The organism is Pseudomonas sp. NIBRBAC000502773 (assembly GCF_006517195.1).
In the GTDB taxonomy this organism is placed as follows: domain Bacteria; phylum Pseudomonadota; class Gammaproteobacteria; order Pseudomonadales; family Pseudomonadaceae; genus Aquipseudomonas; species Aquipseudomonas marginalis.
This window is the reverse complement of sequence record NZ_CP041189.1, coordinates 228,791-459,476: the sequence shown is the minus strand read 5'-3', so window position 1 is coordinate 459,476 and position 230,686 is coordinate 228,791. Positions and strand designations below refer to the sequence as shown.

Annotated in this window: 184 protein-coding genes and 7 pseudogenes (2 of these 191 cut by a window edge); 99 read left to right on the top strand and 92 right to left on the bottom strand. The window is 62.5% G+C overall.

Translation table 11 applies throughout. The annotated features are described in order from the left end of the window. The 11 genes from NIBR502773_RS01890 to NIBR502773_RS01830 all read right to left on the bottom strand — a co-directional run. Window positions 1-86 carry the 5' end (the start) of a PAS domain-containing protein gene (locus tag NIBR502773_RS01890; protein ID WP_141155207.1) on the bottom strand. 2,422 nt of this gene lie to the left of the window's left edge, so only the first 86 of its 2,508 coding nucleotides appear in the window; it begins with the start codon at window positions 84-86; its stop codon lies beyond the left edge, outside the window. A gap of 134 nt (window positions 87-220) precedes the next feature. Beyond that, entirely contained in the window at window positions 221-2,179 is a 1,959-nt protein-coding gene (locus NIBR502773_RS01885) for an acetoacetate--CoA ligase (protein ID WP_141155206.1), read from the bottom strand. Window positions 2,180-2,240: 61 nt separating this feature from the next. Beyond that, on the bottom strand, window positions 2,241-3,014 hold the full coding sequence (locus tag NIBR502773_RS01880; protein WP_141155205.1) for a 3-hydroxybutyrate dehydrogenase: 774 nt from the start codon (window positions 3,012-3,014) through the stop codon (window positions 2,241-2,243). A gap of 7 nt (window positions 3,015-3,021) precedes the next feature. Beyond that, window positions 3,022-4,413 carry a GntP family permease gene (locus tag NIBR502773_RS01875; protein ID WP_141155204.1) on the bottom strand — a complete coding sequence of 464 codons (1,392 nt, stop codon included), beginning with the start codon at window positions 4,411-4,413 and terminating at the stop codon, window positions 3,022-3,024. Between the two features lie 293 nt (window positions 4,414-4,706). After that, window positions 4,707-6,098 carry a sigma-54-dependent Fis family transcriptional regulator gene (locus NIBR502773_RS01870; protein WP_141155203.1) on the bottom strand — a complete coding sequence of 464 codons (1,392 nt, stop codon included), beginning with the start codon at window positions 6,096-6,098 and terminating at the stop codon, window positions 4,707-4,709. Continuing rightward, the gene (locus tag NIBR502773_RS01865) at window positions 6,095-7,669 is read right to left on the bottom strand and encodes an ABC transporter ATP-binding protein (RefSeq protein ID WP_141155202.1); all 1,575 of its coding nucleotides are present in this window, start codon (window positions 7,667-7,669) and stop codon (window positions 6,095-6,097) included. Before NIBR502773_RS01865 ends, NIBR502773_RS01870 begins: the two co-directional genes overlap by 4 nt. A 10-nt stretch (window positions 7,670-7,679) precedes the next feature. Next, complete coding sequence (locus NIBR502773_RS01860; protein WP_065927157.1) at window positions 7,680-8,702, bottom strand: ABC transporter permease; 1,023 nt, start codon at window positions 8,700-8,702, stop codon at window positions 7,680-7,682. Beyond that, the gene (locus tag NIBR502773_RS01855) at window positions 8,702-9,763 is read right to left on the bottom strand and encodes a microcin C ABC transporter permease YejB (RefSeq protein ID WP_027608619.1); all 1,062 of its coding nucleotides are present in this window, start codon (window positions 9,761-9,763) and stop codon (window positions 8,702-8,704) included. The genes NIBR502773_RS01860 and NIBR502773_RS01855 overlap by 1 nt, the downstream gene beginning before the upstream one ends. Further along, the gene (locus tag NIBR502773_RS01850; protein WP_141155201.1) at window positions 9,763-11,622 is read right to left on the bottom strand and encodes an extracellular solute-binding protein; all 1,860 of its coding nucleotides are present in this window, start codon (window positions 11,620-11,622) and stop codon (window positions 9,763-9,765) included. Before NIBR502773_RS01850 ends, NIBR502773_RS01855 begins: the two co-directional genes overlap by 1 nt. 130 nt (window positions 11,623-11,752) lie before the next feature. Next, the gene (locus NIBR502773_RS01845; RefSeq protein WP_044274278.1) at window positions 11,753-12,034 is read right to left on the bottom strand and encodes a peptidylprolyl isomerase; all 282 of its coding nucleotides are present in this window, start codon (window positions 12,032-12,034) and stop codon (window positions 11,753-11,755) included. Between the two features lie 742 nt (window positions 12,035-12,776). Beyond that, entirely contained in the window at window positions 12,777-13,271 is a 495-nt protein-coding gene (locus NIBR502773_RS01830; protein WP_141155199.1) for a DUF1543 domain-containing protein, read from the bottom strand. Window positions 13,272-13,377: 106 nt separating this feature from the next. Here NIBR502773_RS01830 and NIBR502773_RS01825 point away from each other — a divergent pair, with 106 nt between their 5' ends. Next, window positions 13,378-14,199, top strand: coding sequence for an aldo/keto reductase (locus tag NIBR502773_RS01825; RefSeq protein WP_027608616.1), 822 nt, complete (start codon window positions 13,378-13,380; stop codon window positions 14,197-14,199). A 53-nt stretch (window positions 14,200-14,252) separates the two neighbouring features. Here the strand turns inward: NIBR502773_RS01825 and NIBR502773_RS01820 are convergent, their stop codons facing one another. After that, entirely contained in the window at window positions 14,253-14,768 is a 516-nt protein-coding gene (locus tag NIBR502773_RS01820; protein ID WP_048729440.1) for an Hcp family type VI secretion system effector, read from the bottom strand. A 469-nt stretch (window positions 14,769-15,237) separates the two neighbouring features. Here NIBR502773_RS01820 and tssA point away from each other — a divergent pair, with 469 nt between their 5' ends. The 16 genes and pseudogenes from tssA to NIBR502773_RS01740 all read left to right on the top strand — a co-directional run bounded on the left by tssA (window position 15,238) and on the right by NIBR502773_RS01740 (window position 35,132). After that, on the top strand, window positions 15,238-16,794 hold the full coding sequence (gene tssA, locus NIBR502773_RS01815; RefSeq protein WP_141155198.1) for a type VI secretion system protein TssA: 1,557 nt from the start codon (window positions 15,238-15,240) through the stop codon (window positions 16,792-16,794). Between the two features lie 32 nt (window positions 16,795-16,826). Continuing rightward, window positions 16,827-17,324: a type VI secretion system contractile sheath small subunit gene (gene tssB / locus NIBR502773_RS01810; RefSeq protein WP_115488201.1), complete on the top strand. Its 498-nt coding sequence runs from the start codon at window positions 16,827-16,829 to the stop codon at window positions 17,322-17,324. A gap of 26 nt (window positions 17,325-17,350) precedes the next feature. Then, the gene (tssC, locus tag NIBR502773_RS01805) at window positions 17,351-18,826 is read left to right on the top strand and encodes a type VI secretion system contractile sheath large subunit (RefSeq protein ID WP_141155197.1); all 1,476 of its coding nucleotides are present in this window, start codon (window positions 17,351-17,353) and stop codon (window positions 18,824-18,826) included. A 14-nt stretch (window positions 18,827-18,840) separates the two neighbouring features. Further along, window positions 18,841-19,242: a type VI secretion system baseplate subunit TssE gene (gene tssE / locus NIBR502773_RS01800; protein WP_065941989.1), complete on the top strand. Its 402-nt coding sequence runs from the start codon at window positions 18,841-18,843 to the stop codon at window positions 19,240-19,242. Then, entirely contained in the window at window positions 19,232-21,019 is a 1,788-nt protein-coding gene (gene tssF / locus NIBR502773_RS01795) for a type VI secretion system baseplate subunit TssF (protein ID WP_141155196.1), read from the top strand. The genes tssE and tssF overlap by 11 nt, the downstream gene beginning before the upstream one ends. Continuing rightward, complete coding sequence (gene tssG, locus NIBR502773_RS01790; protein WP_141155195.1) at window positions 20,983-21,990, top strand: type VI secretion system baseplate subunit TssG; 1,008 nt, start codon at window positions 20,983-20,985, stop codon at window positions 21,988-21,990. The genes tssF and tssG overlap by 37 nt, the downstream gene beginning before the upstream one ends. A 12-nt stretch (window positions 21,991-22,002) precedes the next feature. Further along, window positions 22,003-24,570 (top strand): type VI secretion system ATPase TssH, encoded by a 2,568-nt coding sequence (gene tssH / locus NIBR502773_RS01785; RefSeq protein ID WP_141155194.1) that lies wholly within the window; start codon window positions 22,003-22,005, stop codon window positions 24,568-24,570. Beyond that, window positions 24,567-26,099 carry a sigma-54-dependent Fis family transcriptional regulator gene (locus NIBR502773_RS01780; RefSeq protein ID WP_141155193.1) on the top strand — a complete coding sequence of 511 codons (1,533 nt, stop codon included), beginning with the start codon at window positions 24,567-24,569 and terminating at the stop codon, window positions 26,097-26,099. The genes tssH and NIBR502773_RS01780 overlap by 4 nt, the downstream gene beginning before the upstream one ends. A gap of 42 nt (window positions 26,100-26,141) precedes the next feature. Continuing rightward, window positions 26,142-26,273, top strand: a complete 132-nt coding sequence (locus NIBR502773_RS30795) for a type VI secretion protein (protein WP_083236517.1) — start codon at window positions 26,142-26,144, stop codon at window positions 26,271-26,273. Between the two features lie 16 nt (window positions 26,274-26,289). Further along, on the top strand, window positions 26,290-27,459 hold the full coding sequence (gene tagH, locus NIBR502773_RS01770; RefSeq protein ID WP_141155192.1) for a type VI secretion system-associated FHA domain protein TagH: 1,170 nt from the start codon (window positions 26,290-26,292) through the stop codon (window positions 27,457-27,459). Window positions 27,460-27,464: 5 nt separating this feature from the next. After that, window positions 27,465-27,950 carry a type VI secretion system lipoprotein TssJ gene (gene tssJ / locus NIBR502773_RS01765; RefSeq protein ID WP_141155191.1) on the top strand — a complete coding sequence of 162 codons (486 nt, stop codon included), beginning with the start codon at window positions 27,465-27,467 and terminating at the stop codon, window positions 27,948-27,950. Between the two features lies 1 nt (window position 27,951). Continuing rightward, the gene (tssK, locus tag NIBR502773_RS01760) at window positions 27,952-29,280 is read left to right on the top strand and encodes a type VI secretion system baseplate subunit TssK (protein ID WP_141155190.1); all 1,329 of its coding nucleotides are present in this window, start codon (window positions 27,952-27,954) and stop codon (window positions 29,278-29,280) included. 5 nt (window positions 29,281-29,285) lie between these two features. Further along, complete coding sequence (icmH, locus tag NIBR502773_RS01755) at window positions 29,286-30,149, top strand: type IVB secretion system protein IcmH/DotU (protein WP_257228110.1); 864 nt, start codon at window positions 29,286-29,288, stop codon at window positions 30,147-30,149. A gap of 15 nt (window positions 30,150-30,164) precedes the next feature. Next, a pseudogene (tssM, locus tag NIBR502773_RS01750) lies at window positions 30,165-33,535 on the top strand (type VI secretion system membrane subunit TssM). After that, window positions 33,532-34,260, top strand: coding sequence for a PP2C family serine/threonine-protein phosphatase (locus NIBR502773_RS01745; RefSeq protein WP_257228109.1), 729 nt, complete (start codon window positions 33,532-33,534; stop codon window positions 34,258-34,260). The pseudogene tssM and the gene NIBR502773_RS01745 overlap by 4 nt, the downstream one beginning before the upstream one ends. Continuing rightward, window positions 34,257-35,132 (top strand): serine/threonine-protein kinase, encoded by an 876-nt coding sequence (locus NIBR502773_RS01740; protein ID WP_141155188.1) that lies wholly within the window; start codon window positions 34,257-34,259, stop codon window positions 35,130-35,132. Before NIBR502773_RS01745 ends, NIBR502773_RS01740 begins: the two co-directional genes overlap by 4 nt. Here NIBR502773_RS01740 and NIBR502773_RS01735 read toward each other — a convergent pair. Further along, window positions 35,108-35,437, bottom strand: coding sequence for a DUF6388 family protein (locus NIBR502773_RS01735; protein ID WP_065941999.1), 330 nt, complete (start codon window positions 35,435-35,437; stop codon window positions 35,108-35,110). The two genes, NIBR502773_RS01740 and NIBR502773_RS01735, sit on opposite strands and share 25 nt — an antisense overlap. A gap of 209 nt (window positions 35,438-35,646) precedes the next feature. On the opposite strand from NIBR502773_RS01735, the gene NIBR502773_RS01730 reads away from it, so the two are divergent. Next, window positions 35,647-37,722, top strand: coding sequence for an EAL domain-containing protein (locus tag NIBR502773_RS01730; RefSeq protein ID WP_115488190.1), 2,076 nt, complete (start codon window positions 35,647-35,649; stop codon window positions 37,720-37,722). Here NIBR502773_RS01730 and NIBR502773_RS01725 read toward each other — a convergent pair. Genes NIBR502773_RS01725 through NIBR502773_RS01715 form a run of 3 tightly spaced genes read right to left on the bottom strand, consistent with a single transcriptional unit; the run spans window position 37,719 to window position 40,993 of the window. Then, window positions 37,719-38,552: a metal-dependent hydrolase gene (locus tag NIBR502773_RS01725; RefSeq protein WP_141155187.1), complete on the bottom strand. Its 834-nt coding sequence runs from the start codon at window positions 38,550-38,552 to the stop codon at window positions 37,719-37,721. The genes NIBR502773_RS01730 and NIBR502773_RS01725 overlap by 4 nt on opposite strands. A 15-nt stretch (window positions 38,553-38,567) precedes the next feature. Further along, the gene (locus tag NIBR502773_RS01720) at window positions 38,568-39,458 is read right to left on the bottom strand and encodes an SDR family oxidoreductase (protein ID WP_141155186.1); all 891 of its coding nucleotides are present in this window, start codon (window positions 39,456-39,458) and stop codon (window positions 38,568-38,570) included. Then, window positions 39,455-40,993 (bottom strand): NAD(P)/FAD-dependent oxidoreductase, encoded by a 1,539-nt coding sequence (locus NIBR502773_RS01715; RefSeq protein ID WP_141155185.1) that lies wholly within the window; start codon window positions 40,991-40,993, stop codon window positions 39,455-39,457. Before NIBR502773_RS01715 ends, NIBR502773_RS01720 begins: the two co-directional genes overlap by 4 nt. Before the next feature lie 275 nt (window positions 40,994-41,268). Here NIBR502773_RS01715 and NIBR502773_RS01710 point away from each other — a divergent pair, with 275 nt between their 5' ends. The 11 genes from NIBR502773_RS01710 to NIBR502773_RS01660 all read left to right on the top strand — a co-directional run bounded on the left by NIBR502773_RS01710 (window position 41,269) and on the right by NIBR502773_RS01660 (window position 55,827). After that, a complete protein-coding gene (locus NIBR502773_RS01710) occupies window positions 41,269-42,267 on the top strand; it encodes an alpha/beta fold hydrolase (RefSeq protein ID WP_141155184.1) in 999 nt (332 codons plus the stop codon). Between the two features lie 294 nt (window positions 42,268-42,561). After that, window positions 42,562-43,842: an alkane 1-monooxygenase gene (locus tag NIBR502773_RS01705; protein ID WP_141155183.1), complete on the top strand. Its 1,281-nt coding sequence runs from the start codon at window positions 42,562-42,564 to the stop codon at window positions 43,840-43,842. 118 nt (window positions 43,843-43,960) lie between these two features. Further along, window positions 43,961-44,455 carry an alkane oxidation protein activator PraA gene (gene praA, locus NIBR502773_RS01700; protein ID WP_115488184.1) on the top strand — a complete coding sequence of 165 codons (495 nt, stop codon included), beginning with the start codon at window positions 43,961-43,963 and terminating at the stop codon, window positions 44,453-44,455. 123 nt (window positions 44,456-44,578) lie between these two features. Continuing rightward, a complete protein-coding gene (praB, locus tag NIBR502773_RS01695; RefSeq protein ID WP_027608591.1) occupies window positions 44,579-45,073 on the top strand; it encodes an alkane oxidation protein activator PraB in 495 nt (164 codons plus the stop codon). Window positions 45,074-45,205: 132 nt separating this feature from the next. Next, on the top strand, window positions 45,206-46,660 hold the full coding sequence (locus NIBR502773_RS01690) for an outer membrane protein transport protein (protein WP_065942007.1): 1,455 nt from the start codon (window positions 45,206-45,208) through the stop codon (window positions 46,658-46,660). 254 nt (window positions 46,661-46,914) lie between these two features. Next, on the top strand, window positions 46,915-49,440 hold the full coding sequence (locus NIBR502773_RS01685) for an acyl-CoA dehydrogenase (protein ID WP_141155182.1): 2,526 nt from the start codon (window positions 46,915-46,917) through the stop codon (window positions 49,438-49,440). 151 nt (window positions 49,441-49,591) lie between these two features. Then, window positions 49,592-50,935: a 3-oxoacyl-ACP reductase gene (locus NIBR502773_RS01680; RefSeq protein ID WP_141155181.1), complete on the top strand. Its 1,344-nt coding sequence runs from the start codon at window positions 49,592-49,594 to the stop codon at window positions 50,933-50,935. Between the two features lie 4 nt (window positions 50,936-50,939). After that, a complete protein-coding gene (locus NIBR502773_RS01675; protein ID WP_141155180.1) occupies window positions 50,940-51,830 on the top strand; it encodes a MaoC/PaaZ C-terminal domain-containing protein in 891 nt (296 codons plus the stop codon). Next, on the top strand, window positions 51,827-53,125 hold the full coding sequence (locus tag NIBR502773_RS01670; RefSeq protein WP_141155179.1) for an acetyl-CoA C-acetyltransferase: 1,299 nt from the start codon (window positions 51,827-51,829) through the stop codon (window positions 53,123-53,125). Before NIBR502773_RS01675 ends, NIBR502773_RS01670 begins: the two co-directional genes overlap by 4 nt. Before the next feature lie 31 nt (window positions 53,126-53,156). Beyond that, window positions 53,157-54,860, top strand: coding sequence for an AMP-binding protein (locus tag NIBR502773_RS01665; protein ID WP_141155178.1), 1,704 nt, complete (start codon window positions 53,157-53,159; stop codon window positions 54,858-54,860). A gap of 142 nt (window positions 54,861-55,002) precedes the next feature. Beyond that, window positions 55,003-55,827 carry a hypothetical protein gene (locus tag NIBR502773_RS01660; protein ID WP_141155177.1) on the top strand — a complete coding sequence of 275 codons (825 nt, stop codon included), beginning with the start codon at window positions 55,003-55,005 and terminating at the stop codon, window positions 55,825-55,827. 57 nt (window positions 55,828-55,884) lie between these two features. On the opposite strand, the gene NIBR502773_RS01655 is transcribed toward NIBR502773_RS01660, so the two are convergent. Continuing rightward, a complete protein-coding gene (locus tag NIBR502773_RS01655; RefSeq protein ID WP_141155176.1) occupies window positions 55,885-57,000 on the bottom strand; it encodes a Gfo/Idh/MocA family protein in 1,116 nt (371 codons plus the stop codon). A 298-nt stretch (window positions 57,001-57,298) separates the two neighbouring features. Between NIBR502773_RS01655 and NIBR502773_RS01650 the strand changes: the two genes are divergently transcribed. Together NIBR502773_RS01650 and NIBR502773_RS01645 are read left to right on the top strand one after the other, a co-directional pair. Continuing rightward, window positions 57,299-58,327 (top strand): YCF48-related protein, encoded by a 1,029-nt coding sequence (locus NIBR502773_RS01650; protein ID WP_177414164.1) that lies wholly within the window; start codon window positions 57,299-57,301, stop codon window positions 58,325-58,327. 15 nt (window positions 58,328-58,342) lie between these two features. After that, window positions 58,343-60,718, top strand: coding sequence for an RND family transporter (locus NIBR502773_RS01645; protein WP_065942015.1), 2,376 nt, complete (start codon window positions 58,343-58,345; stop codon window positions 60,716-60,718). A 127-nt stretch (window positions 60,719-60,845) separates the two neighbouring features. On the opposite strand, the gene NIBR502773_RS01635 is transcribed toward NIBR502773_RS01645, so the two are convergent. Together NIBR502773_RS01635 and NIBR502773_RS01630 are read right to left on the bottom strand one after the other, a co-directional pair. Further along, the gene (locus NIBR502773_RS01635) at window positions 60,846-65,501 is read right to left on the bottom strand and encodes a hypothetical protein (RefSeq protein ID WP_141155174.1); all 4,656 of its coding nucleotides are present in this window, start codon (window positions 65,499-65,501) and stop codon (window positions 60,846-60,848) included. A gap of 43 nt (window positions 65,502-65,544) precedes the next feature. Next, window positions 65,545-70,401, bottom strand: a complete 4,857-nt coding sequence (locus NIBR502773_RS01630; RefSeq protein WP_141155173.1) for a DUF6543 domain-containing protein — start codon at window positions 70,399-70,401, stop codon at window positions 65,545-65,547. A gap of 139 nt (window positions 70,402-70,540) precedes the next feature. Here NIBR502773_RS01630 and NIBR502773_RS01625 point away from each other — a divergent pair, with 139 nt between their 5' ends. The 4 genes from NIBR502773_RS01625 to NIBR502773_RS30790 all read left to right on the top strand — a co-directional run bounded on the left by NIBR502773_RS01625 (window position 70,541) and on the right by NIBR502773_RS30790 (window position 72,625). Further along, complete coding sequence (locus NIBR502773_RS01625; RefSeq protein WP_065942019.1) at window positions 70,541-70,831, top strand: DUF5629 family protein; 291 nt, start codon at window positions 70,541-70,543, stop codon at window positions 70,829-70,831. Next, on the top strand, window positions 70,818-71,993 hold the full coding sequence (locus NIBR502773_RS01620) for a lactonase family protein (protein ID WP_141155172.1): 1,176 nt from the start codon (window positions 70,818-70,820) through the stop codon (window positions 71,991-71,993). Before NIBR502773_RS01625 ends, NIBR502773_RS01620 begins: the two co-directional genes overlap by 14 nt. A 156-nt stretch (window positions 71,994-72,149) precedes the next feature. Further along, window positions 72,150-72,329, top strand: coding sequence for a hypothetical protein (locus NIBR502773_RS01615; RefSeq protein WP_027608577.1), 180 nt, complete (start codon window positions 72,150-72,152; stop codon window positions 72,327-72,329). 170 nt (window positions 72,330-72,499) lie between these two features. Next, a complete protein-coding gene (locus NIBR502773_RS30790) occupies window positions 72,500-72,625 on the top strand; it encodes a hypothetical protein (protein WP_256097795.1) in 126 nt (41 codons plus the stop codon). Here the strand turns inward: NIBR502773_RS30790 and NIBR502773_RS01610 are convergent. The 11 genes from NIBR502773_RS01610 to NIBR502773_RS01560 all read right to left on the bottom strand — a co-directional run bounded on the left by NIBR502773_RS01610 (window position 72,622) and on the right by NIBR502773_RS01560 (window position 88,377). Beyond that, entirely contained in the window at window positions 72,622-73,215 is a 594-nt protein-coding gene (locus NIBR502773_RS01610) for a glutathione S-transferase (RefSeq protein ID WP_141155171.1), read from the bottom strand. The genes NIBR502773_RS30790 and NIBR502773_RS01610 overlap by 4 nt on opposite strands. After that, window positions 73,212-76,850 carry an SbcC/MukB-like Walker B domain-containing protein gene (locus NIBR502773_RS01605; RefSeq protein WP_141155170.1) on the bottom strand — a complete coding sequence of 1,213 codons (3,639 nt, stop codon included), beginning with the start codon at window positions 76,848-76,850 and terminating at the stop codon, window positions 73,212-73,214. Before NIBR502773_RS01605 ends, NIBR502773_RS01610 begins: the two co-directional genes overlap by 4 nt. Beyond that, complete coding sequence (locus NIBR502773_RS01600; RefSeq protein ID WP_141155169.1) at window positions 76,847-78,088, bottom strand: exonuclease SbcCD subunit D C-terminal domain-containing protein; 1,242 nt, start codon at window positions 78,086-78,088, stop codon at window positions 76,847-76,849. The genes NIBR502773_RS01605 and NIBR502773_RS01600 overlap by 4 nt, the downstream gene beginning before the upstream one ends. 209 nt (window positions 78,089-78,297) lie before the next feature. Next, on the bottom strand, window positions 78,298-79,938 hold the full coding sequence (locus NIBR502773_RS01595; RefSeq protein WP_141155168.1) for a BatD family protein: 1,641 nt from the start codon (window positions 79,936-79,938) through the stop codon (window positions 78,298-78,300). Then, window positions 79,935-81,674, bottom strand: a complete 1,740-nt coding sequence (locus NIBR502773_RS01590; protein WP_141155167.1) for a tetratricopeptide repeat protein — start codon at window positions 81,672-81,674, stop codon at window positions 79,935-79,937. The genes NIBR502773_RS01595 and NIBR502773_RS01590 overlap by 4 nt, the downstream gene beginning before the upstream one ends. Then, window positions 81,671-82,759, bottom strand: a complete 1,089-nt coding sequence (locus tag NIBR502773_RS01585; RefSeq protein WP_065942027.1) for a VWA domain-containing protein — start codon at window positions 82,757-82,759, stop codon at window positions 81,671-81,673. The genes NIBR502773_RS01590 and NIBR502773_RS01585 overlap by 4 nt, the downstream gene beginning before the upstream one ends. Next, window positions 82,752-83,246: a DUF4381 domain-containing protein gene (locus NIBR502773_RS01580; RefSeq protein ID WP_065927988.1), complete on the bottom strand. Its 495-nt coding sequence runs from the start codon at window positions 83,244-83,246 to the stop codon at window positions 82,752-82,754. Before NIBR502773_RS01580 ends, NIBR502773_RS01585 begins: the two co-directional genes overlap by 8 nt. Further along, on the bottom strand, window positions 83,243-84,175 hold the full coding sequence (locus NIBR502773_RS01575; RefSeq protein WP_027608569.1) for a DUF58 domain-containing protein: 933 nt from the start codon (window positions 84,173-84,175) through the stop codon (window positions 83,243-83,245). Before NIBR502773_RS01575 ends, NIBR502773_RS01580 begins: the two co-directional genes overlap by 4 nt. A gap of 5 nt (window positions 84,176-84,180) precedes the next feature. Further along, a complete protein-coding gene (locus NIBR502773_RS01570; protein ID WP_003174327.1) occupies window positions 84,181-85,140 on the bottom strand; it encodes a MoxR family ATPase in 960 nt (319 codons plus the stop codon). Window positions 85,141-85,327: 187 nt separating this feature from the next. Beyond that, entirely contained in the window at window positions 85,328-87,805 is a 2,478-nt protein-coding gene (locus tag NIBR502773_RS01565; protein WP_168208993.1) for a S8 family serine peptidase, read from the bottom strand. A 218-nt stretch (window positions 87,806-88,023) separates the two neighbouring features. Then, window positions 88,024-88,377: a hypothetical protein gene (locus tag NIBR502773_RS01560; protein ID WP_065927991.1), complete on the bottom strand. Its 354-nt coding sequence runs from the start codon at window positions 88,375-88,377 to the stop codon at window positions 88,024-88,026. Between the two features lie 491 nt (window positions 88,378-88,868). On the opposite strand from NIBR502773_RS01560, the gene NIBR502773_RS01555 reads away from it, so the two are divergent. Further along, window positions 88,869-93,737, top strand: a complete 4,869-nt coding sequence (locus NIBR502773_RS01555; protein ID WP_065942030.1) for an NAD-glutamate dehydrogenase — start codon at window positions 88,869-88,871, stop codon at window positions 93,735-93,737. Window positions 93,738-93,804: 67 nt separating this feature from the next. On the opposite strand, the gene NIBR502773_RS01550 is transcribed toward NIBR502773_RS01555, so the two are convergent. The 3 genes from NIBR502773_RS01550 to NIBR502773_RS01540 form a co-directional block, all read right to left on the bottom strand. Beyond that, window positions 93,805-94,491 carry a GntR family transcriptional regulator gene (locus tag NIBR502773_RS01550; RefSeq protein ID WP_141155165.1) on the bottom strand — a complete coding sequence of 229 codons (687 nt, stop codon included), beginning with the start codon at window positions 94,489-94,491 and terminating at the stop codon, window positions 93,805-93,807. A gap of 17 nt (window positions 94,492-94,508) precedes the next feature. Continuing rightward, window positions 94,509-95,210 (bottom strand): FadR/GntR family transcriptional regulator, encoded by a 702-nt coding sequence (locus NIBR502773_RS01545; protein ID WP_027608565.1) that lies wholly within the window; start codon window positions 95,208-95,210, stop codon window positions 94,509-94,511. Between the two features lie 145 nt (window positions 95,211-95,355). Beyond that, complete coding sequence (locus NIBR502773_RS01540; protein ID WP_177414163.1) at window positions 95,356-96,681, bottom strand: C4-dicarboxylate transporter DctA; 1,326 nt, start codon at window positions 96,679-96,681, stop codon at window positions 95,356-95,358. A gap of 217 nt (window positions 96,682-96,898) precedes the next feature. Between NIBR502773_RS01540 and NIBR502773_RS01535 the strand changes: the two genes are divergently transcribed. Beyond that, window positions 96,899-97,528, top strand: a complete 630-nt coding sequence (locus tag NIBR502773_RS01535; RefSeq protein ID WP_115488398.1) for a DNA-3-methyladenine glycosylase I — start codon at window positions 96,899-96,901, stop codon at window positions 97,526-97,528. Window positions 97,529-97,583: 55 nt separating this feature from the next. Here the strand turns inward: NIBR502773_RS01535 and NIBR502773_RS01530 are convergent, their stop codons facing one another. The 3 genes from NIBR502773_RS01530 to NIBR502773_RS01520 all read right to left on the bottom strand — a co-directional run bounded on the left by NIBR502773_RS01530 (window position 97,584) and on the right by NIBR502773_RS01520 (window position 99,883). Further along, a complete protein-coding gene (locus NIBR502773_RS01530; protein WP_141155163.1) occupies window positions 97,584-97,985 on the bottom strand; it encodes a cupin domain-containing protein in 402 nt (133 codons plus the stop codon). A gap of 97 nt (window positions 97,986-98,082) precedes the next feature. Next, window positions 98,083-98,364 (bottom strand): putative quinol monooxygenase, encoded by a 282-nt coding sequence (locus NIBR502773_RS01525; RefSeq protein WP_141155162.1) that lies wholly within the window; start codon window positions 98,362-98,364, stop codon window positions 98,083-98,085. Window positions 98,365-98,449: 85 nt separating this feature from the next. Then, window positions 98,450-99,883 carry a PLP-dependent aminotransferase family protein gene (locus NIBR502773_RS01520; RefSeq protein WP_141155161.1) on the bottom strand — a complete coding sequence of 478 codons (1,434 nt, stop codon included), beginning with the start codon at window positions 99,881-99,883 and terminating at the stop codon, window positions 98,450-98,452. A 145-nt stretch (window positions 99,884-100,028) separates the two neighbouring features. Between NIBR502773_RS01520 and NIBR502773_RS01515 the strand changes: the two genes are divergently transcribed. From NIBR502773_RS01515 to NIBR502773_RS01505, 3 genes are all read left to right on the top strand, one after another. Continuing rightward, the gene (locus NIBR502773_RS01515; protein ID WP_141155160.1) at window positions 100,029-100,472 is read left to right on the top strand and encodes a carboxymuconolactone decarboxylase family protein; all 444 of its coding nucleotides are present in this window, start codon (window positions 100,029-100,031) and stop codon (window positions 100,470-100,472) included. Window positions 100,473-100,606: 134 nt separating this feature from the next. Next, a complete protein-coding gene (locus tag NIBR502773_RS01510) occupies window positions 100,607-103,963 on the top strand; it encodes a calcium-binding protein (protein ID WP_141155159.1) in 3,357 nt (1,118 codons plus the stop codon). A 61-nt stretch (window positions 103,964-104,024) separates the two neighbouring features. Next, on the top strand, window positions 104,025-105,872 hold the full coding sequence (locus tag NIBR502773_RS01505) for a hypothetical protein (RefSeq protein WP_141155158.1): 1,848 nt from the start codon (window positions 104,025-104,027) through the stop codon (window positions 105,870-105,872). A 48-nt stretch (window positions 105,873-105,920) separates the two neighbouring features. On the opposite strand, the gene NIBR502773_RS01500 is transcribed toward NIBR502773_RS01505, so the two are convergent. The 6 genes from NIBR502773_RS01500 to NIBR502773_RS01475 form a co-directional block, all read right to left on the bottom strand. After that, window positions 105,921-106,688 carry an SDR family oxidoreductase gene (locus NIBR502773_RS01500; protein ID WP_027608558.1) on the bottom strand — a complete coding sequence of 256 codons (768 nt, stop codon included), beginning with the start codon at window positions 106,686-106,688 and terminating at the stop codon, window positions 105,921-105,923. Between the two features lie 10 nt (window positions 106,689-106,698). Then, entirely contained in the window at window positions 106,699-107,766 is a 1,068-nt protein-coding gene (locus NIBR502773_RS01495) for a phosphotransferase family protein (protein WP_141155157.1), read from the bottom strand. Window positions 107,767-107,895: 129 nt separating this feature from the next. Then, window positions 107,896-108,849 carry a 2-hydroxyacid dehydrogenase gene (locus NIBR502773_RS01490; RefSeq protein ID WP_027608556.1) on the bottom strand — a complete coding sequence of 318 codons (954 nt, stop codon included), beginning with the start codon at window positions 108,847-108,849 and terminating at the stop codon, window positions 107,896-107,898. A 126-nt stretch (window positions 108,850-108,975) separates the two neighbouring features. Next, complete coding sequence (locus NIBR502773_RS01485; RefSeq protein WP_141155156.1) at window positions 108,976-109,500, bottom strand: cysteine hydrolase family protein; 525 nt, start codon at window positions 109,498-109,500, stop codon at window positions 108,976-108,978. 275 nt (window positions 109,501-109,775) lie between these two features. Beyond that, on the bottom strand, window positions 109,776-110,186 hold the full coding sequence (locus tag NIBR502773_RS01480) for a hypothetical protein (RefSeq protein WP_141157814.1): 411 nt from the start codon (window positions 110,184-110,186) through the stop codon (window positions 109,776-109,778). Window positions 110,187-110,259: 73 nt separating this feature from the next. After that, window positions 110,260-110,760 (bottom strand): DUF4822 domain-containing protein, encoded by a 501-nt coding sequence (locus tag NIBR502773_RS01475; RefSeq protein WP_141155155.1) that lies wholly within the window; start codon window positions 110,758-110,760, stop codon window positions 110,260-110,262. 442 nt (window positions 110,761-111,202) lie between these two features. On the opposite strand from NIBR502773_RS01475, the gene NIBR502773_RS01470 reads away from it, so the two are divergent. Further along, window positions 111,203-112,480 (top strand): serine/threonine transporter, encoded by a 1,278-nt coding sequence (locus NIBR502773_RS01470; RefSeq protein WP_098479323.1) that lies wholly within the window; start codon window positions 111,203-111,205, stop codon window positions 112,478-112,480. Between the two features lie 144 nt (window positions 112,481-112,624). After that, window positions 112,625-114,274: a SulP family inorganic anion transporter gene (locus tag NIBR502773_RS01465; protein ID WP_141155154.1), complete on the top strand. Its 1,650-nt coding sequence runs from the start codon at window positions 112,625-112,627 to the stop codon at window positions 114,272-114,274. Between the two features lie 126 nt (window positions 114,275-114,400). Here NIBR502773_RS01465 and acnB read toward each other — a convergent pair whose 3' ends face one another. Next, window positions 114,401-117,010 (bottom strand): bifunctional aconitate hydratase 2/2-methylisocitrate dehydratase, encoded by a 2,610-nt coding sequence (gene acnB / locus NIBR502773_RS01460; protein WP_141157813.1) that lies wholly within the window; start codon window positions 117,008-117,010, stop codon window positions 114,401-114,403. Between the two features lie 396 nt (window positions 117,011-117,406). Between acnB and NIBR502773_RS01455 the strand changes: the two genes are divergently transcribed. Beyond that, window positions 117,407-117,877 (top strand): DUF1289 domain-containing protein, encoded by a 471-nt coding sequence (locus NIBR502773_RS01455; RefSeq protein WP_141155153.1) that lies wholly within the window; start codon window positions 117,407-117,409, stop codon window positions 117,875-117,877. Between the two features lie 34 nt (window positions 117,878-117,911). Here the strand turns inward: NIBR502773_RS01455 and NIBR502773_RS01450 are convergent, their stop codons facing one another. Continuing rightward, entirely contained in the window at window positions 117,912-118,775 is an 864-nt protein-coding gene (locus NIBR502773_RS01450) for a universal stress protein (RefSeq protein ID WP_027608548.1), read from the bottom strand. A 149-nt stretch (window positions 118,776-118,924) separates the two neighbouring features. Here NIBR502773_RS01450 and NIBR502773_RS01440 point away from each other — a divergent pair, with 149 nt between their 5' ends. After that, the gene (locus NIBR502773_RS01440) at window positions 118,925-119,527 is read left to right on the top strand and encodes a tRNA-(ms[2]io[6]A)-hydroxylase (protein WP_141155151.1); all 603 of its coding nucleotides are present in this window, start codon (window positions 118,925-118,927) and stop codon (window positions 119,525-119,527) included. Here the strand turns inward: NIBR502773_RS01440 and NIBR502773_RS01435 are convergent. Continuing rightward, window positions 119,483-120,682 carry an MFS transporter gene (locus NIBR502773_RS01435; protein ID WP_141155150.1) on the bottom strand — a complete coding sequence of 400 codons (1,200 nt, stop codon included), beginning with the start codon at window positions 120,680-120,682 and terminating at the stop codon, window positions 119,483-119,485. The genes NIBR502773_RS01440 and NIBR502773_RS01435 overlap by 45 nt on opposite strands. A 157-nt stretch (window positions 120,683-120,839) precedes the next feature. On the opposite strand from NIBR502773_RS01435, the gene NIBR502773_RS01430 reads away from it, so the two are divergent. Both NIBR502773_RS01430 and NIBR502773_RS01425 read left to right on the top strand, forming a co-directional pair. Then, window positions 120,840-121,547, top strand: coding sequence for a response regulator (locus tag NIBR502773_RS01430; RefSeq protein ID WP_065928008.1), 708 nt, complete (start codon window positions 120,840-120,842; stop codon window positions 121,545-121,547). After that, the gene (locus tag NIBR502773_RS01425; RefSeq protein ID WP_065942047.1) at window positions 121,548-122,825 is read left to right on the top strand and encodes an ATP-binding protein; all 1,278 of its coding nucleotides are present in this window, start codon (window positions 121,548-121,550) and stop codon (window positions 122,823-122,825) included. A gap of 223 nt (window positions 122,826-123,048) precedes the next feature. Here NIBR502773_RS01425 and NIBR502773_RS01420 read toward each other — a convergent pair whose 3' ends face one another. The 3 genes from NIBR502773_RS01420 to NIBR502773_RS01410 all read right to left on the bottom strand — a co-directional run bounded on the left by NIBR502773_RS01420 (window position 123,049) and on the right by NIBR502773_RS01410 (window position 126,379). Next, the gene (locus NIBR502773_RS01420) at window positions 123,049-124,872 is read right to left on the bottom strand and encodes a serine hydrolase (protein WP_141155149.1); all 1,824 of its coding nucleotides are present in this window, start codon (window positions 124,870-124,872) and stop codon (window positions 123,049-123,051) included. A gap of 94 nt (window positions 124,873-124,966) precedes the next feature. Continuing rightward, complete coding sequence (locus NIBR502773_RS01415; RefSeq protein ID WP_137212544.1) at window positions 124,967-125,455, bottom strand: GFA family protein; 489 nt, start codon at window positions 125,453-125,455, stop codon at window positions 124,967-124,969. Window positions 125,456-125,488: 33 nt separating this feature from the next. Beyond that, the gene (locus NIBR502773_RS01410) at window positions 125,489-126,379 is read right to left on the bottom strand and encodes a LysR family transcriptional regulator (RefSeq protein WP_115488385.1); all 891 of its coding nucleotides are present in this window, start codon (window positions 126,377-126,379) and stop codon (window positions 125,489-125,491) included. Between the two features lie 248 nt (window positions 126,380-126,627). Here NIBR502773_RS01410 and NIBR502773_RS01405 point away from each other — a divergent pair, with 248 nt between their 5' ends. The 8 genes from NIBR502773_RS01405 (at window position 126,628) to dctM (ending at window position 135,128) form a co-directional block, all read left to right on the top strand. Then, window positions 126,628-127,446 carry a MaoC family dehydratase N-terminal domain-containing protein gene (locus tag NIBR502773_RS01405; protein ID WP_098479330.1) on the top strand — a complete coding sequence of 273 codons (819 nt, stop codon included), beginning with the start codon at window positions 126,628-126,630 and terminating at the stop codon, window positions 127,444-127,446. Window positions 127,447-127,475: 29 nt separating this feature from the next. Beyond that, the gene (locus tag NIBR502773_RS01400) at window positions 127,476-128,639 is read left to right on the top strand and encodes an acyl-CoA dehydrogenase family protein (protein ID WP_141155148.1); all 1,164 of its coding nucleotides are present in this window, start codon (window positions 127,476-127,478) and stop codon (window positions 128,637-128,639) included. A 10-nt stretch (window positions 128,640-128,649) separates the two neighbouring features. Further along, on the top strand, window positions 128,650-129,999 hold the full coding sequence (locus tag NIBR502773_RS01395) for an MmgE/PrpD family protein (protein ID WP_141155147.1): 1,350 nt from the start codon (window positions 128,650-128,652) through the stop codon (window positions 129,997-129,999). A 9-nt stretch (window positions 130,000-130,008) separates the two neighbouring features. Continuing rightward, window positions 130,009-131,202, top strand: a complete 1,194-nt coding sequence (locus NIBR502773_RS01390; protein ID WP_115488380.1) for a CaiB/BaiF CoA-transferase family protein — start codon at window positions 130,009-130,011, stop codon at window positions 131,200-131,202. Between the two features lie 14 nt (window positions 131,203-131,216). Beyond that, window positions 131,217-132,029: a CoA ester lyase gene (locus NIBR502773_RS01385; RefSeq protein WP_141155146.1), complete on the top strand. Its 813-nt coding sequence runs from the start codon at window positions 131,217-131,219 to the stop codon at window positions 132,027-132,029. A gap of 155 nt (window positions 132,030-132,184) precedes the next feature. Next, window positions 132,185-133,168 carry a TRAP transporter substrate-binding protein gene (locus NIBR502773_RS01380; protein ID WP_141155145.1) on the top strand — a complete coding sequence of 328 codons (984 nt, stop codon included), beginning with the start codon at window positions 132,185-132,187 and terminating at the stop codon, window positions 133,166-133,168. 47 nt (window positions 133,169-133,215) lie between these two features. After that, window positions 133,216-133,848: a TRAP transporter small permease gene (locus NIBR502773_RS01375; protein ID WP_141155144.1), complete on the top strand. Its 633-nt coding sequence runs from the start codon at window positions 133,216-133,218 to the stop codon at window positions 133,846-133,848. After that, complete coding sequence (gene dctM / locus NIBR502773_RS01370) at window positions 133,848-135,128, top strand: C4-dicarboxylate TRAP transporter large permease protein DctM (RefSeq protein WP_027608528.1); 1,281 nt, start codon at window positions 133,848-133,850, stop codon at window positions 135,126-135,128. Before NIBR502773_RS01375 ends, dctM begins: the two co-directional genes overlap by 1 nt. 56 nt (window positions 135,129-135,184) lie before the next feature. Here dctM and ampC read toward each other — a convergent pair whose 3' ends face one another. Next, window positions 135,185-136,339 (bottom strand): class C beta-lactamase, encoded by a 1,155-nt coding sequence (ampC, locus tag NIBR502773_RS01365; protein ID WP_141155143.1) that lies wholly within the window; start codon window positions 136,337-136,339, stop codon window positions 135,185-135,187. A gap of 127 nt (window positions 136,340-136,466) precedes the next feature. Between ampC and NIBR502773_RS01360 the strand changes: the two genes are divergently transcribed. Further along, a complete protein-coding gene (locus NIBR502773_RS01360) occupies window positions 136,467-137,345 on the top strand; it encodes a LysR family transcriptional regulator (RefSeq protein ID WP_141155142.1) in 879 nt (292 codons plus the stop codon). 74 nt (window positions 137,346-137,419) lie between these two features. Next, window positions 137,420-138,604, top strand: coding sequence for a DUF2252 family protein (locus tag NIBR502773_RS01355; RefSeq protein ID WP_141155141.1), 1,185 nt, complete (start codon window positions 137,420-137,422; stop codon window positions 138,602-138,604). Between the two features lie 62 nt (window positions 138,605-138,666). Here the strand turns inward: NIBR502773_RS01355 and yghX are convergent, their stop codons facing one another. Continuing rightward, window positions 138,667-139,554 carry a YghX family hydrolase gene (gene yghX, locus NIBR502773_RS01350; protein WP_141155140.1) on the bottom strand — a complete coding sequence of 296 codons (888 nt, stop codon included), beginning with the start codon at window positions 139,552-139,554 and terminating at the stop codon, window positions 138,667-138,669. A 44-nt stretch (window positions 139,555-139,598) separates the two neighbouring features. Continuing rightward, entirely contained in the window at window positions 139,599-140,093 is a 495-nt protein-coding gene (locus NIBR502773_RS01345) for a PaaI family thioesterase (protein WP_141155139.1), read from the bottom strand. Window positions 140,094-140,179: 86 nt separating this feature from the next. Here NIBR502773_RS01345 and NIBR502773_RS01340 point away from each other — a divergent pair. Beyond that, window positions 140,180-140,736: pseudogene (locus NIBR502773_RS01340) on the top strand (YceI family protein). Here the strand turns inward: NIBR502773_RS01340 and NIBR502773_RS01335 are convergent. Beyond that, entirely contained in the window at window positions 140,733-141,656 is a 924-nt protein-coding gene (locus NIBR502773_RS01335) for a DMT family transporter (RefSeq protein ID WP_373682407.1), read from the bottom strand. The pseudogene NIBR502773_RS01340 and the gene NIBR502773_RS01335 sit on opposite strands and share 4 nt — an antisense overlap. 55 nt (window positions 141,657-141,711) lie before the next feature. Here NIBR502773_RS01335 and NIBR502773_RS01330 point away from each other — a divergent pair, with 55 nt between their 5' ends. Then, the gene (locus NIBR502773_RS01330) at window positions 141,712-143,037 is read left to right on the top strand and encodes a PLP-dependent aminotransferase family protein (protein WP_141155138.1); all 1,326 of its coding nucleotides are present in this window, start codon (window positions 141,712-141,714) and stop codon (window positions 143,035-143,037) included. Window positions 143,038-143,060: 23 nt separating this feature from the next. Here the strand turns inward: NIBR502773_RS01330 and NIBR502773_RS01325 are convergent, their stop codons facing one another. Beyond that, window positions 143,061-143,489 (bottom strand): nuclear transport factor 2 family protein, encoded by a 429-nt coding sequence (locus NIBR502773_RS01325; RefSeq protein WP_141155137.1) that lies wholly within the window; start codon window positions 143,487-143,489, stop codon window positions 143,061-143,063. A 246-nt stretch (window positions 143,490-143,735) separates the two neighbouring features. Between NIBR502773_RS01325 and NIBR502773_RS01320 the strand changes: the two genes are divergently transcribed. The 3 genes and pseudogenes from NIBR502773_RS01320 to NIBR502773_RS01310 all read left to right on the top strand — a co-directional run. Then, on the top strand, window positions 143,736-143,954 hold the full coding sequence (locus NIBR502773_RS01320) for a DUF6434 domain-containing protein (RefSeq protein WP_098479339.1): 219 nt from the start codon (window positions 143,736-143,738) through the stop codon (window positions 143,952-143,954). Beyond that, window positions 143,951-144,421 carry a RidA family protein gene (locus tag NIBR502773_RS01315; RefSeq protein ID WP_141155136.1) on the top strand — a complete coding sequence of 157 codons (471 nt, stop codon included), beginning with the start codon at window positions 143,951-143,953 and terminating at the stop codon, window positions 144,419-144,421. Before NIBR502773_RS01320 ends, NIBR502773_RS01315 begins: the two co-directional genes overlap by 4 nt. Window positions 144,422-144,465: 44 nt before the next feature. Then, window positions 144,466-144,552, top strand: a pseudogene (locus NIBR502773_RS01310) (CPBP family intramembrane glutamate endopeptidase); the annotation flags it as partial. A gap of 117 nt (window positions 144,553-144,669) precedes the next feature. On the opposite strand, the gene NIBR502773_RS01305 reads toward NIBR502773_RS01310, so the two are convergent. Both NIBR502773_RS01305 and NIBR502773_RS01300 read right to left on the bottom strand, forming a co-directional pair. Continuing rightward, a complete protein-coding gene (locus NIBR502773_RS01305) occupies window positions 144,670-146,376 on the bottom strand; it encodes an amidase (RefSeq protein WP_141155135.1) in 1,707 nt (568 codons plus the stop codon). A gap of 56 nt (window positions 146,377-146,432) precedes the next feature. After that, window positions 146,433-146,732, bottom strand: a pseudogene (locus NIBR502773_RS01300) (transcriptional regulator); the annotation flags it as partial. Between NIBR502773_RS01300 and NIBR502773_RS30785 the strand changes: the two are divergent. After that, window positions 146,728-146,865 (top strand): annotated as a pseudogene (locus tag NIBR502773_RS30785) (DUF2834 domain-containing protein); the annotation flags it as partial. The pseudogenes NIBR502773_RS01300 and NIBR502773_RS30785 overlap by 5 nt on opposite strands. Before the next feature lie 422 nt (window positions 146,866-147,287). On the opposite strand, the gene NIBR502773_RS01290 reads toward NIBR502773_RS30785, so the two are convergent. The 3 genes from NIBR502773_RS01290 to NIBR502773_RS01280 are packed head-to-tail and all read right to left on the bottom strand — an operon-like array spanning window position 147,288 to window position 150,222. Then, window positions 147,288-148,211, bottom strand: coding sequence for a sugar ABC transporter substrate-binding protein (locus tag NIBR502773_RS01290; RefSeq protein ID WP_141155134.1), 924 nt, complete (start codon window positions 148,209-148,211; stop codon window positions 147,288-147,290). Window positions 148,212-148,246: 35 nt separating this feature from the next. Further along, window positions 148,247-149,380, bottom strand: a complete 1,134-nt coding sequence (locus tag NIBR502773_RS01285; protein ID WP_141155133.1) for a phytanoyl-CoA dioxygenase family protein — start codon at window positions 149,378-149,380, stop codon at window positions 148,247-148,249. Then, window positions 149,380-150,222, bottom strand: coding sequence for an SDR family oxidoreductase (locus NIBR502773_RS01280; RefSeq protein WP_065942070.1), 843 nt, complete (start codon window positions 150,220-150,222; stop codon window positions 149,380-149,382). The genes NIBR502773_RS01285 and NIBR502773_RS01280 overlap by 1 nt, the downstream gene beginning before the upstream one ends. 122 nt (window positions 150,223-150,344) lie before the next feature. Between NIBR502773_RS01280 and NIBR502773_RS01275 the strand changes: the two genes are divergently transcribed. Then, on the top strand, window positions 150,345-151,370 hold the full coding sequence (locus NIBR502773_RS01275) for a LacI family DNA-binding transcriptional regulator (protein WP_141155132.1): 1,026 nt from the start codon (window positions 150,345-150,347) through the stop codon (window positions 151,368-151,370). Window positions 151,371-151,405: 35 nt separating this feature from the next. Continuing rightward, a complete protein-coding gene (iolG, locus tag NIBR502773_RS01270; RefSeq protein WP_108572923.1) occupies window positions 151,406-152,410 on the top strand; it encodes an inositol 2-dehydrogenase in 1,005 nt (334 codons plus the stop codon). Here iolG and NIBR502773_RS01265 read toward each other — a convergent pair. Both NIBR502773_RS01265 and NIBR502773_RS01260 read right to left on the bottom strand, forming a co-directional pair. After that, complete coding sequence (locus tag NIBR502773_RS01265) at window positions 152,398-153,561, bottom strand: GGDEF domain-containing protein (RefSeq protein ID WP_141155131.1); 1,164 nt, start codon at window positions 153,559-153,561, stop codon at window positions 152,398-152,400. The genes iolG and NIBR502773_RS01265 overlap by 13 nt on opposite strands. A gap of 110 nt (window positions 153,562-153,671) precedes the next feature. After that, a complete protein-coding gene (locus NIBR502773_RS01260; RefSeq protein WP_141155130.1) occupies window positions 153,672-154,883 on the bottom strand; it encodes an MFS transporter in 1,212 nt (403 codons plus the stop codon). A gap of 97 nt (window positions 154,884-154,980) precedes the next feature. On the opposite strand from NIBR502773_RS01260, the gene NIBR502773_RS01255 reads away from it, so the two are divergent. Continuing rightward, window positions 154,981-155,802: a helix-turn-helix domain-containing protein gene (locus NIBR502773_RS01255; RefSeq protein WP_065942075.1), complete on the top strand. Its 822-nt coding sequence runs from the start codon at window positions 154,981-154,983 to the stop codon at window positions 155,800-155,802. Here the strand turns inward: NIBR502773_RS01255 and NIBR502773_RS01250 are convergent. Next, window positions 155,759-158,368, bottom strand: coding sequence for an EAL domain-containing protein (locus tag NIBR502773_RS01250; RefSeq protein WP_115488365.1), 2,610 nt, complete (start codon window positions 158,366-158,368; stop codon window positions 155,759-155,761). The genes NIBR502773_RS01255 and NIBR502773_RS01250 overlap by 44 nt on opposite strands. 66 nt (window positions 158,369-158,434) lie before the next feature. After that, the gene (locus NIBR502773_RS01245; RefSeq protein WP_199275504.1) at window positions 158,435-158,785 is read right to left on the bottom strand and encodes a helix-turn-helix domain-containing protein; all 351 of its coding nucleotides are present in this window, start codon (window positions 158,783-158,785) and stop codon (window positions 158,435-158,437) included. A 138-nt stretch (window positions 158,786-158,923) separates the two neighbouring features. Between NIBR502773_RS01245 and NIBR502773_RS01240 the strand changes: the two genes are divergently transcribed. Further along, window positions 158,924-159,667, top strand: coding sequence for an SDR family NAD(P)-dependent oxidoreductase (locus NIBR502773_RS01240; RefSeq protein WP_065942077.1), 744 nt, complete (start codon window positions 158,924-158,926; stop codon window positions 159,665-159,667). On the opposite strand, the gene NIBR502773_RS01235 is transcribed toward NIBR502773_RS01240, so the two are convergent. Continuing rightward, window positions 159,619-160,824, bottom strand: a complete 1,206-nt coding sequence (locus tag NIBR502773_RS01235) for an MFS transporter (protein ID WP_141155129.1) — start codon at window positions 160,822-160,824, stop codon at window positions 159,619-159,621. The two genes, NIBR502773_RS01240 and NIBR502773_RS01235, sit on opposite strands and share 49 nt — an antisense overlap. Continuing rightward, window positions 160,821-161,843: an alpha/beta hydrolase gene (locus tag NIBR502773_RS01230; RefSeq protein ID WP_141155128.1), complete on the bottom strand. Its 1,023-nt coding sequence runs from the start codon at window positions 161,841-161,843 to the stop codon at window positions 160,821-160,823. Before NIBR502773_RS01230 ends, NIBR502773_RS01235 begins: the two co-directional genes overlap by 4 nt. A 165-nt stretch (window positions 161,844-162,008) precedes the next feature. Between NIBR502773_RS01230 and NIBR502773_RS01225 the strand changes: the two genes are divergently transcribed. After that, window positions 162,009-162,932, top strand: coding sequence for an AraC family transcriptional regulator (locus NIBR502773_RS01225; RefSeq protein WP_141155127.1), 924 nt, complete (start codon window positions 162,009-162,011; stop codon window positions 162,930-162,932). Here the strand turns inward: NIBR502773_RS01225 and NIBR502773_RS01220 are convergent. Next, on the bottom strand, window positions 162,907-163,413 hold the full coding sequence (locus NIBR502773_RS01220) for a GAF domain-containing protein (protein ID WP_027608500.1): 507 nt from the start codon (window positions 163,411-163,413) through the stop codon (window positions 162,907-162,909). The two genes, NIBR502773_RS01225 and NIBR502773_RS01220, sit on opposite strands and share 26 nt — an antisense overlap. A gap of 52 nt (window positions 163,414-163,465) precedes the next feature. Continuing rightward, entirely contained in the window at window positions 163,466-164,968 is a 1,503-nt protein-coding gene (gene proP, locus NIBR502773_RS01215; protein ID WP_027608499.1) for a glycine betaine/L-proline transporter ProP, read from the bottom strand. Between the two features lie 209 nt (window positions 164,969-165,177). Here proP and NIBR502773_RS01210 point away from each other — a divergent pair. Then, window positions 165,178-165,699, top strand: a pseudogene (locus NIBR502773_RS01210) (GNAT family N-acetyltransferase). Window positions 165,700-165,853: 154 nt separating this feature from the next. Next, window positions 165,854-167,257: an MFS transporter gene (locus NIBR502773_RS01205; protein WP_065942081.1), complete on the top strand. Its 1,404-nt coding sequence runs from the start codon at window positions 165,854-165,856 to the stop codon at window positions 167,255-167,257. A 224-nt stretch (window positions 167,258-167,481) separates the two neighbouring features. On the opposite strand, the gene NIBR502773_RS01200 is transcribed toward NIBR502773_RS01205, so the two are convergent. Together NIBR502773_RS01200 and NIBR502773_RS01195 are read right to left on the bottom strand one after the other, a co-directional pair. After that, the gene (locus tag NIBR502773_RS01200; protein WP_141155126.1) at window positions 167,482-168,402 is read right to left on the bottom strand and encodes a helix-turn-helix domain-containing GNAT family N-acetyltransferase; all 921 of its coding nucleotides are present in this window, start codon (window positions 168,400-168,402) and stop codon (window positions 167,482-167,484) included. 56 nt (window positions 168,403-168,458) lie between these two features. Further along, window positions 168,459-169,448 (bottom strand): DMT family transporter, encoded by a 990-nt coding sequence (locus NIBR502773_RS01195; protein ID WP_141155125.1) that lies wholly within the window; start codon window positions 169,446-169,448, stop codon window positions 168,459-168,461. Between the two features lie 93 nt (window positions 169,449-169,541). Between NIBR502773_RS01195 and NIBR502773_RS01190 the strand changes: the two genes are divergently transcribed. Continuing rightward, complete coding sequence (locus NIBR502773_RS01190) at window positions 169,542-170,450, top strand: LysR substrate-binding domain-containing protein (RefSeq protein ID WP_141155124.1); 909 nt, start codon at window positions 169,542-169,544, stop codon at window positions 170,448-170,450. 30 nt (window positions 170,451-170,480) lie between these two features. Here the strand turns inward: NIBR502773_RS01190 and NIBR502773_RS01185 are convergent, their stop codons facing one another. Next, window positions 170,481-171,773, bottom strand: a complete 1,293-nt coding sequence (locus tag NIBR502773_RS01185; RefSeq protein WP_141155123.1) for a sorbosone dehydrogenase family protein — start codon at window positions 171,771-171,773, stop codon at window positions 170,481-170,483. Further along, window positions 171,770-172,183 carry a DUF2231 domain-containing protein gene (locus tag NIBR502773_RS01180; protein ID WP_065942086.1) on the bottom strand — a complete coding sequence of 138 codons (414 nt, stop codon included), beginning with the start codon at window positions 172,181-172,183 and terminating at the stop codon, window positions 171,770-171,772. Before NIBR502773_RS01180 ends, NIBR502773_RS01185 begins: the two co-directional genes overlap by 4 nt. A gap of 157 nt (window positions 172,184-172,340) precedes the next feature. Here NIBR502773_RS01180 and NIBR502773_RS01175 point away from each other — a divergent pair, with 157 nt between their 5' ends. The 4 genes from NIBR502773_RS01175 to NIBR502773_RS01160 all read left to right on the top strand — a co-directional run bounded on the left by NIBR502773_RS01175 (window position 172,341) and on the right by NIBR502773_RS01160 (window position 175,486). Further along, window positions 172,341-172,820 (top strand): ATP-binding protein, encoded by a 480-nt coding sequence (locus tag NIBR502773_RS01175; protein ID WP_098479350.1) that lies wholly within the window; start codon window positions 172,341-172,343, stop codon window positions 172,818-172,820. Next, a complete protein-coding gene (locus tag NIBR502773_RS01170) occupies window positions 172,817-173,611 on the top strand; it encodes a nucleotidyltransferase domain-containing protein (RefSeq protein WP_141155122.1) in 795 nt (264 codons plus the stop codon). The genes NIBR502773_RS01175 and NIBR502773_RS01170 overlap by 4 nt, the downstream gene beginning before the upstream one ends. A gap of 98 nt (window positions 173,612-173,709) precedes the next feature. Next, complete coding sequence (locus tag NIBR502773_RS01165) at window positions 173,710-174,612, top strand: LysR family transcriptional regulator (RefSeq protein ID WP_065942089.1); 903 nt, start codon at window positions 173,710-173,712, stop codon at window positions 174,610-174,612. 79 nt (window positions 174,613-174,691) lie between these two features. Further along, entirely contained in the window at window positions 174,692-175,486 is a 795-nt protein-coding gene (locus NIBR502773_RS01160; RefSeq protein WP_141155121.1) for an alpha/beta fold hydrolase, read from the top strand. Here the strand turns inward: NIBR502773_RS01160 and NIBR502773_RS31220 are convergent. The 3 genes and pseudogenes from NIBR502773_RS31220 to NIBR502773_RS01150 form a co-directional block, all read right to left on the bottom strand. Beyond that, window positions 175,476-176,180 (bottom strand): methyl-accepting chemotaxis protein, encoded by a 705-nt coding sequence (locus tag NIBR502773_RS31220; protein ID WP_373682406.1) that lies wholly within the window; start codon window positions 176,178-176,180, stop codon window positions 175,476-175,478. The genes NIBR502773_RS01160 and NIBR502773_RS31220 overlap by 11 nt on opposite strands. Before the next feature lie 198 nt (window positions 176,181-176,378). Continuing rightward, window positions 176,379-177,218, bottom strand: a pseudogene (locus NIBR502773_RS31215) (cache domain-containing protein); the annotation flags it as partial. Between the two features lie 347 nt (window positions 177,219-177,565). Beyond that, window positions 177,566-181,573: a bifunctional nitrate reductase/sulfite reductase flavoprotein subunit alpha gene (locus tag NIBR502773_RS01150; RefSeq protein WP_141155119.1), complete on the bottom strand. Its 4,008-nt coding sequence runs from the start codon at window positions 181,571-181,573 to the stop codon at window positions 177,566-177,568. Window positions 181,574-182,265: 692 nt separating this feature from the next. Here NIBR502773_RS01150 and nirB point away from each other — a divergent pair. Then, a complete protein-coding gene (gene nirB, locus NIBR502773_RS01145) occupies window positions 182,266-184,809 on the top strand; it encodes a nitrite reductase large subunit NirB (protein ID WP_141155118.1) in 2,544 nt (847 codons plus the stop codon). After that, window positions 184,809-185,171 (top strand): nitrite reductase small subunit NirD, encoded by a 363-nt coding sequence (gene nirD, locus NIBR502773_RS01140; RefSeq protein ID WP_141155117.1) that lies wholly within the window; start codon window positions 184,809-184,811, stop codon window positions 185,169-185,171. The genes nirB and nirD overlap by 1 nt, the downstream gene beginning before the upstream one ends. Window positions 185,172-185,222: 51 nt before the next feature. Here nirD and NIBR502773_RS01135 read toward each other — a convergent pair whose 3' ends face one another. Together NIBR502773_RS01135 and NIBR502773_RS01130 are read right to left on the bottom strand one after the other, a co-directional pair. Continuing rightward, entirely contained in the window at window positions 185,223-185,447 is a 225-nt protein-coding gene (locus NIBR502773_RS01135) for a hypothetical protein (RefSeq protein WP_027608484.1), read from the bottom strand. Between the two features lie 2 nt (window positions 185,448-185,449). Continuing rightward, window positions 185,450-187,033 carry an NAD(P)/FAD-dependent oxidoreductase gene (locus NIBR502773_RS01130; RefSeq protein WP_141155116.1) on the bottom strand — a complete coding sequence of 528 codons (1,584 nt, stop codon included), beginning with the start codon at window positions 187,031-187,033 and terminating at the stop codon, window positions 185,450-185,452. A 164-nt stretch (window positions 187,034-187,197) separates the two neighbouring features. On the opposite strand from NIBR502773_RS01130, the gene NIBR502773_RS01125 reads away from it, so the two are divergent. Continuing rightward, window positions 187,198-187,638: a helix-turn-helix domain-containing protein gene (locus tag NIBR502773_RS01125; RefSeq protein ID WP_027608482.1), complete on the top strand. Its 441-nt coding sequence runs from the start codon at window positions 187,198-187,200 to the stop codon at window positions 187,636-187,638. Here NIBR502773_RS01125 and NIBR502773_RS01120 read toward each other — a convergent pair. Next, window positions 187,626-188,552, bottom strand: a complete 927-nt coding sequence (locus tag NIBR502773_RS01120) for a LysR family transcriptional regulator (protein WP_027608481.1) — start codon at window positions 188,550-188,552, stop codon at window positions 187,626-187,628. The two genes, NIBR502773_RS01125 and NIBR502773_RS01120, sit on opposite strands and share 13 nt — an antisense overlap. A gap of 297 nt (window positions 188,553-188,849) precedes the next feature. On the opposite strand from NIBR502773_RS01120, the gene NIBR502773_RS01115 reads away from it, so the two are divergent. The 11 genes from NIBR502773_RS01115 (at window position 188,850) to NIBR502773_RS01065 (ending at window position 200,574) form a co-directional block, all read left to right on the top strand. Further along, window positions 188,850-189,977 carry an FAD-dependent oxidoreductase gene (locus NIBR502773_RS01115; RefSeq protein ID WP_065942097.1) on the top strand — a complete coding sequence of 376 codons (1,128 nt, stop codon included), beginning with the start codon at window positions 188,850-188,852 and terminating at the stop codon, window positions 189,975-189,977. 15 nt (window positions 189,978-189,992) lie between these two features. Then, window positions 189,993-191,009 carry an SMP-30/gluconolactonase/LRE family protein gene (locus NIBR502773_RS01110; RefSeq protein ID WP_115488349.1) on the top strand — a complete coding sequence of 339 codons (1,017 nt, stop codon included), beginning with the start codon at window positions 189,993-189,995 and terminating at the stop codon, window positions 191,007-191,009. A gap of 29 nt (window positions 191,010-191,038) precedes the next feature. Next, complete coding sequence (hisD, locus tag NIBR502773_RS01105) at window positions 191,039-192,322, top strand: histidinol dehydrogenase (RefSeq protein ID WP_027608478.1); 1,284 nt, start codon at window positions 191,039-191,041, stop codon at window positions 192,320-192,322. Beyond that, entirely contained in the window at window positions 192,322-193,074 is a 753-nt protein-coding gene (locus NIBR502773_RS01100) for an SDR family NAD(P)-dependent oxidoreductase (RefSeq protein WP_065942099.1), read from the top strand. Before hisD ends, NIBR502773_RS01100 begins: the two co-directional genes overlap by 1 nt. A gap of 11 nt (window positions 193,075-193,085) precedes the next feature. Further along, window positions 193,086-193,517: a VOC family protein gene (locus NIBR502773_RS01095; RefSeq protein ID WP_065942100.1), complete on the top strand. Its 432-nt coding sequence runs from the start codon at window positions 193,086-193,088 to the stop codon at window positions 193,515-193,517. Beyond that, the gene (locus tag NIBR502773_RS01090; RefSeq protein ID WP_065942101.1) at window positions 193,514-194,506 is read left to right on the top strand and encodes a fumarylacetoacetate hydrolase family protein; all 993 of its coding nucleotides are present in this window, start codon (window positions 193,514-193,516) and stop codon (window positions 194,504-194,506) included. Before NIBR502773_RS01095 ends, NIBR502773_RS01090 begins: the two co-directional genes overlap by 4 nt. A 1-nt stretch (window position 194,507) precedes the next feature. After that, on the top strand, window positions 194,508-195,449 hold the full coding sequence (locus NIBR502773_RS01085; protein ID WP_065942102.1) for an NAD-dependent epimerase/dehydratase family protein: 942 nt from the start codon (window positions 194,508-194,510) through the stop codon (window positions 195,447-195,449). Window positions 195,450-195,497: 48 nt separating this feature from the next. Next, window positions 195,498-196,736, top strand: a complete 1,239-nt coding sequence (locus NIBR502773_RS01080) for an MFS transporter (protein WP_027608473.1) — start codon at window positions 195,498-195,500, stop codon at window positions 196,734-196,736. An 81-nt stretch (window positions 196,737-196,817) separates the two neighbouring features. Then, window positions 196,818-198,242 (top strand): carbohydrate porin, encoded by a 1,425-nt coding sequence (locus tag NIBR502773_RS01075; RefSeq protein WP_027608472.1) that lies wholly within the window; start codon window positions 196,818-196,820, stop codon window positions 198,240-198,242. Window positions 198,243-198,407: 165 nt separating this feature from the next. After that, window positions 198,408-199,382, top strand: coding sequence for a VOC family protein (locus NIBR502773_RS01070; RefSeq protein ID WP_115488345.1), 975 nt, complete (start codon window positions 198,408-198,410; stop codon window positions 199,380-199,382). A 25-nt stretch (window positions 199,383-199,407) separates the two neighbouring features. After that, window positions 199,408-200,574: a S9 family peptidase gene (locus NIBR502773_RS01065; protein WP_141157811.1), complete on the top strand. Its 1,167-nt coding sequence runs from the start codon at window positions 199,408-199,410 to the stop codon at window positions 200,572-200,574. A 27-nt stretch (window positions 200,575-200,601) separates the two neighbouring features. Here NIBR502773_RS01065 and NIBR502773_RS01060 read toward each other — a convergent pair whose 3' ends face one another. The 6 genes from NIBR502773_RS01060 to NIBR502773_RS01035 all read right to left on the bottom strand — a co-directional run bounded on the left by NIBR502773_RS01060 (window position 200,602) and on the right by NIBR502773_RS01035 (window position 206,544). Further along, window positions 200,602-201,933, bottom strand: a complete 1,332-nt coding sequence (locus NIBR502773_RS01060; RefSeq protein ID WP_027608469.1) for an ABC transporter substrate-binding protein — start codon at window positions 201,931-201,933, stop codon at window positions 200,602-200,604. A 28-nt stretch (window positions 201,934-201,961) separates the two neighbouring features. Next, window positions 201,962-203,029 carry a branched-chain amino acid ABC transporter permease gene (locus tag NIBR502773_RS01055; RefSeq protein ID WP_115488344.1) on the bottom strand — a complete coding sequence of 356 codons (1,068 nt, stop codon included), beginning with the start codon at window positions 203,027-203,029 and terminating at the stop codon, window positions 201,962-201,964. Window positions 203,030-203,051: 22 nt separating this feature from the next. Continuing rightward, window positions 203,052-203,933: a branched-chain amino acid ABC transporter permease gene (locus NIBR502773_RS01050; protein ID WP_090403615.1), complete on the bottom strand. Its 882-nt coding sequence runs from the start codon at window positions 203,931-203,933 to the stop codon at window positions 203,052-203,054. A gap of 2 nt (window positions 203,934-203,935) precedes the next feature. Continuing rightward, window positions 203,936-204,712, bottom strand: a complete 777-nt coding sequence (locus NIBR502773_RS01045; protein WP_141155115.1) for an ABC transporter ATP-binding protein — start codon at window positions 204,710-204,712, stop codon at window positions 203,936-203,938. A gap of 10 nt (window positions 204,713-204,722) precedes the next feature. Continuing rightward, complete coding sequence (locus NIBR502773_RS01040) at window positions 204,723-205,778, bottom strand: AMP-binding protein (RefSeq protein ID WP_141155114.1); 1,056 nt, start codon at window positions 205,776-205,778, stop codon at window positions 204,723-204,725. Window positions 205,779-205,980: 202 nt separating this feature from the next. Then, window positions 205,981-206,544, bottom strand: a complete 564-nt coding sequence (locus NIBR502773_RS01035) for a TetR/AcrR family transcriptional regulator (protein WP_141155113.1) — start codon at window positions 206,542-206,544, stop codon at window positions 205,981-205,983. 139 nt (window positions 206,545-206,683) lie between these two features. Between NIBR502773_RS01035 and NIBR502773_RS01030 the strand changes: the two genes are divergently transcribed. Further along, entirely contained in the window at window positions 206,684-207,376 is a 693-nt protein-coding gene (locus NIBR502773_RS01030; RefSeq protein ID WP_141155112.1) for a glutathione S-transferase family protein, read from the top strand. Here NIBR502773_RS01030 and NIBR502773_RS01025 read toward each other — a convergent pair. After that, window positions 207,333-208,010, bottom strand: coding sequence for an aspartate/glutamate racemase family protein (locus NIBR502773_RS01025; RefSeq protein ID WP_141155111.1), 678 nt, complete (start codon window positions 208,008-208,010; stop codon window positions 207,333-207,335). The genes NIBR502773_RS01030 and NIBR502773_RS01025 overlap by 44 nt on opposite strands. A gap of 74 nt (window positions 208,011-208,084) precedes the next feature. Here NIBR502773_RS01025 and NIBR502773_RS01020 point away from each other — a divergent pair, with 74 nt between their 5' ends. After that, the gene (locus tag NIBR502773_RS01020) at window positions 208,085-208,516 is read left to right on the top strand and encodes an HIT family protein (protein WP_141155110.1); all 432 of its coding nucleotides are present in this window, start codon (window positions 208,085-208,087) and stop codon (window positions 208,514-208,516) included. Between the two features lie 5 nt (window positions 208,517-208,521). Here the strand turns inward: NIBR502773_RS01020 and NIBR502773_RS01015 are convergent, their stop codons facing one another. Then, a complete protein-coding gene (locus NIBR502773_RS01015) occupies window positions 208,522-209,388 on the bottom strand; it encodes an aldo/keto reductase family oxidoreductase (protein ID WP_141155109.1) in 867 nt (288 codons plus the stop codon). Window positions 209,389-209,460: 72 nt separating this feature from the next. Between NIBR502773_RS01015 and NIBR502773_RS01010 the strand changes: the two genes are divergently transcribed. Further along, window positions 209,461-210,111: a TetR/AcrR family transcriptional regulator gene (locus tag NIBR502773_RS01010; RefSeq protein ID WP_141155108.1), complete on the top strand. Its 651-nt coding sequence runs from the start codon at window positions 209,461-209,463 to the stop codon at window positions 210,109-210,111. Next, entirely contained in the window at window positions 210,104-210,559 is a 456-nt protein-coding gene (locus NIBR502773_RS01005; RefSeq protein WP_065942113.1) for an NUDIX hydrolase, read from the top strand. Before NIBR502773_RS01010 ends, NIBR502773_RS01005 begins: the two co-directional genes overlap by 8 nt. On the opposite strand, the gene NIBR502773_RS01000 is transcribed toward NIBR502773_RS01005, so the two are convergent. Next, complete coding sequence (locus NIBR502773_RS01000; RefSeq protein WP_141155107.1) at window positions 210,549-211,112, bottom strand: cysteine hydrolase family protein; 564 nt, start codon at window positions 211,110-211,112, stop codon at window positions 210,549-210,551. The two genes, NIBR502773_RS01005 and NIBR502773_RS01000, sit on opposite strands and share 11 nt — an antisense overlap. A 128-nt stretch (window positions 211,113-211,240) precedes the next feature. Between NIBR502773_RS01000 and NIBR502773_RS00995 the strand changes: the two genes are divergently transcribed. From NIBR502773_RS00995 to NIBR502773_RS00985, 3 genes are all read left to right on the top strand, one after another. Further along, window positions 211,241-212,647, top strand: coding sequence for a hypothetical protein (locus NIBR502773_RS00995; protein ID WP_141155106.1), 1,407 nt, complete (start codon window positions 211,241-211,243; stop codon window positions 212,645-212,647). A 130-nt stretch (window positions 212,648-212,777) separates the two neighbouring features. Further along, the gene (locus tag NIBR502773_RS00990) at window positions 212,778-213,905 is read left to right on the top strand and encodes a saccharopine dehydrogenase family protein (RefSeq protein WP_141155105.1); all 1,128 of its coding nucleotides are present in this window, start codon (window positions 212,778-212,780) and stop codon (window positions 213,903-213,905) included. Window positions 213,906-213,908: 3 nt separating this feature from the next. Beyond that, a complete protein-coding gene (locus NIBR502773_RS00985) occupies window positions 213,909-214,406 on the top strand; it encodes a DUF2269 domain-containing protein (RefSeq protein ID WP_115488336.1) in 498 nt (165 codons plus the stop codon). 33 nt (window positions 214,407-214,439) lie between these two features. Here the strand turns inward: NIBR502773_RS00985 and NIBR502773_RS00980 are convergent, their stop codons facing one another. Both NIBR502773_RS00980 and NIBR502773_RS00975 read right to left on the bottom strand, forming a co-directional pair. Further along, window positions 214,440-214,931, bottom strand: coding sequence for a DUF1289 domain-containing protein (locus tag NIBR502773_RS00980; RefSeq protein ID WP_065942129.1), 492 nt, complete (start codon window positions 214,929-214,931; stop codon window positions 214,440-214,442). 52 nt (window positions 214,932-214,983) lie between these two features. Further along, entirely contained in the window at window positions 214,984-216,234 is a 1,251-nt protein-coding gene (locus tag NIBR502773_RS00975) for a ribonucleotide-diphosphate reductase subunit beta (protein WP_046067981.1), read from the bottom strand. Window positions 216,235-216,505: 271 nt separating this feature from the next. Here NIBR502773_RS00975 and NIBR502773_RS00970 point away from each other — a divergent pair, with 271 nt between their 5' ends. Next, entirely contained in the window at window positions 216,506-216,976 is a 471-nt protein-coding gene (locus tag NIBR502773_RS00970; RefSeq protein ID WP_141155104.1) for a GNAT family N-acetyltransferase, read from the top strand. Here the strand turns inward: NIBR502773_RS00970 and NIBR502773_RS00965 are convergent. Continuing rightward, complete coding sequence (locus NIBR502773_RS00965) at window positions 216,874-218,490, bottom strand: PLP-dependent aminotransferase family protein (protein ID WP_257228104.1); 1,617 nt, start codon at window positions 218,488-218,490, stop codon at window positions 216,874-216,876. The two genes, NIBR502773_RS00970 and NIBR502773_RS00965, sit on opposite strands and share 103 nt — an antisense overlap. 124 nt (window positions 218,491-218,614) lie before the next feature. Between NIBR502773_RS00965 and NIBR502773_RS00960 the strand changes: the two genes are divergently transcribed. From NIBR502773_RS00960 to NIBR502773_RS00950, 3 genes are all read left to right on the top strand, one after another. Then, the gene (locus NIBR502773_RS00960) at window positions 218,615-219,247 is read left to right on the top strand and encodes a LysE family translocator (protein ID WP_141155103.1); all 633 of its coding nucleotides are present in this window, start codon (window positions 218,615-218,617) and stop codon (window positions 219,245-219,247) included. Between the two features lie 85 nt (window positions 219,248-219,332). Beyond that, window positions 219,333-220,391 (top strand): diguanylate cyclase, encoded by a 1,059-nt coding sequence (locus tag NIBR502773_RS00955; protein ID WP_141155102.1) that lies wholly within the window; start codon window positions 219,333-219,335, stop codon window positions 220,389-220,391. 46 nt (window positions 220,392-220,437) lie between these two features. Beyond that, window positions 220,438-221,667 carry a M20/M25/M40 family metallo-hydrolase gene (locus NIBR502773_RS00950; protein WP_141155101.1) on the top strand — a complete coding sequence of 410 codons (1,230 nt, stop codon included), beginning with the start codon at window positions 220,438-220,440 and terminating at the stop codon, window positions 221,665-221,667. A gap of 126 nt (window positions 221,668-221,793) precedes the next feature. Here the strand turns inward: NIBR502773_RS00950 and NIBR502773_RS00945 are convergent, their stop codons facing one another. From NIBR502773_RS00945 to NIBR502773_RS00930, 4 genes are all read right to left on the bottom strand, one after another. Then, window positions 221,794-222,114, bottom strand: coding sequence for a contact-dependent growth inhibition system immunity protein (locus NIBR502773_RS00945; RefSeq protein WP_141155100.1), 321 nt, complete (start codon window positions 222,112-222,114; stop codon window positions 221,794-221,796). Continuing rightward, window positions 222,111-226,832 (bottom strand): RNase A-like domain-containing protein, encoded by a 4,722-nt coding sequence (locus tag NIBR502773_RS00940; protein ID WP_141155099.1) that lies wholly within the window; start codon window positions 226,830-226,832, stop codon window positions 222,111-222,113. The genes NIBR502773_RS00945 and NIBR502773_RS00940 overlap by 4 nt, the downstream gene beginning before the upstream one ends. A gap of 110 nt (window positions 226,833-226,942) precedes the next feature. Then, on the bottom strand, window positions 226,943-230,026 hold the full coding sequence (locus tag NIBR502773_RS00935; protein WP_141155098.1) for an efflux RND transporter permease subunit: 3,084 nt from the start codon (window positions 230,024-230,026) through the stop codon (window positions 226,943-226,945). Between the two features lie 2 nt (window positions 230,027-230,028). Continuing rightward, window positions 230,029-230,686, bottom strand: the 3' portion of a protein-coding gene (locus NIBR502773_RS00930) for an efflux RND transporter periplasmic adaptor subunit (protein WP_141155097.1). The gene runs 449 nt beyond the window's last position; 658 of the gene's 1,107 nt are visible here — the last part of the coding sequence; its start codon lies off the right edge, out of view — the gene reads right to left on this strand; its stop codon occupies window positions 230,029-230,031.

Sequence of the window (230,686 nt, the reverse complement as noted above, 5' to 3'; positions counted from 1 at the left end):
TCATTGGCCTCACCGAGGGGGCTGTGCGCCCAGTCCAGCCGCGCAATCAATGCAGCGGCTTCGCTGCCGGTGGTTGTTTCCTTCATAAAAAGCCCTGAGCGTAACGCTTTGAAAAATGACAACACCCATTATCCCGTGGGACACCGATGGGTGACTACCCTCGAAAAATAGCATGCATTGAGGGTTTGTCTTCAAATGAGTGCGGCAGGGCTGAAACCTTTCATCTTTCCGCCAGTTCGGGGCGGTCGCGGAATTGCTCCAGGGCCTGCGGGTTGGCCAGTGCGTCGGTATTCTTCACCGGCTCGCCGTGCACCACGTTGCGCACCGCCAGTTCGACGATCTTGCCGCTGATGGTGCGGGGGATATCGCTGACGGCGAGGATCTTCGCCGGCACATGGCGCGGCGTGGTGTTGGCGCGGATCACCTGGCGGATCTGTTGCGCCAGGGCCTCATCCAGTTCGATGCCGTCATCCAGGCGCACAAACAGCACCACCCGCACATCGTCCTGCCAGCGTTGGCCGATGGCCAGGCTTTCCAGCACCTGCGGGACTTTTTCCACCTGGCGATAAATCTCCGCAGTGCCGATGCGCACGCCGCCGGGGTTGAGCACTGCGTCGGAGCGGCCGTGAATTAGCAGGCTGCCGTTGGGGCGTAGCTCGGCGTAGTCGCCCTGGGCCCACACGCCCGGAAACTGGCTGAAATACGAGGCGCGCAGCTTCTTCTGGTGCGGGTCGTTCCACAAGCCGATGGGCATTGCCGGGAAATGCCGGGTGCACACCAGTTCGCCTTTTTCCCCGACCAACGGTTGGCCCTGGTCGTCCCACACCTCGATGGCCATCGCCAGGCTCTTGCATTGCATTTCCCCGCGCCGCACCGGCAACACCGGATTGCCGATCACAAAGCAGGAGACGATATCGGTGCCACCGGACATCGAGGACAGGCACAACTCGGCCTTGATCTCGCGGTACACGTAGTCGTAGCTCTGGGGCGACAAGGGCGAGCCGGTGGAAATAAGGCCCTTGAGGCTGCCGAGGTCGTGGCTCAGGCGCGGTTGCAGCCCGGCCTTTTCCAGGGTGGCGAGGAATTTGGGGCTGGTGCCGAACACGCTGATCTTTTCCGCGTCGATCAGGTCGATCAAGCGTTCCGGGCCAGGGTGAAACGGCGAGCCGTCATACAGCACCGCCGTGGCGCCGATGGCCAGCACCGAAACCAGCCAGTTCCACATCATCCAGCCGCAGGTGGTGTAGTAGAACAGGCAGTCCTCGCGGGAGATATCCGCGTGCAGGCCGTGTTCCTTGAGGTGGGTGAGCAGCACGCCGCCGGTGCCGTGGATGATGCATTTGGGCACGCCGGTGGTGCCGCTGGAATAAAGGATATACAGCGGATGGTCGAACGGCACCGCGACGAACTCAGGCTCGCCGCCGGGTTGGTAGAAGTCGTTCCACAGGGCGACGCGGGCCTGGGTCTGATAGTCCTCGACGCAGGCCTGGGGCCGTGCGTACGGGACGATGATCAATTGTTCCAGGGACGGCAGGCGTTCGAGGATTTCATTGAGCTTGACGCTTTGATCGATGGTTTTACCGGCATAGCGGTAGCCGGCGCAGGTGATCAGCACCTTGGGCTCGATCTGGCCGAAGCGGTCGATGACGCCTTGGGTGCCGAAGTCTGGCGAGGAGCACGACCAGATCGCGCCCAGGCTGGTGGTGGCAAGCATACCGACCAGGGTTTGCCAGGTATTGGGCATGCACGCGGCGACCCGGTCCCCCCTGCCGACACCGGCCGCCCGCAGGCTGTCCTGCAGGCCGGCGACGTGGGCGGCCAGTTCGGCGTAGGTCAGTTGTTCGCGCTGGCCGTCCTCGCTGATCGCCACCACCGCCGGGTGATCGTCGCGTCGGCGCAGCAGGTGTTCGGCAAAATTCAGGGTCGCGCCGGGAAACCACTGGGCGCTGGGCATCTCGACGTCTTCGATGAGCACTGCACTGGGCGGGCTGCGAAACTGCACATCGAAGAACGTGACGATCGCCTGCCAGAAGTCCGGGCGCTGGTCGATGCTCCACTGGTGCAGGGCCGGATAGTCGCTGAGCTGCACGCCGTGGCGATCATTGATAAAGCGCCGGAACTGGTCCATCCGCGTGGTGCGGATGCGTTCGGGGGAAGGTTGCCAGAGGATTTCGGACATCAGCACGGTCTCTTGTTCTTCTGCAGGTTTTCCAAACTATAGAGTTCTAATGTGTCTGGCCTTATTGGGCCAGCCAGCCGCCATCAATGTTCCACGCCGCCCCCCGTACCTGGGCCCCGGCCTCGCTGCACAAGAACAGCACCAGCTCACCCAGCTGCGACGGCGTCACGAACTCCAGGGACGGCTGTTTCTCCGCCAGCAGATCATGTTGCGCCTGCTGCGGATCGACGCCGTTGGCCACGCGATCATCAATCTGCTTCTGCACCAGCGGCGTCAGCACCCAGCCGGGGCAGATCGCGTTGCAGGTCACGTTGCTGGTGGCGGTCTCCAGGCCCACCACCTTGGTCAAGCCGATCACGCCGTGCTTGGCCGCCACGTACGCGGCCTTGCCCACCGAGCCGACCTGGCCGTGCACTGAGGCGATGTTGACGATACGCCCCCAGCCCTTGGCCTTCATGCCCGGCAGGCTCAAGCGCGTGCTGTGGAACACCGAGGACAGGTTGATCGCGATGATCGCGTCCCAGCGTTCCACCGGGAAGTCCTCCACCGCCGCCACATGCTGGATACCGGCGTTGTTGACCAGGATGTCGACACCGCCGAACTCACGCTCGGCGTAGGTCAGCATGTCGGCAATCTGCGCCGGGTCGCTGACGTCCGCCGGGTGGTGGCCGACCTTGCCGCCAAACGCCTGCACCTGGGCGACCACCGCGCTGGCGTCGCCGAAGCCGTTGAGGATCAGGTTGGCACCGGCCTTGGCCAGGCTCAGGGCGATACCCAGGCCGATGCCGCTGGTGGAGCCGGTGACCAGGGCGGTCTTGCTGTTCAAAGTCGTCATGAAAACCTCACACAATGCCGGTGGCGTAGAAAGTACCGATCACCACGAACACCGCGAGGGTCTTGATGATCGTGATGCCGAAAATGTCCTTGTAGGCTTCGCGGTGGGTCAGGCCGGTCACCGCCAGCAGGGTGATCACCGCGCCGTTGTGGGGCAGGGTGTCCATGCCGCCGCTGGCCATGGCCGCGACCCGGTGCAGCACTTCAAGGGGAATATTGGCCGCATGGGCCGCCGTAATAAAGCTCTCGGACATGGCCGCCAGGGCGATGCTCATGCCACCGGACGCGGAGCCGGTGATACCGGCCAGCAGGGTCACGGTGATCGCTTCGTTGACCAGCGGGTTGGGGATGCCCTTGAGCCAGTCCGCCAGCACCAGGAAGCCCGGCAGCGAAGCGATCACCGCGCCGAAGCCATATTCGGAGGCGGTGTTCATCGCCGCCAGCAATGCGCCGCTGACTGCGCTTTTGCTGCCGTCGGCGAGCTTACTTTTGATCGCCGACCAGCCGAATACCAGCACCATGATGATGCCCACCAGCAACGCCGCCTGCACCGCCCAGATCGCCGTGAGCTTGGCGATTTCAGTGGTCACCGGCGCGCTCATGCCTGGCAGGCTGAGGCTGTGGGTCTTGCCATACCACTGTGGGATCCAGTGGGTGAACAGCAGGTTCATCACGCCCACCAGGATCAGCGGCGACAGCGCGATCCACGGGTTGGGCAGGGCAATGTTCTCGGCGGTCTCAGGCTCGTTGCGCAGCTCGGTGCCGTAGCCTTCACCGGCGCGCTGGGCCTTGTTGCGCTGGCGCGCCAGGTAGAGCATGCCGGCGCAGAACACGAAAATCGTGCCGATCAGCCCCAGCCACGGCGCGGCCCAGGCGGTGGTGTTGAAGAAGGTGCTGGGGATGATGTTCTGGATCTGCGGCGTGCCGGGCAGGGCGTCCATGGTGAACGAGAACGCACCGAGGGCGATGGTCGCCGGGATCAGGCGCTTGGGGATATTGCTCTGGCGGAACATCTCCGCCGCAAACGGGTACACCGCAAACACCACCACAAACAGCGACACGCCGCCGTAGGTGAGCAGGGCGCAGACCAGCACGATCACCAGCATCGCCTGGCGCGTGCCGAGCAAACGGATCGCCGCCGCCACGATAGAACGCGAGAAACCTGACAGCTCGATCAGCTTGCCGAACACCGCACCGAGCAGGAACACCGGGAAATACAGTTTGATAAAGCCGACCATTTTCTCCATGAACACCCCGGTAAAGGCAGGGGCGACGGCGGACGGGTCGGTGAGCAGCACGGCGCCGAGGGCGGCGATGGGGGCAAACAGGATAACGCTATAGCCACGGTAGGCAGCCAGCATCAGCAACGCGAGCGCTGCCAGGGCAATGATCACACTCATGGTGTGTCTCCATCGGATTGTTATTGTTGTGGGTGAAGCGGTGGGGAGGGCTATAGCGAGATGTGTGCCATGTTTTCAAGCTGTTGAAATATATGGATATTTTTTAATTTCTTTGGAGTGTTTTTGAATGCTGTCTCAATTTAGAGACAAATGAAGACCAAATGTGGGAGGGGGCTTGCTCCCGATAGCGGTGCATCAGCCAGCACATGTGTTGACTGATGCACCGCTATCGGGAGCAAGCCCCCTCCCACATGGGTTGTCTTTTTATGGAGAACTTTGTCTCTATTTTGAGACTAGGCGATACCCAGCGCCACCATCTTCTTGTACAACGTCGACCGCCCCAGCCCCAATCGCCTGGCCGCCTCCACCACATTCCCGTCACACGCCTCGAGCGCCGCCGCAATCACCTGCCGATCAAACCGCTCCCGCGCCGCCGCAAACGTCTCACCCTCAACCGTGTCCACCGCACCGCGTTCCACCGGGCTGAACGTGCCAATCGCCGCACGAATGTCCCGGGCGTTCAGCACCAGGTCATCGCTCAACAACGCCGCGCGCTCCAGCACGTTGCGCAGCTCGCGGATATTTCCCGGCCACGCATGTTGCGCCAACAGCGCCAGGGCTTCGCGGTCCAGTTCATGCTGGCTGCGCAGTTCCTCGAGGATCGCTTCGCTCAGCGCCGGAATGTCCTCCAGCCGCTCACGCAGCGGCGGCACCTGGATCGGCAATACGTTCAGGCGGTAATACAGGTCCGCGCGGAACTCACCGCGCTTGATCGCCGCTTCCAGGTCCATGGAGGTGGCCGCGATCACCCGCACATCGCTGTGCAGCATTTCGTTGGAACCCACCGGTTCGAATTCCTTTTCCTGCAACACCCGCAGCAGTTTGCTTTGCAGCGGCAGCGGCATATCGCCGATTTCATCGAGGAACAGCGTGCCGCCCTGGGCAATCTGGAACTTGCCCGGACGGCCCTTGCGATCGGCACCGGTAAAGGCGCCCGGCGCGGTGCCGAAGAACTCGGCTTCCAGCAGATCATGGGGAATCGCCGCGCTGTTGATGCTGACAAACGCCTTGTGCGCACGCGGTGAGGCGCCGTGGATCGCCTGGGCGAGCAATTCCTTGCCGGTACCGGTCTCGCCCAGCAGCAGCACCGGTGACTCGGCGCTTGCGCTGCGCCGGGCACGGCGTTTGACTTCCAGGCTGGCGGCGCTGGTGCCGATAAAGTGCGCAAAGTTGTACTTGCTCTGGCGTGAGCGCAGCAACGAGCGGGTGGAGGCCAGTTCCTGCTGCATGCTCAGGTAGCGTTCGATCAGCGGCGACAGGTTGCGCAGCTCATCGAACAAGGCAAAGCCAATCGCACCGATCACGGCACCGGCGTCGTTGTGGATCGGCAGGCGCATCACCACCAGCGGGCCTTTGGGGGTGTCCTGGATGTCCAGCAGAATCGGCCGGTCGGTGCGCACCACCTGGCGCAACAGGCTGTTGGAAATCACCTGCTCGCACGGCTGGCCGATGGCTTCATCGGCACTGTTGAGGCCGAAGCGCTTGGCGTAGCGCTCGTTCATCCAGACAATATTGGCGTCGCGGTCGACAATCACCGTGCCTTCGCTGGACTGCTCGATGATCTCGAACAGCGACTGGATCGCCAGGCCGCGAACCTGTTGGTAGTCCGTCAGGCTGGTACTCATGACGACAGCCCGCCGGCCGCCGCCAGGAGTTCTTTGGTATACGGGTGCTGCGGCGCTTCGAAAACGTCATGGCTCGGCCCGCGCTCGACCACCTTGCCGTCCTTGATCACGATCATGTCATGGGCCATGGCGCGCACCACGGCGAGGTCATGGCTGATAAACAGGTAGGTCAGGCCGTACTTTTCCTGCAATTCACGCAGCAACGCTACGACCTGCTTCTGCACCGTACGGTCCAGTGCCGAGGTCGGTTCATCCAGCAGCATCAGCGCCGGCTTGAGCACCAGCGCGCGGGCGATGGCGATGCGTTGGCGCTGGCCGCCGGAGAACTCATGGGGGAAGCGATGGCGGCTGGCGGGGTCGAGGCCCACGTCCTTGAGCACCTGGATCACTTGCGCATCGCGCTCGGCCAGGCTGCACGGCGCATGCACCTCCAGGCCTTCGCTGATGATCTGCTGCACCGACATGCGCGGGCTGAGGCTGCCGTAGGGGTCCTGGAAGACCACCTGCATCTGCTTGCGCCACGGGCGCATCTGCTTGTGGTTGAGCGGGTCGAGGGCCTCGCCCTGGAAGCGGATGCTGCCGGTGGAATCCAGCAGGCGCAGGATCGCCTGGCCGAGGGTCGACTTGCCCGAACCGGACTCGCCGACAATCCCCAGGGTCTTGCCGCGCTGCACGCTGAGGCTGATGCCATCCACCGCGCGCAGGTAGGTCTTGCGCCGGAACAGACCGCCGCCCAGGGGGAATTGCACGCTCAGGTCGTGCACGTCCAGCACGGTCTCCCGTGGCTCGCTGCACAGCACATCGCCGGACGGCTCGGCGTCCAGCAGCAGGCGGCTGTAGGGATGTTGCGGTGCTGTGAACAAGGTCTCGCAGTCGGCCTGCTCGACAATCTCCCCGGCGTGCATCACGCACACCCGCTGGGCAATGCTGCGCACCAGGTTGAGATCATGGCTGATCAGCAGCAGCGACATGCCCAGGCGGTGTTGCAGGGACTTGAGCAGCAGCAGGATCTTGCGCTGCACGGTCACGTCGAGGGCGGTGGTGGGCTCGTCGGCGATCAGCAGTTCCGGCTCACAGGCCAGGGCCATGGCGATCATCACCCGTTGGCGCTGGCCGCCGGAGAGTTGGTGCGGATAAGCCTTGAGGCGTTCCTGGGGTTTCTGGATACCCACCAACTGCAGCAATTCGAGGATGCGCGCCTGCGCCGCCTTGCCGCCCAGGCCCTTGTGCAGCAGCAAGGTTTCGCCGATCTGTTTTTCGATGCTGTGCAGCGGGTTGAGGGAGGTCATCGGCTCCTGGAAGATCATCGCAATGCGGTTGCCGCGCAGTTTCTGCAAGGTCGACGCCGAGGCGCCGACCAGTTCCTGGCCGCGATATTTCACGGAGCCACGGGTTTCAGTACCGGCTTCGGGCAGCAGTTGCAGAATCGAATGGGCGGTCACCGACTTGCCGGAGCCGGACTCACCCACCAGCGCCAGGCACTCGCCGGGGCGTACATCCAGGCTCAGGTTGCGTACCACGGTCTGGCCGCTGAAGGCGACGCTGAGATCGCGGATTTCGATCAGGTTCATACGCAGTCACTCATGAGCGTGGGTCGAAGGCATCACGTAATGCCTCGCCGATAAAGACCAGCAGCGACAGGATCAGCGCCAAGGTGAAAAACGCCGTCAGGCCCAGCCACGGCGCTTGCAGGTTCTGCTTGCCCTGGGCAATCAGCTCGCCCAGTGACGCACTGCCCGCAGGCATGCCGAAACCGAGGAAGTCCAGGGCGCTCAGGGTGGAAATCGCCCCGGTGAGGATGAACGGCAGGTAGCTCAAGGTGGCGGTCATGGCGTTGGGCAGGATATGCCGGCGAATGATCTTGCCGTCGCCCAGGCCCAGGGCCCGTGCGGCCTTGACGTACTCCAGGTTGCGCCCGCGCAGGAACTCGGCGCGCACCACATCCACCAGGGCCAGCCAGGAAAACAGCGCCATGATCCCCAGCAACCACCAGAAGTTCGGCTCGACAAACCCCGACAGGATGATCAGCAGGTACAGCACCGGCAGCCCGGACCACACTTCAAGGATGCGTTGGCCGAGCAGATCCACCCAGCCGCCGTAATAGCCCTGCAAGGCCCCGGCGGCGATGCCGATGGTGGCGCTGATCGCCGTGAGTGCCAGGGCAAACAGGATCGACACCCGCGCACCGAAGATCACCCGCGCCAGCACATCCCGCGACTGGTCATCGGTACCCAGCCAGTTCACCGTCGAGGGCGGGCTGGGGGCCGGGCGGGTCAGTTCGTAGTTGGGCGTGTCGTCGCTGAACGGGATGGGCGGGAACAGCATCCAGCCGCCGTCCTGCTTGATCAGCTTTTGCACGTAGTCACTGCGGTAATCGGCCTGGAACGGCAGTTGCCCGCCGAACTGCTGCTCGGTGTAGCGCTTGAACGCCGGGAAATACAGCTCGTTCTTGTAACTGAGCACCAAGGGCTTGTCGTTGGCGATCAACTCGCCGCCCAGGGTCAGGATAAACAGCCCGATAAACAGCCACAGCGACCACCAGCCGCGACGGTTTTTCTTGAAGCGTTCGAAACGCCGACGGGCCACGGGAGACAGGTTAAGCATCAGGCGTTCCTCGCGGCGAAGTCGATACGCGGGTCCACCAGGGTGTAGCAGAGGTCGCCGATCAGTTTTATCAGCAGGCCAAACAAGGTGAAGATAAACAGCGAGCCAAACACCACCGGGTAGTCCCGGGACACGGCCGCTTCGTAGCTCATGCGGCCGAGGCCATCGAGGGAAAAAATCACCTCGATCAACAGCGAACCGGCAAAGAACACACTGATGAACGCCTGGGGAATCCCCGAGATCACCAGCAGCATGGCGTTGCGAAACACATGGCCGTACAGCACCCGGCGTTCGCTCAGGCCCTTGGCACGGGCGGTCACTACGTACTGGCGCGTGATTTCATTGAGGAACGAGTTTTTAGTCAGGATGGTCAGGGTGGCGAACCCGCCGATCACCAGCGCACTGACCGGCAGCACCAGGTGCCAGAAGTAGTCGGCGATCTTGCCCACGGTGCTCAGCTCGGCGAAGTTTTCCGAGACCAGCCCGCGCACCGGAAACCAGTTCAATGACGTGCCTCCGGCGAACACCACGATCAGGAACATCGCGAACAGGAACGCCGGCATCGCGTAGCCAATCACAATGGCGGTGCTGCTCCACACATCAAAACTGCTGCCATGGCGCACCGCCTTGCGAATGCCCAGGGGGATCGACACCAGGTAGGTGATCAGCGTGGCCCAGAGGCCGAGGGAAATGGTCACCGGCATTTTTTCCAGGATCAGGTCGATCACGGTGGCGCCGCGAAAGAAGCTGTTGCCGAAATCCAGCTGGGCGTAGCTCTTGAGCATCAGCCACAGGCGTTCCGGCGCGGGCTTGTCGAAGCCGTATTGTTTTTCGATGTCCTTGATCAGTTTCGGGTCCAGGCCACGGCTGGCACGGGAGCCGCTGCTGACACCGTCGCCGGATGAGCCGCCGACCGCGCCGCCGCCGATGCCCTGCAAGTGGGCGATGGCTTGTTCCACCGGTCCGCCGGGGGCGGCCTGGACGATCACGAAGTTGACCAGCAGGATGATCACCAGCGTCGGGATGATCAGCAGCAGGCGCCGCACGATATAGGCAAACATCAGCGAGCTCCCGCGCGTTTTTTCAACTCGGCATTCATTTGTTCATTGGTCAGCGGGGTAGGGCTGATTTCCCACCAGGTTTCCAGGGCTTCATCATTCCTGGCCTCGATGGCCGGACGGCCGAAGCGGTTCCACCACGCGGCGGAGGTGCCGGGCGGGTAGTAATTGGGGATCCACAGGTAATTCCATTGCAGCACCCGGTCCAAGGCATGGGCATAGGTAAGCATCTGCGCCTGGGTGTCGGCCTTGACCAGGCCCTTGATCAGGCTGTCGACGGCCGGGTCCTTGAGCACCATGTAGTTGTTGGCGCCCGGATCGAATGCGGCGCTCGAGCCGAAGTAGTTGTACAGCTCCATGCCGGGCGAGGTGGTGACCGGGAAGCCGGTGACGATCATGTCGTAGTCGCGGGCCATCAGGCGGTTGACGTATTGCGAAGAGTCGATGCGGCGGATGTTCAAGGTAATGCCGATCTGTGCGAGGTTGCGTTTGTACGGCAACAGCAGGCGTTCCAGGCCGTTCTGGGCATTGAGGAAGGTGAACTCCAGCGGCTCGCCCTCGGCATTGACCAGTTTGTCGCCGTCTGGCTTCCAGCCGGCTTCTTCCAGCAGGGCCAGGGCTTGCAACTGTTTGTCGCGGATCATGCCGCTGCCATCGGTGACCGGGGCCTTGAACACCTGGGTGAATACCTCGTCGGGAATCTGCCCGCGCAAGGGTTCGAGAATCGCCAGTTCTTCCGGGGTGGGCAGCTGGGTGGCGGCCAACGGGCTGTTGGAGAAGTAGCTTTGCTGGCGGATGTACAGGTTGCGCATCATCTGCCGATTGGCCCATTCGAAGTCCCACAGCATCGCCAGGGCCTGGCGCACGCGACGGTCCTTGAACATTGGTTTTTGCACATTGAACACATAACCCTGGGCCGGTTGCGGCATGTCCTTGGCCAAGTGCGCGCGTTGCAGGCGGCCATCGTCCAGGGCCGGGCCGTTGTAGCCGATGGAATAGCCGGTGGCGGAAAACTCTCGGTTGAAGTCGTAGGCGCCACCGCGCAGTACCTGGCGGGCCACTTCGGTGTCGCCGAAGTACTCCAGGCTAAGGTGATCGAAGTTGTACAGGCCACGGCTGACGGGCAGGTCCTTGCCCCACCAGTCGGGGTCGCGGGTAAAGGTGATGGTGCTGCCCGAGTCGATCTTGCCGACCTTGTACGGGCCGCTGCCCAGGGGGGCTTCGTAGCCGCCGCCGTTGGCGAAGTCGCGGGTTTTCCACCAGTGCTCGGGAAACACCGGCAGGGTGGCGACATCCAGGGGCAGGGTGCGGTTTTCATTGCTGGAGAAATCAAAACGGACCTGGCGCGGGCCTTCGACTTCGACGTGCTTGACGTCGGCGAACAGCGTGCGAAAGCGCAGGCTGCCTTGGGTCATCAGCAGGTTGAAGCTGTAGCGCACGTCTTCGGCGGTGATCGGCTTGCCATCGGCAAAGCGCGCCTTGGGGTTGAGGAAGAAGCGCAGGGACAGGCCGTCCTCCGCGCGTTCCATCTTCTCGGCCACCAGGCCATACACCGTATAGGGCTCATCCAGGGAACGCAGGGCCAGGGGCGCATACAACCAGCCGTCGACCTGGGAGACGCCGATGCCTTTGTCGATATACGGCAGCACATGGTCGAAACGCCCGATCTCCAGCGCCGAGCGCCGCAGGCTGCCGCCCTTGGGGGCGTTGGGGTTGGCGTAGTCGAAATGGCTGAAATCGGCGGGATACTTGGCCGGTTCGCCGTACACGGTCATGGACGGTTGGGGCGCCGCGATCACGGCGCTGCTGGCCAGCAGCAGGGCCAGGGAGGTACTGAACAGTCTGGAAAAAGCCAATCGCATTGTCAGCCTTGAACGCCGGGTGAAGAAGAATAAGGATTTGTACGCTAATGGCATCAGCGTCGCCAGTCGTCACATGCACAACGGCCCACCAAGAGGCGGGCCGTTGTTTCAAGCAGCAGCGCGGACGGGATCAGTCCTGGCGGCTGGTGACTTCCAGCAGGTGGTAGCCGAACTGGGTTTTCACCGGGCCTTGCACGGTGTTGACCGGGGCGCTGAAGACGACGGTGTCGAATTCCTTGACCATCTGGCCTGGACCGAACGAACCCAAATCACCGCCCTGGCGGCTGGATGGGCAGCTGGAGTTGGCTTTGGCGATTTCTGCGAAATCGGCGCCGCCTTCGATTTGGGCCTTGAGTTCGTTGCACTTGTCTTCGGTGGCAACGAGGATGTGACGGGCGGTGGCTTTGGCCATGGGGATTAACTCCTTGAGTAAAAACGGTGAGCGTACCGGATTCAGGCGGTTATTTCCTGGCAAAGTTCCGCTGGGGTTCAGGTTGGGGCGCTGAGCTTGGGTATTGGCGTGATGGAGTGAGACCCAGAGCAGGCTGGTATCTACCTGATGCATAGAGATCACATGTGGGAGGGGCGGTGCGACGATTCGACTTGCTCCCGATGGCGGCCTGATGGCCGACCAGGATGTTGGATTAGATCGAGTGCATATCGGTTGCTGCGGTAATGGAGTGAGATCCAGAGCAGACTAGTATCTACCTGATGTATGGAGATCAAATGTGGGAGGGGCGGTGCGACGATTCGACTTGCTCCCGATGGCGGCCTGACAGCCGACCAGGATGTTGGATCAGACCGAGTACATATCCGTTGCTGCGGTAACGGCCACCTATGGTTCCGCTCTTACAGCGGCTCACTTTTGGAGGGAACAAGTCCAGCAAAAGGTCCTCGCCCCAACACTCGGCACCTCGCCTAGGCTCGGTGTGCCCGAACGCAGGCTTGAATCCGTGGGCCGCCGTCATGGGCCATCCCTGGCCCAGGACGGCTAACCCGGCGTCCTGCCGGGTTACCCACGGATTCAAGCCTGCGTTCGGCCAGCGTGTTTGACGGGGCGCCTGAGATCAAGAGCAAAAGCCACAGCCACAGCAAAAGCAGTGTTACGTCTGACGTTGCCGGAGTTATCTGATGTCAGGTCGAATAAGCCTCCATCAATTCAAGACGATATAGTCGTTCTGCTGAATGATCGGCCGATGGGTGCCTTGCACCAGGTGCAGGTAGCGGCCGTCTACCAGGTCGATGGGCAGGCAGTCGTCGATATCCATCACGCCGTCGGTGTGGGCCTGGGACCAGTGGCGCAGCATTTGTTGCTTGCCCTTGCTGGTCGCCTCCCGTTTGTTGCGGGCCACCACCAGCAGGTAGTGGTGGGCCTCGCCAAAGCTATTGGTTTCATAACCGCCAAGGTTGATGAAGTACAGGTGATGGGCGTCGGCAGCGGGGGCCAGGTGGCTGAGTTCGACTTTCCAGCCGTCGACGCCGTCCACCGCCATCCACGAATCGATATGCACGCCCTTTGGGCTGCCAAACCAGCCCTCGCGCAGTTGCGGGTAGGTGCCTTCCAGGGTGTCTGCTACGGCGAACACAACATCGTGCACTTCAATCCTTGCCCGTGGGTGCTTGCCCCCGAGCATCACGACAAACAGCATTGCAGGTCCTTCCTGGCGACTTGGCAAAGGGCAACCATACTTCGATTGAACCCTTTTGTCCGGTCAATGCCACACTGTTAATTCGCGAACTCATCAGGAGGTTGTCATGCGCACCATTGATCTGGCGGGCGTTCCCGTCCCTGTCATCGGCCAGGGAACCTGGCGCATGGGCGAAGACCCGGACCGGCGCCGCGCTGAAGTCGCGGCATTGCAACTGGGGATCGACGAGGGCATGACCCTCATCGACACCGCCGAGATGTATGGCGAGGGTGGCGCCGAGGAAGTCGTCGGCGAAGCCATCAGCGGCAGGCGCGACCAGGTGTTCCTGGTGAGCAAGGTCTACCCGCACAACGCCAGCCAAAAGGGCGTGCCCCGTGCGTGTGAAGCCAGCCTCCGGCGCCTGGGCACGGACTACATTGATCTGTATCTGCTGCATTGGCGCGGCCAGTACCCCCTTGAAGAAACCGTCGAAGCGTTCGAGCGCCTGCGTGAGGCGGGCAAGATCGGCCGCTGGGGTGTCTCCAATTTCGATGTGGCCGACCTGCAGGAGCTCGCATCCCCGGCCTGCGCGACCAATCAGGTGCTGTACAACATCGAAGAGCGCGGGATCGAATTCGACCTGTTGCCCTGGTGGCAACAACACCATTTGCCGCTGATGGCGTACTGCCCGATTGCCCAGGGTGGGGCGTTGCTGTCCAGCCAGACCCTCAAGCAGATCGCCCGCCGCCACGAGGTCACGCCCGCCCAGGTTGCCTTGGCCTGGGTGCTGCGCCAGGACGGTGTGATCGCCATTCCCAAGGCGGTCACCCCGGAGCATGTACGGCTCAATGCGGCCGCCGCCAAGGTGGTGCTCGATGAGCACGACCTGGATGCCATTGATCGGGTGTTCGGCGCACCCAAGCGCAAGCATCCCTTGGCGATGGTGTAGTTGCCTGGCAGAAACGGTGCCGTCCCTGGCTCCCGTTCCTGCTCAGGTCCGACTTAGCCCGCTACCGGGCTGCGCCAGTCATCCGATCCGGATGTGCCCGACACTTCGTGGGTCCACACGATCTTGCGATAGGTGAAGTACACATCCTCAAGGTGAGTGAAGTGGGCATTGTCCGGGTCCTGGCAATTGGGCATGCGGGACTGGATGTCCACGAGCGTCGCGCCCTCCAGTTCTATCGTGAAGTAGTGCTCCTGGGTGCCGGCCGATGATGTGCGGAACCACTCCAGTCGGCATTTGACCTCTTCACCGCTGGTCAATGCGCTGAACAGCAAGGGCGATGACTTATCGAAGACCTTGCTGATCATCAGCGGCTTATGGACCCTCTGGCCTGTCGGCTGACCCGACTGCGGATCGCGGGGGATGATTACTTGATGAGCAAAGGCCTGGACCAGAATCTGGTCTTCATGACCTTCCTGATAAATGTTGCCTACCGAGTCCTGGGTAAATGTGCCTGCCGTAATCAAACCTTGTTTGACACCAGTGATGGAAAGATACGCGGGTGTTGGCATGACGGGTTTCCTTGCCTGATTGATGAGTTGTTCCAACCGGTCATGGTGCCGGTCGGGCAACTCTCATTAACAAGAAGCGTGCCCGAAAGTATCAGGCTCAATAAAAACACTGGCGTCAGCGGTTAACGGAGCGGCTTTTTGCTCGGGGGAGGGTGATTTAATCGAATATATGCAGAATACGTTGCGCATAAGTGCGCATTTAGTTGCTCATGGAATTGGGGTTGTTGGTATTGGGCTAGGCAAAGATGCTCGGGGCCAGATGAAGGTTTAACTGCGCAAAACCCTGCGCAGGCCTCGAATTATGGTGGTTGTAGGAAACGGCTTAAGTGTTGGGGCTCTGCTTGTTGAATGCTGTTTGCATGGCTAAGGTTTACGAACTTTGCAGCGGTGGGGCGAAGGTTAGATGGCGATTTGATAGATGGTTTAAATATTAATGCTCTGACTTTTTTGTTTTGGGTAATTGTGCCGAATGTCTTATTCAGAAAAACTTTATAACGACTACCTTGAACTTGCACGGTCGCCCTGCACGCCGACGAGTTTTGCCGGCAGCGATATGCGCTATTCAAGTGAGTATGAAATTCTGGAGTTCGAATTGGGCAAGGCGCAATCCATTCATGGGGTCGTCCAGACCGACTGGCAGAAGGTCCTGGAAACCGGTGAATACCTGTTGCGTCAACAATCTAAGGATCTGCGGATTGTCGTCTGGCTGACCTGGGCATTGCATCAACAGAAGTCCTTTCCAGGACTGTTGGCCGGCCTTGGGTTATTGCGCTATCTCTGTGTGCATCATTGGTCCGCGGTCTATCCCGAAAAACCGCGTACTCGTGGCGCAGCCTTCAGTTGGCTGGCGGGGCGCCTCGAGCCCCTCTTCGCGCAAAGCCTGTCGCTGCAGGACCAGCAGCCCTTGTTCGAATCCGTGCTTGAACATCTGGTGTGTCTCGATGAGTGCTGTGTCGAGCGCCTTGAAGATAACGCGTCGCCGTTCCTGCCGATTCGCAGGCAACTGGCCCAGCGGTTGGAGCGTGCTGCGCAAGGCGATTCTCCGGTCGCGACCCTGGGCGGTGTTGCCGCGCAGGAGCAGGCCAAGCAGGTGACCACCCTGTTGCAGAATGCCGAGGTCGTGGTGAGCACCGAGAAAGATGCCCACAAGTTGCTGCGCGCCTTACAGGATCAGGCCCGTCCTCTGTGTGCCTGGTGGTTACGCCAGAACGCCACCGACCTGCGCGCGCTGCGTCTGAACCAGGCGCTAACCTGGCTGACCCTCGTCAGCTACCCGGACGCTGACAGCGAACGGATCACCACCTTGCGCGGGCCTGCACCCGACAAGCTCAAGCGTTACCAGGAGCGGCTTGCCCAAGGTCATTACACCGACTTGATGCTCGAGCTCGAGGCCAGCCTCGCCGGTGCGCTGTTCTGGTTCGACGGGTTGTACATGGTCTGGCAGTGCCTGGAAGCCCTGCAGGCCGACCTGGCCATGACTGAGCTGGAAGTGAACTTCGCCCTGTTGCTGCAGCGCCTGCCCCACCTGCCCGAGTTTCGTTTTCACGATGGCGCTCCTTTTGCCGACGGTCCCACGCGTGACTGGATCGCGCAGCAGGTTGCGCGTCATCTGCAATGGCCCGAATCACCGACCGTGGCGGATGCCGACGCCGAGCCTTGGGAGGTGGCCTTGCAAGTGGCACGGCTGCGGCTGCGCCAGGACGGGCTCAAGGCGGCCGTCCATGAACTCAAGCAAGGCATGCATGCGGCTCATAGCGATCGTGCCCGTTTTCATTGGCGACTTGCCCAGGCGCGCCTGTGTGGGCAGGCGGGCAAACACGAGTTGGCGAAGATCCAGCTCGAACACCTCGACAACGAGCTGCAACGCAGGGGCCTGGAGCACTGGGAGCCGGAGTTGGCCTTGCAAGTCACCCAGTTGCTGCACCGTTGCTGTGACGTGTTGCCACAAAACCAGGCCGTACGCGAGCGTAAGGAAGACACCCATCGCAGGCTGTGCCTCTTCGATCTTGAAGCGGTACTTGAATAGGCTTTCGAGCCACTTGGAAAAGGAGAAACACGATGGCCAAAGAAGGTTCGGTAGCGCCCAGGGAACGTATCAATATCACCTTCAAGCCTGCCATCGGCGGTGCGCAGGATGAAGTTGAACTGCCGTTGAAGCTGCTGGTGCTGGGTGACTTCACCCAGCGTGAGGATGTACGCAAGCTTGAAGACCGCAAGCCCATTGCCATCGACAAGAACACCCTTGATGAAGTGCTGGCCAAGCAAGCATTAAGCCTGACGCTGAACGTACCCAATCGCCTGCAGGAGTGTGCTGAAGTCGAGGAGCTGGCCATTGAGGTGCGGATCAATGCCATGAAGGACTTCAATCCCGCGAACCTGGTGGAGCAGATACCCGAATTGCACAAGCTGATGGCATTGCGTGAAGCACTCATGGCGCTCAAAGGGCCGCTGGGCAATACACCAAGCTTTCGCAAAGCCATTGAGCACGCCCTGGCGGATGACGAGTCCCGCGCCCGGGTATTGGCCGAGTTGGAGCTGAGCAACCACACCGCCTGACATTTCAGTAAAAGGACACTGACCGCATGACCACCCGACAGAATCCGATACCGGAACACACCAGTGAGGATTACAGCATCCTCGACAACATCATTGCCCAAACACTGCTGAGTGCGGATGACGAGGCCTATGCCATTGCCAAGCGGGGTGTCTCGGCCTTTATCGAGGAGTTGATCAAACCACAGAACCACGGCGAGCCCGTCAAGAAGCGCCTGGTCGACCGAATGATTGCCGAGATCGATATGAAGCTCAGCCAGCAAATGGATGAAATCCTGCACCATCCGGAGTTCCAGGCCCTGGAAGCTTCCTGGAAAGGTTTGCAATTGCTGGTCGACCGCACCAATTTTCGTGAAAACATCAAGATCGAACTGCTGAACGTCTCCCGGCAAGATTTGCTGGAGGACTTCGAAGATTCACCGGAAGTGACTCAATCCGGGTTGTACAAACATGTCTACAGCGCTGAGTACGGTCAATTTGGTGGTCAGCCCGTGGGCGCGATCATTGCCAATTACTTTCTGTCCCCCAGCGCGCCCGATGTGAAACTGATGCAATACGCTGCCAGTGTCGCGTGCATGGCGCACGCGCCTTTCATCGCAGCAGCCGGGCCGGCGTTCTTCGGGCTGGAAAGCTTCACGGGACTGCCTGACCTCAAGGATCTCAAGGACCATTTCGAAGGGCCGCAATTTGTCAAATGGCAAAGCTTTCGCCAGAGCGAAGATGCGCGTTATATCGGTCTGACCGTGCCGCGCTTCCTGCTCCGTACGCCCTATGATCCCCTTGAGTGCCCGGTCAAGACCTTTGCCTACCAGGAAAACGTGGTGAGCAGCCACGAGCATTACCTGTGGGGCAATACCGCCTATGCCTTCGCCACACGCCTGACCGAAAGCTTCGCGCGGTTCCGTTGGTGTCCGAACATCATCGGTCCGCAGAGCGGAGGGGCCGTGGAAGACTTGCCGTTGCACCACTTCCAAAGCATGGGCGAAATCGAAACCAAGATTCCCACCGAAGTGCTGGTGTCCGATCGCCGCGAATACGAACTTGCGCAAGAGGGCTTCATTGCCTTGACGATGCGCAAGGGCAGTGACAATGCCGCGTTTTTTTCCGCCAGTTCGGTGCAGAAACCCAAACAGTTCGGCATCAGCGCAGAGGGCAAGGACGCGGAGCTGAACTATCGCCTGGGGACCCAGTTGCCCTACATGATGGTGGTCAACCGGCTGGCCCACTACCTGAAGGTATTGCAGCGTGAACAGCTGGGTTCGTGGAAAGAGCGTACAGACCTCGAGCTGGAGCTCAACAAGTGGATTCGCCAGTACGTCGCCGACCAGGAAAACCCCAGCGCCGAAGTGCGTGGGCGGCGCCCGTTGCGAGCGGCGCGCATCGTTGTCAGTGACGTAGAGGGCGAGCCTGGCTGGTACCGCGTCAACCTGAGTGTGCGACCGCACTTCAAGTACATGGGGGCGGACTTCACCCTGTCTCTGGTTGGCAAGCTCGACAAAGAATGAAAGAAGGTCAGGGAATGCCCCACAAACATAGCCTTTTCGAGCGCCTCGAACGCCCGGCGGCCGTACATGCCTGTGGCGTGACGTCCATTGCCAGCCACCTGGGGAAAATGCTCAGTATCCGTGCGGGCAGTGTTCAGACATTACCGGACTACGGCTTGCCCGATCTTAATGACATGAACCAGAGCCTGCATGAGTCATTAAGCCAGTCGCGCTTGTTGATAGAGCGATTCATACGGGCCTACGAGCCACGATTGAAGCAGGTGCGGGTTACGGCATTGCCGCGCGATCACGACCCTCTGGCCCAGGCGTTCTCCATTGAGGCCACGCTGATGGCGGCGGGTGTCAAGCAGCCTGTGGTGTTCGTTGCACGACTCTGCGAGCCCGGACGGGTTGAGGTTTTGCCGGATGTCCTTTAATCGCTATTACCAGAGCGAGCTGAGTGCGTTGCGCCAACTCGGGCGGCGTTTCTCTGAACGCAACCCTGCGCTCGCGCCGTTTCTTGCCGACCCAGGCCAGGACCCGGACGTGGAACGTTTGTTGGAGGGCTTCGCGTTTCTCACCGGTCGCTTGCGCCAGAAACTGGATGATGAGCTGCCTGAGCTGACTCATTCCTTGATGCATTTGCTGTGGCCCAACTACATGCGGCCGATGCCCGCGTTCAGCATCTTGCAGTTTGATCCGTTGAAGCACGTCGGCCCTGGGGTGATGGTCGCGCGGGATACCCCGGTCGAAAGTGCCGCCGTCAAGGGCGAGCGTTGCCGCTTCCGTACCTGTTACGCCACCCAAGTCCTGCCGCTGCAACTGAGCGCCCTGGATTACAGCGTCCAGGGTGAAGATGCGCTGTTGAGTCTGCACCTGGGCATGAGTGCCGAGGGCAACTTCAGTGAATGGACGTTCGATCAACTACGCCTGCACCTGGCGGGTGATCGCCACATCGGCCAAGGGTTGTACCTGAGCCTGTTGCGTCATCTCGAGGGTATCGAGTTGCTACCGTTGGGCCGCGATGGCCTGCCGGTCAGTGGCGAGGATGGGCAACCCCTCTCGTTGCGATTGGGTGCCGACCCGGTACGCCCCGTGGGATTCAGCGAGGAGCAGGCATTGATTCCGTATCCAATGAACACCTTTCATGGATATCGTCATTTGCAGGAGTACTTCGCCTTTCCTGACAAGTACCTGTTTGTCGATGTGGTGGGGCTGGATGTACTGCACGGTTTGCCCCATGAATTGCTCAAGCAGGTGCGTGCAGTGGTGCTGCGTTTCAAACTGCGCAACCCATGGCGTGAGCCCCATCACCCCACCCTGGACAACGTGAAGCTGTACTGCACGCCCATCGCCAATTTGTTCAAACATGACGCCGTACCGATCCGCCTGGACGGCAAGCAGGACGAATACCTGGTGATACCGGGGGAATACTCACGGGAAAACGCCTGTGTATTTTCCGTGGACAGTGTCACCGGTTGGCGTCCCGGCGGGTCGGGGTATCGGACCTACGTACCGTTCGAATCCTTCGAGCATGACAGCGATAACGCACTGTCGGCGGCCTCCGCCAGCTACAGCATTCGCCAACATGCATCGGCACAGCACGCGGGCCTCGATACCTGGCTAGGTTTTTCCAATGCACCGGAGCTTGGCCCGGAAACCCTGTCGGTCGAGCTGACGTGTACCAACCACGACCTGCCTCGGCTGCTTCAGATCGGGGAGATCAACCAGCCTTGCGAGCAGACACCGGCAGGGTTGTCGTTTCGTAATATCTGCACGCCGACCGCGAGTTTTTCGCCGCCCCTGGAGCAGGATTTTCTCTGGCGGCTCATCAGCAACATGTCGCTCAACTACTTGTCATTGAGCGACATCAATGCCTTGCAGGTCATCCTCGAAACCTACGACCTGCCGCGGTACCACGACCGACAGGCGCAGAAAGTCAGTGAGAGAAAGCTTGGCGCATTGCGATCCGTCAGGCACTCGGCTGTCGACCGATTGCACCGTGGCTTGCCGCTCAGGGGCTTGCGAATCGACCTGACGATTGATCCCCAAGGTTTTCTTGGCCTGGGCGAGGTGTTTGTGTTCGCGTCGGTGCTCAACGAATTCTTCGCGCTTTACGCCAGCCTTAATACCTATCACGAATTGCGAGTCATCAGCACACAAGGAGACGTGTACCTATGGCCACCCCGGATGGGCCAGCAGCCCCTGCTTTGACGGCACTGTCCAGCGTCATCCGCGAATACTCGCTGTTCCAGGCGGTTTTGCAGGTGATCAGGCGTTTACGCGATGCTCATCCAATGCTGGATGACGACGCGCTTTATGACCAGTTGGAGTTTCAAGCCAACCCAGGTCTTGGTTTCCCCGGTCATGATATTGAACGGGTGGAGTTTTTTGTTGAACACGGTCAATTGCGCGCGCGTCTTTGCCTCAACGTGTTGGGGCTGTGCGGCTCAGGTTCGCCATTGCCGGCATTTTATGGCGAGCAGGCGATTGTTGACGGTGCGGGTGGTCAGGCTACCCGGGACTTTCTCGACCTGTTTCATCATCGGTTGCAGCGGCTGATGCTGCCGATCTGGCGCAAGTACCGCTACCGGGCGTGTTTCCAGGCTGGCGCCCGGGATGTCTTTTCCGAGCAGATGTTTGCCCTGATCGGTCTGAAGGGCCATCACCTGCGCACGACTGCCCAATTGAACTGCAAACGGCTATTACCCTACCTGGGGTTGCTCAGCCTGCGGGCCCATTCGGCAGCCTTGATCGAGACGGTGCTGCGTTACTACTTCAAGCACACCCGCTTGTTCGTCGAGCAGTGGGTGGAGCGCTCGGTGGTCATTGCCGTCCCCCAGCAGAATCGGCTGGGTGCCACCAACAGTGTGCTCGGTCATGACCAGGTGCTGGGTTGTCGGGTCACCGACCGCAGCGGCAAGTTCAGGGTGCATGTGCAGGACCTGGGCTGGCAGCGTTTCCATGAGTTTCTACCTACGGGTGTGGACTACCCGTTGCTGTGCGCATTGCTGCGGCTGACGGTGCGCGACCCTCTGGCCTATGACCTGCGTCTGGTACTGCTCAAGGAGGAGATCAGGCCGTTGCACCTCGGCGAACACAACGTCTGCCGCCTCGGCTGGACCACTTGGCTGGCCCATGGGTGTGCCGACGGTGTGGTCATTGTGGCCAGCAACGCTGATTAGGGATGAATGATTATGAAGAATGTGGACCTGCAGCAACTTATCCAGACATTGACTCCCCAGGCGCGCCGAGACCTTGAGCGGTCGGCGGAACGTTGCGTGACCCGCGGCGGCAGGGAAGTGTTGGTGGAGGACCTGCTGCTGACCCTGCTGGAATACCCCCACGGTATTCTGGTAAGGGCGTTGGTGGATGCAGGTGTCGAGCCAGGCGAACTGCAGGCGGCCCTGCACCCCAAAGCTGGCACGAATGCCTCGTGTAATCCGGTGTTTGCCCAGGCCCTGGTGCAATGGCTGCAGCACGCCCTGATGGTGGCCCGCCTGGAGCTTCGGCAGGCAGCCGTTGATCACGGCGCTCTGTTACTGGCGCTGTTGCGTTACCCGTTACAACATGCCGACAGTGGTTATCAGGCGGTACTGAGTCGGTTGGATGCACAGCGTGTGTGCAGTTATTTGTTGAGCCAGGTGCCTGAACTCGACCCTGTGCCGGGCGGCGATGCGTTGCTGGCGCGTTTTACCCATGACTTGACCCGCCAGGCCCGGGAGGGCGGTATCGACCCGGTGTTGTGTCGCGATGCCGAAATCCGCCAATTGATCGACATACTCGTGCGCAGGCGCAAGAACAATCCAATCCTGGTTGGCGAAGCCGGGGTGGGTAAAACCGCTGTGGTTGAAGGGCTTGCCCTGCGTATCGCCAGCGCAGAGGTGCCGGAGCCGCTCAAACACGTACAGGTGTTGACCCTGGATATGGGCCTGCTCCAGGCCGGCACCGGGATCAAGGGGGAATTCGAACGGCGCCTCAAAGGCGTGATCGATGAAGTCAACGCCTCGCCAACCCCGGTGATCCTGTTTATCGACGAGGCGCATACACTGGTGGGCGCAGGCGCCCAGGCAGGTGGGTCCGATGCTGCCAATCTGCTCAAGCCCGCCCTGGCCCGTGGCGAGTTGCGCACTATCGCCGCCACCACGTGGTCGGAATATAAGAAGTACTTCGAAAAAGACCCGGCATTGGCGCGGCGTTTCCAGCCCGTGCAGGTCGGCGAACCCAGTGTTGAACAGGCGGTTTCGATCCTGCGCGGCCTGGTTCCGGCGTATGAGCGCAGCCATGGCGTGTATGTGCGGGATGATGCCATTGTCACGGCAGCGCACATGAGCGCGCGCTACCTGGCTGGGCGGCAGTTGCCCGACAAGGCGGTGGATGTGCTGGACACCGCCTGCGCCCGCATGAGAACCAGCTGGGAGACGGTGCCCGAGGCATTGCAACGCCTTTACGCCGAGCAGGCGGAAGGCGCGCGACAGCGCCAGGCGTTGAATCGCGACAGGGACGCCGGGCTGCCGGTGGACGAGCAGGCCTTGCACGCGTTGAACCTGCGCCTGGAGACCGTGGCGCGCGAGCGTGAACATCTGGAGCAACACTGGTTGGAACAGCGAGCATCGGCGCAGCAGGTGCTCGCGCTGCGCGAGCAATTGGATGCTGCTCGTGGTGCAGGGCAGAACACCGACACCCTTGAACATGCCTTGGCCCAACAGCGCCAGGTATTGCACGCGCAACAAAACGGCCAGCCATTGGCCAGCCTTGAGGTTTGTCCACGTTTGGTGGCACAGGTCGTCAGCGCCTGGACGGGTATTCCTGTCGAACGACTGGCCCTGGAAAGCAGTGAAAGGGTGTTGGGCTTTGCCGATGCATTGCGTTCGCGCATCCTCGGTCAGGAGCACGCCGTGCAGATACTTGAACGCAACCTGCGCGCGGCTGCCACCGGGCTCAATAAGGCGGATGCCCCGGTCGGCGTATTCCTGCTGGTTGGCCCAAGTGGTGTGGGCAAGACCGAGACGGCCCTGGCCCTCGGCGACCTGCTGTACGGCGGTCGGCGTTTTGTCACCACCCTTAACATGTCGGAGTTCCAGGAAAAGCATTCCCTTTCCCGGCTGATTGGCGCTCCACCCGGTTATATCGGTTTTGGCGAGGGCGGCGTGTTGACGGAGGCCGTGCGCCAACGCCCGTATTCGGTCGTGCTGCTGGACGAGGTCGAGAAGGCTGATCCGGAAGTAGTGAACCTGTTCTATCAGATTTTCGACAAGGGACTGGCCAATGACGGGGAAGGGCGGGAAATCGATTTTCGCAACACGCTGATCCTGATGACCTCCAACCTGGGCAGCGAGTGCATCGGTCAATTATGCGCAGGTGACCGGCGACCTGCTGAGGAGGTCCTGCAAGAAGCCATTCGTCCGTTGCTGCGCAAGCACTTCAAGCCTGCCTTACTGGCGCGAATGCATGTCGTGCCGTATTACCCGATCACGGGCGAAGTCCTGCATGACCTGGCAAGGCTCAAGCTGGAACACCTGGGGCAAAGGCTGCAACTGCGCAAGCTCACCTTCAGCTATACGCCCGAACTGGTTGCCTGTGTCGCCGAGCGTTGCGCTGACGGTGACAGCGGTGCCCGCTCTATCGATCAATGGATCGACGCACACTTGCTGGCGCAGGTGACGGATCGTTTGCTGGAGGCTATGGCCGGGGGTGAATCGCTGTCCCGGGTGCATGCCGGCCTGGATGGCAGCGGTTGTCCTGTCTGTGAGGTCAGCCAATGACGGAAGATGCTTTCAACCGGTTGCCCCATCCTTCGGGGTACGCCGACGCGATGCTGGGTTGGTTCACCCGCCTGGGGATCGATGGTGACGCGACAACCTTGCCGGACCTGTGTGTCGCGGCGGTAGCCCAATTGAGCCAGTGCGAACTCAGCCAGTTGTATTGGCGCGACGAGGCGACGGGTCGGCTTGCACTGATTGCCCAGCATTTGCCAGAGGAGCTGCCATCCGGCGAGCTGGCTTCAGGCGTGGATTTCCAACATGAGCAGCTGTTGCAGTATGTGCTCAGTCAGCGCACAGCCTTGAGTCTTGAGGACCTGGAAAACAGCGTCTATGAAAGTCAGTTCCTTCCGGCGATGGCGACGCCTTGGCAATCGTTGACGTGCATGCCGTTGTTCGGTCGGCACAGGACTCTCGCGGGCGTGTTGCTGTGCGCCAGCCGGCGTCCGAAACAATTGGAGCACTACACCCGCTCATTGACTCAACTGGGCAGCTTTGCCTTGAGGCAGCTTGCACTGATGCAGCGTCTGAGTCCTGGGGTGAATGTCACGCCGCCAACGTGTCGCACGCCGGGATCCTGTGCCAGGTTCGGATTGATCGGCAACAGCAAGGCCATGGATGAAACGTGCCGCTTGATCGGCAAGGTGCTGAATACGCCCTACACCGTGCTGCTGCATGGCGAGACCGGTACCGGCAAAGAGGTGGTGGCGCGCGCCATCCATACCGCCGGCCCACGCAGTGGTAAAGCCTTCGTGGTGCAAAATTGTGCAGCCTTTCCCGAAGGGTTGCTGGAAAGCGAACTGTTCGGCTATCGCAAGGGGGCGTTCACGGGGGCTGAACGCAACTACACCGGTTTGTTCGACACCGCTCACGGCGGCACTTTGTTACTCGATGAAATCGGCGATATGCCGTTGTCGTTGCAGGCCAAGTTATTGCGGGTTTTGCAGGAGGGCGAAATTCGCCCATTGGGTGCCAGTACGGCCCATAAGGTCGATGTACGCATTATTGCCGCGACGCACCGTGATCTTCCCGCGATGGTCGCCCAGGGCAGCTTTCGCGAGGACCTGTATTACCGGCTCGCGCAGTTTCCCATTGAGTTACCGGCCTTGCGTGAGCGGGATGGCGATGCGTTGCTGTTGGCTCGGCATTTTGCGCAAAAGGCCTGCGTTGCGCTGGGTCGCGTAGCGGTGGCCTGGTCAAGTGCGGCGTTGGACCAACTGTCCAGCCATGGCTTCCCCGGCAATGTGCGAGAACTCAAATGCCTGGTGGAGCGCGCGGTACTGCTCTGTGACGACGGTGTGATCCTGCCGGCGCACCTGCCCCTGTCACCGGCACCCGCCAACGATGCTGTCGATGCAACGTTGCGTCAACGCCTGGAGCGAGTGGAGCGGGTGTTCCTGATTGATTGCCTGCACAAGAACCGTGGCAATCGTACCCGTACCGCGCGGGAGTTGGGTGTCGCACGACGCACGCTGCTCTACCGCCTGGCACGCTTGAAGATCCCGGTTGGCGATGTTCGAGAGGAATGCTGAATAGCGTATGCGTGGACACCTTACTTTCATGGGAGATTCCTGATGCCTCTTCGTCCGTGGCAAGCCGTGGCGCTTGTGCTGTGTTTGCTGGGTGGCTGTAACGCCAATTATGTCTTTGACGATGCTGACTACCGTCCACTGGGTGACCCCCAGGCGAGCCGTCGTGGCCATTGAACAGGGGAGCCTTGCCATGCAGTTAGTGCTTGAAGTGTGCTCCGCCAGTGGCGAGCCGTCAGCCCGTAAAACCTTTGATGGTGTCGGCGGAGTGATCGGCCGTGGGACGGCGTGTGACTGGGTCATCCCCGACACCGCACGCTTGATATCCAGCCACCATGGCTTGGTCAGTTTTCGCGGCGGCCATTACTTTTTGACGGATATCAGCAGCAACGGTATCGGCGTATCCGGCAGCCTGGAGCGCTTGCGCAAGGGGCACGCGCGGCAGATCAGTGATGCAGACGTATACCAACTGGGGGCGTTGGAAATTCGTGCCCGACTGATCGAGCATCAACGACCGCCGCTCGGGCGGAGCGAGGTGATTCCAGACGATGCTTTCCTGGGGCTGGACCCGATTCAGGCACTGGATCGCGAACAACGACGCGGCGAGTCGTCGCAAGAGCTGGAGGCATTGAACACGTTGACGGAATCGACCGCCCAAGCGTTCTCTCCGGGAACCGTGGACCAGGACCACCTGGTCGTACCGCAATGGGCTGAGCCTGTCAGTGACGTAGTACCTGCACAGCCCGTTGTGGCTGCATCCGCAGTCCCTGAGACGTTCTGGGCGCAGTTCGGCGAGGCGTTGGGCATGGAGGTGGGGGCGCTCGATACGTCGAGTCGCGAAGCCCTTGCGATCAAGGTGGCCGGGTTGTTCAGGCAAGCCATCGAAGGATTGCAGCAAAGCCTGCGAACTCGCGACGAGCTGAGCAGTGAGGTGCACCTGGGTTGGACCTCCCCGGCGCTTACGCGGCAGAACCCCTTGGTGGATTGTCCAGACGCCCAGGCGGCCTTGACGGCGCTGTTGGGGGGCGGTGAGTTGGGGCATCTGCCGCCCGAACGGGCGGTGGCCCACGCCTGCAGAGACTTGCAGATTCATCAGTTGGCCTTGGTGGTGGGCTGCCGTGCCGTCGTTCGCAGCGCGCTGGCGGCCTTTGCTCCAGATCATCTGCTGCTGTGCTTCGAGCGCGAGGGCAAGCCGTCCAGGCTCCTCACCGATGGCGCTCATTGGCGGGCGTACCAGCGCTATTACCGACGGCTGACCGACGAGGCGTCGTTGGGCGATCAATTATTACGCAACGACTTTTGCAAGGCCTACGAAGAGCAGGTGCGCCTGGTCTCCAGCCTGCATGCGGCTTACCCGGGATGACGTTCATGTATCTAACCACCGTTGCATCAACACTGCTGGCACTGGGCATGTTGACCGGCTGCAGCAGCGTTTCACCCTTTTCGACCTTGACCAAGCTGGACCTGGCGTTGATGGCCAGTGACGAGGTCAACCCCGACCTTCATGGCCGTCCTTCACCGGTGGTGGTGCATTTGCTTGCGCTGCGGCACCCCGTGGCATTCGAGAATGCCGACTTTTTCAGCCTCTATGGACGGGCCGAGCAGGCCCTGCCCAAGGACTGGGTCAGCAGCGAAGAGCTGGAGCTGCGGCCCGGTGAACGGTTGATGCTCAAACTCAGTGTCGAGCCCCAAAGCCGCTATGTCGGCGTACTGGCGGCCTATCGCGACCTGCCCCATGTGCAATGGCGACTGGTGCTGCCTGTTGCCCCCCAGCAACGGACGCGGGCCAGAATAATGCTGGACCAGAACGGTATTCGCATGGCCGCCTCGCAGACCGGTCGGACGGAGGATTGAGATGCACATCCATAACGTTATCTGGCAGGAAGGCATGTTGCTGCGGCCCCAGCACTTGCAGCACAACGACCGCTACTATCATCAGCAGCTCAACCGAACGCGCTTGCTGGGCAGCGACGCCTGGGGGTTCCTGACCCTGGACATCGATGTGCAGTACCTCAACCTGGGCAAGGTGGTCGTCAACCAGGCCAGCGGCCTATTGCCGGACGGTAGCCTGTTCGAACTCAATGGCGCGATGGAACCTCTGGTATTGCAAGTGCCTGCCAACGTCGGTCGGCAAGCCGTGTACCTGGCGTTGCCGCTGGTTACCGACAATCAGATTGAAGTGCGCAGGCCGGAGCAACACGAAATCCTGGCGCGCTATGTTGCCTGTGAAATGGAGATCGGGGACTCCAATGCCGGTGTCGATGCCCGTTGCCAGATCAGCTGTGCGCGTCCGGACCTGCGCCTGATGCTGGGGGAGCATTCCGGTGATCCGTTCCATGTGAAGCTGCAGGTCGCTCAGGTGCTGGACTGCACCCGTGAAGGCGGCGTGCGACTGGATACCGATTTTGTGCCGACATTCATCTTTTTGCAGGGCTCCGGGTATGTGTCGTCGTGCATCAAGGAGGTCATCAGTCTGTTGGCCAGCCGTGGAGACGCGATTGCCGCGCGCATCCAGGGTAATGGCGCGTCGGCCGGTGCGCAGGTGGGCGATCTTCTGATGCTGCAACTGATCAATCGCGCTGAGTTGATGTTGCGCCACTTTATGAGCCAGGCCCAGGTGCGCCCGGAAACGTTGTATCGCGAGCTGCTGTCGATCCTTGGGGAATTGGCCACGTTCGCCACCGACAGCAAGCGCGCCCAATTGGAGGTGCGTTACCAGCATGGTGATCAAGGCGCGAGCTTTCGCGGATTGATGGAGCGCCTGCGCGCGGTGCTGTCGATGGTGCTGGAGCAGCATGCCATTGAGTTGACGCTGCAACCCCGTCAGTACGGTGTGCTGGTATGCCCGGTGAGTGACCTCAAGTTGCTGGGGACGGCAACGTTTATCCTGGCGGCAACCGCCCAGTGTGATTCGGAAACGCTGCGTCACCGGCTGCCGGCGCATCTCAAGATTGGACCTGTGGAGCGCATCCGTGAGTTGGTCAACTTGCACCTCACCGGCATCAGGATCAAACCGTTGCCAGTAGCGCCGCGACAGATTCCGTTCCACGCGGGCAAGACCTATTTCATGCTCGAGCTCAGCGCCCCGGACATCGCGCAGTTGGAGCAGTCAGGTGGATTCGCCCTGCATGCCAGCGGCGAGTTTAACGAGCTGGAACTCAACTTCTGGGCTATCAGGAACTGAACCCTATGAGGATGGACAGTGAATACCCGCAGGACGAAAAAACCGTCTTGCTTGACCGCGAGGGACGCGGTCCGGCGCAGGGGGCGGTGACGGACTTCCCATCGCCGCCGCGTTTCGAGCAGTTGGAGGACAGGATGATCTATACCGCCCGGCTGCACAGCGCGCAGAGTCTGACTGTGGGTCCCAACATCCTGGTGGCGGCGGCTTGGGACCTGCTGTCGCAGGTGGTGCAGCTCAAGGGCAGCTCCGGCCGTGAGAGCCTGCAGACCCTCAACGACCGGTTGTCTTCAGGCATCACGACGTTTGAAGCGCACGCCCTGCACCTGGGGGGTGAGGAGGGTCAGGTGATGTCGGCGCGCTATGTGCTGTGCAGCGTCATTGACGAGGCGGTGGTCACCACCGCGTGGGGCCGTTGCAGCGACTGGTCCAGGTCAAGCCTGTTGAGTCGCTTTCACAACGAAACCTTTGGCGGCGAGAAGTTTTTCCTGCTGCTGGAGCGATTGTCCCGCGACCCTGTCAAGCACGTGGCCATGCTGGAGCTGATGTACCTGTGCCTGTCGCTGGGATTCGAAGGCCAATACCGCGTGATGGAGCGGGGAGGTGCTCAGCTGGAAGGGGTACGCGACGCGCTGTACCGGCAGATCAGGCATGTGCGGGGCGATCGGCTGTCGATGGCCGCGCCATCGGAGGCAGGCAAAGTCCGCGCCGTGCCGGTGCGCATGCTCTGTGCCAAGTGGCTCATGGCTGTTGGACTGGCCTGTTTGCTGGCGATGTACTCAGGGTTTGCCTGGGTGCTGGGCACGGAGCGCATGACGGTGCTGCAACCTTTTCAATCGTTGGCGTCGGACCAGGCTCGGACGCCCTTGTAACGCTGGGAGCAATGAATGAACGCATTCTTCAAGGGCGCGGGCACGGTGCTGCGCAAGATTTGGTTATGGAGCCTGTTGCTGGTGCTGTCCAGCGCATTGCTGGTGTGGTTTTTCGGACCATTGCTGGCAGTGGATGACCATCGGTTCTGGCAAAGCGCGACGGCTCGCTTGCTGACCATCTGTGGCCTGTTCCTGCTGTGGGGACTGGCAATGGTGGTGGTAGGCGCACGGCGCGCCACGCGGCTCAACCAGCCGGAACACCAGGCGCATCATCAGCGCCAGGGGCTGATCCACGATGAGCAAAGTCAGGTACGCGGGCGATTCAGGGAGGCGCTGCAAACCCTGAAAACCTCCCGCCGCTACGGTGAGCGCAGTGAGCGTTGGCGCAATGCGCTGCCCTGGTACCTGTTGATCGGCCACCAAGGCAGTGGCAAGACCCATCTGCTGGCCGCCAATGGATTGCAGTTCCCACTCGATCGGGGCGAGTCGCCAACGCCAGGTGCAACGGCCTACTGCGACTGGTACTTCGCCGATGACGCCGTGCTGCTGGAGACTGCCGGACGTTACCTGGACCAGCCTGACCGTACGGTGGATGCGGCGGGATGGTCGACGCTGCTCGGTCTGCTCAGGTCGCGCCGCCGGGCTCGCCCGCTCAACGGCGTTGTGGTGACGTTGTCGGTGGATACGCTTTGGGGGGCAATGAGCATGACCTGGAGCTCCACGCGCGTCATGTCCATACTCGCTTGCAGGACATCCAGCAGACGCTGCATGTGGATGTGCCGGTTTATCTGGTGTTGACCCGGGCCGACCGTTTGCCAGGGTTCGCCGAGTTCTTTGATGCGCAGCAGGGCGACGGCACGGAAGATATATTGGGCGGGCACCTGGTGGCGGGCACGTCCGGAACCGACATTGCCCAGGTGCGCGAGGCCTTCGAGGCGCTGCTCCAACGCCTGGCGGCGGAGCTGATCCCACGCTTGCATCAGGAGCGTAGCGGCGAGCGCCGCGATCGCATGCTGGATTTTCCTCGGCAGGTCGCACGCCTGGGCGACCGCTTGGGCCTGTTTGTCGAGACGGCGTTTTCCGCCCAGCGCTATCAGCGTATCAATGGCCTGCGAGGGTTCTACCTGACGTGTGCGAACGTGGGCGATACGCGCTCGCAGTTTGTCCAGGGCTTGTTCCGCCGGGTGATCTTCGCCGAGGCCGATCTTGCCGGGCTGCATACTCCTGAGCGCCGCCGCCTGCATCGACGCCAAGGAGGGCTGGCGCTGGCCACGGCGTTGGTCATCGGTATGGCGGGGTGGCTATGGGGGCACAGTTATTCATTCAATCATCAGCGTCTGATGCAGTTGCAGGCGCTGAACACGCCTGTGCCTGCTCAACCCGATACGGACGAGAGCCAGGTATTGCTGGCGCTGCTGGACAGTCGTCTGGCAGCGACCCGCGTGTTTCCACCGGTCGCTGAGGTCCGCTGGGTTGATCGAGCCGGCTTGTATCAAGGGCAGGTGAGTCGTCCGTTATTGACCGATGCCTATCACGAGAGCCTGCGCCATCAGTTACTGCCGCACGTGGCAACCCTGCTTGAAGAACAGGTGCAGGCCAGCCTTGGCGAGCGCGAGCGGTTACTGGACAGCTTGCGGGCGTACCTGATGCTCAACCTGCGCGAACGGCGTGATAACGCGTGGTTGGCGGAGTACATGGCAGGCCATTGGTCTGCGCGTTATGCGGGGGACACTTCGACGCAGACGCGTTTGAACGAACACCTTGGGCGATTACTGGAGCAACCGTTCGCAGCCCCGTTGAACGATACACTGGTGGCCCAGGCCCGCCAGGCATTACGCGGCGAGTCGCTGGCAGAGGTGGTCTACCGTGCACTGCGTGAACAAGCCCGCAGCCTGGAGCCTCTGCGACTGGCCGATGGCGGCGTGTTCGCCAACCTTGAGCCGCCCATACCCGGTTTCTACACCAAAAGGTACCAGCAGTATTTCGAAAAGCAGGGCCCTGCACTGGTCAATGCCATTGCCCAGGATAACTGGGTACTTGGGGAAGGTACCGACCTCAGCGCCATGGATATGCGCCGGTTGCTGCAGGCACTGGAACAGCGTTATTTGAGTGAGTACGCCGATGCCTGGAGTGACGCCCTCGGTCGCGTCCGCCTGCAGGAAAGTGACAGTCTGCGGCACAGCGCCGACCAACTGGCGAGCCTGATATCCGCCCAGTCGGCGTTGATGCGCCTGTTGCAGCAGGTTCGCGAAAACACTCGGCTGTTATCGATCCATGATCGGGTCGAGGTGCTGAGCCAGCAGGCCGGCGAGTCAAGTGCAACGGTGTCCGTTGCGTTGGTCAAACCGTTACAGGGCCAGATGCTGCCTGACACGGCCCGGCGTGCGTTGCAGCGCCGCTTCGAACCACTGCACCTGCTACTTGATGAAGAACAGAACCCGGGTGCTGAACTGACCCAGGCATTGCGGCTGCTCGATGAATTACACCTGCAATTGTCGTCGCTGAGCCGGGAGAGTTCCCCGGAGCAGGCAGCGTTTACATGGGTCAAGCAGCGCATGGAAGGGCAGCAGCCTCTTCTGGCCAATCTGCGTAATGCCGCCGCCCGCTTGCCGCTGCCGCTCAAGGGCTGGCTCGAAGACATTGCCGACCACGCCTGGCGTCATCTGCTTGATGGCACCTATGTCTACGTGAACCAGCGTTACCAAAGCGAGCTCTATGGTTTTTACGCCAGGGCCATCCAGCGTCGCTACCCGTTCAATGCGCATGCTACCAGTGACGTTGCCCTAGGCGATTTCCAGACGTTTTTTAAACCTCGAGGTTCCATGGCGCGCTTTTATGAAACGTACCTGCGGCCTTTTATCAGCGCTGATGGCAACCGGTATCGACTGCGGGGCCTGGACGGTCGCAGCCTGCCGATATCGCGCTCGCTGTTGGACCAACTGGCCAGGGCCCAGATGATTCGGCAAGGCTTTTTCACCGAGGAACAGGGTGAATGGGCCGTTCGATTCACCTTGGCGCCCTACAGTCTCGATCAAGCCGTCAGCCGGGCGATCCTGCGAGTGGGTGACCAACACTTGGAATACCGTCATGGGCCGATTGTGCCTATGGCCTTCCACTGGCCAGGCGAGACGCCTGGCAGCCGCAGCAGCCTGGTGCTGGAACGGGGTGCCGAGCGACCGCTGGGGATCGAAAAAAACAGCGGCGAGTGGTCGTTGTTCCGCTTCTTCGACCTGATGCAGAGTGAGCCGGCAAATGGCAGGGATGCGCACATTTTCAAGGCCGACCTGGCCGGGCTGCGCGCCAATTACCTGCTCACCAGCCAGCGCAACCCGAACCCGTTCCCCATGGCGGCATGGCGCACCTTCCGCCTGCCGGAGCAGCTGTGAACACGGCGCGCACCTGGCGCAGCGCCGGGCGCACGGTTCAAGGCAAGTTGCGTTCGCGCAACGAGGATGCGTTCCTCGATTGCCCACAGCGTGGGTGCTGGGCGGTCGCCGATGGAATGGGAGGCCATCAGGCCGGGGATGTGGCCAGCCGATGGGTAATCAGCAGTCTTGCATCGCTGCCGGATCAGGGCAGTTTTGATCAGCGTGTCGAGGCAGTCCGGCGCTGCCTGCGCGGGCTCGACAGCCAACTGGGGCAGACGCCGACTGCGCCGGCCGACGGTCCGGCGGGCATCATGGGCAGTACCGTGGTTGCACTGTTGCTCGAAGACCAGCGTGCGGCCTGCATTTGGGGGGGCGACAGCCGTTGCTATCTATGGCGCGGGCAGCGGCTGTACCAGCTGTCCCGTGACCATACCGTGTTGCAGCAACTGATGGATACGCAGCAGTTGAGCCTGGAACAGGCCCGGGTCTATCCGGGCGCGAGGGCCTTGACCCGTGCGATCGGCGCCCGACAGGCACTGAGCCTGGAGGTACTGGAGCTCAGTACTCAACCCGGGGATGTATTTTTGTTGTGCAGCGATGGCCTGTACCAGGGGCTCAGCCATGGCGAGCTGGGCAGCGCCATGAGCGTAGGCACACCATGGCGGGTGGTGGAACGATTGTTCAACGACGTGTTACGCGGGCCGGCGCGGGATGACCTTACGGCCGTTGTGATCCAGCCATGAGCGAGGAGGCAAGCTCGCCGAACTTGCTTGCCGGGCGCTATCAGCTTGAACGCAAGCTGGGCACAGGCGGCATGGGAGTGGTCTATCGCGCCCGGGACCTGCTGCATGAGACGTTCGGTGAGCCCGCCTCCAGCGTGGCCCTTAAACGCTTGGACGAAACATTTTCCGCGTGCCCTGACGCCCCTGTACTGCTGTACAGCGAGTTCGCCCTCACACGCCGTTTGCGGCATGAGCATGTGGTGCGGGTGTTTTCCTTCGAAGTCGACACGCTGCACCAGGTGGCATTCTTCACCATGGAGTTGCTGCACGGCATGACCCTCGATCGGCTGCTGATGGAATGTCCACAAGGAGTGCCCTGGCAGGAACTGCAGCCCATGGCCTTGCAGCTGTTGGACGCGCTGGCGTACACCCACCAGCAGGGCATTCTCCATGGCGATGTGAAGCCCGCCAATATCATCGTGGGTGAGCAGGGAGTGCGTTTGTTCGATTTCGGCCTGGGCCGGTCGAAGGTGCAGCAGACAGCCGGGCTGCCGGGCTTGAACCGCAGCCGTTTGAACGCCTGGACGCCCGCGTATGCAGCGCCGGAACTGATGGCGGGTGGAGGCTTGTCAGCGGGCGCCGATTTGTATGGCGCGGCCTGCGTGATCTATGAATTGGCCCAGGGCCAGCGCCTGGGTGAGCGCCAGCCCGATCGACCACTGCCGCGGCCGCGCCGATTGCCCAGGCATTGCTGGTCGGCGCTGCACTCAGCGTTGGCCATGGATCCGCAGCGGCGCAGCGTTTCCGTCGCCGAGTTGCGCGAAGCGCTGGATGGCCGGCGGCGGCACTGGTACCTGCCGTTGCGGGTTCAGCCGGGCAAGTCATGCAATTGACAGTACTCGGCCCAGCTCAGGCCGGCCATCTGCGCCACTTCCTTGTGCACTTCAAGACGCTGGGCCTCAAAGGCTTCGCGGGAGTCCGCAGTCAGCTTGAGGGTCAATTCCCAGGCAAACAGGCCCTGGCGCTCGGCTTCGGCTTCGAAGGCTTCATGCAGGCGTTCATCGCGGTACTGCGCCAGGGTTTCGCCCTTGGCTTGGGCCGCAAGCGGGTTGAGGGTGTTGAGTTCAAGAGCCACGTCCGGATGTTCGCTCAGGAATCTATCCAGGGCGCGCTGGTGGTTATCGCCAGGTGGGGTCAAAGGTTTACTCCTGAAAGGGAACGGTATCGGGGCCCTGGGCAGGTTCTCGGCGTTGGAGCGCCAATCGTCCACAAGGGCCTAAATTGATTTGGAATAATGACGGGTAGTGTGGCAAAAGTCTTTCGCTCACGGCATCAGGGCGTGTAGCGTGACAAGGGTTTTTTGGGCCTGCCCCTTGGGGGCAGAGAGCGATGGCAGAGGGATGGGGCATGGCGCAAACGCTATTCAAACTTTTCCTTACTCAGCGCCTGGCGGCCTTGGCCAGTACCGAGTCATTGCGTGCCATCCGTGAAGGGCTGCTGTGGATCCTTCCCTGCCTGCTGGTGTCGGCAGGGTTTCTGATCCTGTCCGAGTGCGCCCGAGCACTGGGCTTCGCCCCACAGGTGGTGACATTCCTGGCCGGGCTGCACAACCAGATCAGCTCAGTGATCCCGCTGCTGGTCGCCGCTTCCATCGGTTACATGCTGGCTATCCAGCACCGCCTGCCACAACTGCCGGTGGCATTCCTGTGCCTGGCCCATGTGGTGGTGGCCACGTTTATCCTGCGCGAATACCCTCGGGCCTCGGCGACGTTCGTGCTGTTCATCGCTATCGCCTCACCGTTGCTCAATGTGCCGGCCATTGCCTGGCTGCACCGTTTCCGTTGGACCCGCCTGGTCAACGAGGACCTGGTGGGGCACAACCTCAGGGGCACGATCAATATGGTGGTGCCAGGCCTCATCACGGCCCTGTTGCTGGTGGCGGTGTTGTCCTCACTGTTGCAGGTTCCGTATGTGGCGCAGCTTCAGGGGCCTCAGGTACTGGATGCCCTGGAGTCGCCCTATGGCAGCGGTTTGTTCGTGACCTTGATGAACTCATTGCTGTGGTTTTTCGGAATCCACGGTGTGTACGCCATGCAGCCGCTGTTCGATGTACTGGACCAGGCCGTGGTGCTCAATAGCGCAGCGTCGGCGGCTGGCGAGCCGATCAGGTATGTATTGAACAGCGGCCTGCTGGGCAGCTTTGCTTTTATCGGCGGCTCGGGCGGTGCGTTGTGCCTGCTGCTGGCGATCCTGCTGTTTTCCAAGAGCCAGTCCATGCGCCTGGTGGCGATGGCGAGTTTGCCGCTCTCGCTGTTCAACGTCAGCGAGGTGCTGCTGTTCGGCTTGCCGATCATTCTCAACCCGCGCTTGTTCCTACCGTTTCTGTTAGTGCCCGCCATCAATGCCATGGTGGCGTTGACGGTGGTGCAGGTGGGTTGGGTGTCGCCGGCGGTCGCCAGTGTGCCGTTCACCGCACCGATACTGCTCAATGCCTACCTCAGTACCCATGGCGACCTGGCGGCGGTGGTGCTGCAACTGGGGTTACTGGGCCTGGGCACGCTGGTGTATGCGCCCTATGTGCGCGCGATCCATCGCCAGCCCGCCGAAGGCGGTACGGTGTACCTCAAGTCCCTGGACATGACCTTTCACGGCCTGGAAGAAAAAGGTCGGCTGCGCGAGCTTGACCCCGTGCTGGCGTCGCACCGGATCCAGTTGCGCCAGGCCAATGAACTGAGCCGCATCCAGCAGATCAGCGACTATGAGTTCTATCTTGAATACCAACCGCAGGTCTCGACCCGCACCGGGCTGTGCACCGGTTGCGAAGCGCTGATGCGTGCCCGCGACGCCCACGGTACGGTGCATTCGCCCTGGGAGTTCCTGCAATGGCTGGCCCAGGCGCGGTTGATGCCGGACGTGGATATGTGGGTGGCATCCCAGGCGATTCGCCAGTACCAGAAATGGCAGAAACTCGGCTTTACCCTGCCGATGACGATCAATATTTCCAGCGCCACCCTGACCGACGCCGCCTACGGCGAGCGCCTGGTGGCGATCCTCGCCCAGGCCCACGGCCAGGTGTCGGTGGAGATCACCGAAGATGCACTGGTCAGTGATATCCCGGCCACGCGCCAGAACATCCAGAAATTGCAGGCCATCGGCGCCAAGGTCTATATCGATGATTTTGGCACCGGGTTTTCGGCCTTGAGTTACCTGCACCAGTTCCCGGTGGACTTCATCAAGATCGACCGCAGTTTCGTGGTGGCGCAGCACGATCCCAAGGGCGCCCAGGTCCTGACTGGCATGCTGCGTTTCTGCGAAGCGCTGAACCTGGGCGTGGTGGTGGAGGGCGTGGAGACCGCCGAGCAGTTGGCCTTCCTGAACACCGGCGACGAGCTGATTATCCAGGGCTGGTATTTCAGCAAGGCACTGCCGGGAGACCAGTTGGAAAGCTTTGTGCGCCAACGTGTGGCCATGGCGCAGGTCTAGTAGCCGCGTTGGGTTTGTTCGATCTCCTCGACCAAGCTATCGATACCCGTCAGGCGTGCACGGTTGTCGTGATCCCAGGGGTGAAAGCCGGGTTTGAAATAGTGCAACCACGGCCGCAGCATGCGCGGGAAAACGCCCTTGGGGCCATAAAGAAATTTCAACATGCGCCAGAAGCCTTTGAGGTGCCCACCCGCCTTGCGGTCGGCAATCAACAGACGCACATGAAAATCCAGCACCACCAGCCAGAAAAACACCGTGGTGGTCAGCATGGTCCCGGTGCGCAGCAGGTAACGCATGGGCCCGGGTTTGATCACCGTGTTCCATACGTCGAAGGCCACGGCCTTGTGTTCGGTCTCTTCCAGAGCGTGCCAATACCACATCTGCTGATAGCCCTTGAGTGAGTCGCCAAAGCGCGACGGGTCGCTCAGCAGGATCTCCGCGAGCATCGCCGTGTAGTGCTCAAGGGCAATGGTGATCGCCAGGTTGAACGACGGTGCGAAGTGTTTCTTCTGCAGATCGAGAATGAATTTAAGCCGACGGTCCAGGGTGTGCGCCGGAAGCCCGGCTGCTTGCATCAGGTCGTTATAGGCCACATGTTCGCGGCTGTGCATGGCCTCCTGGCCGATAAATCCCTGGATCTGTTTCTTTAGCGCCGGGTCGTCGATGCGTTGGCGGTAGTGGCGCACGCTGTCCATGAAGAACAGTTCGCCCTGGGGGAACAGCAGCGACAAGGCATTGAAGAAATGCGTGATGAATGGACCCTGTTCGTGCCAGTCGGTGATGCGCTCGGCGGGCAGGGCAAAATGGAGGTCGCGGCGGATCGGCAACATGATTCGTGCTCCTGTTCAGAGACGGGGCTCGTCGTTGGTTTCAAACACTGGTCTGCGTTGTTTGGGGGCCATGCGCTTGCTGGCCAGCACCACCAGCGCTTGATAGGTCGCCGGCAGGCAACGGGCGAGCAGGTCGAGGAAATACGCGTCGCGGCCAATCAGCACGCGACGCTTGTTTTTGCGCACGCCTTGCAGGATCACCTTGGCGGCCTGGTCGGCATCGGTGATGAAGAGTTTTTCGAAGTCGGCGCGGGCCTGCTGTTCGCTGTGGATCAGGAAACCGGTCATGTTCGCGTCGATGCGGCTGCTGCGGCAGATATCGGTGCGGATGCCGCCGGGGTGCACGCAGGTGGCCGAGACGCCGCAGCGTTGCAGGTCCAGCTCCTGGCGCAGGGCTTCGGTAAAGCCGCGCACGGCGAATTTGGTCGCGTTGTAACCGCTCATCCCGGGCTGGGCAAACAGGCCGAATACGCTGGACGTGTTGATCACATGGCCGTCGCCGCTGGCCTTGAGGTGCGGCAGGAACGCCTTGGTGCCGTGGACCACACCCCAGAAGTTGATGCCGACGATCCATTCCAGATCGGCGTAGTCCACGCCTTCGACCGTACTCGACAGGGCCACGCCGGCATTGTTGAACACCAGGTTGACCTGGCCATGCTCGGCCACGCAGCGCGCCGCCCAAGCCTCCATGGCCTGGCGGTCGGACACATCCAGCACCTGGGTGGTAATCGTCACCGGCGCCAGGGTTGAGGTCTTGATCAGTGCCAGGGTCTGCTCCAGGCCCTGGGCGTTTTTGTCCGCCAGTGCCAGGTGGCAACCTTCGCGCGCGAGTGCCAGGGCCAATGCGCGGCCCATGCCGGATGCCGCGCCGGTAATCGCCGCCACGCGGCCGTTGAATGACTTCATGAGAGGCTGCCTTCTGCGGTGGAGTGGGGCGCCGTGGCCGGGCGGGTGGGAACAGTGAGGGGCAACAGGTCGACCGCATAGTCCTTGAGTGCGAACTGCCGGGTGACCCGCTTGAAGCGCCATGTCGAAGCGGGCCACAGGGTGGTGTTCTTGCCGGTACGTGGGTCCAGGTACCAGCTCTGGCAACCGCCGGTGTTCCAGATGGTGCGCTTGAGTTGGTCTTGCAATTGACGGTTGTAGGCCTGTTCCACCGTCGGTTTGACGTCCACCGTGGCGATGCGATGGCGCTGCATCTGCCTGAGCGCGTCGAGGATGTAGGTCACCTGCGCCTCGATCATCAGGATCATCGAGTTATGGCCCAGGCCGGTGTTGGGCCCGATGATCAGAAACAGGTTGGGATAGCCCGGCACCGTGGTGCCCTTATAGGCGTGTGCACCGTCGCGCCAGGTGTCCATCAGGTCCACACCGTCGCGACCGATGATGCAGTCCCGGGGCAGCGGGTCAGTGGCCTGGAAGCCGGTGCCGAAAATCAGGCAGTCGGCCGGGTGCTTGATACCGTCGGCGGTGATCACGCCGTCGGCTTCGATACGCAGGATTTTGTCGGTCACCACCTCGACATTGCTGCGCGACAGCGCCGGGTAGTAGTCATTGGAGATCAGCACACGCTTGCAGCCGATGGTGTAGTCCGGCGTCAGGGCCTTGCGCAGGGAAGGGCGCGGCACTTGTTTGCGAAGGTGGCGCAGGGCGACTTTCTGCACCATTTTCATCAGCCGCGGATGCAGCGCAAACCCCAGCACACGGCCTTCCAGTGCCCAGTAGAAGGCGCCACGCACCAGGCGCTGGGTAACAGGCAGATGCTTGAACAGCCAGCGTTCGAACGCTGAAATCCCGCGATCGGGCTTGGGCATGATCCACGGTGGAGTGCGCTGGAACAGATCCAGATGGGCCACCTGCGGCGCAATCTGCGGCACGAACTGGATGGCACTGGCCCCTGTGCCGATCACCGCCACGCGCTTGCCTTTCAAGGCGTATGCGTGATCCCACTGCTGGGAGTGGAAGCGCTTGCCCTTGAAGGTTTCCAGCCCCGGAATCTCCGGCAGCGCCGGGCGTGCCAGGGCGCCCATGCCCGACACCAGCACCCGCGCACTGACGTGGCGGCCATCGCTGAAACTCAACTGCCAGCGTTGTAGTTGTTCATCGAACACCGCGCGCTTCAGGCCCATGCCGAAACGCAGGTAAGGCGCCAATCCGAAGCGCACCGCGCAGTGTTCCAGGTAGGCGCGGATTTCCGCTTGCGGCGCGAACTGACGTGTCCAGTCCGGGTTGGGCGCAAAGGAAAACGAATACACATGGGACTGCACATCGCAGGCGCAACCTGGGTAATGGTTGTCCCGCCAGGTGCCGCCGAGGGTGTCGGCCTGCTCGGCGATAAAGAAGTCGGTGAACCCCGCTTCCTTGAGCTTGATCGCCATGCACAGGCCGGCAAAACCCGAACCGATGATGGCGATGTCGATGGAATCACTGTGGGCATTCATAGGCGGTCCTTCATGGGCATCGGATGTGCTCCTGTTTTTGTTGTGTCTTTTAGATAGAACACCATTGCAAAGAAAAATTGAATTAATTATTTTAAAAAAGATTTTAAATAATCTACCTGAAAATAGCGCCTACGCTAGGACCTTGTGCCTTATGTGCGACTTGTCCGACGGACGAGCGTGGTACGCACGCCGTTCAGGTCCAGGGTGTGGACGTTGGCCGAGGCCTTGATCAATTCCGGTCAGGTCGCCGGTCACAGGGAAGCTGAGGACGAGCTATGGCTGTGCAATGGGTGATTGCTGCAGGTGTGCTGGTGGGGGCAAGTGCGGTGCTATGGAGTTTCAGCGCCTGGATGACACGGCGCATCGAAGCCGCCGTTCCGATCAACGGGCGCTTCGTGGAGGTGAATGGCGAGCGCTTTCATTATGTGGAAGAGGGCAAGGGACCACCGCTGGTGATGATTCACGGGCTGATGGGCAGCAGTCGCAACCTGACCTATGCCTTGTCCGGCCAGTTGCGTGAGCACTTCCGGGTGATCACCCTCGATCGTCCCGGGTCGGGGTATTCCACGCGGCATAAAGGTACCGCTGCGGACGTGCCGGCCCAGGCGCGGCAAGTCGCGGCCTTCATCAACCAGCTTGGCCTGGACAAACCCTTGGTGCTCGGGCATTCCCTCGGCGGGGCGATTTCCCTGGCCCTGGCCCTCGATCATCCCGAGGCTGTATCGGGGCTGGTGCTGGTGGCACCGTTGACCCATCCCCAACCCAGGTTGCCGCTGGTGTTCTGGTCGCTGGCGGTGCGACCGGCGTGGTTGCGTCGTTTTGTGGCCAATACCCTCACCTTGCCCATGGGCCTGTTGACTCGACGTTCGGTGGTCAAGGGCGTGTTTGCGCCGGACGCCGCTCCCGAGGACTTCGCCACCCGGGGCGGCGGCTTGCTGGGGATGCGCCCCGATAACTTTTACGCTGCCTCCAGCGAGATTGCGCTGGTCAACGACTGCCTGCCCGGGATGGTCAAGCGCTACCCCCAACTGACCCTGCCCATCGGCCTGATCTATGGCGCGCGGGACAAGGTGCTGGACTTTCGCCGGCATGGCCAGGCCCTCGCCGATAAAGTGCCCGGCCTCAAGCTGCAAGTGGTGGAAGGGCGCGGCCACATGCTGCCGATCACCGCCACGGCGCGGGTGGTCGAGGCCGTGCTGCACGTGGCCAAGCGCGTGCGCCCGGTGGAAACGGCCACGGTCCTGCATCCGCCCTTTGCCTTGGCGAACAAATAATCGTGGCCCTCATCGCCGGGTCGAGCGTCGCAAATGCCTGCCCTAGAGACCTGACCAAACGGCTGAAAAACAGACTGTCCAGTCACGTAAAAAAGGCCTCGAAAAAGTAGTTGACGACCTAACGATTCCGCGCTATTTATTTAAAAAAATATTTCAATATTTATTTTGAAATGATTTTTGAAATGCCTAAGAGCGAATAAAAATGAAAAAAACGTCTTTTATCGCATGGTTGATTTCCCGGAGCACCCAGCGCTCCCTGAACCTGTTTTCCGCCTGCCTGCCAAGGAGGCTGCCATGAACCGGACTCTGGCAGCGCCAAGCGTTTGGACCGACGGCAAGCGCCACCTGTGGTGGTTGGGCATCCTGCCATTGGCCACCCCTCTGTTGTCCGGCGCCCTCGCCATTGCCACTGGCATCCAGCAACTGTGGTGGGTCGGTGTACTGGTGATCTTTGGCCTGATCCCCCTGATCGACGGGCTGCTCGGCGAAGACATCAGCAACCCGCCCGAATCCGCCGTCAACCACCTGGAATCCCAACGCTACTACCGCTGGATCGTCTACACCGGTGTGCTGTTCGTCATCACGTCGGTGGTGATTACCGGATGGCTGGCCGCCGGCGGCATCGACTGGATCATCCGGGACGGCCTGCTGCACGCCACCGCCAACCTTGAGCCTTCCAGCTGGCTGGCCCACGCCGCCGGTTACATCACTGAGCGTGCGCAACTGCATGGCCAACCAAGCTGGTTTACCTACCTGGGCATGGCCATGTCGACCGGCGCCGCCACCGGTATCGCGATCAACACGGCCCATGAACTGGGACACAAGCCCAATGCCCTGGAAGTGTTCCTCGCCAAGGTCACCCTGGCGCCAACCCTCTATGGGCACTTCTACACCGAACACAATCGTGGCCATCACGTGCGCGTCGCCACGCCGGAAGACCCGGCCAGCTCGCGGCTGGGTGAAAGTTTCTGGGCCTTCCTGCCACGCTCGGTATGGTTCAGCGCACACTCGGCCTGGAACCTGGAGCGCGAGCGCCTGCGCAAACTCGGCCTGCCGGCCTGGCATTGGAAAAACGCTGTGCTCAGTGCCTGGATGTACAGCGTGGTGTTGTGGGGCGCGATGATTGCCTGGCTGGGGGCAGCGGTGATTCCGTTTCTGGTTATCCAGGGCATCTACGGCTTCTCGTTGCTGGAAGTGGTGAACTATGTGGAGCACTACGGCCTTAAACGCCAGAAGTTGCCCAACGGTCGTTATGAACGGTGTTCGCCTCGGCACTCCTGGAACAGTAATCGGATTGTCACCAATATCTTTCTGTTCCAACTGCAGCGGCACTCCGATCACCACGCCAACCCGACGCGCAGTTATCAGTCGTTGCGCCACTTCGATGAGTCGCCGCAACTGCCTTATGGTTACGCGAGCATGATTGTCTGGGCCTATGTACCGTACTTGTGGCGGCGGCGCATGGATCATCGAGTCCTTAATCATTATGCCGGGGATATCACCCTGACCAATCTTCAACCTTCACAGCGTTTGAAGTACCTGGAGAAGTACAGCGGCAGTGCCAAGCCGTTTTGATCTGAAGTAACACTTAGTGTTGTCGTGTACTCGGGGCCTGATTGCCGCGCAGGATTTTATCGCCCCCGAGAAAGTGCTTTGACCCGAACAACAATAATTAAAGGGAAGGACGTACACCATGCAAGCACCTGCCAAGTTCACCACCCATATCGTATTGGCCGTGCTGGGCCTGATCGCCTATCACCAGGCCCAGGCCGCGCGTATCGAACCGGCGGGCAGCGCCTTTACCGCCCAGGGCCCGATCAGCTTCTCCAAAGGCGCGCTGATCAGCGCCGATTGCACCATCAAGGTGGCCGGCAAGGTCGCTGCGGACGGTTCCTCGGTCAATGTCGACAAAGTCGAATTCGACGGCGGCCTCAAGTGCAGCCGGGTCGAAGCCATCAACTTGCCGTGGATTCTGGTTGCCAAAGATACCAGGAGCGGTTCCATGTCGAAGATCAGTGTGGATGTTCACGCCTTCGGCCTGGGCGGCAAGTGCGGGCCTTCTACCGCCGATGGCACCTGGGATAACGCCACCGGCAAGTTGGAAGCCGCCAATGTACCCATTGGCGAAGACTGCAAGATCAAGACGGTGTCGATCAAGATGCCGCCGAACTTCAAAGTTGTTGAATAGCGTGCTGCGGTAATTGAATTGAAATTTGGCTGGAAAGGGAAGTTCTGCAGTTTCACCGTGACCTCTCGTTCATGGCCATTACCCCCTGGCGAAATGACTCGCCATAACATGTGAGGAAAAACAATGAAAAGCTTGAAAACCCTCGTATCGTTGTCTGCTTTGGCTGTTTGCATGGGTGCTGCTTCGATGGCCAATGCCTATAGCATCACCCCGGTGAACTCGAGCTTCACTGCGCCAGGCACCATTTCGGTGAAGTCGCCATCGTCGTTCCAGGCCACTGTTAACTGCGGCGCAACTTTTACCGGGAACGTCGATGCCAGCGGTGTGGCAAAAATCACCGGTGTGGCGGTGACCGGCGGTGGTCTTTGTGCGCTGCCGAAAATCACCGGTCTGCCATGGACCTTGACCGCCACCGGTGCCGCTGCGGGCTCGGTCAGCAACGTTGGTTACACCATCGCCGCGTCGGTTCTGTATCCGGCGTCCAATTGCGGTCCGTCCACCATCACCGTGGGCTACAGCGGGGGTGTGCTGACCGCCTCCAACCAGACCCTGAGCGGCAGCTGCACCGTGGTGAGCCTCAGCGTTACCCCAAGCCCGACATTTACCATCGTGCCTTGATGGGTAACTGACACACCGGGCTGATCACCTGTTGAAAGACTGGCGCCTCGATCGGGGCGCCAGTTTGTGAACTGCCGGAAGCAAAACGAACCGGTGGGGCCGGCTCAGAGAAATAACAATAAGGAGTGCCGCATGAATAATAAGAAACAACACGTGCAGGTTTTGCTGGGGCTGGCACTGATAGGCGGGGCGATGGTGAACGCGCCTGCACAGGCCGGCGGTTTTTCAACTCCGACCTACGGTGCACCCGGTTGGGGCCGGGCATTTGCCGGTGGCTCGTTGTTCAAGAACGATCCCAGTTCCGCATACAACAACCCGGCGGCCATGGCGTTTGTCGAACACAACGTGGCGCAATTTACCGTCGACTACGCCCGCATCAAGATCAAGTACAAAGGTGACGCCTCTGATTATGCAGGCAACCCGATTTCCAATACGCCCTTGGACGCCAATGGTTTTCCCGACGTCGCATCGACCACGGTGAATAACAACGACGGCGGTCAAGGCGGGTTCACTGCCTGGTTGCCAACCGGTTTCATGGTCATGCCCCTGGGGGATCGGTTCGCTTTCGGCCTGAGCCAGGTTGTGCCGCAAGGTATGCGCTCCACTTGGGATCAGGACTCGAAACTGCGCGACTTTGCAGTGGACACCAAAATTGAAACCGTAGGATTGACCGGATCCCTGTCCTTTAAGGTGAATGATCAATTTTCTATCGGCGGTGGCGTGATCGTGCAACACAGCAAGGGCTTCGTCAGCCAAAACGTGGACTTGTTGTCTGCCGCTGCGGTGTCAGATTCCGTGCTGGGCGGGATCAATTTTCCATCTGATGTCGGCAATGCCTTGATGCGTGTGAAGGTCGACAACATTTCCGCGGGCTGGTTTACCGGCATTGTTTGGAAACCCACGGAGCGAGACACCCTTGGCTTGAATTACCACGCCAAGATCAAGAACAAGATGACCGGCAAATATAATATTTACGCCGATCAGTTTTCCTACAACCTGATGACCCAGCCAAGTCCGTTTGGCGGTAGCGGTACGTTGGTGAATACCGCCTATCCAGGGTTAGAGCTGGCACCGGACGGCGCCCATGCCAGTGTCCAACTGGACATTCCTGCCACGGCCGGCCTGGACTGGGTACACCAGTTCAACGATCGCTTCACGATGGGGGCCAGTGTGACCTGGACTGAGTGGTCCTCTTTCAAAGACCTGACGCTCGAGTCCGGTGGCACCACCATTGTGTCCATTCCCTACAACTACAAGAACACCTGGATGTACTCTCTCGGCGGTGACTACCGCTTGACCGATGAGTTGACCTTGCGTGCAGGTGTAGCCCTTGACCAGACACCTACACGCAATTCGACCCGCGACCCACGAATCCCGGATGGCGACCGTACATTCCTGTCGTTGGGGGCTGGTTACGATGTGAAAGCAATCAAGGGCCTCAGTCTTGACCTGGCCTATTCCCACCAGTTCGTGCAAGAGGTCAAGCTCAAGACTCAAAACGTCGATCGCCTGGGTGGCGCAAGCCTGAATGGCAAGGCGGAGTCGTCGGGCGATGTGGTGAGCGTGTCGGCCACCTACGCGTTCTGATATTTCATAGAGGGTGATGGAAAAGGCACCAAGCGCATCTTGATGCCTTCACCCTCATTCCACGTCGACAGTTCCTTGAGTATTGGCATTCCAGGCTGATTCATTCAGCCGCTATTTTTTCGTCCAGGCATTAAATAAAAATTTCAAAACAAAATTTGAATTTGTCTTTCCAAGTTTGTAGTGTGGCTTTACGCCGCAGGTCGATCCGACCTTTCGCACGTAAACCACGCCCTGAATCGAGTAGAGGTATCCCCATGGTTATCTGGTTATTGGTAGGTGTCGCAGCCGCGATTGCCCTGGCGTATCGACAAGCTGCCGCCACCCTGTGGTTGGGCGCTGGCCTGATCTGGCTGACAGCGGGTTACCTGTTCAATGGGGTGGCGGCTTTCGGCGCCACCGTCGCGGCCGTGCTGGTGGTATTGCCGGCGTTGTTGATGAGCCTCAAACCGCTGCGCCGCGCGCTGTTGACCGGCAAGGCCCTCAATCTGTTTCGTACGATCATGCCGGCGATGTCCGACACCGAACGCGCCGCCATCGAGTCCGGCACCGTGTGGTGGGACGCCGAGCTGTTCAGCGGCAAGCCCGACTGGCAGCGCCTGCTGCAAGCGGCCCCGGCGAGCCTCAGCGCCGAGGAGCAAGCCTTTCTCGACAATGAAGTGGAAACCCTTTGCGACATCGCCAACGACTGGGAAACCACCCAGGTCTGGCAGGACATGTCCCCCGAAGGCTGGCAGTACACCAAGGACGCCGGCTTCCTTGGCATGATCATTCCCAAGCAGTACGGCGGCAAAGGCTTCTCCCACTACGCCCATTCCCAAGTGGTGATGAAGCTGTCGACGCGCTGCTCGGCGGCGGCGATTTCGGTGATGGTGCCCAACTCCCTGGGCCCGGCCGAACTGCTGCTGCATTACGGCACCGATGCCCAGCGCAATTACTACCTGCCACGCTTGGCCCGGGGCGAGGACATCCCGTGCTTTGCCCTGACCAGCCCGTACGCCGGCTCCGATGCCGGGGCGATTCCCGATGTGGGCATCGTCTGCAAAGGCACCCATGAAGGCCAGGAGGTGCTGGGGTTTCGTGTGACCTGGGACAAGCGCTATATCACCCTGGGACCGATCGCCACGGTGCTCGGTCTGGCGTTTCGCGCGGAAGATCCGGACGGATTGCTGGGGCCGAAAGGCTCGCTGGGCATCACCTGTGCCCTGATCCCCACCTCCCATCCCGGCGTAAACAGTGGTCGCCGGCACTGGCCGCTCAACGCCGTATTTCAGAACGGTCCGACCACCGGCAAGGACGTGTTCATCCCGCTGGAATGGGTCATCGGCGGCCGCGAGCAAGTCGGCAACGGCTGGCGCATGCTGATGGAATGCCTGGCCGCCGGCCGCGCGATTTCCCTGCCGTCGGCCAACGTCGGCCTGGGCAAGGTTGCGGTGCGCGGCACCACGGCCTACGCGGCGATGCGCAAACAGTTCGGCTTGCCCATCGGCAAGTTCGAAGGGGTGCAGGCGCCGCTGGCGCGCATGGCCGGGCACCTGTATGCCTGCGATGCGGTGCGCAAGGTCTCGGTGGCTTCATTGGATGCCGGTGAGAAACCCTCGGTGATCTCGGCCATCGCCAAGTACCACGTCACCGAACGCGCGCGGATGATCGTCAATGACGGCATGGACATCGTCGCCGGCAAGGGCATCTGCATGGGCCCGAATAACTTCCTGGCCCGTGCCTATCAGCAAAGCCCCATCGCCATCACGGTGGAAGGCGCGAACATCATGACGCGCTGCCTGATCATCTTTGGCCAGGGCCTGATTCGTTGCCATCCCTATGTGTTCCGCGAAATGGAAGCGGCGCGCAACCCGGACCGGCGCCAGGCGCTGGAAGATTTTGATAGCGCGATGTTCGGCCATGTGAGCTTTGTATTGGCCAACACCGTACGTGCGGTGGTGCATGCCCTGACCGGCGGGCGCCTGATTTCCGCACCGGCCAAGACCGACCCGGCGCTGGCGTCCTACTATCGCCAGGCCAATCGCCTGTCGGTGGTGCTGGCGCTGATCTCGGATATTTCCATGGGCGTGCTGGGCGGTGCCCTCAAGCGCAAGGAAAGTATCACCGGGCGTTTGGGCGATATTCTGTCGCAGCTGTACATCCTGTCCTGCGTGCTCAAGCGCTTCGAGGATGACGGCCGGCCCCAGGCAGACCTGCCGCTGGTGCATTGGGCGGCACAGGACGCATTGCTGCGTGCCCATGAAGCCCTCGCCGAAGTGCTGGACAACTACCCCTCCACAGCGGCGGCGGCGGTGCTGCGTGGCTTGACGTTCCCGTTCGGTATTGCGCTGCGCAAACCCTCGGATCAGCTGCTGGCCCAGGTGGCCGATGTGGTGCAGACCCCCGGCGAAACCCGCGACCGCCTGTTGGCCAACTCCTACATTCCACGTCCGGAAATCGACAAGCTGGCCTACGGCGAATTGGGCTTCCGCCTGCTGCCGCAGGTGGAGTTGATCGACGCCCGGCTCAAGCCGGCCATCAGGCAAGGTCTGCTCGAACCGATGCCGATCGCCGCCACGGCCTTCACCGCCTGGCGCGTCAAGGCGCGGGCGCTGGACCTGATCAGCGACGACGAAGATGCCTTGCTGGCGCGCTATGTGGAATACGCCGACCACGCTATCCAGGTGGATGATTTCCCCCAGGACTTCGGTTTGCTGGAGGCGTTGCAGCAGCGCAGGCAGGCGTTGGAACCTACGCCCAAACGCCGAACCGCCCAAGGTGAAAACGCCCCGGTCAACTAGGACAAACGCGGTCAATGTGGGAGGGGGCTTGCCCCCGATAGCCATCCCATCAGTCGCCGGCTCATTGGCTGAACCACCGCTATCGGGGGCAAGCCCCCTCCCACACGGATTGGGTTTACAAGGTCAGAATGTGTTGTGAGTGAATGCTGATATGAGTGACAGCTACCTATCGTTCGTCAATTCCCCCTGGGGCCGTCGCCTGGCCCAGGTGGTGGGCTTGCCCCAGCCCGTGCCGTTGCAGCGCCATCGCAGCGGCCAGCCAGGCCTGGCCAACCCGGTGATTGTCGCCGGGGCAGGGCGCCTGGCTGCGCAGGTGCAACAGGTGTTCAGCGCCACCGACACGGTCACCGCCACCCCGGCGACGCTCAAGGCGCCGTCCACGGTCAAGGTGCAGGGCGCAGTGTTCGATGCCAGCGGCATAACCGGCCTGCAACAACTGGACGAGCTCTATGAGTTCTTCCACGCCAACGCCAGACGCCTGGGCCAACACGGCCGCGTTGTGGTGCTGGGCACCGCGCCGGAACACTGCACCGAGTTGCCCCAGGCCATCGCCCAGCGTGCGCTCGAAGGCCTGGTGCGTTCATTGGCCAAGGAGTTGCGCCGGGCGATCACCGTGCAGTTGTTGTACGTGGCGCCGGGAGCGGAAGACGCACTGGACAGCAGCCTGCGTTTCTTCCTGTCGCGGCGTTCGGCCTATGTGTCGGGGCAGGTGGTGCGCCTGGAAAAACCGGTGGATGGGCCGGTCGCCGTCAATTGGGACAAACCCTTCGCCGGTCGGCGCGCGCTGGTCACCGGTGCTTCCCGAGGCATTGGCCTGGCCATCGCCCAGGTCCTGGCCCGCGAGGGTGCCCATGTGGTCTGCGTGGACGTGCCCCAGGCCCAGGACTCGCTGCAACAGGCGGCCGCGAGTGTGGACGGTTCGGCGCTGCCGTTGGACATCACGGCAGCAGACGCCGCTGCCCAGTTGCATGCCCATGTCAGCCAATACGGTGCCTTCGATGTGGTGGTGCACAACGCCGGGATCACCCGCGACAAGACCATCGCCAAGATGCCTGAAGCCGCTTGGCGCAGCGTGCTGGCGGTCAACCTCGAAGCACCGTTGCACCTGAGCAATGCCTTGTTGGACAGCCAGGGCCTGAATCCGGGTGGGCGTATCGTGTGCGTGTCGTCGATCTCCGGCATTGCCGGCAACCTCGGGCAAAGCAACTACGCCACCTCCAAGGCCGGCGTGATCGGCCTGGTGCAAGGCCTGGCCCCGCGTGCGGCGGCGCAACAGGTAACGGTGAATGCGGTGGCACCTGGATTTATCGAGACCCAGATGACCGCCAAGATCCCGCTGATGATTCGCGAGGCCGGGCGGCGCATGAACTCGATGTCCCAGGGCGGGCAGCCGATCGATGTGGCCGAAACCATTGCCTGGCTGGCGCACCCGGCGTCGGGCGGGGTCAACGGCCAGGTCGTGCGCGTGTGCGGCCAAAGCCTGCTGGGAGCCTGAGTCCATGGACTACGTGACGCAGATTATCGACCCTCCGCCATCGCGCACGCGCCTGCTGCTGGACGGCGTACGTGGCCTGCGCAAACCCAAGCTCGACGGCGCACCGCTGTTGCCCAGGGAGCGCCTGGTGCGCTCGGCGGTGGAATTGTCCGCCAGCGGCATCGCCGCCTATGGCCGTGCCTGTGGTTTTCGCCGCGAACAGGGTGTGCCGCTGTCGTACCCCCATGTGCTGGCGTTCCCCCTGCACCTGATGCTGTTGACCCGTCCGAGTTTTCCGTACCCGGCCAGCGGCATGGTGCACCTGGCCAACCGCATCCGGCAGCACCAGCGCCTGCAGGAAGGCCAGGCACTGCGCCTGGAAGTCTTTTGCGAACGTTGGGTGGCCCACGCCAAGGGCCAGGCGCTGAGCATCGCCACCCGGGCCTACAGCCGCGGCAGCCTGGTGTGGGAAAGCGACAGCCTGTACCTGCGCCGCGCGGTGAAAGACCCCTTGGGCGAGCCGTGGGCTGACGCGCTGCCGTTGCAGGAAGAGGGCCTGTTACGCACCCAGCGCTGGATACTGCCTGCGGACCTGGGCCGGCGTTTTGCCAAGGTCTCGGGGGACTTCAACCCAATCCACACCTCACTGATCGGTGCGAAGCTGTTCGGCTTTCGCCGCGCCATTGCCCATGGCATGTGGACCCTCGGCCGCGCATTGGCCGCTCAACAACCCCCCGGTGGCCTGGATCAGGCCGAAGCCCATTGCGACTTCAAGCTGCCGATCTTCCTGCCCGGCCAGGTCGCCCTGTGGCAACACCCCGTGAGCGGCCGGCGGCGCGAATTCGAAGTGCGCAATTTCGCCGGCGACAAACCGCATATGCGCGGGCTATTTGTCTGGAATGAGAGCCCTACATGAGTGACTACAGCTTCAACCCGGCCCCGACCCGCCGCGTGGCGATCATCGGCGGCAACCGCATTCCGTTTGCCCGTTCCAACACGGTGTACGCCCACGACAGCAACCACGACCTGCTGGTGGCGGCGCTGCAAGGCCTGGTCGACCGTTACAACCTGCACGGCCAGCGCCTGGGCGAGTTTGCCGCCGGCGCGGTGATCAAGCATTCGCGGGATTTCAACCTGGCGCGTGAATCGCTGCTGTCGACCACCTTGTCCCCGCAGACCCCGGCCTACGATGTGCAGCAAGCCTGCGGCACCGGCCTGGAAGCGGCCTTGCTGGTGGCGAATAAGATCGCCCTCGGCCAGATCGACGTGGGCATCGCCGGTGGCGCCGACACCACCTCCGACGCGCCCATTGGCATCAATGAATCCCTGCGCCATACCTTGCTCGCGGCCAACCGCGCCAAGGGCATGGGCGACAAGGTGAAGGCACTGCTGAAGGTGCGTCCGTCGATGTTGTTCAAGCCGCTGTTGCCGCGCAATGGCGAGCCGCGTACCGGTTTGTCCATGGGCGAACATTGCGAAGCAATGGCCCAACGCTGGCAGATCAAGCGCCTGGCCCAGGACGAGTTGGCCCTCACCAGCCACCAGCGCCTGGATGCCGCGTATCAGCGCGGTTTCTTCGACGACCTGATCAGCCCCCATCGCGGCCTGGCGCGGGACAACAACCTGCGCGCCGACGCCAGCTTGGAGAAACTCGCCGGCCTGTCCCCGGCCTACGACCGCCAGCACGGTACCCTCACGGCGGGCAACTCCACGCCACTGACGGATGGCGCCTCGGTGGTGCTGCTGGCCAGCGAAGATTGGGCGGTGGCCCATGGCTGGCCGGTGTTGGCCTACCTGCGCACGGGCGAGACGGCGGCGGTGAATTTTGTCGACGGCAGCGAAGGCCTGCTGATGGCGCCGGCCTACGCCGTACCGCGCATGCTCAAGCGCGAAGGGCTGAGTTTCGCCGACTTCGATTTCTTCGAGATCCACGAAGCCTTTGCCGCCCAGGTGCTGTGCACGCTCAAGGCCTGGGAAGACGCCGACTACTGCCGCGAACGGCTCGGCCTGGAGGCGCCGCTGGGGGCCATCGACCGCGCCAAAATGAACGTCAACGGCGGTTCCCTCGGCTGCGGCCACCCGTTTGCCGCCACCGGTGGCCGGCAATTGGCGGCGCTGGCCAAGGCCATTCACGAGCGGGGCGGCGGTCGCGGCCTGATTTCCATCTGCGCGGCGGGCGGGCTGGGCATTACCGCTATCGTCGAAAAGTAGCCCCATCAAAAACAACAATAAGGAGACTGCCATGAACGCTATCAGCCTGGAACACGCCGAACGGGTCTGGTTGAACGCTTACCTGCCCGGCGTCCCGGCGGACATCGATGCCGGTATCGAGGACTACCCGTCGTTGCGCGAGGTGTTCCTGGAGCACCTGGAGAAATTTCGCGAGCGGGTCGCCTACGTCAGCATCGGCACCGAGATGACCTATGCCGACTGGCAGGTGCAAGGCATTGCGTTCGCCGCCTGGCTGCAGGGCCAGGGCGTACAGAAGGGCGACCGCGTGGCGTTGATGATGCCCAACTGCCTGCAGTACCCGATCTGCCTGCTGGGCACGATCCTGGCCGGCGCGGTGGTGGTCAACGTCAACCCGTTGTACACCGCCCATGAACTCAAGCACTTGCTCAAGGACAGCGGCGCCGAAACCGTGGTGATCTTCGAAAACTTCGCCCACACCCTGGAAAAAGTCATCGCCGGCAGCAGCCTCAAGCGCGTGGTGGTGGCCGCCATCGGCGACCTGCTCGGCAGCTTCAAGGGGGCGGCGATGAACTTCATCCTGCGTCGCGTGCAAAAGCAGGTGCCGGCGTTCAACCTGAGGGGCTCGGTGCGTTTCAACCAGGTGCTGAAACAGGGCCGCGCGCTCAACCACTTCCCGGTGGACATGCACCTCGACGACCTGGCCTTCCTGCAATACACCGGCGGCACCACCGGGGATGCCAAGGGCGTGATGCTCAGCCATCGCAATATCATCGCCAACCTGTTGCAGGCCAAGGCCTGGGTCGGCGACCAACTGGACCAGGACAAGCAGGAAACCAACGTTACCCTGCTGCCGCTGTACCACATCTTTTCCCTGACGGTGAACTGCCTGATGTTCATGTGCCTGGGCGGGCGCAACATCCTTATCGCCAACCCGCGGGATGTGAAGCGGGTGCAGATGATCCTGCGCAAGGAGCGCTTCAATGGCATTGCCGGGGTCAATACGCTGTTCAACGGCTTGCTGGAGAATAAGGAGTTCTGCGCCCGGGACTTCTCCGACCTGCGCATGGTGATCGCCGGCGGCATGGCCACGCACACGGCGGTGGCCAAGCGCTGGAAGGACGTCACCGGGCTGCCGATCATCGAAGGCTACGGCCTCACCGAATGCTCGCCGGTGGTGAGCATCAGCCCGATCGACATTGCGCGCATGCGTGAAATGGAATTCACCGGCAGCATCGGTGTTCCTTTACCGTCTACTTGGGTACGGTTTATGCGTGAAGACGGCGAGTTGGCCGATATCGGCGAGCAAGGCGAACTGCAAGTGCGCGGCCCACAGGTGATGCAGGGTTACTGGAAACGTCCGGACGCCACTGCCGAAGTGCTGGACGCCGAGGGCTGGTTGTCGACCGGTGATATCGGCGTGATGGACGAACGCGGCTATATCCGCCTGGTGGACCGCAAGAAAGACATGATCCTGGTCTCGGGCTTCAACGTGTACCCCAATGAAATCGAAGACGTGGTGGCGCTGCACCCGGGCGTCGGCGAAGTGGCGGCCATCGGCGTGGAAGACGGCGTAACGGGGGAAAAGGTCAAGATCATCGTGGTGCGCAAGGACCCGAACCTGACCCAGGAACAGCTCCTCGCCCATTGCCGGGAATACCTGACGGGCTACAAGGTGCCCAGGTATGTGGAGTTTCGCACTACCGAGTTGCCTAAAACGACGGTGGGGAAAGTGCTGCGTCGAGCCTTGCGCTAGAAAGGCAGGAACTGATTCAGACAGGCTTGCCACATAAGGACTACTTGCAACCCAGCGTTATCGCTGTGTACCTGCGTCCTGGTGCGACGCTGGACAGGCAGGTGAACACTTTTTGGCCAAACCGGACTGGAGACATCAAACGATGTTGGCACCTGCTTTCGATAAATCTGTTATGTCCTCACCCACGCACCTGAAGGCGGATCAGGGCAATACCGCTCCTTCAAAACCGATGGCGAATTCGTCCGCAATCGCGCAAAGGAGCGGCTCAATCAGCTTTCAATTAGGCGATACCCCACGGTTGTCGGGGTTTTACGGTAACGCGGTTACCGCTGGATTCGAGGAGCGTGACCGCGCACAGCACATCAAAGCAGACTACTGGCCCCGGGGTGGGATGGGCAGTTTCAAGCAGTTCATCCGCCACTGCTTTGGCGCCCAGCGCCCTCCAAGGCCCGACCCGATCCCCAGCTGGCCCGGCCACGGTTTCGGCAGCAAGAGCAACGCAGAGCTTTCACGCATGCTGCTCGATAGGTTCGATGACTTTAAGGAACCCCATCATCCGGGGATCATCACTAAGGACGGCCTGAAGAATATGGCCGGCAAACCGCTGACCGGCGATTATGCCAAAGACCAGAATATCCTCCTGGCACGGGAACTGATGAAGCGTGGAGACCTGGTCGATGATATGGACCGCCACCACATCACCGGTGGGCTGGATGGCCTGATCGATCGAAACAACCTCAACATCACGATGTTTGAAAATCAGAATGACAACGCGTTGACCCGAGAGCTGATGCGTGATGTCGATCTGTTCAAGGACCCGCAGCGGCCCGGCCACCTCAGCCTCGAAAAACTGCATGAAGTTGCCAACTGGACTGTTACCAGGCATCCCTACTTCGGTCGCCAGGCCTGGCTGGCGAAGGAACTCCTCAGGCGTCCCGAAATGCTCGACAGGCTTCACTTCCGCTGATGGGTGATCTAAAGGTGGGAAGGGCTTGCCCCTCCCACTAGGGTTTTGCATTGCGCTTCAGAGCGAATGTAGGTTGACCCAGCGCTCTTCACGGGCAGCCACACGAATCGCCGTCGCCAGCCGTTCCACCTCCCATGCCGCGTCAAAGTCGGTGCCATCCGCGCCCTGGCCGGCCACCGCCATGATCAACTCCTGCACCTCCAAGGTCTTCAGCTCGTTGTAGCCCAGCTGATGCCCCGCCGCCGGGCTGAACGCCGCGTAGCCGGGCAGGGCAGGGCCGGCCAGCAAACGCTGGAAACCGTCCTGGCCGACACGGCACAGGCGCAGTTCATTCAAGCGCTCCTGATCGAACGCCAAGGTGCCCTTGGTGCCGCTGATCTCGAAACTCAGGTGGTTCTTGTAACCGTGCTTGAGCCAACTGCTGCTCACCGTGCCGCGCGCGCCGTTGGCAAAGCGCAGCAGGGCGTGCACCTGGTCATCCACGGCGATGGCTTTCTGCTCGGCGCTGCCTTTGACGGCCGGGCGTTGGGCGTGGACGGTCTGGGTGTCGGCACACACGCCGGTCACATCGCCCACCAGGTAACGCGCCATCGACAGCAAGTGGCTGCCCAGGTCCGCCAGGGCGCCACCGGCATGCTCCACTTCACAGCGCCACGACCACGGTGACGCCGGGTCGGCCATGAAGTCTTCGCTGAACTCGCCCTGGAAGCTGATGATGTCGCCGAGGTCACCCTCGGCAATCAGTTGCCGCGCCAGGCCGATCATCGGGTTGTGCTGGTAGTTGTAGCCGACCCGCGTCACCACCCCGGCTTCGCGGGCGGCCTGGCGCATGGCATCGGCCTGCTCCAGGCTGACCGCCAGGGGTTTTTCGCAGTACACCGCCTTGCCCGCTGCAATGGCCGCCATCGCCATGGGAAAGTGCAGGTGGTTCGGCGTGGTGATGGCCACCACATCCACGGCCGGGTCGTCGATCAGCGCCTGCCAGTCGCCGTGGGCCTGGGCAAACCCCCAGGCCGTGGCACAGCGCTGGGCGCGCTCGGTGTCGGCATCGGCCAGGGCGGCCAGCTTGAGGTGTACCGGCAGTTCAAATACCGTCCGGGCATTGTTGAATGCCAGGGCGTGGGCGCGGCCCATGAAGCCTGTGCCGATCAAGCCGATTCCGAGTTCACGCATAGCCGTGGTCCTTTGGATTATTGTTTTCAGGAGGGCTATTAATGGAATAAAAATTCCCATAATTCAATAGATGGAATAAAAATTCATTAATCAGCCTGGCTGATACCCGCCTATTCAGGCATGGCTAAACGCCGCCAGTTAACAAAAGATAACGTAGCACCGATTGTCAGACGATTCGAAAGCCCGATAGGATGGCCCCTGCTTCCTCCAGGCGCTCTAGATTGCAGGTTTCAGGGCCCGGGAAGGCGAGACGACCTAACAATAATAAATGGGAGAAAGGTCTATGAGTGAGCCTGTCATGGGTTGGGTTGTTTGCCGCCCACGCGCCGCACGCAGGGTTGCGTTGCTGGCCGCAGCGCTCTCGCTGTTTGGGACTGTCGCGTTGCCGACCGTTGTCCAGGCCGCCAGCGATAGCTCTTTTGCGATTGAATCCCCCAAGGCCGCCAAAGGCCTGATGATCGATGTCGTGCATGCCGGCAAGCGCCTGGTGGCGGTCGGTGATCGCGGGCACATCCTCTATTCCGATGACCAGGGCAACACCTGGACCCAAGCCAAGGTCCCCACCCGGCAACTGCTCACGGCGGTGTATTTCGTCGATGACAAACAGGGCTGGGCGGTCGGCCATGATGCGCAAATCCTCGCCAGCACCGACGGCGGTGCCACCTGGACCCAGCAGTATCAAGATCTCAAGCGTGAAGCGCCGTTGCTCGACGTGTGGTTCAACGATGCCCACCACGGCCTGGCCGTGGGCGCCTACGGGGCGCTGATCGAAACCACCGACGGCGGCAAGACCTGGGAAGACGTCAGCGACCGCCTCGACAATGAAGACCAGTTCCACCTCAACGCCATCGCCCGGATCAAGGACGCCGGCCTGTTTATCGTCGGCGAGCAGGGCAGCATGTTCCGCTCCAGCGACGACGGCCAGACCTGGGAAAAACTCGAAGGCCCCTACGAGGGTTCGCTGTTTGGCGTGATCAGCACCGCACAACCCCAAACCCTGCTGGCCTACGGCTTGCGCGGCAATCTTTACCGCTCCACGGATTTCGGCAGCACCTGGGAACAGGTCGAACTCAATGCCGCACGCGGCGCCCTGGAGTTCGGCCTGTCGGGGGCCACCGTGCTCGAAGACGGTTCGCTGGTGGTGGTCGGCAATGGCGGCAGCGTGGTGGTCAGCCATGACGACGGCCAGACCTTCAGCGTGTTCAATCGCCCCGACCGTATTTCATTGTCGGCCGTCACGGCGGCAGGCAACGGCAACTTGATTCTGGTCGGGCAGGGTGGTGTTCGCGTCGCCACACCCACTGGCGCCGAACCGACAAAACAATAAGAAGGCGGGGAACGCATGAGCAGTCATCACAACGATAAAGCGACCTTTCTTGAGCGCCTGATCTTCAATAACCGCCCGGCAGTCATCGTGATCTGCCTGTTGGTGAGCATTTTCCTGTTCTGGCAGGCGACGTTGATTCGCCCGTCCACCAGCTTTGAAAAGATGATCCCCCTCAAGCACCCCTTCATCGAAAAGATGATGGAACACCGCAACGACCTGGCCAACCTGGGCAACACGGTGCGTATCTCGGTGGAGGCCAAGGACGGTGACATCTTCACCAAGGAATACATGGAGACCCTGCGCCAGATCAACGACGAGGTGTTCTACATCTCCGGCGTCGACCGCTCGGGCCTTAAATCGCTGTGGAGCCCAAGCGTACGCTGGACCGAAGTCACCGAAGAAGGCTTCGCCGGCGGTGAAGTGATCCCGCAGAGCTACAACGGCTCGACGCAAAGCCTCGATCAACTGCGCAACAACGTGCTCAAGTCCGGCCAGGTCGGACGGCTGGTGGCTAATGATTTCAAGTCGAGTATCGTCGACATCCCGCTGCTGGAGTCCTACCCGGACCCGCAGGACCAGGGCAAGTTGCTGGCCCTGGATTACCGCAAGTTCTCCCATGAACTCGAAGACAAGATCCGCGACAAGTTCGAAGCCCAGAACCCCAACGTCAAGATCCACATCGTCGGCTTCGCCAAGAAGGTCGGCGACCTGATCGACGGCCTGGTGATGGTGGTGCTGTTCTTCGGCGTTGCGTTCGTCATCACCCTGGTTCTATTGCTGTGGTTCACCAACTGCCTGCGCAGCACCGTCGCGGTGTTGAGCACCACCCTGGTGGCGGTGGTCTGGCAACTCGGCCTGATGCACTTCTTCGGCTTCGGGCTGGACCCGTACTCGATGCTGGTGCCGTTCCTGATCTTCGCCATCGGGATTTCCCACGGTGTGCAGAAGATCAACGGTATCGCCCTGCAATCCAGCGAGGCGGACAACGCCTTGACGGCCGCGCGGCGCACCTTCCGGCAACTGTTCCTGCCGGGGATGATCGCGATCCTGGCGGATGCGGTGGGTTTCATTACCCTGCTGATTATCGATATCGGCGTGATCCGCGAACTGGCCATCGGCGCGTCCATCGGTGTGGCAGTGATCGTGTTCACCAACCTGATCCTGCTGCCGGTGGCGATTTCCTATGCGGGTATCAGCAAGCGTGCCATCGCCCGGAGCAAGAAGGACGCGCACCGCGAACATCCGTTCTGGCGCCTGCTGTCGAAATTCGCCAGCCCCAAAGTCGCGCCGGTCTCGGTCCTGCTCGCGCTGGTCGCCTTTGGCGGCGGCCTCTGGTACAGCCAGAACCTGAAGATCGGCGACCTCGACCAGGGCGCGCCGGAGCTGCGCCCGGACTCGCGCTACAACAAAGACAACAACTTCATCATCAGCAACTACTCCACCAGCTCCGACGTGCTGGTGGTGATGGTCAAGACCAAGGCCGAAGGTTGCTCGCGTTATGAAGCCATGGCGCCCATCGACCAGTTGATGTGGAAGATGCAGAACACCGAGGGTGTGCAGTCGGCCATCTCGCTGGTGACCGTGTCCAAGCAGATGATCAAGGGCATGAACGAGGGCAACCTGAAATGGGAAACCCTGTCGCGCAACCCCGATGTATTGAACAACTCCATCGCCCGCGCCGATGGCCTGTACAACAACAATTGCTCCCTGGCGCCGGTGCTGGTGTTCCTCAACGACCACAAGGCCGAGACCCTTGACCGCGCGGTGCATGCGGTGCAGGACTTCGCCAAGGAGAACAACAAGGACGGCCTGGAATTCATCCTTGCTGCCGGTAACGCCGGGATCGAGGCGGCCACCAACGAGGTGATCAAGGAATCGGAGCTGACCATCCTGATCCTGGTGTACCTGTGCGTGGCGACCATGTGCATGATCACCTTCCGCTCCTGGGCGGCAACCCTGTGCATCGTGCTGCCGCTGGTGCTGACCTCGGTGCTGGGCAATGCGCTGATGGCGTTCATGGGCATCGGCGTCAAGGTCGCGACCTTGCCGGTGGTGGCCCTGGGCGTGGGGATCGGCGTGGACTACGGCATCTATATCTACAGCCGCCTGGAAAGCTTCCTGCGTGCCGGTTTGCCGTTGCAGGAAGCCTATTACCAGACGCTCAAGTCCACCGGTAAAGCCGTGCTGTTCACCGGGCTGTGCCTGGCGATCGGCGTGTGCACCTGGATCTTCTCGGCCATCAAGTTCCAGGCCGACATGGGCTTGATGCTGACCTTCATGCTGCTGTGGAACATGTTCGGTGCACTGTGGCTGTTGCCGGCGCTGGCACGCTTCCTGATCAAACCCGAGAAGCTGGCGGGGCAGAAGGGTAACTCGTTGTTTGCCCACTGAGCCTGGCTAAAGAGCAGCGAGCGAACTGTGGTGGCGAGGGAGCTTGCTCCCGCTGGGCCGCGAAGCGGCCCCAACAATGGGACTGCTGCGCAGTCCAACGGGAGCAAGCGCCCTCGCCACAGTCCTATCAGCGGGCCAGCGGCAGGAACCAGCGCTGCGCCAGCGCCTTGCCGATCAAGCCGCGATGCACATCCACCACGGCCTGTGGGCTTTGGGCCCTGGCCAGTTGCGAGTAGTAACTGACCCGGCGCTGTTCGCGGGTCTTCAGGTGGGCGGCGGTGTAGGCCTGCTTGGGCGTGTCGGCTGCCGGGTAGTGGAAGTGGGCGTACCACAAGGGGTAGCCACCCTGGTCGTTGATCGCATATTCCTGGACAAAGTCCCTTCGTTCACCGCTCAGCTGGATACGCTCGCCCAGCAGCGCCATGTTCGCGCGCTTTTGCTCGATCAGGAATTCCAGGCTGCCGTGGGTAGGGGGGAGCTCAAGGCACAGTTGAATACGCAGGGCCAGGCCGCGCTCACTCAGGCGTGCCGCCGCCTGGCGCATGTCACGCTCCAGGTTCTGGTCCGCGAGCGTGCGGGCCTCGGCCGGTTGGGCCTGGATGGCCTGGTGCAGTTCGGTCGCCAACTTGTCGTAGCGTACCGACTCATACTGCAGCACCTCCTGGACCTCTTCCGGATGCCGGGAGATTTTCTTGTATTGATCGCCGCGTTTCAGGTGTTCTTCCAGCATGCCCAGCAGTTTGCGCGCTTCTCCCCTGACCAGGCTCAGGCTGCGGGCAGTCGGCGCGGTGGGTGAGGGCGGCGACTCCTTGAACTCGATCCATTGTTCGCCCCGTTGCGAGTAGGTGCCCAGCACCTCGCCCGTGACTTCCGAGCGAACCTCCACGGTTTCCAGCGTACCCAGCGGTTTGACCTCGCCGATAAAAGTGCCTTTTTTCGAGGTGCGGATGACCTTTTTCTGCGGTCTGCCCGCCGCCGTCGGGCTACGCCGGCTCGGGCGCGGGGCGGGTTGGGCAAGCGGCTTGATTTCACTGGCCAGCTGCCTGGCGGCCTCCTGGTACAGCTCCTCCACCAACTTGACCAGCTTGGCGAAATAGTCGCCGTCGAATTCATCGGCGTTGACGATGCCAATCCCCTGCAACGAGTCCAGCCCCCGACCATAGTGCTCCACCAGGCTTTCCAGCACGTTGACGCGTTCCTCTGCCGACAGTTCCAGGTCGTTCAGGTCACTGTGGGTACGCAAGTGCTCCTGGAGCGGCTCAAGGATATCGATCAGCACGCCCACCAAAGGGTGATCAGGCTGTTTATGGGTCATCAGCTCATAGTTGCGCATCAGCAGGTCCTTGACGGCCAGCACGCTGATTTCCTGCGGGCGTTCCGCGGTCAGGCGAATGTAGTCTTCCGCGCCGGCGGTGCCGAGGTTGAACAGCTGATCGAGGTAGCGATCGCGCAGTTCGAGCCAGTACGCCGAGCGTTCATTGATGGCAATCATTGCGCGGATGAACTGGCGGTAGGCCGGGAAATCGGTCAGCACCGCTTCGGCCAGGCGGCCTCCCTTGGTGGTGAAGCGCGGGTGGTTACGGTAGAGCGCTGCGCGGTCTTTTTCGGCCACCACCACATGTTTGCGCGCGTTGTTGACAATGTTTTCCAGCAGACTCGCCACCGACCGGGGCGGCAGGGCAATCCCCAGCCTGCTGCGTTCCGGCAGGCTGTCCAGTTGCTGCTGGTAAGCCTGGGTCTGTTCCAGCAGTGCGGTATCGAATCGTTTACGACTGTCGGCTTGCTGCGCTTCGGTGAAACGTGGGTCCTCCGCGGTTCTGGTCATCACCGCCAGGATCACGTCGAGCTGACTCTGCACGGTCACCTGTGCCTGGACGAACTGTTCGAAGCTCTTCTTCAGTTCGCTGATGCGCTGTGCCTGGCGCTGGCGTTCGGCGGCAATCCGTTTGGGCGGCATGCCGCCACGCAGGCGCAGGCGGGTGTCAACCGACCACACCCCGTGGCCGTCAGTGCGCAAGTACGGGCCGCTCTGGGGCGCGTCGCCAGGCGTCACCACACGAATATCGCCCGTTGGCTCCAGGGCAACCTGCAGCCACGCGTCTTCCACCAGGGCATGCCAGCTGTTTTCGACGGGGTAGAGCCCGCGGCGCGGCCCGTTCAACACCGGTTGGGGCAGGAGCGTTGGGCGAGGGGTGCTGAAACTGGCGAGGCGGCGGCGCTGGAGCGTGGTCAGGCGGGGGCGAGCCTGGGTAAAACTCAAGTCCAGCACGCTGTTTTCCACCCGCTCCAGCGCACCGGGCAGGATAACTGCGCCTTCGCGGATGGTGGGCGGGGGCGGTTGCGGCCACTGCTCGGCGATCCACGGTGCCAGGGGCGGGGGCAACGCTTGGTCCTTGAGCCCCGTCGCCAGCTCGGGAGGCGCGGCGGTGACCACGGGCACGGCTTCGAACAACAGCAACCCCAGGTTGAGCAGCAGGTCGACGCTGGCCAGTTCGCGTGCTTGCGGGTCTTCGGAGGCCAGTGCCGGAATGTCCTCGCCCAGGCTGGCCATCAGGCCCCATAGCCAGCCGGTCAGCATGGCCGGCCCACGCAGCAGCGGGAGCAACAGGTTGCCGAACAACAGGCTGCTGCCCTCGCGCAGCACCTGCCAGCGGCTTTCGCTGTTGGACACCGATTCGCGATTGGCCTGTTCGACCAGGGCCCGGGCGTGATCACTGTACAGGTACGTCATCAGGCGCCCGGTCACCAGGCACTGCTGCAACTCGTCATTGATGCCATCGGCGGCCAGGGTGGCCGGCGCCGGCCTGTGCAAGGGGGCAAACTCGTCGCCCTGGCCAAAGCGCAATGAGTGGGGCTCGCGGAACCCGCCATTTGCGTAGATCGGCCGGGCCCTGTCGTTCAGCCAGGTCAGTACGCTGTCCTGCAGCGGCCCGGTTTCGGCGATGGCCTCCAGCAGCGCCTCACGGCTGGCAAACTCCTGCAGCGCTTCGGCATACAGCGGGCGATACAACACATGGGGGCCGCCGCCGATGTCCTGCGGCTCGATCAGGTACATGGCGCTGACCGTGTCCGGATGGGCAGCGGGCGCCGACAGCAGGGCCAGGTGACGGATCACCACCGGCTGTTGGTCGACCTTCTGGTTGGCGGCTTCGGGCTCCATCAGTGCCGCCACCAGGCGTGCGCCTCGGGCGCTCAGGCCGGCTTGCTGCTTGAGGGCCAATTCGAGGGCCAGCAACGGCAATTGCACGGCCTGTTGTTCGGCGAACAGGGTTTCGCGCTGGCGTGCCTCGGGGCTTTCACCCAGCCAATGGGCTTCCAGCAGGCGCGGGTAGTGCTGGCCGATGTCCACGCGCGCCACCGGGCCGTCGGCTCCCATCAGGTAGTCGGTGGTCAGCCACGCCGGCAATGGCAAGCCGTGGCGGTGGGTGAGGATCACGCTGCCGCTGGGGCGGCTGGACAAGTTGTCGATGGCCAGGTCGGTCAAACTCATGCGTTCATGGCGGATGATCCCGGAGGTGCCTGGGTAGCCGGCGGCGATGGTGAAGGTCAGTTGCAGGTCATCGGGGTGCAAGGCGCCGACGGAGGGCGGTGCGAGGGCCGAGCTGCCCAGGGTCACGGCATCCTGCTGCAAGGCCTGTAACAACGCCTTGACGGTGTAGGTGCGCAGGTCATCGATCTGGCTGAAGGCCGTACGTCCCGCCGCGCGCCGTTTGGCGCCGGCCATGGCGAGGGCGTAGCGCCGGTACGTGGCCTGGTCGTCGGCGTCGGCGTCGCGCAGCCAGGCCGGCAGGTGCTGGCGCAGGGTGTCCAGGGTCTGGGGCGGGGCGGCGGGCGTGTCGCGGAAAAACCGCCCCGGATCGGTGATCTCGGCGTACAGCGCCTGCCAGGTACTGAACGGCTGGCCGGTGGGCAGGCGCAGGTTGCCCAGGTCTTCGAGCTGGCGATCGAGGATCATCGACGCCTGGTGCTCGAAGATATCGCCATCGGGCTCGTAGCGTTGAATCAGGATGTCGTCGACCTGGTACTGGCGGCTCAGTCGCTGCCCACAGGCCTGGATCAGGGCGTCCATGCTCGGGAAAACCTCGGCGGTGCGCTGCGGGTCACACAGCACCACCGAGACCTTGCCGTTGACGGCGCGAATCAATGCCAGCTGCGGCCCCATCCGTGTGACCGAGCGTTCGGCGTGGGTGAGGGTGGCTTGCAGGGCGTAGGCAAACACCGCATTCACGCCATGCCGCGCAAGGCGGGCCTCGCGGTCAGGGCAGTCGATCAATTGTTCCAGGGTTTCCCTGGCGGGTTGGTCCAGGCCGGCCTGGCCCAGGGCGCCGATGCGCAGGGTGTCTCTCAAGACGCCGGCCAGCCAGTGCCAGGGGCCGGTGTCCCAGTACGCCGCCAGCGCATTTTGCAGGGCGATGGGCAGCGTTTGCGGCAGTTCGCCGACCCGCTTCGCGATGACCTGCATGTCGAGTTTTTCCTCGGTCAGGCCAGGCAGTTTCAGGCGTTTGGGCGGCTCGTCCGAGAGGTACCAGGGCGAGCCGTTGACCTCGCTGAAATCCAATGGCGCACCACTGGCCAGGGCATCGTGTACCACCGGCATAAAGGGCTGCAGCAGCCAGCCGCGGCGTTGTGGCCGGGCCAGGCGGGTGTGGCGCAGGTCCAGGCTGAGGCTGGGGTACGTGTCGCCGATGGCCGTGGCGAGTTGCTCGCGGATCACGGTTTCCAGCGCCGGGCGCTGAGTGAAGCGTGCGCTGACGGCGTGGGCAATAGGGTCAGGTAGTTGCATAAAAATCCTTTTCAGGCGATGCGATGCCATGCATAGCGGGGTTTCAGGCGGGCAGCAGGCTCAGGAACAGACGCTGATCCAGCGGTGCCGTGATCGGGTTGTACAGGTCGCGCACGATGCTTCGGTTATCTGCCCCGGCCTGGGCGATCAGGTCCCGGAGGGTGACAAACCGCTGTTCGGGGCGCTTGAGATGGGCCGCCGTATAAGCGCCCGGCGGGCTGTCGGCCTGGCTGTAGTGAAAGTGCGCATACCACAGCACCGTGAGGCGGTTTTTCTCGCGCACGGCGAACTCCGACACATAGTCCTTGACGGCGGTGCGTTGCGGCCCGTGGACCAGGCCGATATCGACGGCGGCATGGGCGCGCAGGAACTCGATGTTTTCCTGGCGCGGGCGCTGGGCCTTGTAGCCTTCGATGCAATGCTGGCGGCCTTGGGCGCGCAACTCGTCGGCGCGCAGGCGCAGGCGCTCGACGGTCTGGAGCACGTCCGGCTTGTCGGCCGCGTGGCTGGACAATTCTGTCGCGACGCTGTCGAGGCGCTCGGCCTGGTGCGCGAGCATGTCGTGCCAGTCACGCGGGTTGAGGTCATCGCGACGCGTGGGGTCGCTGAGTTTGCGTTTCTGGAATTCGATGGAACGCTCGATGGCCGGCACCTCTTCCAGCAACCGTTGCGCCTGGGCGCGCAGTGTGGACAGCGCCGGTGCCTGGGATGGCTCGGCGGGGCGGCTGGGCCTGGCCTCGACAATTTCCACCCAGCCCTCGTTGGGATGCTCCATGAAACGCCCGCTGACCTGCTGGGTAATGGGGTTGCGGGTCACGATGGTGGGGAAGGGCTGGTCACGCTGCGCCGGCTCCAGGTCACCCACCAGGGTGCCCTTGTCCCGCGACTTGAACACCCGTTTGGTTCTTGACGCGACCCGCACCGGTTTGAAGGCCCCCGGTTGCGGCGGCAGGAATTCATCTTCGCGCAGCAGCGCCGCCAGGTCGGCCTCGGCGCTGTCGCGCACGGTGTTCAACCGCTCGATCAGCAGCGGCATGTAGCGTGGGTGCGCCAGGGGCGAGTCGAGTTCCAGCAGGCTCTGGTAAATCTGCAGGCGCCGGTTGTAATGCCTGACCAGGTTGGTCAGCACCTCCTTGCGTTCGGTCGTAGTGAAACCTTCGGTGGTCAGCAGGTCCAGGTGGGAGTCTTCCAGGGCAGACAGGGAGGATTGCAGGTGCTCATGGCGCGCGAGGAAATAGTGCTCCTGCGGGGTAGTGGCCGGGATCGTTTGGTCGATGCTCAACTCGGTGAGCACATCCAGGGATTCGAGGGTGGCATTGAGGCGGTTGTAGAACCGGCGCTTGGGATGCCCGTTGAGGTAATTCAGGCGCTGGGCCGCGCCGGTTTTCAAACGTGCGGCCATCGCCTCCAGGGTGTCCTCGATGGCAATCATCGCCTGGGCATGGCGCTCGGACACGGCAAAGTTGGTTTCCAGCAGGTCGTTGACATAGCGCAGCGCCTGCACATCCTGGGCGCTGCCTTGCAACTCGATCAGCGATTCGCCTTGCTCGGACACAAACGTGGCCAGGTACAGGGACGACAACTGGCTGACGCGAATTTCATCGGTGGCCAGGATCGACTGGTATTGCTCCACACACTGCCCTTCGTAGTCGAAGCGGCTGTCCACGGCTTTCATCCGCCCGTAGGCCTCGATCAAGGCGCGCCGCTGTTGCAGCAACTCGGCGGCGGCCGCGTCGAAGCGCTCCTGAAATACCTGGAACCCGGCCCTGGCCCGGGAGCGCTGGGCGACGCTGGCGAGGTGTTCGGCCACCCGCGCCGGGTCGTCAGGTGCGCCGCGCAGGCGGGTGCGGGCCAAACCCAGGGCGTTGTGGGCCTGCTCGAACTTCTGCCGGGCGGCATCCAGCACCTGGTCGATAGGCTGCAGGCGTTTGATCAGGCCGCTGACCTCATCACTGATGCGATTGATCTCCTCCGACGCTTGGGTGCGCTGCTGGTCGATGTGCGCCAGCTTGGCCTTGAGGCGGTTTTTCGGCCCGCCGCCGCGCAGTTTCAGGCCCAGGTCCAGGCCCCATTGGCCCTGGGCATTGCGCACCAGCACGAAGCCTGGATGCTGCGGTTTCTGCGGATGGATCAGCCACACCTCACCCAGGTCCGCTGCGATGTTTACCCGAAACAGCAGGCCGCCCACCGAGGCATGCCATTGCTGGTCGATGCGGTACAGCCCTTTGAACACACCGGCGTCCAGCGGCTCGGGGGCCGGCACCGGCCATGGCACATGCAGTTCGCGCAGGGCTTCGAGCAGGCGCCGGCGGCTGGCGTCGCGGGCGTTGGAATGGACAAAGTCGACCAGGGTGCGGTCGCCGGCCGGCGGCTCTGCGGGCAGGCCCACCGGGCCCAGTTCCACTGGGGTGGCCGGACGTGGCGCAAGGCCTGGCGGGCGCTGCAGGGCCGCGAGGGTGGCCGGTAAGGCGGGCTCCGAGGGTAATTCGAGGGTCGGGTGTTGCCGGGGGGCCATGTGCAGCAGGATCAGGCCGATGTTGAGCAGCACGTCGACCCAGGCCAGCTCGCGGGCGACGGCGTCGTCGCCGTGCAGGGCGGCCATATCGTGCCGCAGGCTGACCGCCAGTTGCACCATCCAGCCTGCAACCAGCGCCGGCCCGCGCAGCAGCGGCAAGAGCAGGGCGTTGAACAGCAGCCAGCCACCTTCGAGCAACACCGCCCAACGGCTTTCGGCATTGGACACCGCGTCGCGATCCGCCAGGTCCACCAGCGCCCGGGCGTTGCTGCCGTAGAGGTACTGGGTCAGGTTGCCGGTGGCCAGGCATTGCGCCAGGGAACCCTCGACTTCGCTGCCATTGAGCTCCTGTACCAACTGCGCGGGCGGCGGCGCCGGCCACTGCACCGTGTCATCGCCCTGGCCGAAGCGCAGGATATGCGGGCTGCGGAAGCCGCCGTGGCTGTAGATCGGCCGGGCCTTGTCGCTCATCCAGGCCAGCACGCTGTCTTGCAGTGCACCGGGCTGGGCGATGGCGTCGAACAGGGCCGCGCGGCTGGCGAATTGCTGCAACGCGTCAGAGTACAGCGGGCGATAGAGAATCGACGGCCCGGCGTCGATGTCACGGGGTTCGATGATAAACATGTTGCCGACGATATCCGGCACGGCAGCGGGCTTGCGGGCGAAGGCCAGCGGGCGCATCACGATGTCGAGGGTGTCGACCACGCGCCCCGCCGCGCTGGGGTGCAGCACGGCCTTGACGTAGCGATACCCCAGGAAGCTGAAGCCCTGTTGCCCGCGAATCGCCAGTTCCAGGGCCTGGTGCGGCAGTTGTACGGTCAGCGCCTGGCCGAACAGCGCCTCGCGCCGGCGTACCTGCGGGTTGTCGCCCAGCAGTAGGTCGCGCAGGTGTTGCGGGTAGCGCCGGCCGATATCCACTTGGCGGATCAGGCCTGGCGTGCTGTGGAACAGGCCTTTTTCCCCGAGGATATAGTCCTCGGTCAGCCAGGCCGGGAGGGCGGCCCCGGACGTGTCCTGCAAGGTCATGCGGCCGTGCGGCGCGGCGGCGAGGTTCTTGATGGCCAGCTCGGTCAGGCCCAGGGTCACCGGTGCCAGGTAGCCGCTGTGCAAGTCACCCACCGGGACATGGAAGGTCAGCCGCAGGTTGTCCGGTTCCACGCTGGCGCCAGGGTGGTCGCGGCGCATCTGCTCGCGCAGGGTGCGGGAGGCAAAGGCCGGCAGGCTCTCGACCCCGTCCAGGAACGACGCCCCGGCCTGTTGGCGCTGCAAGCCTGCCTGTTCCAACAGCCCTTGGCGATAGGCGAAACGCTGCTGGGCATTGGCGCTCTGCAGCCAGGCGGGCAACGCCGTCTGGATGGCGTCCTGATGTATCGGGTCGGGTGCCGGCGCAGCGACAAAGACGGCGCTGGGGTCTGTCGCCAAGGCAAAACGCTGCTCCAGGCTGCGCACGCCGTCGGAGGCGGGCAGGGCGATGGCTTCGAGGTCATCCAGTTGCTGGTTGAGCAACAGGGCGGCCTGGGTATCGAAGAGATTGCCATCGGGCTCGTAGCGCCTGACCACCACCTTGTCGACCTGCAACCGCTGGCTCAGGCGCTGGCCCCAGGCCTGGGTGAAGACCTCCAGTGAGGCGAATGGCTCGACGCTGCCCGACGCCTGGCACAGCAAGGCCTGGTGGCCTTGCACCAACAGCAGGTCGCTGCTCAGCAGGCGGGCTTCACGGCCGTGCCGGATCACACAGGCTTCCAGGCAGTAAGCATGCACAAAACCATTGGCCCCGGCCTGGCGTTCACGCCGGTCAGGCTGGCGGGTCACGCTGTCCAGCATGTTCCGAGGTGTGCCGGCGGGCAGCAGGCTGGCGCTGCTTTTGAGGGTGTCCGCCAGTAGATCGCCAAGCCATTGCCAGCGGCTGGAGCCGGTGTCGGCAGCGCCGTTCCAATAGGTGGCCAGGGCTTGCTGAAAAGCGATGGGCAGGGTGAAGGCCAGGTCCAGGATCAGCCGTTCGATCACCGCCATGTCCGGCTCGCGGGGGCCATTGGCCTCATAGGTCAAGCGCGAGGGCGGGCGCTGGGACAGGAAGCAGCGGCGTTGGTCGACCACCTGGGTCAGGTTCAGGGCCGTACCATTGCCCAAGTGCTCGAGGACCACATCGGTCAAGCGCCTGAGGTCCCAGCCGCGCCGCTGGTTGGGGGTGGCCAGCTTGAGGGTGGGCAGGTCCAGGGGCAGCGCCGGGAACTGTTCCTGCAGGCGTTCGTGCAGGTGCCGTTCCACCACCTGGCGTAACGTCGGGCGTGTGGCGAACTGCTGGGCGACCGCCAGGGACGGGGTGTTGCTGCGGTGTGCGAAGTGCAGCGGCCCTGTCGGCGTGGCGTTTGAAGTGTCTGGCATAGGAGATTCCATTCTGTGGGGAGGTCGCCCCCAGAATGGCAAGCGCCGGCCGCTGCCGTGCGGTAGCCCGCTATCGCGACACGACGGCGTGGCCGGATTGGCCTATCATCAGCGTTTTTTCCAGCGATGAATGAGCCTGATGACTGCCGCTTCCCTGCTTACTGAACTCCACACCAGCGACATGCTCGAAATCGATGGGCTGCATGCCTTTGATTTCAGCCTCGACGATCAACAGCTGCTGATCAAGAGCATGGACGGTCGGGCCGAGAAACGTTGGTCCTTCAGCCTGGCACAGGTGCAGGCCGCGACCTTTGATGACGCCTTGCAAAGCTGGACCCTCACCGGTGATTCGGGCGAGCACCGCCTGGTGTGCATGGCCGCCTTCACCGGCAACAATAACGACGAGGAAGACGAGCATGATGATGCGTAAATTCTGGCCGCTGCTGATGGCCGGCAGTGTGGGAGCGATGTCGGTGCAGGCTGCACCGGCGGACACCTATGAGTTGCTGGTGGGCAGCTACACCGCCGGCTCCAGCGAAGGCATTTATCGCCTGCAATTCGACAGCCGCACCGGCAAGTTCCAAGGCAAGCCGGTACTGGCGGCGAAGTCCGCCAACCCTTCGTGGCTGACCGTCTCCAAAGACCAGAAGCACCTGTTTGTGGTCAATGAAAACGGCCCGGGCCAGCAAGACCCGGTCGGCCGTGTCAGCAGCTACCGCATCGACCCGAAGAATCATCAGCTCACCCTGGTCAATCAGGTGCAGAGCCTGGGCAACGAGCCGACCCATTCCAGCGTCGCGGCGGATGGGCGCTACCTGTTCGTCGCCAACTATTCGGTGCTGGAAGATCCGGGCGGCAGCCTGGCGGTGCTGCCGGTGGATGCCGAGGGCAAGCTGTCGGCACCGGTGCAGTTGAGCGCACACCCGGCCAGTCGTGTGAATCCTGAGCGCCAGGCCTCCAACCATGTGCATTCGGTGGTGTCGTCGCCGGATGGCAAGTACGTGTTTGTGCAGGACCTGGGCGCAGACAAGCTGTTCGCCTATCGCTACGACCCCAAGGCCAACCACGAGCTGCCGCTGACCCCGGCCGATCCGGCCTTTGTGCCACTGCCACCGGGCAGCGGCCCGCGTCACCTGTTGTTCAGCGCCGATGGCAAGCATGCCTGGCTGACTACCGAAATGAGCGCCCAGGTCGCGGTCTTCGATTACGCCGATGGCAAGCTCAGTCAGACGCAATTGGTGGACTTTGCCGCCGGCCAACCGGTATCCGACAAGGCCGGCGCCGCACTGCACGCCTCCAGCGATGGCAAGTTCCTGTACGTGAGCAATCGCGGCACCGCCAACCAGATCATCGTATTTGGCGTGGACCCGGCCACCGCCCACCTCAAGGAGTTGCAGCGTCGCAGCGTCGAAGGCGACCACCCGCGGGAGTTCAGCCTCGATCCGAGCGGCAAGTTCCTGCTGATCGCCAACCAGAAGAGCAACGAAATCGTGGTGGTCGAACGTGACCCCAAGACCGGCCAGCTGGGTAAAACCGTGCAGAAATTGCCGATCGATGCCCCCAGCGACCTCAAGTTCCTGGGGCGTCAATAAGCCACAGGCCCCGCCATGCGGGGCCTGACCCTTAGTATTAATTGTATTAATAGCGGCTACTGTTTCAAAGCATTTCTAAGGTTCAACCCTCGGGCGTAAGTTGGATTCCAAGGCCTTCCCCGGCCATCCAACCGAACGAACACAAGGGTTACCGACATGAACTTGAATCTCTTCTCCGTCATCGCCGCCTCCGCCGTTTCCGCCACCGTGGCCCTGCCTGCCGCCGCCAGCGTGGAAGTCAGCGGCAAAAAATCCAGCACCAGCGCCTACACCCAGAAATACCTGCAACAAAGCGCCAACTTCTACGCCGCCCTGGATCACAAGACCCAGCAATGAACGCTGATTGACCCAGCACACAAGCAGACGCCAAACCACTGGAACGTTAACGTGCGTTCGAGTGGTTTGGCGTTTGTGTATCTGTCAAAGAAAAAATGAGGTAGTGGCGCATTGCCATGTGCTTAAATTGACGCTTAAATATTGACGCGCTCTTTTATGGAATCGACAGCATGGCACTTCGACTCGCCGCACTTATCCTCGCCCTTTATTCCACCCCGATCCTGTCATCCGTGCAATTGACGGACGGCGAACCGGAGATCGCTCGCGAGCGGTTGTTGAGCCTGATCGAAGGCTAAGCCTTCGCCATCACGTCGATAAACAGGGGGGATTGCAGGAAGCCTTCCAACCAGCGTTGCAACGCTTTGTACGGCGTAGCGGCAAACCATTCGCGGTCCACGTGGGCAAACTGCCGTATAAACGGCGCCAGCGCCATGTCCGCCAGGCCAGGGTGGTCGGCCAGCAGATAGGCGCGAGTGGCCAGCAACCCCTCGAGCTTCTGCAAGAACACCTCGCCTTCGGCTCGATAGTGTTCCACCGGCTGCTCGGGATAGCGTTCGGGGTACTTGTATCGATTCAAGTGATGCTTGAAGGTTGAATCGTTCTCGGCGATCAGCTCAAGTACCGCCGGATCCCCCTGCAATAACCAGTTATCCGGATCATGCCGGGCCAGGGCCCATTGCATGATCGCCAGGCTCTCGTCGATCACCTCGCCATCCACCACCAGCACCGGCACCGTGCCCTTGGGCGACAGTGCCAGCATCTCGGCCGGCTTGGCCTTGAGGCTCACCTCGACAATCCGCACCGCCACCCCCGAATAGCGCAGCGCCAGGCGTGCGCGCATCGCATAGGGGCAGCGCCGGAACGAGTACAGCAGCGCCTCGCTCACTTGACCTCCAGGGTGCTCAGGCCATTGCCCTGGCGCTTGACCTGGATCTGCACCGGGATGCGTTCGTGCATTTCCTGCACGTGGGAGATCACCGCCACCTTGCGCCCCTGGGCCTGCAAGCCGTCGAGGGCGTCCATGGCTAATTGAAGGGACTCGGGGTCGAGGCTGCCAAAGCCCTCGTCGATAAACAGCGATTCGATCTTCAAGGTGCTGGACGCCATCGACGCCAGGCCCAGGGCCAAGGCCAGGGACACCAGGAACGTCTCGCCGCCGGATAACGAATGCACCGAGCGCAGTTCATCGCCCATTTCCGTGTCCATCACCAGCAGGCCCAACATGCTGCCGCCGCGCTTGAGACGGTAGCGGCGCACCAGTTGGCGCAGTTGCACGTTGGCGTGGTGCACCAGCAGGTCGAGGTTGTAGGCCTGGGCGATCTTGCGGAAGGTGTCGCCGGTGGCCGAGCCGATCAGTGCGTTGAGGCGTGCCCAGCGTTGCCACTCGTCATAGGCCTTGGCGATCTGTTCGGCCAGGGCACTGTTGGCGTCCTGGCGACGCTGGTCTTCGGACTGGCGCGCGCGCAGTTCGGCGCAGTGTTTTTCGCCGTCGGCCAAGTGTTGATTGAGCGCAGCGAGGGCGTCGTCGAGTTGTTCGGCGTCCAGGTTGCCGTTGTGCAGGGCCTGGTGTTCGGCGAGGCGTTGTTCGCGTTCCTGGAGCAATACCTTGGCTTGCTCGACGGCTTTTTCGCTGCTGTGCAGATGCTCGCGCAGCGTGGCGATGTGTGTGTCATCGAACGCCAGCAGACGCGCAAGGCCCTCGTCATCCAGCTCGGGGTGCAGGGCGCGCCATTCGGTGGTGCGGGCATCGAGGCTGTGCTGTTCGGCTTCGAAAGCTTGCTCGCGCTCCTGCTGGGCCTTGAGGTCGGCGGCCAGTTGGATCAGTTGGTTGCGGATGTCCTGCAACTGCTGGTTGGCGTCCGTCTCGCTCTGGCGTGCCTGCACCACGGCCTGTTCCAGTTGCTGTTGCCAGTGTTCGGCGCTGGGGTGTTCGCCCAGCAGGGCAGTGAGTTTTTCCTGGGCGGCCTGTTGCTGCGCGGCCAGCTCGGTAAATTGCTGGTTCAGGGCCTCGAGTTGCTGTTGGCGATGCTGCTGGTGCGTGTGCTCTTTCTCGATGGCCTGCTGGCGTTCCTGCTGCTCGGCCAGCTCATCCTTCTGATGGCCCAGTTGTTCAAGGCGTTGGCTGACCTGCTGGTCCAACTGCATAAAGGTCGCGGCCGGGTCTCTGCGCAGGCCTTCCAGGGTGTCGGCGGGGAGCAGGCTGGCGAAGGCGTTGAGTTCTTCGTCGAGGCGCTCGCGGTCGTTGGACAGCTCGCGTTGCTGGTCCACCAGCAATTGGCGCGCCTGCTGGTTCGCGTCCTGGGCGGCTTGCAGTTGTTGCTGCAAGCGCCCGGCGTTTTGCTGCAGGTTGAGCAGGGCACCCTGGCGCTGTTCGTCCTGGGTGATGCTTTGGCTCAGTTGGCTGAGTTGCTGGGCCAACCAATGGCTGCGTTTGGCTGCGTCCTGATTGAACAGCGAGGCCGCCAGTGGGTGCGCGTCCAGGCTGGGTTGGAGCGCCTGCTGTTGGGTGACCAAGTGTTCCTGTTGTTGCAGGAATTCTTTTTGCTGGGCGATCAGGCCGCCGACTTCACCGCGCAGTTCGGTGAGTTTTTCCTTGAGGGTATCGACCGCTTTCTGCGCCGTGGCCTCTTCGTTGTCGTCGTGGCGCCCGAGGCTCTGCAGCAAGGCTTCGGGCTGGTGGTACGGGTGTTCATGGCTGCCGCACACCGGGCAGGGCTGGCCGTCCTGCAATTGTTCGCGCAATTCCTCGACGCTGGCACTGCGCGCCAGGCGCTGGCGCTCCAAGAGTTGCTTGGTCACCGTCAGGGTCTGTTCGGCCACGGCCAGCTCGGCCTTGGTTTGCAGGCCGGTCTGGTTCAGTTGGTCGCGTTGCCGGGCGGCATCGGCGAGCTTTTGCATGAGGGCAACGGCTTGCTGCTCCAGTTGCTGCTGGCTGTCCCACAGGCGTGACAGGTCTTCGAAGGCGCGCTGCTGCTTGCGATTGTCCTGCAACAGGCTGGCCAGCAGTTGCACCTGTTCGGCCACGGCATGGGGTTCGGCGCCGGCTTCTTGATACAGCAGGTCGAGGGCTTCGCGTTGCTGGGCAAATTTTTCTGCGGCGCTGGTAGCACGCTGTTCAAGTTGTGGCAGTTCGGCCTGGCCTTTGTTCAGGCGATTACCGATCAGCATCAACTGTTGCAAGCGATCGCGGTAGGCGTTCCAGGCATCGCCCAACGGCGCGAGTGCGCTGCTGCGCTCCAGTTCGGCGGCGAGGCGTTGCAGGCGCTCGTCGACTTGTTTTTGCTTGTCGAGCAAGCCATTCAAGTTGGCTTGACCTTCAGTGCAGGCGGTTTGCGCCAACTGTTTTTCAGACGCAAATTTGCCCAGGCTCTCGGTCAGGTGGGCGAGGGTGTTTTGCGCATCGAAGGCTTGGCGTAGCAGGGGTGCGGCGGCAGTTTGTTGCTGCTGTGCGTCAACCAGCGCCGTCTGGGCCGCGGTCTGCTGTTGTTGCAGTTGCGCCTGGCGGGTCTGCAGTTCAGCCTGTTGCTCGGTGTGCTGCTGAATCTGCGCGGCCAGTGGCGTCAGCAAGGTGAGCAGTTCAGCCCTGCGCGCAAACTGATGGCGCTGCGGCGCCAGTTGGTCGAGGCGGCTCAGGTCCTGGCGCTGTGTGGCCTGGTTGTCCCACTCCGCTTGCGCGCGCTGCAACTGTTCGGTGGCACTGCGCTGGCGGTCCTGCCATTCGCGCAGTTCCTTGAGCCAGGTGTGCTGCAACTCCAATTGCTTGAGTCGGGCCTGTTGGGTCTTGAGCTGTTGCTGGGCCGCGTCGAATTGCCGGTCCAGTTCGGCGCGCGCCTCGGGGGCCAGGGGCACCACGCCGGTGGCCTGGTCCTGCAGGTGTTTGTGCGTATCCTTGGCCTCCTTGGCCTTGTCGAATGCGCGGCGGCCGAGCTGGGTGTACAACGCGGTGTCGGTGAGCTTTTCCAGCAGTTCGCTGCGTTCGTTGTCATTGGCCTTGAGGAAGGCGCTGAACTCGCTTTGCGCCAGCAGCACGGCACGGGTGAACTGCTCGAAGTTCAGGCCCAGGGCCAGTTCCAGCTGGGTCTTGTATTCGGTCTTCTGGCTCGCCAGCAGTTGGTCGCTGTCCAGGTCGATCAGGCTCTGCCGACTGTTCTGCAACTTGCCGCTGGCCTTGTCGCGGGCGCGATTGGCTTCCCAGCGCGCCCGGTAGCGACGGCCGCTGACACCGACAAAGTCCACTTCGGCGTAGCCGCCACCGGTGCCGCGCCGGATCAGGGTGCGTGGATCGCCGATGGAAATATCGCTGTCGGCATCCGGCATCTTGGCCTGGCCGGTATCGCCCAGGCGTGGTACGGCGCCAAACAGCGCCAGGCACAGGGCATCGAGCAGGGTGCTTTTGCCGGCGCCGGTCGGCCCGGTAATCGCGAACAGCCCGGCACTGGCCAGGGGCTCGGCGGTAAAGTCGATCTCGAACGGGCCGGCCAGGGAGGCGAGGTTTTTCAGGCGGATGGCAAGAATCTTCATGGCTGTTCACCTGCCTGTTGCACTTCCTGAAGCAGCACGGCGAAATCCTTCAAGGTCTGTTCATCCACTTCACTGCCGTAGCTGTCCTGCCAGGCGCGGCTGAACAATTCCTGGGGCGTGAGCTGGTCGAGTTCGATCAGTGCGTCTTCGCTGCTGTCGTCGTGACGGCCTTGGCCGGCGTATTCGGCGGCGATGCGCACCAGGCGTACGGCCTTGCCTTGCAGGGCGGTTTCGATCTGTTGGCGCAGGTCCGGTTGCGGCTCGTCGAGGCGTACGCGCACTTCCAGCCAGGGGTGGCGCTGGGTTTCGGCGAGCAGGTCGATGTCGGGCAGCTCTGCCAAGGCCTTGAGGATGTCGGCCAGGGGCGCGGCTTCCAGGCGTTGCAGGTTGACCGAGCGGGGAATCAGCAGCGGTTCGACGCTGACCAGTCGTTCGCCCTGGAACGTCACGTCGAGGATCTGGTGCTTATAGCCAATTTCGGAAAATGACAGCGGTATCGGCGAGCCGCTGTAGCGAATGCGCTCCTCGCCATTGACCTTTTGCGGCTTGTGCAAATGCCCGAGGGCAACATAGCCGACACTTTTGTCGAACAGTTTGGCCGGCAGCGCCTCGGCATTGCCGATGATCAGGCTGCGCTCGGAATCTTCCGACACCGAACCGCCGGCCATGTGTGCATGGCTGATGGCAATCAACGCCTGGCCTTTCTTGCGTTTGGCGTTGGCCGCCGCGATCAGCCATTCATGGACCTGGCCGATACCCTGCAGGTAGTCATCACCCAGGTGGGCACCGGTGACTTCCGCCGGGCGCAGGAACGGCAGCGCCAGGCACCACGCGGCGACCTTGCCCTTGGCATCCGGCAGGGGAATCAGCAGGCGTTCGGCGTCCAGTTGGCCGTCGTCCAGCCACAGCACGCGGCCCAGCGCATGGGTGCGCAGGCGCCGCATCAACGGCGCGGGCAGTTCGATCCGCGAGCCGGAGTCGTGGTTGCCGGCGATCATCACAATGGTCAGCTTGGGGTTTTGTTCGTGGGCGCTGATGATGAAATCGTACAGGCGCTCCTGGGCCTTGAGCGGCGGGTTGACCGTGTCGAAGATATCGCCGGCGATCAACAGCACATCGGGTTGCTGGGCCGCGATCTGGCGCAGCAGCCACTCGAGGAAGCAGGCGTGTTCGAAGTCGCGTTCCTGGCCGTGGAGGTTTTGGCCCAGGTGCCAGTCGGAGGTGTGGAACAGACGCAAGGCGAACTCCGTGGAGAATATGAAAAGGAGGGGAGTTTACCTGTATTGCGAACACGCTGCTCCAGACCACGCAGATCCAATGTGGGAGGAGGCTTGCCTCCGATGGCCATCGGTATCTACACAACTTTTCAGGCCCTGAAAAATCTCCCACAACAGCCGTAGTTCAGCGTTGATTTGATTTTGTGGAGTGTCAGGAATGTAGCGGGGGGTTATTTGGGATAGAGCGGCGGCAAGCTGGTGCTGTCCGTCGCCGGGTCCTGCTCGCGCTCGGTCATCGGGATGGCTTTGACCGCACGCCACAGCTCTTCGCCCAGCCAGTATTGACCGCTCTCGCTGTAGAGCGCGCCGTTGAGCCCATCCAATGCATCCGACAACGGCACGAACCGCGCCGCCATGTCCGCCAGGGTTTCCGGCTGTTGCCGCGCCCAGGCATCCAGTGCCTGGCGGGTGGCCTGGGGGTCGTTGGCCTGGGTGGCGCGCTTGAGGTCGTCGAGCAGGGTGCGTGGGCTCGGGCCGGTTTGCGCTGCACGCAGTACCGCCGGTTGCCAGCGGGCACGCCACCACAGGCCGAAGCCCAGCAGGGTGGTGCAGGCCAGGAGCAGGGTGCTGAGTTGCCACAGCCACAGGCGGCTGTCGTCCGGTGCGGTAATGATGGTCGGCGTGGCAGGTGTGTCCACCGTCAGACTGGGGTTGTTGGCCACTTGCAGGTTACGGGCTGGCAGGCTGGTGCGCTCCAGGTGGTCCTCGTGGGTGTTCCACCACACCACCTCGACGGCAGGCAGTTCCAGGGCGCCGACACGGTTGGGTACCAGGGCCTCACGGTCCTCGCGACTGCCGATCAGGCCACGGTCACTGGTCTGGTTGCCGAGCACCGGCTGGTCCGGGTAGCGGCGCAGGCCATTGATGTCGGTGCTGGGCAGGGCCGGCAGTTGGGCGCTGGACAGGCCCTCGGCCTTGACGGTCAGGCTGCGGGTCAGGGAGTCGCCGACTTGTACATGTTCCGGCTCCGGGTTCCAGCTCTCGGTGAGCGTAAGGCTGCGAGCCGGCAGCCAGGGGGCATCGACGGGGTACAGCGCGGGCTTGGGTTTGACCGCCAGTGGCAGCGCCGCCGAACTCACATGGATCAGCTTGCCGGGCTTGGTGCCCTGCAGTGTGTTTTCCTGGGGCGGACGCGACTCCACCAGCGTGGCGCTGAACGTCTGCGACGGAATCTCCAGGGTGCCGCTGTGCTGCGGGTAGATCGCGTAGCGGGTTTCGATCACGCCATGGCGGATGCTGTTGATGACCTTTTCATAGGTACGCGACTCGCCCAACTGTTCGACACGGGCATCGGGGATCTGCAACGGCGTCAAGCTGCTGTCGTCGTACAGCGACACCGAGTGATACACGCGCACGGTCAACAGTGCCTGGGCCTGGACATAGACGCTGGTCTGGTCGAGGTTGGCTTCGACAAACACCGGGGCCAGTTCGGCGTTGGTGTCCTGGCTGGTGGTTTCCAGCACTTGCAGGCTGATCGGCTGGGTCGTGTACTCGCCCACTTGCAGCGGCGGAATCACCACCGTGCCGTTCTGCTTGGGCAGCAGGGTAATGATCCAGCGGGTGGTCGCATGGTTATCGCCGCCCAGCGTGGTGAGTTGGTTGAGCTGGCGCGTGCCGCTGACTTCGAACTGCGCATCCAGGGGCGACAGGTCGGGCTTGCCGAACTGGGTGACATCGCTGGACTCCACCGTCAGTTCCACCGTTTCCCCGGAATTGAGGCGGTTGCGGTCGACGCTGGCGACCAGGCTGGCCGCCTGGGCGTGACCTGCCGACAACGCGAGCAGAAGCAGAAGGGTGGTGCGGCGGCTCATCGAGTCTTGTCCTGATGCTGTTGCTGTTCGTACCAGAATTTGCGTCGCAGCAGTTCGCCGGGATTGTCCGGGATCTCCTGCAGCCATTGTTCCAGGGCCTGGCGGTGTTCACCGTCGAGGTTGGCGTCGGCAGCAAGCAGCGGCGGGGTGGTGGTGTGCTCATCGCCTAACTCGCTGCCCGGCACGTCGTTGTCAGCGGCTGGCGGCGGGGTGCCGGCCTGAGTGTCGCCCGTGCCGGCTTCGCCTTGGCCCTGGGACGATTGCTCACCACCTGTGGCATTTTGCCCAGTGGCGCCCGGTTGCGCAGTTTGGCCGGGTTGGGTGGTTTCGTCATCCTCGTTTTTTGCTGGCGTTTGCGGCTCGGGTTCTGCCTGTTCCTGGATCAAGGCTTCTACCAGGGCCTTGTTTTTCAGCGCCGGTTGCAGGTCGGGCTGGGCTTCCAGGGCTTGTTCGTAGGCGTCGATGGCCGCTTCGAGTTCACCGGACCTGGCCAGGGCGTTGCCGCGATTGTAGTGGGAATAGGCGTCATTGCCCTCGGCAAACCGCTTGATGGCCTCGGCATAATTGCCGGCCGCGTACAGGGCGACGCCTTGCCATTGGGCATCCTCGAAATGTTCGGCGGCTTCGGCGGGGCGTTTCTGCTTGAGCAGGTATTGGCCTTGCTGGTCCGGACGCAGCCACAGATCCTGGAATTCAAAGGCATAGCTGGGTTGCGGCGTGCCCAACAGCAGAAGCGGTAAAAAGAACAACCAGCCGCGCCGCCCGGCGCAGGCGGCCAGCAGTAACAGCGGCAGCAGCAGCCAGTAACCCTGGTCGGCCCAGGTGTCGAGGTGCAGTAACTGGCCGTCGTTGCGCAGGGCTTGGGGCGGGTCCAGCACGCTGAGCTGGCGCAGGTCTTTATCGTCCAGGCGTGCGGCCCGGTAGCGGCCGCCCATTTCGCTGGCGAAGGCCTTGAGCGTCGGGCTGTCGAGGCGTGGTACCAGGATCGCGCCTTGTTCGTCCTTGAGGAATTCGCCGCTTTCCTGGGTCACCGGCGTGCCTTCGCGGCTGCCGATGCCCAGGATCGACAGGCTCGGCGCCTGGTTGCCCTGCAGCAGCAGGCGAATGCCCTGGCGTTCCTGTTTGGACAGCGATGAGCCGACCAGCAGCAGGCGACCCTGGCCCAGGCCGCCATGCTTGAGCAGGTCCAGGGCTTTCTCCACGGCCAGGTCGGCGCGGTGGCCGGACTCCGGCATGATCGAGGGGCGCAGGGCCTCGAGCAGGTTGCGGCTGGTGGCCAGGTCGTCCGACAGCGGCACCAGGGTGTGGGCGCTGCCGGCATAGACGACGATGGCGGTTTGCGCATCGCTGCGCGCCTGCAACAAGTCGTAGAGTTTGCGCCGTGCCTGTTCGAGGCGGTTGGGCGGGCTGTCGGTGGCGAGCATTTCCGGGGTCAGTTCGAGCAGCACCACCAACGGGTCGGAGGGTTTCTGGCTGGTTTGTTCAACCCGTTGCCAGCTGGGACCCAGCAACGCCAGCACGGCCAACAGCCAGGCGAGGCCCAGCAACATCCACGGCGATTTGCTTTCGCGCCCGTTGCCACCGCTGAGCAGCACGGCGTGGAAGGCCGGCGGCAGGATCATCTGCCAGCGCCCGGCGCGCTTTTGCCGGTGCCACAGTTGCCACAGCAACCAGCCAAGCAGTGGCAGCAGCAACAGCCACCAGGGTCGGAACCAATGCGGCCACAGGGCGATCATCGACGCCTCCGCAGACGCAGGCGTTTAAGGCGCTGGCGCCATTCCGGATGCTGTTGCAGGAAGATCCCCTTGCTCGACAGTTTGTTGAACCCGCGTTGCAGGGCGTTGTTCGGCCAGCGTTCCTGGATCACCAGCAACATGCTCAGGATCAGCGCCAGGGCCAGCGGTCCGCTGTACAGCGCTAGCGCCGGGCGCGCCTGGGTCGGTTGTTGTTCGACAGGCTCGAGTTTGTCCAGTGTCTGCTTGATCGCTTCCAGCTCTTGGCCATCGCGGGCACGGAAGTATTGGCCGCCGGTGGCCTCGGCAATCGCCCTGAGTGCCGGCTCGTCGAGGTCCAGGCTCGGGTTGACGCCAAGGATGCCCAGGGAACCGGTTTGCTCGGGGTCGGCGCCGATGCCGATGGGGTAGATCTTCACCCCTTCTTCGGCCGCCAGGCGCGCGGCGGTCAGTGGGTTGATCTGCCCGGCGTTGTTGGCGCCATCGGTAACCAGGATCAATACGCGGCTTTGCGCAGGCCGCTGGCGCAGGCGTTTCAGCGCCAGGCCTATGGCATCGCCAATGGCGGTGTTCTTGCCGGCGATGCCGATGCGCGCTTCATCCAGCCAGGTGCGCACGGTGCGGCGGTCAAAGGTCAGCGGCGCCTGGAGGTAGGCCTGGCTGCCGAACAGGATCAGGCCCACGCGGTCGCCTTCGCGGCCTTCAAGGAAGTCGCCGAGCAGGTGCTTGACCAGGTTCAGGCGGCTGACGTCTTCGTCCTGCCAGTGCATGTCGGGGAAGTCCATGGAGCCGGACACGTCCACCGCCACCAGCAAATCGCGGCCGCTGGCGGCAATCGGCAGTGGTTCGCCCAGCCATTCCGGGCGCGCAGCGGCGCTCAGCAGCAGCAGCCACAGCACCACGAAGGGCGCCTGTTGGCGCCAGCCCGGTAGGTTCACCCGCGCGCGGCGGCGGGCCAGGCTTTCGAGATCGCCGAGGTAGCTGACTTTAAGGGCGGGCTCGCCGCTGTCGGCCGCCGGCAGGATGAACCGCATCACCCAGGGCAAGGGCAACAGGACGAAGATCCATGGCCAGGCGAACTCAAACATGTTTGCGAATCCAGGTGTCGACCGCTTGGGTCAGGCCGGCGATGGCCTTGTCGTCGAGTTTGCATTCGGGTTTGTAGGCACCCTCCACCAGCACCATCCAGCGCGTGAGGCCGGCGGCCGGGCAACGGTTGTCGAGGAATGCCAGCCATTTGCGGCCATTGAGGGTATGGCTCTGGCTATAGGGATAGTCGTTGCGGCACAGGCGCTTGAGCAGGCCATTGAGCTGTTGCAGCCAGGCACCGGCGGGCGCGCCATCGTAGGGTTTGGGCATCAGCGCCAATTCCGCCAGGGCGGCGATGCGCAGCGGGTCCAGCGGTTGTTCGGCGCGGGCCAGGGGGCGTCGAGTCGGCAAGAAGCGGCGCAGCGACCACAACCCCCAACCCAGCAACGGGATGACCAGCAGCAACAGCCACCAGCCCGGCGCGGGCGGCCAGAAGCCGATGGGCGGCGGGGCGATCAGCGGTTGCAGTTGGTCGAGGCTGCTCATTGCTTTTTAACCGGGCGTTGCGGGTTGAGGTATTCGCGCAGTTGTTCGACCATTTCGCTCTGGGTGCTCAGGGGCATCAGCAGGATCCGCAGTTTCTGTGCGAGCAGTTCCCAGCGGGCGATGCGCGCTTCGGCCTGGGCCTTGTAGGCCTGGCGCAAATCGAAGTTCAGGGTATCCAGTTCCAATTGCGCCCCGCGTTGCGCAAAACGCAGCAGCCCTGCGGCGGGGAGGGCGTGGTCCAGCGGGTCGGAGATCGGCAACAGCAGCAAGTCGCAATGGCGTGACAGCAGGCTCAATTGCTGCTCGGCGCCCTCGGTGAGGGCACGTTCGTCGCAGATCACGATTACCAGGCTGCCGGGACGCAGCACTTCGCGGCCACGGCGCAGGGCCATGCCCAGGGCGTCGGCCTCCGGGCGGCTTTCGGTGTCCAGGCTCTGGTTGACGCGCACCAGGCGGTTGAGCAATTGCAGCAGGCTTTGCTTGCTGCGGCGCGGCTTGATTTCGTAGTGCTCGTTGTCGCCGAACACCAGCCCGCCGACGCGGTCGTTGTGCCCCAACGCGGCCCAGCCGATCAGGCTGGCGGCTTGAGCGGCGAGCACCGACTTGAACATCTGCCCCGAGCCGAAAAACAGCCGGCAGCTTTGCTCCACCATGATGAAAATCGGGCGTTCGCGTTCTTCGTGGAACAGCTTGGTGTGCGGCTCCTGGGTGCGCGCGGTGACGCGCCAGTCGATGGTGCGCACGTCGTCGCCGGCCTGGTACACGCGCACCTGGTCGAAGTCGACACCGCGCCCGCGCAGCTTGGAGTGGTGCAGGCCGATCAGCGGGCTGCGCTGGCTTGGCGTGGAAAACAGCTGCACTTCGCGCACGCGGTGGCGCATCTCGATCAGCTCGCTGAGCGTGACGCGCACCCCATCGCTTGCGTTCATCGACTTCAAGCGACGGCAACGACGTCGAGAATGCGTTGCACCACACGGTCCTGGTCAATCCCGGCCGCTTCGGCTTCGAACGACAGGATGATGCGATGGCGCAGCACGTCGAACAGCACCGCCTGGATGTCTTCCGGGCTGACAAAGTCGCGACCGGCCAGCCACGCATGGGCGCGTGCGCAGCGATCCAGGGCGATGGAGCCACGGGGGCTGGCGCCGTAGGCGATCCACTCGGCCATTTCCGGGTCGAACTTGGCCGGGGTGCGCGTGGCCATGACCAGTTGCACCAGGTATTCCTCCACCGCATCGGCCATGTACAGGCCGAGGATTTCCTTGCGCGCGGCAAAGATCGCCTGCTGGCTGACGCGGCGCTCGGGCTTGGTTTCGCCGTTGAGGGCTTCGCCACGGGCCTGTTGCAGGATGCGCCGTTCGACGGCGGCGTCGGGGAAACCGATCTTGACGTGCATCAGGAAACGGTCGAGCTGGGCCTCGGGCAGCGGGTAGGTGCCTTCCTGCTCGATGGGGTTTTGCGTGGCCATCACCAGAAACAGCGGGGACAGGTCGTATGTACTGCGCCCGACGCTGACCTGGCGCTCGGCCATGGCCTCCAACAGCGCCGATTGCACCTTGGCCGGGGCGCGGTTGATCTCGTCCGCCAGCACCAGGTTGTGGAAGATCGGCCCTTGCTGGAACACGAAACTGCCGGTTTCCGGGCGATAGATCTCGGTGCCGGTGATGTCGGCGGGCAACAGGTCGGGGGTGAACTGGATACGATGGAACTGCGCTTCGATACCTTCGGCCAGCTCTTTGATCGCCTTGGTCTTGGCCAGGCCCGGCGCGCCTTCCACCAGCATATGGCCGTCGGCGAGCAGGGCGATCAGCAGGCGATCGATGAGTTTTTCCTGGCCGAGAATCTGCGTAGAAAGAAAGGTTCGCAGCGCGAGCAGCGCTTCACGATGTTCCATCGATGACGGTTCCTGGAGAGATGAGCCTGTGCGTCATGTAACAAACGACAGCCTGGGGCGCCTACTTTAATGCATGGCGGGGGGTGGCGACTAACGGCACGCGGGGTATTTTTAGCAAAACTTGTAGGAAAATTGTGTGAGAGGCCCAAAGGGCGGCGAGCAGGCGTGCCCGCTCACCGCCTTTGCTTCAACGGCAGGGCACCCCGGTATGCCAAGGCTGGCTGTGCTCGGCAGAGTTGAGATCCGGGCGTTTGTCGCGGCTGTAGAAGTTCTGTTTGTAGACCATGCCGTTGTACGACACCGACTCTGCGTAGGTCGAATACACCTTGGTGGGCGACCACGCCGGAATATCGCCACAACTGCCCGAAGGTGGCGGGGCCTTGACGGTGATCGGTTTTTCCAGTCGCAGCGTACCGCCGCGCCCGTCACTGACCACGACACTGACGATGACGCGGGTATCGCCGGTGACGGCAGGGGCGGTGAGGGTGACGCTGCGGGTATTGCCGATGGTGCCGGTGAAGCCGGTCGGGCGTGTCCAGGTGTAGCTCATCGGATCGCCGTCAGGGTCGCTGGCGTTGGCTATGAAGGTCACGGCCTTGCCCGAATCGACCGTTTCGCTGCCCTGCAGGCTGCCGACGGGTGGACGGTTGGCGGGGGTGCCGGCGGTCACCGTGAGGGTGTGGCTGGCCGTCGCGCGGCGATCGCGTTCATCGGTGACGGTCAGAGTGATGACGCGTGTTCCCGCCGTATTCGGAGCAATAAAGCTGCTGGATGCTTGCGCCGAAGAGTCCGGGTTGAAGCCAGTGGCCGCCCAGGCGAAGCGCAAGCCTTGGCCCGTGGAGGAGGCCCCCGACAACAGCACCGCCTTGCCGGCTTCAACACTGGAGGGGCCAGTGATCCTGGCGACCGGCAGCCCGCTGCCGCAGGTGCCCAGGCGCCGCCAGGGCTTGGCGGCGCCGGTTTCAACAAAGTTCAGATCGGGGCGAGCGTTTTGCGTCCAGTGCGCCACTTGGTAGTTGTAACCGCTGTAGGAGACTTTTTCGCCGACCACGGCATACACCTTGCTCGCAATCCAGGGATCGGCGCAGTCGCTGACCGGAGGCTCGTCAGGGGCCTTGATGGTCATGTTTTCCCTCAGGTTGAGGGTGTGGGTGCCGTCGGAGACCGCCACGGAAATCGAGGTCAGGGTATCGGCGGTTACGGGCGGGGCGGTCAATGACAAGGTCGGCCCATCCCCGTCCGGAGGGGTAAACCCGTCGGCATTCCAGCGATAGGTCAACGGTTTTTGCGTGGGCGATTCAGCATAGACATGGCCGTTGAACGTCTCTCCCGATTTGGCTTGCTCGGGGATGGCCAGCCGGCCCGTGGGCGGTTGGCCGACGCCGTCGGCAAGCAGTTTGCGGATGGCGGCCTCCAGGTCCGGTTGCACGCCAATTTCGGTACGGTTGCCGTTGGCCTGTGGATAGCCGGTCTCCACGAGGATTCTGCGCAGTTCCTTGGGGGCGAGATTGCCCAGGCCATTGGCCCGCGCCACACCTTGCAGCGATGCCATCACCCCGGCAATGATCGGGTTGGCGGACGAGGTGCCGCTGTAGGTGTGGGTATAGGCGCTGGTGGGGTTGGCGGTGCTCCAGGTCGTCGTGGTGACGGAGCCGCCCCAACTGAACAGGTCGACGCGTCTGCCATATTGGGAGAAATAGGCTCTCAGGCCGGTGGTGGGTGTGACGGCGCCAGCATAAATGCTGCCGGAATCGAATTTATTGCGATCAAAGTAGCCGTTGAAGTAGGGGTGATCCAGATTGATATTGCCGTTTGCCGCAGCCAGTACGACATGCACACCTTTTTCCATCGTCATGTAGGTGATGATGTCCCGCACTGTGGGGTTGTACTCGATGGGCATAAAGCAGCTCTGGGTGCACACGGCTGCTGGAAAGGACGTGTAAGCCAGATGCACGCCTAATTGCACCACATCGCCGGGGCTCAGCAGTTCTGCGGTCTGCATCAGGCGGCTGGTGCCATATTGCGAATAGCCCAGTTGTGCATGGGGCACGATGCCGGTGGTGCCGAAGCCGTTGTCCCTGGAGCCGATGATGCCGACGCTGGCCGTGTCGTGGTGGCCGGTTAGAGCCCCTGCATCGACTTCCAGGAAAGGTTTGGACAGGTCCACGTGGTTGTAGGCCCAATGATCTATTTCCGCAGAGGTCACCCGCATGTTCTGGCCTTTGCCACCGGGAACCTTCCAGGCCTGCACGGCATTCACGCCGCCGATCTTGTAGGGCGGAACGGCTTGTCGGCCGAGCAGGTAGTGCTGGCGTCCGGTATGGTCCGGGATGCTGCCGCGCGCACTGCCTGCGATAGGTTCGGCCTTGTCCTCATGCATGCCCTCCACCACGGGTTCGAAGTCGACGTCTTCGATGGCCGGGTCTTGCTTGAGTTGCTGGCGCAGTGCGTCAGCCTGCCTGTGGCTCAAGTGGCGGGTGTCGACGATGTAGTAGCGGTCCAGTCGATGCCGGCGCAGGGCTTCTCCATCCGCCAGCGTGCGGGCCTTGCTCGGCGTTACCAGCGGCTTGATGTTGGGCACGCGGTGCTGGAAGGTGCTGGAGGGGTCGACGAGGTCCTGAAGATTTCGCGACCTGGATCCGTCGTCTTTGATCAGAAGGATCAAGTGTGAATAGTCAGTGTTGGCTGCGGATGCCGCCAGCGCTGATGAAGCCGTGGCCAAAAGGCTAATAGCCAGAAACTTGCTGATGGATTTCATCGAGGCACCCGTGCAGTCACCGTTGCTTTGCTCAGCTAAGGCCGGAAACACGGGGCCGGGTACTGTTAGAAATAACAGTACCGACCAACGGTCAAGGGCATCGGTGAAGGCTGCGCCAGTGCGATTCAGGCACGGATGTAGGTGCCGGTGCCCTTGAGAATGTTCTGCAGGGTTTGTTCCACTTCTGCCATCTCCGCTGCGGCGGTGGCGTGGGTTATCTCCAATTGGTCCTTGCCGCCCAGTGCATCGGCATCGCCCGCCGCCAGCTCTACCCGCAATGTCGTATCGCTGAGGGTGACTTTCAGCCCGTCCAGGGTCGACGGCTCGTAGTCCCAGGTCAGCTCCACTTCGTCTTCGTCGGGGTAGCGGGTGAGCATGAACATCTCGCCGTTCCTGCCGTGGCAGCAGAGCATGGCCATGTTGTCTTCTTCGTCGTCGCACGGGGTGGCCATCAGGGCGTCGGTTTTCAGTTGCAGCATGGGGAATCCTGTCTGGGGTAGGGCGTTGCGTAGGCAATTGTGCCATTGCGGCGAATTTTGTGCTGCATCCTGTGTCAGATCCAGCGCATGACCTGACGGGCAATACCAGTCATTTTCGGTACTCCGGGGCGGAAAAATAGCCGGTTTTTCCACCGGGAATTCCGGGTTGCCCAAGTCGCAACCCCAAGCCTGCGTACCGATGACCGAATATGTCGCAGCACCGCAAGCACCCGGCTTCCCACACTCGTTAAGCTGCGCAACGGATGTGCACGTGCCAGGCGCCTGACCTGCCCGTCGTACCGTCACCCGGCAAGGTGCGCATCTTATGGAAGTTGTATGTGACCTCATTGTCTTGTCCAGCTTCACCCACCTGTCACTCTGATTCGTTTATGGTGCTTAACTCGTTACCTGCGAACAGAGCTGACGGTCTCCCCACCAGGGGATAACACGCGACGCTTCCATCAATAACAAGCCCAAGCGGAGTACCACAGATGGCGTTCTTCACCGCAGCCAGCAAGGCCGACTTCCAGCATCAACTGCAAGCGGCACTGGCGCAGCACATCAGTGAACAGGCACTGCCACAAGTGGCGCTGTTCGCTGAACAATTCTTCGGCATCATTTCCCTGGACGAACTGACCCAGCGTCGCCTTTCCGACCTGGCCGGTTGCACCCTGTCCGCCTGGCGCCTGCTTGAGCGCTTTGATCACACCCAACCGCAAGTGCGGGTCTACAACCCCGATTACGAACGTCATGGCTGGCAATCGACCCACACCGCGGTCGAAGTGCTGCACCATGACCTGCCATTCCTGGTGGACTCGGTACGCACCGAGCTGAACCGCCGTGGCTACAGCATCCACACCCTGCAGACCACCGTGCTCAGCGTGCGCCGTGGCAGCAAGGGCGAGTTGCTGGAAATCCTGCCCAAGGGCACCCAGGGCGAAGGCATCGAGCAAGAATCGCTGATGTACCTGGAAATCGACCGCTGCGCCAACGCCGCCGAACTCAACGTGCTGAGCAAAGAGCTTGAGCAGGTGCTGGGCGAAGTGCGCGTGGCCGTGGCCGATTTCGAACCGATGAAGGCCAAGGTCCAGGAGCTGCTCGACGGTATCGACGCCAGCCCGTTCGGCATCGACGGCGAAGAAAAAGCCGAGATCAAGAACTTCCTGGAATGGCTGGTGGGCAACCACTTCACCTTCCTCGGCTATGAAGAGTTTGTGGTACGTGACGAGGCGGACGGCGGTCATATCGAATATGACGCCGGCTCGTTCCTCGGTCTGACCAAGCTGCTGCGCGCCGGCCTGACCGCCGACGACCTGCGCATCGAAGACTACGCCGTGTCGTACCTGCGCGAGCCGACCGTGCTGTCGTTCGCCAAGGCCGCGCACCCGAGCCGTGTACACCGCCCGGCTTACCCGGACTACGTGTCGATCCGCCAGATCGATGCCGACGGCAAGGTGATCAAGGAATGCCGCTTCATGGGCCTCTACACCTCGTCGGTGTACGGCGAAAGCGTGCGCGTCATCCCGTATATCCGCCGCAAGGTCGCGGAAATCGAACGCCGCTCGGGCTTCCAGGCCAAGGCGCACCTGGGCAAGGAGCTTGCTCAAGTCGTTGAAGTGCTGCCCCGTGACGACCTGTTCCAGACCCCGGTCGACGAGCTGTTCAGCACCGTGATGTCGATCGTGCAGATCCAGGAACGCAACAAGATCCGCGTGTTCCTGCGCAAAGACCCGTACGGTCGTTTCTGCTACTGCCTGGCCTACGTGCCACGCGACATTTATTCCACCGAAGTGCGCCAGAAGATCCAGCAAGTGCTGATGGATCGCCTGAAAGCCTCGGACTGCGAATTCTGGACCTTCTTCTCCGAATCCGTGCTGGCGCGCGTGCAGCTGATTCTGCGGGTCGACCCGAAGAACCGCCTGGACATCGACCCGCTGCAACTGGAAAAAGAAGTGGTGCAGGCCTGCCGCAGCTGGCAGGACGACTACTCCAGCCTGGTGGTGGAAAGCTTCGGCGAAGCCCACGGTACCAACGTGTTGGCGGATTTCCCGAAAGGCTTCCCGGCCGGCTACCGCGAGCGTTTCGCTGCGCATTCGGCTGTGGTCGACATGCAGCACCTGCTCAGCCTCACCGAAGCCAACCCGCTGGTGATGAGCTTCTATCAGCCGCTGGGCCAGGTGTCCGGCCAGCGCGAGCTGCATTGCAAGCTGTATCACGCCGATACCCCGCTGGCGCTGTCCGACGTATTGCCGATCCTGGAAAACCTCGGCCTGCGCGTGCTGGGTGAATTCCCGTACCGCCTGCGCCATGCCAACGGCCGCGAGTTCTGGATCCACGATTTTGCGTTCATCGCCGCCGAAGGCGTGAACCTGGACATCCAGCAGCTCAACGACACCCTGCAGGACGCGTTCGTGCACATCGTGCATGGCGATGCCGAGAACGATGCGTTCAACCGCCTGGTACTCACCGCCGGCCTGCCATGGCGCGATGTCGCGCTGCTGCGTGCCTACGCCCGCTACCTGAAGCAGATCCGCCTGGGCTTCGACCTCGGCTACATCGCCAGCACCCTGAACAACCACACCGACATCGCCCGCGAGTTGACCCGGTTGTTCAAGACCCGTTTCTACCTGGCGCGCAAGCTCACCGCCGATGACCTGGAAGACAAGCAGCAACGCCTGGAACAAGCGATCCTCACGGCCCTGGACGACGTCCAGGTGCTCAACGAAGACCGCATCCTGCGGCGCTACCTGGACCTGATCAAGGCCACCCTGCGCACCAACTTCTACCAGACCGACGCCAACGGCCAGAACAAGTCGTACTTCAGCTTCAAGTTCGACCCGCGCGCGATCCCTGAGCTGCCCAAGCCGGTGCCGAAGTTTGAAATCTTCGTCTACTCGCCGCGTGTCGAAGGCGTGCACCTGCGCTTTGGCAACGTTGCCCGTGGCGGCCTGCGCTGGTCGGACCGTGAAGAGGACTTCCGTACCGAAGTGCTCGGCCTGGTCAAAGCCCAGCAAGTGAAGAACTCGGTGATCGTGCCGGTGGGCGCCAAGGGCGGCTTCCTGCCGCGTCGCCTGCCACTGGGCGGCAGTCGTGACGAGATCGCGGCCGAGGGCATCGCCTGCTACCGCATCTTCATCTCCGGCCTGTTGGACATCACCGACAACCTCAAGGACGGCGCTCTGGTGCCGCCGGCCAACGTCGTGCGTCATGACGACGATGACCCGTACCTGGTGGTAGCAGCGGACAAGGGCACCGCGACCTTCTCCGACATCGCCAACGGTATCGCCATCGACTACGGCTTCTGGCTGGGCGATGCGTTCGCCTCCGGTGGTTCCGCCGGTTACGACCACAAGAAAATGGGCATCACCGCCAAGGGCGCGTGGGTCGGTGTGCAGCGTCACTTCCGTGAACGCGGTATCAACGTGCAGGAAGACAGCATCACCGTGGTGGGCGTCGGCGATATGGCCGGTGACGTGTTTGGTAACGGCCTGTTGATGTCCGACAAGCTGCAACTGGTCGCGGCCTTCAACCACCTGCATATCTTCATCGACCCGAACCCGAACCCGGCCACCAGCTTCGTCGAGCGCCAGCGCATGTTCGAGCTGCCGCGTTCGGCCTGGACCGACTACGACACCAGCATCATGTCCGAAGGCGGCGGTATCTTCTCGCGCAGCGCGAAGAGCATTGCCATCTCGCCACAGATGAAGGAACGCTTCGACATTTCGGCCGACAAGCTGACTCCGACCGAACTGCTGAACGCCTTGCTCAAGGCGCCGGTGGACCTGTTGTGGAACGGCGGTATCGGTACCTACGTCAAGGCCAGCACCGAAAGCCACGCCGATGTAGGCGACAAGGCCAACGACGCGCTGCGCGTCAACGGCAACGAGCTGCGCTGCAAGGTGGTGGGCGAGGGCGGCAACCTCGGCATGACCCAGTTGGGCCGTGTGGAGTTCGGTCTCAATGGCGGCGGCTCCAACACCGACTTTATCGACAACGCCGGTGGTGTGGACTGCTCCGACCACGAAGTGAACATCAAGATCCTGCTCAACGAAGTGGTGCAGGCCGGCGACATGACCGACAAGCAACGCAACCAGTTGCTGGCGAGCATGACCGACGAAGTCGGCAGCCTGGTGTTGGGCAACAACTACAAGCAGACCCAGGCCCTGTCCTTGGCCGCGCGCCGTGCCTACGAGCGTGCCGCCGAGTACAAGCGCCTGATGAGCGACCTGGAAGGCCGTGGCAAGCTGGACCGCGCCATCGAGTACCTGCCGACCGAAGAGCAGCTCACCGAGCGCGCTTCCACCGGCAAGGGCCTGACCCGTCCGGAGCTGTCGGTGCTGATCTCCTACAGCAAGATCGACCTCAAGGAAGCGCTGCTCAAGTCGCTGGTACCGGATGACGACTACCTGACCCGCGACATGGAGACCGCGTTCCCACCGAGCCTGGTGGCCAAGTTCGGCGAAGCCATGCGTCGCCATCGTCTGAAGCGCGAGATCGTCAGCACCCAGATCGCCAACGACCTGGTCAACCACATGGGCATCACCTTTGTGCAGCGACTCAAGGAGTCGACCGGCATGAGCCCGGCGAACGTGGCCGGCGCCTATGTGATCGTGCGCGACATCTTCCACCTCCCGCACTGGTTCCGCCAGATCGAAGCCCTGGACCACCAGGTCTCCGCTGACGTGCAATTGCAGTTGATGGATGAGCTGATGCGCCTGGGCCGTCGTGCCACGCGCTGGTTCCTGCGCAGCCGTCGCAACGAGCAGGACGCCGGCCGTGACACCGCGCACTTCGGTCCGCACCTGGCCGCGCTGGGCCTCAAGCTCGACGAACTGCTGGAAGGTCCGACCCGCGAAGGCTGGCAGACCCGCTACCAGGCCTACACCGAAGCCGGCGTGCCGGAGTTGCTGGCGCGCATGGTTGCAGGCACGACCCACCTGTACACCTTGCTGCCGATCATCGAAGCCGCTGATGTGACTGGGCATGACGCCGCCGAAGTGGCCAAGGCTTACTTCGCCGTCGGCAGCGCCCTGGACCTGCCGTGGTACCTGCAGCAGATCAGCGATCTGCCCGTGGCCAACAACTGGCAGGCCCAGGCCCGCGAAGCGTTCCGCGACGATGTGGATTGGCAGCAGCGGGCGATCACCATTTCCGTCCTGCAAATGGCCGACGCGCCACAGGACATGGAAGCCCGCGTGGCCCTGTGGCTTGAGCAGCACAAGGACATGGCTGATCGTTGGGTCGCAATGATGGTGGAAATCCGTGCTGCGGTCGGCACGGACTACGCTATGTACGCGGTGGCAAACCGTGAACTGTTGGACCTGGCGTTGAGTGGTCAATCGGTGCTGCAACCGGCTTGATGCCTGGGTAAAACCAATGTGGGGGGGCTTGCTCCCTCCCACATTTGGATCTTCATTTATCTGAAGGTCAGTGGTGTTTCAGTAATTTGCTTTCCAGGTGATCCAGGTGCCGGGTCATCAAGCCCACCGCAGCAGTCACATCCCGCTGCTCAATCGCATCCACAATCGCCACATGCTCCTGCCACGCGCAATACGTGAAGGCTTTCGCTTCGAATTGGGCAATGATCAACGACGTCAACGGCACCAGGCTGTTGAGAAACTGCGCCAACGGCGCGTTACCCGCCATCTGCGCCAATTGCAGGTGAAACTCCCCTGACAACCGAATCGCCGGCCCACGCTGGTTGCGTTCCCTACCGTCGCGTTCCCGTGCTATCAGCTCGCGCAGCTGGCGTATCTGCGTGGGCGTGGCGTGGGCGCAGGCCAATTGCACCACCGTGATTTCGGTCATGCGCCGCGCTTCGAGAATCTGCCGCGTCTGCTGGGCATCCGGCGCCGCGACCTGGGCGCGCTGGTTGGGGCGCAGGATGACCACTTGCTGGTGGGACAGCTTGGCCAGCACCCGACGAATCACGCTGCGGCTGACGCCAAAGGTTTCGCCCAGGCCTTCTTCGGTAAAGCGGCTGGACGGGGCGATGCGCTGTTCGAGGATGGCGTCGAACAACCGTGGGTAGATGTCGTCCACCGAAGGCTTTTTACCGGCCACCAGGCGCAGGGCAGGAATGATCGGATCGCGTTGCAGGGCGTGGGCGGTCATGGCCTGTCTCCAAAAAATCAGTTGCCGAGATGGTCGTCCGGAATGTTCAAGTGAATGCCCATGCGCAGGCCTTCCTGGAGGATGTGCCGACGCATCTCGGCACTGGCCAGGGCGCTGTTCTTGTTGCGGATGGCGCGTACCACCGCTTCATTTTCCTGCAGGCGTTCCGCCAGGTGCTCGGGGGAATTGCGCAGTACCTGGGCGCTTTGCTTGAGGGCGGTGCTGGTTTGCTGCACCACGTTCTGGAAGATCGGGTTGGCGGTGAGCGCGAACAGTTCTTCGTGAAAATCGAGGTAGGCGTTCATGCCGGCTTCGGCGTCACCGGCATCCAGGGCTTCGCGCATGTCCATCAGGGTCAGGCGCAATTGGCCGACTTCCTTGCTGCTGATGGACTGGGCTACCAGGCCGACGATAAAGGGTTCGAGGGTGTAGCGCAGTTGCAGGATGTCTTCGAGGCTGGCATCGGCCACGGCGTCGCTCGATTGTGGTTCGCTGACGCTGGTTTCCAGCACGACCACACCTTTACCGGGCATGGAGCGCACCAGGCCGAGGGTTTCGAGCACGATCACCGCTTCGCGCAGGCTGGGGCGGCTGATGCCCAGCTGTTCGGCCAGTTCGCGCTGGCCCGGGAGCATTTCGCCCCGGCGCCACTGACCTTGCTTGAGTGCGGCGCGGAGTTTTTCTACGACTGAATTGACGACGGTTGAGGTGCTGATCACGTCGATGGTTCCTTGATGGGGCGAATCCAGTGTGGGAGGGGGCTTGCCCCCGATAGCGGTGGATCAGTTACAGATAGATCAACTGACCGTCCTCATCGGGGGCAAGCCCCCTCCCACATTAGCCAGTGTTGCCCATGAGACAGCGTTAGAATTCCTGGTGGACCGGCACTACCGGCTTCCTGGCCTGGAAGGCATAGCCTTGCTGGCCGTCGAGCACCTTGTTGGCGCGTTGGATATCAATGTCTTTTTCCCAGCGCGCGATGGCCACGGTGGCGACGCAGTTGCCGATCAGGTTGGTCAAGGCGCGACCGATGCCCATGAACCAATCCACCGCCAACACCAGCACCAGACCGACCACCGGAATCGCCGGGATTGCCGTGAGCGTCGCCGCCAGGATCACCAGGGCCGAGCCGGGAATCCCGTGGGCGCCCTTGGAGGTGATCAGCGACACCAGCAGGATGGTCAGCAGATCGGTCATCGACAGCGGCGTGCCGGTGGCGTTGGCGATAAACACTATGGCCAGGGTCAGGTAGATCGAGAAACCGTCGAGGTTGAACGAGTACCCGGTGGGAATCACCAGGCCCACGGTGGAACTGCCGATGCCCAGGTGTTCGAGTTTGCGCATGACCTGCGGCAGCACCGCGTCGGAGGAAGCGGTGCCCATCACGATCAGCAGTTCTTCACGCAGGTACTTGAGCAGCGGCAGCATGCGCAGGCCCGACAGGCGCATTACCACGCCGAGGATCAGCGCGACGAAGGCAAAGCAGGTCAGGTAGAACAGGCCCACCAGGCTGCCCAAGTGTTGCAGGGAGTCCAGCCCGTAGGTGCTGGTGGTGAAGGCGATCGCACCAAACACGCCGATGGGCGCCAGGCGCACGATCATGCCCATGATGCGGAAAATCACATGGCTCAGTTCATTGATCAGCCGAGTGATACCGGAGGCCGCTTCGCCCACCAGGTTCAACGCGCTGCCGAACAGCACCGAAAACAGCAGCACTTGCAGGACATTGTTGTCGGCAAAGGCGCCGATCACCGAGTTGGGGATCAGGTCCATCAGGAACTGGCTGGTGCCCTTGATGTGCTGGCCCTTGTCGGCCAGTTCATTGAGACCGGCGGAGGAGAGCTGTTCCAGATGGATATTGGCGCCGGTGCCGATCCCGGTGCTGAAGGCCATGACCAGGCCGATCACCAGGGCGATGGTGGTGAGCACTTCAAAGTAGATCACCGACTTGAGGCCGATGCGCCCGACCTTCTTCAAGTCGCCGGCCCCGGAAATACCACTGACCACCACGCAGAACACGATCAGGCCGATCAGCATCTTGATCAGCTTGATAAAGCCGTCACCCAGGGGTTTGAGTTGCGAGGAGAACTCGGGAAGGGCCAGGCCGCACACGATGCCGAGCATCAGGCCAATCACGACTTGCAGGAAAATCGAACGCGAGCACCATCTGAGCATGGGAGGGATCTCTATTCGGTGCCCTGGTGGTTCCAGGGCTTAATTGTTGTGGTCATACCGGTAAGTCCAGTGCGTCGCCAGTCTAGGCCAGGTATTTTTGAAATCACAAGTAAAAAATCGGCGGTTGGCAGGTCCCGGTCTGACCAGTTGGTCGCGAAGGTTGATGCTTGAGCGGTTGGCGGGGCGCAAATTTTTTCGCTTATCATCCGCCGCCTGGCACATGAGGTGATGGATGGACAAACCAGGACTGACCACTGACGACACCGGGCTGACCCACTGCGCCTGGCGTTCGACCGCGCCGGAATACCCCCGTTATCACGACCACGAGTGGGGCGTACCGGTGGCGGATGATGTTCAGCTGTACGAGAAGATCTGCCTGGAAGGCTTCCAGGCCGGCATGGCCTGGATCACCATCCTGCGCAAGCGCGAGCCGTTCAGGGCGGCATTCGACGGTTTTGATTTTCGCCGGGTGGCGCAGTACGGCGAGGCGGATATCGCGCGGTTGATGCAGGACCCGGGCATCGTGCGTAATCGGGCGAAGATTGTTTCCACCATCAACAACGCCCGCCGGGCGTGCGAGCTGGTGGATGAGACCGGCTCGCTGGCGCAGTGGTTGTGGGCGTTCGAACCCGGTCCTGAAGAGCGCCCGGCAGTGGTGGACCTGGCTTACTGGACGGGCAATCCCACCTCGCCGGCCTCGGTGCGCCTGTCCAAGGCCTTGAAGAAACGCGGCTGGACGTTCGTCGGGCCGACCACGATGTATGCGCTGATGCAGGCGATGGGGATGGTCAATGATCACCTTGATGGGTGCGTGTGCCGCCCAAAGATCGAAGAACTGCGCCGCCAGTTCAAGCGCCCGTGAGCCGCTGACGGTGGGAGGGGGGTTCACCCATGCTGCTGATTGGTGATGAGGCTGATTAGTGTGGAAGAGGGGTCAGCACCTCGGCCTTGTCATCCAGCACCATCACTACCAGCAGCCTGGCTGGTTGGGTCTGGCTGGCATTGCTGGATTCAAAGTGTCGCGAACCCGCGGGCTCGTAGAACGATTCGCCAACCGTGTAGGTCCTGGCTTTCTCATCATTCACCCGCGAGGTAATCGCGCCTTCGAGCACATAGGCCACGGCCGTGCCCGTGTGGCTGTGGGGCACGGTGGCCTGGCCCGGGGCGTAGTCGACGGTGAGCAGAAGGGTTTTCTTGCCGGGTACCTGGGGCAGCGGGTGTTCTTGCAGGACCTTGATCGATTCCTGGTTGTACACCGGCGGGTGGGCAAAGGCGCTGATTGAGGCGAGCATCAGGGTGATGGCGAGCAGGCGTTTCATGGTGAGGTTTCCGAGTGGTTCGAGACCTGTCCACCGTACGCCTGGGCTTTGGTGCTACCAATGACCAATCCCTGGGAAGGCCAGGAGGCCAATCTCATCAATGGTCGAACGCAAGCCGGCTCGCCAGGTTTGCCGAGGCCAGCTCGATAAAGCCTTGCAGGGCTGGCAGCCCGAAGTGTGCGTTGAGCGGTTCGGCACCGGCCCAGCAGCCATTGACGGTCCAGAGGTCGGGATCCACCGGGCTGCGCTGTACGGCGTAATCGAGGCAGCCTGGGGTGGTGCGCACGAGCTCGGCGATCTGTCGCAGGCGCTCGCCCAGTTCCCTGGAGCGCCCGGCAGCCGCGCGGACATGAACAGTGTTGAAGGCACGGTCTGGCATGGCGATAGTCTCCGAGGTCAGGTGTCAGCGCACAGGCTAGAGCTTCGGCGCGCCAGGACCAATGACCAATCCCTCGGAAAACCCCCTAGCCAATCTGCTGGAGAATATCGCGCACCTTGTCCAGCGCCGGGTCGATATCGAGGGTCTCGATGGCCCCAAACCCGATGATCAGGCCCGAACGCACCGGCGTGTCGTGGAAGAACACGTCCAGCGGGTACAGGCCGACTTCCACCTGGCGCGCCAATGCCATCAGCAACGGGATATTCACCGGGACTTTGCACAACGCCGCCATATGGAACCCGGCCACGGTGGGCACCGCTTCGAACCACGGCGACAAGTCGCCCGCCAGGCGCTGTAAAATGCGCTCGCGGCGCCCGGCGTACACGGTGTGGCAGCGGCGAATATGCTTGAGCAAATACCCTTCGCTGATGAACTTGGCCAGCGCCCATTGCGGCAACGTGGAGCTGTGCTGGTCGGTCAATTGCTTGGCCTTGAGCACCGCGCCGTAGATCGCCGGCGGCAGCACCGCATAACCCAGGCGCAGTTCGGGCAACAGGGTTTTGGAGAAGGTGCCGACGTAGGTGACCACGCCACGGCTGTCCATGCTTTGCAGTGAGTCGGTGGGCCGGCCTTCGTAGCGGAACTCGCTGTCGTAGTCGTCCTCGATGATGATCGCACCCAGCTCGAAGGCCCGCGCCAGCAGCGCTTCCCGACGTGGCAGGCTCATGGGCATGCCAAGGGGGAACTGGTGGGAGGGCGTGACGTAGATCAGCCGTGTGCCATCGGGGATCCGGTCGACCTGGATGCCTTGCTCATCGAGGGGAACACCGATGACCCGCGCGCCCATCGCCATGAATAACTGGCGTGCAGGGCTGTAGCCGGGGTCTTCCATGGCGACGATGCTGCCCGGTTCCAGCACCACGCGGGCGATGAGGTCCAGGGCCTGCTGCGCGCCGTTGGTGACCACGATGTCGCTGTCGCGGCATTGGACCCCACGGGAAAACGCGATATGCCCGGCGATGGCGCTGCGCAGGGCCAGCAACCCTTCCGGCTGGCTGTAGAATCCACTGTCCCGGGCGATGCGCCGCAACGCGTCCTGGGTGCAGCGCCGCCATTCATCCTGGGGGAACTGGTTGCGGCTGGTGGCGCCGCCGATAAATTCGTAGCGCAACGTGCTGTCGCGAGTGGGGTGGCGCATGGGCGAGGGCAGTGACTGCCACTTCGCCAGGTTGGCGGCGCAGGCCAGGTCGGTAGCGGTTTGCAGGCGCTCGGTCTGCGGCGTACGGGCGTTGACGAAGGTGCCGCGGCCGGTCTTGCCGACCAGCAGGCCTTCGTAGGTCAGGGTCGCGTAGGTGTCGGATACGGTCTTGCGGGATACCCCCAGTTGTTCGGCCAGCAAGCGGCTGGGCGGCAGTTGTGCACCGGCGGCCAGGCGCCCGGAGCCAATGGCTTCGCGCAACTGCTGGTACAGCTGTTCGGCCAGATCCTTGCGGCCATTGATGACGACGTGCAGTTCCATGTTTTATCCCGGGGTCTTCGCTCTGCGCCAAGGTTACTCGCTCGCGAGGTGCGCTCAAAATGGTCCCTGGGTAAACCGTCGGATTGGCTATAGGGCTTACACCGTGAGAGTTCTAGGCTGAGGTGTCATTGCCCGAGAACTGCCCATGGAATCCCGTCTGGACTACTACACCGCGTCACCGCAAGCGCTCAAGGGCATGTTGCTGCTGGAGGCGAACACCTTTGGCCTGTCCATCGAGCGGCCGCTGCTGGAACTCATCAAGATCCGCGTTTCGCAGCTCAACCACTGCGGCTTTTGCACCGATATGCATTCGATGGCCGCGCGTCAGCGCGGCGAAACGGAGCGACGCTTGTTCGCGCTGTGCGTATGGCGTGACTCGCCGTTCTTTACGCCGCGGGAGAAGGCGGCATTGGCCTGGTGCGAATCGGTGGCGATGCTGCCGACTTCCAGTATTTCGGACGAACTCTTCAGCGCCGTGCGCGAGGAATTCAGCGAACAGGAACTGGTGGACCTGACCATGGCGGTCTCCAGCATCAGTGCCTGGAACCGCCTGGCGGTGAGTTTTCGCCAGCAACCGCCGAATGCTTGAGCGGGATATTCACCCGCGCTCTACCTATGCACCCCAGGTTCATGCCTCAACACTTCAGTATCGACGCAGTGCGCGCACAGGGTGTTCGCGTTGATTACGACGAAGCGTGCTTCGTCAGTGACTGGAGTGCCGTAATGGAAGAGTTGCAGGACGACGGCGCGTCGGTCTTACCGCTGCGTCAACAGACCTTGATGGATCTGGATACTGCATGGGGGCCGATGGGTATCGGTGAGACCGCGGTTGGCCGCGTGGCCCTGGATAACATGGGCGCGCGCCTGGAGGGCGGGGAACTTGATGTGGAGCGGTATCGCGTCAAGGAAGCTGATCAGGCATTGATCGATCAGATCACGTTTTCTGCCGTGCACCTTAAGGCGTATCTGACGTCCGCCAGCGGTGAAAGCTGTGACCAGGCCACCACCGCACTGTTTGAACTGGCGTCATTGCGTTCGGAGTGGGCGCCCGGCATGTTGAGCCCGCCTGATGCTTCGGACGGGGCGACTGTCAAACTCGATCGACTGCTGCGGCGGGTACAGAGCGTCAATCTCAACGACGTGAGTGTCACGGAAAGCCTGCCCGGCTGGGCCGATAAGCTCAGGAGCGGGAGTGCGCAAACCTTGGGCGCCGGGCTGCAGCTCTACGGTTTTTACAGCGCCATTCGAGGCATAGGCGAAGCGCTCAGAACGGGGGATACGGGCGAGCTGTTGTTCGAGGGCGGCGCCTTTTCCGCAGAAGTGGCGTCCCTCGGCGTGGAGTTGGCGTTGGAGCGTATCGGCCAGAAAATGATGAGCGCCGGCCATACGGTTTATCGCGGGTTCTGCGCATCACGCGCGGGGTTGCTGCTGCGCCGTGGTGCCGGATTGATCGCCTCGGTATTGACCGTGCCTTTTGACATTGCCCAGGCGGTCATTGCGCTTTCAAAAGCGTTGAAAGCAGAAGGTAAACAGGCACAGGATCTCTATGTCGAGGCCGGTTTCAGTCTCGTCAGCGCAACCCTCAGTCTTGCACTGGGCGTCTCGGCGTTGGCGGGCTTCGGCGCGGCAGGGCCCGTGGGCCTTATCGCCGCAGCGGTGCTGATTGTCGGCGCGCGGATTTATGCCGCGTGTCGAGTGGTGGATGAGATCGATGATTACATCGAGTTGAGCACCCTTGAGCGCCTGCGCACTGGCTGGTTCGCGTTTGCCGGTGTGGAGTTGGATGACAGCGTACTCGATCGCTACAAGACCAGCCGCGCGCGCAGTGCCTACGCAGAAAGCCTCAAGGCCCAAGCCCGGGCATTGCTTGGCGCAGAGATGAAGAACAGTGTGCAGGCCATCGTCAATGGCAGGTTCGAGGTCCGCCTGCAGACGATACGGCACTGGAAACATCAATGGGATGAGCAGGCGGGTGAGTCCCCTCACACGCTGGTGCGTGAACCGGTCATCCATGAGGTGGATGACTACTTCGACGCGAGCAAGGAGGGGGCCGTCGATCTATTGCCCGAGGCCACCTGGGGGGCGAAGGGCCCCGAAAAAGGTGTGCTCTGGCTGCTGGGTGGCGGGGATGACTCGGTGTTGGGCGTGCCGAATCGCCCGAACCACTTTCGCTATGGCGGTGGTCGCAAGCACCTGGTGGGCGGCAGTCAGGACGACGAATTCATGTTCGAGGTACCGCCGGATACTTTTTCTGGCGCAGAAGGGCGGGTGCCGATCTCGGTGTTGGTGGGCGGTACCGGGGCTGACACCCTGAGCTTTCTCGGCGAGACGACGGCGCCGCGTGCAGCAGGCTTCAACGTCAACCTGGGGGCGGGCAGCGTGACGTTGATGACCGACAATGGCCGCGACGGTCTCAAGTGCATGGGGTTGTGGAGCATTGAAAATGTTGCGTCCCTTGCCGGCGCTTCCAGCGTGATTACCGGCAGTAACGAGGCCAACCGTATTGTCCTGAAGGGAGAGTACGACCAGGCCCACGCAATGGCCGGAGACGACCAGTTGTTGATACAGCGGGGCAGCGCTAGGGTGAATGGCGGGCCAGGCGCCGATTACTTCGAGATTCTTGAGAGCGCCAAGGACGTGGTTATCGAGGAGGACGGCCAGCAGCGCAGCCTCATCATGCTCAACTGGCCCTTCAGCCGGATTCAACGCTGGTGGATCTCGGGCAACGCTCTGAAGGTGGCGTCTACTCTGGGGCTGGACGGTGAACTGCCGGGCCCTTGTGTCGGGATCGAAAATGTCTACACGCTACGCGAGGGTAAACGCCACCTGGCCAACGCGCTTTTCAGCTTTCTCACCCAGGACGGCTATCGAATAGCGCCCTTGTTGCCTGAAACGTTGGACCCGACCGGGGAGCCGCAGGTGAGCATGGAAGTGCTGGCGCCTCCCGGCCCCAGGATCTCCCCGATTATTCTGGGACCCGGTCAGTCGGTTGCCTTGGCGGCAGGCACGTCCAGCTACTTTGTCAGCCGCGGCCACGGGATGACGGCCATTGATGCGCATGCAAGCCAGGAGCAGGGCCGATGCTGTGTGTATGTGGACTATGACAGTCAGGAATTGGCAGGGGTGTATACGACCTATCATGTGGCCACGCGACGCCAGAGCCACTTCGACTACCTGGATTACACAGGCGCGAAGATAAAGTTTGAGTGGGCTGATGGCCGCACGCTGTATCTGGACGAATACGCAGCGCAACCCTCTGCGACGTGGACGAGCGTGGGCGGTTCATTACAGGCGTCAGCCTTGAAGTTGAAGGCTGAATTTGTCGTGGTGATGCGTGACGGTGTTTCGTACCGGCTATTACCGCCGCTGCAGTCTTACGTCAGTGATTTCGCCAGCCCGGGTTACAAAATCAAGGACGCAATGGCTTCGCTGAACCTGAGGTACGGGCATTACCCGTTCTTGAGGCCGCGCAGGCCTAAAAGCCTGAATCTGACCGCTCACTCACAACGGGTGCACCTGGGCGCGGCCCCTCACCTGGCAACCTGTGTGTTATGCGGACGGGGCGGGGTGTACGAAATCTATCTGACGTCCTGGGCGATCGTTGAGCTGTCAACACCGCAGGCGCTGAGTAAAGAGTCCGATGCATCGACCTGGGACTTCTTTTGTACAGCGCTGGCGGAAGATATTCAGCTCGACAGCATTGTTGTCAGCCCCGGTCACATCAAGGTGGGCAGCGTGTCGATTCGGGTCCCCCGGTATGACGACCCCGACGTTCCCTTGGAAAACATCCGGATTCATTCAAAGGACGGCGGGCGTTTCGACGTCAGGCTGGACCTTGGCAAGGTGTACCTGGCCAGGGTCGCTGCCTCGGGCAATAGTTCGATTGCGCAACTGTTGAAGTCCTTGCGTCACCACCGGCAAAGAGCCTCGGTGTTTACGCCAACCATCAACGTGACCGGCATCGGCATGGCCGATGGGACAACGGGCACCGTTTACTACGACGTCATGGCGGATTGCTGGAGGCTGGACGCTGACAGGCATCGGCGGCTATCCAGTGAGGAGCTGGCTGTTTCAACCTGAACCCATCAGCAGCCGAGGTGGTTCTTACGGGTGGCTGAACAACATAGTCCAAGGACATTCTATGAAGCAATTTACTTCCCCTTCCGTACCACCGGTTACAGGGCGTCCGGTCGATCGTCCCAGCGGCGCAGCACCCAGCGCGCGTACCGCGTTTCGTGTGGTTGATTTTGCCGGCGGGCCCCTGCCGCCTGAGGCGATACCCGTGCGCAACACGCCATCCACAGCGGTTCCGAGCGCGACTTATCAGCGCATGACCGATCTGCCCACGCCCCCCGCCGTCACCCGAGAGGCCATTTTCGCCGCCCTCGGTGACCCGATACCGGCGCCTGATCCCGCTACGGGGTTGCGTGAGTATGATTCGCGCACTTACTTGAACCTGGACGACGGCACCACCGTCCTGGCGGTGCGCGATCCGCAGACCGGGGAATGGCGTGAAAGACCGCCGGATTCACGTTTGCCACAAGGCCCGGCACTGCATCGGGTGCCGCAGACGAACACCTGGCGCAGTCACCCTGCGGCCAGTTCGTCCTCGTCTTCCCCGAGCCTGAGTCATAGCTCATCGGCGTCGTCACTGAGCCACAGTGCTTCGTCTTCCTCGCTGACCGCCCCACTGAGCAGTGTGAGCTTGTCGGCGACCCAGCGTATTGATCCGGTATGGGACCTGGGGCTTTACACGTTGCCGGTGAGTCCCGCCCCCACCAACACCCTGGCGTTCCCGGGCAAGAGAGCCTTCATGATCGGGGCTGAGCAATATTTTATGGATGCCAATTATGGCAATCCATCAGGTGCCGTGCCGAATGCGCTACCCCATCTGTTTGCTGTGGGGGCGGGAGGCAATCTGGTAAACGCCGGGCGTATCGAACCGGAAGGCCTGTTCAGGTTAAACGACAACCGACATTATTTGCCGGCGGACACAGGTTTTTGCCCCGTGAGCTTCGATAGTGCAAGGCTGCGTTGGAAGGTGATGGACGCAGGCGGTCATGGCGGGGCAGGGATTTTTATTGAAATGGGTGGCGCGCCCGATAGCTGGGTGCCGATGCTGGCTGTGGATCAACTCTCGAATCTTTTTCAAGCGGCGCGGAATATCAAAGGTTATGCCGGGCGTGTGGGGGCGGTCGATCTGCCCAACAGCAGTATCGACCAGCGGGTTTATCACTACATGCAGGGCTACTTGCGGCAAATAGTCGGGTTTTGCGAGCCGACTGTCCGCAGTGCGCCAACCGCGCAAAAAGGTCGACTGATCGATGCCTATATCTGGCGCAACGGTTACCCGTATGACTGTCTGGCTTCCATCTGCAGCGCCTTGGAAAGCCGACGTCCATTACCTCCGGGGATGCCGATATACGACGGGTTTCAAGGTTTGGGCACGGTCAGGTGCTCAAAAGACGGAAACTTCAATGTGGCGCGTATCAGCCGCACCATGCAACTGCACTATCCCGATAGAAGACGGTCGTTGGCCGAAGAGGCGTTACTTGAGACGTGGCGGGAAAAAGACGCTGCCCGGGACAACAAGCGCAAGGGCGAAGTGAACGAAGCGATGTATGAGGCCCGGTTGACGGAAGATGGCTATACGGTACTTCCCGGCGGAACCTACGGAGGCGGACAGAATGGCTTTGATCGGGTGTTTGAAGGCCCGGCAGGCGATATCTACATTCTGGAAGCCAAGCATGTCAGTCATACCTCCGCCGGCGAGCTTGCCAACGTCAGCCTGGGAGGGACGACAAGCTCACGTCAAATGACCGACAGTTGGGTGCGGCAAGTGCTGGCGTTATCCCAGCCCGATACGCCGGCGGCCAGGCGCGTTTCCGACGCGTTGTGGCGTGGCCAGTTATTCAAGTTATTAGGCGCGACGTCCAAGGACGGCAAACTTGTCATGTTCAAGATTGACATGAGCCCCGTGGACTTCTAGCCGTGCCGGTATGCCTGGGAGCAAGCGCCCTTGCTCCCAGGCACGTGTTCAGGACAGGAAGCCGCCATCCACATTCAGCGACACACCGGTGGTGTAGCTCGACGCATCGCTGGCCAGGTACAGCACCGCACCGGCCATCTCGCTCGGGTCGGCCACGCGCTTGAGCGGGATCTGCGCCAGGGCCATTTTCAGGATCGCGTCGTTCTTCACCAGCGCCGAGGCGAACTTGGTGTCGGTCAGGCCCGGCAGCAGGGCGTTGCAACGAATGCCGAATTCGGCGCATTCCTTGGCGAACACCTTGGTCATGTTGATCACGGCGGCCTTGGTCACCGAGTAGATGCCCTGGAACACGCCCGGCGAAATGCCGTTGATCGAAGCGACGTTGATGATGCTGCCGCCGCCGTTCTCGCGCATCAGCTTGCCGGCTTCCACCGACATGAAGAAGTAACCGCGAATGTTCACGTCAACGGTCTTCTGGAAGGCGCCGAGGTCGGTGTCCAGCACGTTGCAGAACTGCGGGTTGGTCGCGGCATTGTTGACCAGGATATCCAGACGGCCGAACTGCTCGCGGATGCCGGCAAACACCTGGGTAATCTGCTCCATTTCACCGATATGGCAGGCAATCGCCGTGGCCTTGCCGCCGTCGGCGATGATCGCGTCCGCCACATGCTGGCAGCCTTCGAGCTTGCGGCTCGAGACGATCACGTGGGCGCCTTGCTGGGCCAGCAGCTTGGCGATGGCTTCACCGATGCCACGGCTGGCGCCGGACACAAAGGCGATCTTGCCGTCGAGGTCGAACAGGTGGGTCTTGGACATTAGCGATTCCTTAGAGGGCTGATTTACCGATGACATTCAGGCTCATCTGCTCCAGCAGCTTGTTCATGTGGATGAACTGCGCAAAGCGTTTGTCCTGGGTCTGGCCGTGGAAGAAACGGTAGTAGATCTGCTGCACGATGCCGGCCAGGCGGAACAGGCCGTAGGTGTAGTAGAAGTCGAAATTGTCGATCTGGATCCCGGCGCGCTCAGCGTAGTAATCCACGAACTGGCGGCGGGTGAGCATGCCGGGGGCATTGCTCGGCTGGCGGCGCATCAGTTGCACCGGCGCCGGGTCGTCGGCTTCGATCCAGTAGGCGAGGGTGTTGCCCAGGTCCATCAGCGGGTCGCCGAGGGTGGTCAGTTCCCAATCCAGCACGCCGATGATCTGCATCGGGTTATGCGGATCGAGGATCACGTTATCGAAGCGGTAGTCGTTATGCACGATGCTCGAGGTGGGATGGTCGGCGGGCATCTTGTCGTTGAGCCAGGCACGTACCTTTTCCCAGTTGGGGGCGTCCGGGGTCAGGGCTTTTTCGTAGCGGTCGCTCCAGCCACCAATCTGGCGTGCCACATAACCTTCAGGTTTGCCCAGGTCGGCCAGGCCGCAGGCGCGGTAGTCGACCTGGTGCAGTTCGACGAACTTGTCGATAAAGCTTTTGCACAACGCCTCGGTCCGGGTGGCATCCAGACCCAGTTCGGCGGGCAGGTCGGAGCGCAGGATGATGCCGTTGACCCGTTCCATCACATAGAACTCGGCCCCGATCACCGACGCGTCGGTGCAGTGCACATAGGCTTTGGGGCAATACGGGAAACCATCCTTGAGCTGGTTGAGAATGCGGTATTCGCGGCCCATGTCGTGGGCGGACTTGGCCTTGTGGCCAAAGGGTGGGCGACGCAGCACGAATTCCTGGCCGGGGTATTCCAGCAGGTAGGTGAGGTTGGATGCACCGCCGGGGAACTGGCTGATCGTGGGCCTGCCGCTCAGGCCAGGGATATGGGCCTTGAGGTAGGGATCGATCAGGTTGGCATCAAGTTCTTCGCCTGGGCGAATCTGGGTCGATTGGTCGTTAAGCGCCATGCTTATCCCTTCTGCTTATTCTAAAGGCGTCGGACTATTTCCTAATCTAATGCGCACCACCGCCCAGCGACAAGGTCGGGGCGGCTTAATAGGTTAGCGTGTTGAAGGGTGATCAGCCTGCCTGATCGGTCATTTTTCGGGCGCGGGCAATACAACCGGGGTGAGCACCGGACGGCCGGCAAAGTATTCCACCAGGTTGTCGGCCACGCGCTGCACGGTGTCGTGGGCGGCCTCGGGAGACAGGCCGGCCACGTGGGACGTGAGCACGGTATTGCTCAAGCGCTTGAGGGCATCCGGCACCTTGGGTTCATCGTCGAACACGTCCAGCGCCGCGCCCCCGATACGGCGTTGTTCAAGGGCGGTGACCAGGTCGGCGGTGACCACCACGCTGCCACGGCCGATATTCACCAGGTAACCGTTCGGGCCGAGGGCGTCCAGGGCGTGGCGGTCGATCAAGTGGCGCGTGCCGGCGCCGCCGGGCGTGGCCAGGATCAGGAAATCCGAGCTGCGCGCCAGCTCCACGGCCGTGGCGCAGTAGGTGTAGTCCACATCATCGCGCGGCTGGCGGTTGTGATAGCTCACTTCCATGCCAAAGCCGAGGGCCGCGCGCTTGGCGATTTCCAGGCCCACCGCGCCGAGCCCGAGGATGCCCAATTGCTTGCCGCCCAGGGACGGGCGCATGACCTTGGGCCATTCGCTGCGGCGTACCGCTGCGTCCGTCTGGGGAATGCCGCGCACCAGCGACAACAGCAGCGCCATGGCGTGGTCGGCCACCGATGGCGCATTCACCCCGGCGCCATTGGTGACCACGATGCCCCGATTGCTCGCGGCCTGCAGGTCGACATGCTCATAACCGGCGCCGATCACGCAGATGATCTCCAGCAGCGGCAGGGCGGCGATTTCCTCGGCATACAGCCCCAGCGGGCCACGGGTCAGTACGGCCTTGATCTGCCCGCCATGGGTCTTGATCGCCTGGGCGCGCTCGCTGGGTGTGGGCGCCAGGATCACATGAAAGTCGTTGCTCTCGATGATTTGCAGGTATTCATTGATGGTTTCAACCAGAACCAGAACAGTGGTGGTCATCGGAAGGCTCTTCCTGAAGGGTTTGAGGGCATCAGTATGCGGGATTTGCAGGAGGGCGCGTTTTGCCCGGGTAGAAAAATCTACGACTGCAGGCGCGAGCACGCTTGCTCCTGCAGTTTGTACCGGTCAGAACCGGACGTCAGCCGCTTTCCCACTCAGCCCAAACGCCCCCGCCAGCGTGGCATTGTGATGCGCGATGATCGCCTCGGCCTTCAGCGCCGGGGTGTCCATGCAGGTATGGGCGTCTTCAGGCACGATCACCGAGAAGCCCAGCTCTACCGCCACGCGGCAGGTGGTGTCGATGCAGTACTGGGTTTTCATCCCGACGATCACCAGTTGATTAACCCCCAGGGCGCGCAGTCGTCGGGCCAGGTCGGTACCCAGGAAGCAACTGGGGCGGGTTTTGTCGAACAGATGGTCGTGAGTCTCGTCTACGTGCAGCCCTCGCCACAGTTGCCAATTCGGACTGCCCGCAGCTATCGGCGAGCCCGTCGGGCCGGTATGGCGGGCGACCAGGATCGGCGCGCCGGCTTCACGGGCGCGGCCGATCAACGAGTTGATGGTGCCAAGCACGCGCTCCCGTTCAAAGGGTTTGTCGGGGCCATCGTACAAGCCGGTTTGCATATCGATGATCAACAGGGCATCAGCCATGGTATTGCTCCTTGTGAGTGCCAGTCGACGGAGCAATAAAAAGGCCCCGTCCATTGCTGGCGGGGCCTTGGGTTGAATCTGGGTGGTGTTTAGCTTGAGCACCCACGGCAACCGCACGACCCGCCTGGAGCGGTCGTGGTGGTGGTGCGGGTGAGGAGCTGCTGGAAAAAGGTCATGCCTCGATCATGCTGGGACAGGGGCGAGGCTGTCAAATGCATCAGGTGCCGAAAAAGTTGCGACCCAGCCGGAACAGGGGCGCTGCTGCCAGCAGAAGATCACTGCGGGGGGCTACGTCGTGCCTTTTCCTGCTCGGCCTGAGCGATGGGCATGAAATTGTAGGTGGGGAAGAATTCCGTGGTGTAGACCCCCCATGCGGTGTTTTCAATCGCCAGGTTGACTTCCGCCAGGCGCGACGCCGGCAGGCGCAGCACAACGACCTGCCCGATGCCCATGGTGATGTTCCAGCTCAGCACTTCCACCCCGGCAGGCGGGAACACCTTGTGAAACTCCTGCTTGGCCAGTTGTTGTTTCAGTTCGCTCAACGGGCGTGATTGATCGTGTTTAAGAAATACGGTCAACATGACGGCGTTGTCCGCTGTGGCAGCAGCGTTTTTTGCAGGAAGGGCTGTTGAAGTTTGCGCAGTCGCTGCACCGGGTAACAGTGTCGCGGCCAGCAGTGCGGGTATTAACAGTTTGCGCATATTCATTGTCAGATGCCTTGTTTGTTATTCGGTTTTATCACTAAACATGAATGTTTAATCAGTTCGACATGACTGTCTTTATGGGGCCGGTGTAGGGGGCGTGTACCACATAAATTCGAACGGGCGGGTTAGTGCTGACCATATCGCGCGGCACTTCGCGGGAATAAGTGAATTCGCTGCCGTCGAGTTTTTCGAGCCTTCTGACAATGGTTCTGGTCGGGCCAACGTCAGGGACCAGGATATGGGTCTTTTTATCGCCGGTGACCAGGAAGTAACCGCCGCCGCCATCGGCGTGTTTCGAGCGGCCGGTATCGGTGTAGAAGAACTCATAGCGATTGCGCTGCGGGTCCCACATCGATATGCCGACCACGCCGGGGTAGCTGGCCTTGACGTCGGTGTCCGGCTCGCCTTCGATATAAACCTTGGTGGTCAGCCATTGAGGCGAGGAAGCCAGTGCTTGAGCGTCATGTTCAGACGCGGTTTGACTGGCGTAACTTTCAGACGAGCAGAGTAGGCCCGTGATCAACAAACCAGCAAAAACAACAGTGAGTCTTCGCATATTGGAATCCTTGTTATTTTAAATAAGCATGTTGTTTTTCGATTGGAGCGGGGCGATGTTAGTTGGGTTATTGGCGATTGCTCAATGGCTATGTAGGGTTATGTAACAATTGCAAAGGCGTTGTGGTTAAACTTTTATTTAGATATGAGGGGGTTCTGGTTTTGCTGTAGGCGACTTCTCTAAAAGTATGGGGAGTCTATTGGCTAGAGTCCTGGATCGCCCTCGTCAATGGCGCCTGGCAGCCACTCGACAAACCCGCGGCAGCGCCCCGAAACCACTGTCCAGGGCCACGCTTGAGCCTCTGCACCGCATAACCGTTCCTCAGCTAAGTCTTTGCTTATTCACGAGAATCCCGGACAATCCGGCCCCTTCTATGGTCGGGGCGCTGCCTGTCAGGTTTTTCTGACTCGTCCCGGCCGTGTAAATGCGGAGATCCGACCGGATGAATGATCAGGCCAATAGCGTCGACGAACGCTATGCAACGACACCTGCAACCCTCTCAAGCTGGAGCCGCCAGGACACCACCTGGATGCTTGGCCTGTTCGGCACCGCCATTGGCGCCGGCACCTTGTTCCTGCCGATCAACGCCGGCCTGGGCGGCTTCTGGCCCTTGGTGATCCTGGCGGTGCTGGCGTTCCCGATGACGTTCTTTGCCCACCGAGGCCTGACCCGTTTCGTACTCTCCGGTCGTGCGGGTTCCGACATCACTGATGTGGTCGAAGAGCATTTCGGTGTCAAGGCCGGTGCGTTGATCACGCTGCTGTACTTCTTCGCGATCTTCCCGATCCTGCTGATCTACAGCGTGGCCCTGACTAACACGGTCAGCAGCTTCATGGAGCACCAGTTGCACATCATGCCGCCGCCACGGGCGTTGCTGGCGTTTGTGCTGATCCTCGGCCTGCTGGCGGTGGTGCGTTGCGGTGAACAGGTGATCGTCAAGGCCATGAGCCTGATGGTGTACCCGTTTATCGTCGCCTTGCTGTTCCTCGCGGTGTACCTGATCCCCCATTGGAACGGCGGCATCCTCAGCACCGCCAGTGTGGTGCCGGCGCCGTCGGCGTTGCTCAACACCTTGTGGCTGGCGATTCCGGTGATGGTGTTTTCGTTCAACCACTCGCCGATCATCTCGGCGTTTGCGGTCGACCAGAAGCGCCAGTACGGCGAACACGCCGATGAGCGCAGTTCGCAGATCCTGTCCCGCGCGCACCTGTTGATGGTGGTGATGGTGCTGTTCTTCGTGTTCAGTTGCGTGCTGACCCTGTCGCCGGCGCAACTGGCTGAAGCCAAACAGCAGAACCTGTCGATCCTGTCGTACCTGGCCAATCACTTCAACAACCCGACCATCGCGTTTGCCGCGCCGTTGATCGCGTTCGTGGCGATTGCCAAGTCGTTCCTGGGCCACTACATCGGCGCCAGCGAAGGCCTCAAGGGCCTGGTGCTCAAAAGCGGTCGCCGCCCGGCCGCCAAGACCCTGGACCGCATGACCGCCGCCTTCATGCTGGTGGTGTGCTGGATCGTTGCCACGCTGAACCCGAGCATCCTCGGCATGATCGAGACCCTGGGCGGGCCGATCATTGCGTCGATCCTGTTCCTGATGCCGATGTACGCGATCCGCAAGGTGCCGGCCATGGCCAAGTACCGTGGGCAGGCGTCCAACGTGTTTGTCACGGCGGTGGGCCTGGTGGCGATTACCGCATTGATTTACTCGCTGCTGTCCTGACCCCGGGGTTCACGCCCGCAAGCCGATTCGCGTCCACCGCGAATCGGCTTTTTTTTGCCTGCGCAAAAGCTGACGCGGCGCAACCGCCGCCGGGCAATGAGGGCTAAGCTTACCCACGCTTTTTGCCAGGATGGGTTGGGCCGATTGAAGACTGAAACCGATGCACCCGTTGCCGTACCCTCGAACCGCATCCAAGACCTGCTGGCCGGCTTATCCATTGCCGGTTTGCTGCTGCCGGAGGCCGTGGCCTATTCCAGTATTGCCGCGCTGCCGCCCCAGGCCGGGGTAATCGCCTTGTTTGCCGGGCTGGTGTGCTATGGCCTGTTCGGCAGCAGCCGTTTTGCGATTGTCTCGGCCACCTCGTCGTCGGCGGCCGTGCTGGCGGCGGCCACGGCCAGCCTGGCGGGTGACGACCCGGCATTGAGGCTGTCCCTGGCCTTCGGGCTGGTGTTGCTCACCGGGGTGTTTTTCCTGTTGGCCGGATTGTTCAAGCTCGGCGGCGTCACCTCGTTTATCGCCAAACCGGTATTGCGTGGCTTCGCCTTCGGCCTGGCGCTGACCATCATCCTCAAGCAATTGGCCGGTGTGGTGGGTGTGCACCTGACCGATAACAACCTGATCCGTTTTCTGCCGCAGTTGCTGGAGCAGCTGCCGCGCTGGAACTGGCCTGCGGCACTGGTAGCGGCGCTGGCGTTGCTGGTGCTGTGGCTGTGCGCACGCCTCCCTCGCCTGCCTGGTGGCCTGGTGGTTGTGGTGCTCGGCATCGCTGCCGGGCAGTACCTGGACCTGCAGGCCTACGGCGTGGCGCAGATCGGCATGATCGACCTGCGCCTGGAGCTGGGGCATTTGCCGGTGCTGCCGTTTGCCGACTGGCTGCGCCTGGGGGAATTGGCGTTTGCGCTGGTGATGATCCTGTATGCGGAGTCCTACGGCTCTATCAGTTCGTTCGCGCTCAAGCATGGCGACCGGGTGTCATCCAACCGTGACCTGCTGGCGCTGGGCGCGGCCAACCTGGTTTCCGGGTTGTTCCACGGCATGCCGGCCGGTGCCGGGTATTCGGCGACGTCGGCCAACGAGGCGGCCGGCGCCTATTCGCGCCTGGCGGGGATTGTCGCGGCGCTGGTGATCCTGCTGATTGTGCTGACGGTGCTGCCCTATGTCGCGCTCACGCCGGAGCCGGTGCTGGCCGCCGTCGTCATCTATGCCCTGGGACGAGGCTTGAGCGTGCAGCCGCTGGGGCGTTATTTCCTGTGGCGGCGCGATCGCGTGCTGGTGATCTGTGCCGTAACGGCAGTGCTGGTGCTCGGTGTGCTGGATGGTTTGCTGGTGGCGGTCGCGATCAGCGTGATGTTGATGCTGCGCCAGATGTCGTCAGCCGACATCCAGGTACTGGGGCGCCTGGGTGACAGCCATGACTTTGTCGACCGCCAGCACCATGCCGATGCCCTGGCCGTGCCGGGGGTCTTGATCGTCCGGCCCAGCGAGGCGCTGTTTTTTGCCAATGCCGAACGCATCCTGGGCGCGGCCTTGCGCCTGATGCGCCAGTCGCCGGTCGAGGCGGTGGTGTTGAGCCTGGAAGAATCCCCGGACCTGGACGGCACCAGCATCGAAGCCCTGGCGGCGTTTTTTGCCCAGGTGCACGGGGAGGGCAAGCGCCTGGTACTGGCCCGTGTGCGGCATGACGCCCGCGAGGTGTTGCAGGGGCTGCCGGAAGCGTTGGCACCCCATGTGCTGCTCAGTGGCTTGGGCGTTGATGGTGCGGTGCAGCTGGCGCTTGAGGTGGGTAAAGCGTGACGCGTGGGGCTTGCTCCCGATAGCGGTGGGTCAGTAGCAAAGGGATCAACTGAATGTGTTGGTATTCCAGGCATAAAAAACGCCGCGTACCTTGCGATACGCGGCGTCTTTTACATCAACACACCGTTAAGCTTGAATCACCGGGATGTTGGCGCTTGCTGCGATTTTGCGGAACTCGGCGATCTGGTCGAAGTTCAGGTAGCGGTAGACGTCACTGGCCATGGTGTCCAGTTTCGCTGCGTAGCCCATGTACTCTTCGACGGTCGGCAGGCGACCCAGGGTGGAGGCGACTGCCGCCAGCTCTGCCGAAGCCAGGTAGACGTTGGCGCCGTCACCCAGGCGGTTCGGGAAGTTACGGGTCGACGTCGATACCACGGTCGAGTTCGGCTCTACACGTGCCTGGTTACCCATGCACAGCGAGCAGCCCGGCATTTCCATGCGCGCGCCAGCCTTGCCGTAGATGCCGTAGTAGCCTTCTTCGGTCAACTGGTGAGCGTCCATCTTGGTCGGCGGCGACAGCCACAGACGAGTTGGCAACTGACCCTTGACCTGCTCCAGCAACTTACCGGCAGCACGGAAGTGACCGATGTTGGTCATGCACGAACCGATGAACACTTCGTCGATCTTCTCGCCGGCAACGCTGGACAGCAGACGGGCATCGTCCGGGTCATTCGGTGCGCAGAGGATCGGCTCGTTGATTTCGGCCAGGTCGATCTCGATGATTTCGGCGTATTCCGCGTCGGCATCGGCTTCCATCAGTTCCGGGTTGGCGACCCAGGCTTCCATCGCTTGGGCACGACGTTCCAGGGTACGGGCATCGCCGTAGCCTTCGCCGATCATCCAGCGCAGCAGGGTGATGTTGGAGTTCAGGTACTCGGTGACGGATTCTTTCGACAGCTTGATGGTGCAACCGGCAGCCGAACGTTCGGCCGAGGCGTCGGAGAGCTCGAAAGCCTGCTCCAGCGTCAGGTCGTTCAGGCCTTCGATTTCCAGGATGCGGCCGGAGAAGGCGTTTTTCTTGCCTTTCTTCTCTACGGTCAGCAGGCCAGCCTGGATCGCGTAGTAAGGAATGGCATGAACCAGGTCACGCAGGGTGATGCCAGGTTTCATCTTGCCTTTGAAGCGCACCAGGATCGATTCCGGCATGTCCAGCGGCATGACGCCGGTGGCGGCGGCGAACGCGACCAGACCGGAACCGGCCGGGAACGAGATGCCCATCGGGAAACGGGTGTGGGAGTCACCACCGGTGCCGACGGTATCCGGCAGCAGCATGCGGTTCAGCCAGCTGTGGATGATGCCGTCGCCTGGACGCAGCGATACACCGCCACGGGTCATGATGAAGTCAGGCAGGGTGTGGTGGGTGGTCACGTCGATCGGCTTTGGATACGCCGCGGTGTGGCAGAAGGACTGCATCACCAGGTCGGTCGAGAAGCCCAGGCACGCCAGGTCTTTCAGTTCGTCACGGGTCATCGGACCGGTGGTGTCCTGGGAACCCACGGTGGTCATCTTCGGTTCGCAGTAGGTACCTGGACGAACGCCTTTGCCTTCCGGCAGGCCACACGCCTTGCCGACCATTTTCTGGGCCAGGGTGAAACCCTTGCCCGTGTCGACCGGTGCTTCAGGCAGCTTGAACAGGTCGGTAGGGCCCAGGCCCAGCTCGGCGCGCGCCTTGTCGGTCAGGCCACGGCCGATGATCAGCGGGATACGGCCGCCGGCGCGGACTTCGTCGAGCAGGACCGGGGTCTTCATTTCGAAGGTGGTCAGGACTTCGTCGGTGCCGTGTTTGCAGACTTTGCCAGCATGGGGGTACAGGTCGATCACGTCGCCCATGTTCATGTTGGTCACGTCGAATTCGATCGGCAGTGCGCCGGCATCTTCCATGGTGTTGTAGAAGATGGGAGCGATCTTGCTGCCGAAGCAGAAGCCGCCGGCGCGCTTGTTCGGCACGTAGGGAACGTCGTCGCCGAAGAACCACAGCACCGAGTTGGTCGCGGATTTACGCGAAGAGCCGGTACCGACCACGTCACCGACGTAGGCGATCGGGAAGCCTTGGCCGCGCATTTCTTCGATCTGCTTCATCGGGCCGGTCTTGCCTTGCTCGTCCGGCACGATGCCTTCACGTGCCATTTTCAACATGGCCAGGGCGTGCAGCGGGATGTCAGGGCGGGACCAGGCGTCCGGGGCAGGGGACAGGTCGTCGGTGTTGGTTTCGCCGGTGACCTTGAACACGCGCAGGCTGATCTTGTCGGCCAGGGTCGGGCGGTTACGGAACCACTCGCCGTCAGCCCAGGACTGGATCACGGCTTTGGCGTGCTCGTTGCCGTTGCGGGCTTTTTCAGCGACGTCGTGGAACGCATCGAACATCAGCAGGGTGTGCTTGAGTTGGGCAGCCGCGACAGGCGCCAGCTCGGCGTCGTCCAGCAGCTCGACCAACGTCACGATGTTGTAGCCGCCCTGCATGGTGCCGAGCAGTTCAACCGCGCGTTTCTTGTCGATCAGGGGGGAAGTGGCTTCGCCCTTGGCCAGGGCAGACAGGAAACCGGCCTTGACGTAGGCAGCTTCGTCAACGCCCGGTGGAATGCGGTTGGTGATCAGGTCAACGAGGAATTCTTCTTCGCCAGCCGGAGGATTCTTCAGCAGCTCAACCAGGCCTGCGGTTTGTTCGGCATTAAGCGGCTGGGGAACGATACCCAGTGCTGCACGCTCTTCGATATGTTTGCGGTAGGCTTCAAGCACAGTTATTACCCTCATCAGTGGTCCCACGGGACGCTCATCCAGAAATGAACGGCACGCATGCGCTCGGGGGCTTTTTGGGCCGCAAAGCCAGCGCTGCCGGCATTCCTTACAGAAGCTGCTTTCAAAGTTTTACGCCTGCAGAACGGAGCTGATGAGGGTTGGCGCTGATCATTACCTACCGGGTAATAACCATCGCCAACACCGTTCTGAAGGAACGACTGTGCTCGTGACGCTTTGAAAACAGCTTCCAGCGGATTATTGGCGCCTTACAAGGCCGGATGATTCTACGGCAAAAAATTTAGAAAGGTAAGTTGCATCACCAAGTTTGCTGGGTGATCAACCTTAGACAAAGGGCTAACATGGCGCACTGTTTCGCTGATTTGCGTGTCGTTGCCCATGTCCAACCAAACCATCAAGACCCCCTGCGTCGGCCTGTGCTCCACGGTCTACGGCGATCTCGTGTGCCGTGGCTGCAAGCGCTTCCACCACGAAGTGATCCAGTGGAATGGCTATAACGAAGAAGAAAAACGCGCGGTCTGGCTGCGGCTGGAGCAACTGTTGGTGCAGGTGATGGCCGGCAAGCTCGAGATTTTCGACCCCAAGGCCCTGCGCGGCCAACTGGAGCAACGCAAGATCCGTTTCGTGCCGCACCAGTCCGAGTACTGCTGGGCGTACCAGCTGATTGCCCGCGGCGCGCGGGTGATCAATAACCTGGAAGCGTACGGCATGGTGCTGTTGCCGGAGTTTCGCGACTGGGCCTTGCCGGAACTGCGCGATGCCATCGACCGTGAGTTCTTTATCCTGTCCGAGGCGCATTACCAGCGCTATATCGCCCCGGGGTTCCTGAGAGACGCGCTCGCTGACTGACAACACACATCCAACTGTGGGAGGGGGATCGGCGTCAGGCCTTGGTCGCCAGTTCCTCCAGGTGATCCATCAACGTCTGCGGCTTGAGCACCAGTACATCACTGTCCACCGCATCCAGGATCACCTCCGCCGTATTACCGATCAACGCTCCGGAAATGCCGGTGCGCCCCACGGTGCCGATGATGGTCACGGCCGCTTTCAGTGTGTGGGCAAGATGGGGGATCAATACATCCGCCGGGCCCTCTTCGACATGCAGGTGCGCGTCATCCACATCGAATTCCGCCTGGAACGCCTTGCACTGCTCGCGATAACGCGCCTCGATGGTTTCCTTGAGCTGGAACGTCGGGTCCGCCGCCGACAACATCGGCGACGGATGGGCGCTGATCACATGCAACTGCGCCTTGGCCAGGCTGGCGATGTCGAAGCCATGGTCGATGATCGCGTGATGCAGCTCGCGGTGTTCTCCGTCGTTGTTGCCCACATCGATCGCCGCCAGAATCACCCCGCCCGCCCACGGTGTGGACGTCTTGACCAGCAACACCGGCGTCGGGCACAAGCGCAACAGCTTCCAGTCCGCCGGCGTCAGCAGCGCCTTTTTGAGCGGGCTGTCGGGAAAGTGCTGCTTGATCACCAACCCACAGCCTTCGGCCTGCTGCACGTCGATAATGGTGTCATGCAGGCTTTCATTCCACGCCTGTTCGGTGGTCACGCTGTAACCGTCCTCCTGCAAACCGGCCTTGAGCAGGCTCAACAGCGCCGAATGCTCGTGTTTCTTGTCGCAGACCAGCAAGTGCAGGTGCGCGCCGGTGACCCCGGCGATCAGCTTGGCGCGCTTGAGGGCCAGGCTTTCCGAATGCGCGGGCTCGATGACCACCAGGATGCTGCGAATGGCTTGCATGATCGGATCTCCAAAAGGGTGGGCGTGGAACAACTATAGTTGCTGCCCGCCAGACGTCATGTTGATGCACATCAAGGCCGGTGGCTGGTGGTCTGCGGTGCGGTGGGTATAATCGGCGGCCTTTTTGTGATCCTTTGCCCGTGAGCCCGATGAACCTGCCCGAAATCCACGAATTCCTCGGTTGCCGAACCCCCGACGCCTGGGTGCAGGCCGCACTGGCCGATCAGGACACCCTGTTGATCGACCACAAGAACTGCGAATTCAAAGCGGCCAGCACCGCCCTGAGCCTGATCGCCAAGTACCACGCCCACGTTGACCTGATCAATATGATGTCGCGGCTGGCCCGGGAAGAGCTGGTGCACCATGAGCAGGTCATGCGCCTGATCAAGAAGCGCAAGGTCGAGTTGCGCCAACTGCACGCCGGGCGCTATGCCTCCGGTTTGCGCAAGGTGGTGCGCAGCCACGAACCGGTCAAACTGGTGGATACCCTGGTGGTCGGCGCCTTTATCGAAGCGCGCAGTTGCGAGCGTTTCGAAGCACTGGTGCCGCATTTGGACGAAGAACTCGGCAAGTTCTACTTCGGCCTGCTGAAAAGCGAGGCGCGGCACTTCCAGGGTTACCTGAAGCTGGCCTACCAGTACGGTGACGCCAAGGACATCGCCCAGGTGATCGAGCGGGTGAGGGTGGCCGAGCAGGAGCTGATCGAATCACCCGATATCGAGTTCCGCTTTCACAGTGGCGTGCCAGCCTGAGGCCACGGCCACGCCGATCAAGGCGGTGATCCCGGTCAGCAGCAGGATCACCGCTTGCGTGCCTAACGGCGCCGCCAGCAGCGCAATCGCCAGGCCAGCCAACGGCTGCGGCAGGTTGTTGAGCAAGGTGATCACGCCCACGGTCTTGCCGAAGTCCTGCACCGGAATGACTTGCTGACGGGTGCTGCGCAGGTACACGTTGAACATCTTGTCGAAGCCGGTGACCAGCAGGAAGCCCAGGGTGTATGCCCACAGGTTGGGACTGACCGCCATGATCAACGCGCCGGCGCCGATCATCGAGTAAGACAGTCCGCCCAGCACTTTCAGGGGCAGGGTGGAGCGTGCCAGGTAAAACAGAATCGCAATGGTCACCCCCGCGCCGGCCGCCTGCAGCAGGGCATAGGTGTCCTTGTCGGCGGCGTACAGCCCGGTGACCATGGCGGCGGAGGTGGCCAGCGTCACCCCGATGATCAGGTTCACACCGACCGCCAGGGTAATGATCCGCTTCAGCTCCGCCAGGTTACGGATATGCCCGAAGGCGATGCGCAGCGGTTGCAGCCAGATGTCCCGGTGCTGCCGATGGGTGTCCAGGCTTGCCGTGGTTTTACGCTGCCAGGCCAGCATCGCCAGGTCCGCCAGCACAAACAGCCCGGCAATCCCCAGCACCACCCAGTGCCAGGCACACACCTCCAGCATCAGCGCGGCCACCAGCGGCCCCAGCACCAGGCCGCTCTGGTCGGCGATCTGCGAGTAGGAGAGGGTCTTGGCATAGCTGTACTGCTGGAAGACATGGGGCATCAGTACTTCGCGGGCCATGATGCCTTGGGTCGTCAGCACGCCGCACAACGCCGACAGCAGCACCAGCCAGTAGATACCGTCGAACATCCCATACAACGCCACCGCCACCACACAGGCCAGTGCCCGGTAAACCTGGCTGATATGCAGGATGCGCACCGGCGAATACTTGTCGCACAACGCCCCGCACACCGGAAACGCGAGATAGCGCGGCAGTGACTCGACAAAGAAGGCCAGCCCGGCCCAGGACACGCTGTGGGTGGTCTGGAACACGATCAGCGGTACGATAAACAACAGGATCTGGTCCGCCAGCCGCGACAGGAACAGCGAAACGAAGAACGCCAGGTAATCCTTGCGCATACAACTCCCTGTGGATGGCGTTAAAAAGTGCGGGCTATTTGTTAAAAACTCTTAAAAGCATGAAGCTTCGTCGGCACCAACTGGCCAGTTGCTTTAGTTGCCCAGCTTGCCACCTATAATGCCCGCTCTTCAATCCGCCTTTGCACACTGAGAATTTATGGAAAACCTGGGTCTGGGCAAGGTCCTGCTCGTTGAGGACGACGAGAAGCTGGCAGGGCTGATCGCGCATTTTCTGTCACAACATGGCTTCGAGGTCCGCGTGGTGCACCGTGGCGATGAAGCCCTGGCGGCGTTCCTCGACTTCAAACCCAAGATCGTCGTGCTCGACCTGATGCTGCCGGGCCAAAGTGGCCTGCATGTGTGCCGCGAAATCCGCACGGTGTCCGATACCCCCATTGTGATCCTCACTGCCAAGGAAGATGACCTGGACCACATCCTCGGCCTGGAGTCGGGTGCCGACGACTATGTGATCAAGCCGATCAAGCCGCCGGTACTGCTCGCACGCCTGCGCGCCCTGCAACGTCGCCAGGCGCCCGAGCCGACGGTGCGCGGCGCCCTCGCGTTCGGCCGGTTGGCGATTGACCGCAGTTGCCGGGTGGTCAGCCTGGGGGACGAGCAAATCGACCTCACCACCATGGAGTTCGAGCTGCTGTGGTTGCTGGCCAGCAGCGCGGGCAAGATTCTTTCCCGCGACGACATCCTCAACCGCATGCGCGGCATTGCCTTCGACGGCCTTAACCGCAGCGTCGACGTGTACATCAGCAAGCTGCGCGGCAAGCTCAACGACAACCCCCGTGAGCCGGTGTGCATCAAGACCATCTGGGGCAAGGGTTATCTGTTCAATCCGTTTGCGTGGGAGGTCTAGATGCTGCGCCTGTTTCTGCGCCTGTATGTGATTCTGGCGATCGGCCTGGCGGGAGCGATCTGGCTGGTCAACTACACCTTCGACGAACTGCTCCCCGAAGCCAACGAGACCTATAACCGCGAAGCCATGCGTGGCCCGGCATACGGCTTGGTGGAGCAACTGCGGCCGTTGCCCGTGGAGCAGCGCGCCGCTCGGCTGGCCGAGTTGCAGTCCCACTACGGCCTGCGCCTGAAGCTGGTGCAAAAGGATGCCCAGGCCCTCACCGAGCGCGAACAGAAGCTTCTGGAGCAGGGCTTGCTGGTGGTGCGCGGCGACTTCATGGAGTTTCTTACGGGCATCGACGGTGGCGCGCAACTGCTGGAAATCAAACTGCCGGAAGAGCCCAAGTGGTTATACCTGTGGGCCTACGGTTTTCTCGGGCTGTGCCTGGCCATCGTCCTGTATTTCTGGGTGCGCCCGCACTGGCGCGACCTGGAACATATCCGCCTGGCCGCGCAGCGCTTCGGCGACAACGACCTCGGTTCGCGCATCCTGCTGCCGCGCAGCTCCACCGTGCGTGCGCTGGCCGGGCACTTCAACCAGATGGCCGAGCGCATCGAAAGCCTGATCGCCAACCAGCGCGAACTCACCAATGCGGTGTCCCACGAACTGCGTACACCGATTGCACGGTTATCGTTCGAACTCGACCAGCTCAAGCAACAGGCCGACCCGCACCAGCGGGGCGAATTGATCGCCGATATGTACGCCGACCTCGGCGAGCTGGAGGAGATGGTGTCCGAACTGCTCACCTACGCCAGCCTGGAGCGCGGCGCCACCCAGGTCACCCGCGAGCGCATCGAGGCTCACAGCTGGCTCGACAGCGTGATCGGCAGCGTCGCGCTGGAAGCGGAGGCGGCCGGCATCCAGTTGTCGTTGCGCACCTGTGAGGTCGACGTTATCCAGATCGAACCGCGCTTCATGGCCCGCGCCGTGATCAACCTGCTGCGCAATGCCATCCGTTATGCCGAGCGCCGGGTCGAGGTGTCGCTGGTGAAGTTCGGCGAGGGCTACGAAGTGCGTGTGTGTGACGACGGCCCCGGCGTGCCCGAGGAAGGCCGGGCCAGGATCTTCCAGCCCTTCATGCGCCTGGACGCCAGCCGCGATCGCCGCACCGGCGGCTTCGGCCTCGGCCTGGCGCTGGTGCAACGGGTGTCGCAGTGGCATGGCGGGCACGTGCACGTGATGGATTCGGAGTGGGGCGGAGCGTCGTTTCGCATGACATGGGCGTATGCCGAGTAATACATTTTGAATGCTGTGGAGATCAAATGTGGGAGGGGGCAAGCCCCTCCCACATTTTTTGACTGGCTTACCCTGTCAAAAGGTGTATTCCAGCCCCATCACCGACGCCTGCTAACGACGCCCCACCATCGGGCTCTTGCCCGCCTTATCTGCCAGGTATTGCACATCCAGCAGGCACGGTGAGGAGAGCGACAGATGCAGGGTTTTTGAACACATAGGGGGGTTAGAAGGCCAAGGGTTTATAAGGGGATCGAGTGCGTTTGAAGGCGTAGCCCGAAGCGCTGAGACCGTTGATCTGGCGGCTCACCGTATCGCCCAGGCCGTAGCCGTTACCGGCGAGGACGGCATGGGCGTTGTCGATCGGCAGCAGGATGTAGTCGGTCAGCGGTTCGTCGTGCAGTTGGCCGCGAATCACCAGGAAGCCGTCTTCCAGGTGCACGCTGATGCCGCTCAGGGGGGCGTCCGGCTCATGGGTGTTGAGCACTTGATAGGTGCCGATGGTGTCGGCCCAGGCCGAGGGCAAGGGCGGCGGCTCGATGCGCTCACCGATAGCTACGCGCTGGCCGTGGCTGCGGGCGGTGAGCATCTGGCGCCCTTGCACGGTGATCACGTCCAGTTGCACGCGGCCCAGTTCGCCGAGGTCCTTGAACCAGAAACCGAGCACTTTCTTCTGCGCGCGCAACCAGCCGTCGTCGTCGCGCAATAATTCGAAGGTGTAGCCGGCCAACTCGCCCGACAGCCGCTGATCGTCATCCTTGATCCGGAACACGCCCCAGGCGGTGGCGTAGAAGCCGGCCAGGCGCTTGCGGTCGATGGCGGCCGGCACGTGGCGCAGTTTCAGGCCGTGGCTGGGGGCCTGGCAGTCGTCGGCGCAGACCGCGTGGCCGGTTTGCGCCTGGAGCAGCAGGCGCAGGGTGTCGGTGGCCAGGCCGGCCACCAGGTCTTCGGCGTTGCTGTCATTGGCCATGATGATCACGGCCAGTTGCTGGTCGGGCAGCAGGCTCAGCTGCGCGGCAAAATCGTCGCTGCCACCGCTGTGCTGGTAGGTGCGTATACCGGGGCCGACGGGTTCGTCACCGCAGGGGGCGAGGAACCAGCCCAGGCCCATCTGGCAATCGAAGTCCAGCGCATTGCCGGTGTTCTGCTGGGTGAACATCGCGTCGATCAAAGCGCTGCCCAGCACGCGATTGCCCTTGTAGACGCCTTGGGCGAACAGCATGTGCACGTAATGCGCGAGGTCTTTCGGGCTGGCCCACAGGCCGCTGGCGGCGAGGTCGCGCACCGGGGCATCGGTACTGGCAACGCCGTCCGTGTAGCCCAGGGCGCGGAACGCCTGCTGGCTGGCGGTGCCGACAAAACTCGACTGGTTCATTTCCAGCGGCTTGAGCAGGCTGTTTTGCAACTGGGCTTCAAAGCTTTTGCCGCTGCTGCGCTCGATGGCCGCGCCCACCAGGGCATAACCGAGGTTGGAATACGCCACCTGCGAGCCTGGCGGGCTGCTCAGCCAAACCCCCGACACGCGCATCGGCATCTGCCCCATGGCGTAGGTGCTGCGCAGGTCACGCAGGTGTTCACTGGGCAGGCCGGACTGGTGGCTGAGTAAACGCCGCAGGGTGACAGCGCGGTCGGCAGCGGCCTGGTCGTCATGAAAGCGCGAGCGCACGTAAAATTCGCGCAGGGTCTGCTGGATCGGCGCATCCAGCGCCAGCCGCTGCTGTTCCACACAGTGCAGCGCGGCCGTGGCGGTGAGCAGCTTGGAAATGCCACCGGCACGGAACGCGGTGTTGGGCGTGACGGGCACGCCCCGGGCCTTGTCGGCCAGACCGAAGCCCTGGGCCCAGATCAGCTCCTGGCCATTGACCAGGGCAATCGACAGGCCGGCGATATGCTCTTGGGCGATCGCCCGGGGAATGCGCGCTTGCAGGTAGCGGATGATCGCGCCGTAGTCACCCTTCTGAATGGGCGGCGGTGCCGGCGGTTGCCCATGGCAACCAAGGCTGCCCAGCAGGCAACCCAGCAGCGGAATACCGCGCAATCTGCGAAACATGAGGAGCACCCGAATGGCTGTTTGGATGCTCGAATGCTAGGGAAGGGCTGTCCAACAATCTTTGCGAGCTTTGTCGGGAAACTGTCAAAGACTGTTAACGGCTGAGCCCATGGCGTTCATGCCACTGCGCGATGGATTCTTCGGGGTATTCATCAAACTGCAGGTCGCCCTTGCGCACGCTGACTTCGACCCACGGCGCCTTTGAGCCCAGCATCAGGTGCGTATGCGCCGGCGGCACCGGCAACGGCGTGTCGATGGCCGAGGCAAACGGGTGGATCAGCTCCGGCCACTCCGGGCTGAACAGCCATAGCGCAGTGCCGCACTGCGAACAGAAATGCCGCTCGGCGCTACTCGCATGGGCACGGCTGGCGCCCTCGGGTTTGAGCCGGGCGTGGTAGATCGAAATCTGTTTGCGCCCGCGCACTTGCAAGCTATTGGCATCCCCGGCCAGGTTGATTGCATAACCGCCGCCGCCTTGGGTCTTGCGGCAGATCGAGCAATAGCAACGCTGGTAAGGGTACGGGTGGGCGCTGGTGAGGCTGAACGTCACGGCGCCGCAGTGGCAGGATCCTTCAAGCTGCATGGGAGGTTTCCTCTGGCAAGGTGACTTCTGAGCTTAGGTGCTTTGCGGCATCAACGTGGCAATCAATGCCCGTATGGTGCCGGGCAGTGCCTCAAGCTCCCTGACCAGAATACTGCGCTCGCGAATCGCCCACGGCTCATCCAGCGTCACCGCCACCAGTTGCATGGTGCGGCTGTGCCGTACGGCGGCGGACTCGGGGATGATGCCGATGCCCACGCCCGCTTCGACCATCCGGCAAATCGCCTCGAAACTCGACACCTGGATACGCAGCGACAACTGCTTGCCCAACCGCTCGACGTGTTCACGCAGGAAGCTGAGCAAGGTGCTGCCTTCATGCAGGCCGATATGTTGATAAGCCAGGGTCTGCTCCAGGGTGACCGAGGCTTGATCGGCCAGGGCGTGGCCGACGGGCACCATCAGCACCAGTTTGTCGGTGCTGAAGTGCAGCACCTGCAAACCCGCCGCCTCCACGGGGCCGGCGATGATGCCCATGTCACTGGTGCCATCCAGCACGCCGCGCACGATATCGCGGGACAAACGCTCCTGCAGGTCGACGGTCACGCCAGGGCGCTGGGACAGGAAGCCGGCCAGCACCTCCGGGAGGAACTCGGTGACCGCCGTAGTGTTGGCGAAGATGCGGATATGCCCGGCGGAATCCACGCCGTATTGGGTGAACTCACTCTTGAGGTAATCCACCTGGCGCATGATCAACCGCGCATGGTGCAGCAGCCGTTCACCCGCCGGGGTGATCTCTACGCCACGGCTATCGCGGTACAGCAGGCGGGTGTCGAGCTGGCCTTCCAGCGCCTTGATCCGCGCACTCGCGGCGGCCGGCGAGAGGAACGCACGCCTGGCGCCCTGGGTCAGGCTGGGGGATTCGGCGATATGGATAAACAGGCGCAGGTCGGCCAGGTCGAAGTGCATGCAAAACTCCAGGCTTGCGAAGACCTGTGGCGAGGGAGAGCTTGCTCCCGTTGGGGCGCAAAGCGGCCGCAAAAAACCAGGCCTGCTGCGCGGTCCAGCGGGAGCAAGCGCCCTCGCCACAAACGGTACGGGTTGGAATGCGGCGTTCAGCATAACCGAACGCTGGTTTATTGAAATGCAAATTCTCAGAACGGGCCGGCGCTTGCATGATCCGGGGCAGACACTCACTGCCCGAGGACCTGTACCTGATGAGCGCCACTGACTGGATCGGCCGAAGCGAAACCGCCCACGACCACCTGAGCCATAACCTGCTCAAACGCATTGCCGCCACCTTTGGCGAAGCCGTCCCCGAGCAGGGCGCGGACCTGCCGCCGCTGTGGCAGTGGTGCTTCTTCCAGGACCCGCTGCCGGAAAGCGCCCTGGGCGGCGACGGCCACCCGGCCCGTGGCGGCTTCCTGCCGCCGGCGGATAACCGCAATCGCATGTGGGCGGGCGGGCGTATCGAGTTCCTGCACCCGCTGCGGGCCGGCGAGGCGGCCACCCGCGTGTCGACCATCACCCAGGTCGAAGAAAAGACCGGCCGTAGCGGCTCGCTGTTGTTTGTCACCGTGCGTCATGACTATGCCCAGGACGGTCGCCTGGCGATCCGCGAAGAACAGGACATCGTCTACCGCGAGCCGACGCCGCCCAAGCCGGGCAGCGGCGAGGCCCCGGCCCAGGGCGAGTGGCAGGAAACCATCGACCCCACGCCGACCCTGCTGTTTCGCTACAGCGCCGTGACCTTCAACGGTCACCGCATTCACTACGACTACCCCTATGTCACCGGCACCGAAGGCTACGCCGGGCTGGTGGTGCATGGCCCGCTGATCGCGACCTTGAGCCTGCGCGCGTTTTGCCGCGCCCATCCCGAAGCCAGCGTGCGGCGTTTTGCCTACCGCGGCGTGCGCCCGTTGATTGCGCCGCAGCCGTTTGCCGTGGGCGGTCGCATCAGTGACACCGGGGTGGCGGCGTTGTGGGCCGGGAATACCGATGGCCTGGCGCAAACCGCTGAAGTGCATTTCGAATAAGCCAAGAACAACAGGCGGAGAGCCGTGAGATGAACCCGAATGACAACGAAGAACTCAACGCCATCCGCGACGGCGTGCGCGCCTTGTGCGCCGCATTCGACGCGGCCTACTGGCGTCGGATCGACGAAGAAAAGGGCTTCCCCGAAGCCTTCGTCAAGGCGCTGACCGACGCCGGCTGGCTGTCGGCGATGATTCCCGAGGAGTACGGCGGCTCCGGCCTGGGCCTGGCCGAAGCCTCGGTGATCCTCGAGGAGGTGAACCGCTGCGGCGGTAACTCCGGCACCGTGCACGGGCAGATGTACAACATGTTCACCCTGTTGCGTCACGGCAGCGAGGCGCAAAAACGCTTCTACCTGCCCAAGCTCGCCAGTGGCGAATTGCGCCTGCAATCCATGGCCGTCACCGAGCCCACCACCGGCACCGACACCACCAAGATCAAGACCACCGCGATCAAGCGTGGCGACAAATACCTGATCAACGGCCAGAAAGTCTGGATCTCGCGGGTGCAGCATTCCGACCTGATGATCCTGCTGGCGCGCACCACGCCGTTGGCCGAGGTGAAGAAAAAGTCCGAAGGCATGTCGATCTTCCTGGTCGATCTGCGTGAGGCCATCGGCAACGGCCTGACCGTGCAGCCTATCGCGAACATGGTCAACCACGAGACCAATGAGTTGTTCTTCGACAACCTTGAACTGCCCCTCGATAGCTTGATCGGCGAGGAGGGCAAGGGCTTCAAATACATTCTCGACGGCCTCAATGCCGAACGCACCCTGATCGCCGCCGAATGCATCGGCGACGGCCGCTGGTTTATCGACAAGGCCAGCGCCTACGCCCGCGACCGCGTGGTGTTCGGCCGGCCCATCGGGCAGAACCAGGGCGTGCAGTTTCCGATTGCCGAAGCCCATATCGAAGTCGAAGCGGCCGACCTGATGCGCTGGCGCGCCTGTGCGGAATACGACAGCGGCGCGAATGCCGGCGCCAGCGCGAACATGGCCAAGTACCTGGCGGCCAAGGCGTCCTGGGAAGCGGCCAATGCCTGCCTGCAGACCCACGGCGGCTTTGGCTTTGCCTGTGAGTACGACGTCGAGCGCAAATTCCGCGAGACGCGCCTGTACCAGGTGGCGCCGATCTCCACCAACCTGATCCTGTCCTACGTGGCCGAGCACCTGCTCGAGCTGCCACGCAGTTTCTGAGGGCCTGCCCATGAGCCATACCCAAGCCCTGTGTCGGTTCCTGGCCGACCTGGCCTACGAGCAGTTGCCCGAACCCGTGCTGGCGCGCACCGAAGACCTGTTCCTGGATTGGCTGGCGTCCGCGTTGGCCAGCCAGGGCGCGCACCCGATCCCGTTGTTCGAGCGCTATGCCCAGAAGATGGGCCCGAGCAGCGGCCCGGCCCAGGTGATCGTCAATGGCACCGGCAGCAGCGCGTACTTCGCCGCGTTGGTCAACGGCGCCTCGTCCCATCTGGTGGAGCAGGATGACCTGCACAACAGCTCGGTGCTGCACCCGGCCACCGTGGTGTTTCCCGCTGCCTTGGCCGCCGCCCAGGACCTCGGTAAATCCGGCCGCGACTTGTTGCTGGCCTCGGTAGCCGGTTATGAGGCAGGGATCCGCATCGGCGAATTCATGGGGCGCTCCCACTACCGCATCTTCCACACCACGGCCACGGTGGGCACCCTGGCGGCGGCCGTGGCGGTGGGCAAGTTGCTGGATTTCAATCAGGACCAGTTCACCCATCTGCTCGGCAGCGCCGGCACCCAGGCCGCCGGGCTGTGGGAGTTCCTGCGCGATGCCGCCGACTCCAAGCAACTGCACACGGCCAAGGCGGCCGCGGACGGTTTGCTCGCCGCGTACCTGACGGCGGATGGCCTGACCGGTGCGCGCAATATCCTCGAAGGCGACCAGGGCCTGGCGGCGGGCATGTCCACGGATGCCGAACCGAGCAAATTGTCGGCTGGCCTTGGTAGCCGTTGGGCGCTGCTGGAGACCTCGTTCAAGTTCCACGCGGCGTGCCGCCATACCCATCCGGCCGCCGATGCTCTGCTGGCGTTGATGCAACGCGAAGGCCTGGAGGCCGGCGATATCGCCGGTGTGGAGACCCGTGTGCACCAAGGCGCCATTGATGTGCTGGGGCGGGTAAGCGTGCCGACCAGCGTGCATCAGGCCAAGTTCTCCATGGGCACCGTGCTGGGGTTGATCGCCGTGCATGGCAAGGCCGGGCTCACCGAGTTCCACGAACAGGCATTGACCGATCCCGCCGTCGCCGCCTTTCGCGACAGGGTCAGCATGACCCTCGACCCCGAGGTCGATGGCGCCTACCCGCAGCGCTGGCTCGGCCGCGTCACCGTCACCACGGTTGACGGCCGCACCCTGCACGGCGCCATCGACGAACCCAAGGGCGACCCGGGCAACACCCTGAGCCGTGAAGAGCTGGCGGATAAATTCCAGCGCCTCGCCCGGTTCAGTCACGCCCGCACACCGGCCCAGGCCGACACATTGATCGCCAGGGTCTGGGATGTGCGCAACGCCGCGTCCATGGCCCACTGGCTCTGAGGAACTGTCATGACTGACCTACGACCGCTGGACGGCATCACCGTTGTCAGCCTGGAACACGCGATTGCCGCGCCCTTTTGCACCCGTCAACTGGCCGACCTCGGCGCCCGCGTGATCAAGATCGAACGCCCCGGTGCCGGTGACTTCGCCCGTGGCTACGATGAGCGCGTGCGTGGCCTGGCCTCGCATTTCGTGTGGACCAACCGCTCCAAGGAAAGCCTCACCCTGGACCTCAAGCAGGACGAAGCCGACGCCATCCTCGACAGCCTGCTGGCCGATGCCGATGTGTTGGTGCAGAACCTTGCACCGGGCGCGGCGGCGCGCATGGGGCTGTCGTTCGAGGCGCTGCATGCACGCTTTCCACGGCTGATCGTCTGCGACATTTCCGGCTACGGCGAAGGCGGGCCCTACGAGAAAAAGAAAGCCTATGACCTGCTGATCCAGAGCGAGGGCGGCTTTCTGTCGGTGACCGGTGGCCCGGGTGACGAGCAGATGGCCAAGGCCGGTTGCTCCATCGCCGACATCTCCGCCGGCATGTACGCCTACAGCGGCATCCTTTCCGCGCTGCTGCTGCGCGGCAAGACGGGGCAGGGCAGCCGCATCGACGTGAGCATGCTCGAAAGCCTGGTGGAATGGATGGGCTACCCGATGTACTACGCCTTCGACGGTGCGCCTCCACCCCCACGTGCCGGCGCGGCGCACTCGACCATCTACCCCTACGGGCCGTTTCCCACCGGTGACGGCGGCACGGTGATGCTCGGTTTGCAGAATGAGCGCGAATGGGCGGCGTTCTGCGACAAGGTCCTGCTCACGCCTGGGCTGGCGACGGATGAGCGCTTCAGCGCCAACTTCAAGCGCTCGGCCAACCGCGAGGCGCTGCGCCAGATCATCGTCGACAGCTTTGCCCAACTGGATGCCGAGGCCGTGATCCAGCGCCTGGAGGACGCGCAGATCGCCAGTGCCCGCGTCAACGATATGCAAGGCGTGTGGGACCACCCGCAGCTCAAGGCCCGCGACAGTTGGCGTGAAGTCGCAAGCCCTGCCGGCCCGCTGCCGTCGCTGCTGCCGCCGGCGCGCAACGGGGCGTTTACCCCGCGCATGGACGCTGTACCGGCGCTGGGGCAGCACAGTCAGGGCATCCTCGAGCAGCTCGGTTACTCCGGCGATGCCATCGACAGCCTGCGTGCGCGCGGCGTTATCTAATAAGGAAGTCCGTTATGCCTAACCCTCTTGTGCGCTCTGCGCTGTTTGTTCCCGGCAGCCGACCGGAACGCTTTGCCAAGGCGCTGGCCAGTGGCGCCGACGCCGTGATCGTGGATTTCGAAGACGCGGTGGAAGAGCCGCTCAAGCGCCAGGCGCGGGATAACCTCGGGGCGTTCCTGCAAAGTCACCCGCAGGCCCGGGTGTGGGTGCGCATCAATGCGCCGGAACATGCCGGGCATTTCGATGATGTGGCGTTTTGCAAAGCCCACGCCAACGTGGCGGGTGTACTCCTGCCGAAAGTGGAAAGCGCGGCCCAGGTGGCGGTGGTCGCCACGGCGGGCAAGCTGATCTGGCCGATTATCGAAAGTGCCCGCGGCTTGCTGGCGCTGGCCGACATCGCCCAGGCGCCGCAGGTCGAACGTCTGTCATTCGGCGGCCTGGACCTGGCGCTGGACCTCAACCTGAGCAGCAACTCCCCGGCCGCGCAGTTCGCCCTCGACCAGGCACGCCTGGCGCTGATCGTGCACTCCCGCGCGGCTGGCCTGGTGGCGCCACTGGATGGCGTGCACCCGGCTATCGACGACCCCGACGGCCTGCGCCGTTCGATCCGGCATGCCTATGAAATGGGCTTTGCCGGCGCGTTGTGTATCCATCCCAGGCAGGTGGCGGTGATCCATGAAGCGTTGGCGCCCAGCGCCGCAGACCTGGCCTGGGCGCAGCGGGTGGTGGACGCGGGGGCGCATGGGGCGGGGGCTTACCAGATTGATGGGCAGATGGTGGATGCGCCGGTGTTGTTGCGGGCGCAGCGGTTGCTCGCACAGTCATAGCTGACGGAGCCGAATCAAATGTGGGAGGGGGAACTGCATTTTTCTTGAGGTTGGTGTTCGGCGTGGCCGAACGCAGGTATCAAAAATTCGAAATTCACTACACGCGTCATATCAGGCACCTTGCCCTACAACACAACAATAAGAAGGTGATTTCCATGCTCAAGCTTTCTCGGGCGCTGTTCTGCGCCGCCACCTTGTTTGCCGCAGGCCTGGCCCAGGCGGCGGACCCGATCGTGATCAAGTTCGCCCACGTGGTCGCTGAAAACACCCCCAAGGGCCAGGGCGCGTTGCTGTTCAAGAAGCTCGCCGAAGAACGCTTGCCAGGCAAGGTCAAGGTCGAGGTGTACCCCAACTCGTCACTGTTCGGTGACGGCAAGGAAATGGAAGCCCTGCTGCTGGGCGACGTGCAGATGCTGGCGCCGTCCCTGGCCAAGTTCGAGCAATACACCCGGCAAGTGCAGATCTATGACCTGCCGTTCCTGTTCAACGACCTGGCCGCCGTCGACCGCTTCCAGGCCGCCGAGGGCAAGCAACTGCTGACCTCGATGCAGAACAAGAACATCCTCGGCCTGGCTTATTGGCACAACGGCCTCAAGCAACTCTCCGCCAACAAGGCGCTGCATGAACCCAAGGACGCCCGTGGCCTGAAATTCCGCGTGCAGGCCTCCAGCGTGCTGGAGGAACAGTTCAAGGCGATCCGCGCCAACCCACGCAAGATGAGCTTTGCCGAGGTGTACCAGGGCTTGCAGACCGGCACCGTGAATGGCACCGAGAACACCTGGTCGAACTATGAAAGCCAGAAGGTCAACGAAGTGCAGAAGTACTTCACCGAATCCAACCATGGCCTGATCGACTACATGGTCATCACCAATGCCACGTTCTGGAACGGCCTGCCGCCCGACATCCGCAGCACCCTGGAGCAGGTCATGGTCGAGGTCACCGTGGAGGTGAACAAACAGGCCGAAGCCCTGAACCAGTCGGCCAGGCAGAAGATCGTCGAGGCCAGGACCAGCGAAATCATCGAGCTGACCCCCGAGCAACGCCAGCTGTGGCGCGACGCGATGCGCCCGGTATGGCAGAAGTTCGAAGGCGAGATCGGGGCTGATCTGATCAAGGCGGCGGATGCCGCCAACCAGTAAGGCCGGTTTCCGCCCTGACATCTCATTTGCTTTCGCGAGGTTTTGCCATGCAAACGCTAAGGCGCGTCTGGGAGCACCTGGAGGAAGGCTTTATTGCCTTCCTGCTGGCGGCCATGACCCTGGTGACATTCGTCTACGTCATGCTCAACAACATCTACACGCTGTTCTTTGCCCTGGCCGACAAGTGGGCCTTCAGCAGCAACTTCTTCAGCGCCCTGGGCGACGGCACCATGACCTGGGCCCAGGACATGACCTGGAGCGTGGCGCTGACCAAGGCCATGTTCGGCTGGCTGATTTTCTTCGGCATTTCCTATGGGGTGCGCACCGCCGGGCACCTGGGGGTGGACGCGCTGGTCAAGCTGACCCGGCGTCCGGTGCAGCGCGTGCTGGGCATGCTCGCCTGCCTGTGTTGCCTGGCCTATGCCGGGCTGTTCATGGTCGCCAGCTACAAGTGGGTCAGCGCGGTGATGACCGCCCATATCGGCGCTGAAGACCTCGACCAGTTCGGCATCGACGTGGGTGACATCGTGATCATCGTGCCCATCGGTTTTGCCCTGGTGTTTATCCGCTACCTGGAAATTTTCTACCGCATCTTTACCCGCCGTCAGGTCGGGTTGGGGCTGGCCGACGAGGCCGGTGAGGCCAGCAAGTTGGCCGGCAGCCATGGGGAGCGTCACTGATGGCCGTGCTCTGTCTGTTCCTGCTGTTGTTCGTGTTCATGTTCCTCGGCGTGCCGATTGCCATCGCGCTGGGTTTGTCGGGCGCGGTGTCGATCCTGATGTTCAGCCCGGACTCGGTCAGTTCCCTGGCGATCAAGCTGTTCGAAACCTCCGACGCCTATACCTTCCTGGCGATCCCGTTCTTCCTGCTCTCTGGTGCGTTCATGACCACCGGCGGCGTGGCGCAGCGGCTGATCGACTTTGCCAACGCCTGTGTCGGGCATATCCGTGGCGGCCTGGCGATTGCGGCGGTACTGGCGTGCATGCTGTTTGCGGCGCTGTCCGGCTCATCCCCGGCGACGGTGGCGGCGGTGGGGTCGATTGCGGTGGCGGGCATGGTGCGCTCCGGTTACCCGAAGGAATTCGGCGCGGGGATCATCTGCAACGCCGGCACCCTGGGCATCCTGATTCCGCCGTCGATCGTGATGGTGGTGTACTCGGCGGCGACGGAAACCTCGGTGGGCAAGCTGTTCATGGCCGGGGTGATCCCGGGCTTGCTGCTGGGCCTGATGCTGATGGTGGCGATCTACATTGTCGCGCGCATCAAGAAGCTGCCGGCCCAGCCACGGGCGACGTTTCGTGAGTGGCTGAGCTGTGCGCGCCGCGCGTTCTGGGGCCTGTTGCTGCTGGTGATCATCCTCGGCGGCATCTACAGCGGCATGTTCACCCCCACCGAAGCGGCGGCGGTGGCGGCGGTGTACTCGGCCTTTGTAGCGTTGTTCGTCTACAAGGACATGAAGCTGCGCGACTGCCCCAAGGTACTGCTGGAGTCCGGGCGCCTGGCGATCATGCTGATGTTTATCATCGCCAATGCCATGCTCTTCGCCCATGTGCTGACCACCGAGCAGATCCCCCAGGAAATCACCGCCTGGGTGCTGTCCGAGGGCCTGACGCCGATTGGCTTTTTGATCATGGTCAACGTGGTGCTGCTGATCGCCGGCAGCTTCATGGAGCCTTCGGCCATCGTGCTGATCCTGGCGCCGATCTTCTTCCCGATCGCCATGAAGCTGGGCATCGACCCGATTCACCTGGGCATCGTGATGGTGGTCAATATGGAAATCGGCCTGGTGCACCCACCGGTGGGGCTGAACCTGTTCGTGACCTCGGCGGTGACCGGGTTGACGCTGGGGCAGACCATTCGTGCGGCGTTGCCGTGGCTGATGATCCTGTTGGTGTTCCTGATCATGGTCACGTACTTGCCGTTTATCTCGCTGGCCTTGCCGCATTGGCTGGGGATGTAGCGCGGGTCAATAGGTGGGAGGGGGCCAGTCGAATCGTCGCACCGGCCCCTCCACCGTTAGTGGTCCAGCGCACTCAAAATTGCATGGGCGACCTTTACCCGTACGGCATTCGGGTAGTTCTTGTTCGCCAATATCACCACGCCCACTCCCTTGCTCGGCACGTACGCCACGTAGGCGCCAAACCCATTGGTGGAGCCGGTCTTGTTCACCAGGGTGTCGGTGTGGGGCGCCTGGGGCGGGGTCAGCCAGTTGACCGCATGCGGTTCCATTGCCATGGGTGTGGAGTTGCCGGCCATCAACCTATCGAGCGGGATGGGGTAGGGGTACATTTCCCAACCCAGGCCCTGGGTCATGCCGTCCACGCTGTAGTAGCCCGTGTGAGTCACGCTGATCGCCTGCTGCAGGGTTTTATCCAGCGTCGCCGGGTGCATGTTCGCGTCAACGTACTTCAGCAAGTCCGCAGCGCTGGTCTTGATGCCGTAGGCCTCGCTGTCCAGGGCGCCGGGGCCGACGCGTACCGGTTTGCCATCTTTGCCATAGCCCTGGGCGTACAGGCTCATCTGGCTCTGCGGCACCTTGATGAAGGTGTGCTTGAGCCCGAGCGCGGGCAACAGGGTCTTTTCCATCGCCTGATCGAACGGCTGCTTGAGGCTCTGCGCCGCCAGGTAGCCGAACAACCCCAGGCTCGGGTTGGAATACAGGCGCTGGGTGCCAGGGGCGAAGTCGGGTTGCCACTGCTGGAAGTAGCTGATCATGCGCTGGCTGTTATCCGCGTTGGCGGGGAATTGCAGGGGCAAGCCGCCGGCGGTGTAGGTGCCGAGGTTGAGCACGCTGATACGGTCGAACGTGCCGCCGCCCAGTGCCGGCAGGTAATGGCTGGCCGGGTCGGAGAGTGTGAGTTTGCCGCTGGCTACCGCGTAACCGGCCAGGGTCGCGGTGAAGGTTTTGCTTACCGAGCCCACTTCGAACAGGGTGTTTTCGCTGACCGGCTGGCGAGTGTCGGTGGCGGCGACGCCGTAGTTAAAGTATTGCGCCTTGCCGGCCCGCACCACGCCGACCACCAGGCCGTTAATCGACTGCTGCTGCATCAGCGGTTTTACATTGGCATCCACCACCGCCTGCAGGTCGGTGGCCGCCAGGCAGTTGCCGGCGGCGATAAACACCGCGAGGGCGGTGAAATTACGCACGCCAGACAGTAAATGTTGGGGCATGATAACGCTTCCATGAGAATGATCGATTGAATGAAGGGCCTGCGCGGGCGAGGCAAATGTAGGCCGTTCGCCGGTCCTGGGCAAACGATGATATCTCGCAGCAGTCATTAGAAATATTGGGGTCAATATGCTCCGCTCCCACTTACCGTTGAACGCCTTGCGCGCCTTCGAAGCGGCCGCCCGACATTTGAGTTTTACCCGCGCCGCCATCGAGTTATGCGTGACCCAGGCGGCGGTCAGCCATCAGGTCAAGAGCCTGGAGGCGCAGCTCACTGTCACCTTGTTCAAGCGCCTGCCCCGCGGGTTGATGCTCACCCGCGAGGGCGAAACCCTGCTGCCGGTGGTGCGCGAGTCGTTCGACCGTATTGCCCACACCTTGGGCCAGTTCGAGGGTGGGCATTACCGTGAGGTACTCACCGTGGGCGCGGTCGGCACCTTTGCCGTCGGCTGGCTGCTGCCACGTCTGGCGGACTTCCAGAGCCGCTACCCGTTCATCGACCTGCGCCTGTCCACCCACAACAACCGCGTCGACGTGGCTGCCGAAGGCCTGGATTACGCGATCCGTTTCGGTGCCGGTGCCTGGCACGGCACGGATGCGCTGGAGTTGCTGGAAGCGCCGCTGACGGTACTGTGTGTGCCGTCACTCGCCGCGCAGTTGCACACGCCGGCCGACCTGTTGAAACACACGCTGCTGCGCTCCTACCGTGCGGATGAGTGGAGCCTGTGGCTTCAGGCCGCCGGGCTGCCCGCCGACACCCTGGTGCCGCGCAGCATCGTGTTCGACTCGTCGCTGGCGATGATGGAGGCGGCGCTGCAAGGCAGCGGCGTGGCGCTGGCGCCGGCGATGATGTTCTCGCGGCAACTGGAGAGTGATGTGATTCGCCAGCCCTTCGACGTCGGCATCAGCACCGGCAGCTACTGGCTGACGCGCCTGCAGTCGCGGGCCGAAACCTCGGCCATGCAGGCCTTCAAGGCATGGTTGCTGGAGGAGGGTGGGCGGGTCTGAGTTTATTTTTGAAACATAATGAAACATTTGCTTGGGGCCGGCGTTCTACCGCTACACCTGCACTGAGTTATTCCATGAAAACACCGCGCCCCTCCGCTCGCATGCCACACCTCACCCAACTGCGCAATTTGAAGATGGCACGCTCCGCCCACGCGTATGTGCGCGGCAGCACCGTGCAATTCTACGAGTGGCTGCACAGCCAGATGGGCAGGCGTCTGCCTCAAGGCCCGGCGATCTGGATCTGCGGCGACTGCCATGCGGGCAACCTGGGGCCTACCGGCGACAACAAGGGCCGCATCGATATGCATATCCGCGACCTTGACCAGGCCGTGATCGGCAACCCGGCCCACGACCTGGTGCGTCTGGCGCTGTCCCTGGCCACCGCTGCGCGCGGTTCGGACCTGCCGGGCGTGACCACCGCGCGCATGCTTGAAGAAATGATGGTGGGCTATGAACAGGCGTTCAAGGACAAGCCCGACGAGGTACCGCCGCGTCCGTCCCAGGTCAAGGCGGGGATGCGCAGCGCCGTCGAGCGCACCTGGAAAAGCCTGGCCCGTGAGCGCATCGACAACGTGCGGCCGACGATCCCGCTGGGCAAGCATTTCTGGTCGCTGTCGCGGGCAGAAAAAAGTGCGCTGGAAAGCGTCTGCGCGTCGGATGACATCCATCAGTTGGTCACCTCGCTCAAGGGCCGTCCCAAGGACGCCAAGGTCCAACTGCTGGATTCGGCTTACTGGGTCAAGGGCTGCAGCTCCCTCGGCCTGTTGCGCTACGCCGTCTTGCTGGGGGTGGGCGACAAGGACGATGAGGAATACTGCCTGATCGATATCAAGGAAGCCGTCGGCGCCGCCGCACCGCGCGCGGCACGGGCGAAGATGCCCAGGGACAACGGCCGCCGAGTGGTGGAGGGCGCCCGCCAGCTGTCGCCGGGCCTGGGTGAACGCATGGTGGCGACACGGTTTCTGGACCATGGTTTTTTCATCCGCGAACTGTTGCCCCAGGACATGAAGCTGGAACTGGACGAACTGAGTGAGCTCGATGCCATGCACGCCGCCGGTTACCTGGCGCGGGTGGTCGGTATCGCCCATGCCCGGCAGATGGACCGGGCGACGTGCAAGGGCTGGATGGCGGTGCTGCAGGAAAACCGCTCCAGGCAATTGGATGCGCCGTCGTGGTTATGGACCAGCGTGGTGCAGTTGGTGGGCAGTCATGAGCAGGGCTACCTCAACCACTGCCGCCGGTATGCCTTGGAACACTGATCTGGAATGTGATGATTTTCCAATGAGGGAGGGGGCAGCCCCCTCCCACATTTGGATTGCGATCAGGCCAGGTATTTGTGGAACCAGCCGAGTGTCCTTTCCCACGCCAGATTCGCCGCTGCCTCGTCATAACGCGGCGTCGAATCATTGTGGAAGCCATGGTTGGCACCCTTGTAGATATACGCTTCATAGGTCGTGCCGGCGGCCTTCAAGGCTTTTTCATAAGCCGGCCAACCCTCGTTGATCCGCGTATCCAGCTCGCCAAAATGCAGCATGATCGGCGCCTTGATGCGTGGCACGTCCTTGGCTTCCGGCTGGCGCCCGTAGAACGACACCGCCGCGCCCAGTTCCGGATAAGCCACCGCCGCCGCATTGGTCACGCCGCCGCCATAGCAGAAGCCGGTGATGCCGACCTTGCCGGTGCTGCTGTCGTGGTGCATCAGCCATTCGATGGCGGCGAAGAAGTCGTTCATCAGCTTGGTCGGGTCGACTTTCTGTTGCAGTTCCACGCCTTTTTCATCGTTGCCGGGATAGCCGCCCATCGAGGTCAGGCCGTCCGGCGCGAGGGCGATAAACCCGGCTTTGGCCAGGCGGCGGGCGACGTCTTCGATGTAGGGGTTGAGACCTCGGTTTTCGTGGACCACCACCACGGCCGGCAACTTGCCGGCGGCCTTGGCCGGGCGCACCAGGTAGCCACGCACCGTGCCGTTGCCCTTGGGCGAGGGGTAGGTGATGTAGTCGGCGACGATGTCCGGGTCGGTGAATTTCACCTGTTCGGCCAGGGCATAGTTGGGGCTCAGGGCCGCCAGCAGGGCCGAGGCGGTGAGGCCGCCAAAGGTGAACAGCGCGGCGCGGTCGAGAAATTCGCGGCGGTTGATCTTGCCGTGGGCATAGCCGTCGTAGAGTTCCAGCAGTTCGGGGGCAAAGTCTTTCGCGGTGAGACGAGTCATCGGTTCGGTCCTCGATTAGCGGTGCCAGTCAATGTAGACCAGGATCAGCCGTCACGGCCATGGGCGGCCGCAGCCAGTTCGCGGGTGTCGACGCGCACGAACAGCGAATCGCCGATCGCCGTGAGCACCTCACCGGCGTACACCTTGCAGACCACGCGGCTTTTACGCCCCACTTCGCCCTCGACCCGAGCCCGCAGGGTGAGCGGCACGCCCATGGGCGTGGGCTTGATGAATTTGATCCCCAGGTTGCCGGTGACGCAGTCGATGCGCGGCAGGCTGCCGGGTTCGCGTTGTTCGGCACGGTAGTGGTAGGCCATGGCGGTCCAGTTGGAATGACAGTCCACCAGCATGGCGATCAGGCCGCCGTAGACCAGGTCGGGCCAGCCGCTGTATTTTGCCTCGGGGTGATGTTCGGCGATGAGATGGACACCATCGGCATCCCAGCGGCTCTTGATATGCAAGCCATGGGGGTTACTGCCGCCGCAGCCGTAGCAGATGCCTTCCGGCGCGGTGATGTCCTGTAGAGAAGGGGTGGGCATGCAGCGTCCTTATTGTTGTGAGCGGCTAATCTGTTTAGCAGGACAGGCACCTGATGGGAATACATCCTTTTTTTGCGGAGCGTGGCATGAAGCGTCGAATTCTCCCGTTGGTCCTGGTCCTGGGTGCTATCGGCTGTGCCCAGGCGGCGGAGTACACCGACGTCAATCGCACCGCCAGCCAGATCAGTTTTACCTATAAGCAGTTGGGGCAGCGGGTGTATGGCACCTTCGGCGACTTCGAAGGCACGCTGAGCTTTGACACGCAAAAGCCCGAAAGCGGACATGCCTTGCTCAAGATCCAGCTGGCGAGTATCGATGCCGGCAGCCCCGATGCCAACGACGAGTTGCAACGGGCCTCGTGGTTCGATACCGCGACCTATCCGGTGGGCGTGTATGAGTCCACCGCTGTCAAGGCCCTGGGGATAACCGCTTCAACATCAGCGGCAACCTGACGATCAAGGGCACCACGCGCCCGGTGGCGGTCAACGTGGTGCTCAAGGAGCTGGATGGCATTGGCGTGTTCGACGGTGAGTTGATCCTCAAGCGCGGCGACTTCAGGATCGGCGAAGGCGAATGGGCCGGCAACAGCGTGGTGTCCGACGACATCAACATCAAGTTCAAGATGGTCGCGCCCCAACGTTAGCGCGCGAACCGCTTGGCCCCGGCCACGCAGCCGATCACCGCGACCGTCACCAGCAGCATGCCCAGGCTGACCTGTTCATGTAGCAAGCCCGCTGCCAGCGCCAGGCCGAAGAACGGTTGCAGCAGTTGCAATTGGCCGACGGCGGCGATGCCACCCTGGGCCAGGCCGCGATACCAGAACACAAAGCCGATCAGCATGCTGAACAGCGACACATAGCCCAGGCTCAGCCAGGCCGGCAGGCTGATGCCGCTGACGCTCGACGGCGCCAGCACCAGGCTCAACGGCACCACCACCGGCAACGACACCACCAGTGCCCAGCAGATCACCTGCCAGCCGCCCAGGCTGCGCGACAGTTTGGCGCCTTCGGCATACCCCAGGCCGCACACCAGCACCGCCAGCAGCATCAGTACGTCACCCGCCGGTGCGGCGCTCAAGCCCTGGGCGAAGGCGTACCCCATCACCAGCAGGCTGCCGAGGATCGAAAACAGCCAGAACACCGGGCGTGGACGCTCGCCGCCACGCAGTACAGCAAACACGGCGGTCGCCAGCGGCAGCAGGCCGATGAAGACGATGGAGTGCGCGGAGGTCACGTATTGCAGGGCCAGCGCGGTGAGTAACGGAAAGCCGATCACCACGCCGAGGGCGACGATGGCCAGGGGCATCCATTGCTGGCGTGCGGGACGTTGCTCCTTGAACAGCCCCAGCAAGGCCAGCCCCAGCAGCGCGGCAATGGCGGCGCGGATCATGGTCAGGAACACCGGGTCGAATTCCATCACCGCCAGGCGCGTGGCCGGCAGCGAGCCGCTGAAGATCACCACGCCGATGAAACCGTTGATCCAGCCTTGGGTGCGGGTGTCGAGGTTGCTGAGGGGGCTGTACGTTCCATAAAGGGTGTCCGAAAAGGATGAGTTGCGTGGCAGGCATCCTAGGGTTGAAGATAAAGACAATCAAAAAATTGTCATGGATACATCGCTTATGCCCCGTGCCCGCTACAAGTCGTTGGTCGACAGCTTCGCCGAGGCCATTCGCTCAGGCAGCATGCCCCCCGGCACGCGACTGCCGACCCACCGCCAACTGGCCGCCGAGCATGGCCTGGCGTTGGTCACCGCGAGCCGGGTGTACGCCGAGCTGGAGGCCATGGGCCTGGTCAGTGGCGAAACAGGCCGAGGCACCTTCGTGCGAGAAATCTCGCTGCCGCCGGGGCAGGGCAGCGGGCAGATGAGTGTGGCGGCGGGCATGCTCGATCTGAATTTCAACTACCCGTCCTTGCCGGGCCAGGCCGATTTGCTGCGCACCGCATTGCGCCAGTTGGCACTGTCCGGCGACCTCGACGCGCTGCTGCGTTACCAGCCCCACGCCGGTCGCCTGCATGAGCGCGCGGCTGTCGCGCGGCACCTGTTGAGCCGAGGGCTGACGGTCGAGGCCGAACAGGTGCTGGTGGTCAGCGGCGCCCAGCACGGGTTGGCCGTGACCATGATGGCCTTGCTCAAGCCCGGTGATGTGATCGCCGTCGACGCCTTGACGTATTCGGGGTTCAAGGTGCTGGCCGAGACCCTGCACCTGGAAATTGTCGCCATTCCGGTCACCGCCGACGGCCCGGACCTGGACCACCTGCACAGCCTATGTCGCAAGCGCCCGGTGCGTGCCGTGTACAGCATGCCGACCCTGCATAACCCGTTGGGCTGGGTGCTGAGCCTGGCGCAGCGCGAGCAGTTGGTGGCGATTGCCCGTGAGCACAACCTGATGATCATCGAGGACGCGGCCTACGCGTTCCTGGCCGAGGACGCGCCGCTGCCCGTGGCCAGATTGGCGCCGGAGCGCACGGTCTACGTGGGGGGGCTGTCGAAAAGTGTCGCGACCGGCCTGCGCGTGGGGTTTATCGCTGCCCCTTCGGGTTGGGTCAAAGCACTGGAACGCACCATCATGGCCACCACTTGGAACGTGCCGGGGGTGATGAGTGCGATTGCGGTGGCCTGGATCGAGGATGGCACGGTGGCGCAACTTGAAGCACAAAAGCGCCAGGATGCGCGGGCGCGGCAAGCCTTGGCGGCGCAGGTGCTCAAGGGGCTGGCCTACAGCAGCCACCCGTCATCGTATTTCTTGTGGCTGCCCCTGGCGGAAGAGGCCCGCGCCGATCAAGTCGCCATGACCTTGCAGCGTGACGGCATTTCCGTCTCCACCGCCGAGCCCTTCGCCGTCTCGGCCCACGTGCCCCATGCGTTGCGCCTGGCCTTGGGCTCGGTGGACATGCCGGCGCTGCGCGAGGCGTTGCTGAAGGTGCGCAAGGTGGTGCAGTGGTGAGCCCGATGGCCCACCGCTAGCCATCAGAATTTGAACGCCTGGCGACCGATCAGCAGCCAGTGGCCTTTCTGTTTTTGCCAGATCTGGAAGTTCTCGATTTCGGTGGGCACTTCCTTGCCGCTGTTCACCGCCAGGGCGGAGAAGTGGTTGCGTACCAGGGCGGTATCGCCACTCAGGGTGATGGTCTGTTTCTGCATTTCCAGGGTCTTGAAGCCGCTGCGCCCGGTCTCGATGTCGGCGATGAATTCCTGCTTGTTCTGGATCTTGCCGCTGGAGTGGCCGTAGGTGAGGTTCTCGGCGGTCAGGCTCTGGAGCTGCTTGAGGTCTTTATGCAGCATGGCCTGGGTGAGGTGGTCGACCGCTTGGGCGACGTCTTTGTCGGCGGCAGGGGCGGCGGACACATAGCCGCTGAACAGGCACAGAAATCCGATCAGCACTTTGACGTTTTGCATGGGTGTTTCCTTATTGTTGTTGGGGGCGGATATGACTCGTTAAGTCATCGTACAACCATGCAATATTTTCCCCAGGGAAGGAAAGAAAAATTTGAAATATCTCGAAAGTATTGGCGTTTCAAGGGGTGTGGACATATGGGTTTCTTATACGATGTCCCAACACCTCGTTTGGCTTAAACCTCGCTTCCGGTGCAAGTAGCACATCGCTATGCTACTGCCCGCCCCCCAGATCTCCGGAGAGACAAAATGGATGTTGACTGGCACAGCGAACCCATCACCCGCGCCACTCCCGTGACCCCACACTATAAAAACACCCAGAACGTGCGCCGCTTCATGCTTGAACACTGTGGGCCGGGGTTCAAGTTCGACCGGCCTTTCATGGCCTGGATTCGCAACGCAACGCCCAAGACCATGGGCGACGTGGTGGATGAATGGCAACGACGCAACGAGGAAGCACGCCCATGACGCCCGATGAAAAATACCAAGCCGTGCAAAAACGCCTCGGCTATCAATTGGATGAATTCAAAGTCGGCGGCAACTACACACCGCTGGTGCGCGACGGCAACTACCTGTACATCAGTGGGCAGATCCCTCGCGTAGGCGACACGATCATGCTGCCGGGTAAAGTCGGTGACACCCTGACCCTGGCCCAGGCACAAATCGCCGCCGGCATCAGTGCATTGCGCTGCCTGGGCCTGCTCAAGCAGGCACTCGGTTCGCTGGACCGGGTCAAGGCCATCCCGCGTATCACCGTGTATGTACGCAGCGCCGAGGACTTCGATCAGCAGAGTGAAGTGGCCAACGGCGCCTCGGACCTGTTGCACGAGATCCTCGGCGGTGCCGGGGTGCATTCGCGCACGTCGGTGGGGGTGATGCAACTGCCGAAGTCGGCGGCGGTGGAAATCGACATGGTCGCGGTTGCGCACGACTGATGGTCAGCCAAGGCCTGGTAGTCCTGCTCAACTACGGGCTGCACCTGGTGCGCATGCGTCATGGCGTGTTGGCTGCGACGGCCTGCCATGGCACGGCAATCCTGCTGATTGCCGTGCCCTATATGGCCTGACTTGAAATGCGGTTAGAACTGTGGGAGGGGGCTTGTTCCCGATTTCAGTTGGTCAGCCACAGCTGCATCAACTGACACGCCCTCATCGGGAGCAAGCCCCCTCCCACAGTGAATCAGTTAGTGTGTCGCCAGCGGCGGCGTGCGCGGCGGGATCAGGCGTTTGCTGCCGGTGGCTTCATACGCCGCCGCAAAGCGCAGCAATGCCGAATCATCGTAGGCGCGCCCGGCAAAGGTCAGCCCGACCGGCATGCCGATGTCCGCCATCACGCCCATGGGCACGGTAACGGTAGGCACGCCCAGGTGGCGGATGGCGAGGTTGCCGTTGGCCACCCATACACCATTGCTCCAGGCGATATCGGCACTGGCTTCGTTCACGTCGGCATCCGCCGGGCCCACATCGGCCACGGTCGGGAACAGCACCGCGTCGAGGCCGAGCTTATCCATCCAGTCTTCCAGGTCGATCCGTCGGGTTTGCTCAAGGCCGCGCAGGCCATCGGGCACGGTGCTGATCTCGTTCCACGGGGTGATGCCGCGCTCGGCCATGCGCACGTACTCGTCCATGCCGGCGGCCAGGTCGTCCTCACGGTTGGGCAAGGTGCCGGGGTCGTGGGGGAAGATCTTCGGCCCGTCCACATCGGCCAGGCGGTTCAGGGCCGGGTCGTTGTTGGCGCGCAGGAAATCATCGAAGGCCCAGGCCGACAGCTCCCACAGTTCATCGTGCAGGAATTCCCGGGACACCAGGCCACGGGTAAACACGGTCGGAGCGCCGGGGCGGTCGCCTTCGCAGTTGGACACCAGTGGGAAATCCACCTCGATGACTTCGGCACCGGCGGCTTCAAGGGCCTGGCGTGCGGCTTGCCAGAGGTCGATCACGCTGGCACGGGTGTTGATTTTCTGCCCGGTCGGGCCGCCGATGCCGGGTTTTTCGCTGGTGCCGGCCTCGGGGTCGGCGTTGATGTACATGCGCGGCACGCCGAAGCGCTTGCCGGCCAGGGATTCGGCCGTCGCCGCCAATTCAGGGTAAGACGCCGGGCGTACCGAAGCGACGCTGGGGATCGGCACCCACGGCTGCAGGCGCCACAGGTCGCCACGGGTGTGCGGGTCTTCAGCCACTACCACGTCGAGCACTTCCAGCAGGTCGGCCATGGTGCGGGCGTAGGGCACCACCACGTCCATGGTCGGGGTCAACGGCCAGTTGCCGCGCACCGAAATCACCCCGCGGGACGGGGTATAGGCGCACAGGCCATTGTTGGACGCCGGGCCACGGCCGCTGGACCAGGTTTCCTCCGCCAGGCCGAAGGCGGCAAAGCTGGCGGCGGTGGCGGTGCCGGCCCCGTTGGATGAACCAGAGGCGAACGGCGCGGTGAGGTAGTCGGCGTTATACGGGCTTTCCGCGCGGCCATACACGCCGCGCTGCATGCCGCCATTGGCCATCGGCGGCATGTTGGTCTTGCCCAGGCAGATGGCGCCACCGGCACGCAGGCGCTCGATGGTGAAGGCATCGCGCTGGGCGACCAGCTTGGCGAACGCCGGGCTGCCGGAGGCGGCGGTCAGCCCCTTGACCAGGTAGCTGTCCTTGGCGGTGTAGGGAATACCATCCAGTGGCCCCAGGGATTCGCCCCTGGCCCGGCGTGCATCGGAGGCCTCGGCTTCCTTCAGGGCGTCGGGGTTGCGCACGACGACGGCGTTGAGTGCGGTAGCTGTCTGCGGACCGTCGTAGGCATCGATCCGTGCGAGGTAAGCCTGCACCAGTTCAACGGCCGTGGTCTGGCCGGATTCGAGCGCCGCGCGCAATTGGGCAATGGAGACTTCGGTAACTTGCATGACGTTTTCTTCGCCGCCTTAAGTTGAGGTATGGCGGCAGTCTACGTACAGATATTTCACAAAACCAGTGCGGCATTTTCCCCATGGGCGGCACGCATCACCTGCCAAGTGGCGTCGTCTGCGGGAATCAGATGCTCGATACGCAGGGAGGCGAGGGTGATGTCCTGGGGCATGCCGAAGGTGGTGAAGGTGGACAGAAAGCTCAGCTCGCCCCGGCTGGTGTGCACGCGGGTCAACACCAGCGGCGGCATTTCAGGCGGCGGCGTGGTATGGGCGGGGGCGGGCAGGCTCGCCAGTAGAGCGGCCAGCACAGGGTTGCCCAGCGCCTCGCGGCTTGCCCGTTGCCAGGCCAGGGATGCACGGGCGCGGGGGCGGTCGCTGGCGTCGGTGCTGCCGTATTTCTTGCTGACGGCGGTGTTCGTGTCGGTGGGGCCGTTGCTTTATATCGTCGTAAATGGGGTTGTGCGACGCGCGGAACGTCAGGGCTGACGGGTCTACTTGTGGCGAGGGAGGCCCCACCCCGTCTTCGACGCCGCGCTGTCGCGCAGCAAACTGGGACCTCTGTGGTGAGCGGGCTTGTCGAATCGTCGCACCGCCCGCGTTGGGGTGCGAAGCGCCCCTGATGAAGACAAATGTGGTGTATCAGACACTCCTCTGCACCTGGTTTTGGGGCTGCTGCGCAGCCCAACGCGGGACAAGCCCGCTCACCACAAGAATGCGCTCGCCTGAAATTATTTATGCAGGACTCAAGACTTCAGTGTGAAACTTTAACCCTTTAAAATCAGTGAGTTATTTTAAGTTTGATAAGAGCTTGCTCCCGTTGGACTGCGCAGCAGTCCCGTTTTTTTCAAACAAAGAGCTGGGGCCGCTTCGCGGCCCAGCGGGAGCAAGCTCCCTCGCCACAATGAAGTTTATGGGTTGAGGAATGCCTGGTAGTTGTCCTTGGTGATCTGCTGGTAAGGAATGGTCAGCTCGGCGTCATACGGCTGTTTCTTGACCATCTTCACCGCCAGGTCAATGGAGCCCACGGCCTGCCCCTTATTGTCCTGATACGCCGTCACCAGCAACTGGCCTTTCTTCACCGCATCCAGCCCGGCCGCGCCGCCATCGCTGCCGGCCACCAGAATATCCTTGCCGGGCTGCATGCCGGCCTGGCTGATCGCCATGGCCGCGCCAATCGCCATTTCGTCGGCATTCGCCGCCACGGCGTCGATTTTGCGCCCGGACACGATCCAGTTGTTCATCAGGTCAATCGCCTTGCTGCGCTGCCATTCGGCACTCTGCTCCTCGACGATCTTGATACCCGGATAGTCCTTGAGCACGTTCTTGACCCCCTGCGTGCGGTTGTGGGTGGCGTTGTTGGAGAGCAGCCCGAGCATGATCGCGAGGTTGCCCTTGCCACCCATTTTCTCGGCCAGGTAGCGCATCTGGATTTCACCGGCCTTGATCTCATCCGAGCCGACATAGCCAACCCCCGGCGGTACTTCCTTGAACTCGGGGCGGCGGTTGACGTACACCAGCGGGATCCTGACCTGTTGGGCATTGACCGTCATTTTCTGGGTGGCGGCGGTGTCTACGGCGTTGACGATGATCGCGTCCATGCCCTGGGCGGTGAAGTTCTGCACCTGGTTAAGCTGGCGCACCACGTCGCCCTGGGCGTCTTCGAATTGCAGGGTCACGCCGGGCAGTTCCTTGGCGTGGGCGGCCATGTAGTCACGCATTTGCGCGAGAAACACGTCGTCGACCTGGGCGATGCTCACGCCGATCCGTATATCGGCCAGCGCCCAGGGGGTGATGGCGAGGGTCAAGAGTGCCGCAAGGAATTGCTTCTTCATGGTTGTGCTCCGTTGTTTTTGTTGTTGTTAAAGCATCACGCCTGGCGCTTGGCCCGCAGTTGCGCCACGGCCGCGGCGAAGTCCTCATACGCCCAGCGTTCGTCGAGGGCTTGCAGCATGAGTTGTTGCCCGGTTTGCGGGGCCAGGCCCTGCAAGGGTGGGTCGGTGTCGAGGTTGGTGGGGAATGCATAGCCGTCGGCGGTGCAGGCCACCACCGCTGCAATCGCCTGGGCGTCCAGGGCCGTGTTGGCCATCAGGGCCGGGTACACCGCCAGCATCATGCGGTCGCGGTCGAGGGCTTCCATGGGCTTGCCGAAGGCCGAGGAGATTTGCAGCAGGTTGGCCATGCGCTGGTGGCCGGCCGTGCGGTTGGTGCCGGCGGCGTGGAACAGCGCCGGGTTGAAAAACAGCAGGTCGCCCTTGTCCAGCGCCAGTTGCACGGCGTGCTGCTGGAAGTGCTCGATAAATTCGGGGCGCCGCCACGCCAGGTAACCCAGGGCGTATTGTTGGGAAAACGGCAGCAACTGGGTGGGGCCGCTTTCCAGCGGCATCGCCGAGTGGGCCACGGCGCCCTGCAACGTCAGGTACTGGGACAGCACATGCAAGGGCAGCGGAAAGCGCTCCACCACCTCGGTGGTCTGGAAGCCCAGGTGATAGTCGCGGTGTGGCTGTTGCGCCTGGCCGCCGGGGTGCACCACGTTCACTTGCGCCGTCACCTGATAGCTCGGGCCCAGCCACGCCTCGGCGATCAGCCCCAGCAGCGGGTTGGCGTAATACTCCACAAAGGATTGCGGCGACTGCAGCGCGGCCTTCTGCAATGAATTCCAGATACGCCCGTTACTGCCGGCCTTGGCAAAATGGTCGGCGGCCACGCCTTGGGCGGCCTCCTGGGCGAAGATCGCCTCGAACACCTGGCTGTGGCGATCCACCACTTCCAGGTCCTCATAGGCGCGGCGCACCACCATCACGCCCGGTCCATCGCGAAACAACCGGTGCAGTTCATTCATCACCGTGTGGCGGTCGCTGTTGCGCAAGGTGCTGGCCTGATAGACCGGCACGTTGCTAAGCACTTCAGCGGCCAGGGGATAGTCCTCGGCACGCGCCTGTTGCGCGCAAATCTGCTTGAAATCCTCAATGCGTACATCCTGCAGTGTCACGAATGCCGACATTACTCACCTCCCAGGCTCAGGGCCTTGAAGGGCTGCGGGCTGCCGCTGTCGGTGCAGCCGACCACGCCTTGTTCCAGGTCGATCACCGCGCCGGTCATCATCCCCGACTCGCGCGACAGCAGGAACGCCACGCTTTGCGCCACCTCTTCGGGCTTGAGCAGGCGACCGAACGGCTGCGCGCGTTCAGCCTCAGCCAGCCAACCGTCCTGGGCGCCGTGGTACTGGCGCTGGATCTGATCCTCATGGGGCGTGTCCATCCAGCCGATGTTCAGGCCGTTGACGCGGATCCGGTTGCGCAGCGCACTGAACGCCACGTTCCTGGTCAGGATCGCCAGCGCCCCCTTGGACGCCGCATAGGCACTGAGGAACGATTGCCCGCCATGCCCGGTGATGCTCTGGATGTTCACCACGGCGCCTTCCACGCCCTGGCTGATCATCAATTTCAACGCGTCCTGCATCAGGAAAAACGGCGCCCGCACATTCACCGCCATCAGCCGATCGAACAGCTCCGGCGAGGTGTCGACAATGGTGCCGCGGTCCGACATCCCGGCGCAGTTCACCAGGCCATGCAAGGTGCCGAAGTGGGTGCGCGCGGCGTCGATGATCGCGCGGCAATCCTCGACCTGTTCAAGGTCGGCCTCGACAAAAAACGCCTGGCAATCCAGCTGCGCCAACTGTCGCACCTGTTCTTCGCCCTGGGCGCGGCGCCGCCCGCAAATGATCAGCCCGGCGGCGCCGCGTCGCGCCAGGGTGTGGGCCACGGCGGCGCCCAGGCCCTGGGTGCTGCCGGTGACGACAAAATATTGGCCGTTGAAGGTACTGGCGAGGTCGGCTTGAGGCATAGGGTTCTCCTGGATTGTTGTTGTTTTGATTGCCCGGCTCGACGCCGGACAAAACTGAGACTAGCATTGGAAAACCTCAGCAATACCTAAAAAAGACCTCATAAACACCTCAGGCGAAACCCATGCTCGAACGCGCCAAACACTTCTCCATCAAGCAGCTCGCGACCCAGGCGGGCGTGAGCAAGGCCACGGTCGACCGCGTGCTGCACCAGCGCGGCAGCGTGCACGCCCAGACTCGCCGACGTATCGAGCAGGCGCTGGATGAACTGGAGTCCCAGGAGAAAAACGGCCTGGCGGTAGGGCGCACCTTCCATGTCGACGTGATCATGCACACCCCTCAGCGTTTCAGCGCCGCGGTGCAGGCGGCGATCACCGCGCAACTGGCCAGCCTGGCGCCGTTTCGCATCGCCCCGCGTTTTCACCTGTTCGAAGAAATCGAGCCCCAGGCCATGCACGATCAGTTGCTGCGCTGCCTCGACACCGGCAGCCAGGGCGTGGTGCTCAAGGCCGCCGACGAACCGGCGGTGAACCAGGCCGTCAAGCACCTGATCGCAGCGGGCATCCCGGTGGTGACCCTGGTGACGGACCTGCCGCAAAGCGAACGCATCGGCTACGTCGGCATGGACAACCGCACCGCCGGCCAGACCGCCGCCTACCTGATGTCGCGCTGGCTGCCGGCGCAGCCCCAGGACGTGGCGGTGGTGATCGGCAGCGAGTTGTTCCGGGGCGAGGAGGAGCGCGAGATGGGCTTTCGCGCCTGGCTGCGCGGGCGAGCCCCGCACCTGCGGGTGCTGGACGTCAGCGGCGGCTATGGCGTGTACCCGCGCACCTTCGAGCGGGTCACCCAGGCGCTGCAACAGCATCCCGGCCTCAAGGCGGTGTACAGCGTCGGTGGCGGCAACCGTGCGATTGTCGACGCCTTCGCCGCCCTGGGTCGCCCGCTGGAAGTGTTTATCGGCCACGACCTCGACGAAGAAAACCGCCAACTGCTGCTGGACGAAAAAATCGCCGCGATCATCGACCACAACCTGCAGATCGATGCCCGCCACGTGTTCCTGCACATCCTGCACTACCACCGGTTGTGGAAGGCCGGGCCGATTGCGCCGTCACAGGTGCAGATCGTCACCCCGTTCAACCTGCCGGACTGAGTACTCCCTCCAACAACAACACCAGGAGTTCAACCATGCTACGTATCGCTGTTCTAGGTGCCGGGCGCATCGCCAGGATCCACGCCGCCAACGTCGCCGCCCACCCGAATGCCACGCTGGTGCTGGTGGCCGACCCCTGGCGCGAAGGCGTCGATGCGCTCAGCCGCCAACTGGGCTGCGAGGCGGCCTACGATTGTGCCGCCGCCCTCACGCGCAAAGACATCGACGCCGTGGTCATCGGCACCCCCACCGACACCCATATCGACCTGCTGTTGGCCGCCGTCGCCGAGGGCAAGGCGGTACTCTGCGAGAAGCCCATCGACCTCGACATCGCCAAGGCCCGCAGCGCCGCCCAGGCCGTGGAACGCCAGGGCGGCAAGGTGATGCTTGGCTTCAATCGCCGCTTCGACCCCGACATGCTGCGCCTGCGCCAGGCCCTGGATGCCGGCCAGATCGGCGCGGTGCGCCAGGTGATCATCACCAGCCGCGACCCAGGCCTGGCGCCGCGGGATTACCTGGAACACTCCGGCGGCATCCTGCGCGACATGACCATCCACGACTTCGACACCGCCCGCCACCTGCTCGGCGAGGAACCGGTGGAAGTCAGCGCCATTGCCAGCCGCCTGGTGGACCCGAGCCTGGAACAGATCGACGACTACGACAGCGTGATGGTCCTGCTGCGTACCGCCTCCGGCAAGCAATGCCATATCAACTGCTGCCGCCAGGCGGTGTACGGTTACGACCAGCGCGTGGAAGTCTCCGGCGCCCTTGGCGTGCTGCTCACCGACAACCATCGCCCCAGCACCCTGCGCCACTGGAGCGCCGACCACACCGAAGCGCTGGAACCGTTGCAGCATTTCTTCCTGGAGCGTTACGCCGATGCCTATCGCAATGAGCTGACCCGGTTTATCGATGCGCTGAACAGCGGCCAGGCACTGCCCACCAGTGTGCGCGACGGGTTGTATGCGCTGCATCTGGCCGATTGTGCGTTGGAGTCGGTGAGGACGGGGAGGTGTGTGGCGGTCAGTTACGACCTGTAGGCCCCGGTCCGATCCACCAACCGAATGCTGTCCCGTCCGCCACGCTTGGATTCATACAGCGTGGTATCGCCCTGTTCGATCAGCGCCGCCAGGCTGGCCGGCGGCTGGTCGAACAGGGTGGCGCCGATGCTCAGGGTCACCGGCGCGGGCGTGGCGAAGGTTTGTGCGGCCAGTTGCTGGAACTGCTCGCGCAGGCTGCTGCCCAGTTCGACGATCTGCTCGGTTGAGGCCGGGTTGAGCAGGATCACAAACTCATCACCGCCCAAACGTGCGGCCAGCGCGCCTCGGGGCACGACGGCGCGAATCATCTCGCTCAAGGCGATCAGCACACGGTCGCCGGCGGTATGGCCGTGGAGGTCGTTGACCGACTTGAAGTTGTCGATATCGATCAGCAGCAGGGCGCCCGGTTGTTGCGCCGACACCTGGGCCAGCAGGCGCGGCGCGCGCAGGTCGAGGGCGCGGCGGTTGTAGAGGGCGGTGAGCGGGTCGCGGGCGGCGAGGCGGGCGATCTGCTGTTCGCGGCGGTAGCGTTCCGAGCCGGTCATCGACAGCGCAATCAGCATGATCGCCATGGCACCTTCCACCAGGGACACCTGGATGATCTCGCCCTTGAACGCCGCAAGGTCGATCAAGGTGCCGGGGATCACCACCGACAGCGCCTTGGCCACGTAGAACATGCCGTGGACCAGCAGCACATAACGCAGTTGCACCGCGCCGATGCTCAATGATCGGCCGTGGGGCCGCAGCAGGAAACTGGCGCGCAGGGTCGGCAGTGCGACCAGCAGCGACTGCACGCCCAACATGGCTTTGGACCACGGCAGATCGGTCGGGAGCATCAGCATGCCCAGCCACACGGCCAGCAGCAGCCACCACCGCGGCGACAGGCGTACCTGGGTAAAGCGCGCGACCCCGAGCAAGAACAGGCAGTGCGCGGCCACCAGCAAGCCGTTGGCAAACCAGATGCCGATGAGCAGGTAGCCATTGATGCGCAGCAGGGCCAGGGTGGAGCCGACGGTGATGGTGGCGAAACCGGCGCTCCAGAGCAGCAGCGACGGTTCGCGTACGCTGCGCCATTCTATGGCCAGGTACAGGGCAGCGGCGGCGGCCAGGGCAACGGTGAGTGCCAGAATCGTAGGAGGGTCGAGCGTCATTTCGTGCCGGGTCTGCCTGGGTGTGCGTTGAAGCCGGGGATTGTAAGCGCACACGCAGGTTTTTCAGAGCCCAAACGATAATGGCATACAGCCATCCGATGATCGGCGGTCTAGACGCCTTTGGTCGACGGCAGCAGTATCGTCAGGATGCCCACCAGTGGCAGGAACGAGCACAGTGTGTAGACGTACTCGATGCCGTGGCTGTCGGCGAGCAGTCCGAGCAAGGCCGCGCCGATCCCGCTGAAGCCGAACATCAGGCCGAAAAAGATCCCGGCGATCATGCCGACATTGCCCGGCACCAGTTCCTGGGCAAATACCACGATGGCCGAGAACGCCGAGGCGAGGATAAAGCCGATCACCACGCTGAGCACGGCGGTCCAGAACAGGTCGACGTAGGGCAGGGCCAGGGTGAACGGCGCGGCACCGAGGATCGAGAACCAGATGACTTTCTTACGCCCGATCCGGTCGCCGATCGGCCCGCCCGCGAAGGTGCCCACGGCCACCGCCCCGAGGAACAGGAACAGGTACATCTGGGAACTCGATACCGACAGGTGGAATTTTTCAATCAGGTAGAACGTGAAGTAGCTGGTCAGGCTGGTCATGTAGAAGTACTTGGAGAACACCAGCACCGCCAGCACCACCAGGGCAAACGTCACGCGGCCCTTGGACAAGCCGTGGGTGGCCTTGCCGCCTTGCTTGAGCTTGAACAGGTTGAGGTGGTTGCGGTACCAGCGGCTCAAGCCATACAGCACCAGGATCGCGAACACGGCAAACAGCCCGAACCAGGCGATGTTGCCCTGGCCGTAGGGAATGATGATCGCCGCCGCGAGCAACGGCCCCAACGCGCTGCCGGCGTTGCCGCCGACCTGGAAGGTCGATTGCGCCAGGCCATAGCGCCCGCCGGAGGCCAGGCGCGCGACGCGCGAGGTTTCCGGGTGGAAGGTCGACGAGCCGACGCCCACCAAGCCTGCCGCCAGCAGGATCGCCGGGAAACTGCCGACAAACGCCAGCATCAGGATACCGACCAGGGTACAGACCATGCCCGCTGGCAGCAGCCACGGCTTGGGATGCCGGTCGGTGTGGTAGCCGATCCAGGGTTGCAGCAGCGAGGCGGTCAGCTGGAACGTCAGGGTGATCAGGCCGACCTGGGTAAACGTCAGGCCATAGTTGGCCTTGAGCATCGGGTAGATCGACGGCAATACGGCCTGGATCAGGTCATTGATCAGGTGCGCCAGGGCACAGGCGCCGAGGATACGCAGGACTAACGGGCTTACGTGGGGCGGACTCGAGGTGGCGGCAGGTGATGCGGTCAGGGTCGACATGCAGGCATTCCATACAAGGCAGCGAACAGGGGCAGCGAGTACTTGAGCAGGCTGCCCATTTCAATTTGTTTCAGGGCTTATGCTAGATTCCCCAGGAATGCCTGTCTCGCGTAATTCGGGAGGCAACCATCGTAAAAAGGGCGAAATGATCAAATCACTGGATAAATTTTTGCAGGAAATCGATGAGGGCGACTGGGCCGTCATCAGTTCGGCCACCGATTATCCGGAAAACTGGGTGATCCCCGACCATAGTCACGAAAAGCATCAATTACTCTACGCCACCGAAGGCGTGATGGTGGTGCATTCGGCGCACAACCAATGGACGGTGCCGCCCAATCGCGGCTTCTGGATGCCCTGCGGGCACGTGCACTCCCTGCGTTGCGTGGGCGCCCTGAAAATGCGCAGCGTGTTCGTGCGCCCCGACAGTTTCCCCAACCTGCCGACCGAGACCAAGGCGGTGAGTATCTCGCCGCTGCTGAGTGAGCTGATCAAGGCCTCCGTGAGTTTGAAACCGCCCTATGCCGAAGACTCCCGCGATGCGCGGATCATGCACCTGATCCTCGACGAGCTGGCGCTGTTGCCGGCCTTGCCGCTGTCGCTGCCGCAGCCCGCCGATCTGCGGATCCAGCAGATCTGCCTGGCGTGGCAGGAGGACCCGGGCGATGCCTCCACCGTGGCGGATTGGAGCGAGCGCCTGGCCCTCGACCAGAAAACCATCCAGCGCCTGTTCCGCAAGGACACCGGCATGACTTTCGGCCAATGGCGCCAGCAGGCGCGGCTGCTGCTGGCATTGGAGCGTATCGCGGTGGGGCAGAAGATTATCGACGTGGCCCTGGAGCTGGGCTACGAAAGCCCCAGCGCATTTACCAGCATGTTCAAGAAACAGTTTGGCAAGACCCCGAGTCATTTTTTCCGCTGACGTCGGCGCAGTAGTCGTCCAGCAAGCCGTTGAATGCGTCGATATCCAGCGGTCGGCTGAGGAAGTAGCCTTGGCCTTCTTCACACGCCACGCTTTTGAGCATGGCCAGGTGCTCAGCGGTTTCGATGCCTTCGGCCGTGACCGTCAGGGCAAGGGCACGGCCCAAGCCGACAATGGCTTGGATAATCGCCTTGTCATCCTCGCTTTCCTCCAGCCGGGTGAGGAAGCTGCGGTCGATTTTCAGGCCATCGAACGGGAACGCCCGCAAGTAGCTGAGGGACGAATAGCCGGTGCCGAAGTCATCCATGGCAATGCGGATGCCCAGTTGCTTGAGTGTGCGCATCACTTCAAGTGCGCCGACGGCGTCCTCGAGCATGACGCTTTCGGTCATTTCCACCTCAAGGCGCGCAGGTTCGATACCTGAGGCGCCCAGGGCGTGGCGCACGCGCTCCACCAGGTTGCCGCGCTTGAACTCGGTGGGTGACAGGTTCACCGAGACGAACAGCGTGTCGGGCCACTGCGCCGCGCACGCACAGGCAGTTGCCAGTACCCAATCACTCAGCGCCAGGATCAGCCCCGATTCTTCGGCAATCGGAATAAAGGTGTCCGGGGCGATCAGCCCGCGTACCGGATGCTGCCAGCGCACCAGGGCTTCGGCCCCGACCATCTGCCCATCGGCGATGCGATAGCGCGGCTGGAAGTGCAGGCGCAGTTCGGCGTGCTTGATCGCAAAGCGCAGATCGCTCTCCAGGCGCCGCCGCTCGATGATCCGCGTATTCATGTCCCCGGAGTAAAAGCGCCAGGTATTGCGCCCGGCCGCCTTGGCCTCATACAGCGCGATATCGGCGTAGCGCAGCAGTTCGGTGGCATCGCGGGCATCGGTGGGCGCCAGGGCAATGCCGATACTGGCACTGATAAACACCTCTTGTTCGTCGATCTTGATCGCCTGCTCGATGGACTCGATCAAGCGCAGGCACAGGCTTTCGACTTCATCCTGGCTGCCGGCGTCGCTGAGGATCAGCACAAACTCATCGCCGCCGACGCGGGCCACCAGGTCGCCGTGGCGCACGCAGGCGGCCAGGCGGCCGGACACTTGATTGAGCACCCGGTCACCGGCGGCGTGGCCGAGCAGGTCATTGACCGGCTTGAAGCGGTCCAGGTCGAGGCTGAGCATCACCAGCGGCTGCTCGACGCTGGGCAGGGCCTTGAGTTTGCCGTCCAGGAATGCCTGCAGGCGCGTGCGGTTGGGCAGCCCGGTCAGGGCGTCGTGTTGAGACAGGTACTCGATGCGCCGACGTGCTTCGACTTCTTCGGTGACGTCGGTGGCCGTCCCGCGAAACCCGCCACAGGGCATTTCCCGGGCCGACAGCCGGGTTGTGCGCTCCTGTCCCTGGGCATCGATATAGCGGCATTGCACACTGATGTCCACGCGCCGGCCCGGAGTGCTCAGCCACTGCGACAGCAGGTCGGCCTCGGTGTCCAGCAGGTCGCTCATGGCCGCACCGAGCCAGGCTTGCCGGGTCAGGCCGGTGACGCTTTCGAAACGCTCCGACAGATAGGTAAAACGCCAGCCGACATCGATTTCCCAGACCCAGTCCGAGCTGGCCTCCACCACGTCACGAAAGCGCGCCTCGCTGGTGGCCAGGGCGGCCTGGCTGTCTTGCAGCGAGGTGTGGCTGGCATCCAGGGCGAGGGCGGCGGCGGTGGTGCGGCGCAGTATCACCCAGGTCATCAGGCACACCAGCAACGCGGCCAGGCCCAGCAGCGGCAGGCCTACGCCCATCAAACGCAGGCCGGGCCGGGCCGGTTCCCAGTGCAGGCTGCCGGCGGCGCCGTTGTCGCCCAGGGGGAAAACCAAGGTTTGGCCTATGTCATCGGGCGTGGCCACATGCAGCTTGCCCACGCCGAACTCATCGCCGATTGCGTGCAACTTGGCGCTGTTGAGGACATCGACGAAGATCAACACCGAGGCCGGCCGGCCATCGGGCACTACCGTGGGGTCGGTGCCGGGTGTGATCGCGGCGGCGGCCACCAGTGCCGGGCTGCCGCGTACATTGATGAACGCCGTGACCGGTGTTTCGTTTTCAGCCCCGGCACGCGCCTGCTCGATAATTTCGGTCAAGGGCTGGTCGAGCCACTGCGAGAGCTCGATGCTTTGCAGCTCGCCCTTGATCACCGAGTAGACCGTGCCATTGTCGTTATCGACCACAAACAGGCCTTGGAAACCGAAGTCCTGATACAGCGTGGCGCCGACGTTGCCGCGCGCGTAGGCCCAGTCGCTGTCCACGGTCATGTGCAGGTGCTTGTAGGCATCGCTCCAGAAGGCGTAGTCCTTGACGGTCACCCGCAGGGACTTCTCCAGGGATTGCACGGCTTTACGCGTATAAAACGCGCTTTCCTGCTGTTCGGAGTGATCCAGTTCGTGCGCGAGATAAACCAGGGAATAGGCGGCGGCGGCAAAGACCAGGGCCAGCAACGCCACGAAATTGAACAGCGACGTGCGCGCCAGCGACAGGCTGCTGCGGTCGGACAAGGTGCGGACGATAGGGGCGAGAGAGTTCGGCATGGTTTCCCGCAGGACGTCGCTGCAAGTCATTGGTATGACGGGTTATCGGCGGCGCGGGTAAAAAACTTAGCGCTTCGGTGTTGGCGGGCGTTGAAGCGCGGTGCGCCCTCGGGATGGCGGCTTCACCGGCAGGCTGTCGCCGTATTCAGCCCACCACGCCATCAGCGCCTGCAGGGTTGGCGCGAGCGCGCGGGCTTTGGCGGTTATTTCATATTCGACCCGGGGCGGTACTTCGGCGAACACCGTGCGGGTCACCAGGCCATCGTCTTCCAGTTCGCGAAGTTGGGCCGTGAGCATATGTTGGGTGATGCCGCCGATGGTCTTGCGCAGCTCGCCGAACCGATAGACCCGCTGGTTCAACAGCCACATGATTTCCAGTTTCCACTTGCCGCTGAGCAGTGAAAATGCACGCCGCATTTCTTCATGCATATTCAGCTTTTCAACGCTTTTAGTCTGGTTTTCCATACTGACTGCCACTTTTTCATCCTACTTGTGCGAATTCATCTCGGCGGGGATCTTAGCTGAAATTCATCCCTCACAGACTGGAGAAAACACATGTCCCGACTCAACGCAAAAGTCGCCATTGTCACCGGTGCCGGACGTGGTATCGGCCGCGCCACGGCCAAGCTGTTCGCGGCCCAGGGCGCCAAGGTCGCCGTGGTGTCGCGCACCCCGGAAAACGTCGCGCGCGTGGTGGCCGATATCCAGGCCGCAGGCGGCACGGCACTCGGCGTGGTGTGCGACCTGGCCGATGCGGCGCAGGTCAGCGCGGCGGTGGCGAACGTCGTCGCCACCTACGGCGGCATCGACATTCTGGTCAATAACGCATTCGACCCGTCCGTGGTGTTTTCCTCGGTGCTCGAGTTGCCGGTCGAACAACTGCAACGCAACCTGGACATGGGCCCGATTGCCTACCTGCGCACCATGCAAGCCTGCTACCCGTACCTCAAGGCCAGCGGGGCAGGGCGGGTGATCAACTTCGGTTCGCTGGCCGGCATCATCGGCCTGCAAGGCTACGCGCCCTACAACATGGCCAAGGAAGCGGTACGCGCGCTGACCCGCTCGGCCGCGCGGGAATGGGGTGTGGACAACATCACCGTCAATAACCTGCTGCCGGTGGCCGATACCTGGGGTGATAGCTATGACGCTCCGGCACCCACCAATGTGCTCGGGCGTTATGGCTCGCCGGAAGACGACATCGCGCCGGTGGCGCTGTTCCTGGCCAGCCAGGATGCGCAGTTCATCACCGGCTACAGCCTGACACCGGATGGCGGGCAGATCATCGACAGTGCGCGTTGACTGACCCGCGCAGCGGCCCAGGCGAGTATCGCCGCCATGCACAGTAGTGCGGCGCTCAAGGCAAACGTCACCTGGTAGCCGCACAGGTCAAACACCACGCCGCCCAGCGTTGCCCCGGCAGCGATTGCCAGTTGGATGATGGCAACCATCAAGCCGCCCCCTGCCTCGGCATCTTCAGGCAGGGTTTTTGCCAGCCAGGTCCACCAGCCCACCGGCGCGGCGGTTGCTACCAGGCCCCACACACAGAGCAGCGCGCCGGTGATAACGGGCGAACTGCCGAATGCGACCAACGCCAGGGCGATCACCGCCATCAATACGGGAATGGCGATCAGCGTGGGGTACAGGCCGTTCTTCAGGACACGCTCGATCAGCAGCGTGCCGGCCAAACCGGCCAGCCCGAGCACCAGCAACATCAGCGACAGCAGCGACACACCCACCTGGGTAACACCTTCCAGAAACGGCCGCAGGTAGGTGAACAGCATGAACTGGCCCATGAAAAACACGCTGACGGCCAGCATGCCCAGGGCCACCGGGGTACGCTTGATCAAGCGCAACAGGTGGCCGTTGCCGGCCTGGCTGCGGGGCGTGATCGACGGCAGGCTCAGCAGCAGCCACAGCACCGCGACCACGGCCACCGGCACCACGCAGAAAAACGCGCCACGCCAGCCGATCAAACCACCGAGGAAACTGCCCAGCGGTGCCGCGATCACGGTTGCCAGTGCGTTACCGCCATTGACGATAGCCAAGGCGCGCGGCACCTGGCCCTCGGGCACCAGGCGCATGGCGGTGGCTGCCGACAGCGACCAGAAGCCGCCGATGGCCACGCCGATGAGGGCGCGGCCCAGCATGAAGATCAGGTAGTTCGGCGCGAACGCTACCACGCTGCCGGACACGATCATCAGCAAGGTCAGCGCGACCAGCAGGCGCTTGCGATCCACGCGCGCCGCCACTCGGGCGATCACTAGGCTGGTGAGCAAGGCAAACAGGCCTGACACCGAAATACCCTGGCCGGCCTGGCCTTGGCTGATGCCCAGGTCGGCGGCCAGCGGGGTCAACAGGCTCACCGGCATGAACTCCGAGGCGACCAGGGCAAAGGCTGCCAGGGACAGGGCGAAGACGGCGCCCCAGCGGGGCGCGTGAGGGTTTATCGAGATCACTTCAAGTGACTTTTAAAGAAGCTGGTGAGCTTGGCGAAGGGGATCAGGTTGACCCGGTCGTAAAGGTCCACATGGCCGGCGTTGGGGATGATTACCAGCTCCTTGGGCTCGGCGGCACGGTTGTAGGCGTCTTCGCTGAACTCGCGGGAGTGGGCATCGGCACCGGCAATCAACAGCAACGGGCGAGGGGAAATGGTCTCGATGTCGTTGAACGGATAGAAGTTCATGAACTTCACGTTGCTGGTCAGCGTCGGCATGGTGGTGGTCTGCGGCGACGCGCCAGCCGGGGTGACTTCGCCGCGCGGTGTGCGGTAGAAATCGAAAAACTCATCGCCAATCGGGTTGCCGCTCCGCTTGAGCGGCGTGCCGCTGGTGTAGAGGGTCTCGCCGCCCTGGAATTCCACGTAACGCTGGTTGGCCGCCTGCACCAACACCTGCCGGCGTTGTTCCTCTGTCATGCCGTGCTTGAGACCGTTGCGGTTGGCGGCGCCCATGTCGTACATGCTGACCGTGGCAATGGCCTTGAGGCGTGGGTCGATCTTGGCCGCCGCGATGGCAAAGCTGCCGCTGCCGCAGATGCCGATCACGCCGATGCGCTCACGATCGACCTGCGGCCGGGTGCCGAGGAAGTCCACGGCGGCGCTGAAGTCTTCGGCGTAGAGGTCGGGCAGCACCGCATTGCGTGGTGTGCCTGCGCTTTCGCCCCAGAACGACAGGTCCAGCGACAAGGTGACAAAGCCCTGTTCGGCCATTTTGGTGGCGTAGAGGTTGGCGCTCTGTTCCTTGACGGCACCCATCGGGTGGCCGACGATCAGCGCGGCATTTTTCGAGGCCGGGGCGAGCTGTTTGGGCATGAACAGGTTGCCCGCCACCGGCATGCCGTATTGATTGTTGAAGGTGACTTTTTCGACGGACACCTTGTCGCTTGTGTAGAAGTTGTTGGCACCGTTGGACATGTCGGCTCCCAGAGAAGAGAACGAAATCACCAGCAGACTCAGGGTGAGCAAGAGGCTTTTCATGGATGGATCCTTGAGAAGGGGGTCGGCACATTTTCCCGGCGTGGCTGAGGGTTCTGTAGTGCGTTCCACTGGATTACTTGCCTGATCCTCTGAGTCTGGCGGGTTGCCGGGGACGCCAGCGGGCCGGTCGGGGTAAAGTCCAACGATCAGAGCAAAGGGCCCTTTATGAAGATCAATCAAATGCCCCTGGACGTGCTGGTCCACGCGATCGGCTCAAGGGTCTGCGTACCCGGCGACTACCCCATGCCCATCCCTGGCCTGGGCTTTTATCGGCGTGAGCAGCCCGCGACACCCGTGGTGTGCATGGTCGAGCCGAGCATCGTGCTGGTTGCCCAGGGTGAGAAGCGGCTGTGGGTCGGCGGCGAGGGGTACCCGTATGACACGGCACGATTTCTGGTCACGTCGCTGGATATACCGGCCAACTCCGAAGTGCTGGTCGCCAGCCCGAACCGCCCGTGCCTGGGCCTGACTTTCAAGCTCGACCTGCGCATCCTGGCCGAGCTGATCGCCCAGGGGGAGCTGCCGCCAACGCGTGAGCGGGCGGTGATGAAAGGCGTGGGGATTGGTGTCGTGACCGGCGCCATGCTCGCCTCATTTGCGCGCCTGGTTGAATTGCTTGATGAGCCCGAAGCGATACCGGTGCTCGCACCCTTGATCCAGCGCGAGATTCACTTCCGGCTATTGCAGAGCGACCAGGCCGGCCGACTGCGGCAGATCTGTTCCGTGGACGGGCAGGGTTATCGGATTGCGCGGGCGATCGATTGGCTCAAGCTCAATTACGACGTGCCGCTGCGCGTGGACGAACTGGCCGCGCGCGTGCAGATGAGCGCGGCGACCTTTCATCATCACTTTCGCCAACTGACGGCGATGAGCCCGCTGCAGTATCAGAAATGGCTGCGCCTCAACGAGGCGCGGCGCTTAATGTTGAACGAGCACCGGGACGTGTCCAGCGCGGCGTTCAAGGTCGGCTATGAAAGCCCGTCGCAGTTCAGCCGCGAGTACAGCCGGCTGTTTGGTGTGCCGCCCAAGCGCGATATGGCCATGCTGCGCGGCAAAGCGCCGGTCAGCGATCCGCTGGCGTCAAGTTAGCGTAGAAGATGCAGCCGATCAGCCGCGCAAACAGGCTGAGGGTTTCCGGCAGGTTGGGGTCGTCAAACAGCATCGCCCGGGAATCCAGCGCACACAGTGCGCCGAACAGGCGGCCATCCGGCAGGAAGATCGGCGCCCCGGCGTAGCTCTCGATGGCGTATTGCTTGACCACCGGGCGCGTGGCAAAGCGGCCATTGGCGCTGACCTGCGGGATGAACAGGGTCTGCGGGTTGATGCAGAACTCGCTGCACAGGGTGGTTTCCAGGTCGAGCACGTCATCGGCATGAATGCCCATGTCGAAGGGGTCGTGCGCTGAACAGACAATCCATTCCAGGTCAGTGAACTTGGCGATGCCGGCAAAGCGCATGCCCGTCAGGCGGGTGACCAATTGCAGGATGCTGGTGGTGGCTTCGATTTCGGCGATGGCAGCGCGTTCGTCGGCGCTGAGTAACGCGTGTGCGGCGGTGAAGCTTGGAAGCATGGTTGAACACTCCACTGGCGTGGCGGCCCTTGCCACCACGCTTGGTCAGGTCTTAATTGATACGCGGATGCTGCTGCACCAGGTTCTGGCGCTTGGCTTCCAGTTCGGCAATCTCGGCGTCGATGTCTTCGATTTTCTGCTCGATATTGTCGTGATGCTCCTGCAGCAACTCCTTCGCTTCTTCCATGTCCGACGCAGCCGGCGCGGCGCCGCGCAGGGGTTTGTTGGCGGTTTCCTTCATGGTCAGGCCGGTGATCAGGCCGACCACCGCAAACACCATCAGGTAGTAGGCGGGCATGTACAGGTCGTTGGTGCTTTCCACCAGCCAGGCCACCGCGGTAGGGGTGACGCCGGCGATCAATACGGAGACGTTGAACGCACTGGCCAAGGCACTGTAGCGCAGGTGCGTGGGGAACATCGCCGGCAGCGTGGACGCCATGACGCCGATGAAGAAGTTAAGCACGACGGCCAGGATCAGCAAGCCGGCGAAGATCAGGCCGGTCTTGCCGCTGGTAATCAGCATGAAGGCCGGAATGGCCAGGAACAGCAGGCCGATGCTGCCGGCGATGATGAAGGGCTTGCGGCCGATCTTGTCGCTGACAAAACCGATGAACGGCTGCACGAACAGCATGCCGACCATGATCGCGATGATGATCAGCACGCCGCTGTTTTCGGAGTAGTGCAGGTTATGGGACAGGTAGCTCGGCATGTACGTGAGCAGCATGTAGTACGTCACGTTGGTGGCCGCGACGATGCCGATGCAAGTCAGCAGGCTGCGCCAGTGCTTGGTGGCGATCTCCTTGAACGACACTTTCGGGCCATGGGTCAGGCCTTCGCGGTCACCCTGTTCGAGCTTGTCGACATGCTGTTGGAACGCCGGGGTTTCTTCCAGCGCATGGCGCAGGTACAGGCCGATCATGCCCAGGGGCAGGGCCAGGAAGAACGGCAGGCGCCAGCCCCAGGCCTCGAAGTCGGCTTCGCCCAGCACGCTGGAGATCAGCACCACGACGCCGGCACCGAGGACGAAACCGGCGATGGAGCCGAAGTCCAGCCAACTGCCGAGGAAACCGCGCTTGCGGTCCGGCGCATATTCGGCGACGAAGATCGAGGCGCCGGTGTATTCACCGCCCACCGAGAAGCCCTGGGCCATTTTGCACAGCAGCAGCAGGATCGGCGCCCAGATGCCGATGGAGGCATACCCGGGGATCAGGCCGATGGCGAAGGTGCTCAGCGACATGATCACAATGGTCGCGGCGAGGACTTTCTGGCGTCCGTATTTATCGCCGAGCGCGCCGAAGAACAGGCCGCCCAGGGGACGAATCAGGAACGGCACGGAGAACGTCGCCAGTGCCGCGATCATTTGTACGCTGGGGGAGGCGTCGGGAAAGAACACCTTGCCCAATACATAGGCGACAAACCCGTAGACACCAAAGTCGAACCATTCCATGGCGTTACCCAGTGCGGCGGCGGTGATCGCCTTGCGCATCTTGGCGTCGTCAACAATGGTGATGTCTTTCAAACCGATGGGCTTGACGCTTTTCTTACGTAATTTCATGCGGACCACTCTAAAACAGAACAGGGGAGGTGCCATCGTTGCAATGGCACCGCTCTGTCAGTTCAGATACAAGCGGACATGAAATAATTCACCGCTATTTGCGTTTTTTTGCCTGGGGCGCAATTTGCGTGCAATGGGCTGGGTTTCTGGGGTGAGCACCTACCCTTGGGCAAACCCGCTCGCCACAGTTGTAAAGAGGACTTATCCCGATGCCTGCCACCGTTTCCCGCCTTGTCTATCGTCCGCCACAGCCTGGGGATGTGCAGCGATTATTCGCGATCTTCGGTGACCCGCTGACCAGTCTCTTCAATCCCTCCGGGCCCATGCCCAGCCTGTCCGCGGCCCAACGCCTGCTCGATCACTGGCTCCAGCAGTGGGCCGACAACGGCTATGGCTAGTGGGCGGTTGCCCGTATTGACGCGCCGGACTGCATCATCGGCTTTGGTGGAGTCGCCCCGCTTAACTACCTCACGCAACCGCGCGTCAACCTGGGCTACCGCTTTGCCGTGGAAGCCTGGGGGCAGGGCTACGCCACTGAGCTGGCACGCGATGCCCTGGCGTTGGCGTTTGACACCCTCCGTTTGCCGGAAGTGTTCGGCCTGGTGCGGCCCGATCACGCGGCGTCGATCCGTGTGCTGGAGAAGGTCGGCATGCAGCCGTTCGGTGTGCTCGACGATGTGCCCGGCAAGGCGCCGAGCCGGGTCATGCGCATTTGTCATCCTACAACCTAGCCGCGCCTGACACTTTTCACACCCGTGAGATCGCCCGCAAAAGCCGTAATCTTTCAGATTGACAGCGGGTAGGTAGCCCGATATAAAAGCCACAGTTGTACGACGACATATGACGTTACATATGTCCTACCTAACAAAAATAAAAAGTGATGCCATGAACTTGATCGAGCCCATCAACGCCCAGCGCGTTGGCCAAGCTGTAGGCAACTATCGCTGGACCATCTGCGCGATGTTGTTTTTCGCGACCACCGTCAACTACCTCGACCGCCAGGTGCTCAGCCTGCTTGCGCCGCAGTTGTCGACGCAATTTGGCTGGAGCAACACCGATTACGCCAATATCGCGGCGGTGTTCCAGTTCGTGTATGCGATTTCCATGCTGTTTGCCGGGCGGTTCGTCGACAAGATCGGCACCAAGGCCGCCTACGTGATCGCGATTGCGGTCTGGTCCACCGGCGCCATCATGCATGCGTTTTCGGTGCCGATGGGCGAGGGCATCGCGGCGGTCAGTGGTGCGCTCGGCCTGGCAGTGATCCCGGTATCCATCGCAGGCTTCATGCTGTCCCGGGCGGTGCTGGCGATCGGCGAGGCGGGTAACTTCCCGATTGCGATCAAGGCCACCGCCGAATATTTCCCCAAGAAAGAACGCTCGCTGGCCACCGGGATCTTCAACTCCGGCGCCAACGTCGGCGCGATCCTGGCGCCGATCTGCGTGCCCCTGATCGCCGGAATGTGGGGCTGGGAAGCGGCCTTTATGGTTATCGGCATGTTGGGCTTTGTGTGGGTGGCGGTTTGGGCGGCGGTGTATGAGAAGCCGGAGCAGCAAAAACGCCTGTCGGCCGAAGAACTGGCCTATATCCGCAGCGACCAGGCGCAGCAGCCCTCTATCCCGCCGGTTGCAGGCGCGGTACAGAAAAAAGTCTCGTGGTTCAAGTTGCTCACCTACCGCCAGACCTGGGCGTTTGCCTTCGGCAAGTTCATGACCGATGGCGTGTGGTGGTTCTTCCTGTTCTGGCTGCCCACCTACCTGTCGGCGCAATACGGCATGAAAGGCGCCGATATCGTCATGCCGCTGGCCGTGCTGTACAGCATGACCATGGTCGGCAGCATCGGCGGCGGCTGGTTCCCCAGTTACTTCATGGCCCGTGGCGATGCCCCCTACGACGGCCGCATGAAAGCCATGCTGGTAATCGCGCTGTTCCCGTTGGTGGTGTTGCTGGCACAACCGTTGGGCTACATCAGCTTCTGGGTCCCGGTATTGCTGATCGGCGTCGGCGCCTCGGCGCACCAGGCGTGGTCGTGCAACATCTTCACCACCGTGTCCGACATGTTTCCGCAGAAAACCGTGGCCTCGGTGGTCGGTATCGGCGGCATGGCCGGCGGCATCGGCGGTGTGGTGATGACCAAGATCGGCGGCTGGGTGTTCGACTACTACAAGTCCATCAATGACATTCACACCGGCTACATGATCATGTTCGCGATCTGTGCGCTGGCGTACCTGGTGGCGTGGAGCGTGATGAAGACCCTGGTGCCGCGCCACAAGGAAATCACTGACCTGTAAACCCAGACCCGCTACCTCTGTGGTGAGCGGGCTTGTCGAATCGTCGCACCGCCCGCGTTGGGGTGCGAAGCGCCCCTAATAAAGACGGATGCGTTGTATCAGGCACTCCGCTGCGCCTGGTTTAGGGGCTGCTGCGCAGCCCAACGCGGGACAAGCCCGCTCACCACAGGTCCGTCGAATCATCCATAACGTTGTGTCGAGACCCATTCCTTCAAGCGCCTTTTCTACAACGCGCGCGCCCAGGTCTGGCTGACCAGCTGCTTGCCGAAACTCAAGGTGGGCTCCTCTTCCACCAACTCGAAACCGGCTTTCTGGTAGAGCTCGCGCGCATCGGTCAGGGCGCTCATGGTCCACAGCATCATGCGGGTGTAGCCGGCATCGCGGGCAAAGCGCAGGCATTCGTCCACCAGGCGTTGGCCGATGCCCAGGCCCCGCGCGCTCGCATCCACGTAGAGCATGCGCAGCTTGGCGGTTGTATCGTCATGACGCACAACGAACACCGAACCCACCACCTCGCCATCCTTCTCCGCGATCCAGCAGCGCTCCCGCGCCGGGTCGAACTCGCGCAGGTACTTGGCGACGATCTCCGCCACCAGCGCTTCAAACTCCCAGTTCCAGTGGTATTCGCGGGCATACAGCGCCGCTTGCTGCTGCACCACCAGGCCCATATCCCCGGGGCGTGGATCACGCAGCAGGTAGCTCGACGGGCGGCCTTGCAGCAGGGCCTGGATACGTTGCATGGCGTCGGTCAATTGCTGCTGATGGGGTTCGGGCAGGCTCTCGAGCAGGGCGATGACTTCATCCTGGGTCTGCTGTTCCAGGGGGGCCAGGACCGCGCGACCGAGATCGGTGAGGTGCAATTGCACTGCGCGCGCATCGGTGGCGCAGCGGACTTTCTGGATCAGGCCGTTTTTCTCGAAACCACTGGTCAGGCGGCTGAGGTAACCCGCGTCGAGGCTGAGCATCTGGCACAGGTCTGCGCTGGTGAGGTCGCCACGGGAGGACAGCTCGTACATCACCCGAATTTCAGTCAGGGAATAGTCGCTGTGCAGCAGGTGTTCCTGCAGCACGCCGATCTGGTGGGTGTAGAAGCGATTGAAGCCGCGCACGATGCCGGCGCGTTCCACAAGCAGGGGGGTGGACATGGTGGATGCTCGAATGGTTGCCTTAGGCAATTATATTGTTGCTTCAGGCAAGCATGTCAATGGCTTTGCTCGACGGTCACCGTCATCCCTGCACCGGCCGTCGCCTGGGGGGGCGTCAATATAATTCGAATCGCCATGACCACGCCGATCAGCACCGCGCTCAGGCCCGCGGCTTCCATGGGTGTGGGCCATCGCCCGTGGAACCCCAGGCCAAGCAGGGTGGCGAAGAGGGATTCGAGGGCGATCAATTGGCCGCTGAGCACCATCGGCAGGCGTCGGGTCGCAGCGTTCCAGGCCCAGGCGCCGACGAGGGTCGACATCACCGCAATGATCAGGGCCCAGGCATAGAGCGGGCCTGCCTGGGAAAGGCCGAAGCCGAGCGTCGGCAGCGTGAACAAGCCCAGTGCCTGGATGAACGGCAGCAGGCACAGCGTAGCGACACCGGCACCCACCATCATCAGTGCGGTCCAGAGGCCGGTTGCCTGCGACGCGAGGTGCGTCAGTTGCCGTTGGTTGATCACGCTGAACCACAACCAGAGGGCGACCGCACTCAGGGAAAAAAACAGCCCCGCCAACCAGGCACTTGTATCCAATGCAGGTTGATGAAAGCTGCTGATGTTCGACAGCATGAGGCCCGTCGTGAGGCATGCCAGGGGGGCTGCCAGTCGGCGCCATGGGACTGTCCGGGTGCTGGCGTTACCCACCAGGGCCAACAACACCGGCACCGTGCCGATAAACGCCGGGGTCATGACGGGGCCGCCGAACATCACCCCGGCAGCGATGCACAGGCCGTAGCCCAGGCAACCCACTGCCCCGAGGGCGGCAGCGAGGCATCGCTGGGCGGGCCTGAGCGAGCACAGTTGTGACCGGCATAGCAGCACACCCATGCCGCCCAGCACGCCTGCGATCAAAAAACGCACGGCCATCAGGTCATAGAGGCTGTAGCCGCCAGTGACGTAGGGCGCGATGAAGTTCAGCGCCCAGCCCAGTGTGGCAACAATCGCGAGCAGCACGCCGACGGCGATGGAGGTCTGTGCAGCGTTCATCCGGGGCATCCATTGAGGTAATGGATCCATGGTGCCCAGTCATGCGGGTGTGCTACAAACGAGTTCTCGGCCGTGGATGTATAACCTCAGATTATGAATACACTTGGCAAGACCCTGCCGCCCCTGGCCAGCCTGTTGCCGTTTGAAGCGGCGGCACGCCTGGGCAGTTTCTCCAAGGCAGCCGATGAGCTGCACATCACCCAGGCCGCCATCAGCCGCCAGATTCGCGGGCTGGAAGACAACCTGGGGGTGAAGCTGTTCAGCCGGCGCAACCGGGCGGTGTTCCTCACCCAAGAGGGGCGGGAACTGGGCAAGGTGGTCGGCGAAGCGCTGCGCAGCATCAGTGAGAGTGCTGCCAGCCTGCGGGCGTCACTGCACAGTCATCGCGTGGTGTTGCTGTGCCAGTTGTGCGAAGCGTTTTATTGGCTGATGCCGCGCCTGTCGACGTTCCACCAGCAATACCCGCACATCGAAATCCAGGTGGTGACCTCCACCCGTCCCCTGACGGAGTTCACCAGTCACTTCGACGTGGCCTTGCAAAGTACCGGGCGCGCGAGTGGCAGCCATCCGCTGATGTTCACCGCCGCCGACGAAGTGTTCCCGGTGTGCAGCCCCGGCTATCTGGACAGCAAACCACCGCTGTCGCTCGCCGGGTTGCAGTCGCGCACCTTGTTGCACCACAGCTCCCATCCTCCGCACTTGATGGAGTGGGACAGCTGGTTGCAGGTGTTCGGCCAGGCCTTGGGCGGGGAGGTGCGCGGTGCGACCTTCGATAGCTACCCGCTGATGTTGCAGGCGGCGGTGGAGGGGCATGGGATCGCCATGGGCTGGCGGCGTACGGCGAGCCGTTTGATTGACAGCGGGGCGCTGGTAAGGCCCTGTGTCGAGAGTGTGCATTTGCCCCAGGCGCTATCGATTTATCGGCAGCAGGGAGAGGAGATCCGCGCTGAAGTCATGGCGTTGCTCGACTGGCTGGAGGTGCAATTGCAGGATGAAGGCTGACAGGGGCGTCGCCGCCCCTGTCATATGCCGCTATGGCTTGCGCGTCACCCGCCACACGGTATTGGCCAGGTCGTCGGCGATGATCAGCGCGCCTTTCGGGTCCACCGTCACCCCCACCGGGCGCCCACGGGTCTTGCCGTCGTCACCGCGAAAGCCGGTGGCGAAATCAATCGGCTCACCCGATGGCTTGCCATTGCTGAACGGCACGAAGATCACCTTGTAGCCCACCGGGTTGTCGCGGTTCCAGCTGCCGTGCTCGCCGACAAATACGCCGTCGGCAAATTGCTCGCCCATGGCCGGGATGGAAAAGTCCACGCCGAGTGCGGCCACGTGGGAGCCCAGGCTGTAGTCGGGCTTGATCGCGGCGGCGACTTTGGCCGGGTTCTGCGGTTGCGCGCGCGGGTCGACGTTCTGGCCCCAATAGCTGTAGGGCCAGCCGTAGAACGCGCCTTCTTTCACCGAGGTCAGGTAGTCGGGCACCAGGTCGGGGCCGAGTTCGTCGCGCTCGTTGACCACCGTCCACAGTTGCCCGGAGTCGGGTTGGATGGTCAGCGCCGTGGGGTTGCGCAGGCCGGTGGCGTATGGCTTGTGCGCGCCGGTGGCGGCATCGATCTGCCAGACCATGGCGCGGTCGATTTCCACTTCCATGCCACGTTCGGTCACGTTGCTGTTGGAGCCGATCCCCACATACAACTGGCGTCCATCGGCACTCACCGCCAGGGACTTGGTCCAGTGATGGTTGATCTGCGACGGCAGGTCGGTGACTTTCACCGGTGCGCCGCTGGCCTTGGTCTGGCCATCGGTGTAGTCGAAGCGCACCAGCGCATCCTGGTTGGCCACGTAAAGCTTGCCCTCGGCAAACGCCAGGCCGTAGGGCGCGTTGAGGTTGTCGGCGAAGACCGTCTTCAACTCATAGGTGCCGTCACCGTCGGCATCGCGCAGCAGCGTCAGGCGGTTGCCGCCTTTTACCTTGGTGTTGCCCTGAGCCTTGATCACGCTGGCGATCACATCCTTGGGCTTGAGCTTGGCCGCACTGCCGCCACGGCCTTCGGCGATCAGGATGTCACCGTTGGGCAGCACCAACGTCTGGCGCGGGATGGCCAGGTCGGTGGCGATGGCCGTGATGCTGTAGCGGTCGGGGACCTTGGGTTTCTGATCGCCCCAGGGGGTGGGCTCGGCGATCTTCATGCTCGGCAACAGGCTGCTTTGTTGCTCCGGCAACGTGGGGTCGGGGCCGCGGGCCTGGGTCTTGTCACCTTCGCCGCCGCAGGCGCTCAGCACCAGCGCGGCGCTCAATACGCTCAGTGTGTGGGACGTTTTCATTTGGCACCTCCCGAGCGCAGGCCGGTCCAGGTGGCCGCCAGTGTCAGCAGCAAGACGACGGCGGACATGATCAGCCCGGCAGGCATTGAGGCGTAGGCATCCTTGGCATGTTGAAAGGCATTGACCAGCCCTAATACCCAGGTGGCTAACAGCAGCAGGACATACCGCGTGGGTTGCCCCGCCTTGCGCTCGGCGCGAAGCAGGTTGACCAGCGCAAACAGGAACGCGAACCCACAGAACACCAGAGCACCGGCAATCAACCAGGACGCAAAGTTGGCCCATTGGATCTGGTAGGTCTGGGTGTAGGCAATGTCGCTGAGCAAGGCACCAAGAAACAGCGGCACGGTGCCGGCCAGCAAGGTCGCATGCAGCGGCCCCGGCGTGTATCGGTAGGCGGGAAGGGTTGTCATGGTAAGGCGGCTCCTTGTTGTACAACGCCCCTGGTCGGGGCTGCGCATAGGAAATGAACGCCTTACGTATCAGATAGTTCAGCATAATTCGTGTCGAAATATTAAGAACCAGCCGGAAAGCTGGCATGCTCAAGGCTTCACATAAGGAGCCGTCCCCATGCCAACCCTGCACCTGCTGTGCGGCAAGATCGCCTCGGGCAAGTCGACACTGGCCAAGACCCTGGTGGCCGAACACGCCGCCATCCTGCTCAGCGAAGACACCTGGCTCGCCCAGTTGTACCCCGGTGAAATCCTCTCGATCGCCGACTACCTGCGCTGTGCCCAGCGTATTCGCGGGGTGTTGGGTCCGCTGGTGATCAACCTGCTTGAGTCCGGCGTCAACGTGGTGCTGGATTTTCCCGCCAATACCCTGACCAATCGCGAATGGCTGCTGGGGTTGGCGCAGGCCGCCAAGGTGCCGCACCGCCTGCATTACCTCGAGCTGGACGACGCCACCTGCCGCGCAAGGCTGCATGCGCGCAATGCCCGGGGCGATCATGATTTCGCGGCGACGGATGCCGAGTTCGACCTGATCACCCGGCATTTCTGCGTGCCGAGCGAGGCGGAAGGGTTGGTGATCGAGGTGCATCGCCCATGAGTACGCCTTCTGCGGGCATCGACGCGGACGGTTTTATCCTCACCGTCCCCGACACCCCCGTGCAGCTTGAATACCAGCCGTTGCTGGCGGACGCCTGCGCGTCGCTCTCGAGGGACGACCTGGGCCTGGACGGCCTCTATCTCTATGGCAGTGTCGCAAGGGGCGATGCCACTCCCGGCGTTTCCGACCTCGACCTCACCTTGGTGCTGCGCGAGCCGGCAACCGCGGAGCTATTGGCCCGGCTGGAGGCAGTCCGGCGTGCGCTGGAGCAGCGGCACCCCCTTGTCACCAAGGTGGATTTCGATATCGGCCACTGCGCGCAAGTACTGGCGGCGGAAAACCGCAACAGGTGGGGCTTCTGGCTCAAACACCAGTGCCGCTGCCTGTGGGGCAATGATCTGTCAGTGCATTTCGAACGGTTTCGGCCATCCCGTGACATCGCGCTGGCGGTAAATGGTGATTTTCACGCCGTATTGAGCGCGCACCTCACGCGCATCGCGTGCGCAGACACCGAGACGCAGCGACTTCGCTTGCAGCGCGAGGCTTCACGCAAGCTGATCAGGTCCACCCATGTATTGCTTTCGGAAGATGCGTCGACATGGCCCCGCACCCTCGAAGAGCATGTGGCGATGTTCGTCCGGGGGTATCCGCAGCGGGTCACTCACCTTGCGTTCTTTCTCTTTGAGGCCAGGAACCCTGGCGCCACGATGGAAAACTTCACCGCGCGGCTTCGGGCTTTTCTGGATTGGATGGATTCACCCACCGTCCTTCCTACGTACGTAGCGGATTAAAAATGTGGGGCTGTGCTTGCGCCATATGGCTTATCCAAAGATGATAGGTTTATTAGCGTTAAACCTGACCTTTCATACGTCAAGCCTATGGAATCCCCATGATCAACTTCCGCCTTATTCGCCACCTCTGGCTGTTCCTCGCCGTGGCCGAAGAACAGAACTTCGGCCGTGCCGCCAAGCGCCTGGGCATGTCGCAGCCGCCGTTGAGCGAGCAGATCCAGGTGCTGGAGCAGGCACTCAAGGTCACGTTGTTCGAGCGTTCGCGGCGGGGCGCCAAGTTGACGCCGGTGGGTGCGGCGATCCTGCCGGCGGTGCGCAAGTTCGCCGAACAGTTGGAGCGCCTGGAGCTGGCGGTGGAGGAGGCGGTGGCGGGGCAGTCGGGCATGCTCACCATTGGCGCGATTTCCACGGCGATGTTTGATGTGTTGCCTGGCTTGATCGACCTGCTCAAGCAGCGATACCCCCAGCTCACCGTATCGGTGCGCGAGATCGACAGCGTGGAGGCGGTACCGGCGCTGGAGGCGGGGGATATCGACCTGGCGTTTGCACGATTGGACGGCGACCTCGGCCCTGCGATCCAGTCCCTGCCGTTGCGCGAGGACCGCCTGATGGTGGCGCTGCCCAGCGATCACCCGCTGGCGTCGCGCACGCGCATCAGCCTGGCGAGCCTGGCCAGCGAGCCTTTGGTGATGTTTTCGCGCAAGGTCAGCCCGGTGTATTTCGACAACCTGATCGCCACCTGCCGCGCCAGCGGGTTCTCGCCGCGGGTGCTGCATGAGGTGCGCTCGGTGGCCTCGCAGATTGCCTTTGTCAGCTGCGGCCAGGGCATTGCGCTGGTGCCGGCTTCGTTGAAAAAACTCGCGCCGGATAACGTGGTGCTGCGGGCCTTGACCCAGAAACTCAACGTCGTGACGACGGCGGTCGCCTGGAACTCGCAAAGGCCAAACCCGCTAGTCACAGAACTGGTCGCACAATTCCAGGCTCATACGATTGGCGTATGAAAACGTTCTGCAATCGGTCATTTACACGCGTAGGGAAACCCTTGAAATTGGCCGCCTTTGTGTTCAAGGAGCCCTCGCCATGTCGTTCACTCACACCCGTCTGCCGCTGACGGTAGATGGCGTATCGCTGGATATCGCCGCCCTGTATCGCTCCGGTGAGCACGCGCCGATCCTGTTCCTGCACGGCTTTGGCTCCACCAAGGAAGACTACGCCGATATCGTCCTGCACCCGGCTTTCGACGGGCATCCCTTTGTTGCGTATGACGCGCCCGGCTGTGGCGAAAGTGAATGCGCCGACCTGGGGGCAATCAGCATCCCGTTCCTGCTCGAAACCGCCTTGCAGGTGCTGGAGCACTTCCAGATCGAACGTTTCCACCTGGTCGGCCACTCCATGGGCGGGTTGACGGCCTTGCTGCTGGCGCACCGTTTCCCTGGCCGTGTCCTGAGCTTCACCGATATCGAAGGCAATATCGCTGCGGAAGACTGCTTTCTCAGCCGCCAGATTGTCGACTACCCGGCGCAGGATCCCGAAGCGTTTTTCAGTGCCTTCATCGAACGCACCCGCCAGGCGCCGGCGTATGCCAGCGCCCTGTATTCAGCGAGCCTGCGCCACAAGGTCCGCGCCGGTGCGGTGCGCGGGATTTTCCGGTCGATGGTGACGCTTTCCGACAACGCCGACCTGATGGACAAGTTCCTCGGCCTGCCATGCCCGAAGCTGTTCATGTACGGCGCGCAGAACGCCGGGCTGTCCTACCTGCCGCACATCCAGGCCAACGGCGTGCGCCTGGCGCCCATTGCCGCGTGCGGGCACTTCCCGATGTATTCCAACCCACGGGCGATGTGGCAACAGATCGCGGCATTCATCAGGACTTGAAGCGCCCCACCAGGCCATTCAACTCATCCGACAGATTCGACAGGCGCCCCGAGTCGTCCTGCGCCGAGTTGGCCAGGCTTTCCACCAGCCGCGCCTCGTCGTAGATCTGCTGGATATGCCGGTTGATCTCTTCGGCCACGCTGTGTTGCTCCTCGGCGGCGGCGGAGATTTGCAGGTTCTGGTCACGGATCTCGTTGACTGACAACTGGATGCCTTCAAAGCTGTCCCGTGCGCTTTCGATGGACGACACACTGGCCCGTGACAGGTCCAGGCAACTGCCCATTTTTTGCGTGACTTCCTGGGTCTTGTTTTCCAGGGTGCCGAGCAGCTGCTCGATCTCGCCGGTGGAGTCGGAGGTGCGCTTGGCCAACGCGCGCACCTCGTCGGCGACCACGGCAAAACCACGGCCCTGGTCACCGGCACGGGCGGCCTCGATGGCGGCGTTGAGGGCCAGCAGGTTGGTCTGTTCGGCAATCGCACGGATGGTGCCGATGATCTGGTTGATGCTGCGGCTGCCGGCTTCGAGTTCGACCATGGCGTCGGACGACTCGGTCAATCGGCGGCCCAGGCGGTTGACGTTATCGGTGGTGACTTCGATCTGTTGCTTGCCCTCGGCCACGCGGCGATGGCCGTTCTCCGCCGACTCTGCCGCACTGCTGCAGGACCGCGCGACTTCGTTGGCGGTGGCGACCATTTCGTTGAACGCGGTGGACACCAGTTCCACCGCCTCGCGCTGGCGCCCGGCGGCTTCGTTCATGTTGTGCGCCACTTCGCTGTTGACCTTGGAGGCGTTGTGCAAATTGGCCGAGGCGGCACCGATGTGCTGGATCAATTGGCGAATCGCGGCAAGGAACTTGTTGAACCAGCCGGCGAGTTCAGCGGTTTCATCCTTGCCCTGCACCTGCAGTGCGTGGCGCAGGTCGCCTTCGCCCTCGGCAATCGACTGCAAGCCGCTGCTGACCTGGCCGATGGGCTTGACGATCACCTTGGAAAACGCCGCCGCAAGCACGCCGAAGATCAGCACCAGCACGCCGACGATGACCGCTGTGAGGTAGGTCATGCGCGTGGCTTCGGCCATGACTTCGCGGTGCTCGATCAGGCCGATATAGCGCCAGCCCAGGCCGGGAGAGGTCCACACGTTGGCCATGTAGCGCACGCCGTTGATTTCCACCTCGGTAGAACCCTGGGACGTCTCGGCCAGGTGCGCATAGGCGGCGCCCAGGTCCTTGAGCGGCTTGAAGCTGTGGGCGGCGTCGCGCGGGTCGACCAGCACCACGCCGTCTTCGATCAGCATCACGTAGCCGCTTTCGCCGAGCTTGATGCTCTTGACCAGTTCGGTGAGGTTCTTCAGCGACACGCTGACCACGAACACGCCCTTGGCCTTGCCGGCGTTATCCAGCAACGCCCGGGCAGTGCCCACCAGCGCCACATCGTCTTTGTCGTAGTAGTAAGCCGGTGTGCGCACGGTCTTGCCGGGGCTGGCCATCGCGGCCTTGTACCAGGGGCGCGTGCGTGGGTCGTACTTGGCCAGCTGCGGGTCATCCGGCCATTTGGCGTAGGTACCGTCTTCCAGGCCGATGGACAGGATCGCGGCGGCCGGGTGCGTGGCGCCGAAGCGTGCAAAGCGCTTGATCACATCCTGCGCCGCCGCCGGCATCGGCTGGCTGGCTGCATCGGCAGGCTGGTAATTCTTCAGAGAGTCCACGGCGGTGTATACAGGATCGGTGGCCATTTGATCGACGTTCTGCAGTGTGCCGTCGAAGAACTGGCGGATATTGCCATCGATCTGGCGGATTTCCCGGGTGCTGCCATCGATAAACTGATCCACCGCCTGGGTCCGTGTGTTCATCACGGAGATCACGGCCACCAGGCTTACCGGAATAAACGCCACAGAGACAAATGCAAGCACCAGCTTATTTTTTATTTTCATCGAGACGACCATCAGCGCAGAGGGTGGTCAAATCGTCCGCTCAGGAAAAACAGCGCGGCGATTTGCTATCACCGCTGTTTCGGCCCGGTGCCGGTAAATCTTTAGGGTTTTTTGTACACAATACAAAGTGCTTATTGTTCTGTATCCAATCAGTAGACATCACGCAGGTAACGCTTCTGTTCGCTCAACTGGCGCCAGTACTCCACTGCGCCCTCAACGCCAAGCCCGCCGTGGGTTTGCGCGACCTGGCGCAACGCCTGGTCGACGTCCTTGGCCATATGGCTGGCGTCCCCGCAGATATACAGCCTGGCGCCGTCCTGCAACCAGCGCCACAGCTCGGCCCCCTGTTCGCGGATGCGGTCCTGTACGTAGATCTTTTGCGCCTGGTCGCGGGAGAACGCCAGGCTCAGGTGGGTGAGCAGGCCGTCGCGCTGCATGCCTTGCAGTTCATCCTGGTAATAGAAGTCGCTGGCCGCGTGCTGCTCGCCGAAGAACAGCCAGTTGCGGCCCTGGTGCCCCTGGGCCCGACGTTCCTGCAAAAACGCGCGGAACGGCGCCACACCGGTGCCGGGGCCGATCATGATCATCGGCACGTCGCCGTCGGCCGGTGTGCGGAAGTGCTTGGACGGCTGCACGAACAACGGCACCTCACTGTCTGCGGCGCGGTCGGCGAGGAAGGTCGAGGACACGCCCTTGCGCTTGCCATAGCGCACGGCGGCCACGGTGAGGTGCACTTCCTGCGGGTAGGCCTTGGCGCTGGAGGCGATTGAATACAACCGTGGTTGCAGGCGCTTGAGGGTGCCGAGCAGTTCGTCCGCCGAGCAATCGATGGGGTACGCGTGCAGCACATCCACCAGTTGCCGGCCCCACAGCCAAGCCTGCAGTTCGGTCTTGTGCTCGGGGCTCAGCAGGCGCTTAAGGCCTGGGTTGGCACTGCGCTCGGCGATAAAGGCCAGGGTGTCGCTGCTGGGGCGGGCGATTTCGAAACGCTGGGTCAATGCCTGGTGCAGCGGTATATCGCCGAAGGTGTCGATGTTCACGCAGGCACTGGCATCCAGGCGCGTCAGGTCGAGCAGTTCGCTGACCAGTTCCGGGCAGTTGCGCGGCATCACTCCCAGGGCATCACCGGCTTCATAGCTCAGCCCGGAGTCGGTCAGGTCCAGGGCGAACTGGCGGGTTTCCTTGTGGGTGCTCTGCGGGTTCAGGTGCCGGTTGAGCAGCAGCCGTGAACCATGCAGCTTGGTTTTGCCGGCCGGTGTGGCGGGTGCGGCGAGCGTCGCGGCTTTGGCCGGGTTGAGGCTGTGTTGCAACTGTGCCAGCCAGGCATAGGCGCGTTCTTCGAATTCGGTGTCGCAATCCACGCGCTCCAGCAGGCGGGTCGCGCCCAGCTCCAGCAGGCGCTGGTCAAGGCGTTTGCCGTGCTTGCAGAACTGGTCGTAATTCGGATCGCCCAGGGCCAGCACCGCAAAGCGCAGCGACTCCAGGCGCATCTCGGCGGTGTTGAGGCTGTGCCAGAAACCTTCGCCATTGTCCGGCGGGTCGCCGTCGCCGAAGGTGCTGCTGATCAGCGCCAGGTTTTGTGTGCTCGCCAGTTTGCTGGCCGGGAAATCCGCCATCGCGCTGAGCTCGACGCTGATACCGGCGTCGCGCAGGCGCTTGGCGAATCGCTCGGCCAGGGCTTCGGCGTTACCGGTCTGGGAGGCCCATAACAGGGTGACGGCCGGGGAGGGCGTTGCGGCGATGGCGCTGACGTCTGCGCGGCTGAACAATCCGCCGAGCAAACCGTCCAGCCACAGTCGGGAATCCTTGGTCAGCGGCGCATTGCTTGGCATCACCGGCACACCGGCTGCCTGGCGCCCGGCGTCGGAGCGCAGACCGCTGAGGAAACCTGCGAGGTAAGTACGCTCGCTGTCGCTCAGTGGCGGCGCTGGCACGTTACGGAGGCCGGCAATATCGGCGAAGGCGTCGAGGCGCGACAGGGTGAGGTCCTCTGCTAAGGCGGGCAGGTCTTGCGAGACCGGCCCATCGAGAAACTGGTGATCGATCAACTCGACCCGGGCCAGGGCGACGGCACAGAACTTGAACTCGGGTTGCAGCGAAATCGGATCGACCGCGTCGTTGGTCACCGCGTTGATCGCCAGGTTTTCGCCAAATACATCGTTCCAGTGGAAAGGCGCAAAACAGTTGCCCGGCCGCACGCGGTCGGTGACCACCGCAGGCAGTACGGCACGCCCGCGCTGGGAGCGCACCTCCACGCGGTCCTTGTCCTGGATGCCCAGGCTGGCGGCATCTTCGGGGTGCAGTTCGACGAAGGGGCCGGGGTTGAGTTTGTTCAGGGTGGCGACCTTGCCGGTCTTGGTCAGGGTGTGCCACTGGTGCTGCAAACGCCCGGTGTTGAGCACGAAAGGGAAGGCCTCATCCGGCATCTCCGCCGGCGGCATATGTGGGCGCGCCAGGAACTGGCCCTTGCCGTTGTCGGTGGCGAATCTGAGCGTGCCTGTATTCAGGTAGCGGATCGGGTTGCGGTCCGCGCCGGCGTCTGAAGCGCAGGGCCATTGCAGCGGTTGCGCGCGCAGCCGTTGATGGCTGGCGCCGCGAATGTCATAGCCGGTCTTGGGGTTCCAGGCGCGCTTGATCTCGTCGAAGACCTCGGCGGCGCTGGCATAGGTGAAGGCTTCGACAAAGCCCATCTCGCAAGCGACCCTGGCGATGATCTGCCAGTCGGGCAAGGTCTGGCCCGGTGGTTCGACGGCTTTTTGCATCAGGGTCAGGTTGCGCTCGGAGTTGATCATCACCCCTTCGGCCTCGGCCCACAGCGCGCCGGGCAGCAGGATGTCGGCGTAGCGGTTGGTCTCGGTGTCGAGGAAGGCGTCCTGGGTGATCACCAGTTCGGCGGCTTGCAGGCCTTCGATGACCTTGCGGCGATTGGGCGCGCTGGCCACCGGGTTGGTGCAGATGATCCAGCAGGCTTTGATCTGCCCCGCGCTCATCTGCTCGAACAGCGCCACGGTGCCGCCGCCGACCTGGCGCGGCAGGCTGCCTGGGGGGATCTGCCAGAGGTCTTCGATAAATGCGCGGTCGGCTTCCACCAGCACCGAGCGCTGCCCCGGCAGGCCCGGGCCCATGTAGCCCATCTCACGGCCGCCCATGGCGTTGGGTTGGCCGGTGAGGGAAAACGGCCCGCTGCCGGGGCGGCAGATGGCGCCGGTGGCCAGGTGCAGGTTGCACAGGGCGTTGGTGTTCCAGGTGCCGTGGGTGCTTTGGTTGAGGCCCATGGTCCAGCAGCTCATCCACTCGGCGGCGGCGCCGATCCAATCGGCGGCCTGGCGGATATCCGCTTCGGCCAGGCCGGTGATCTCGGCGACCGTGTGCGGCGGGTAGTCCTCGAGAAAGCCGGGCATGGCCTCCCAGCCCTCGGTGAACGCGGCAATGAACGCGGGGTCGGTGTGGCCGTTCTTGACCAGCAGGTGCAACAGGCCATTGAGCAGGGCGAGGTCGGTGCCGGGTTTGATCGGCAGGTACAGGCCGGCCTTGTCCGCCGTGGCGCTGCGCCGTGGGTCGACCACGATCAGCTTCGCCCCGGCCTTGACCCGGTCCATCATGCGCAGGAACAGGATCGGGTGACAGTCGGCCATATTGGCGCCGATCACGAAGAACAGATCGGCGCGGTCGAAGTCTTCGTAGGAGCCCGGCGGCCCGTCGGAGCCCAGGGACAGCTTGTAGCCGCTGCCGGCGCTGGCCATGCACAGGCGCGAGTTGGACTCGACGTTGTTGGTGCGCACAAAGCCCTTGGCCAGTTTATTGATCAGGTACTGGGCCTCCAGGGACATTTGCCCTGACACATAAAAGGACAGGGCATCCGGCCCGTGGCTGTCGAGGATGCCGCGCAGGCGCCCGGCGGTTTCGCTGATGGCGGTGTCCATGGCGATGCGCACCGGGTCGTGGTCACGCTTTTCACGCAGGTAGGCGTTCTCCATCCGCCCGGACTCGGCGATGGCCTGCCCGCAGGTGGTGCCTTTGGTGCACAGGCGGCCGAAGTTGGTGGGGTGGGCCTTGTCACCGATGACCTTGACCACCTTATTGTGCTCGACCTGCATGATGATGCCGCAGCCCACACCACAATAGGGACACACACTGCGTACGCTTTGGTTTGCCATCCGTCACCCTCGAAACTTTTTCTGCCCGCCAACAAAAAAGCGCCCTGCAACCCTCCGTTGGAAACGGGGATTGCACGGCGCCTTTGTCGTGAATGGGCAATCAGCGTTGACTGCTCTGTGTGTGTTCCTAGCAAGTCACGCGCCAATTTCTTAAGCACGGGCAAATCGTGGCAAGCCAGCTTGCTGTGGTGAGCGGGGTTACTGTGGTGAGTGGGCTTGCTGTGGTGAGCGGACTTGCCCCGCGCTGGGCTGCGCAGCAGCCCTAAACCCAGGCGCCTCGGTCCTTACAGGAAGTAAGCAGCGGCAGTGATGGGGCGGCTTCGCCACCCAGCGCGGGGCAAGCCCGCTCACCACAATAAGCCCGCTCTTCTGTGACCCTTTGATTTGTATCCGGGAATGCACTTTTTTGTCGCGGGATGCACCAGTTGGAGGCGCTGAAGTGTGCATTCAGATTCGATGAGTACCGCTAGAAGGCGTCGCAGTAAGGCTCGCGACCAATTGGCACAGACCCTGCAAGCTCCCCCTCAACCCATCTCGGTCAACGACGATCGACAACAGGGGCATAAAGCGGTAGATCCGGCGCAGTCGCCGATCCTATCCCGCATAAGAACAGGCAAAGGCGCCTGGAACCGCAAGGTTTCAGGCGTTTTTTTTGCTTTTTAAACCGTGATGAACGTTGTCGGGTGCTTGCTATGAACAAACAGATGAAAACCCTGATCGTCGTCGGCAATGGCATGGTCGGCCACCATTGCGTGGAGCAATTGATCGAACGCGGCGCGCTGGATCACTACCGGTTGCACGTGTTCAGCGAAGAGCCGATGCGTGCCTATGACCGCGTGCATCTTTCCGAGTACTTCACCGGCCGCGATGCCGAGTCCCTGGCGTTGTCGGACGCTGCGCTGTACCAGACGCCGGGTGTCACCCTGCACCTGGGTGTACCGGTGCTGGAGATCGACCGCGAACGCTGTGAAGTGATCACCGCCCAGGGCTGCGTGGGCTACGACAAGCTGGTGCTGGCCACCGGTTCCTATCCGTTCGTGCCGCCGATCGAGGGCGCCGAAGGCGACTCGCGCCTGGTGTATCGCACCCTCGAAGACCTCGACGCCATTCGCACCGCTGCCGCCAATGCCCGCCGTGGTGTGGTGGTGGGCGGTGGCCTGCTCGGCCTGGAAGCCGCCAACGCCCTGAAAAGCCTGGGCCTGGAAGCCCATGTGGTGGAATTTGCGCCGCGCTTGATGCCGGTGCAGCTGGATGATTTTGGCGGCCTGGCCCTCAAGGCCCAGATCGAGCGGCTGGGCGTCGGTGTGCATCTGTCCCGCGCCACCCAGTCGATCAGTGCCGGCGAGCAGTACCGCTACCGCATGAACTTTGCCAATGACGAATTCCTTGAGACTGACCTGATTGTGTTCTCCGCCGGGATCCGCGCCCAGGATGCACTGGCCCGCCAGGCCGGCCTGGACATTGGCCCGCGCGGCGGCGTGGTGATCAACGATGAGTGCTTGAGCTGCGATCCCCACATCTACGCAATTGGCGAATGCGCTTCCTGGAACGGCAGCCTGTTCGGCCTGGTTGCGCCGGGTTACCAGATGGCCCGTGGCGTCGCCGCGCTGTTATGCGAGCACAGCGCCGAGCCCTTTGTCGGCGCCGACATGTCCACCAAGCTCAAGTTGCTGGGCGTGGACGTGGGCTCCATCGGCGACGCCCACGCCCATACACCGGGTGCGCGCAGCTACCAGTTCATCGACGAGGCGACTGCCAGCTATCGGCGCCTGGTGGTGGATGCGAGCGGCAAACACGTGATCGGCGCGGTGCTGGTCGGCGACAACAGCTACTACGACACCTTGCTGCAATACATGCAGAACAGCATCGCGCTGCCGGCCGAACCGGCCAGCCTGATCCTGCCATCGTCCAGCGGCGCACCGACCCTCGGCCCAGGCGCCTTGCCGGACTCGGCCACGGTGTGCTCGTGCCACAACGTCAACAAGGGCGCGATCTGCTCGGCCATCGACGCCGGTTGCAGCGACCTCGGCCTGCTCAAGTCGCAGACCAAGGCCTGCACCGGTTGCGGTGGGTGCGCCGGCTTGCTCAAGCAGGTGTTTGAGCACGAGCTGATTACCCGCGGCGTCAGCGTCGACAAGAGCCTTTGCGAACACTTCGCCTACACCCGCCAGGAGTTGTATGCCCTGGTGCGCGTGGAAGGGGTGCTCACGTTTGAAGAACTGCTGGCCAAACACGGTCGTGGCCACACCGGTTGCGATGTATGCAAACCGGCGGTGGGGTCGATCCTGGCCTCGTGCTGGAACCAGCCGATCATGGACGCGTCCCTGGTGCCGCTGCAGGACACCAACGATACCTTCATGGCCAACATGCAGAAGAACGGCACCTACTCGGTAGTGCCACGTATTCCGGGCGGCGAGATCACCGCCGACAAGTTGATCGTGATTGGCGAAGTGGCGAAGAAATACGACCTCTACACCAAGATCACCGGCGGCCAGCGCATCGACCTGTTTGGCGCGCAACTGCACGAGTTGCCGGACATCTGGGCCGAGCTGATCGCCGCCGGGTTTGAAACCGGCCACGCCTATGGCAAGTCCACGCGCACGGTGAAGTCCTGCGTGGGCAGCACCTGGTGCCGCTACGGTGTGCAGGACAGCGTGAAAATGGCGCTGCTGATCGAGGACCGCTACAAGGGCCTGCGTTCGCCGCACAAGCTCAAGTTCGCGGTGTCCGGCTGCACCCGCGAATGCGCCGAGGCGCAGAGCAAGGACGTGGGCGTGATCGCCACCGAGAAGGGCTGGAACCTGTACATCGCCGGCAACGGCGGCATGCGCCCACGCCACGCCGAACTGTTCGCCACCGACCTGGATGACGCCACGCTGATCCAGTACATCGACCGCTTCCTGATGTTCTACATCCGCACCGCCGACAAATTGCAACGCACCTCGGTCTGGCGCGAAAGCCTGGAAGGCGGCCTGGATTTCCTCAAGGACGTGATCCTGCACGACAGCCTGGGCCTAGGCGCCGAGCTTGAAGCGCAGATGCAACTGGTGGTCGACCGCTATGAATGCGAGTGGGCCAACGCCCTCAAGGACCCGGAAAAACTCAAGCGCTTCCGCACCTTCGTCAACGATAAACGCCCCGACCCGGACATCCACTTTGTCCAGGAACGCGGCCAGCGTCGGCCGATCATGGCCGCCGAACTCAACCTGATTGCCGTCACCGAGGAGCTTGCCTGATGAGCCAGTCCAACACGCAGCGCAACCTTGCCACCTGGAAAAGCGTGTGCAACGAGACCGACCTGGTGAGTAATTCCGGCGTCGTGGTGTGGCTGGACGGCGCCCAAGTCGCGCTGTTCTACCTGCCCGGGGCCCAGGACCAGACGCTGTACGCCATCGACAACCACGACCCCGAATCCGGCGCGAATGTGATCGGACGCGGGCTGGTCGGCAGCATCAAGGGCGACCTGGTGGTGGCCGCGCCGATCTACAAGCAGCATTACCGTTTGCACGACGGCCAATGCCTGGAGGCACCGCACCAGCGTTTGCGGGTGTGGCCGGTGCGGCTGAGCGGTGGGGTGGTGGAGTTGGGAGTGGACTGATGCAGCGCTGCAGGTGAGTGGCCAAGCCGCTCTCCTGCAGCACCCTGGCGCTTACTTGCCGGCTTTGCGGCTGGCCGGCCTGAACAGCAGGCTCAAGAGGAACACAGCAGTCTTGATGTCAAGCAGGCGTAAGGCTGCACGTGCTTCTTCCGGTCGCACCCTGGCCAGCATGGGCATGGCGCCGAAAATCTTACCCTTGAGTACCAGGTCGTCACCGCTGCGCTCTATGGCGCTCACGGTCATCAGCTCGCTGTTGTCGCTGCCGAATATTTTCATGATCAGTTCCTTGTCACACGGTCGAAATCGATGCCCAGGTCATCGAATATTTTGATTGCGGTGCCCCGGCCGGCGCCGAATACGCCGCCGCCCGGGTGCATGAAAGGACCCACCAGGTACAGGTTGTCCAGCCCGGGTACGCTCAAGCGGCCGAGGTCGGGCGTGGGGCGGTGGGCGAAACTCTGGTAGAAGTAGGGGGCGACGCCGTGTACATCGCCCTTGACCATGGAGTTGGGCGAACTGCGTTCCAGGTCCAGCGGCGAGCACACCTTGCGGGCGATGATGTTATCCGGCGTAAGGTTCTTGACGAACTTGCGGTACGCCTGGAGGCTCAGATCGCCGAATTCTTCCTTGTACTCGTCCCAGCGCGCGGCACCGCCTTCGGCGAGGTTATAGGGTGCGAACGTCATACCGTGGAACATGCCCTTGCCTGGCGGCACGCGGGTCGGGTCATTGATGCTCTCGTCGCCACCGGCCACCAGCCTGCGCCTGGACACCCGCCCACGGCGCAACTCGTCGAAGTCGTCGAGCATGTCGCTCAGGCGGTCGCAGCTCATCATGGTCAGCATCGTGGCGCGACCGACATCGGCGCCGGCATGAAACTCGGCCTGCCGGTGCAAGTCGTAGTGGCTGACGAACAGGCTGAATGGGGCCAGCGTGGCGCGTTCGGCGCGTGCGGTCACCCCAGGATCAAGCCCGTCGACGAAGCGTTTGATTACATGAGGGTGCAAGGCGCCGACCACCGCGTCTCGGGCCAGAATTCGCTCACCGTCGGCCAGCTCCACACCGTTGGCGCGCCCGCCTTCGACGATCACCTTGCGCACTTCGCTGTTACAACGGATCTCGCCGCCGTGGTGCTCGATGCAGCGCACCAGGGCTTCTGAAAGCTTGCCGCTGCCACCCACCGGTTGCGACACGCCGTACGTGTGCATGATGCCGACGAACACATACACACCCATACCTGTACCCAACTCGTCCGGGGCTTGCAGGTTTTCGGCGATCACCCGCAACAGGTGGATCTTGACCTTGTCGTGCTCAAACAGGTTATCGACGATGTCCAGGGTACTACGCTGCATGGCGTCGAACATCTCGCGGCCTTCCTGGCTCTGGTCAAGCATGGCGACCATGGCCCCCATGGGCGGCGGGGGTGAATAGAAACCGGAGAGGAACATCGGCAGCAGCCCGGCGGCCTTGGTCGCCAGCTTGCGATAGGTCTCTGCGTCGCGAGGCGACACGCTGGCGATGGATTCGCAGGCCTTGTCCAGGTCGCGGTAGGTGATCAGTGCGCTGCCGTCTTCGAAGACGGTCGCATGGGGCACATCGGAGTAGTTGTACTTGAGGCCGAACCGGCTGAACAGACCGAGCTCGTCGCGGGTGATCATGGGGTTGCCCTGGATCATGATATGCACGCTGGAGTGCTCGTCATGCCAGAAGCCTGGAGTGTTAAGCTGGCGCGTTGTCACGCCACCGCCCACATAGTCCTTGCGTTCCAGCACGAGGACTTTTTTGCCGGCCTTGGCCAGATAGGCTGCGGCCACGAGGCCATTGTGCCCGCCGCCGATGGCGACGATATCGTAATGATTCATAGGATCTTCCGCTTCTGTTGTTTTTGTTGTCGGTGTACTGCCCGGGGGCAGGGCGCCGCTGTGCCGGATACTGGGGCAGCGGGCCGGCAGGCGGAAGACGGCACTTTAATGTAGGTCGGTTACCTGAATGTACGTACCCCCCAGGGGCTGGCAGGGAGAGTGGGATGCACAAAGGTGAAGGCTCGATGCATGTGGTCGACAAGATTCAGCGCCAGGCGCTGGATGATCTGAAAGCGCGGGTGCTGCGCGGCGGCAATGATCCCCATGGGCCTGTGCGTGAATCCCTGGCTCGGCTTGGCGACCGCTGGACCCCGTTGCTGTTGCTGGTGCTGCACACCGGTACGCTGCGTTTTACCGAACTGCAACGGCAGGTCAACGATATGGCGGAGGGTAGCTTGTCGCAGCGCATTCTCACCCTCAAGCTGCGTGCGCTGGAACGTGACGGCATGCTCGAACGTCGTGTGATCGCTACCATTCCGCCGCAGGTGGAATACAGCCTCAAGCCATTGGGCGTTTCATTGGTCACCCAGTTTGAGGCGCTGCTGGTGTGGCTCGAACAACAGGCCCCGGTCATCGAGGCCGCCCGCCAGGCCTACGATGCCTGATCGGGATCCATCGAGGCGGCGGTCTCGATGATCAGGTTGCGCAACCAGGCCAGCCCGGGGTCGAGCTGCTGGTATTTGTTCCACTGCATGGACATGGTCAGCGGCGGCGCGGTCCAGGGGGCGGATACGATCCGCAGCGGCAAGTATTGTGCCCATCTCTCCGCCAGGCGACGGTGCATGGTGGCGACCCGCAGGGTACCGATCAGAAACGGCGGCACACTGTTGAAGGTGTTGGTGGTCACTTCCACCCGGCGTGTGAACCCGAAACTGCGCGCAAACCACTCATCAGCCATGGGGGCGCGATGCTCGCCGCCCCAGCGCACCAGCACGTGCCCCAGCGCCTTATAGTCATCCATGGACAAAGGCCCATTGGCGGCCGGATGGTCCTTGCACATCACGCACACGTATTCATCGCTGAACAGCGCCACACAGGGGTGTTCCTTGAGGATGTTCTTGTCCGGCAGCACCAGGAAGTCCACGTGCCCACGCTCGATCTCAAGGGCGGCCTCATCCGTAGGCAGGAACTGTTCGATGGAGCATGACGGTGCCAGGGTGTTCAGCCTGCGACTGACCTCGGGCAGCAGCACCATGCCCACATAATCCGACGCCATCAGCGTGAAGTTTCGGCGTGCCAGGTCCGGCTGGAATCGGCTGCGGTTTTCCAAGGTGGAGCGCATCTGGATCAGCAAATCACGAATCGGCTGGGCCAGGGTTTCGGCCATCGGTGTACGGACCATCCTGCGACCGACCTGTACCAGTAAATCATCTTCGAAATAGTCGCGCAGGCGTGACAACGCCGCACTGGTGGCCGGCTGGCTGAGATGCAGGCGCTCACCGGTACGGGTGATGTTCTGCTCCGCCAGCAGCATGTCCAGCACCACGAGGAGGTTCAAATCCAAACCGTGAAAGCGCATGGCGTTACTCCGTTTTTTATGATTGTGCTTACGGGCATCCAGGCTTGTTATACCTGCCTGGCAAAGGATTTGAAACGCAAATAGCGGTGGCTGTTGGGCTATCCATCTGATGGATGGGACCTATCCGAACAAACAATTTCCGGCATACCTGAGGGGTGAGTAAGGTTGGCCCATGTTCAGCCAGCCCCCTGTGAGGCCGGCCATAACAACAATAAATATGGAGAGCAGTCCTGTGCCCCACCTCACGCTTCCAAGCCTGTGTGCCCACTTCACTCTGCATCCAAGAGGAGTGCGTTGATGAGCGCCATCAAGCATGTGCTGATCGTCGGCGGTGGCATCGGCGGCCTCAGCGCCGCCATCGCCCTGCGCAAGTCCGGCGTAGTGGTCGATATTGTCGAAATCAGCCCCCAGGCCAAGGTGTATCACGTGGGTATCGTGGTCCAGGCCAACTGCATTCGCGCCATGGCGCAACTGGGTATTGCCGACGCGGCCGTGGCCGCCGGTTTCCCTTACAAGGGCCTGCGCATCTGCAACCAGCAGGGGGAGGTAAAAGCCGAACTCAGTGGTGCACGGCTGGCCGGCGAGCAGTATCCCGCGAACCTCGGACTGACCCGTCCGGCGTTGCATCAGGTATTGCTTGATGCGGTGGCCGCCAGTGGCGCCAACCTGCGTCTGGGCCTGACCTTCAGTGATATTTCTCAACATGAACACGGCGTCAGCGTGGGGTTCACCGACGGCAGTCGGGGTGATTATGACCTGGTGGTGGGGGCCGACGGTGTGTACTCCAAAGTGCGTACGACGATATTCGGCGAGCAGTACACGCCGCAATTCACGGGGCAGGGCGTGTGGCGCTACAACCTGCCACGGCCCAAGGACCTGCTCTGGTCGCACATGTTTGAGGGCAAGCCGGGCGGCAAGGCTGGCTACACGCCATTGACCGAAGACAGCCTGTACATCCTGTCGGTGTTCGAAGAACCCGGCAACCCGTTCTTCGACCCGGACACGCTGGCCGCCGAGTTCCGCCGACGCCTTGAAGGCTACGGCGGCCTGGTACCGGAGCTGAGCGCCCAGATCACCGACAACACCCAAGTGGTCTATCGCCCGCTGGAAGCCCTGTTGATGCCGGCCCCCTGGTACCGCGGGCGCGTGTTGTTGATTGGCGATGCCGCGCACGCCACCACGCCGCACATGGGCCAGGGCGCCGCGCAGGCGGTGGAGGATGCCGTGGTGCTGGGTGAACTGTGTGGCGCCGAGCTGAGCCTGGCCGAGGTGCTCGAAGGTTTCATGCTGCGTCGCTACGAGCGTTGCAAATTCATCAACCAAGGGTCCGTGCAGATCGGCGAGTGGGAGCAGCGGCCGACACCGGATGCCAACTTCGCCGGTTTGATGAAACAAATGATCGATGTAGTCGCCCAGCCTATATGACCCAAGGACATGCTCATGCAACGTAATCCGCTCAAAGGCTGGCAGGTCGACCGCGACGCTATCGGTTTCATCGGCCACGACCTGCAACGCCCCGAATGCATCATCGCCCAGCCCGACGGCAGCCTGTGGTCCGCCGACGCACGTGGCGGGGTGATGCATATTACTGCCAATGGCGAGCAGACCTTGTTGGCGCCCACGCAGGTGGAGGCGCAGGCGGCGTCCTTCGAATCGCGCTATGTGCAGTCCCAGGGCGCGTCGCTGCCCAATGGCCTGGCGCTGACGGAGCAGGGCGACTTCATCATCTGCAACTGGGGCCTGGACCGTATCGAGAAGCTCGACCTCCAGGGCCATGTCCAGGTGCTGTTTGACCAGCTCGACGGCAAGCCCCTGGGCAAGACCAACTTCCCTCTACGGGATCGCAAGGGGCGTATCTGGTTCACGGTGACGACCACGATGCAACCGTGGACCGACTCGATCAATTCCGGCGTGCTGGATGGCTACATCGGCGTGATCGACGCCCAGGGCATTCGCATCGTCGCCGAAGGGTTTGGCGGCACCAACGAAATCCGCTTCGACGACAACGAAGAATGGTTGTACGTGGTGGAAAGCAATGTGCGGCGAATCTCCCGCCTGCGCCAGCAGGCCGACGGCTCGCTAGGGGAGCGTGAAGTGTTTGGCCCGGCGGAGCTGGAGGGCTTTCCCGACGGTTTTGCCTTCGACAGCTTCGGCAACCTGTGGGTGACCTTGGTGATGAGCGACAAGCTGATTGCCCTGACCCCCGATGGCGAAGTACTCAACCTGCTTGATGACGGTAACCCGGTCGCCACAGCGTTGCTGAACCAGCACTACCGCGCCAAAACCCTCACCCCGCAGATCATGCAGGCTGCCCACGGCACACTGGCACCGTGGATGGCCAGCCTGACGTTTGGCGGGCCCGATTTGAAAACCGTGTACCTGGGCAGTCTGCAGGGCACACGCATTCCGTTTTTCCGGGCGCCACTGGCGGGCCAACCGCTGATCCACTGGCGCTGAATACCGAATAACAAGACAGGAACCGGCTCATGATTCGTTATCTGAAAAAAGGCAAACCGGCGGAGCACAAGGCGGCGCTCAACGCCCAGGTGCGCGACACGGTCGAACAGATTATCCATGCGATCGATCAGCGCGGCGAAGCGGCTGTGCGGGAGTACTCGCAACAGTTCGACGGCTGGAACCCGCCGAGCCTGCGGCTGAGCCAGGAGCAGATCCAGGCGTGCATAGACAGCCTGTCGCCCCAGGCCATTGAGGACATCACCTTCGCCCAGGCCCAGATCCGTCGCTTCGCCCAAATCCAGTTGCTGTCGATGCGCGACGTGGAGGTCGAAACCCTGCCGGGCGTGGTGCTCGGGCACAAGCACATCCCGGTGAGTTCGGTAGGCTGTTACATCCCTGGCGGCAAGTACCCGCTGCTGGCCTCGGCGCACATGAGCGTGCTTACCGCCAAAGTGGCCGGTGTGAAACGCGTGATCGCCTGTGCACCGCCATTCGATGGCCAGCCGTCGCCGGAGATCATCGCCGCGATGGCCATGGCGGGGGCTGATGAAATCTATGTGATGGGTGGCGTGCAAGGTGTCGCTGCCATGGCCCTGGGCACCGAGCACATCGAGAAGGTCGACATGATCGTCGGTCCGGGCAATGCCTACGTGGCCGAAGCCAAGCGTCAACTGTACGGTCGCGTCGGTATTGACCTGTTCGCCGGGCCTACGGAAACCATGGTCATCTGCGATGACACGGTGGATGCCGAACTGGTGGCGGTCGACCTGCTGGGCCAGGCCGAACATGGGCCGACTTCACCGGCGTTTTGCGTGACCACCAGCCGCCGTATTGCCGAAGAATTGCCGGCGGCCATCGAGCAGGTGCTCGCGCGCCTGGACACTGCTCCGGTGGCCAGTGTGGCCTGGCGCGACTATGGCGAGATCATCTTGTGTGACAGCGACGAAGAGATGCTCGCCGAATCCGAGCGCATCTGCTCTGAACACGTGCAGGTGATGACCCGCGACCCGGACTGGTTCCTGGCGCGCATGACTCACTATGGCGGCCTGTTCCTGGGGCATCGCACCAATGTGTCCTACGGCGACAAGGTGATCGGCACCAATCACACGCTGCCGACCATGGGCGCCGGGCGTTACACCGGCGGGCTCTGGGTGGGCAAGTTCATCAAGACTCATACCTACCAGCGGGTGCTCACAGACGAAGCCAGCGTGGCCATCGGTGAAGTCTGCTCGCGGTTGTGTGCACTGGAGCATTTCTCCGGCCACAAGGAGCAGGCGGATATCCGTGTGCGTCGGCTGAAGAAGGCCTCCTGATGGGCCGCCTGGAAGGCAAGGTCGCCGTCGTTACCGGAGCCACCGGCGGGTTGGGGGCGGTGATCTGCCATGCCCTGGCCCGCGCGGGTGCCAGCGTAGTGGTGGGGTACAACCGCTCCAGCGATGCCGCTCATACCCTGGTGACTGACCTGCCGACTGTTGCCGGTGGCCACCTCGCCGTGGCGGCACCTGTCACCGACAGCGCCATGCTCGAGCGACTGGCCACTCAGGTACAGAGGCACTTTGGGCGTTGCGACATTCTGGTCAATTGCGCCGGCACGACGCGGTTTGTCGCGCATGCCGACCTTGAGGGGCTGGATGACGGGCTGATCGACAATATCCTGGCCATCAACGTGCGCGGTCCGATCGCCTGTATCCGGGCCTTGGCACCGCTGCTCAAGGCCGGCGGCGATGGGCTGGTGGTGAACATCAGCTCGATTGCCGCGCGTACGGCCATGGGCAGCAATATTGCCTACTGCGCGAGCAAGGCGGCGGTGGACAACCTGACCCAGTCCCTGGCCCGTGCCCTGGCGCCTCAGGTAAGGGTGGTGTCGGTGGCGCCGGGGTTGGCCGATACGGAGTTCGTCCAGGGCCTGGCCCAGGGCTGGCGTGACGAGCAAGCCGCACGTACCCCGTTGGGTCGCCTGGCCTTGCCCGAAGAGGTCGCCCAGGCGGTGTTGGCCCTGGCCTGCCATCTGACATTTACCACCGGCGCGGTCATCCCAGTGGATGGCGGTCGGGCACTGAGCTGAGGAAGGCTGCCATGTTTGCGATCAAACCCCACCACGGCGGGATCAGCGTCCCCGACCTGGAGGCGTCCATCGGCTGGTACCGGCTGATGCTCGGTTTCGAGCTGGAAAGCCGCGCCTACATTGACCGGATCCCGGCGCATATCGCCTTTATCCGCTGCGGCGACTACCGCATCGAGCTGTTCCAGCTGGACCAAGCGCACCCGTTACCGAGCGAGCGTCGCGAGCCGCACCTGGACCTCAAGACCCACGGCCACAAGCACTTGTGCTTTGCCGTGCAGGATGCCGCGACTGCCTTCCACGCGTTGCGCGGCAAAGGTGCCGACATCGTTTTCGAAACGGTCATCGAAGGCACCCCCATGGGCTTTGTGCGCGACAACAGCGGCAATCTGCTGGAACTCATTGAATGCCCGGCCCTGTGGTCCGGGCCAGGAGCACACCGATGAAACTTGCAACCCTGAAGGATCACACCCGCGATGGGCGCTTGGTGGTTGTCAGTCGCGACCTGGGCCGCGCGGTGCTGGCCAGTGGAATCGCCGGCACCCTGCAGGCTGCGCTGGAAGAATGGACCCGCTGCGAACCGGCATTGCAGCAGTTGTCCGCAGCACTTAACGCAGGCCGGGCACCCCAGGCGTTCGCTTTTGACCCGCGCGCGGCCATGGCACCGCTGCCCCGTGCCTACCAATGGGCCGATGCCTCGTCGTTCCTCAACCACGGCAGCCTGATGGAGCGTGCGTACAATCTGGACATCAAGAAAGATCCCGGCGTGCCTATCATCTACCAGGGCGCCGGGGACGATTTCTTCGGTGCCTGCGACGATTACCCGGTGCCCGGCGAGGACCACCAGATCGATTTCGAGGGCGAGGTAGCAGTGGTGCTTGATGATGTGCCCATGGGCATTCAGCCAACGGCAGCGGCGGGGCATATCAAGTTGCTGATGCTGCTCAACGACGTGAGCCTGCGCGCGCATCTGTTCAAGGAGGTGAGTATCGGTTTCGGTCCACTGCGGGCCAAACCCAGTACGGTGTTTGCGCCGGTGGCGGTCACCCCGGATGAACTGGGCGAAGCCTGGCACGACGGCCGCGTCAAGCTGCCGCTGCATGTGCAGTGCAACGGCCAGCGTTTCGGCGAACCCAACGGCGATGAAATGGACTTCAGCTTCCCGGAACTGGTAATGCACCTGGCTCGTACCCGCAACTTGCGCGCCGGTACGGTGCTGGGCTCGGGCACCTTCTCCAACCGTGACTACACCGCCAAAGGCTCGGCCTGCCTGGCCGAGCGACGTGCAATAGAAGTGATCGAGCAGGGTGAGGCGAACACGCCTTTCCTGAAATTCGGCGACCGTTTGCGCTTTGAAATCTTTGGCCTGGACGGGCAAAGCCTGTTCGGCGCCATCGATCACCGGTTTGTTCCAGCCCCCGTGCAGGAGCACTGACATGCATGTATTGATCACCGGCGCCAATGGTTTTGTGGGCGCCACCCTGGTACGTCGCTTACTGGCCGATCCCTATGCACTGCCGGGCTGGACACGTTTGACCCTGCTGGACCTGGCGTTTCCTCAGATACCGCCGGACCCCCGCGTGCGCTGCCTTGCCGGCAGTATCGCCGACCTGCGGTTGCTGGCCGATGCCCTGGAAACGCCGGTCGATATCGCCTTCCATTTGGCGAGCATCCCCGGTGGGGCCGCCGAGCGCGACTACAGCCTGGGCCGTCGAGTCAACCTGGACGCCACGCTGGCGTTGCTGGAAGGGCTCAAGGATCAACCCAGCCCGGCGCGTGTAGTGTTCGCCAGCACCATCGCAGTGTATGGCTCGCCCTTGCCGACCGCGGTAGACGACCACACGCGCCTGCACCCGCAATTGAGTTACGCCACCCAGAAATTGATGGGTGAGTTGCTGATCGATGATTTCAGCCGCCGTGGCTGGATCGATGGCATCAGCCTGCGCTTACCGGGCATTGTGGCCCGCCCGCCGCAACCTTCCGGGTTGTTGTCGGCGTTCATGAGCGAGGTGTTCTGGGCGCTGGCGGCGGGCACGCGTTTCGAGTGCCCGGTATCGCCGCAGGCGCAGGCCTGGTGGATGTCGGCGGCACGCTGTGTCGATAACCTGCTGCACGCCGCTACGCTGGCGCCCGAGCGACTGGTGGCGCGGCGAGTGTTCGCGCTGCCGGTGTTGCACCTGAGTATGGCGCAGTTGGTCGACGGGCTGTGCAGGCGTTTCGGCGAAGACCGCCGTGCACAGGTGGAGTACCAGCCTGATGAACACCTGGAGGCGAATTTCGGCCGCTATCCGCCCTTGCATGCCGAGGCATCCGAAGCCCTGGGCTTGCGCCATGATGGAGGCATCGAGCAACTGATCGAGCGAACCCTGCAGTTGTAATACCCAAGCGTGCGTTTCACCCTTTAATAATAACAATCCGGAGAGGCCATGAACGCTCCTACCCGCGTCACCCAGTCAAAGGCGACCCTCGCTACGTACCTGTTGTTGTTGATCAACTGTCTGTCACCGATGGCGGCCATCGTGGTAGCGCCGAGCCTGCCACAGATGCAGGCGCATTTTTCCGACGTGCCTAACGTCGAGTTCCTGATCCCGGTGGCACTGACTATTCCCGGCTTGCTGGTGGCGTTGCTCAGCCCGCTGGTGGGCGTGTTGGCCGATCGGTATGGGCGCAAGCAATTGCTGGTGGCGTCGATTGTCGGCTACGGCGTGTTCGGCCTGATGCCGATGTTCCTCGACTCGCTCTACGCAATCATCGTCAGTCGTATCGCCCTGGGCTGCGTGGAGGCGGTGGTGGTGACCATCAGCACCATGCTGATCGGCGACTACTACAGCGGTGCGCAACGCCAGAAGTACCTGGCGCTGCAAACCACCTTTGCGTCGTCGTCGGCGATCCTGTTCTTCATGGTAGGCGGCGCCTTGGGTGAACTTGGCTGGCGCATGCCCTATGTAGTCTACGCGGTGCCCCTGGCACTGGCGCTATTGAGCAAGGTCATGCTGTGGGAACCGCGCGCAGCCAGCATGGCGTCGGACGAAGAGCAGGCGCGCAACAACGTGAGCTTTCGGCCGTTGCTGATGCTGGGGATTTGTGTGGTGACCTTCATCGGCGCGGTCATGTTCATGATCCTGCAGATCCAGATGGCCTACCTGCTCGGGGACATCGGCGAACCGTCCCCGCAGACCGCCGGCCTCGTCGCGTCGGCGTGCAGCGTGATGATCGTGCTGGGTACTCTTAGCGTGCACCTGCTGACTCGCCTGGGCCTGCGTACCCCCCATTGCCTGGCCCTGGCCTTTGGCCTGATCGCTACCAGCTTTCTGTTGATTCCGGCGATGCACACCTGGCAGGCAATCATGGTTGTTGCACTGATCAACGGCCTGGGCTGCGGCCTGATGTTGCCCACCCTGGCCATCTGGAACATGCGTGAACTGCCGTGGCAGCGCCGCGGGTTGGGCACTGGCATGTGGTACGGCAGCTACTGCCTGGGCATGTTTTTCAGTCCGATCCTGGTCGTGGCCGTTGGCAAGGTCAGCGGAAGCCTGGCCACCACCATTGGCTGGGCCGGCTGGCTCTGCCTGCCGGTGGTACTGCTGGCACTCGGCGCCAGCCTGGTGAAGTGCCGGGCGGCACGCAACCTGCGCCTGACCGGCGTCAATCTCGAAGACGCCTGACCCTGGAATGACCGAACACTCCGGTGCCCTGGTACCGGAGCAGGCCCCCTTATCTCATAAAAACAACAAAAGAGACTGAACATGACGATTCGAATGGTGGTTGGTTGTGCATTGATCATCGTGACGGCAGGCCCCGCCCTGGCTGCCGACGCGCCGAGCGACGAGTACCCGAATGAAAAAGTCGGTCCGCGCGTATTGAATGTGGAGCCCAATGTGCCACCCAAAAGTGGCAAGCTTCTTGAGGCGCAGGGCAAGTGGCTCAACGACCATGGTGTGAGCCCGCACCTGTCGATGACTGAGATTTACCTGCGCAACCCCAGCGCCGGCCTGTACACCGGTAACCACGAGTCACTGACCATCTTTGCCATCGGCGCCGACTTCAACCTCGACAAGCTCATTGGCCTGCCCGGTGGGACGATCCACTTCGAGCAGCTGTACGTGCCCTGGACCAGCAACCTGGACTACGGTCGGCAGGTGGGTGATGTGATTGCCGGTAAACCGGGCCCTTACATTCCGAATGTCAGCCACCTGAGCCTGTTCACCTACGAGCAGAAATTGCTCGACGACAAGCTGTCCATCGAAGCGGGCAAGAGCAACGCCGGCAACTACTTTGCGCTGCCGCTGTGCAACGTGCCGCTGGGATGCGTGAACGCGATCCTGCAGGACACGGCCGGTATCAACCCGCCGCCCTACGCCAACTGGGGCGCGCGCGTCGGCTACGATTTCAGCCCCGCCGTGCGCGCGCAGGTCGGTGCGTGGCGCAGCAACAATGCCTATCCCTTCACCAATGGCTGGGAGCGCGACGTCGGCGAAAGTGGCGGCACCTTGAGTACGGTGTACCTGGCGAACCTGGCCTATCGCACCGACTACCGCATGCAAGCCTACCCGCAAACGTTCGAGGTGCTGGGCTTTCACAATAACGGGCAACAGACCGACCCCTATTTCACGGTCAACGGCACCTCGAAAGTCACTGACACAACTGCCGCTGCCGATACCCGCAAGGGCGTGACAGGTTTCTACCTGGGCGCCAAGAAAACCGTCTGGCGCCAGGACGGCGGCGCCACCCAAGACCTCAACCCAACAGCGGTAGCAGCCTATGCCAGCTTGACCCACACACTTGATGAAGGCACCACCAATGGCGTCGGCACCCAAGGCAACGCAGGGCTGATTCTTTCCGCACCCTTTCGCAGCCGACCGTTCGACAGCTATTCGGTGAACGTCAACTGGGCACAACTGACCAGTCGCGAGCAACGCTTCCTTGAAGAGGCTCACGCGGCATCGGGCGGTGGCAGTTACCGCCCCGGGCGCAACGAGTATGCGGTCGCGCTGGACGCCAACTTCATCCTCACCGACAGCATCGTTCTCAGCCCCTTCGTGCTGCGTACGTGGGGAGCCAGCAGTTGGTTGAACCCCTACACCGGCGTCAACCCGCGCGATGGTTATGCCGCCGGGCTGCTGTTGCATGTGCAATTCGACGAGATGCTGGGTTTGAACAGCCGTCACTGATTCGTCGCACTCCATGGCGGGCGTCTGAAGCCATCCACGCCATGGATAGAACCCATGTCGACAAACGATTAGTCGGCATGGGCCGGGCTTCTTACTCTGGCCTTAGACCCCTGTTTGATGAGGACACAACCATGCAGCGCAATTTCACTTTCCAGGAGACCTGAGATGGCGATCATCGGCATCGACACCCTGTTGTATGGCGTCGAGGACCTGGCCCTGGCCTCGCGCTTCTTTGATGATTTCGGCCTGGTGCGCCTCAGTGCCAACGATCAGGAAAGCCTGTATCGACTGGAGGAAGGCTCGACCATTATCGTGCGCGAAATGCATCACCCCTCTATTCCGGCGTCGCGCTACGAAGGCTTCGGTGTGAAGGAGACCATCTGGGGCGTGGACAACGCTGAAAACCTGGCGCGGCTGGTCGCCGACTTGTCCAGCGACCGTGAGGTTCTCCTGGGCGAGGATGATGCCTGGCACTTTCTCAGCGATTGCGGCCAGGCCTTGGGGCTTCGCGTGTTCAACCGCAGGAAAGTCACTTACGCCCCCGACCCGGTCAACGCTGCCGGCAACGTCAACCGTCTCAACCAGCACCGCAAATGGCGCACGCGGGCTCGACCTAAAACCATCAACCACGTGGTGTTTGCCGTGGATGACTATTGGCAGAGCTTTGCGTTCTTTCGCGACCGTCTGAACTTTCGCCTGTCCGACCATCAGAAAGGCGTGGGTACCTACCTGCGCGCCGACGGTGCCAATGAGCACCACAACACCTTCCTGCTCAATAACAAGGCACCGGGGGCGGGCGGGGTGCCGCGTTTTCATCACGCCTGCTTCGGGGTCGAGGACTTCGACGAGGTGATGGTCGGCTCCAATTACATGACCCGACGCGGTTGGCAGCATGGCTTTCTCGGTACCGGCCGCCACCGCATCGCTTCGGCAATCTTCTGCTACTTCAACTCACCCACCGGTGGTGAGGCCGAGTACGGCGCCGACACCGATTACCTCGACGACAGTTGGGTACCGCGCGAATGGGAGTTTCGCTTCGGCACGGCCCAGTGGATGGGCAACCCGCCTGCGTTCATGCAGGACGACATTCCCTGGGACGTGACCTTTTACCAGGGCGAATTCCCGGCTATGCGCCGCTGATTTTCACAAGGATTGACCCATGAGCATGTTCCAGTATTTCGAAACCAATTATGTATGGAGCCTGGCAGTTGCGGCAGCCATCGAGATGGGCGGCAAGATCGGCGAGATCGACACCATGTGCCGGCCGCTGCTGGAGGTAGCCCGCCAGGGTGACGATGCGGGCACCCAGGCGTTTATGGCCGCCTGGGAGGCTGGAGGCGACAACCTGGTGGCCTTGGCGCACGAAGACAAAGCGGCCGGCAGGTGGCTCAGCGCCGGTGACAAGTTGAACCGTGCGGCGGTATATTTCATCACTGCCGAGCGTATGCAGGCTCACGGTTATGCGCCTCGCAAAGCGTTGTACGCCAAGTTTCTGCGCACCTTCGCCGAAGGCGTCGAACTGTCTGGCGAAAATACCCGGCGTTTTGAAATTCCCTACGACGGTGCCCATCTCGCCGGGCTGTTCACCCCGGCTGAGGGCGTAACTGACGCGGCGCCGTGTCTGGTGGTGATCAATGGCCTGGACAGCACCAAGGAGATGGTCTATCGCGCCGGGCTGTTCCCGCAATTGCTTGCCAAACGCGGCATCGCCAGCCTGTTCATCGACCAGCCCGGCACCGGCGAAGCCCTGCGCCTGCATGGTATGACCGCAGTCGTCAACACCGAACTGTGGGCCAGCCCGCTGATGGACTACCTGCAAACCCGCTGCGAAATCGACCCGCTGCGTATCGGCTTGCTGGGGGTGTCCCTGGGTGGGTATTACTGCCCGCGCGCTGTAGCGTTCGAACCGCGCTTTGCCCTGGGCGCAGTGTGGGGGGCGAACCATAACTGGGGCGAAATGCAGAAGCGGCGCCTGTCCCGCGAAGGTGAACGACCGGTGCCGCACTACTGGGAGCACGTGTGCTGGGTGTGGGGTGCGAGCAGCATGGAGGCGTTCATGACGCTCGCCGAGCAGGTGCACCTCAACGGGGTAATGGAGCGTATCAAGGTGCCGTTCCTGGTGAGTCATGGCGAGGCCGACCGGCAGATTCCGCTGGCGTACGCGCATCAGTCCTATGACCAACTCACCAACAGCCCGGATCGCGAATTGAAGGTGTTCACCCCGCGTGAAGGCGGTATCCACCACAGCAGCCTGGACAACACCTCGAACGCCGGCGCCTGGATTGCCGATTGGGTTGCTGAGCGCCTGGGCGGTACTACCCACTTCGGGTGAGCGCTCAACAACGGTCTATTTCGGGGCTTACTGCTCTTTGCTGCAATCCCGCGGCGTGATGCCTTTCTCCTTGGCGTACTGCGCCGCCGAAGCTTCGATGATCGGCCGCAGCAAGGCGCGGTCGGCCTGTACCCAGTCGCTGATCAGGTTCCAGCGTTGGCCATCCCATTGCTGGAAGCGCACGGCGCCGCCGCCTTCGTGGTCGGCGCAGGAGAGTTTCAGCGGTTGCACCAGGCCCTTGGCGCCCAGGGCCTGCAGGCGTGCGTCGTCGAGGTTCAGGTGTTCGAAGCCCCAGCGTACCTGCTCGCCGGTCAATGGTTTTTGCCCGTATTTTTCCTGGGCCAGGCGCAGGGCTTCGACGTTGAGGATGCCGTTGACCACGCCCAGGTTGTAATACACGGTGCCGAAACGCTTGGGGTCGGCCAGGTTGCCCTTGCCGGCGTCTACCACGCTTTGCTTGATCCCTTGCAGCACCGGGAAGTCGGTGCCCGACGGGTGGGTGGTGATCGAGATAAAGCCCTTGGCGGCGGCACCGGCCGGTACCACGTCTTCTTCGGAGTTGCTCCAGATATTGCCGATGATGTGATCGGCCGGGTAGCCGACTTTCTGCGCGGACTTGAGCGCCACCGGGTTCATCACACCCCAGCCGCGCAGGATCACCCAGTCGGGCTTGAGGCGCCGGATGTTCAGCCACTGCGATTGCTGCTCGTTGCCGGGGTGCGGCACTTCCAGCAGGGTCAGTTCGAAGCCGGCGTTTTTCGCCAGGGTTTCGAGCACGCCATTGGTTTCCTTGCCGTAGGGCGAGCCGTGGTAGAGCACGGCGATTTTCTTGCCCTTGAGCTTGTCGGCGCCGCCTTCGCGTTGGCCGATGTAGTTGATGATCGCCGAGACTTCCGAATACGGGTTGAGCTGCAGCGGGAACACGTAGGGGAACACGCTGCCGTCGGTAGAGTCGGTGCGGCCATGGTTGATGGTGATCAGCGGCAACTTGTCGGCCGTGGAGCGATCCAGGGTGGCATAGGCGATGCCGACTGACAGCGGGTTGGTGGCGGCGGCCGGTGCACCGTTGAGCCCACCCTTGAGGCGCTCGTAGCATTCGACGCCTTTTTCCACCACGTACTCGGTTTCGCACTCGCTCCAGGTCAGCTTGACGCCGTTCACCCCGCCCTTGGCATTGATGTATTGCAGGTAGTCGATAAAGCCACCGAAGAAACCGGTGCCGCCGGCGGCGTACGGGCCGACCCGGTAGCTCTGCAAGGGGAAGTATTGTTCGTTGGCAGCCTGGGCGCCGGCCGTGAGCCCGGCGGTGATCAGGGCCAGGCCCAAGGCCAGGCGGCGCAGCGATAAGCGGTGTGTCATGGAGGTCATTCCTGGGGGGTTATTGAGTTCAGTAACGCAGCGGCCAGACCCTGGCCCGTTGACGAAAGCGCTGCCACAGACGGGCCAGCCCCTCCGGTTCCTTGATCAAAAACGCGATGATCAGCGCGCCAAACAGCATCTTCTGGATGTTCTCCAGCTGTCCGGCATCCATCAGCCCAACGGGCAACAGCGCGAAGAGATTGGCCAGCAGGATCGGGAACAACACGATGAATGCCGCGCCAAGGACGTTGCCGAGCACGCTGCCCAGGCCGCCGATAATGATGATGAACAACACCTGGAACGAGCGGCTCAGGTCAAAGCCGTGGGGCTCGACCGTGCCCAGGTAGGCGAACGCCCACAGTGAACCGGCGATGCCCAGGTAGAAGCCGCTGATGGCAAACGCCAGCAGCTTGGCCTTCAACAGGCGAATGCCGATGACGGCAGCGGCGGTGTCCATGTCGCGCACCGCCATCCAGTTGCGGCCCAGTTCGCTGCGCACCAGGTTCTTGCCCAGCCAGAACAGCGTCACCACCACGGCCAGCGTCAGCACGTAGCGGCCACGCGGTGAGCTGAAATCCAGCCCGGCAATCAGCAGCGGCGGTGAGGTGATCACGCCCGAGGCGTTGTCGTTGGTAAACCAGCTGAAGCGGGTGAGCACCCACTCGACCACGAACTGCGCGGCCAGGGTCGCCACCAGCAGGTAAAAGCCCTTGATACGCAGGCTCGGCAAGCCGAAGAACACCGCCACCGCTGCAGCGATCACGCCGCCCAGGGCAAAGCTCACCAGCAGCGGCAGGCCGGGCACCCGCAACTGCAGGTTGTAGGCGGCAAACGCGCCCACCGCCATGAACGCCGCCGAGCCGAGGGAGAGTTGCCCGGCATAGCCCGTCAGCAGGTTGAGCCCAAGCCCGGCCAGCGACAGCACCAGCAGCGGCACCAGGATTGCGCTGAACCAGTAGTCATTGCCCAGCCAGGGCACCGCAAAGAACGCCACGCCCAGCAGCAGCCACAGCGCGACGCGGTCCTGGCGCAGGCGAAAGGTGCGACGCTCGGCCGCGTAGGAGGTACTGATTTGACCGACTTCTTGATACAACATGCAGGCATTTCCCCAAGGACAATCAAACCCGTTCGATGGCGCGCTCGCCGAACAACCCGGCAGGCCGCACCAGCAGGAACAGCAACGCGAGGACGTAGGGCACCCAGTTCTCGATGCCGCTGCCGATGATCGGGCCGAGGTAGATCTCGGCGACTTTCTCCGCCGCACCGATGATCAGGCCGCCGACAATCGCCCCGCCGATGGACGAGAACCCGCCGATGATCAGCACCGGCAGCGCCTTGAGCACCACCAGCGAGAGCGAGAACTGCACCCCCAGGCGTGCGCCCCAGAGCAACCCGGCCACCAGGCCGACGAACCCGGCCACCGCCCACACCAGCGCCCAGATGCGCGGCAGGCGAATACCGATGGCCATGGACGCCAGCGGGTCATCGGCCACCGCACGCAACGACAGGCCCACCCGCGTCTTGTTGAACAGCAGCGACAGCACGATCACCAGCGCGGCGGCGGTGCCGGCGGCAAACAGGTCGAATTGCGAAAGCAGCATGCCGCGGATTTCCAGCGGCTCGTCGGCGATGCCCAGGTCCAGTCCGTGCACCTGCGCGCCCCACAGGAACTGCGCAAAGCCCTCGATCATGTAGGACAGCCCAAGGGTCGCCATGAAGAGGATGATCGGTGGACGATTGACCAAGGGCCGCAGCACCACTTTTTCGATCAGCAGCGCCAGCACCACCATGCTCGCCAGGGTGATCAGGAACGCCCAGGCGAACGGGAAGCCGCGCTCCAACAGGCTGACAAACGTCAGCGCGGCGAACAGCACCATGGCACCCTGGGCAAAATTGAACACGCCGGAGGCCTTGTAGATCAGCACAAAACCAATCGCCACCAGGGCATACATCACGCCCGCCAGCAGCCCGCCGATCAGCACTTCGAAGAAAAATTCCATGTTCAGGTCCCCAGGTAGGCGGCGATGACATCGGGGTTGGCGCGCACCTGTTGCGGGGTGCCGTCGCCGATCTTGCGACCGTAGTCGAGGACCACCACGTGGTCGCACAAGCCCATGACCACGCCGATGTCGTGTTCGATCAACACCACGGTGGTGCCGAACTCGCGGTTGATGTCGCGGATGAACTGGCTCATCTGGGCTTTCTCCTGGGCGTTCATGCCGGCCATGGGTTCATCCAGCAACAGCAGGGTCGGTTCGGCGGCCAGGGCGCGGGCCAGCTCGACACGTTTTTGCAGTCCATAGGGCAGGGTGCCGACCAGCACGTGGCGCCAGGGATGAATCTGCAGGAAGGCAATCACCTTTTCCGCGTGCAGGCGGTGGGCGTCGTCCTCCCGTGGCGCACGGCCCAGGCGCAGCATCTGCTCCAGCCAACTGCTGCGGCGCTTGAGGTTGCGCCCGGTGAGCACGTTGTCGAGCACGCTCATGCCCTTGAACAGCGCGATATTCTGGAAGGTCCGCGCGATCCCGCCTTCGGCCGCCTGGTGCGCGCGCATGCGCCGCCGGGTCTGGCCGGCGTAGTGGATGCTGCCGCTCTGGGGGTGGTAGACCCCGTTGATCACGTTGAGCAGCGAGCTTTTACCCGCGCCGTTGGGGCCGATCAGGCCGCAGATGTCACCGGCCTTGACCTCGAAACTGATGGAGGTGATGGCCTTGATGCCCTTGAACGACAGGGAAATGTCATCGAGCCGCAGTAATACCGCTTCAGTGGGTGTGGGCATGGAAGGCTCGTCAGGCAGATTGAGGCAGCAAGTGGTCGCTGGGTTCGTGGCGGGTGGACGGCTCTTGCCAATGGCCGGGACGAATGCCCAGGGCCGCAAAGAAGGCGGCACTTTCCGGATGCAGTGGCGGCCCGACCAGCAAGGGCACGCGCAGGCGGCTCATGCCCAGTACATCCAGCAACGGCCGACGCACCAGCCAATGGCCCAGCCAGCGGCGCACGGGGGAGGGGGTCGGCTGCATGGCCCAGTCGTATAAACGATGGCTGAAGCTGTCCGGCAGTGGCAGGCGTTCACGCACCCATTGCTCCAGGCGCCCATAGGATTCGCGGGTGCCCAGCACCAGGGTCGGGCCCAGCTCGCGGCGGTCGGTGTCGCGGGTGGCGAGGGCCTCGGGGAAGTTCAGCCGAAAGCCGGCGTGCAGCCAGGGCGCGAGCAGATAGCGTGCCTGCCCGCTGGCGGCAAACACCCGTGCGGCGAGGGCTTCGTCGTCGGCGCCGAGGTGTTCGCGGTCGACCAGCGTCCGGCCTCCCGCGAGCAGTTGCCCATGGGTCAAGTGCAGGGACGTGTCGGCATGAAAGACGAAGGCGGTGTCGCTCGGCTGCGGGGCGTGGGCGGGTGGCGGTGCATCGGCACGCAGCTCGGCATAGTCGATCAAATCGACGTCTGCGAACTGGCTCAGGCCACGCCCGTCAAGAAATACCACCACCCCGCGTTCACTGAGTTGTTGCAGCGCTTCCAGGTCTTGCACGAGCACGAAGCGCGGTCGCAGCCCGGCCAGCAGCGCCCGGTTGTCGCGGTCCGGGTCGAGCAGCGTGACGCTGGCGCCCAGCCATTGCGCGGCCAGCGCCAGCAGCAACGCTTCGGGGCGCGCCTGGCTGAGGATCAACAGGTTATCGTCAGGCCCGAAGCGGCGTTGATGCAAGGCGGCGGCGAGCTGGCTGACCTCGTCAGCCACCGCGCTCCAGCTACGCTCATGCCAGATGCCCAGGCGCTTGAAGCGCAAGGCAATCGCCGAGCCTCGGGTGTGGGCTTGGCGCAACAGCGCCTGGGGCAGTGTCTGGGGCATGGGGGTATCCTTCGTCAGTATGCGAAGGCGATTGCACGCGTCATGCCAGAGGATTAAATGCTTTTATTTCAAGGGGATATGTGGATTTTTTGGGAAGGAGGCGTGTGTTGATTCAGCACAAGCTGTCCAAGCAGTGTTGTTGGGCCAACAGCGATGGGGCCATTGCTGGAGCGCTACCTGTCGCCGGCAGGGCTCCAGCTTGTCACGCCGGGATAAGCCCCGCGTCCCGATAACTCTGGACCAGTTCGTCGTACAAACTGAGATCGGCCCGGGTGCGGGCAATCAACTGCGCGCCGGCAATGGCGGTGTAGATGGCACGCGCGCGACGCTCGCAGGCCTCTGCACCCGCGGGTTCGATCTCGGCAAGCAATGCCGCCAGCCAGGCTACGTTGGTATCGGCAAACGTCAGTATTTCTTTCTTCACCGGCTCCGGCAGGTCCTGATATTCGGCCGCCATAAAGCTGGACAGGCACAAGCGGTTGCCGTCTTCGAGTGATTTTCGAAAGATGCTCGGATAAGCACGCAGGCACTGCAGCGGATCTGGGTTCTCGCTGCGTATCGCCGCGAGGGCGCTGGCAGCGTCTTCCCAATAGCGCCTGGCGACGGCTGCGCCAAGATCGGCTTTGCTCGGGAAGTGGTAATAGATACTGGCGTTCTTGATCCCCACCGTTTCGCCGATGCTGCGGAAGTTGATGCCACTGTAGCCGTAGTGCTGAGCGGCGAGTCTGGCGGCTTCCAGAATCGCTTCGCGGGCATTTTCACTCACGTGTGGATTGCTCTTCAGTGGGGGGAGGGGCGAATTCTACGCTGATAAGGTTTTACCTGCCAACTGGTAGGTAATGCTTGACGGCCTGAAATAATACCTCCAGTCTTTACCTACCACTTGACAGGTAGGCGAGCAGATCATGACGTTCCAACAACCACAACCCGACGTATCCCAACCGCCGTTGATGAAAATTTATGATTGGTACAACGGCCCCTATCCAGCGCGTGTTCGTATAGCGCTGGCCGAGAAAAATCTGTTGCCGCGCGTTGAGTTCGTGTCGGTCAACCTATGGAAAGGGGAACACAAACAACCTGCGTTCCTGGCCCTCAACTACTCTGGCACCCTGCCAGTGCTGCAACTGCACGACGGCACGTTCATCGCTGAATGCACGGCTATCACCCAGTACCTGGACACGCTCGATGGCAACCCGACCCTCACCGGCAGGACGCCGACCGAGCAAGGCCTGATCCACATGATGACCAAGCGCGCAGAGATTGAATTGATGGATGCGGTCAGCGTGTATTTCCATCATGCCACCCCTGGGCTTGGGCCTGAGGTCGAGCTTTATCAGAACGCCGAATGGGGCATGCGCATGCGGGACAAAGCGGTCAGGGGGATGCACTATTTCGATAACGTGCTCAAGACCCGCGATTTTGTGGCGGGCGATGCCTTCTCGATGGCCGATATCGCGTTACTCGGCGGCATGATCTTCGCGGACCTGGTGCAATTGCCGGTGCCGCAGACGTGTGAAGCCCTGCGCGCCTGGCAGGCCAGGGTCAACGAGCGACCTAGCGTTCAGGCCTGGCGTGCAATGGTTGCACAACCGCACTGAGGGCAACGGCCCGCATAGCTGCCGCCAGCCCGGTCGCTGCGCTGGTGAGGGGCAGCGGGCCGGCTGTTACCTGCACGGCGGCCGCGCTCATCGACGCCTGGCCCAGCGCAACCCGTGTCATTCCATCCCTATAGGCGGCATCGGCAGCTTTGGCGATTGTCGCCAGGTAGCCGTCGATGTCACCCGCCTTGAACAAGCGCCATGCCCCCGAAACCAGCCGCACTTCGACGACCGCGTTCGATTGCAGCGCGGCCTTGTGAAACAGCCGCGCGGTAGGTTCGAGGGTGGTTTCCACCGCGCACAGCACCGCAATTTTTCCGCCAGCCTGAACCGCCGAGGCGGCCAGCGCTTCGTCTGTCCTCAGGATCGGGACACTGCTGGAGATACCTTCAACGACCGGACCCAGGGTCGAGCAGGTGAGCACCACGGCGTCGGCCTGTTCAGCCAGCGCAAGCAGGGCTGATGCGGTGGATGCGCAGATGTCGGCGCTCAGATGACCGGCGTTTTCGGCAGCAGCCAACAGGTCGGCGCGCACTTCATGGCGTAGCACATCAGCGCCGATACCCAGTGCTTTCGCGGCGGATTCAAAGACGCCGATGTTGCTGGCTGCGGTATGAAGGCAGGCTATGCGCATGGGCTGTTTCCAGTGCTGAAAATGTCGACGATGGTTAAGATGCAGCCCGCACTCACCTAACGCAAGGACAGGGTATGCCGCTGATCATGGAACGCGTAGAACAGGCCCGCAACGGCACTAACGACAAAGTCATCTGCCGCATGCCCTCAGGCTGGGCAGTGATGGGCGATGTGCAATTCCTGCCTGGCTACTGCCTGCTATTGCCCGACCCGGTGGTCGCCAGCCTGAACGACCTGGATGCCGACGCCCGTGCGACCTACCTGCTCGACATGGCGCGCATCGGCGACGCGGTGCTGCAAGCCAGCGGTGCGTCGCGTATCAACTACGAGATCCTGGGCAATTCGGAGCCGGAGTTGCATTGCCATATTTTCCCGCGCTACGCCTCGGAACCGGATGACAAGCGCAAGATGCCCGTTTGGTTTTATGACTGGAAAAATGCGTTGCCGTACGCGGAAGACGTGCATGGGGATCTGCGTAAGGCTATCGCGCAATTACTGGCAGGCTGATGCGTTTACCCTGCGATGTCGTTCAGTTCTGCCAGCACGTCGTACGTCAGGTCCAGTTCGGCTACGGCGAGGTTTTCTCGCAAATGAGCGATCGATGAGGTCCCCGGAATCAGCAGGATATTCGCTGAGCGACGCAGCAACCACGCCAGGGCCAGTTGCTTTGGCGTTACGCCCAGGCGCTGGGCAACGTTAGTCAGTGTCGATGATTGGACCGGGGTAAATCCGCCTAGGGGGAAGAACGGTACATAGGCGATGCCGTCCCTGGCCAGCTCATCGATCAAGGCGTTGTCGTGTTGGTGGGCGATGTTGTACAGGTTCTGCACGCAGACGAACTCAATCAGGCCACGGGCTTCGGCCACTTGCGTCGGCGTGACGTTGCTGATGCCGATATGGCGTACCAGGCCCTGCTGTTGCAGTTCGGCGAGTGCGGCCAGGGGCGCTGCGATCGAGCCTTCTGCCGTGCCCATCAGGTTGTGGGTGCAACGGAAATTGACCACATCCAGCACGTCCAGGCCCAGGTTACGCAAGTTGTCATGCACGGCCTTGGTCAGTTCCGCCTTCGATGCTGCGCCATGCCATCCACCTTGATCGTCGCGACGGGCGCCGATCTTGGTGACGATCGTGAGGTCGTCCCGGTAAGGATGCAGCGCCTCGCGGATAATTTGGTTGGTGACGTGCGGTCCGTAGAAATCGCTGGTATCGATATGGTTCACACCGGCTGCGACGGCCTCACGCAGTACCGCCAGGGCCGCATCCCGGTCCTTGGGCGGGCCGAATACACCCGGCCCAGCCAGTTGCATTGTGCCGTAGCCGATGCGGTTGACCTTATGGTCGCCAAGGGTGAAGGTGCCGCTGCTTGCCAGGTTGCTCATGACTGCTGCTCTTGCTTGAACTGAATAAGGCCCTAATATGAAGGATCCTTCAGATTTTGGAATTCGCATTCCATGAGCACCGTCAAAGCGTCATTGAAACCAAGAAAATCAGCGGTTCAAGCACGCTCCGCGGCAACCGTCGAAGCATTGCATGAGGCAACCCTTCAGGTTTTGACCCAGCAGGGCCTGGTGCGCTGCACCACTACGCGGGTGGCGGAGCGCGCGGGAATGTCGGTGGGCAGTCTCTACCAGTACTACCCAAATCGCGATGCGTTGCTCGCCGCCATTCTGGAAAAACACCTGGTGCGCGTGGCCGATAGCGTCGAACTGGCGTGCTTCGGGCTTCAGGGCGCGTCGGTTGCGGAGATGGCGGGCGGCCTGGTCAAGGCATTACTCACCGCAAAATTGCGCGAACAGGCGGTATCCAAGGCGCTGTATGCGATCGCAGCCGAACGCGGCGGGCCGGAGTTGGTTGCACGTATCAACCTGCGCATGGTGGGCGCGATTGCGGCCATGCTGGCAACGGCGTCCGACGCCCACTTTGACGACCCTGGCCTGGTCGCGGCGATCTCGCTGAGTGCCATCGTCGGTCCGGTGCGCACCCTGCTTGAGGGGAACGCCGCGCCTGCGTTCGAGGCTGCGCTGGAGCAGCAAACCACCTTGATGCTGAGGGCGTATCTGCAGGCTCATCAACCCCCGACCCCAAGGAAGACCCATGCGTGAACGAAAGGCTGCACGACTGCTGGTGATCAACCCCGCGCACGAAGTACTGCTCTTCAGGTTCATCCATAAAGACGGCGCACTGGCCGGTCAAAATTACTGGGCTACCCCTGGCGGCGGTGTCGAACCGGGGGAGACTTTCGAGGCCGCTGCCATCCGCGAGCTGCGCGAGGAAACCGGTATCCAGGTGCAGGCCGTTGCCGCGCCTATCGCAGAGCGCCGGTTTGCGCTGATGCTGCCCAGCGGTGAAACGGTGTCGGCCGTCGAGCACTACTTTGTGGTGCACACCGCCAGCACCGAACTGTCCAGGGCTGAGTGGACGCTGGAAGAGACCCAGGTGATGGCGGACCATCATTGGTGGTCGGCTCAGGCGTTGCGTGCCACCGAGGAAACGGTCTGGCCTGAAGCGCTGGTTGACATGCTGGTGCAAGCCGGCGTGTTCAGCGCATAGCGCCGAGAATCCCGGCCGTTTCGACCACCCTGGCGTAATCCATGGCCAGGTTGCTCAGCGACAGCGCGTGCACGTCCTCCGCTGGCCACAGGCGCCCGGACCCATCGGTTTGATCGAAGGTGTAGCAGGCGTCTGCGGCGACGAGCACGTCAAAGCCCAGGTTGCCGCCTGTGCGTGCCGTTGCTTCGACGGAGTTGTTGGTGATCACCCCGGCGATCACCAGTTGCTTGATCGAACGCGCGTGCAGCCAGCGTTCCAGCCCGGTGGCGATAAAGGCACAGGGTACGTTCTTTTCCACCACGTGTTCGAGGGCCAGTGGTTGCAGCGCAGGCTGAAATTCGCAGCCCGGCTGGCCCGGCCAGAATACCGAGCCGGGGGTACGGGAGATGTGCCTGACGTGCACCACAGGCCGCCCCGACTGCCGCCAGGCGCCGAGCAATTGCTGCAACTGTTGCTCGGCCTGCGGGTTGTTGCGGCGCCCCAGCTTCGGGTCATTCATGCCCTGCTGCATGTCGATGAGCACCAATGCAGCGTTGGTGGCTAACGGTTCCATGGCACGTCCTTTGGCTCGTGAGGCACAAAACATAGCAGCCATTGAGCGCGCCTAAACAGCGATTTGTTCGAAGCCTTCGTCATTTGCCTTTACACTGCCGCCCCCGAATTTCAGCAAGGATGCGTTGGATGCGTACGCGACTCAGCGGTGTACTCCTCTCCCTGGCCCTGTCCGCTCCCGTCATGGCCGAGCCCCGTTCGTTCTCGGTCAATGACCCCAGCGGTCAATACCTGGTCGAAGTGTTGTTCCCGGAGGTGCCGCAGGACTTGCAGCACCTGGCTCCTGCACTCATCACCCTGCGCGACAAACGCTCCCTCGAAATCCTTCAGCAACTGCAGACTCCGGATGCCCAGGTGCCGCTGGACCAGCAAGGTAAAACCGTGGACTGGCGCCTGATGGGGGAGAACGGCGTGGTGTACTTCGCCGATTTCAACCAGGACGGCCGCCAGGACCTGGCGATCCGCAATGGCACCGGTGCAGATAAGGACTTCCAGTCCAGTTACGACGTGTATCTGCAAGACCCGCACACGTCCCACTGGGTGCTGAATGGCCCCTTGACCGACCTGGCCAACGAGACCTCCGGCGGGATGTTTTCGATCAATCCCGAGGACGGCATTATCCATTCGCAGACCGACCGGGGTTGCTGCTGGACCCGCGCCAGCCGCTATCAGATGCGCGACGGCAAACTGGTGCGACTCAGCGCGTATACCCAGGCGGAAGTGCCGGCGACGGACGATGACGCCAACAACAGCATGCCCAGCGGCTACATGCTGCGCACCACCGGTGAGTGGAAGGACGGCCAGTGGCTGGAAACACCCAGGCTGGAAGGGCCGGTCAACGAAGACCCCGAGTTCCTGGCCGGCACCCTCAACGGCAAGATCCCGGTGCAGCTCTGGTACCAGCAACAGGGCGCGGTGCTGATCGGTGAGGTGCGCTACACCAAAAGCGGCAGCGGCAAGCCGATCAAACTGGTGGGGGATCAGGGTGAATACGGCGACCAGTCGTTTATCTACCTGCACGAATATGCCGATGACGGCCGTCAAACCGGCATCTGGCGCATCACGCGGGAAACCGTCGAACCTTATGACTACGCGGGCACCTGGGTCAGTGGCGCCAAGGGTGACCAGCCCGAGCTGCAGATTCAACTGCACAGGCAGGACCGGGAGCCTGAGTACGACAAACTCGGCGACGTGGCCCGCGATCAGCGCGATGGCCATTACCAGATGCGCGATGACTTCCTCGACCGCGACGGTGACCTGGACCTGAAAATCCTTCCCGAACGCGATGCCCAGGGCCGGGAAGTGGCGGAACTCAGCGTGACGCTCAAAGACACCGGCACCGACAAGATCATCATCACTACGCACCAACGCGTGCCGATGGAAACCGCAAACCTGATCATCGTGCGCGCCCCCCAGGCGCCCCCTCGGGCCGGGCCGTATCACATCCAACTGGTGAAGGGTTTTGCCGTGATCGAGCACAACTCGGCGCCGGACAGCCAGGACTACCTGACCGGGTTTTATCGTAAGCAGCCCTGAGGCTTGGGAGCAATGCTGCCTGAGTGTCGATCCTGGCTCAGGCGGTTAAGCAAATCGGGTATCTTTAGCCATTTCAGCTGCTGGCCTGCCTCAGGCCCCGCGCATAATTGATTGATCAGGGAAGCATGCAATGGCACTCAGGGTGATGGTGATCGGCGGCTACGGCAACTTTGGCAGCATCATTTGCCGGCACCTGGCGGGCGCGCCGGGCATTGAACTGGTGGTCTCGGGCCGCCACCCACACAAGTTGCGGGGCAAAGTCGACGGGTTGAAAACATCCTCCGGCCGCGAGTGCGAAAGCTGGTGCGGCGATGCCATGGCAGCCGGGTTCGCCGGCGTTTTGCAGTCGATGGACATCCAGTTGGTGATCCACACCGGCGGCCCGTTCCAGGGGCAATCCTATGCCGTCGCCCAGCACTGCATCGACGCGGGCGTGAACTACTGCGACCTTTCGGATTGCCGGACCTTCGTCAATGGCGTCGGCGTGCTGGATGCGAAAGCCCGGCAGGCGGGCGTGGCGGTCCTCAGCGGTTGCAGCTCTGTACCGACGTTGTCGTCCGCCATCATCGATCAGTACCGCTATCGCTTCATGCGCATCGACACCATCGAGCATGGCATTTCCTCTTCGGCGAAGATGCCGGGGCTGTCGACCATCGAAGGTGTGCTTGCCTACGCGGGCAAACCGATCAAGCAACTCAAGCAGGGCCAAGTGCACGACGTGCTGGGCTGGCAGGACCTGACCCTGCGCAGGATGCCCCAGCTCGGCACGCGGGTGCTGGCCAATGTGGACGTGCCCGACATGGATATATTCGCCGGCCGTTATGGCGCCCATACCCTGCGCTTCAAGGCCGGTGCGGGGCTCAAGCTGGGCGGCGTCGCCAATTACCTGCTGGCCCAGGCGCTACGCATGGGCATCGTGCGCGACCACCTTGTGTGGGCCGCCAGGCTGCATCGCCTGGGCACCTGGTTCGAACGATTTGGCGATGGCAAAAGCGCGATGTACATCGACGTGCAAGGCCTGGGCATGCAAGGCCAGCCGCTGTCCCTGGCGGTGCAACTCACGGCCCTGGACGACAAGGGACCGGAAATCCCCAGCTGCGCGGCCGTCGCCCTCGCCATCAAAATGGCCCACGGTTACGTGCCTGGACCCGGCGCCCGCCCGTGCGTAGGCGAAATCAGCGTCGACGAATACATGGCCGCCATCAACGAACCGACGAAGCTGAGCCTGGCGGTGCGCTTCTCTGACGGGCAGGCCTGACCGATGCTCTACCTGTGCCTGAAGTACCTGCACATCATCGCGGCGATTTTCCTGTTCGGTTTCGGCATGGGCTCGTACCTTTACCTGATCGCCGCCAGTCGTACCGGCAATCCGCAGGTGATCGCCCATGTGGCGCGCATGGTCGTACGGTTCGACACCTGGATCACCACGCCGGCGGGCGTCATCCAGATCATCACGGGCTTGCTGCTGATCCGGCTGGCCGGGCTGCCGGTGACCACTGAATGGGTACTGACCGCGTTGATCATCTTCCTCTGCGTGGGCTCGCTGTGGTTGCCGGTGCTGGTGCTGCAGAAGCGCTTGCATCGTATGGCCTCTCGGGCGGTCCAGACCGACACGGCACTGGAGGATGGATACCGTGGTGTTTATCGGCAATGGTTCTGGCTGGGCGTTTTCGGGTTCCTGGGGATGTTTGTGATCGTGATGATCATGGTGACGAAGATGACGCCGTGGCAGTTGCTTGGGCTGTTGGTGAGGGCCTGACGCAGCCTCGCCAAGGCTCGACAGCTGCGACGGTCACATACTGCTGGCGATGAGGGGCGGGCCAAACACTTCGCGTATAAATCCCGGGGCGATATACCGCTCGTAATGCGCCTCGGACAGCAGGAAAAACTCCCGGTCAATAGCATCGCGCAAATCCGCCAGGCTGCGCTCGCGAAACTCCGGCAACAACGCCAACCCATAGGCGTCCAGCCTGGAAATCACCCGAGCGCCCCGGGCAATCAGTTGGTACGCCCAGCAATAGGGTGACTGGTGCGGCATAAAGCGAATCTTGCGGTCCTCCAGTTGCTGGCGCAGGCGCTGCGGGTCGGACACCTCCAGCTTGCTGGCCATAACCTGCACCAGCAACTGCTCAAGGCGCAGCCATACCGCCTGTTTTTCCTCGGCGTTGTAGCCATTCCACTGGATCACTTCATGGTGATAACGCTTGCAGCCCCGGCAGACCAGGTCGCCATAAACGGTGGAGCACAGGCCGACGCAGGGGGTCTTGATGGTTTGATTGGGCATAAAAACATCGACAAGTGAAACAACACGGCCCCAGAAAGGGGCCGTTTTTTAATCAATCCCAGCTCAGCGCACCGCCGGTCTGATACTCGATCACACGGGTTTCGAAGAAATTCTTCTCTTTCTTCAAGTCCATGATCTCGCTCATCCACGGGAACGGGTTGGTCGTGCCTGGATACTCTTCCTTCAAGCCAATCTGCGACAAGCGACGGTTAGCGATGAACTTGAGGTAATCCTCCATCATCGCCGCATTCATCCCCAGCACCCCACGCGGCATGGTATCGCGCGCATATTCAATCTCCAGCTGAGTCCCTTGCAGGATCATCTGGGTCGCTTCTTCCTTCATCTCGGCATCCCACAAATGCGGGTTTTCGATCTTGATCTGGTTGATCACATCGATACCGAAGTTCAGGTGCATCGACTCATCGCGCAGGATGTACTGGAACTGCTCGGCAACGCCGGTCATTTTGTTGCGGCGGCCCATGGACAAAATCTGGGTGAAGCCGCAGTAGAAGAAGATGCCTTCCAGCACGCAGTAGTAGGCGACCAGGTTGCGCAGCAGTTCCTTGTCGGTGTCGACGGTGCCGGTTTCGAACTTCGGATCGGAGATCGAGCGGGTGTATTTCAGGCCCCAAGCCGCTTTCTTAGCCACCGATGGAATCTCGTGGTACATGTTGAAGATCTCGCCTTCATCCATGGCCAACGATTCGATGCAGTACTGGTAGGCGTGGGTGTGGATCGCTTCTTCGAAAGCCTGGCGCAGGATGTACTGGCGGCATTCCGGGTTGGTGATCAGGCGGTAGACGGCCAGGACCAGGTTGTTGGCGACCAGGGAGTCGGCGGTGGAGAAGAAGCCGAGGTTGCGCATGACGATGCGGCGTTCGTCGTCGGTGAGGCCTTCGGGGTTTTTCCACAGGGCGATGTCGGCGGTCATGTTGACCTCTTGCGGCATCCAGTGGTTGGCGCAGCCGTCGAGGTACTTTTGCCAGGCCCAGTCGTACTTGAAGGGCACGAGTTGGTTGAGGTCGGCGCGGCAGTTGATCATGCGCTTTTCGTCAACGGCGACGCGGGCGGAGGCGCCTTCGAGTTCGGCGAGGCCTTCGGCGACGTCGAGTTTGTCCAGGGCGGCCTTGGCGCGCACGATGGCGGCGGAGTCACTGGCGGTGACGGCGCGGGCTTCGATGGCGGCAGCGGCGCCGGCACCGTCGAGGCGGTCCATGTTGGCTTCGCTGGCGTGTCCGGCGTTGGCGCCCTTGATCACGGCTGCACCGGTGTCCTCGTTGTCGACTTCATCCCAACTCAGCATTGAAATACTCCCTTCTGTTCTGGTTTGACGGCATGTGAACCCGTCCAAAAAAATACGATTTGCAGGCTGCCAGGCATTGAAATACTGCGCAGAGTGTGGTCGGTGATTACCGATACTGCACACTATGTAGTGGTCTGTTCTGTTTGTGGGCACACTATATGGTGTGTGGGGGGCATGGTCAACGCACAAGATGTGCGGTCCTGGGTCGCTCCCCGGCGCTCATTCGGCTATAAAGCCTGGGTTCATTGGCCTCGCTCGGAATCTCAAGGGAATGAAAAAACTGCTGATCCGCCCAGCCATCCAGGACGACGCTGAAAGCCTCTTCCGGGTGCATAAACACTCTGTCGAACACCTGTGCAAGGCCGACTATGGCACCGAACAGATTGCCATGTGGCTGGACGGACGCTCGCCTGACACGTACCGCGAAGCCATCGCTGCCGGCAACCTTTGGCTGGCGTACACCGACACTGTGCAAGGTTTCGTCGAGGTGGACGGGCATGAGGTCAGCAAGCTGTTCATTCGTGGGGATGCGGCCGGGCAGGGCGTCGGCGCCCGTCTGCTGACCAAAGCGCTGCAGCTTATCGAGGCTGCCGGCCATAGGTGCGCCTACCTCGAAGCCACCCTTACCGCCGAAAAATTCTATGCCGCGTTCGGTTTTCGCAAGATTGGCGAAGGCACCTTCAGCCGTGGCAACAGTGCGATTTCAATCGAGATCATCAAGATGGAACGCGCCTTCCAGTAGTGGCCGGCGTGGGCTGTGGGGCCGACCCCGACGGCTCGGTAACACAGAAGCTCACCGGCGCACGGCCGTCGGGAGTAAACCCGTCTCATGTTAGGGGGCGGGGGAACCCCATCGGCTACAGCCTGCAACAGCGCCGCAAACACCTGCTGCACCCGTGGCTCATCACTGTGGGCCACATTGAAGCGCATCGAGTCGCGGTGCGCCGGGTCATTACCGAACAACGCACCCGGCGCCAGCACCATGCCTTGTTTCAACGCATCCTGGGCAAGTTGCTCGCCGCTTACCCCAGGTGGCAGACGCGCCCAGATAAACATCCCGCCCTCATAGGGCATCGGCAGTTCGCAGCCGCAACGCCGCAGCCACTGTTCGACACGTCCGCCGGCCTCCATCAGGCGCTGGACCATGCGCTTGCGATGCTTGGTGTAGCTGCCTTCGCTGAGCGTGCGGTAGACGATCTGTTCAAGCAGCTCCGAGGTCACGCCGCCACTCATCAGCTTCATATGGGTAAGGTTGGCCGCCAGTTGCGGTGCGGCCACCACATAGCTGACACGGGCGTTGGCGCTGAGGACTTTGGAGAAGCCCGAAAGGTAGGTGACCTGGTCGAGGCCGGCGACAGTGGCCAGGCGCGGCGGTGGGTTGGGGTGCAGGTCGGCGTAGAGGTCATCTTCGATGATATGGCAGTGATACTGCTGGGTCAGTTGCAACAGGCGAAACGCCTGGCTGGGGCTGAAGGAGTGGCCGGTGGGGTTATGCAGCACGCTGGTGGTCAGGTACAGGCTGGGGCGATGTTCGGCCAGCAACTGCTCGAGAACGCTGAAGTCGAAGCCGTCGGGGCGCCGCTCGATGGTCACGATCTTGACCCCGTGCAAGGCCAGGTTGGCGTGGAAGTTGAAATAGCACGGTGCGTCGAGCAGCACCGTGTCGCCGGGCCTGGCGAGCAGGCGCATGAGCATGTCCAGGCCCTGCACGGTGTTGGGGGTGGTGATGATTTGTTCCACCGGCACCGACAAACCATCGGCATGCAGCTTCTGTTGCAGGGCCTGGCGCAAGGGCAGCAGCCCGGCGGGTGTGCCCAGTGCGGCGATGCGCAGCGACGGCGCACGCACGGTGCTGCGCATGGCCTGGCGGAAGGCTTCGTTGTCCAGCCACGCTTCTGGCAAGTGGCCGCCGCCGGGGCGCAGGTCGCCGTAGACCGAGGCGAGGGGGCGGCGCAATACGCTGAGCAGGTCCTGGGGCAGCAGGTCGACCCAGCTCGCCGAGGCCGGGCGCACCCTGTCGACGGCCACGAAGTAGCCACGGCCCTGGCTGGAGGTGAGCAGGTTGCGCCCGCGCAGGCGGTCCAGGGCTTCGTTGAGGGTGAACTTGCTGACGCCCAGGACCTGGGTCAACTCCCGCACCGACGGCAACTTGCTGCCGGGTGCCCATTCGCCGGTCTCGATGAGCTGGCTGAACGCCTCGACGATCTGCTGCACCTTGGGTGTGCCGTTCACAAACGCGATGGCGGGTATAAACATAAACCTTCCTTGTGTTTACCGGTGATTTTACCGGTGAAGTTCGGCCGGATTAGGCCTGACTTTACCTGCCTTATGCAACGCCGCTTGCCTAAACTGCAGGCCTTCTCACCCTGGGTCCAAGGCCATGACCAGCGCATTGACGCTCTCTTCGTATCTCTACTTCCTGCTGTTTTGCACCACCATGACCTTCAGCCCCGGCCCCATGACCCTGCTGCTGTTGAGCCTGGGCTTGAAGAGCGGTTTGCGCAGTTCGATCCCGGCGCAACTCGGTGCCAGTGTGTCGTACCTGATTTCCATCCTGATCTTTGCCGTGGGCTTTTCGGCACTGATCAAGGGCAATCTCGCCATCACCCAGGCCATTCAGTTGGTCGGAGTGGCCTACATTCTCTATCTGGCCTACAAGCAGTGGACCGGCAGCGGCGTGTCGATCGGCAAGGCGGCTGCCGTGGAGAGCTCGCGCAGCCTGTTCGGCAAAGGACTGTTGACCGGCTTTTCCAACCCCAAGACCCTCATCATGTTCAGCGCCGTATTCCCACAGTTCGCCGGGGCAGGGGAGCACCGTTCAGCGGTGGATATCGCCATCCTCGGGGCGACCTTCCTGGTGCTGCAATTTGCCAGCGGTTGCCTGTATTGCTACTTCGGCCAGCGCATCAAGCATGTGCTGGAAAACCCCCAGCGCCGTGTGGTGTTGCAGCGGATCACGGCGGTACTGCTGCTGGGTGTGGCATTGATGCTGGCCCGCGGTTTTCCCCACTGAATGGTTTGGATGGGGAATGAGCAGTAGTGGCGAATTGCTGGCGCCCTGATAGACTCCAGGCATTCATCCAGGATTACAGCCCTCCATGCCAGCCGTCGGAGGAAAAGGACTTCCGCTCGCTACCCGTTTGTATAAATCCCGCACCTTGGGGCTGACGCTCGGTTTTGTGTGCGTGGTGTTTGGCATGTATCCGCTGGATCCGGCGCCATGGGTGTGGGCCTGGATGGTGATCAACGCCTTTGTCTGGCCGGTCGTGGCCTTTCAGCGCTCGTTGCGGACTACCCATACGCTGCGCAGTGAGCGCCGCAATTTGCTGTTCGATTCGTTTTGCGGCGGTTTCTGGGTCGCGGCCATGCACTTCAACCCACTACCCGGTGTGACGACCCTGTCGATGATGACCATGAACAACGTCGCCATCGGCGGTCCGCGCTTCATGCTGGCGGGCTGGGTGGCGCAGGCGCTGGGCATCGGCACGTCGCTGTTGATATTCACCCCGGCCTTTATCGCCACGACCACCCCGGTCCAACTCTATGCCTGCCTGCCGATTCTGATGGTGTACCCGCTGGCGCTGGGTTGGATCTGTTACCGCCAGGCGGTGACCCTGGCCCGGCACAAACGCGAATTGCTGGCGCTGAGTCGCACCGACAGCCTGACCGGCCTGCTCAACCATGGCGCGTGGAAAGACCACCTGGAGATCGAGTTCCAACGTTGCTGCCGCGAACAGCAAGGGGCCGCGATTGCGTTGATCGACATCGACCACTTCAAGCTTATCAACGACACCTATGGCCACGTCACCGGCGACATCGTGCTGCGCCAGCTCGGCAAAGTGCTGCGCCAGAACCTGCGCGCCACTGACCTGGCCGGGCGCTATGGCGGCGATGAATTCTGCGTGATCCTGCCGGGCATGCCGCTCAACCGCGCCACCGAAGTGATGGATGCGTTGCGCGATCGCTTCAACGCGTTGGCCTACGCCCAGGACCCTTCATTGCGCGCCAGCTTGAGCATCGGCCTGGCGCCGTATCAACCAGGGCACGTCGACTCGACCCGTTGGCTCAATGAGGCAGACCTGGCGCTGTATGAAGCCAAGAGCAGCGGGCGCAACCGGGTCAGTTCGGTGCAAGGCACTTGGTTGCGGTCGGTCTAGTGGGGTAGGGTGAGGCGGCACCCCAACAAAAAACAAGGATCGGTTCATGCCCTTCACCTTCCCGCGTACTTTCCTGGCCGCTACGTTGGCCTTGTCTTTTGCAGTCCCGGCCTACAGCGCCGAACCCCACAAACAGATCCAGGCGGATGCCGAGCAGTACAAGGCCCCGGCCTTGAAACTGCTGGAGCGCCTGGTGAATATCGATTCGGGTTCCGGCTACGGGCCAGGCCTGACCCAGGTGAGTGACATCACCGTCGATGAACTCAAACAGCTGGGCTTCACCATCGAGCGCGTGCCGGATACCACCGCCAACAGCAGCCATGTGATCGCCACCCTCAAGGGCAACGGCAAGGCCAAAATCCTGCTGATGGCCCACATGGACACCGTGTTCAAGGAAGGCTCGGCGGCCGAACGGCCGTTTCACATCAAGGATGGCCGCGCCTATGGCCCCGGGGTGATGGATGACAAGGGAGGCATCGTCGCCGGCATCTACGCGCTCAAAGTCCTGAAGAACCAAGGGTTCAAGGACTACGCACAAATTACCTTCCTGCTCGATGCCAGCGAAGAAACCGGTTCCGACATCGCCTCTGAACTGATCCGCAACACCGCCAAGGCCCACGACGTCACGCTGAACCTGGAACCTGGCCGCCCAGCCGACGGCCTGGTGGTGTGGCGTAAAGGCAGTGCCACCGCCGTGGTCGAAGTCAAAGGCAAAGCCGCCCACGCCGGCGTCGCCCCGGAGCTGGGACGCAACGCCGCCATGGAAGCCGCGCACCAGATTCTGCAACTGGGCAAACTCGGCGATGAAGACAAGAAGACCACCATCAACTTCACCGTGATCAACGCGGGCGACCGCACCAACGTCATCCCCGACCAAGCCACGGCCAAGGCCGACGTGCGTGCGGCATTGCCGGAAGAGTTCGACCGGATCGAGAAGGACTTGGTGCGGGTCTCCGCCAACAAATTGATCCCGGAAACCGAAGTGACCACCAGCCTGAAACGCGGCCTGCCGCCCATGCCGCAGACGCCGGAGTCGGACAAGCTGGTGGCGATTGCCCAGGGGATTTATGGGGAGCTGGGTAAAAAGTTGACCATTGAAGGCAGCGGCGGCGCGGCGGATGCCAGTTTGTCGGCCGGGGTGGGGACGCCGACGTTGGATGGGTTTGGGATAGTGGGGGGGAATATTCATACACCGCAGGAGTATGCGGAGGTGGAGAGCGTGGCACCGCGGATTTACTTGTTAAGTCGGATGATTATGGAACTGAGTAAACGCTGATCAGGCTGGGAGGCTCACCCATTCAATTTGGCTGAGCCTTCATTCCTTGTGGTGAGCAGGCTTGCCCTGCGTGGACTGCGCAGCAGGCCAAAATATTAATAGCAAAGATCGTTATACGGCTGTTTTTTAAGTTGAATATTGGTTTTTTTGTAGGTGTTCATCAAACTTTCGAACTATGTGATTTAGCCATAACGGGCCTGAGGCCCATTGGTGTGGATAGTAGTAATAGCAATGCTGTATATGCAGTAAATTTTCTTGAAGGTCTGGCTCATTGGTATACGAATTTATCAGCTCTAAAATTTCCTGTTTTACTGTCATGATTATTTCTCTAGGCGAGTCCATTAGAAATGCATCAATGACATCATCGGCAGATGAATGATCTTCCGCCCAATCCTGATTAAAGTAAGCACCAAAAAATTGTTGTAGCTCTGTTAATAGTTCATTCATTTTTCTGGGTATCCTGTTAGCAATAGGTAGCCATCTGGCATTTTAGGAGCTCGTTTTATGACTAATAGGAACTTATAAACAGGTACGGATTTTGTTGCTCCATTTAGCATGCTTACCCCTACGGGTTGACTTGAGCTGCCTTTAATTAAGAGTTTTTCTTTGTTTCCACTTAAAAATGTAGTTATTTCTTGCTGGTGTGCAGTCAAGCTTTTGGACACTATAGCCTCAGCCTCTTCTAGAGTTTTGAAGGTGGATGAGGCTGGGATGTGCGGTTCTGATTCAAATCTTGCCGCTAACTGTTCGTCTGTTCGACCGACATGTTTTTCAATCAGGTGTCCTCCAGCCTTCTCGTGAGTAGTTAATACTCCAGGAGATGCTTTTTTTGTTAAATCGTTTTTTGAATCCGGGCAATTTCCAATCTTACAGCTTAACCCTAACGGATCCACCCACCCCGTCGGATTGGGCACGTACTGGTACGCGTTGATCCCACCCGCCAACTTCATCGGATCAGGCGTCAGGTAACACCCAATATCCGGATTGTAGTAGCGATGGCGGTTGTAGTGCAGTCTGCTTTCCTGATCGAAGTACTGACCCTGAAAACGTAGCGGGTTGTCGATTGTGCCTTTGTCGAGTCGGCTGATCTGGCCGTAGGCGCGGTAGTGGGCGGACCAGACGATTTCGCCCTCTGGGTCTGTCAGTTCCTGGGGCGTGCCGAGGTGATCAAGTTGGTAGTGGAAGGCTTTGGTGTTTTTTGGGCCGAAGCCTTCCAGCAGTGCCAGCGGACGGAAACTGTCGGGTTCATAGAGATAGCTGCGATGGCGATCCGCATGGTGCTCGGCAATCAGCTTGTCGCCTTGCCAGAAAAACTCCGTGGTGATGCCGTCCACGGTTTTGCTGATACGCCGCCCAAACGGGTCGTAGCGATAGCTCGCGGTTTGGCCGTTGGGCTGGGTAATGCCGATCAGCCGGTGCTGGCAGTCGTAGCGGTATTCGGTGACGAGTTGATGGCCTTTGCCGCGCCGCACGCGGATGAGGTTGCCGAAGGCGTCATAGTCGTAGTGGCGGTCGCCCTGGATCATCAGGCGGTTGCCGGCAACGATGTCGGGGCCGGGGCGGTCTTGCATCAGCAGGGTGCCGGCCGGGGTGTGGCCGAAGCGTTCCTGCAGGTCTTGGGAGTGGTCGGCGCGGGTGAGACGGCCTAGTGGGTCGTAGTGGTAGTGGTGTTCGCCTTTGCGCGTGTCGAGCAGGCGGGTGAGGTTGCCGGATTTGTCGTAGTCGTATTGACGTCGGTACAGCGCGCCTTCGCTGTCACAGATACCGTGGTTGAACAGGCGGCCCTGTTCGTCGTGTTGGTAGCTGCTGAGCAGTTTCCCCTGGGCGCGTTGGTGTTCACGGCCGGTCCTGAACAGATGAGACGTTAGCAGCGTGCCATTTAACGCGACGCTGGCGAGGTGGCCGCCTTTCGCATGATTAAAAACCAGCCGGTTGTTATCGGGCAGGCGCAGGTGTTGAAGCTGGCCGCAGGCGTCGTAGCCGTAGCGCAAGGTGCCCCAGCCCTGGTGCTCGGCGGTGAGGCGGTTTTGTGGGTCGTATTCGTAGGCCAGCGCCCAGTGGCCGTCATCGACGCTGAGGAGGTTGCCCTGGCGGTCGTAGGCATATTCAACAAGGCTATCGTCTGGCAGGGTTTTTCTGACGAGGCGTCCGGCGTGATCGCGCTCATAACGAGTAACGAGATGACTGCCGTCGTCACCGTATTCGGTCTTTTCCAGCAGGTTGCCGTTGAGGTCGTAGACGTAGGCGGTGCGCTGCCCGTCAAAGCCGATTTCCTGCTGGATCAGGCCGTTGGGGTGATAAGCAAGTCGGTAGGTCTCGCCAACCTCGTTTTCGATCTCGGTCAGCAGTAATCGCGCATTGTCGTAGCGGTACTTGACCTGGCTACCGTCGGCGTTGATACGGCAGCTGATCAGGTGCAGGCCGTTGGCGTATTCGTAGCGGGTGAGATGCCCCAGCTCATCGCGTTCGGCAGTGATTTTTCCGTAGGGGTTGTAGCTGTATTCCCGACATGCCCCACCGGGCAGCACCACGCGAACCAAGCGACCCACGCTGTCCCACTGATACTGGGTCAGCGCGCCATGCTCATCCTCGCGCGCCACCTGCCGGCCAAGATCGTCATAGCGATAACGCTTGATCCCGCCATTGGGCAACTGCTCCTCAACCAGTTGCCCCCGCTCATTCCACACCAGTCGCTGACAACTGTGATCCGGGTACCAAACCCCAACCAGTTGCCCGTATTGGTCGTAGCTGTAATCCGTAACATGACCATCGGGATCGATCTTGCGGATGACATCGCCCTGGTCATTGCGCTCGTACTTCCAGACCGCCTCACCACGGCGCATAACCCGTACGAAACCATTGTCATGCTCGTAGGACGTCGGCTCATCATCCCCGGGAAACAACGCCACCAAACGTCCGGCTTCGTCGTACTGATACGCCGTCACCGCCCCCAGCGGATCCTGCTCAACCGTCAGTCGGCCTTTGGCATCGTAGGATTTGAAATGCTGGGCACCGTCCGGATCAATCCGCTGCACCAGCCGCGCCCGGTCGTCATGGACGTACACTTCCTGGCTGCCATCGGCGTTATGCAGCGTGACCCGACCGTCGTCCCCCCAGGCATACCGCGTGTCCATCTGCGAAAAACTGGCCCAATGCCGCACACATCGCGCGGCCTTGCCAGCCCGTTCCCACGCCCAGAAGAAACTCGCCCCACCGGCCAGCCCACGCTCAAGAATCACGTGCTGCTCGTCGTAGCGATAAACCTCGCTTTCGCCGACCGCATTGGTCGCCGAAACCAACCGTCCCAGGTCGTCATAGTCGTAGGAAACAACGTTCTGCTCGGTCACCCACTCGAAGGGTTCATGCCCCTTGGCGCGCTGGACCTGATAGTCCACCGCGACGATGTGGCCAAATGCATAGCGCAGGAACAGCGAACGCCCGACACCGTTATCCAGCCGCTCAATGCGCCCCAAATAATCCCGAGAAATCCGCAGCCGGTTGTCATACGCATCGCTGATGGAGGCCAACACCCCGTCGCGAAAGTGATAGAACCGTGATGCCTGGGCCAGCACCAGTTCATCCGGCGACGCGCCCAGATAGACCGCGGCTTCGGCCAGGCTATTGGTGATGGCAGGTCGAGCAACAGTCGGCAGTGGAAACCCAATCGAGCGATTCTCATGGTCCGTCCACACCACCGAATCGCCCGACACATCAAGCCGATGCGCCAGCGAATGACTCCAGCCAAACCCCAACCCGCCATCCACTTCCACCGCACTGGTGCGATACAGCCGGGTCCACTCGAACGGCAAGATCCCATCCAACGTGCCGTCGGTGAGGGTGAGCAATTCCTCCCCGGTAACCATCGACACGGGGCAGCCGTTGGTGACGGTCTTATCCGAAGCCGCCGCCGCATCCCCGTTCGGGTTTTTCCCTGAAACCGGCACATCATCGACAGGCTCCTGCCTGACCAACACCGTCTGCCGAGTCTTCCTGCGAACCGCCGGCACGGGGTTCGAAACCACATGCTCCCCAGCCTTCAACGGCGCCACCGGAATGGTTTTGATCGACGTTTCAGGGCCACCCAGCAGAACCGGTTTGGCGAGCTCGACATGCTCATCCATGGGCGATTTTCCGAACTGCCCCGCCATGCGCTCCACCCATCGGCGCGCACGTTGAGACTTGATGCCGCCCAGCACGTTGGTACTTATTCGCACCGCCATCCCCATCCCGGCAGTGGCGAGGCACAGCAACAAGTTGATCAATACATCGGCGCTGATTTCCCCGAGCAACTCGTTCATATAGGGCGGCGGCAACAGGCGCATCCAGCTGACCATTGCCGACAGATGGATGAACAGCAGCGGCTCGTCGCTGAGCACCAACAAGCCCTTGGCGAGGGTGTCGGCGCCGAGGCTCAGCAGCTTTTCAAGTTCGTCCGCTGACAGGTAATGCAGCAGTTGTTCGGCATAGGCCAACGGGTCGCCAAGCCACTGAAACAGCTGCTTGACAGTGTCCCAGAGCGAGTAAAGCGCTTCGCCGAAGCCGCGGGCATAGGCTTGATGCAGGGCGAGGTAGCGCTTGGGGAAGCTGGCTTCGGAGTAACCCTTCCACAACGGTTCGAAGGTGGTCTCCCATTCACCGCGCAACCAACCGTCCAGCGGGGCGATAACCGACTGATAAGAGGCATACAGCGCCTTGAAATGGTCTTTGGAGACGTTGGGGTAGAAGCTGACCCGGTACTGCTGGTTGCGATCACACTCGGTGATTTCGAGGATGCCGCTGGGGCCGATGGTCTTGTGGATCGGCTCGCCCAGGGGGCCGCCCTCTGGATCGATGCGCTGCACCATCACGGGCGTATTGCCAATGGGCACGAACCGAGCGCTCTGGAACATATGCACCAGGGTCAACGTGCCGTTTGCCTGGCACGTTGCGGTCGTGCTGCTGGGAAGGATGGCGCGGTTGATCGGCGCGACGAGCGCCACGTCATCCCCGACTTTGAAGATCTGTTCGATATCCAGGGCCGAAAAGCTAAAGAAGCTTTCCGCCCAGGTCTCGTAGGTATTGAGGCAGCGCCCGAAGTCGCTGAGAACGGATTCGATGTCTCGCGTCTTTGAATCCATGGCGGCCAGCACCAGGTAGCCAATGGCTTGGCGGGTCACCTCGATCATGAAACAGCCCCTTCAACCGGGGCTTTAACGAAAACCACCATCTGCAATCCCTCGCACTGTGTATTCAGGCGAGGGACTTTGCAGCGGTTTTCAGGGCAGGGGAGTAGTGCTTATCCGGCGCTTACGTGGGGCGTTTCGACAATTTTTGTCTTCTCTCGCCCCAGCACCAGGCTGCACAGCGCCGGCAGAAATAACAGCGTCAACACCGTGCCCACCAGCACCCCGCCAATCAGCACGAATGCCAGGGACGACCAGAACACCGACAACGTCAGCGGAATAAACGCCAGCGCCGCCGCCAGCGCGGTCAATATCACCGGCCGCGCGCGCCGCACCGTGGCCTCGACAATCGCCGCGTGGATCGCCATGCCATGCTCCTGGTTCTGGCGGATCTGGTCGGTAAAGATCAACGTGTTGCGCATCAGGATCCCGCCGATCCCGATCAAGCCCAGGATCGCGTTGAACCCGAACGGCTGGTTGAACAGCAGCAAGGTCGGCACCGCGCCAATCAAGCCCAGCGGCGCGGTGGCGAAGACCATGAACATCACGCCGAAGGAACGCACCTGGAACATGATCACCGTGAGGGTCAGCAGGATCATGATCGGGAACAGCGCCGCCAGCGCCACATTGGCCTTGGCGCTTTCTTCCACCGGGCCGCCGATGTCGATCCGGTAACCGGCCGGCAGCCGGGCGATCAGCGGTTGCAGGTCTTTGTACACGGCCATTTCCACGTCGGGCGGTTGCACGCCGTCGATGATGTCGGCGCGTACTTCCACGGTGCTCGCGCGGTTGCGGCGCTTGAGGATCGGTTCTTCCATCACCGCCTGGAACTGCCCGACCTGGGCCAGGGGCACCGACGTGCCGGCGCTGTTGGTCAGGGTCATGTTGTTGAGGTTACCGAGGTTCTCGCGCTGGTTGCCCTGGGCGCGGGCGACCACGGACACGGTGCGGTTGCCCTCACGCACTTCGGTGATCGGGTTGCCGCTGAGCAAGGCGTTGAGCTGGGATTTGACCTCGTTGGGGGTAAAGCCCAGCAGGCGCAGGCGGTCTTGATCCAGCACCAGGCGATAACCGCTGGTGCGCTCGCCCCAATCGAGAAAGGCGTCCTTGGTCAGCGTGTTGGCGGCAACGACCTTGCGCACGTCCTCGGACACGCCGCGCAGCACCTCCACATTCGGGCCGGACACGCGGAACACCACCGGGAAGGGCACCGGCGGGCCGAACAGCAATTGGGTGACGCGCACCCGCGCCGCTGGAAACTCACCGGCCGCAATTCGCTCACGCATGCGCAGCTTCAAGGCGTCGCGGGCGTGAGAGTCCGGCGTCTGCACGATCAGCTTGGCAAACGCCGGGTCCGGCATTTCGGGGTTCAGCGACAGGAAGAAACGCGGTGCACCACCGCCCACATAGGTGTCGACCATGCTGGTCTGCGGCTCTTGCAGCAGCGCCTTTTCCAACTGCGCCGCCACCGCCTCGGTGCTCTTGAAGGCACTGCCGGGCGGCATATACACCTCAAGAATCAGCTCGGACCGGTCGGAGTTGGGGAAGAATTGTTTCTTCACCACGGCCATGCCCAGTACGCACAGTACAAAGGCAGCGATCACCAACCCGGTCACCAGCCAACGCCTGCGTACGCAGGCTTCGACCAAATCACGCAGCTTCTGGTAATAGCGCCCGGCATAAATCGCCTCGTGGCCGCCGGGCACCGGCTTGATCTGCGGCAGCAACTTCACACCCAGGTACGGCGTGAACACCACCGCCACCAGCCAGGACGAGATCAGCGCAAAGCCGACGATCCAGAAGATATTGCCGGCGTATTCCCCGGCACCGGACCGTGCAAACCCCACCGGCAGAAAGCCGATGATCGTCACCAGCGTACCGGTAAGCATCGGTGCCGCCGTGGAACTCCAGGCGAAGGTGGCCGCATGAATCCGGTCAAAACCTTCCTCCAGTTTCACCACCATCATTTCAATGGCGATGATGGCGTCATCCACCAGCAGGCCCAGGGAAATGATCAGCGCGCCCAGGGTAATGCGGTCGAACTCACGCCCGGTGAGCAGCATGATCACAAACACCACCGACAAGGTCAGCGGCACCGCCGCCGCCACCACCAGGCCGACGCGAAAGCCCAACGCCAACAGGCTGATGATCATCACCACCGCCAGGGCGACGAAGAATTTGAGCATGAATTCATTGACCGCCAGGCTGATGTTTTTCGCCTGGTCGGAGACTTTGGCGAAGTTCACGCCCAACGGCAGGTCCGCCTGGATCCGGGCTTCCTCGGCCTTGAGGCTTTTGTCCAGTTCCAGACCGTTCCAGTGCTTTTCCATGATCACGCCGAGCATCAGCGCCGGGTCGCCCTGGTGGCGGATGCGGTAGTTGGGCGGGTCTTCATAACCGCGGCTGACGCTGGCCACATCGGCAATGCGCAGCACGCGACCGTTGACTTCCAGGGGCACGTTTTCGATCAGCGCCAGGCTGTCGAAGGCACCGTCGATACGAATATAGGCGCGCGCGCCTGCGGTTTCGACAAAACCTGACGGGGCCACGGCGTTCTGCGCGGCGAGGGCGGCGAAGATCTGCTCCGGTTTGATCCCCAGGGTCGCCAGGCGCTCATAGGAGAACTCGACAAAAATCCGCTGCGCCTGCTCGCCGAGGATATTGACCTTCTTCACCCCCGGCAGGTTGAGCAGGCCCTGGCGCAATTCCTCGGCCATCTGCACCTGTTGCCGATGGGGCAAGTGCTCGGCCTCCAGGGCGTACAGGGCGAAGTACACATCGGAATATTCATCGTTGAAGAACGGCCCGATCACCCCGTTGGGCAGCCTCGCGGCTTCATCGCTGAGTTTTTTGCGCGTCTGGTAGAACAGCTCCTGGATTTCGCTGGGGCGCGTGGACTCCTTGTAGGTCATGCGCATCGACACAAAGCCCGGCTGGGCGATGGTCTCGACGCGGTCGTAGTAGTCCAGTTCCTGCAGGCGCTTCTCCAGGCGGTCGGCCACCTGCTCCTGCATCTCCTGGGCAGTGGCGCCGGGCCAGGCGGCGGTAATGGTCATGACCTTGACGGTAAACGAGGGGTCTTCGGCGCGTCCCAGTTTGCCGAACGAGAAGATCCCGGCGGCGAGGATCGCAATGATCAAAAACAGCGTGACTGCGCGGTGCTTGACCGCCAGTTCCGAGAGGTTGATGCCGCGCATGCTCATTGGTCCTGTTTGCGGTTGAGGGCCAGTACCTGGGCGGGCAACAGGCGCACCGCGTCGCCGCTGTGCAACAGGTGCGCACCGAGGGCGACGACGACCTGGCCGGGGTTCACGCCGCTGTCGAGCAGGGCGTCTTCCTGGCCGAGGCTGGCGACCTTGACGGCGGCGAAGCTGACCTTGTCATCCGCGCCGATCAACCACACCCCGGTGCCTTGCCCTGCATCGTGCAAGGCGCCGATGGGTACGCGGGTTTGTTGTGCGTGGCCATTGCCTTGCAGGCGCACGGTGATGGTCGAGCCGAGGGCGAAGCGCTCGACGTTACCGTGCAGCACATAACGGGCGCGGTAGGTGCGGGTGGTGGGATCGGCGCTGGCCGACAGTTCGCGCAAGGTCGCCGTCACCGCCTGGTCCGGGGCGCCGAAGGGGAAGGCCAGGGCTTTTTGCGCGGCCTGGTCGCGCTGGTTTTCCGGCAGGTTGACGATGGCTTCGCGGGCACCGTCATGGGCCAGGCGCGCGACGATTTGCCCTTCGGCGACCACTTGGCCGCGGTCCGCCCGCACGTCGGTGATGATGCCGTCGCCATCGGCCTTGAGCACCGAATAAGTGCGGCGGTTCTCGATCTGGCTGGCGTCGGATTGCGCCGCGGCCAACTCGGCC

Bases quoted from the DNA above. Each gene is read 5' to 3' on its own strand.
- NIBR502773_RS01260 (WP_141155130.1), bottom strand. From the start codon at position 154,883: ATGTCGACCCTGACCGCATCACCTGCCGCCACCTCGAGTCCGCCCCAC.
- NIBR502773_RS01425 (WP_065942047.1), top strand. From the start codon at position 121,548: ATGCTGCGCCTGTTTCTGCGCCTGTATGTGATTCTGGCGATCGGCCTG.
- NIBR502773_RS00945 (WP_141155100.1), bottom strand. From the start codon at position 222,114: ATGAATGAACTATTAACAGAGCTACAACAATTTTTTGGTGCTTACTTT.
- NIBR502773_RS01275 (WP_141155132.1), top strand. From the start codon at position 150,345: ATGCTCGAACGCGCCAAACACTTCTCCATCAAGCAGCTCGCGACCCAG.
- NIBR502773_RS01710 (WP_141155184.1), top strand. From the start codon at position 41,269: ATGGCTGTGCAATGGGTGATTGCTGCAGGTGTGCTGGTGGGGGCAAGT.
- NIBR502773_RS01720 (WP_141155186.1), bottom strand. From the start codon at position 39,458: ATGAAGTCATTCAACGGCCGCGTGGCGGCGATTACCGGCGCGGCATCC.
- NIBR502773_RS00955 (WP_141155102.1), top strand. From the start codon at position 219,333: ATGCCAGCCGTCGGAGGAAAAGGACTTCCGCTCGCTACCCGTTTGTAT.
- NIBR502773_RS01875 (WP_141155204.1), bottom strand. From the start codon at position 4,413: ATGAGTGTGATCATTGCCCTGGCAGCGCTCGCGTTGCTGATGCTGGCT.
- hisD (WP_027608478.1), top strand. From the start codon at position 191,039: ATGATTCGTTATCTGAAAAAAGGCAAACCGGCGGAGCACAAGGCGGCG.
- tssH (WP_141155194.1), top strand. From the start codon at position 22,003: ATGAAGAATGTGGACCTGCAGCAACTTATCCAGACATTGACTCCCCAG.
- NIBR502773_RS01725 (WP_141155187.1), bottom strand. From the start codon at position 38,552: ATGTTGCCGATCCGCCGCGACCTCCATTTTGCCCTGCCCGCCGAGCGC.
- NIBR502773_RS01625 (WP_065942019.1), top strand. From the start codon at position 70,541: ATGACTGCCGCTTCCCTGCTTACTGAACTCCACACCAGCGACATGCTC.
- dctM (WP_027608528.1), top strand. From the start codon at position 133,848: ATGGCCGTGCTCTGTCTGTTCCTGCTGTTGTTCGTGTTCATGTTCCTC.
- NIBR502773_RS01730 (WP_115488190.1), top strand. From the start codon at position 35,647: ATGGCGCAAACGCTATTCAAACTTTTCCTTACTCAGCGCCTGGCGGCC.
- NIBR502773_RS01085 (WP_065942102.1), top strand. From the start codon at position 194,508: ATGCATGTATTGATCACCGGCGCCAATGGTTTTGTGGGCGCCACCCTG.
- NIBR502773_RS01395 (WP_141155147.1), top strand. From the start codon at position 128,650: ATGAGCCATACCCAAGCCCTGTGTCGGTTCCTGGCCGACCTGGCCTAC.
- NIBR502773_RS00975 (WP_046067981.1), bottom strand. From the start codon at position 216,234: ATGCTGAGTTGGGATGAAGTCGACAACGAGGACACCGGTGCAGCCGTG.
- NIBR502773_RS01650 (WP_177414164.1), top strand. From the start codon at position 57,299: ATGGGTTGGGTTGTTTGCCGCCCACGCGCCGCACGCAGGGTTGCGTTG.
- NIBR502773_RS01410 (WP_115488385.1), bottom strand. From the start codon at position 126,379: ATGCACTTCGACCTGGCCGACCTGCGCCTGTTTATCCATATCGCCGAA.
- NIBR502773_RS01280 (WP_065942070.1), bottom strand. From the start codon at position 150,222: ATGCCTCAAGCCGACCTCGCCAGTACCTTCAACGGCCAATATTTTGTC.
- NIBR502773_RS01115 (WP_065942097.1), top strand. From the start codon at position 188,850: ATGAGCGCCATCAAGCATGTGCTGATCGTCGGCGGTGGCATCGGCGGC.
- NIBR502773_RS01230 (WP_141155128.1), bottom strand. From the start codon at position 161,843: ATGAAAAGCCTCTTGCTCACCCTGAGTCTGCTGGTGATTTCGTTCTCT.
- NIBR502773_RS01665 (WP_141155178.1), top strand. From the start codon at position 53,157: ATGAACGCTATCAGCCTGGAACACGCCGAACGGGTCTGGTTGAACGCT.
- NIBR502773_RS01630 (WP_141155173.1), bottom strand. From the start codon at position 70,401: ATGCCAGACACTTCAAACGCCACGCCGACAGGGCCGCTGCACTTCGCA.
- praA (WP_115488184.1), top strand. From the start codon at position 43,961: ATGCAAGCACCTGCCAAGTTCACCACCCATATCGTATTGGCCGTGCTG.
- NIBR502773_RS00970 (WP_141155104.1), top strand. From the start codon at position 216,506: ATGAAAAAACTGCTGATCCGCCCAGCCATCCAGGACGACGCTGAAAGC.
- NIBR502773_RS01095 (WP_065942100.1), top strand. From the start codon at position 193,086: ATGTTTGCGATCAAACCCCACCACGGCGGGATCAGCGTCCCCGACCTG.
- NIBR502773_RS01635 (WP_141155174.1), bottom strand. From the start codon at position 65,501: ATGCAACTACCTGACCCTATTGCCCACGCCGTCAGCGCACGCTTCACT.
- NIBR502773_RS01090 (WP_065942101.1), top strand. From the start codon at position 193,514: ATGAAACTTGCAACCCTGAAGGATCACACCCGCGATGGGCGCTTGGTG.
- NIBR502773_RS01430 (WP_065928008.1), top strand. From the start codon at position 120,840: ATGGAAAACCTGGGTCTGGGCAAGGTCCTGCTCGTTGAGGACGACGAG.
- NIBR502773_RS01030 (WP_141155112.1), top strand. From the start codon at position 206,684: ATGACGTTCCAACAACCACAACCCGACGTATCCCAACCGCCGTTGATG.
- NIBR502773_RS01500 (WP_027608558.1), bottom strand. From the start codon at position 106,688: ATGTCCAAGACCCACCTGTTCGACCTCGACGGCAAGATCGCCTTTGTG.
- tssG (WP_141155195.1), top strand. From the start codon at position 20,983: ATGGCCACCCCGGATGGGCCAGCAGCCCCTGCTTTGACGGCACTGTCC.
- NIBR502773_RS30795 (WP_083236517.1), top strand. From the start codon at position 26,142: ATGCCTCTTCGTCCGTGGCAAGCCGTGGCGCTTGTGCTGTGTTTGCTG.
- NIBR502773_RS01530 (WP_141155163.1), bottom strand. From the start codon at position 97,985: ATGAAACGCCTGCTCGCCATCACCCTGATGCTCGCCTCAATCAGCGCC.
- NIBR502773_RS01520 (WP_141155161.1), bottom strand. From the start codon at position 99,883: ATGGAACTGCACGTCGTCATCAATGGCCGCAAGGATCTGGCCGAACAG.
- tssF (WP_141155196.1), top strand. From the start codon at position 19,232: ATGTCCTTTAATCGCTATTACCAGAGCGAGCTGAGTGCGTTGCGCCAA.
- NIBR502773_RS00965 (WP_257228104.1), bottom strand. From the start codon at position 218,490: ATGTTTATACCCGCCATCGCGTTTGTGAACGGCACACCCAAGGTGCAG.
- NIBR502773_RS01505 (WP_141155158.1), top strand. From the start codon at position 104,025: ATGAAGCAATTTACTTCCCCTTCCGTACCACCGGTTACAGGGCGTCCG.
- NIBR502773_RS01385 (WP_141155146.1), top strand. From the start codon at position 131,217: ATGCCTAACCCTCTTGTGCGCTCTGCGCTGTTTGTTCCCGGCAGCCGA.
- NIBR502773_RS30790 (WP_256097795.1), top strand. From the start codon at position 72,500: ATGGCACTTCGACTCGCCGCACTTATCCTCGCCCTTTATTCCACCCCG.
- NIBR502773_RS31220 (WP_373682406.1), bottom strand. From the start codon at position 176,180: ATGGTCGCCACCGCCAACGAAGTCGCGCGGTCCTGCAGCAGTGCGGCA.
- NIBR502773_RS01880 (WP_141155205.1), bottom strand. From the start codon at position 3,014: ATGACGACTTTGAACAGCAAGACCGCCCTGGTCACCGGCTCCACCAGC.
- NIBR502773_RS01175 (WP_098479350.1), top strand. From the start codon at position 172,341: ATGCCAACCCTGCACCTGCTGTGCGGCAAGATCGCCTCGGGCAAGTCG.
- tssJ (WP_141155191.1), top strand. From the start codon at position 27,465: ATGTATCTAACCACCGTTGCATCAACACTGCTGGCACTGGGCATGTTG.
- NIBR502773_RS01185 (WP_141155123.1), bottom strand. From the start codon at position 171,773: ATGAAAACGTCCCACACACTGAGCGTATTGAGCGCCGCGCTGGTGCTG.
- tssB (WP_115488201.1), top strand. From the start codon at position 16,827: ATGGCCAAAGAAGGTTCGGTAGCGCCCAGGGAACGTATCAATATCACC.
- NIBR502773_RS01120 (WP_027608481.1), bottom strand. From the start codon at position 188,552: ATGCGCTTTCACGGTTTGGATTTGAACCTCCTCGTGGTGCTGGACATG.
- NIBR502773_RS01585 (WP_065942027.1), bottom strand. From the start codon at position 82,759: ATGTTTGAGTTCGCCTGGCCATGGATCTTCGTCCTGTTGCCCTTGCCC.
- NIBR502773_RS01455 (WP_141155153.1), top strand. From the start codon at position 117,407: ATGTCCAACCAAACCATCAAGACCCCCTGCGTCGGCCTGTGCTCCACG.
- NIBR502773_RS01240 (WP_065942077.1), top strand. From the start codon at position 158,924: ATGTCCCGACTCAACGCAAAAGTCGCCATTGTCACCGGTGCCGGACGT.
- NIBR502773_RS01250 (WP_115488365.1), bottom strand. From the start codon at position 158,368: ATGCCGAACTCTCTCGCCCCTATCGTCCGCACCTTGTCCGACCGCAGC.
- NIBR502773_RS01390 (WP_115488380.1), top strand. From the start codon at position 130,009: ATGACTGACCTACGACCGCTGGACGGCATCACCGTTGTCAGCCTGGAA.
- NIBR502773_RS01345 (WP_141155139.1), bottom strand. From the start codon at position 140,093: ATGCCCACCCCTTCTCTACAGGACATCACCGCGCCGGAAGGCATCTGC.
- praB (WP_027608591.1), top strand. From the start codon at position 44,579: ATGAAAAGCTTGAAAACCCTCGTATCGTTGTCTGCTTTGGCTGTTTGC.
- NIBR502773_RS01675 (WP_141155180.1), top strand. From the start codon at position 50,940: ATGGACTACGTGACGCAGATTATCGACCCTCCGCCATCGCGCACGCGC.
- NIBR502773_RS01570 (WP_003174327.1), bottom strand. From the start codon at position 85,140: ATGGAACATCGTGAAGCGCTGCTCGCGCTGCGAACCTTTCTTTCTACG.
- NIBR502773_RS01820 (WP_048729440.1), bottom strand. From the start codon at position 14,768: ATGCCAACACCCGCGTATCTTTCCATCACTGGTGTCAAACAAGGTTTG.
- NIBR502773_RS01005 (WP_065942113.1), top strand. From the start codon at position 210,104: ATGCGTGAACGAAAGGCTGCACGACTGCTGGTGATCAACCCCGCGCAC.
- NIBR502773_RS01110 (WP_115488349.1), top strand. From the start codon at position 189,993: ATGCAACGTAATCCGCTCAAAGGCTGGCAGGTCGACCGCGACGCTATC.
- NIBR502773_RS01360 (WP_141155142.1), top strand. From the start codon at position 136,467: ATGCTCCGCTCCCACTTACCGTTGAACGCCTTGCGCGCCTTCGAAGCG.
- NIBR502773_RS01615 (WP_027608577.1), top strand. From the start codon at position 72,150: ATGAACTTGAATCTCTTCTCCGTCATCGCCGCCTCCGCCGTTTCCGCC.
- NIBR502773_RS00935 (WP_141155098.1), bottom strand. From the start codon at position 230,026: ATGCGCGGCATCAACCTCTCGGAACTGGCGGTCAAGCACCGCGCAGTC.
- NIBR502773_RS01075 (WP_027608472.1), top strand. From the start codon at position 196,818: ATGACGATTCGAATGGTGGTTGGTTGTGCATTGATCATCGTGACGGCA.
- NIBR502773_RS01375 (WP_141155144.1), top strand. From the start codon at position 133,216: ATGCAAACGCTAAGGCGCGTCTGGGAGCACCTGGAGGAAGGCTTTATT.
- NIBR502773_RS01100 (WP_065942099.1), top strand. From the start codon at position 192,322: ATGGGCCGCCTGGAAGGCAAGGTCGCCGTCGTTACCGGAGCCACCGGC.
- NIBR502773_RS01415 (WP_137212544.1), bottom strand. From the start codon at position 125,455: ATGCAGCTTGAAGGATCCTGCCACTGCGGCGCCGTGACGTTCAGCCTC.
- NIBR502773_RS01595 (WP_141155168.1), bottom strand. From the start codon at position 79,938: ATGAGCCGCCGCACCACCCTTCTGCTTCTGCTCGCGTTGTCGGCAGGT.
- NIBR502773_RS01380 (WP_141155145.1), top strand. From the start codon at position 132,185: ATGCTCAAGCTTTCTCGGGCGCTGTTCTGCGCCGCCACCTTGTTTGCC.
- NIBR502773_RS01590 (WP_141155167.1), bottom strand. From the start codon at position 81,674: ATGATCGCCCTGTGGCCGCATTGGTTCCGACCCTGGTGGCTGTTGCTG.
- NIBR502773_RS01355 (WP_141155141.1), top strand. From the start codon at position 137,420: ATGAAAACACCGCGCCCCTCCGCTCGCATGCCACACCTCACCCAACTG.
- NIBR502773_RS01205 (WP_065942081.1), top strand. From the start codon at position 165,854: ATGAACTTGATCGAGCCCATCAACGCCCAGCGCGTTGGCCAAGCTGTA.
- NIBR502773_RS01560 (WP_065927991.1), bottom strand. From the start codon at position 88,377: ATGCTGCAACTGAAAACCGACGCCCTGATGGCCACCCCGTGCGACGAC.
- NIBR502773_RS01845 (WP_044274278.1), bottom strand. From the start codon at position 12,034: ATGGCCAAAGCCACCGCCCGTCACATCCTCGTTGCCACCGAAGACAAG.
- NIBR502773_RS01180 (WP_065942086.1), bottom strand. From the start codon at position 172,183: ATGACAACCCTTCCCGCCTACCGATACACGCCGGGGCCGCTGCATGCG.
- icmH (WP_257228110.1), top strand. From the start codon at position 29,286: ATGAGGATGGACAGTGAATACCCGCAGGACGAAAAAACCGTCTTGCTT.
- NIBR502773_RS01825 (WP_027608616.1), top strand. From the start codon at position 13,378: ATGCGCACCATTGATCTGGCGGGCGTTCCCGTCCCTGTCATCGGCCAG.
- NIBR502773_RS01885 (WP_141155206.1), bottom strand. From the start codon at position 2,179: ATGTCCGAAATCCTCTGGCAACCTTCCCCCGAACGCATCCGCACCACG.
- NIBR502773_RS01165 (WP_065942089.1), top strand. From the start codon at position 173,710: ATGATCAACTTCCGCCTTATTCGCCACCTCTGGCTGTTCCTCGCCGTG.
- NIBR502773_RS01000 (WP_141155107.1), bottom strand. From the start codon at position 211,112: ATGGAACCGTTAGCCACCAACGCTGCATTGGTGCTCATCGACATGCAG.
- NIBR502773_RS01405 (WP_098479330.1), top strand. From the start codon at position 126,628: ATGAGCGCCACTGACTGGATCGGCCGAAGCGAAACCGCCCACGACCAC.
- NIBR502773_RS01190 (WP_141155124.1), top strand. From the start codon at position 169,542: ATGAATACACTTGGCAAGACCCTGCCGCCCCTGGCCAGCCTGTTGCCG.
- NIBR502773_RS01660 (WP_141155177.1), top strand. From the start codon at position 55,003: ATGTTGGCACCTGCTTTCGATAAATCTGTTATGTCCTCACCCACGCAC.
- tagH (WP_141155192.1), top strand. From the start codon at position 26,290: ATGCAGTTAGTGCTTGAAGTGTGCTCCGCCAGTGGCGAGCCGTCAGCC.
- NIBR502773_RS01130 (WP_141155116.1), bottom strand. From the start codon at position 187,033: ATGAATCATTACGATATCGTCGCCATCGGCGGCGGGCACAATGGCCTC.
- NIBR502773_RS00960 (WP_141155103.1), top strand. From the start codon at position 218,615: ATGACCAGCGCATTGACGCTCTCTTCGTATCTCTACTTCCTGCTGTTT.
- NIBR502773_RS01450 (WP_027608548.1), bottom strand. From the start codon at position 118,775: ATGCAAGCCATTCGCAGCATCCTGGTGGTCATCGAGCCCGCGCATTCG.
- NIBR502773_RS01255 (WP_065942075.1), top strand. From the start codon at position 154,981: ATGCCTGTCTCGCGTAATTCGGGAGGCAACCATCGTAAAAAGGGCGAA.
- NIBR502773_RS01865 (WP_141155202.1), bottom strand. From the start codon at position 7,669: ATGAACCTGATCGAAATCCGCGATCTCAGCGTCGCCTTCAGCGGCCAG.
- NIBR502773_RS01055 (WP_115488344.1), bottom strand. From the start codon at position 203,029: ATGTTGTATCAAGAAGTCGGTCAAATCAGTACCTCCTACGCGGCCGAG.
- NIBR502773_RS01535 (WP_115488398.1), top strand. From the start codon at position 96,899: ATGGACAAACCAGGACTGACCACTGACGACACCGGGCTGACCCACTGC.
- NIBR502773_RS01290 (WP_141155134.1), bottom strand. From the start codon at position 148,211: ATGAAGAAGCAATTCCTTGCGGCACTCTTGACCCTCGCCATCACCCCC.
- NIBR502773_RS01160 (WP_141155121.1), top strand. From the start codon at position 174,692: ATGTCGTTCACTCACACCCGTCTGCCGCTGACGGTAGATGGCGTATCG.
- NIBR502773_RS01475 (WP_141155155.1), bottom strand. From the start codon at position 110,760: ATGCGAAGACTCACTGTTGTTTTTGCTGGTTTGTTGATCACGGGCCTA.
- NIBR502773_RS01440 (WP_141155151.1), top strand. From the start codon at position 118,925: ATGAACCTGCCCGAAATCCACGAATTCCTCGGTTGCCGAACCCCCGAC.
- NIBR502773_RS01325 (WP_141155137.1), bottom strand. From the start codon at position 143,489: ATGCAAAACGTCAAAGTGCTGATCGGATTTCTGTGCCTGTTCAGCGGC.
- NIBR502773_RS01620 (WP_141155172.1), top strand. From the start codon at position 70,818: ATGATGATGCGTAAATTCTGGCCGCTGCTGATGGCCGGCAGTGTGGGA.
- NIBR502773_RS01170 (WP_141155122.1), top strand. From the start codon at position 172,817: ATGAGTACGCCTTCTGCGGGCATCGACGCGGACGGTTTTATCCTCACC.
- NIBR502773_RS01685 (WP_141155182.1), top strand. From the start codon at position 46,915: ATGGTTATCTGGTTATTGGTAGGTGTCGCAGCCGCGATTGCCCTGGCG.
- NIBR502773_RS01225 (WP_141155127.1), top strand. From the start codon at position 162,009: ATGAAGATCAATCAAATGCCCCTGGACGTGCTGGTCCACGCGATCGGC.
- tssK (WP_141155190.1), top strand. From the start codon at position 27,952: ATGCACATCCATAACGTTATCTGGCAGGAAGGCATGTTGCTGCGGCCC.
- NIBR502773_RS01525 (WP_141155162.1), bottom strand. From the start codon at position 98,364: ATGCCAGACCGTGCCTTCAACACTGTTCATGTCCGCGCGGCTGCCGGG.
- NIBR502773_RS00940 (WP_141155099.1), bottom strand. From the start codon at position 226,832: ATGATCGAGGTGACCCGCCAAGCCATTGGCTACCTGGTGCTGGCCGCC.
- NIBR502773_RS01715 (WP_141155185.1), bottom strand. From the start codon at position 40,993: ATGAATGCCCACAGTGATTCCATCGACATCGCCATCATCGGTTCGGGT.
- NIBR502773_RS01020 (WP_141155110.1), top strand. From the start codon at position 208,085: ATGCCGCTGATCATGGAACGCGTAGAACAGGCCCGCAACGGCACTAAC.
- NIBR502773_RS01580 (WP_065927988.1), bottom strand. From the start codon at position 83,246: ATGAGCAGCCTCGACCAACTGCAACCGCTGATCGCCCCGCCGCCCATC.
- NIBR502773_RS00985 (WP_115488336.1), top strand. From the start codon at position 213,909: ATGCTCTACCTGTGCCTGAAGTACCTGCACATCATCGCGGCGATTTTC.
- NIBR502773_RS01135 (WP_027608484.1), bottom strand. From the start codon at position 185,447: ATGAAAATATTCGGCAGCGACAACAGCGAGCTGATGACCGTGAGCGCC.
- NIBR502773_RS01065 (WP_141157811.1), top strand. From the start codon at position 199,408: ATGTTCCAGTATTTCGAAACCAATTATGTATGGAGCCTGGCAGTTGCG.
- NIBR502773_RS01830 (WP_141155199.1), bottom strand. From the start codon at position 13,271: ATGCTGTTTGTCGTGATGCTCGGGGGCAAGCACCCACGGGCAAGGATT.
- tssA (WP_141155198.1), top strand. From the start codon at position 15,238: ATGTCTTATTCAGAAAAACTTTATAACGACTACCTTGAACTTGCACGG.
- NIBR502773_RS01870 (WP_141155203.1), bottom strand. From the start codon at position 6,098: ATGAGTACCAGCCTGACGGACTACCAACAGGTTCGCGGCCTGGCGATC.
- NIBR502773_RS01515 (WP_141155160.1), top strand. From the start codon at position 100,029: ATGGAATCCCGTCTGGACTACTACACCGCGTCACCGCAAGCGCTCAAG.
- NIBR502773_RS01400 (WP_141155148.1), top strand. From the start codon at position 127,476: ATGAACCCGAATGACAACGAAGAACTCAACGCCATCCGCGACGGCGTG.
- NIBR502773_RS01550 (WP_141155165.1), bottom strand. From the start codon at position 94,491: ATGACCGCCCACGCCCTGCAACGCGATCCGATCATTCCTGCCCTGCGC.
- tssC (WP_141155197.1), top strand. From the start codon at position 17,351: ATGACCACCCGACAGAATCCGATACCGGAACACACCAGTGAGGATTAC.
- NIBR502773_RS01305 (WP_141155135.1), bottom strand. From the start codon at position 146,376: ATGCAAGTTACCGAAGTCTCCATTGCCCAATTGCGCGCGGCGCTCGAA.
- NIBR502773_RS01605 (WP_141155170.1), bottom strand. From the start codon at position 76,850: ATGAAGATTCTTGCCATCCGCCTGAAAAACCTCGCCTCCCTGGCCGGC.
- NIBR502773_RS01265 (WP_141155131.1), bottom strand. From the start codon at position 153,561: ATGACGCTCGACCCTCCTACGATTCTGGCACTCACCGTTGCCCTGGCC.
- NIBR502773_RS01470 (WP_098479323.1), top strand. From the start codon at position 111,203: ATGAATGATCAGGCCAATAGCGTCGACGAACGCTATGCAACGACACCT.
- NIBR502773_RS00980 (WP_065942129.1), bottom strand. From the start codon at position 214,931: ATGCCCAATCAAACCATCAAGACCCCCTGCGTCGGCCTGTGCTCCACC.
- NIBR502773_RS01490 (WP_027608556.1), bottom strand. From the start codon at position 108,849: ATGACCACCACTGTTCTGGTTCTGGTTGAAACCATCAATGAATACCTG.
- NIBR502773_RS01125 (WP_027608482.1), top strand. From the start codon at position 187,198: ATGCACAAAGGTGAAGGCTCGATGCATGTGGTCGACAAGATTCAGCGC.
- NIBR502773_RS01860 (WP_065927157.1), bottom strand. From the start codon at position 8,702: ATGCTTAACCTGTCTCCCGTGGCCCGTCGGCGTTTCGAACGCTTCAAG.
- yghX (WP_141155140.1), bottom strand. From the start codon at position 139,554: ATGACTCGTCTCACCGCGAAAGACTTTGCCCCCGAACTGCTGGAACTC.
- NIBR502773_RS01315 (WP_141155136.1), top strand. From the start codon at position 143,951: ATGACGCCCGATGAAAAATACCAAGCCGTGCAAAAACGCCTCGGCTAT.
- NIBR502773_RS01705 (WP_141155183.1), top strand. From the start codon at position 42,562: ATGAACCGGACTCTGGCAGCGCCAAGCGTTTGGACCGACGGCAAGCGC.
- NIBR502773_RS01555 (WP_065942030.1), top strand. From the start codon at position 88,869: ATGGCGTTCTTCACCGCAGCCAGCAAGGCCGACTTCCAGCATCAACTG.
- NIBR502773_RS00990 (WP_141155105.1), top strand. From the start codon at position 212,778: ATGGCACTCAGGGTGATGGTGATCGGCGGCTACGGCAACTTTGGCAGC.
- nirD (WP_141155117.1), top strand. From the start codon at position 184,809: ATGAGCCAGTCCAACACGCAGCGCAACCTTGCCACCTGGAAAAGCGTG.
- NIBR502773_RS01420 (WP_141155149.1), bottom strand. From the start codon at position 124,872: ATGTTTCGCAGATTGCGCGGTATTCCGCTGCTGGGTTGCCTGCTGGGC.
- NIBR502773_RS01680 (WP_141155181.1), top strand. From the start codon at position 49,592: ATGAGTGACAGCTACCTATCGTTCGTCAATTCCCCCTGGGGCCGTCGC.
- NIBR502773_RS00950 (WP_141155101.1), top strand. From the start codon at position 220,438: ATGCCCTTCACCTTCCCGCGTACTTTCCTGGCCGCTACGTTGGCCTTG.
- NIBR502773_RS01655 (WP_141155176.1), bottom strand. From the start codon at position 57,000: ATGCGTGAACTCGGAATCGGCTTGATCGGCACAGGCTTCATGGGCCGC.
- NIBR502773_RS01435 (WP_141155150.1), bottom strand. From the start codon at position 120,682: ATGCGCAAGGATTACCTGGCGTTCTTCGTTTCGCTGTTCCTGTCGCGG.
- NIBR502773_RS00995 (WP_141155106.1), top strand. From the start codon at position 211,241: ATGCGTACGCGACTCAGCGGTGTACTCCTCTCCCTGGCCCTGTCCGCT.
- NIBR502773_RS01670 (WP_141155179.1), top strand. From the start codon at position 51,827: ATGAGTGACTACAGCTTCAACCCGGCCCCGACCCGCCGCGTGGCGATC.
- NIBR502773_RS01025 (WP_141155111.1), bottom strand. From the start codon at position 208,010: ATGCGCATAGCCTGCCTTCATACCGCAGCCAGCAACATCGGCGTCTTT.
- NIBR502773_RS01200 (WP_141155126.1), bottom strand. From the start codon at position 168,402: ATGTCCACCCCCCTGCTTGTGGAACGCGCCGGCATCGTGCGCGGCTTC.
- NIBR502773_RS01245 (WP_199275504.1), bottom strand. From the start codon at position 158,785: ATGCGGCGTGCATTTTCACTGCTCAGCGGCAAGTGGAAACTGGAAATC.
- NIBR502773_RS01220 (WP_027608500.1), bottom strand. From the start codon at position 163,413: ATGCTTCCAAGCTTCACCGCCGCACACGCGTTACTCAGCGCCGACGAA.
- tssE (WP_065941989.1), top strand. From the start codon at position 18,841: ATGCCCCACAAACATAGCCTTTTCGAGCGCCTCGAACGCCCGGCGGCC.
- NIBR502773_RS01060 (WP_027608469.1), bottom strand. From the start codon at position 201,933: ATGACACACCGCTTATCGCTGCGCCGCCTGGCCTTGGGCCTGGCCCTG.
- NIBR502773_RS01285 (WP_141155133.1), bottom strand. From the start codon at position 149,380: ATGTCGGCATTCGTGACACTGCAGGATGTACGCATTGAGGATTTCAAG.
- iolG (WP_108572923.1), top strand. From the start codon at position 151,406: ATGCTACGTATCGCTGTTCTAGGTGCCGGGCGCATCGCCAGGATCCAC.
- NIBR502773_RS01575 (WP_027608569.1), bottom strand. From the start codon at position 84,175: ATGAACGCAAGCGATGGGGTGCGCGTCACGCTCAGCGAGCTGATCGAG.
- NIBR502773_RS01320 (WP_098479339.1), top strand. From the start codon at position 143,736: ATGGATGTTGACTGGCACAGCGAACCCATCACCCGCGCCACTCCCGTG.
- NIBR502773_RS01150 (WP_141155119.1), bottom strand. From the start codon at position 181,573: ATGGCAAACCAAAGCGTACGCAGTGTGTGTCCCTATTGTGGTGTGGGC.
- NIBR502773_RS01485 (WP_141155156.1), bottom strand. From the start codon at position 109,500: ATGGCTGATGCCCTGTTGATCATCGATATGCAAACCGGCTTGTACGAT.
- NIBR502773_RS01645 (WP_065942015.1), top strand. From the start codon at position 58,343: ATGAGCAGTCATCACAACGATAAAGCGACCTTTCTTGAGCGCCTGATC.
- NIBR502773_RS01040 (WP_141155114.1), bottom strand. From the start codon at position 205,778: ATGCCCCAGACACTGCCCCAGGCGCTGTTGCGCCAAGCCCACACCCGA.
- NIBR502773_RS01495 (WP_141155157.1), bottom strand. From the start codon at position 107,766: ATGGCGCTTAACGACCAATCGACCCAGATTCGCCCAGGCGAAGAACTT.
- NIBR502773_RS01330 (WP_141155138.1), top strand. From the start codon at position 141,712: ATGCCCCGTGCCCGCTACAAGTCGTTGGTCGACAGCTTCGCCGAGGCC.
- ampC (WP_141155143.1), bottom strand. From the start codon at position 136,339: ATGCCCCAACATTTACTGTCTGGCGTGCGTAATTTCACCGCCCTCGCG.
- NIBR502773_RS01195 (WP_141155125.1), bottom strand. From the start codon at position 169,448: ATGAACGCTGCACAGACCTCCATCGCCGTCGGCGTGCTGCTCGCGATT.
- proP (WP_027608499.1), bottom strand. From the start codon at position 164,968: ATGAAATTACGTAAGAAAAGCGTCAAGCCCATCGGTTTGAAAGACATC.
- NIBR502773_RS01080 (WP_027608473.1), top strand. From the start codon at position 195,498: ATGAACGCTCCTACCCGCGTCACCCAGTCAAAGGCGACCCTCGCTACG.
- NIBR502773_RS01510 (WP_141155159.1), top strand. From the start codon at position 100,607: ATGGAAGAGTTGCAGGACGACGGCGCGTCGGTCTTACCGCTGCGTCAA.
- NIBR502773_RS01070 (WP_115488345.1), top strand. From the start codon at position 198,408: ATGGCGATCATCGGCATCGACACCCTGTTGTATGGCGTCGAGGACCTG.
- NIBR502773_RS01690 (WP_065942007.1), top strand. From the start codon at position 45,206: ATGAATAATAAGAAACAACACGTGCAGGTTTTGCTGGGGCTGGCACTG.
- NIBR502773_RS01045 (WP_141155115.1), bottom strand. From the start codon at position 204,712: ATGCCCACACCCACTGAAGCGGTATTACTGCGGCTCGATGACATTTCC.
- NIBR502773_RS01015 (WP_141155109.1), bottom strand. From the start codon at position 209,388: ATGAGCAACCTGGCAAGCAGCGGCACCTTCACCCTTGGCGACCATAAG.
- nirB (WP_141155118.1), top strand. From the start codon at position 182,266: ATGAACAAACAGATGAAAACCCTGATCGTCGTCGGCAATGGCATGGTC.
- NIBR502773_RS01855 (WP_027608619.1), bottom strand. From the start codon at position 9,763: ATGTTTGCCTATATCGTGCGGCGCCTGCTGCTGATCATCCCGACGCTG.
- NIBR502773_RS01780 (WP_141155193.1), top strand. From the start codon at position 24,567: ATGACGGAAGATGCTTTCAACCGGTTGCCCCATCCTTCGGGGTACGCC.
- NIBR502773_RS01050 (WP_090403615.1), bottom strand. From the start codon at position 203,933: ATGGAATTTTTCTTCGAAGTGCTGATCGGCGGGCTGCTGGCGGGCGTG.
- NIBR502773_RS01010 (WP_141155108.1), top strand. From the start codon at position 209,461: ATGAGCACCGTCAAAGCGTCATTGAAACCAAGAAAATCAGCGGTTCAA.
- NIBR502773_RS01740 (WP_141155188.1), top strand. From the start codon at position 34,257: ATGAGCGAGGAGGCAAGCTCGCCGAACTTGCTTGCCGGGCGCTATCAG.
- NIBR502773_RS01850 (WP_141155201.1), bottom strand. From the start codon at position 11,622: ATGCGATTGGCTTTTTCCAGACTGTTCAGTACCTCCCTGGCCCTGCTG.